The organism is Curtobacterium sp. 320, from assembly GCF_031455235.1.
Lineage (GTDB): Bacteria > Actinomycetota > Actinomycetes > Actinomycetales > Microbacteriaceae > Curtobacterium.
On record NZ_JAVDSI010000004.1, the window covers coordinates 1 to 230,686 of the forward strand.

Here is a 230,686-nt window from a genome sequence, read left to right on the forward strand (position 1 = left end):
GCGCCCCCCCATCTCTGTGTTGGGGTGGGGGGGCCCCCCCCCCCTCTAATACCGCCCGCCCCCCCCCCCCCCCCGGGCCCCGCCCCCCCCCCCCGCCCCGGGGGGGGGGGGGGGGCGGGGGGGCCCCCCCCCCCCCCGCCTCCAGGCGGTCACCTCAGGACAGGACTACTGGACGTCCTCGTCGACCCAGTCGAACGTCTTCGTGACGGCCTTCTTCCAGAGGCGCAGGGTGCGCTCGCGCTCGGCTTCGTCGAGCTGCGGCTCCCAGCGCTTGTCCTCCTGCCAGTTGGCACGGAGCTCGTCGAGGTTCGCCCAGAACCCGACCGCGAGCCCGGCCGCGTAGGCCGCGCCGAGCGCCGTCGTCTCCGCGACGACCGGACGGACGACCGGCACGTTCAGGATGTCCGCCTGGAACTGCATGAGCGCGTCGTTGGCGGTCATGCCGCCGTCGACCTTGAGCTCGGTGAGGTCCACACCGGAGTCCGCGTTGACGGCGTCGAGGACCTCGCGGGTCTGCAGCGCCGTCGCCTCGAGGGCGGCACGGGCGATGTGGCCCTTGTTGACGTAGCGGGTGAGGCCGACGATCGCACCGCGGGCATCCGGACGCCAGTACGGCGCGAAGAGCCCCGAGAACGCCGGGACGAAGTACACGCCGCCGTTGTCCTCGACGGTCTTGGCGAGGGCCTCGACCTCCGGGGCGCTGCCGATCAGGCCGAGGTTGTCGCGGAGCCACTGGATGAGCGAGCCCGTGACGGCGATCGACCCCTCGAGCGCGTAGTGCGTCTCCTGGTCGCCGAGCTTGTAGCCGACGGTCGTGAGCAGCCCGTTCTCCGAGCGGACGATCTCCGTGCCCGTGTTGAAGATGAGGAAGTTGCCCGTGCCGTAGGTGTTCTTCGACTCGCCCTGGTCGAACGCCGCCTGGCCGAACGTCGCGGCCTGCTGGTCGCCCAGGATGCCGGCGATCGGGACCTCGCGGAGGAGGTTCGAGGACTCGACGTGGCCGTAGACCTCGGAGGAGCTGACGATCTCGGGGAGCATCGACTTCGGAACACCGAAGTCGGCGAGGATGTCGTCGCGCCACTCGAGCGTCTCGAGGTCCATGAACAGCGTGCGGGACGCGTTCGTGACGTCGGTCTTGTGGACGCCGCCGTCGACGCCGCCGGTCAGGTTCCAGAGGACCCAGGTGTCGGTGGTGCCGAAGAGCAGGTCGCCCGCCTCGGCCTTCTCGCGCGCACCCTCGACGTTCTCGAGGATCCAGACGATCTTGGTGCCGGCGAAGTACGTCGCCAGGGGCAGACCGACGACCGACTTGTAGCGGTCGGTGTCGCCGTCGGCGAGCTTGTCGACGATCGACTGCGTGCGGGTGTCCTGCCAGACGATCGCGTTGTAGACCGGCTTGCCGGTGTTCTTGTCCCAGACCACCGCGGTCTCGCGCTGGTTGGTGATGCCGACCGCTGCGACGTCGTGGCGGGTGATGTCGGCGCGGGACAGGGCCTGGCCGATGACCTCACGGGTGTTGTCCCAGATCTCCGACGGGTCGTGCTCGACCCACCCGGCACGCGGGAAGATCTGCTCGTGCTCCTTCTGTCCGACGGACACGATCGAGCCGGAGTGGTCGAAGACGATCGCTCGGGTGGAGGTCGTGCCCTGGTCGATGGCGACGATGTAGTCGGCCATTGGTGCTCCTTACGCTGGTGCTCGGGTGGGTGTGGTGCAGACGATCAGGAAACGATCGGCAGCAGGAAGGTGGAGAGGCCGGCCGCGAGGGCGCCACCGACGAGGGGGCCGACGACCGGCACCCAGGCGTAGGCCCAGTCGCTCGAGCCCTTGCCCTTGATCGGCAGGAAGGCGTGCGCGATGCGCGGACCGAGGTCACGTGCCGGGTTGATGGCGTAGCCGGTCGGGCCACCGAGGCTGACGCCGATCGCGATCACGAGGAAGGCGACGGGGACGGCGCCGAGCTCGGCCGGGGTCTTGCCGTTGGTGAAGGCGAGGACGACGAAGACGAGCACGAAGGTGCCGATGATCTCGGTGACGACGTTCCAGCCGTACGAGCGGATCGCCGGGCCGGTGGAGAAGACGCCGAGCTTCGCGGCCGCGTCGGGCTCCTCGTCGAAGTGCTGCTTGTAGGCCAGCCAGACGATGACCGCACCGATGATCGCGCCGATCATCTGCGCGAGCCAGTAGAGGAACATCTCCCCGACGGTGATCTTGTCGAGGATGGCGAGCGCGAGGCTCACCGCCGGGTTGAGCTGGCCGCCGGAGCTGTACGACACGGTGACACCGGCGAAGACCGCGAAGCCCCAGCCGATCGTCACCATGAGGAAGCCGGCTCCGAAGCCCTTGGACTTCGTCAGCGAGACGGCGGCGACGACGCCGCCACCCAGGATGATGAGCATCGCCGTACCGACGAGCTCGGAGAGGAAATTGACGCCGATGCCGTCCATCGGTGACCTCCAGTGCGTGAGGGTGGGGGTCCGGTGGTACAGCGCCGGCACTCCCCGTTGAGTGATTGGGGCCGAGCATACTGACGGGCATCGACGGATGGCGATGCATTCGTGAGGGAAGTGCGCCATTGTGCACGAACGTGCATGCGCGGTGTGCGCCCGCGCATCCGAGGCCGGTGGGCCGCCCCCGGGTCGGTGCACGAACGTGCACGCGGGGGGAACGCTCGCCCGGACCGGCGATGTAGATTGAGGGCACTCCGGTCGACGACGGCGGTGCTGCCTCGCGATCGCCCGCACTCCGTGGAGGTCAGCATGAAGAAGCTCATCAACGATCCGCAGGCCGTGGTCGACGAGACCGTGCGCGGGTTCGCCCGTGCCCACGCCGGCCACGTCGTGCTGGTCGAGGACCCGATCCACATCCACCGCGCGGACGCCCCGGTGTCCGGCAAGGTCGGGATCGTCAGCGGCGGGGGCAGTGGACATGAGCCGCTGCACGCCGGGTTCGTCGGCTACGGCATGCTCGACGCCGCGGTGCCGGGGCCGGTCTTCACGAGTCCCACGCCGGACCCGATCGTCGCCGCGACGAAGGCCGTCGACGGGGGAGCGGGGGTGCTCCACATCGTCAAGAACTACACCGGCGACGTCCTCAACTTCGAGACCGCCGCCGAGCTCGCCGGCATGGACGACGTCCGGGTCGAGTCCGTCGTGGTGGACGACGACGTCGCCGTGCAGGACTCGCTCTACACGGCCGGCCGACGCGGCGTCGCCGGTACCGTCGTCGTCGAGAAGTGCGCGGGCGCCGCAGCCGAGCGGGGGGACGACCTCGACGCCGTCGCCGCCGTCGCCCGGCACGTGAACGACGTCACGCGCTCGATGGGGCTCGCGCTCGCCTCCGGCACCGTCCCGCACGCCGGCGAGCCGTCGTTCACCCTCGCAGACGACGAGGTCGAGCTCGGCATCGGCATCCACGGCGAGCCCGGCCGCGAACGCATCCCGATGGCCCCGGCCGACGAGCTCGTGGACCGCGTGCTCGAACCGATCCTCACCGACCTCGCCGCTCCCGCCGGGTCGAAGCTGCTGCTCCTCGTGAACGGCATGGGCGGCACGCCCCTATCCGAGCTCTACATCGCCTACCGACGCGCCGCCGAGGTCCTCACCGACCGCGGGTTCGACGTCACGCGTAGCCTGGTCGGCGACTACGTGACATCCCTCGAGATGCAGGGGTTCTCGCTCACCGTCACGGTGCTCGACGACGAACTCACCGCCCTCTGGGACGCACCGGTGGAGACCCCGGCACTGCGCTGGGGACGCTGAACCCACCGCACCACGACCCGGCCCGTGAACGGAGCCGGACGCAGGAAGGAACACGAATTGGCGCTCGACACCGCATGGGCCATCGACTGGGTCCGACGCACCGCCGCGACGATCGACGAGCACCGGGCCGAGCTCGTCACGCTCGACCGGGAGATCGGCGACGGCGACCACGGTGAGAACCTCGACCGCGGCTTCCGTGCCGTGCTCGAGGCCGTGGACGCCGGTTCGTTCGACACCCCCGGAGCCGTGCTCAAGGTGGTCGCGACGAAGCTCATCTCGACGGTCGGCGGTGCCGCGGGTCCGCTGTTCGGGACCGCGTACCTCAAGGCCGCACAGGCCGCCGGGGACGCCGCGGAGCTCGACGCCGACACGCTCGTCCAGGTGCTGACCGCTGCCCGTGACGGCATCGTGTCCCGGGGCAAGGCGGCCGTCGGCGACAAGACCATGGTCGACGCATGGTCGCCCGCGGTCGACGCCGCCGGTGCCGCGGCCGCCGCCGGGGACAGCCCGGAGCAGGTGCTGGCCGCCGCAGCCGACGCGGCCGTCACCGGCGCGGAGTCGACCGACCCGCTGGTCGCCCACAAGGGCCGCGCGAGCTACCTCGGCGAACGTGCTGTCGGGCACCGCGACCCGGGCGCGCAGTCCACCGTGTACATCCTCCGCGCGGCCGTGGACGCCGCGTGACCGTCGGGATCCTGATCGTCTCGCACAGTGCGGCGATCGCGACCGGCACCGTCGAGCTCGCCCGGCAGATGGCCGCGGACGTCCCGCTCGTGGCCGCCGGCGGCACCGACGACGGCGGCATCGGCACCTCGTTCGAGGCCATCACGGCCGGCATCGAGGAACTCGCCGACACCGAGGCGGTGGTCGTCCTGTGCGACCTCGGCTCCGCCTACCTGACCACCGACACGGCGCTCGACTTCCTCGACGACGACGTCCGGGCGCGCGTGCACGTCTCGCAGGCCCCGCTGGTCGAGGGCGCGGTCGCCGCCGCAGTCGCCGCACAGACCGGTGGCGACGTCGACGCGGTCCTGGCCGCTGCCGCGTCTGCCGCAGGCTCCGAGGCGGACGCGAGTCGCGCCTCCAGTCCGTCCGGCGACGGCCCAGGAGGCGCGGCGCCGGTCTCCGGGACCGGCTCCGTCGACGACGTGGCCGCGTCCGAGACGGTGGAACTCGTCAACGAGAGCGGCCTGCACGCTCGGCCCGCCGCGGAGTTCGTGAAGACGGCTGCCAGGTTCGACGCCGAGGTCCGAGTCAACGGGGTGGACGCGAAGAGCCTGCTCGCGATCATGGCGCTCGCACTGCCCAGGGGGGCGACGGTGACCATCGAGGGGACCGGAGCCGACGCGCAGGACGCGGTCGACGCGCTCGTGGCGCTCGTGCGGTCCGGCTTCGGCGAGTAGGGCGCTGCGCCTCCTGCGGGTCAGGTGATCGAGACGGTGCCGGCGAGGTCGAGGTCGGACGGTCCGCCGGTGACCCCGGCGTCGGCGAGCAGCGTGGCGCCGAACACCGCGCTCCAGAACGTCCGCGCGTCGCGTCCGACGCCGCTCCGGCTCGTCCACCCGTGTTCGGTGACGACCCGCTCGAGGTAGCGCTCCGACTGCCGGAACAGCACCTGCAGGAGCAGCCGCACTCGCTCGCGTTGCGCGGCGTCGTCGCCCGCGCTCGCGAGGGCCCGCACGACGAGCGGCGTCGACGGCATCGCGAGGGCGGTGCGGGCGAGGACCTGCCGGAACGCCTCGGCGCTCGTGGCGCGACGCCCGGCTGCCTGCAACCGGGTCGTGTCGCGCAGGAACAGCGCGAACGCGGCGTCGAGCACCAGTCGGTCCTTCGATCCGTAGTGGTGCGTGATCTGGTTCGGGTACACGCCCGCGGCCCGCGCGATCTCGCTCACGGTCACCGTCCGGTGCTCGGTCGGTCCGCCGGTGCCGCTCAGCAGTCCGGCGGTCGCGGCGAGGATCCGCGCCCGGGTCGCTGCCCCGCGCGGGGTGCCCGGGGCGTCGCTCGTGGTTGCCATGCCGGAATTGTACGTGGTACAACTCAACTTGTTCAACGTACAAGAAGGAGTCTCCCGTGCACATCTCCATCACCGGCTACGGAGCGGTGTCGCCGTTCGGCCACGGCGTCGACACGCTCTGGGACGCCCTGGTCGCCGGCCGCTCCGGCGTGCACGACCTCGACCGGACCGGCACGCACTGGGACCAGGTCCCGATCCGGGTCGGCGCCGCCGCCGCACTCGACGCGGACGGAGCACTCGGGCGGGTCCGGGCGAACCGACTCGACCGCAGCCAGCAGCTCGCGCTCGTCGCGGCCGAGGAGGCCTGGGCGGACGCCTGCGCCCCGACGGTCGAGGGGGACCGGCTCGCCGTCGTCGTCGGCACCGGGATCGGGGGAGTGGAGACACTCCTCGACGCCCACGACGTGCTCGGCACCGCTGGCGCCCGTCGCGTGTCGCCCCGCACCGTCCCGATGCTCATGGCGAACGCCGCGGCGGCGCAGATCAGCATCGCGTTCGGTGCACGGGCCGGGGCGTACACCACCGTGTCCGCCTGCGCCTCCGGGGCCGAGGCGATCGCGACGGCCGCGCGGTTGATCGTCACGGGGGAGGCCGACGTCGTCATCGCCGGTGGGACCGAAGCCGCCGTGACGCCGGTGACCATGGCGTCCTTCGCGCAGTCGCAGGCCCTCGCGAAGCCCGGCGACGACGACCCGACGACGCTCTCCCGCCCCTTCGACGCATCCCGCCGCGGGTTCGTGCTCGGCGAGGGTGCCGGGTTCGTCGTGCTCGAGCGGGCCGACCACGCCGCTGCCCGCACCCAGCGCTCGCACGGGACCCTCGCCGGCTGGGGTATCACCTCGGACGCGTTCCACATCACCGCGCCCCTGGCGGACGGGTCCGAGCAGGAGCGGGCGATGACCGCGGCGATCCGGATGGCCGGGCTGACGGGCGCCGACATCGACCACGTCAACGCGCACGCGACCAGCACGCCCGTCGGGGACGTCGGCGAGGCCGCTGCGATCGCTCGCGCGGTCGGCACCGGGGCCGTGGTGACCGCGCCGAAGGGAGCCATCGGACACATGTTCGGGGCAGCCGGGGCCGTCGAGTCGATCCTGGCCGTGCGGGCGATCGAGACCGGGCTCGTGCCGGCGACGCTGAACCTGGAGCACCTCGACCCGGCGGTCGAGCTGGACGTGGTCGCCGGGGCCGCGCGGGAGGTGCCGATCCGGACGGCGCTGAACAACTCGTTCGGCTTCGGTGGGCAGAACGCGTCGCTGGTGTTCACCGCGGCGTGACCGGGCGCCCGGACGGCAGGGCGCGGGCGTAGTCGACCGTGGGGTACGGCGTGAAGCCGAGCGACTCGTAGAGCGCTCGCGCCGGGGCGTGGAAGGCGTCCCCGCCCGTGCCGATGTGCACCACCTCGACCCCGCGTCCGCCGAGTTCACCGAGGACGGTCGTGCACAGTGCCCGTGCGACTCCTCGTCGTCGGGCACGCGGGTGGACGGCGACCATCTCCAGCCGGCCGGACGCGCCGTTCGTGACGTGCCACCCGACGTACCCGAGCGGCCCGTCGTCGTCCTCCGCCAGCGTGATGAACCGGTCTTCGGCAGGGTCGAGCAACGCGGGCACCTCGTGCCGGTAGTCGTCCTCCCAGTGCGCGTGGTCGTGTGCCGTGACCTCCGGGCGCAGTCTCACCAGGTCACCGGCGAGGAGCGGGCGGAACGTCTCGATCGTCAGCTCGGTGAGCGCGGGCAGATCGTCGGGCGTGCAGGCGCGGATGTGCATGGTGTGCCTCTTCTCTGAGCAGCCTGGAGGCGCCACACCGTGCTCGGTGTGGCGGTACGTGACGGCGAGGCCGTCTCCTTCAGTGGCGGGTGCGCCAGCTCGCGAAGCAGTCCATGGCGGCCACGCTACCCACCGTTCCCGCCGCAGCGCCGCACGGGCCTGGGTAGCGTCGACCGGGACGGAAGGACGGCACGATGCGACCACTGATCCTCTCGGGTGGCCCGGCGGTCGGGAAGACGACCTGCGGTCGTGCCCTCGCTGCCGCGGAACCGCGCGGCGCGTACATCGACGGTGACGACGTCCGCCAGCTCGTCATCGCCGGGGATGCGACGCTCTGGTCGGGACCGGAGGGCCGTGCCCAGCACGCACTCGCCGCCCGCAACGTGAGTGCGCTGGCCCGGAACCTGCTCGCTGCGGGCTTCGCCGTCACCACGTCGGACGTCCTCACCGCGGAGACGCTCGCCGTGTACCGCGCCGAACTCCCGGAGTGCTTCGTCGTGCACTTGGCGATCAGCCTCGAGGAGGCCCGAGCGCGAGCCGCCACCAGACCGGTGTACATCACCGACGACGAGTTCGAACTGCTCCACCGGATGACCGCGGTCCCGCAGGCGGTGGACCTCGTCCTCGACGTCACCGACATGACCGAGGTCGAGCAGGTCGCGGCGCTCCGCGATGCGTGGGCGACCGCGGACGGCCGTTCGCCGAGCCGGTGATCAGCTCGGGGTGAGTTGCTGCAGGCCGGTGACGCGCAGGAGGTCGAGCTTCGCGGCGTCCTCGGTGCCGGGGACCGCCGTGTAGACGACGATGCGGAGGTCCCCGCCCGGCACGCTCAGGACGTCGCAGTCGATCTCGATCGGGCCGACGGGGGAGTGCACGCGCTTGCGGCTCGCCCGGTGCTCGGCGACGCGTCCGGTGTCCCAGCGGCGCTCGAACTCGGGGGACTCGCGACGGAGGCGTGCCACGAGCTCGGCGAGGTCCCGGTCGGCGGGGTACCGTCCGACGGCGGCGCGGAGGTCGGCGGCGAGGTCGCTGGAGAACTCCTCCTGGTGCTCGTCGTCCCACTCGACCTCGTCGTGGCCGTGCATGAAGTGTCGCCACACGAGGTTCCGGTCGATGCCGGTGTACCGCGAGGGGTCACCGGTGAGCGCTGCCCAGAGGTCGTTCCACAGGACGATGTCGTGCGCGGCGGTGAACACGGCGAGGGGGACGTCGCCGAGGCGGTCGACGATGCGCTGCACGCCCGGGGTGACGTGCCGGGGGACGACCCGGCGCGACGGCGGCGCGGACCCTGCGACGCGGCAGAGGTGGTCGCGTTCCTCCTCGGTGAGACGGAGCGCGGTGGCGAGTGCGCCGAGCAACTGCGGCGACGGGTTCGTCGCGCGTCCCTGCTCGAGGCGGACGACGTAGTCGACGCTCACCCCGGCGAGCGCAGCGAGCTCCTCCCGACGGAGACCAGGCGTCCGTCGACCGGGCCCGGCCGGCAGGCCGACCGCTTCGGGACGGACCCGGTCGCGCCAGGAACGCAGCACACTCGCGAACTCGCTCATGCCCACCATCCTCGACCCGCGCCTCCCGGCCTGCCTGGTACTGGTGGTCCCACTGTCGAGCGGTGCCTGGGGGACCCGGCCACGGGGGCGGAGGCTGGGGGCATGACAACGACACTCATCACCGGAGCCAACCGCAGTCTCGGGCTCGAGACCGTCCGTCGCCTCGTCGAGGCCGGGCACACCGTGTACGCCGGCATGCGCGATCCGGCCACGGGGGACGAGGCACGTGCCCTCGGCGCGCACGTCGTCCAGCTGGACGTCACCGACCAGTCCTCGGTCGAGCGCGCGGTCGCCGGACTGCCCGGACTCGACGTGCTCGTGAACAACGCGGGCATCCTCGGGACGTCGTTCGGGGTCGACGACCTCGACGCCGCTGCGATCGGAGCCGTGCTCGACACGAACGTGACCGGCGTCGTGCGCGTGACGCAGGCGGCGCTGCCGCTGCTGCGGGAGTCGGCGAACCCGGTCATCGTGAACGTGGCCTCGGGTGTGGGCTTCCCGCGGTGGCTGACGACCCCCGGGCGGGACGAGTACCCGGTGCCCGCGGTGCCGTACGCCGCGTCGAAGGCGGCACTCATCGCCCTCACCGTGCAGTACGCGAAGAACCTGCCCGGGTTCCGGGTGAACGCGAGCGACCCCGGGTACACGGCGACGGAGTTCAACGGGTTCGGCGGGCACCAGACCGTGACCGAGGGGACGGACGCCACGGTGGCGCTGGCGACGCTCGGCGCGGACGGCCCCACGGGGGAGTTCCACGACCGCGACGGGCGCATCGCGTACTGAGGGCGGCCGGCGGGGCTGGGCGCGCGGGGCGGGACACGCGGGGCGGCCCGCGGCCGCTTCGTGAGCAGAAGATGTCGGGTCGGCCGGATGGACCCGACACCTTCTGCTCCCCGAGTGCGTCCGCCACCGCGGGCGCGACGGCCTGGAGGCACGGCTCGCGTCCGACGGGCGAGCTCGCTCGGTCCCGTGGCCGGGTCGCAGCGCGCCCGGTTCAGCCGTGCACGTCGGCGCCGAACCCCGGCCCTGGACGCATCATCCAACCCGCGGCATCGGGGAGCGGGCGGAAGCCGAACCGCTCGTACAGCCCGTGGGCGTCCGCGGTGAAGAGTGCGAACCGCTTCAGGCCGAGCGGCTCGATGGCCTCGATGACTCCCTGCACGAGCGCGACGCCGACACCGCCGCCTCGCGCCGCCGGGTCGACGAAGACGTCGGCGAGCCAGCCGAACGTCACGCCGTCGGTGATCACACGGGCGTACCCGAGCTGCTGACCGCTGGTGTCGTCGTAGACGCCGAAGTTCCGGGAGCCGGCGATGATCGCGTCCTGCGTGGCACGGTCACGGCCCCGGGCCCAGTAGGACTCCTCGCTCAGCCAGCGGTGGACACGGGGGACGTCGAGGTCGGCGGGGTCGGCGGAGAAACGCAGTCCAGTCATGTTGCCAGTGAACCGGCGGTGCCATCCGGTGCGCAACGCCGGCGCTCACGCGGGGCTCCGTCTGTCAGGATGGCCGGATGCGCGCAGTCCAGTACGACGAGTTCGGTTCCGTCCCCGCGGTCGTGGAGGTCCCGGACCCGGTCGCCCCGATCGACGGGGTGGTCGTCCGGGTCGCCGCGACCGGGGTCTGCCGGAGTGACTGGCACGCGTGGAAGGGGCACGACGACTCGGTGCGCCTGCCGCACATCCCCGGGCACGAGTTCGCCGGCGTGGTGTCGTCCGCCGGCCCCGACGTCCGCGGGTTCGCCGTGGGGGACCGGGTGACCGCGCCGTTCGTCTTCGCGTGCGGCGAGTGCGAGCAGTGCCTGGACGGTGCGACGCAGGTGTGCACGCAGCAGCAGCAGCCCGGCTTCACACTGCCCGGTTCGTACGCCGAGGCCGTGGTGGTCCCGCACGCGGACGTCAACCTCGTCGCGCTCCCGGACGCCGTCGGGTTCGCCGAGGCCGCCGGGCTCGGGTGCCGCTTCGGGACCGCGTACCACGCACTGCACGCCCGGGGACGAGTGGCCGCCGGCGAGTGGGTGGCCGTCTTCGGCTGCGGGGGAGTCGGACTGTCGACCGTCATCGTCGCGGTCGCCGCGGGAGCGAAGGTCGTCGCGGTGGACGTCTCGCCCGCGGCACTCGCGCGTGCCGAAGCCCTCGGTGCGGTTCCGGTACCGATGGACGACGCGGTCGGGGAGGCCGTCCGGACCGTCACGGGCGGCGGAGCCCACGTGTCCGTGGACGCCTTCGGTAGCCGCGCCACGTCGGTCGCCGCGGTCGCCGCACTCCGGCCTCGGGGTCGGCACGTCCAGGTCGGGCTGCTGCTCGACGACGAGGCCGTGCCGGCGATCCCGATGGGCCGCGTCATCGGCGACGAGCTCGAGCTGCTCGGCAGTCACGGGATCTCGGTGGGGGAGTACGCGGCGATGCTCGATGACGTCGTCGCCGGACGCCTCCGCCCGTCGGAGTCGATCGGTCGGACGATCGGGTTCGACGAGCTTCCCGAGGCGATCCTCGCGATGGACCGGCCGGCGACTTCCGCGGGCATGACGGTCGCGGTGTTCTGAGCGCCGGCGACTGCCTTCAGCGCTTCGGTCGGTACACGTCCGCCTTCGCGCCGCCGTCGAACACCGTCGAACTGATCAGCGTCAGGTCGAGTTCGTCCTGCAGCCCCGAGAAGATCCCGTCGCCCGCCCCGAGGACCACCGGCAGGACCACCAGGCGGTACTCGTCGACGAGGCCCGCGGCCACGAGGCTCCGGCAGAAGTCCGTCCCGCCCTGTGCGAGGACGTCAGCGCCGTCCTCGGCCCGCAGCCGGTCGACCTCCGCCACGAGGTCGCCGTTCGCCACCCGGGCACCGGTCCAGGTCGCCGCCGCGGGGGAGTCGGCCCCACCCATTTCGACCGTGGCAGGATCGAACGCACGCTGGCGGGTGAAGACGACCTTCGGGACGGTGTTCATCGCACCGGCGACGGGTGTCGTCGCGTTCGCCCAGAAGCCGGCGATGGACTCGAACGTCCGACGACCGAACGCGTGCACACCGGCGCCGGACACGGTGTCGAGCACCCACGCGGCCGAGTCCGGACTCGCGGCGCGGAACATCCAGTCGGACTCCGCACGTGCACCTGCGACGAAACCGTCGAGGGACATCGACATCTTGAGGACGAGCTTCCGCATCGGACACCGCCGCTTCCGAGCACCGCTCGGTGCTCATGACCGCGATGCTAGAGGGGAGTGGCGTCGACCACCAGGGCGGGGCCGCAGTGCGGCCGGATGGATCTGAGTTGACATAATATGCATTATCGGCGCATAGCGAGTGGGGCCAAGGAGGCGCGGATCCCCGCAGCTGGTCCGCTCACGCCAGCCGCGCCTCCCGTCCCTCCTGCAGCAGCCACGGCCGTCATCCGCGCGGCATCGACCGCTTCGGTCGCGCGGCGCGCGACGTCATCCCCAGGACCGATGACTTTCTCTGTGGCGTCGGTGACCATCGATATCATGCATATCAGTTCGGTAGCGATCTCCAGGAGGCAGGCATGACACCGTCGCGCCCACAGCTCGTCGTCCACGACGACGCCGTCCGCGCGAACACCGCCGTGTTCGCCGACCGGACGGACGGCGGCGTCATGGCCGTCCTCAAGGCCGACGGGTTCGGCCACGGGGCGATCGCCCGGTCGGTCCTCGCTGCCGGGGCGACGTCGATCGGCGTGACCACCATCGACGAAGCGATCGCCGTCCGGGCAACCGTGACGGACGCGCCGGTGCTCAGCTGGCTCAACCCGGTCGACGCGGACTTCGACGGTGCGCTGCTCGCCGACGTCGACATCGCCGTCCCGAGCGCCGAGCTGCTCAGTGCCGTCAGCCGTGCAGCAGTCCGGACCGGACGCCGTGCCCGGGTCCACCTGCACGTCGACGTCGGGATGGCCCGCGACGGTGCCGATTCCGGGTCGTGGCCGTCGCTGTGCACCGCCGCACGCGAGCTCGAGCGGCTCGGCACGGTCCGGGTCGTCGGGGTGATGGGCCACATGTCCTGCGCCGACCGGCCCGACGACCCGCAGAACACGCGCGAACGGCTGCTGTTCGACAACGCGGTGCGCACTGCCCGGCGTCGCGGACTGTCCGGCTTCGTCACGCACCTCGCCGCCACGGCAGCGACCGTCACGGGGGTCGGCGGCCGCCACGGTCTGCACCGCATCGGCGCGGGGCTCTTCGGGATCGACCCCTCCCGGACCTCGACGGACCTGCAGCCGACGCTCTCCCTGACGGCTCCGGTCGTCGGTTCCCGGGTGATCGGCCCCGGGGCCGGCGTCGGCTACGGCCTCGACCACGTCGTCGACCGTCGGACCACCCTGGCGCTGCTCCCCCTGGGCTACGGCGACGGACTCCCCCGTGCGGCGTCCGAGCGGGCCGAGGTCCAGGTGCGCGGACGCCGTCGACCGCTCGTCGGCCGGTTCTCGATGGACATGGTCGTCGTGGACACCGGCGACGACCGGCTGGAGCTCGGCGAGACCGTCACGTTCTTCGGGCGCGGCCTCGACGGCGAGCCGACCGTCCACGACTGGGCGGGCTGGGCCGACACCATCGAGCACGAGATCGTCACCCGGATCGGCACGCGCGCCGCCCGGGTCCACCGCACCGTCACCACCCCGGAGGCCACCGTTGCCTGATCGCCACGACTCCCACACCCCCACGGCCCCGACGCGGGTCGCGATCATCGGTGGCGGCGCGAACGACGAGCACGAGGTCTCGCTCGCATCGGCGGCCGCGGTCACGCGAGCCGTCCGGGCCCTCGGCTTCGACGCGGTCCCGCTGACGATCGACCGGGCGGGCGGCTGGCGGCACACGGACGGCGCCGCGCTGTCCCCCGCGGACGCCGTTGCCGTGCTGACGTCGTGCCGCGCGGCGTTCCCGGTACTCCACGGTGTCCACGGTGAGGACGGCGCGGTCGCCGGCTTCCTCACGATGATCGGCGTGCCGGTGGTCGGCTCCCCCGTCCGCGCCGGCGCACTCGGCATGGACAAGTGGGTCACGAAGACCTTGGCCGAGGCCGTCGGCGTCCGCACCGCGCCGGGTGTGCTGATCCGCGCTGGAGACGAGATCGGCCAGGTGCCCCTGCGGCCGCCCTTCGTCGTGAAGCCGACGACCGGTGGCTCGAGCAACGGCGTGACGGTGGTCCGGACGCCCGACGCGTACGCGGCTGCCGTGGCACTCGCCCGGGCTGCAGGCACCGACGTGCTCGCCGAGGCGTTCATCACCGGGCGCGAGATCGACATCGCCGTGTTCCGCGACGACACCGGGGCGCTCCGCACCGGCGCGACGCTGGAGATCGGCGTCGCCGACGGCGACGTGTTCGGGCGCACCGAGAAGTACGACGGGACCGCACGGTTCACGGTGCCGGCGGCACTGTCGGCCACCGACGAGGCAGCGATCGAGCACGCAGCCCGGACCCTCTACGACACGCTTGGGTGCGCGGGCGTCGCGCGGTTCGACTTCTTCCTCACCGACCACGGCGTCGTGCTGAACGAGGTGAACACCGCGCCGGGGTTCACCGAGCAGTCGCAGGTGCCCCGGATGTTCGCGGCGGTCGGCTTGGACTACGTCGAGCTCGTGCGTGCCCTGCTGCAGGCGGCTGAACGGGCCGTCTGACCGGCGAACCGCGCCGCCGTGCGATCAGGACTGCGGATCGCCGCTCGTCGGGACGTCGTCCGCGTCGATCTCGAGCGAGGCGTGTTCGCTGCCCTGCTCCTCGAGGTTCTCCTGATCTGTGTCCGGCTGCTCCGGCTCCTCGCTGTGGGTGGTCTCCTCGGCAGGGTCAGGCTGGCTGTAGCTCATGTGGCGGAAGCTACGCGGGCCGACCTGGGCGCGCGTCCGGCGGTCCGGAACACGCGTTGTGTCTTCCAGGAGGAACGGTGCGGGCCGGACCCGCGCGTCCCGAGTGGCAATCCTGTCCGGGACACGGCAACGCCCCGCCGACCATCGGTCGGCGAGGCGTTTCGCGCGGGCGCGACGTCAGTTGTTGGAGACTGCAGGGACCACGATCGCGATAGCGATGATGATGAAGATGATCGACAGGACGATGGCGATCGCGCTGAGGATGATGCCACTGAGGACCATCCCGCGGCTACCGACAGCACGGCGACGCGCCAGGAAACCGAGGACCAGTCCGACGATGCCGGCGATCAGTCCGATCCAAACGAAGAGGAACGAGAAGACGACACCGACGATGCCGAGGACGAGCGAGCCGATCGCGATCCCGTTGCCACCACGGGCAGCCGGAGCAGCACCGGGAGTGTTCTGAGCGGGCGGGTAGCCGTTCGTGGACATGGATAGCTCCTTCGGTCAGGGACGCATCGAGCGGCCGGGTAGCCGCGAACTGGATGGCATGAGCGTCAGTCAGGACGGTAGACCGTTCGGCCAGCTGGTGTTCAGGTACTCCGTCCGGAGCTGTCCCCCGTCTCAGGCTCCGACGTAGGCCGCCAGGTGCTCCCCCGTGATCGTCGACCGAGCCGCGACGAGCTCGGCCGGCGTGCCCTCGAACACGACGCGGCCGCCGTCGTGCCCTGCGCCGGGCCCGAGGTCGATGAGCCAGTCGGCGTGTGCCATCACGGCCTGGTGGTGCTCGATCACGACGACCGTGCGCCCGGCCTCGACCATGCCGTCCAGCAGCCCGAGCAGCTGTTGGACGTCCGCCAGGTGCAGCCCGGTCGTCGGCTCGTCGAGCACGATCACCCCGCCGGGGTCGCCGAGGTGCGTCGCGAGCTTGAGCCGCTGCCGCTCGCCGCCGGACAGGGTCGTCAGCGGCTGGCCGATCGTCAGGTACCCGAGTCCGACGTCGACGAGCCGGGCGAGGATCGCGTGCGCCGCGGGGATCCTCGACTCCCCCGCCGCGAAGAACGCCGCAGCGTCAGCCACGGGCATCGCGAGGACCTCGCTGATGTCCTTGCCCCCGAGCCGGAACTCGAGCACCGACTGGTCGAATCGCTTCCCGCCGCACTCGGCGCACGGGGTCGCGATGCCGGCCATCATGCCGAGGTCCGTGTAGATGACCCCCGCGCCGTTGCACGCCGGGCACGCACCCTCGGAGTTGGCGCTGAACAGGGCGGGCTTCACACCGTTGGCCTTCGCGAAGGCCTTGCGGATCGGCTCCAGCAGCCCCGTGTACGTCGCCGGGTTGCTGCGCCGGGAGCCGCGGATCGCGCCCTGGTCGATCGCGACGACACCGTCACGGGGTGACAGCGACCCGTGGATGAGCGTGCTCTTGCCGGAGCCGGCGACACCCGTCACGACCGTGAGCACCCCGGTCGGCACGTCGACGTCCACACCCTGCAGGTTGTGCGCGTCGGCGCCGCGGATCTCGAGGACGCCGGTGCGTTCGCGCACGACGTCCTTCACCGACACCCGGTCGTCGAGGTGGCGACCGGTGACCGTGTCGCTCGTGCGGAGCCCGTCGACCGGCCCCTCGTAGCAAAGCGCCCCGCCGTTCGTCCCCGCCCCCGGCCCGAGGTCGACGACGTGGTCCGCGATCGCGATGACCTCGGGCTTGTGCTCGACGACGAGCACCGTGTTGCCCTTGTCGCGGAGGCGGAGCAGGAGTCCGTTCATCCGCTCGATGTCATGGGGGTGCAACCCGGTGCTCGGTTCGTCGAAGACGTAGGTGACGTCGCTCAAGGACGACCCGAGGTGCTTCACCATCTTGACGCGCTGCCCCTCTCCCCCGGACAGGGTCCCCGTGGGACGGTCGAGCGAGAGGTACCCGAGGCCGATCTCGACGAAGGAGTCGACCGCGTCCCGCAGGCCGTCGAGCAAGGGCCCGACGGTCGGTTCGTCGATCCCCCGCAGCCAGGCGGCGAGGTCGGTGATCTGCATCGCGCAGACGTCCGCGATGCTCTTGCCGGCGATCGTCGACGACCGTGCGACGTCGTTCAGCCGGGTGCCACCGCAGGCCGGACAGGTGGTGAAGGTGACCGCGCGGTCGACGAAGGCCCGGATGTGGGGCTGCATCGCTTCGCGGTCCTTCTGCAGGAACGAGCGCCGCACGCGCGGGACGAGCCCCTCGTACGTCATGTTGATGCCGGCGATCTTCTGCTTCGTCGGTTCGCGGTACAGGAAGTCCTGGCGTTCGGCGTCCGTGAAGTCACGGATCGGCGTGTCCTTGTCGAAGTACCCGGACTCGGCGAACATCCGGACGTTCCAGCCGTCCGTGCCGTACCCGGGGATCGTGATCGCCCCGTCCGACAGGGACTTCGTGTCGTCGAACAGCTGCGTGAGGTCGATGTCGGTGACCGTGCCGCGGCCTTCGCAGTCGGCGCACATACCGCCGAGCCGTGAGAACGAGACCTTCTCCGCCTTGGCGTCCTTGCCCTTCTGCACGGTGATGGCACCACCGGCCGTGACCGTCGCGAGGTTGAAGGAGAACGCGTTCGGGCCACCGATGTGGGGCGTCCCGAGGCGGCTGAACAGCACGCGGAGCATGGCGTTGGCGTCCGTCACGGTGCCCACCGTCGAGCGGGGATCGGCGCCGATGCGTTCCTGGTCGACGACGATCGCGGTGGTGAGGCCGTCGAGCACGTCGACGTCGGGGCGTGCGAGCGACGGCATGAAGCCCTGCAGGAACGCGCTGTACGTCTCGTTGATCATGCGCTGCGACTCCGCCGCGATGGTCGCGAAGACCAGTGAGCTCTTGCCCGACCCGGACACGCCGGTGAAGACGGTCAGGCGACGCTTCGGGAGCTCGACGTCGACGTCGCGCAGGTTGTTCTCACGTGCACCGCGCACCCGGATGCGGTCGTGGGTGTCAGCGGCGTGCTCGGCACTCGGTTCCATGCCCACAGGGTAGCGGTGACGTGTGACGTTCCACAGGACGGTTCCGCAGCGGAACGAGCCAGCGCGTCAGGACGGTGCGTGGGAGCGGACGAGGCCCGGGAGCTCGGCGGGCTCGAACGGCTCGTCGGTGGCGTCGAGCTCGTCGGCCGTCCACCAGCGCGACTGCAGGATGTCCACGCGCTCGTCGTCGGTCCACTCGGCGTCCGACAGCGTGAAGCCGGGCGTCCGGACGACGTAGAACTCCGCGTGGCCGCGGTCGTGGTCGGCCAGGTCCCACTCGACGGTGAAGTCCCACGACCACACCGGCTCCCCCGGGTCGTCGATGACGATGCCGGTCTCCTCGCGCAGCTCGCGGATCGCGGCGTCGCGGTGGTCCTCGCCAGGGTCGACACCGCCGCCGGGCGTGATCCAGCGGTGTGCGCCATCCGACGACGGGGAGTTGGTGTCCATCAGGAACACCCGACCGTCGGGGTCGAGCAGGATGATCCGGGAGGTGCGGCGCAGGCCGGGCTTCGCAGTCACCCGTCCGACGTTAGCCGACGAAGCCGCTGACGTCGCCGACGAGCTTGGTGTGGTCGGCGGGGATCGGCTCGATCGCGGCCGCGGCGATCTCGGCGGCGAACTCGGAGACGCTGTAGAGCTTGCCGACCTCGGCACGACGGCCCTCGATCGCGCCCGGGTTGAGGCGGTTGAGGAGCGTGGCGGTGATCGTGCCCTCGATCATGTCGCCGGAGACGACCACGAACTCGATGCCCGCCGCGTCGAGCTGCGGCACGAGCTCGCGGAGGGCGAGCTCGCCGGCCCGCTTGCTCTTGGCGACCGGCACGTACTCGTCCATCGTCTCGGCGGTCTCGACGAAGTGGGCCTGGTGGCTCGTGACGAACACGACGCGCGATCCGGCGGGCATGTGCGGCACGGCGGTCTGCAGCATGTCCACCTGCGCGTCGCGGTTCAGGCGCAGCGCGTAGTCCTCGCCCAGGCCGGACTCCATGCCACCGGAGGCGTTGAGCACGAGCAGGTCGATGCCGCCCCACTCCTGCACGACGGTGTCGACCATCGCCTGGACGGAGTCGTGGTCGGTGAGGTCCGCACCGACGGCGAGTGCCGAGCCGCCCGCGGCGACGATCTTCTCGGCGATCTGCTCGGCACGCTTGGCCTTGTTGCGGTAGTTCACGACGACCTTGGCGCCGGCCTCGGCCAGGTACCCGACGGTGTCGGCGCCGATGCCGCGGGAGGACCCCGTGACGAGGGCGCGCTTGTCGGCGAGGGATCCGGGGGCGAGGGGGTTGCTCACAGTCGTGTTCTCCAGGTCTGGTTCGGCGGGTCGGCCGCCGACGAGCCTACCAACCACCGCGCGGGCACAGCACGGACTTGATATGTTGAACGGAGTTGGACCGGCCGTCGCGACGCAGCGAGCAGCCGCGCGCGACCGAGGGAGGGAGATCGCGTGAACGGGATCGATTGGATCCAGACCGTCATCTGGATCGGACTGGTGCTCCTGCTGGGTGTGGTCGAGATATTCACGCTCGACTTCATCTTCATCATGCTCGCGGCCGGTGCTGCCGGCGGGCTGGTCGCCGCACTCCTCGGCGCACCGTGGTGGCTGTCGGCCATCATCGCCGCGGGCGTCGCCCTGCTGTTGCTGTCGGTCGTCCGGCCGCGGCTCCTGACGGCACTCGGTCGGAACGCCGACCCGCACCGCACCAACGTCGAGGGACTCATCGGGCTGCCGGGCACGGTCGCCGTCGCCTTCACCGCGTCCGCCCCCGGCCAAGTCCGCCTGGCCAACGGCGAGACCTGGAGCGCCCGCATCTCCGCCGACGCCACAGACCGAACACCGCCGCTCGGGACCCCCGTGGTCGTCGAGTCCATCGAGGGGTCGACGGCTGTCGTCCGCCTCGGAGAAAGGGCCACCTCGTGACCATCTCAGCCGGGACGATCGCACTGCTCGTCCTCATCCTCGTCGTCGTCATCTTCGTGATCGTCGTCCTGTCCCGCGCGATCCGCATCGTGCCGCAGGCGACCGCGGGGATCGTCGAACGCCTCGGCAAGTACCACAAGACCCTCAACCCCGGGTTGAACCTGCTGGTGCCGTTCATCGACCGGCTCCGGCCGCTGCTCGACATGCGCGAGCAGGTCGTGTCGTTCCCGCCGCAGCCCGTCATCACCGAGGACAACCTGGTGGTCTCGATCGACACGGTCGTCTACTTCCAGGTCACCGACGCCCGCGCCGCCACCTACGAGATCGCAAACTACCTCGGCGCGGTCGAGCAGCTCACGACCACCACGCTCCGCAACGTCGTCGGTGGCCTCAACCTCGAAGAGGCCCTGACCAGCCGCGACAACATCAACGGCCAACTCCGCGTCGTGCTCGACGAGGCGACCGGCAAGTGGGGCATCCGCGTCGGCCGCGTCGAGCTCAAGGCGATCGAGCCGCCCGTGTCGATCCAGGACGCCATGGAGCAGCAGCTGCGTGCCGAGCGCAGCCGTCGTGCCGCCATCCTGCAGGCAGAGGGGACGAAGCAGTCCCAGATCCTCGAGGCCGAGGGACAGCGGCAGGCCGCCATCCTCGCGGCCGAGGGTGACGCGAAGGCCCAGGTCCTCCGTGCCGAGGGTGAAGCGCAGGCGATCGCCACGGTGTTCGACGCCATCCACACCGGCGACCCGGACGACAAGCTCCTGTCGTACCAGTACCTGCAGACCCTGCCGAAGATCGCCGAGGGCACCGCGAACAAGCTCTGGATGATCCCGAGCGAGTTCACCGAGGCACTGTCCGGCATCGCGAAGGGCTTCACCGCCGGGCGCACCGGCAGCGGACCGATCGCCGGCGGCGGTGCCGGGGGCGACTTCCTGTCGCGGATCTCCAAGCTCGCGAACGAGAGCCTGGCGAACAGCGCGGCCGCCGACGCCGCGGCCGGTTCGGTCCCCCGCCCGGACGCCACGGCGGCGGACATCGTCCCCGAGTCCGAGCTCGACCAGCGTCTCGCCGAGTCGAACAAGAGCGTCGACGCGCACCTCGCCGCGTCGGACGAGGCCGCGGCCGACGAGCTCCGCGACGCAGCGAAGGACGAGCACCACGGGAGCGCGACCGACGCCGGCCCCGACGCCTCCGGGCACCGCACGAGCGACGGCTCCGGCCGCCGCTGACCTCCACCACGACGACGACGCCCGCCCCGGGAGACCGGGGCGGGCGTCGTCGTGTGCGGGTCAGGCGCCGCGTCGTGCGCGCAGGAACTGCAGTCGCTCCTGCAGGAGCTCCTCGAGCTCTTCACGCGAGCGCCGCTCGAGCAGCATGTCCCAGTGGGTCCTGGGGGCCTTGACGTCCTCTTCGGCGACCTCGACGGGGATGCCGTCGTCGCCGAGGAGTCGTCCTTCGCGACCGGAGCGGGGCTCCGACCACGTCTGGGGGACGTCTGCATCCGCCGAGAAGACGATGTCGAACGTCTCCCCCGATTCCGTCTGGTAGACCGCACGCTTGCGGTCCGAGAGCTCGACGCCCTCTTCGCTCTGGAGACTCTGACTCCCGAGCCGCATGCCGCGGAGACTCCGATCAGCCATGTGTGTGCTCCTCTCGCTCGTCTGCCCTCCACAACACTGTCCCACGCGCCTGCACTCCCGGACCGGCGCATTCACAGTCCTCTCCCAGTGCGGGACCGAGGCCTGCTTGCTCAGGCGCGGCGAGCAGTCCCGCGGCGGCCCCAGGGCGCGCAGGCGAGCAGCGTGAGGAGCCCGCCGAGCGAGAGCAGGAGCGCGATCGACCCGGACGCGAGGGTCGCCGGGGTGGTGGTGGTCCCGAGCGGCACGTCCGTGATCATCGAGGTCGCGGTGTACGCCGGCACCCGGTCGATCGTCCGTCCGGTCGGGTCGATGACCTGCGACGCCCCGACGGTGGAGATGTTCACGAGCGACCGACCGGTCTCGATCGCCCGCATCCGAGCGATCTCGAGCTGCTGCAGGTTCTCGTCGGTGCCGTCGAAGTCAGCGTTGTTCGTCTGCGCCAGGATGACCTGCGCTCCCCCGCGCGCCATGTCGGTGGCGAGTCCGTCGTCGACGATGTCGAAGCAGATCGCGATGCCCGCCCGGACGCCGGCGACCGACAGCACGTTCGGCTTCGTCCCCGGGGTGTAGTCGCGCTGCAGCAGCCCGATGAGCGACGGCGCGAGCTTCGAGAAGAACCAGCGGTCCGGGACGTACTCGCCGAAGGGCACCGGGCGCTTCTTGTCGTAGGACGACTGCCAGCCGTCCTTCGTCCACACGAACGAGGTGTTGTGCAGGACGCCCGAGGACGTCTGCGTGATGGCGCCGGCGACGATCGGCGCCCCGACGGAGTCGACGACCTGGTCGAGGGCCGACGCGATCACCGACTGCTGGCGCGGATCGAACTCGGCGGAGCCCTCGGGCCAGACCACGAGGTCGACCCCCTTCGCCTCGACGTCGGTCGCCGCGACCTGCGCGCTCAGCACCGCGCCCGGCGCCGCCCGGTCGAAGTACCCGGCGGGGCCGTCGCCCTGCACCGACTCGATCCGGATCGTGCCGTCGGTGGCGGTCGGCCACGCGGGCACGGCGAGCACGGCGGCGACGAGCAGTCCCGCCGTCGCCACGCGGACGGGCACCCGGACGGCCCGGCCGGGACCGCGGGGTACGACCAGGGCGAGCGACACGACGACCGCGACGCAGTACACGACGACGAACGTCACCCCGAGCACACCCACGTAGGCAGCCAGGTGCGTGAACGGGCCCTGCGACTGCGAGAGACCGACCCGCCCCCACGCGAAGCCGCCGTAGGGCCAGCTCCCCGAGAACCACTCGCGTCCGGTCCAGAGCGCGGCGACGACGGCCGGGAGGCCCCACACTCGTCCGGCGGTGGACGGCACGACACGCGCCACCCAGCGGTACGCGAGGGCGATCGCGACGCTGCCGAGGGCGAAGAACGCGGCTTCGAACAGCGCGAGCGCGAACCACGGGACCGGGCCGAGGTAGCGGCCGGCCCACGAGATCGCGGGGATCCAGAAGGCCGCGCCGGAGACGTACCCGAGCCAGGCCGCGCGCCGGGCACGCTGGCCCATCGCGGCGAGCAGCATGCACGCGAGTGCCGGGTAGACGAGGAACCACCAGCCCGGCGACGGGAAGGCGAGTGCGAACAGCACGCCCCCGATGACGGCGAGCGGGAACGCCTGCGCGAGCGGCAGGGCGGCGAAGTCGGACCGGCGGCCCGCCGGCGGGCACACGGCGGAACCGCGACCCCCCGCCGCGGACCCACGCCCAGCAGCCGCGGACGCGCGCCCGGCGGCCGCGTCCTGACCAGGGGCGACGGAGGCAGTGGGGGCGGCGCCCTGCGGGCGCACGTCGGACTCGGGAACCGGCACCGTGCCTCCTGTCAGACCGCCGCGTAGGCGACGATGCCGCGGCGCACCGCGTCCGTCGCCCGCCGTGCGGTCTGGGCGAGGTCGTCGTCGCCGGCGTTCCGGATCTGGTCGAGCAGGTCGATGACCTGCTTCGACCAGCGCACGAAGTCGCCGGCCGGCAGGTCGAGCGTGCGCAGCACGTCGTCGAGCGCGGAGCCGGACGCCCAGCGGAACATGCCGACCGCGGCGGCCGGGGTCGGCGGCTGCGACCCGGCGAGGCGGGCGTCGCGCTCGATGTCGTCGAGTCGGGACCAGATCGTGAGGGTCTCGTCGAGTGCCGGACGGAACGCCCCGCGGGGCAGGGCGTGCTCGGTGCCGGGCGCGTCTTCTCGGCGGGGCTGGTAGACGATCGTGGCGGCCATCGCGGCGAGCTGCGCCGGGGTGAGGTCCTTCCAGACGCCCGCCTCGAGGCACTCGGCGACGAGCAGGTCCCGCTCACCGTAGATCCGCTGCAGCCGACGCCCGCCGGCGGCGACCGTGGCCTCGCCGTTGCCGGTGTCGACCAGGTAGCCGAGCTGCAGGAGCACGTTCGTGACCCGGTCGAACGTGGTCGCGACCGCACCCGTGCGGGAACGGATCTGCTGCAGGAGCTTGTCGTTGGCGCGCTTGAGCTTGTACCAGCGCTCGGACCAGCGGGCATGGGCCTCTCTGTCGGGGCAGGCGTGGCAGGGGTGCCGCTGCATGCGCCGTCGGACGTCCGTGATGGCGGCCTGCCGCTCGGCCCGGGCACCGTGCGAGGCCTCGCGCCCGCCGGGGACGTTCGTCCGCTCGAGGTCGGAGAGCTCACGGCGCAGGGCCGCGTACTCGGTGAAGTCGCCGAGGTGGCACTGCATCGCCTGCTGGTAGCCGTCGAGGGACTCCTGCTGCGACCGGACCTTCCGCGCGAGGTCGACGACCGAACGGTCGGCCTGGAACTGCGCGAACGACGTCTCGAGGACCTCGCGCGTGCGCTGCCGACCGAATTGGTCGATGAGGTTCACGGCCATGTTGTAGGTCGGCTTGAACGACGAGTTCAGCGGGTAGGTGCGGCGGCTCGCGAGCGACGCGACACCCTGGGGGTCGAGGCCGTCCGACCACTGGATGACCGAGTGCCCCTCGACGTCGATGCCACGACGCCCCGCGCGACCGGTGAGCTGCGTGTACTCCCCCGGCGTGATCGGGACGCGGGCTTCGCCGTTGAACTTCTCCAGCTTCTCGAGGACGACCGTGCGGGCCGGCATGTTCACGCCGAGCGCCAGGGTCTCCGTCGCGAACACGACCTTGAGGAGCTTGCGCTGGAAGAGGTCCTCCACCACCTCCTTGAAGGCCGGCAGGAGCCCCGCGTGGTGCGCCGCGACGCCGCGTTCGAGGCCCTCGAGCCACTCCCAGTAGCCGAGCACGGCGAGGTCCTCGTCGAGGAGGGTGCGGCAGTGGTACTCCGCCGTCTCGCGGATCTCGTTGCGTTCCTGCGCCGTCGTCAGCGACAGCCCCGACCGGAGGACGTTGCGGACCCCCTGGTCGCACCCGTTCCGGCTGAACACGAAGAAGATCGCGGGCAGGAGCATCCGCTCGTCGAGCATGTGGGCGATGCGCTCGCGGTGGAGCTTCTCGGTGCGCGGACCACGACGGTCGTGGTAGCCCCCGCGCCCCCGGCCGCCGCGGTGTCCGCCGCCGTGCCGTTCGCTGCGCGAGGCGCCGCCGACGAGCCGGAGCAGCTCCGGGTTGACGCGGTTCGTCGCCGCGGCACCGCTGGAGTCGAACAGGTCGACCATCTTCGAGCCGACGAGGACGTGCTGTTCGAGCGGCACGGGGCGGTCCTCGGAGACGATGACGTCGGTGTCGCCGCGGACGGTCTGCAGCCAGTCGCCGAACTCTTCCGCGTTGGAGACCGTGGCGCTGAGGGAGACGAGCCGGACCTCGGTCGGGAGGTGCAGGATCACCTCTTCCCAGACGGCACCGCGGAACCGGTCGGCGAGGTAGTGGACCTCGTCGAGGACGACCCACGCGAGGTCGTCGAGCAGATCCGAGTCCGCGTAGATCATGTTCCGCAGGACCTCGGTCGTCATCACGACGACGCGTGCCCGCGGGTTCACGTTCGTGTCGCCGGTCAGCAGTCCGACCTCGGACTCGCCGTAGACGTCGACGAGCTCGGCGTACTTCTGGTTGCTCAGCGCCTTCATCGGTGTCGTGTAGAACACCTTCGCCGTCGGCTGCCGCATCGCCGACCAGATCGCGAACTCGGCCACGATCGTCTTGCCGGCACCGGTCGGCGCGGCCACGAGGACGCTGCGCCCCTGGTCGAGCGCGTCGCACGCGGCGAACTGGAACGGGTCGAGGTCGAACCGCAGGTCGGCGCGGAAGAGTTCGAGGTTGCGGGACCGGTTCCGGACCTTCGCCGCCCGGAACCGTTCTGCAGCGCTCGGCTCCGTCGTGCTCACAGGCCGTACTCTTCGTCGAGCTTCGCCTGGCGCTTCGCCACCCGGCGGTCGTGGAGCCAGGCCACCGCGCACGCGGCGACGTACAGCACGATCATCGGCACGGCGAGCAGGAACATCGAGATGACGTCGGCGCTGGGCGTCACGATGGCGCAGAAGACCAGGATGCAGAGGATCGCCACGCGCCAGGACTTGATGATCGCGGACGCGGACAGCACGCCGACGAAGTTCAGCAGCACGAGGAACACCGGCAGGACGAACGCGATGCCGACGGCGACGATGAGCTTGATGACGAAGTCGTAGTAGGCCTTGGCGTCGACGATGGAGGTGTCCTGGCTCGACACGAAGCTGCCGAGGATGCCGACCACGTGCGGCAGGATGTACCACCCGAACCAGCAGCCCGCGAAGAACAGCGGGATCGCGGTGCCGAGGAAGCCCCACACGTACTGCTTCTCACGTCGCACCAGCGCCGGGACGATGAACGCCCAGATCTGGTAGAGCCACACCGGACTCGCGATGACGATGCCGATCGTGATGGCGATCTGCAGCTTCAGGTCGAACGCGCCCGTGATCATCGGGAAGTTGAGTTCGGCCGTGTGGCCGCCGACCTTGGCGAGCTGGGACACCGGGGACCGGAGCGCGTCGAGCACGAACGGGGTCAGGAACCACCCACCGACCGCGGCGACGACGATCGCGATCACTGCGCGGAACAGGCGGTTGCGCAGCTCGATGAGGTGCTGCCCGAGCGACATGCGGCCTTCGGCGTCCTTCGTCGGACGCCCGGTCCGCCTCGCTCGCCCGCGCGCGGTCGTCGAAGCCATGGGTCGATCCTACGGGGTCGGGACCGACAGTCGGCCGCGACGTGCGTTCGCACAGGAGGGTCACGGGCCTGGAGGCGCGGGGCGGGGCCGCACCGCGCCTCCCGTCCGTCGGTCGGCACGTCGGCGGCGGGGCCGACGCGGGTCCGGTCCGGCGGTCGCGCGCGGTCCGGCGGCCGCGCTCGGTTCGAACCACGGAACCGACATCGAACCACGTCGCGGTTCCGGTTCCACGTCGGTTTCGTGGTTCGACGTACGCGACACGCAGCGCCGGTCCGGCGGACGCGCGCGGCTCAGTCGGCGGCGAGGGCCGCCGCGGCGAAGTCGCGCACCGCGGCCCGTGCGGCCGGCGGGTCGAGCACGACCGCGCGACCGGGCAGCCCCGCGACGAGCCGCACCACACCGTCGAAGCCGTTCGACGCCGCCAGCCGGATGCGCACCCGGCCGTCGGTGTCGGGCGCGTCGGCCGTGTCGGCGAGGAAGTCGGCCACGAGCGGCAGCGACGAGGAGTCGAGCTCGACGGTGACGATCACGTCCTCGGCCGCCTGCTGGAACAGCGTGTCCGGGATCACCACGTCGTCGATCGACTTCTCCGCCGGGCGGTCGTCGACCCGCACGCCGGACATCCGGTCGAACCGGAACGTGCGGAGGGCCTGTCGGTCGAGGTCCCAGGCGCGCAAGTACCAGTCGGTGTCGATCGACTCCACGCGCAGCGCGTCGACCCGGCGGGTGCTCCCCTGCGTGCGCGGACCGGCGTACTCGAACGCGAGCCCGCGACCGTCGGCCATCGCCTTGCGGATGACCGCGAGGGCGACGTCGTGCAGGTCCTGCCCGACGGCGACGTTCGCGGCCGCGCCACCGGCCCCGCGGGACAGCTTCGCCATGAGCGCGCGGATCGCGTCGCGGTCGGCCGCCTCGGGCAGGGCGGACAGGTACTGCAACCCGGCGATGAGCGCGGATGCCTCGCGCGCCGAGAGCCGCGGGGAGTCGTCGATCGCGACGAGGTTCGTCAGCACGATCATGTCGTTCTGGTCGAAGTCGTCCCAGGCGATGTCGAACAGGTCGCCGTGCTGGTACTGCATCGTCTCGCCGGGGACGCCGGACACCGCGATGAGCTCGACGGCACGGCGGATCCGGGTCTCGGGGACGCCGAAGTGCCGAGCGGCCTCGGCGACCGAGACGCGCTCGCGATCGATCAGGTACGGCACGAGGGCGAGCAGGAACGCGAGCTTGTCCTGCGCCTGGAGCGGTTGCTGCTCAGCCACGGGGGCTCCCGTCCTGGTCGTCGGCGTGGTCGGCGACGAGGGCCCGCAGGCGCTCGGTCACCCGGTCGCGCAGGTCGTCCGGCTCGAGCACGCGCACCTCGGGCCCGAAGGCGGCGAGCTCCTCGGCGAGGATCTGGGGGTCGACGTGGTGCAGGACGAGGACGCCGTCGTCGTCGGTCTCGGTGTCCCGCCGGCGGGCGAGCCGCCGTTCGGCGTCCGACCCCGGTGCGACCCGGATCCGGGCGGTGCGTGCCGCCCAGATGCGCTCGAGCTCCGCCAGTGCGCGTTCGCCCGCGCCGGCCGGGGCCGGGTGCTGCCCGACCTCGTACTGGGCGACGGGCCCGACGATCCGGGAGAGCAGGTAGTTCTTCTCGCTGTCCGTCGCGAACTCGTGCGCGGCGAGCATCCAGCGGCCGCCGTGCTGGACGAGTGCGACCGGGGCCACCTGACGCCGACGCGGCTCGTGCTGCCCCGGCGTGATGTAGTCGAAGCGGACCGCAGCGGACCGGTCGAGCGCCGAGCGCAGCGGCTCGAAGGCGACGTCACGGGCGCGGAGCCGCGGGGCGTACGCATCGACTCCGAGGGCCCCGGCGCCGTCGTCCTCGGATCCGGCGGACCGCACCTTGAGCAGGCCGCGACGGGAGTCGGCGGAGAGCGCGCCCTCGCGCCAGGCCATCGCGGCGAGGGACAGGAGCGCGGACTCGTCCGGCGTGAAGCGGACGTCGACGGGCAGGTCGTACTCGCCCTTCGGGATCCGGTAGCGGAGCGTCTGGTTGTTGCCGGCGGCACCCGGGGTCTCGATGGTCTCGAGCGGGATGCCCAGCTCGCGGACGTCGTCCTTGTCGCGCTCGAACTGGCGCTCCAGCGAGGCGTTGTCGCCGCCCGTCGTGAAGCGCTGCCGGTAGCCCTGCACGTTGGCCAGGATCTCGGACTTCGTCAGCCCGGACTCCGTCGAGAGCAGCGCGAGCACCAGGCTGAACAGCCGTTCCTCGGCAGGCACACGGGGCACACGGGTCGCTGGCACGAGCCGATCCTACGGCAGCGCGGGTGCACCGGAGTGCACCCGCGCCGCGGTCCGTGGACGGTCCGAGGGGGTCAGGCGGAGATCTTCCCGAGGACGTCGATCACGTACGCGTACGCCGCGCCCTGCTGGTGCACGATCGTGAGCACCTGGTCGCCGACACGGTGCCCGACGATGGCGTTCCGGACGCCCTCCTGCACCTGACCCTTGGTGAGCGGCACGGTCTGCGCGCCCGAGCCGTCGGTCCAGCTGGAGCCGGCCACCGAGGCGTCGGTGCCGTCAGCGGGCCACGACACGGCGGTGTACTTGATGACGGCGGTGTCCTTGTCGGTGAGCTCGGCGCCGTGCCCCTTGCGGAGCAGGTGCGTCTCGTCCGACTTCGGCGCGGACCACGAGGGGATCGTGATGCCGGGCGCACCCGACGGCGCGAGGACGACGGCGGGCATCCCGTCCCCGGCGAGCTGCGGCGTGCCGGTCGCACGCGCGTCGAAGGCCTTCTTGACGTCGATGACGGCGATGACGGCGTCCTCGGTCTTGGTCGACGAGGTCCCCGTGTCGCCGGTGGTCGAGGAGCTCAGTGCGCTCTTCGGCAGTGCGACGGCGAGGCGGTCACCGACGTGCGCGCACTCGAGGGAGGCGCCGAGCGCCCCGTAGTTGTCGGCGCCCGCGGTGATCGGGGCGGTCTGGCCGGAGTACCCGCTCGTCTGTGCGACCTCGCCGGTCGCACCGTCGACGAGGGTGTACTCGATCACGACGGGCGTGCCGTCCTCGATCTCGCGACCCTCGCCCTGGCGGAGGACCGAGACCTGGGTGCCCTTCGTGGTGAGGCCGCTCGGGATGCTGACCTTCGGCTCCTTGCCGAACGCACCCGTGGCGGTGACCGCCTCGGACGCGGCACCGGGAGCGGCGCAGCTCGACGGCGTGGAACCGGCCCCGCTCGCCGCGCACCCGGTGAGTGCTGCGGCGAGGCCGATGGTGACCAGGAGTGCGGGGATGGTGCGCACGGACCCTCTTTCCGTTCGATGCAGGACGGGCACGTCGCGTAGCCTACCGGTCGTCCTCAGCAGCGCCGTCCGCGTCGGACGCGGCGGGTCCGGCCTCGGCTGCGGCGACCTTGCGGGCCTGCGCTGCCGCCTGTCGCGCGACCTTGCGGAGCTTCTTGTCGCTGGCCGACCGCTCGCCGACGGCGCCGGGCGTCCAGGCCTCGACGTCCTCGTCGGAGAACTCCGCCTTGCCTGCGCGACGCTTCAGGTTCGGCAGCACGACACCGTCGGCCAGCCGGCGTGCCGTGACGAGGAACCCGGTGTGCCCGACCATGCGGTGGTCCGGGCGGACGGCGAGGCCCTCGACGTGCCAGGTGCGGACGAGGGTCTCGCTGGACTGCGGGTCCGTGAAGCGCCCGGTGTCGCGGAGCGCCTCGGCCGTGCGGGACAGCTGCGTGACGGTCGCGACGTAGCAGACGATGAGACCACCGGGGAGGAGGGCGTCCGCTGCCGCGTCGACGCACTCCCACGGCGCGAGCATGTCGAGGACGACCCGGTCGACGCTCTGCGGTTCGGCGGCGCCGGGCAGCTCCTCGACGAGGTCGCCGACCGTGACCGACCAGTTGTCCGGGACGGCGCCGAGGAAGGTGCCGACGTTGCCACGGGCGATCGCGGCGAACTCCTCGCGGCGCTCGAACGACTGCAGCTGTCCGGTCGGTCCGATCGCCCGCAGGAGGAACAGCGAGAGCGCGCCGGAACCGACACCGGCCTCGACCACGCGGGCGCCCGGGAAGACGTCGGCGAAGGCCACGATCTGGGCGGCGTCCTTCGGGTACACGATGGCGGCACCGCGCGGCATCGACATCACGTAGTCGTTGAGGAGCGGACGCAGCGCGAGGTACTCGTCGCCGGTGCTCGCCCGGATCACCGACCCGTCCGGCTGCCCGATGACGTCGTCGTGCCGCAGGACGCCGCGGTGGGTGTGGTACTCCCCCGCGACCTCGAGCGACAGGGTCGTCAGCTTGCCCTTCGGACCGGTCAGCTGCACGCGGTCACCGGCGCGGAAGGGTCCGCGCGGCGGGGTGTGCGGTGCGCCGCCCGCGGTGTGCGGCAACGACTCGGTGGGGTTCGGGAGCGCGTCGGTCACCGTGCGACCTCCTGGGTGCGGGCGGCGAGGGCCGGGCCGGTCAGCTCGACGAGCCGGTCGACGTCGACGTCCGCGAGGGTGGTGAGGTGGACGTCGCCGCCCGTGATGTCCGACAGCGGGACGATGTGCTCGACAGCCACCGTGACCGCGCCGGAAGCCACGGCCGAGGCCACGCCGGTCGCCGAGTCCTCGATCGCGACGCACGCGGTCGGGTCGACGCCGAGCTGTGCGGCGGCCGACAGGTAGGCGTCGGGGAAGGGCTTCGGCCGCTCGACGTCGTCACCTGCGACGACGACCCGGAACCCCCGGGCACCGAGCGCATCGGCGGCGACGAGCGCCATCTTCCGACGGGACATCGTGACGAGGGCGGTCGGGATGCCGCGGTCGTGCAGGCCCTCGATGAGCTCGCGGGCACCGGGACGCCACGGCAGTTCACCGTCGCGCAGGCGCACCATCACGTACTCGGTCATCCACTGGATGATCTCCTCGACCTCCATGTCGACGCCCTTGTCGCGGAGGATCTCCCCCGAGCGCTCGAGGCCGCTGCCCACCAGGGCGAGACCGTCCTCGTGGGTCCAGACGACGCCGTAGCGGTCGGTGAGTTCGACCTGGGACTGCTGCCAGATCGGCTCGGTGTCGATGATCGTGCCGTCCATGTCCCACAGCACGGCTGCGGGCGGGACGAGGGCGGAGGGTTGCGCGGTCACGGGCGACGAGTCTACCGGGGCGGTCCGCCCGCGTTCCGCTCACCGCGGACGCGTGGGCGCACTCCGGTCGAGCGGCCCTATCCTTGTTGCTCGAATGTCCGGTCGCGCGCGGCCTGCGAGCCGCCCGCGCCCCGCTCCACCACCAGGAGGTCCCGTCCGTGCCACAGCACTCCCCCTTCAGCGACGGTCGGCTGCTCGTCGTCGCCTTCGAGGGCTGGAACGACGCCGGAGAAGCGGCGAGCGGTCTCGCCAGGCGCATCGTCGAGTCGCTCGAGCTCGACGAGCTGCGCGAACTCGACGGTGAGCGGTACGTCGACTACCAGTTCAACCGCCCGAACGTCGGCACGGACGAGAACGGCGGCCGGGGCATCCAGTGGCCGCGGATCGTCCTGCACGGTCCCGGTGCCGAGGGCCGACCCGTGATCGGAGCCACCGGCTCCCCGTCCGAGCGCGACGTCTACGTGCTCGTCGGCCCGGAGCCCTCGCGGACCTGGCGCGGCTTCTGCGCGGAGATCATCGACCTCGCGGACGTCTACTCGATCGACGCCGTCGTCTTCGTCGGAGCGATGCTCGCCGACGTCCCGCACACCCGACCCATCTCGGTGTTCGTGTCGAGCGAGAACGCGGGCGTGCGTGCCGCGTTCGACGTCGACCGCTCCTCGTACGAGGGCCCGACCGGGATCCTCGGGGTGCTCGCCGACGCGATGGACAGCGCCGGCCTCACCACGCTGTCACTCTGGGCCTCGGTGCCGCACTACGTGCACAACTCGCCGTCCCCCAAGGCGACGCTCTCGCTGCTCGACAAGATCGAGGAGCTCACCGACGTCACGGTCCCGCGGGGATCGCTGCTCGACGACGCCACCGAGTGGGAGGAGGGCATCGACGCCCTCGCCGCCGACGACGAGGACATGGCGTCCTACATCGGCCAGCTCGAGCAGGCGCGGGACACGGTCGACTCCCCCGAGGCGTCGGGCGACGCCATCGCGCAGGAGTTCGAGCAGTACCTCCGCCGACGCGAGCGCAAGGACGGCAAGGACGGCGGGACCGCCGGGGGCGAGGGCTTCCGCCCGCCGCCACCGTCGCAGTAGACGCGACCACACGAACGGACGGGAGGCGCGGTGCCAGCTGGCACCGCGCCTCCCGTCCGTTCGTCACCCCGCTGGCGCGGTGCGTACGCGAGGTCGCAGGAACCGCCGTCGGCGCGTCCGGCGCGCGGCAGTCCGTGCGACCTCGGCGACATGCGCGCGGCGCGTCGTGCGACCGCATGACCGGGACTGGAAGCGTCAGCCCAGGCGGATGCCGAGCAGGGCGTCGACCAGGTCCACGAGGTCCGGCGTGACCGCCGTCCCGCCCGCGATCGCCGTGTCGACCGCGGCGACGGCGCCCGGCGTGTCGAGGTCGTCCGCGACACGGGCGCGGACCCGGGCGATGACCTCGGCCGCGTCGTCGGCGTGTCCCGCGTCGCTCCCGGAGGCCCAGGCGTCCCACGTGGCCAGGCGTGTGGTGGCGCTGGTGAGCTCGGTGTCGAACCACTCCCAGTCGTCGGAGTACTTGTGCGACAGCAGCGCGAGGCGGATCGCACGCGGGTCGGCGCCGTCGTCGAGCAGCCCGCGGACCGTGACGAGGTTGCCGAGCGACTTCGAGATCTTCTCCCCCTGGTAGGCGATCATCCCGGTGTGCACGAACGCCTGCGCGAGCGGCTGGTGCGCGAGCGCTGCGGCGTGCCCGGCGCTCATCTCGTGGTGCGGGAAGACGAGGTCGCTGCCGCCGCCCTGGACGCTGATCGGCAGGCCGAGGCGGTCGCCGGCGATGACGCTGCACTCGATGTGCCACCCGGGGCGCCCGGGGCCGACGGCGGAGTCCCAGCTCGGCTCGCCCGCTCGTGCGGCGCGCCAGAGCAGCGGGTCGAGCGGGTCGCGCTTGCCCGCACGGTCGGGGTCGCCGCCGCGCTCGGCCGACAGCGCCAGCATGGTCTCGCGGTCGAGGCCGCTCTCGTCCCCGAGCGACCAGGCCTCGGTCGGGCGGTTCACGTCGAAGTAGAGGTCGTCCCCGGCGGACTCCGGCGTCGGCACGGCGTAGGCGTAGCCGGTCTCCTGCAGGAACGCCACGGCCTCGGCGATGCGTTCGACCTCGTCCGTCACCGCGACGAAGTCGTCCGGCGGCAGGACCCGCAGCGCCTCCATGTCGCGCCGGAACAGGTCGATCTGCGAGGCCGCGAGCTCGCGCCAGTCGACGCCGTCCCGCGCTGCCCGTTCGAGGAGCGGGTCGTCGACGTCCGTGGTGTTCTGCGCGTACTCGACCTCGAACCCGGCATCCCGCCAGACACGACCGAGCGTGTCGAACGAGAGGTAGGTCGCGGCGTGGCCGAGGTGAGTGGCGTCGTACGGGGTGATGCCGCACACGTAGAGCGCCGCACGTTCCTCGCCACCGGTCGGGTCGACGGGCTTGCCGGTCGCCGTGTCGTGCACGACCGGGCGGGGCGCGGTGCCCGGGACATCGGGGACGGACGGGACCTGCCAGGCCCTCACGGCTGGATCACTCCGAGCGACAACAACACGATGAGAACGATACCGAGTGCGATGCGGTAGACGACGAACGGCATGAAGCTGCGCTTGCTGATGTAGTTCATGAACGCCGCGATCACGACGAAGCCGACGACGAAGGCGACCACCGTGGCGATGAGCGTGTCGACCACGCCGAACGGTGCGCCGGTGTCACCGAGGCTCGTGGCGGCCTCGTACAGGCCGGAGAGGAACACGGCGGGCACGGCGAGCAGGAACGCGAACCGGGCGGCCGCCGGGCGGGTGTAGCCGAGCGCGAGCCCCATCGACACCGTCGCACCGGAGCGCGAGACGCCCGGGACGAGGGCGAGCATCTGCGCGAGGCCGATCAGGATCCCGCCGCCGAACGTCATGTGCTCGATCCGCCGGACCTTCTTGCCGACGACGTCGAGCACGCCGAGCACGATGCCGAACACGATGAGGACGATCGCGACGATCCACAGCGACCGGAACGTCGTCTCGATCGAGTCCTTGAGCAGCAGGCCGGCGACACCGATCGGGATGGTGCCGAGGATCACGAGCCACCCGAGTCGGGCATCCGGGTCGTTCCGGGGCACGGTCTTCCCGGACAGCGACCGGAACCACCGACCGACGATCCGGGTGATGTCGCGCCAGAAGTAGATCAGCACGGCGGTCTCGGTGCCGAGCTGCGTCACCGCGGTGAACGCCGCGCCCGGGTCCTGCGCGTCCGGCAGGAACAGCCCGACGATGCGGAGGTGGGCGCTGGACGACACCGGGAGGAACTCGGTGAGCCCCTGGACGAAGCCGAGGAAGATCGCCTCGAGGATGTGCACGGCTCGGGCCTTTCGGGGAGAGTCGGTTCAGGACACCGCCGGACCGGCGACCGTGCACGATATCAGTACGTGGCGAGGAGGTCTCCGAGGACCCGCCGCCCGAAGGCCAGCGAGTCGAGCGGCACCCGTTCGTCCACGCCGTGGAACATCGCCGGGAAGTCCACGCCCGCCGGCAGCTGCAGCGGCACGAACCCGTAGCCCGCGATCCCCAGCGTCGACAGGGCCTTGTTGTCCGTCCCGCCCGAGAGCAGGTACGGCAGCACCGGAGCACCCGGGTCGTGCCGGCCGAGGACGTCCCGCACGGCGTCGACCAGGGGGCCGCCGAAGTCCTGCTCGAGCCCGATGTCGCGGAAGGACATCACGACCTCGACGTCGTCGCCCGCGAGCTCCCGGACACGCTCCAGCACCGTCTCCTCGTCGCCGGGGAGGCACCGGATGTCCACCAGTGCCTCGGCGTGGTCGGGGATGACGTTGTGCTTGTACCCGGCGGTGAGCACCGTCGGGTTCGTCGTCGTGTGCAGGGCCGCGTGGATGAACCGCGACGCCGACCCCGTGGCCAGCGCCACCTCGTCCGGGCCGGTCACCGTCGGGTCCACCCCGAGGAACCGTGCGACCTCGGCCACCATCGCGTCGGTCGTCGCCGACAGTCGCACCGGCCACTCCTCGCTGCCGATCCGGGCCACCGCCGCCGCGAGCTTCGTCACCGCGTTGTCGTGGATGACGTGCGACCCGTGCGCCGCGGTGCCCGTCGCGACGAGCTTGATCCACATCAGCGCCTTCTCGCCCGTCTGCAGCAGGTACGCACGACGGTCTCCGAGGGTGATCGAGTAGCCGCCGACCTCGCTGATCGCCGCACTCGCACCCTGGAACACCTCGGGGTGGTTCTCGACGACGTGGTGCGAGCCGAGCACTCCCCCGGCCTCCTCGTCGGCGAAGTACGCGATCACGAGGTCGCGCTCCGGCGCTCCCTGCTGCTCGATGACGTCCGACAGCGACGTGAGCATCATCGCGTCCATGTTCTTCATGTCGACCGCGCCGCGACCCCAGAGCATGCCGTCCCGGACCTCGCCGCCGAACGGGTCCACCGACCAGTTCGCCGGGTCCGCCGGTACCACGTCGAGGTGACCGTGCACGACCAGTGCGGGCTTCGCACGGTCCCGACCGGGCACCCGGGCCACGACGCTCACCCGATCGGGTTCGGACTCGAACAGCTGCGGCTCGAGCCCGAGCGCACGGAGCTTCGCCTCGACGTAGTGCGCCGCCTCGGTCTCGCCGCGGGACTTCCCCTCGCCCCAGTTCGTCGTGTCGATGCGGATGAGGTCACGGGCGATCGCCGCGGTGGCCTCGAGGTCGGTCAGCGTGGCCTCCGAGTTCGTCATGGCCCAACGCTACCGGTCAGCGCCGACGGCCCCGGCGTCGGACGTCACAGCAGGACGCGCCCGGGATGCGCCGCCGTGTTCATCGGGCGTTCAGACCCGTGCTAGTGTCTTCTCTCGGCAGGAACGCCGGGGAAACAGCCCGGAACGACGGCCGACAACTGAAGAAACACCTGTCCGGGTGGCGGAAATGGTAGACGCGCTAGCTTGAGGTGCTAGTGCCCGTATTAGGGCGTGGGGGTTCAAGTCCCCCCTCGGACACAGGAAATGGGATGCCCCCTGGCCTTTCGGCCCGGGGGCATTTCCTGTTGTGTCTTCCCGGCGAGTGCCGCCGTCGCTTCGCTCGGGGCGTCACCGCCTCGAACGCGCCAGTTCGCTGCGCTCACGGCGCGGGCGGGGTGCGGGGTGCGGGGTGCGGGGTGCGTCCGGCAGGTAGGTGCCGGTTCGCGGCGGCGCGTGACGAAACGGGGCGGGCGGACTCTCACCTTCGGCACCGCAACCCGATGACCCGAGTCGACGGCCACGTCCCCGCTCGGTGCCGCGGGCCTGGCTGCCGCAGGAACCCGAGAGCCGAATGCACCACCACCCTGTCCGATCCCGCGACCGACGCGGATCCGTCCTCCTCGCGGCCGGGATCGCCGCCGTGGCCGCCATCGCCGCCGGCATCAGCGCTGCGGTCCCCGCGTCCGCCGCCGCCGAGTACACCACGAACGCGACGATCGACGGTCTCCGCTTCACGTCCCAGACCGTCACGTCCGGCAGCGCCGCCGAACTCTCCGGCACGTGGTCCCTGCCGGACTCCCCCACCACCCCGGCCGGCTTCGTGGTGGACCTGCCGCCCGAGCTCCAGGGCCGCTCCGACGGGTTCCCCCTGCTCGCACCGGACGGCTCCGCGATGGGACGGTGCACCGTGTCCTCGACCCAGCTCGACTGCGCCGTCGACAGCGCCTACGTCGCCGCCCACCCGAACGACCTGCACGGATCGTTCTCGTTCTGGGTCACCGTCGAGACCACCACCGAGTCCGCCACCCCGACGACCTACCAGGTCGGTGGGACCGCCGTGACGACCACGGTCGAACCCGCACAGCCCGGCACCGGACCCGGGACGTGCACCGTCGACTGCACCTTCACCGGCCGGACGAGCGGCAAGTGGGGCAGCTACGACGCCGCCGCGGGTGTGGTCGAGTGGACAGTGGCGATCGGCTCCGGCGCCGACGGCATGCGGTACGGCCAGCGCATCACGGTCACCGACACCCCCGGTCCCGACCAGGAGCTCCTCACCAGCTTCCGCGGGTACCCCTTCGCCACGCTCTGGCAGACGAACCGGACGACCGCCTGGGACGACGGGCGAGAGGGGCTCACCGGATGGGCACCGGCGCCCCGGGAGGACTACGCCAGCACGGCCGGGAGCGTCACGTTCACCGCGCGCCAGGGGTACTTCTACGACGTCCACTTCGCCACCCGGGTCACCGACGGCGGCCTGGCGGGCACCTACACGAACACCGCCACGATCAGCATCGACGGCGACGACGACTCCTCGGTCAGCGGCACGGTCGTGCACCAGGGTGGTGGTGCCTCGGGGTCCGGGACGGCACCGACGAGCACGCCGACCCCGACGCCGACGGCTCCGGCGACGGTCGAACCGACCCCGACGCCGACGCCGACGGCTCCGGCGACGGTCGAGCCGGCCCCGACCGCCGAGCCGACCGTCCGGCCGACCGTGACGCCGGGTGCGTCGACCGCAGACGAGGAGACCGAGTCGCCGGTGCCGCCGGCGATCGGCGCGGCGGTCGACACCGGAGGGACGACGTCCGACAGCACGGCCCCCTGGTGGTCCGTCGCGCTCCTCGGCAGCGGCGGCCTGACCCTGCTGCTCGTCCTCGGCGTGTGGGCCGCCCGGACGCGGGCACGAACGCGACCGTGACCCGTCGCCGCGGCACCCGTGCCGCGGCCCCCGACCGCTCCGCTCGACGACCCTGCGTCGGGCGGAGTCCAGCCGGGTCCGTCGCCCGAACGACGACCCGGCGCGCGGGCCGGTGGGCAGCACCCGAAGCGCCCACCGGTCCGCACATCCAGCGCGCGACCTGCCCTGACCACCACCGATCCCTCGAGGAGACACCGTGCACGTCCGATCCGGTCGACGACCGTCCTCACTCCCGCTCGTCCTCGCCGCCGTGAGCGCGGTCACGATGCTCGGCCTCGGGGTCGGCGGGGTGGTCACCGCGACGAACTCGACGGCGCCCGGCACCGCGCGCGACATGCACGGCGACCCCGTCCGGCTCGAGGCACCCGTCGCGAGCGCGCCCGGAGCCCGAGCGACGTCCAGCGGGTCCGGACGCCTCAGCGTCCCGTCGGTGCACCTCGACGTCCCGCTCGGTGCACTCGACGCCGTCCGCGGCAGGATCACGCCGCCGGGGTTCCGGTCGGCGTACCTGGTCCGCGACGTCGGGGTCACCCCCGAGCACGCCGCCTCCGGCACCGTCGTCGTGGTGATGCACTCCCTGCGGGGCGGCGGCACCGCGCCGGGGAACTTCCTGACGGACGTCGATCGGGGTCGGAGTCGGGTCGCGACCGGCGCCGCGGTGACGGTCGCGGGCGTGGCGTACACGGTGACCGGCTCGACCCTGGTGGACAAGGACCGCATCGCCGACGACGCCGACGTGTGGGGCGACGTCCCCGACCGGTTGCTCCTCATCACCTGCCTCGAACACCCGGACGGCTCACCGTCGACGCAGAACCTCGTGATCACCGCCACACGGGCGTGACACCGTCCTCACCGGTCGGATCCACCGGGGTCGCGTGATGAAACGTCCGACCCGGACTCCTCGCATCCGAGAGCGGTGTGTTCAGATGGACGGCACCGCCCAGCCGGTGAACCCAGGACGAGGAGACGAACGACGTGCGCGGTGCCCCTGAGCCAGGCAGTGACGCTGCACTGATCCGGTCGACGCGTGACGGCGACCGGTCGGCGGTGGCAGCGCTGTGGAGCCGGCACCACCGTGCCGCCGTCCGGCACGCGACCGGACTCGTGGGCTCCTCGGACGCCGAGGACGTCGTGTCCGAGGCCTTCACGAACGTCATCGATGCGATCGAACGCGGGGCCGGTCCGGACGAACTCTTCCGCCCCTACCTGTACACGGTCATCCGCAACGTCGCCAACACCGAGTTCCGCCGACGCGCCCGCCACACGGACGCCGACGTCGACTTCGACGCCTTCGAGGACTCCGGCACCGACGCAGCGACGGAGATGGCCCGCGCCGCCGACCGCACGGCCCTGGGGCGAGCGTTCAGCACCCTGCCCGAACGGTGGCAGAGCGTGCTCTGGTACACCGAGGTCGAGGGACTGCGACCTCGACACGTCGCCCCGTTGGTCGACCTCCAGCCCGGAGCCGTCTCGTCCCTGGCGTTCCGCGCACGGCGGGCGCTCCGTGCGGCCTGGGTCCAGGAACACCTCGCGACGGACGGCCTGCCCGACGAGTGCCGTCGGCGACTGGCCGCGTTCGGCGCCTACGAAGCGGGCACGCTCACCGCGCGCGACCGTCGTCAGCTCGAGGCGCACATCCGCGACTGCGTGCACTGCCCGCCGGTGCTCGAGGACACCCGCCGACTCGCCGGACGGATCGCGGCGGCACTCCTCCCGCCGGTGGTCGGTCTGGGCATCGGCCACGCGGTGCTCCACGCGGACGCCCCCGCTGCGGCGGCCGTGTCCACCGCCCGCTCGGCCTCGGCGACGGGTGCTGCTCGCCGGGTGCCCCTACCGGTCACCGGACTGGTCGGCGTGGTCGCAGCGCTCGTCGTCGTCACGACCGTCGTCGCCGTCGCGGGGACGTGGTCCGACGACCATCCGACCGGCACGTCCACCGCCGGCGCGCGCGCACCAGGTGCCACGAACGGCTCGGCGCCGTCCGGTGAGCACCCCGCACCGGCCGACCGCACCGCCCCGTCCCACGTCGCCGAACCGAGTCCCCTGCCATCGCCCGGTCGCGACGACACCAGTGCACCGACGACGGTCCCGACCGCTCCGACCCCCGTCATCGACACGGTCCTCGGGGGCTCCTCCGCCGGGGCGTCCTCGACACCCGACGTCCGCACCGACGAACCGAGTGCGAGCCCCACGCCACCGGGGACCGGCGGATCCTCGACCACCGGCGGGGTCGACCCGCAGCTGCCGCGCTCCGCTCCCCCGGTCCCGGCCGAGGACACGATGCTCGTCGCCAGCCGGACCGTCGAGCTCACCGGGGAGGCGACGCCCGGCAGCCGCGTCGAGGTCCGCTCCGGCACCCTCACCGCCGCGACCACCACCGGGTCCGACGGCACGTGGAGGACCACGCTGCGGTTCTCCGGGGACGGGGTCGAACGGGTCAGCATCACCGCGACGACGCCGGACCACGCCACCTCGGTCCCCGTGGTCGTCACGGTCACCGTGGACACCACGGCTCCGGCGGCGCCGACGATCGCGACGACCTGGACGCCCACCGACACCACCCCGCCGGTGTTCTCCGGCGCCGCCGAGGCCGGCAGCACGATCGACGTCACCGTCGTCCGCGGCACGAGCGGCACGAGCGGCACAGGCGCCACGAACAGCACGAGCGGCACGAACAGCACGGCGACCGTGTCCACCACCACCGGTGCCGACGGTCACTGGCGCGTCGCCGTGGACGGCCTCACCCCGACCGCCACCGGGATCCGCGCCACCGCACGGGACGCCGCCGGGAACACCTCCGCGGCGACGAACAGCGCCCCCTTCGCGTTCGTCCCGACCATCGCCGACCCCGCCGACGGGAGCACCGCGACGGGCGGCCCGCTGCCGGTCACGATCACCGGCTGGGCGGACACCGACGTCGAGGTCGCCGTCGACGGCGCGCTCGTCGGCACGGTGTCGACCGGAGCCGGGGGCCGGTTCAGCGGGCACATCCGGCGCGGGGACACCGGGCTGACGCCGGGTCGGCACACCATCACGGTGCGCTACCGCGACGATGCGGGCGCGTCCACCGAGTCCACCACGGTGACGATCACCGTGGCGGACTAAGCCGCTCATGCAACCAGCGCTGAGCGCCCGCCGCGTCCTCGAAGCGGCCCTCGTCCTGCGCCTCGGCCGCGGCGTCCAGCACCTCCCGGAACCGCGGGCCCGGCGCGAGCCCCGCCGCGACGAGGTCCCGCCCGGTCACGAGGCGCACGCGGGGTCCCGCGGCCTCGTCGGCACGCATGACCGCGAGCCACGTCCACGCCGATGACGGCCCGGACGCCGCACCCCGTCCCTGCGAGTCCGCCTCGCACACCCGGGCCCAGCACTCGGCGGTCGCCATCGACCCGCCGAGACGACGGAGAAGTCGGCGCGCCGCAGGCACCGACGGCGCCGCACCGTCGGTCGAGTGCACCACCATGTGCTCACGCACGATCGTGGCGATGCGCTCGGTGAGGGTGCGCGGCGCGCCGATCCGCCGCAGCAGGTCGCGCGCCGCATGCGCGCCCGAGACCTCGTGCCCGAGGCTGCGGACCCGGACCGTGCCGTCGTCGTCACGCTCCCGCTGCGTCCCGTCGCCCGCCTTGCCGAGGTCGTGCAGGAGCGCGCCGACCACCACGACGGTGCGGTCCTCACCGGTGACGCCGTCGGCCGTGCAGGCAGCGGCAGCAGCGTCCGCCGCGAGCCCCAGGTGCACGTGCACGGGCCCCTCGGGGTGCCACCGCGGGTCCTGCGGCACGTCGCGCACCGCGGCGAGCCCCGGGAGGTGCCGCTCCCACCCGGTGTCGTGCAGCACCTGGAGCGCCCGCGACTGGTGGTCGCCCCGCGCCGCCTTCCGGATCTCCGGCCAGACCCGCTCGGCGGCCACGGACGGGAACGCGTCCACCAGCGACCGGGCGACGTCCACCGTCGAAGGGTCGAGCACGAGGTCGAAGCGCGCCACCAACTGTACGGCGCGCAGCACCCGCAGCGGATCGTCCCCGAACCGGTCCGAGGTATGTCGGAGCACACCCCGGGCAGCGTCGTCGATCCCACCGACCGCGTCGACGTACTCGTTCGTCGCCGGGTCCCACGCGACCGCGTTGACCGTGAAGTCGCGACGGACCGCGGCCGCGGCGAGCCCGTCGTCGTCGGCGTTCCCCGGCACCACCGCGACGTCGACGTGCACGCCCTCGACCACGACCTTGAGGACCTCGAATCGCGCGCCCGTGGTGACGACGACGGCTCCCGCCGCGCACAGGGCGTCGACGACCGAGGCGGTGTCCGTGCCGTGCACCTCGACGTCGACGTCGTGGTCGTCGACGATGGGGACCGCCCGCCCGGACGCACGGAACAGCGCGTCGCGGACCACCCCGCCGACGAGGAACGGTCGGCCGACACTGGCGAGCACGTCCAGGACCGCGGCGACGCTGCTGCCCACGCCCAGCGCTCGGGCCGGGTCGTCGGGTCCGGGGCAGCGGTGCACCCCGGTGGGGCGACGAACGGCTCGGCAGCGGGGGCAGGAGATGGTGGTGGTCACGTGCGGTGTCTTCCAGGACCTCCGTGCGGCGGCACCGAGGGAGTCAGTCTGCCGCACCACGCGCGTCGGCGCGACCGGACGACGGACGGGAGGCGCGGTGCCAGCCGGCACCGCGCCTCCCGTCCGTCAGGAACGCGCGTCTAGGACTTCGACGCCTCGACGAACGTGCGGCGCGGGTCGGTCTCCTTGATGAGGGACGTCGCGTCGCGACCCGACACGGCCCCGGTGACCCACCCGATCACGATGCGCACCTTGCGGTTCAGCGTCGGCATCGCGTACACGTGGTAGGCGCGGTGCGCGAGCCACGCGAGGAGGTTCGTCATCTTGATGCCCTTGATGTTCGCCGCACCCTTCGCGACACCGTACGACGCAACGGTGCCGATGGACGGGTGGCGGTACTCCTCGAGCGGCTTGCCCGTGATCGTCGCGACCACGTTGTCCGCGGCCACGACGGCCTGGCGGACGGCGTTCTGCGCGTTCGGCGGGTAGTACGCCGGCTGCTTCTCGGCCGTCAGGTCGGGCACCTGCGCGACGTCGCCGAGGCCCCAGACGCCGGGGACGACCTCGTGGGTGTCCTCGCTCTCGACCTGCAGCTTCGCGTTCGCGGCGAGGTGACCCTTCGGGCCGCGCGGCAGGTCGGACGCGTCGAGGAGCGGGTTCGGCTTCACGCCGGCCGTCCAGACGAGCAGGCCGGTGGCGAACTCGTCGCCGTCGGAGAGCTTGACGACGCCACCCTCGCAGCTCGGCATGGTCGTCTTCAGGCGGACGTCGATGCCGCGGGCACGCAGCGACTCGAGGGTCCACTTGGACAGCTCCGGACCGACCTCGGGTGCGACGCGGTCGAGCGCGTCGATGAGGACCCAGCGGGGGTGCTCGCCGGCGAGCGACGGGTAGGTCTTGATGGCGGCCTGCGAGACGTCGAACAGTTCGCCGATCGCCTCGACGCCGGTGTACCCGCCGCCGACGAAGATGCTCGTGAGCAGCTTGCGGCGCTCGTCCTCGTCACGGGTGGCAGCGGCCTTGGCGATGTTGTCGAGGAGCTTCGCGCGGACGTAGGCGGCCTCTTCGACGCTCTTGAAGCCGACGCCGTACTCCTCGAGCCCGGGCGTCGGGAACGTGCGCGTGACGGAGCCGAGCGCGACGACGAGCTGGTCGTAGCCGAGCGTGCGATCGTCGCCGCCGGCCGTGGCGATCGAGACGGTCTTGTCCGCCGAGGAGATCCCGGTGACCTTGCCCTGGATGACCCGGGTCTTGCGGAGCGCACGACGCAGCTCGAAGGTCACGTCCTTCGGGGCGATGTGGCCACCGGCGACCTCGGGCAGGAACGGCAGGTACGTGTAGTACGTGTTCTGGTCCACCAGCGTGATGCGCATCGGCACGGTCGCTGCGTGCTTCTGGAGCTGCTTGACGGTGGTGTAGCCAGCGGAGCCGCCGCCGAGGACGAGGACGTGAGGGATGGAGTCTGCCATTCCCCCGGTCTACCCGACTTCGGCTTGCGATGTCATGAGGTCCGCGGCCTGTCGCGGAGCCGCCACCACGCGGTCTCGGCGAGTTCGACGCCCGTGTACACCCCGTGGGGCGTCCGGCGGGACTCGGTGAGCGAGAACCGACGGAGCCGGTACCCACCGCCGAAGCGGTCGATGATCGCCTCGGGCGAGGACTCCGCGTCGCGCTTGACGTACCAGGTGCGGTCGTCGACGGCCTCGATCACGCGGTGCTCACCGGCGGCCGCCGATGCGGGAGCGCAGCACGTCGATGCGCTTCTGGATCTGCTCGATGCTCGCCTGCGCCACGGCCGGGCCACCGCTGATGCGGCGGAGTTCGGCGTGGATGGCCCCGTGCGGCTCGTTCGCGTGCCGGGACCAGATCGAGACGAGCCGGTGCAGCTCGGACCGCTGCTCCTTGATCGTCTGGTACATCGGGCGGTCCTCGGGCGCGGGGGCGGCTGCCTTGGGCATGCCGTCCTTCGGGGTGCGGCCCTTCGCGCGCTTCGCCTGCGTCGCCTGGCGTGCACGGAGCAGGTCGCGCACCTGGTCGGGTTCGAGCAACCCCGGGATGCCGATGAAGTCGAGTTCCTCGAGCGAGCCCACCTCGCCGCCGCTGCCGAACTCGCCGCCGTCGTAGAGGACACGGTCGAAGGACGCCTGCGAGTCGAGCGCCTCGAACGGCTGGACGTCGAGCAGGCTCTCCGACGCCCGGTCCTCCTTGTTGGCCTCGGCGACCATCGCGTCCTCGGGGTTGTACATCCCGTCGTCGGCGTCCTTCGGGCGGTCGAGGGCGTGGTCGCGCTCGAGTTCGAGGGAGGCCGCCAGCGCCATCAGCCCGGGCACGCTCGGCAGGAACACGCTCGCCGTCTCACCGCGGCGACGGGCACGGACGAAGCGGCCGATGACCTGCGCGAAGAAGAGCGGGGTGCTCGCGCTCGTGGCGTACACGCCGACGCACAGGCGCGGCACGTCCACGCCCTCGGACACCATGCGGACGGCGACCATCCATCGGGAGGTGTCCTCGGCGAAGGCACTGATCCGGCTCGACCCCGCTGCTTCGTCGGAGAGGACGACCGTCGGCCGCTCCCCCGTGATCTGCTGCAGGATGCGGGCGTACGCGCGGGCCGTGGTGGTGTCCGTGGCGATGACGAGGCCACCGGCGTCCGGCACACCACGGCGGACCTCGGTCAGGCGCTTGTCGGCGGCGGAGAGGACGGCCGGCATCCACTCGCCCTCGGGTGAGAGCGCCGTGCGCCAGGCCTGGGCGGTGATGTCCTTCGTGACCTGCTCGCCGAGCGACGCCGACATCTCGTCGCCCATGCGGGTCTTCCAGCGCATCTGGCCCGCGTACGCCATGAAGAGCACCGGGCGGACGACGCCGTCCTTGAGGGCGCGCCCGTAGCCGTAGTTGTAGTCGGAGACCGAGGTGCGGATGCCCTGCTCGTCGGGGGCGTACTGCACGAACGGGATCGGCGCGGTGTCCGAGCGGAACGGGGTGCCGGAGAGCGACAGGCGACGGGTGGCCTTCGAGAACGCCTCTCTGATGCCGTCGCCCCAGGTCAGGGCGTCGCCGCCGTGGTGGACCTCGTCGAGGATCACGAGCGTCTTGCCGCCGGCGGTGATCTTCTGGTGGACCTCGGGGTTCATGCCGACCTGGGCGTACGTGATCGCCACGCCCTGGTAGTGCCGGCCGAACATGCCGTCGCCGTTCTTGAACATCGGGTCGATCCGGATGCCGACGCGGTCCGCCGAGTCCGCCCACTGCCGCTTGAGGTGCTCCGTCGGGGCCACGACGACGATGCGGTCGACGGTGCCGCGGGCGAGGAGCTCGGTGGCGAGCCGGAGCGCGAACGTGGTCTTGCCGGCGCCGGGCGTCGCGGCCGTGAGGAAGTCCCGCGGCTCGGTCTCGAAGTACTTGGTGAGCGCTTCGACCTGCCAGGCACGGAGCTTCGACGCGGTGCCCCACGCGGCACGGTCCGGGAAGGCCGGCGACAGGTTCTGCACGGCCGAGTTGCCCGCCGCCTCGGCAGCGGCGACGGCCTCGTCGTGGGCGACGACCGCGTGCTCAGGCGCTGCGGTGCCGTCGTCCCACAGGGCCGCGGGCTGGTCCCCCGCCCCTGGCTGATCGGTGTACTCGGCTGCGCTCACTGCACGAGATTCTACCGTCACCCTTGGTCCTGCCGAGCGTGCGGGACGTGCCCCTCGGGCGTGCCGCGCACCAGGGATGCCGGTCGGAGCACGCCCGCGCCGAAGCGTGCGGCGACCGCGTCGATCGTCGTCTCGGTCTCGCGCCACGGCGCGTCGTCGTCCCAGAGCGCGTTGCTCGCCGCCGCCGGCACGAGGTTCTCGCCACGGACCCCGATGAGCCGGATCCGGTTGCCCGGCCGGTGCAGCACGTCGTACAGCTCGACGGCTTCGCGGTGCAGACGCTTGGCGACGTCGGTCGGCTCCGCGAGGGTGCGGGACCGGGTCAGCGTGGTGAAGTCGGTGTAGCGGACCTTGAGCGCCACCGTCCGCGCCTGGACGTCGGCCCGTCGGAGTCGCACGGCCACCTTGTCGGCGAGGCGCAGGAGTTCACGGGCGACGTCGTCGCGCTCGGTGAGGTCGTGGCCGAAGGTGACCTCGTGCCCGATCGACTTCTCGCCGACGCCGCTCTCGACCACGCGCGGATCGCGGCCCCACGCGAGGTCGTGCAGGCGCTGACCGCCGGCCGGACCGAGCGCGGAGACGAGCGAACCCAGTGGCGTGGTCGCGAGGTCCCCCACGGTGCGGATGCCGCGTCGTTCGAGGGTCTCCTGCGTCTTGCCGCCGACCCCCCACAGCGCCGACACGGGCTGCGGGTGCAGGAACGCCACGGTGTCGGCAGCCGGCACGACGAGCAGGCCGTCCGGCTTCGACCGACTCGACGCGAGCTTCGCCACGAACTTCGTCGACGCGGCGCCGACGGAGCAGTGCAGGCCCGTCTCGGCGTACACCGCCGCACGGATCGCCCGGCCGATCTCCCACGGGGTGCCGTACAGCCGGATCGCCCCGGCGACGTCGAGGAAGGCCTCGTCGATGCCGAGCTTCTCGACGCGGGGCGTGAAGCGGTCGAAGACGGCCATCACGGCGTCGGACTTCGCGCGGTACTTCTCGAAGTGCGGCTCGACGATGATCGCGTTCGGGCAGCGACGCTTGGCGACGGCCATCGGCATCGCGGAGTTCACGCCGTACTTGCGGGCCTCGTACGTGGCGGCCGTGACGACCGAGCGGTCGGAGTCGTGCCCGACGATCACCGGCAGCCCGCGGAGGTCCGGCCGGTCGAGCAGCTCCACCGAGGCGAAGAAGGCGTCCATGTCGACGTGCAGCACGCTCGCCGTCACGTCGTCGACGGGGGCGTCGGACACCAGTCGGTTGCGTCCGTCCTGCTTGCTCACACGGCGATGATGCCAGGACCCACCGACATAGCCCCGACGACCGTCGCGTGGTGGCGGTCGGCGAGCAGCGCGAGCGCCTCGTCGATCCGGCCGAGGGCGTGCGCGGCCGTCGCGATCGCCCGCTCGTCCGGCCGTCCGGAGGCGGCGGCCACCGCCTCGTCGAGCTGGTCGCCGACCCGGACCCAGACCGCCGGCGGCGTGGCGGACCGGGGTCCGGCCACGATGCCGTCGGCGAGCTGCGCGATCGAGGCGGCCAGGCGGTCGGCCGCACCGCGCAGGGCCGCTGGCGGGTCCTGCGGGGCCGAGCCGAGCCTCCCGGCCGCCTCGCGCGCGAAGGTCGCGGCCGCCTGCAGGGAGGTGCGCGTCCTGGCGTCGGCGCGCGCCGGCCCGCCGGTCGGGAAGCGGACCATCGGACGCAGGACGGCGTCCAGTTGGTAGGTGGCGGCGTCGACCGCACGCGACCGGGCGCGCAGCTGACGGGAGGCGCGGTCCGCCTCCGTCGTGTCGGCCGCGTCCGCCTCGTCGTCGGCTTCGACCCCTACCAACGCGAGCACGAACGCGCGGACGGCGACCAGCTGCCGGCGCACCGCGCGCCGGAAGACGGCACGGGTGGCGATCGGGAACACGACCGCGCTGACGAGCACCGCGACCGCGGCACCGAGCAGGTTCTCGGCGAGCCGCATCGGGATGAGGGAGTCCGTGAAGGTGCCGGAGAACGCGTACACCTGGCAGAGGACGACGACGAGGCACGCGGCCCAGACCGAGTACGCGCCGCCGAAGCCGTACGTGCCGACGGCGAGCAGGACGCACACGAGCACGATCGTCACCCACGGGTGCGTCGTGCCGAGCAGGTGCACGAGGACGATCCCGACCGCTCCCCCGACGACCGTCCCGACGCCGCGGTGGAGGCCCTTCCGGATCCGCTCGTGCGTGGTGTTCGTGCCGGCGAGGACGATCATCACGCCGATGACGCCCCAGTAGAACCGGCTGCCGTCGAGCAGGAGGGCGAGGGGTTCGACGATCGCGACGGCGATGGCGGCGTGGACGGCGGTCCGGAGCGACGCGGTGAGGTGCCAGCGGTGCCACGGGCTTTCGGCGACGGCATCCGCGACGACCGGCACGGCTCCGGCCGGGCGCCCGCCGGCGAGGATCACCGGCGTGGCGAAGGGCACGCCGGCACTGTGGCGGGGCAGCTCGTCGCGGAGCTCGCGCCACCGGAGGCCGGCGGACCGCAGGTCGGCGAACTCGGCGGCCATGCGGCGGACGATCGCGGTCGTCCGGGATCCGTCGTCGGCCGCCGAAGCCGTGATCCCGTAGCGGGCGAGGAGGGTGTGCGCTGCCTCCTGGCCGTGGCTGCCGCCGTGCCGGAGGACGAGCGTGACGGCCCGGAGCGCGGCGTGTCGGACGTCGGACGGCGCGCCCTGCTCGACCAGTGCCCCGGCCGCGCGGCCGAGTTCGTCGATCGCGAAGTGCGTGTCGAACACCAGGCGGTGCAGTTCCTCGGCGGTGGTGTCGGCGTCGACCCCGCTCGCGGCGAGCATGCCGTCGACCGTCAGGGCGATCTCGTGGTACCGGTCACGAGCGCGTCCGAGCCGGCGGAGGGCTCGGCGGCGGGCGCGCTGGTCGTCCGCGGCAGCGCCGACGGCTCCGGCGGCCAGGACCGCGGCGGCGGCCTCGAGCACGTCGGACCCCCGGGCGACGAACCCGCGACGGGTCCGGAGCAGCGCCCGGTGCGGGTCCGGCCGGAACAGCAGGCGGACGACGATCGTCACGGCGAGGGAGCCCGCGACGACGAGCCCGAGCGGGACGACGCTCGTCTCGGGCAGGGGCAGCAGGAGTCCGCAGAGGTACCCGGCGAACCCGACGATCGCCGCGTCCGCCGCCCACACGCCCCACGAGGCCGCCGCGAACTGCACGAACAGCAGCACCACGATGAGGACGAGTTCGAGGAGCCGGAACGGCTGCAGGGCGATGCTCCCGGCGAGTGCGACGACGAACGGCACGAGGACCGCCGCGGTGCGTGCGGCGGTCCAGCCCGTGCTCGGGTCGACGATGACGAGGCAGGTGATGAAGGCCGGCATCGCGCCGATCATCACGCCGAGGATCGCCGGCAGGCCGAACGCCGTCGCGATCGCGTACCCGACGGCCATGCCGGCCGGGACGGCGACGAGCGTGCGGAGGGCACCGTCGGTCTTCACGAGCCCGGGGTCGAGTGCGAGGGCACGGTCCGTCAGTCGCTGGGTGCGGGTCCGTCGCCGCGGGGCGGTCCGGTTCGTGGTCTCGGTCCTCGGCACGCTCCGGCCGCCTCCTGTTCACTGGGGAGGCCAATGGTACCGCAAGCGAACTAGTTTGGGGCGCGGCGGCGACGCTACGGCGCGAGCGGCCCCAGCACCGACGCCGCGATCGTCCGCGCCGCCGAGTCCCGCGACGACGGGTGGTACTGGCCCGCCCGGACGTCCCGGGCCAGGCGCGCGAGCTCGCCACCGGCCCGGTAGGCACCACCGCCCACGACCCGCATCGCCTCGTCCACGACGTGCTGCGCCGCGTCGACCGCCCGGGCCTTCGTCCCGACGAGCAGCGGGAACCACCGCGGCCCGAGGTCGTCGAGCTCGTCGACCGACCGGGCGAGCGAGGTCACCTGCAGCTCGATCGCGTCGACCGTCCCGCGCATGTCCGCGATCGCCCGGCGCACGTCCGGGTCCGCGGACCGCGGTGTCCCGTCGAGTGCCGTGCGCGACCGCACCGCCGACACCGCGAGTGCCACCGCACGCGCGGCGATCCCGACGTACACCGACGCCACGAGCAGCTCGAACGCCGCGAAGACGCCGAACACGAGCGGGTCCTGGTTCGGCCCGACCGGCAGGGTCCGCACGATCCGGTCGGCCGGCACGTGCACGCCGTGCAGCTTCGTCGTGCGACTCTGCGTCGCCCGCATCCCGAGGGTGTCCCAGTCGTCGAGGTGCTCGACGTCGCCGTCGGACCGCAGCACGAAACCGTGCACGAGCTGCGGCTCCGGTCCGGACCCGTCCTTGCCGAACACGCTCAGCACGTCCCACGCTGGGGCCAGCGAGGTGAAGACCTTCGTCCCCGTGAAGCGGTAGCCGCCGTCGCCGTCCGGCTCCGCCGTCGTCAGCGAGTCGAAGAGGACGGCGTCGTTGCCCGGCTCGCTCACACCGAACGCGAGCAGGTGGTCGTCCGCCGCGTGGTCGGTGACAGCCTGGAGGAACGACCCACTCCGCGCAGTGACGGCGCGCGCCGCCTGCACCCAGACCTGGTGCATCCCGAGCCCCAGCGCCGTCGCCGGTGCGGCTTCCGCGAGCCGCCGCTGCACCGCGGTCGTCGCGGCGAGCCCCAGTCCGGCACCGCCGCGTTCGACGGGCACCCCGAGCCGCAGGTAGCCGGCCGCCCGGAGTTCGTCGAGGTCCTCGGTGCAGAACGCGTTCGCGGCGTCGTAGCCGGGGGCGCGGGCGGCGATGCGCTCCAGCAGCTCGTCGCCCAGCACCGCCGCGGGGTTGGCCTTCGTCATGCCACGAGACTATGGTCCGAGGCGTGTCAGATCGTCATCCGTGGTCCAGGTACGTCGCGATCGGTGACTCGTTCACCGAGGGGATCGGCGACCCCGACCCCACCGTCCCCGGCGGGAACCGTGGCTGGGCGGACCGGGTGGCCGAGGTCCTGGCGAACCAGTCCGAGGACTTCGCCTACGCCAACCTGGCGATCCGCGGGCGGCTCCTGCAGCAGATCATCGACGAGCAGGTCGAACCGGCACTCGCCCTCCGTCCCGACCTCGTCACGGTGTCGGCCGGTGGCAACGACATCATCCGGCCGGGCTCCGACCCCGACGAGCTCGCCGAGCGAGTGGACGCGATGGTGTCCCGGCTGCGGAGCGACGGCGCGACCGTGGTGCTCTTCACCGGTCCGGACGTCGGCATGACCCCGGTGCTCGGGATGGTCCGCGGCAAGACGGCGATCTACAACGAGAACCTGCACGCCATCGCGCTGAAGCACGGCGCCCTCGTCGCGAACATGTGGGCACTCCGGGTCCTCCGCGACCCGAGGATGTGGGCTCCGGACCGGCTGCACCACTCCCCGATGGGCCACGCGACCGTCGCCGCCGCGGTGCTGGACGCGCTCGGCGTCGAGCACGGGCTCGAACCGTTCAACCCCGAGCCGCTCGAGGCCCGTCCGTGGCGGGAGGCCCGCGCCGAGGACCTCGGCTGGGCGCGCGAGTACCTCGTGCCGTGGGTGGTCCGGCGGATCAAGCACACGTCCTCGGGCGACGGCGTGACCCCGAAGCGACCCGAGCTGCAGGACGTCGTCGAGCACAAGTCCGACACCCCGTAGCGCTCGATCAGTCGGCGGGGCGGCGCAGCGTCAGCGGACCGTCGTGCAGCGGCTCGGTCACCCACGACGCGGAGGCGGTCCCGGCCGCGAGGTCGATGCGCACGTGCGCGAGGTGCGGCGTCTCCACGAACCGGACGTCGACGAGCACGGCGCCGTCCGGTGCGACCGCACCGCTCGCGGCGAGGGGACCGTCGACCGCCCACTCCCCCTCGCCGACCGGCACCGAGAGCGTCCCGCCGTCGACCTCGAGGTCCGCGCGCCACCGGTCGCCGTCGCGCGTGAAGCCGATCCGATCGATGTCGTCACCGCGGAACGGACCGGCACCGAGGTCGGGGAGGCGACCGCCCTGCACCGGGGGCAGTCCCAGGGAGGCGAGCCGCGCGTCCAGGTCCGCATCCGCGGACGCGTCGAGTTCCGCAGCGTCGACGGCGGGCAGGAGGTGCTGCCAGGCTGCGTCGAGGACGGCCTGCATGTCGAGGCTCTGGCCGGTGAGCGCGAGGACGACGTCCTGCTCCGGCAGGACGACGCAGAACTGGCCGTAGGCGCCGTCGCCGCGGAAGCCGTGGCGGGCCATCCAGAACTGGAAGCCGTAGCCCTGCGACCAGTCCGGGTTGCCCTCGTCGGGGTTCGCCACCTGCGTGCTCGTGGCGGCGGCGACCCAGTCCTCGTCGAGGATCCGCTCGCCCGCCCACACGCCGCGCTGCAGGTACAGCTGGCCGAGCGCGGCGATCGCCGAGGTGGGGGCGTAGCACCCGCTGAACCCGAGCTCGGCGCCGGTCTCGTCCCGGCGCCACGCCAGGTCGTCGATGCCGAGCGGGTCGAGCAGCCGCGGGCGCAGGTAGTCGACCAGGGTGCCGCCGCTGACCCGCCGGACGATGGCGGCGAGCGTGTAGGTGCACGGCTGGTTGTACGCGAAGACGGAGCCGGGCTCCTCGTCGGGCGGCGTGAGCAGGAACCCGCGGACGAGGTTCTCCGGGTCGGCGGAGCGGGCGCGGTCGAGGGCTTCCTCGCGGTGGCCGCTCGCCATCGCGAGCAGGTGCCGGACGCGGATGCGGCGGCTGCGTTCGTCGGTGATCTCGGCGTCGAGGTCCGGGAAGTACGAGAGCGCGGTGGCGTCGAGGTCGATGAGTCCCTCGCGGACGGCGATCCCGACGGCGGCGGCGGTGAAGCTCTTGCTGAGCGAGTAGAGCAGGTGCACGCGGTCCTCGGCGTAGGGCTGCCACCAGCCCTGGGCCGCCACCTGACCGTGGCGGAGCAGCACGATGCTGTGGGGTTCGACGTCGGGCGTCGACTCGAGGGCGTCGAGGAACCGGGCGACGCCACGGGCGTCGATGCCGAGGGCGGACGGGGTGGACCGGGGGAACGTCGTCGTCACCCGTCCGACACTACGTCGCCGGGGGTCGTCGCGCGCAGCCGGTCGGTCCGTGTCCTCGTCGGTCTGTCTGAGAGTCACGGCATCTGCGTCACGGGTGCCGTCCACCGGCGCACGCCAGGATCGATCGGCAGCACAGCACGGACGGCACGACGGCACGAGGGGGTCCGATGACGACGGCGGACCACCCGCGGAGACGACGGACCACGGCGGTCTGGGCGCTCCTCGTCGCCGTCGCCACCGGCCTGCTCGTGTGGGTCCGCATCGGGAGCCCGGCCCGCGGCGTCGCCTGGGCGGAGGACTCCGGGCGCTTCCTCACCGACCGGCTCACCCTCGGCCCGGTCCGCTCGGTGTGGCACCCGTACGACGGCTACCTGCACGTCCTGCCCCGGCTGGTGGTCGACGCCGCCGTCGCGCTCGGGCGGATCGACCTGTACGCGCTGTCCGTCTCGGCGATGTCGTGCGCGGTCCTCGGCGCGGTGTGCGGCACCGTCTTCGTCGTGGCGCGCGGCGTGGTGCGGGCCTGGCCACTCCGGGTGCTCCTCGCGGCCGTCCCCGCCCTCGTCCCGCTGGCACCCGTCGAGATCGCCGGGACCGCGGCGAACCTGCACTGGTACCTGCTGTTCGCGGCGCCGTGGCTGCTCGCGCACCGTCCGCGGAGCTGGTGGTCGTCCGCGTGGACCGCCGTCGCGGTGGCGGTCGTGACGACGAGCGAGATCCAGGCCGCCGTGTTCCTGCCGCTCCTGCTGCTGGGCCGTCGGCAGCGTCGGGTCATCCCCGTCGCAGCAGTCGCGGTGCTCGGTGTCGCGGCACAGGTCACGGCAGCGCTGACGCACCCCCGTTCCGCGTCGCACCGGGGTGGCATCACCTCGTTCCGGGACATGACCGCCGGGTTCGTCGCCCAGGTGGTCGGCGGCAGCGGGAACGCCGACGTGCGTGCGGTGGGAGCGTCCGTCTCGGCGCACGGCTGGTGGGTCGTCACCGTGCCGGCCGTGCTCCTCGTGGTCGCGGTCGTGGCCGCCCTCGTCCTGGCGGACTGGCGGACCCGGTGGATGCTCCTCGCCGCGAGCGTCGGCGCCGGCGTCGTCTGGTACGCGGCACTCATCGTGAACCGGACGCCCGGCACGACGTGGTCCTCGTTCACCCCGGCGGCGTGGGCGGGCACGGCGCCCCTGCGGTACGCGGCCGCGTCGTCGATGTTCCTGACCGCGGCGGTCGTCCTCGCCGCCGACGTGTTCCTCGCCCGCGCACGGTGGTCGTGGCGGGCAGCGGGCGGGGTGCTCGTCGTCGCGTCGGTCGTCGCGTTCGTGGCCGGTGCCGGGGCGGTGCCGCTCCGGGAGCACGGGCCGCAGTGGTCCGCCGAGATCGAGCACCGAGCGTCGTACTGCGCGGCGCACCCGGGCGACACCGTCCGGGTCGGCGCGATGCCCAGGATCGCGGGGTGGGACGCCACCGTGCCGTGTGCGATGGTCGAGCGCGCCGTCGGCCGGTGAGGGCTCAGGAGCCCCGGCCCGCATCGGCGGCGTCGCGGGGCGGCGGGCTGGCCGGGTCGCGGGGCAGTGGGCTGCTCGGGTCGCGGGGCGGCGGGCTCGCCGGGTCGCGGGGCAGTGGCACGGTGTCGGGGGTCGGGTCGGTCGCCAGGCGGGCGTGGGTCTCGACGTCGAAGCGGTCGTCGCCGTAGCGGAGCTTCTCGCGTTCCACTCCCTCGGCGCGGAACCCCGCCCTGGTCGCGACCGCGCACGACGCCGGGTTGTTCGTGCGGTGCCCGAGTTCGAGGCGGTGCAGGCCGAGGGCGAAGGCGTCCTCGGCGGCGGCGGCGAGTGCGCGGGTCGCCAGGCCACGGCCGCGGGCCTCGGGTGTGAGCCAGTACGAGACCCAGGCGGTGCCGTGGGTGTGCTCGATGGCCGTCACCCCGACGCAGCCGACGACCCGGGCCCCGGCGCCGCCCGACCCGGCGCGCCCGTCCGCCACGTCAGCGACGTCAGCGACGTCCGCGACGTCCGCGACGATCGCCCAGTACCGGGCGTGCCCGTCGAACCGGTACGTCGCCCCGATGAAGGCCTCCGCCGCCGCGACGTCGTCGAAGCGCACACCACCGAACTGGCGCGCGAGCTCCGGGTCCGCCGACGCCGCCAGCAGCACCGGCGCGTCGGACAGCCGCCACGGCCGCACGGAGGCCGGCACCGTCACGCGCCCTGGAACGGGTTCGTCCACCGCCACCACACGCCCGGGTCGTCGATCGGCCGCTCGAGCACGAGCGGCACCGTCACCGGGTCGTGGTCCGTGATGGTGAACCGCACCGTGCCGACGCGCTCCCCCTTCGTCCCGAGGGTGATCTGCTCGAGCTTCGTCCTCGCGGACACCTTCGTCCGGCCCCACACGAGCACCTCGGCCGCGGACCGCGACACCGCGTCCGCCTCGTCCTGCCACGGCGTCGAGAACGTGCCGAAGGTCTGCCCGGCGTGGGTGAGCGTGACGACCTGGAAGTTGTCGGCGACCGACCGGAGCAGCCGCTGGACGTCGACGTCGAGCGAGTCGTGGTCGACGCCGCCGAGCATCGCGCCGACGACCGTGACCTCCTTGCCACCGCGCTCGTACGTCGCCGCGAAGAGCAGGCACGCGCCGGCCTCGTCGAGCGTGCCGGTCTTGATGCCCTCGACACCGTCGAGCCCGAGCAGCTTGTTCGAGTTCTCGATCGCGCCGGCGCCGGGCACCGTGACCTGCTTCGTGCCGACGACCTCCTTCACCACCGGGTTCGCGAGGGCGAGCTGCCCGAGTTCGACGAGGTCGGTGGCCGTCGAGGTGTTGTGCGCGTCGAGGCCGGTCGGCTCCTCGATCGTGGTGTGATCGAGTCCGTGCTCGTCGAGCCACTCGTCCGCTGCCTGGCGGTAGGCGTCCATCGACCCGAAGGCCCAGAGCGCCAGCGACCCGGCGTAGTTGTTGGCCGACTTCATGAGCATGACCTGGAGCGTCTGGTACTCCGAGAGCTGGAGGCCGGCGGGCATCGGCGCGACCTCGCCGTTCACCGCGAGGTACTTCGCGTAGAGCGCCTGCATCCCCGGGCTGAAGGTGATCGTCGGGCCGGACTCCCCCGGCCGCAGCGGCTTCTCGTCGAGCACGACGAGCGCCGTGACGACCTTCGAGATGCTCGCGATCGACCGGGGCTTCGTGTCCCCGCTCGTGCGCAGGCTCTCCGGGAAGTCGGTGGCCTCGACCGCGGTGGCGCCGTAGCCGGGGAACGTCAGGTCCGGCACCGACGACGTCGGTGCCGAGTACGTGGTGGTCGAGGCGCTCGCCGGGGCGAACGGCACGACCGCTGCGGCCACGAGGTAGCCGACCGCCAGCACGAGCACGGCGACGACCGAGATGGTCACCGGCCTCCGGACGGCGGAACGGGGGCGGCGGACGACTCGTGACACGGGAACCGAGCGTACCGGGGGCAGGTACCCCGTGGCTGCGAGGACGCGCTAGGCGCGCGTCGGTGCAGGGTCGGACTGGAGGCGCGGCTCGCCCCCGACGGCAGCCGTCGCGTCCGACGGGACGCCGGCCCCACCGCCGTCGGGTCCCGTCGGGCGCGCGAAGGTCCACCTCCGCGACAGGTACGCGAAGACGGGGCCGGCGGCGTTCATCACCACGACGGACACCCACGCTGCCCACACGTTGCCCGGTGCGAAGCCGAAGCCGCCGAAGTACGTCGCGAAGAAGGACGCGAACCCGAGGAACATCCCGGGGACCAGCGCGAACGCACGGACCCGGCCGGTGCACATCAGCGCGGTGTTGCACACGAGGATCACGACGCCGAGCACCACGTTCCGGGCGAGCTGCCCGTCGCCGAGGAGCGTACCGATCCGCTGGTCGACGAGCACGATGACGAGGGCGAACGTCGACCCCACCGGCATCGTCGCCCAGAGCCGGGTGGCGTTCCGGAGCGTGGGCTTCGGCCCGAGCAGGAACATCCCCGCCCAGCTGATGAAGATCGCCCAGGTGGGCAGGTTCAGCGCCGTGCCCCCGATGAACGCGGTGGCGCCGGCCAGGACGGAGGCGACGATCTCGTGCGGGATCCGTTCACGCATTGCTGAGCTCCTTCGATCGGGTGGTGAGGACGGTGGTGCGGGTGGTCTCGGCGACGACGCGGCCGCGCTTCACGACGAGGGCGCGGTCCGGGCGGTCGAGCAGCGCGCCCGCCGGGTCGGTGGTCGAGAGCAGCACGAGGTCGGCGTCGGCGCCGGGACGGATGCCGTAGGTCTCGGCGATCCCGACGACCCGTGCAGCCGAGGTCGTCGCCATGTCGAGGACGCGGGCGAGGTCGTCCGGTCCGGACAGGTGCCCGACCTGCGCGAGCAGCAGCCCGATGTCGAGCAGGTCGGCGTTGCCGAACGGGGTGAAGGCGTTCCGCACGTTGTTCGACGAGTACGCGCTCGTGACGCCCGCGGCCCAGAGGTCGCGGACCGGGACGACACCGCGGCGGACGTCGTGGTCGTCGGCGCGACCGCCGAGGTGCAAGTCGGTCGCCGGCAGCGCGACGACCGCGACCCCCGCCTCGGCGAGCCGCGCGAACAGGTCGACCCGCTCGGTCGAGGGCAGGCTCGCGGACGAGGTCACGTGCCCGAGCGCGACCCGGCCCTGCATCCCGCGGCGGACGACGGCGTCGGCGATGACCCGCGCGAGGGCGAACCGCGGGTCGCTCGTGTCGTCGGCGAAGTCGGCGTGCAGGTCCGCCGGCACGTCGAACTCCTCGGCGAGGTCGAGGACGGTCTCGACGTGCTCGTGGCACTCGGCGAGGGTCCGCTCGTTGTACGTGCAGCCGCCGATCACGTCCGCGCCCGCTCCGAGCGCCTTGCGCAGGAGTGCGAGGGTCCCCGGCGCCTTCGCGATGCCCTCCTGCGGGAACGCGACGATCTGCAGGTCGAGGGCGTCGCGGTACTCGTCGCGGAGCCCCAGCAAGACCTCGACGCCGGTCAACCCGACGATCGGGTCGACGTCGGGGTGTGCGCGGACCAGCGTCGTGCCGTTCGTGATCGCCTGGTCGAGCAGGGTGCGCGCGCGGTCCCGGACCGAGCCGTGCGTGAACCCGCGCTTGAGCTCCCCGGTGACGGCGATCGCCCCGGCGAGGGTCCCGTCCGGGTTCGGACGTTCCCGGTCGAGCAGGGCCTTGTCGACGTGCAGGTGCGACTCGACGAACCCGGGCACGACCACGCGGCCGGCGCAGTCGACGACCCGGGTGGCCGGGTCGCCGGGGACGGTGCCGACGGCGGCGGTGACCGCGGTGATCGTGCCGTCTTCGACGACGACGTCGACGAGGCCGGGCTCGTCGACCAGGCGGGCGTTGCGGAGGACCAGGTCCACGACGGATCCCTCTTCTTCATCGGTGGTCGGTTGACGCCACCCACCATTCGCCCGTCGTGTTTCCGGCTCCGTCGCAGCGTGTGACGGGCGTGTAAAAGTTGGTCGTACCAATGAGCCAAGCAGACCAATGGACCCTAGGCTCCTGCCCATGCAACGAGGACGCACCCTGAGCGCCGCCACCGCCGCGCACCTCGCGCGCCTGGTGCTCGAGGATCTCGCTCCGGGTGACAAGCTGCCCCCGGAACGGACCCTGGCCGAGGACCTCGCCGTGTCGCGCACGACCGTCCGCGAGGCCATGCAGGAACTCGAACGCCGACGCCTCGTGTCCCGGACGCCCGGTCGCGGGACGGTCGTGCTCCCCCGGTCCGAGGAGGCCACCGCGCTCCTCGAACGCCAGACCGGTGTCGGGCACGCCGAGGACCTCGCGCACCGGGCCGAGAACGTCGCCGAGTTCCGGGCCGTCGTCGAGCCCCAGGTCGCCGCGCTCGCCGCAGCCCGTGCCGGCGAGGCCGACCTGCTCGCGCTCGAACGGATCCTGCAGGCCACGCACGCCGGCCTCAGCCCCGAGGAGTCCCTCGCGCAGGACGTCGCGTTCCACGTGCAGGTCGCCCGGGCCTCCGGCAACCCGCTCCTGGTCTCCCTGTGCGAGCTCAGCAGCGGCTGGGTGCAGGACGTCCGCGCCCGGTCCCACAGCACGAGCGAGGGCCGCCGGTCGTCGTTCGTGTGGCACGAGCAGATCCTCGACTGCATCCGCCGACACGACGAGGGGGCCGCCCGCGCGGCGATGACCGACCACCTCGCCGACGTCGCCCACCTCGTCGAACGGAAGGCCGACCGATGACGACCCCCGCGATCCCGACCCTCCAGCCCGGAAGGGGACCGGTCCGCGCCGACCGCTACCTGCCGGTCGACCCGGACACCGTCCTCTGGGGACGGCTGCCGAACGCCGACGACCGACCGGCGATCACCGTCGTGCCGGGCGAGTCGGTGACGATCGACACCGTCAGCCACGAGGGGATCCTCCCCGACCAGGGCAGTGACCCACGTGCCTTCTTCGCCACGCACGGCGTCGCACCGGAGCACGTGCTCGACGACGCCGTCGCGATCGCCCGGACCGGACGCCGCGACCCCGAGGCAGACGGACCGCACGTCGTGTCCGGGCCCGTCGCCGTCGCGGGCGCACGACCGGGGGACGTCCTCACCATGACCGTCGTCGAGACGCTCCCCCGCGTGCACTACGGCGTCGTGTCGAACCGCCACGGCCGGGGCGCGCTGCACGGCGAGTACCCCGTCGACGGCACGACCGTGAGCGTCTTCGCCGACGTCGTCGACTCCCCCGCCGGACTCCGCGGCCGCATCCCCCTGACACCCGCTCGCGAACGGTTCGCCCGGTTCCCGCTCGCCCCGTTCCTCGGGATCATGGGCGTCGCGACCCCCGGGGAGCGCCGGCACTCGGTCCCGCCGGGCCGCCACGGCGGGAACATCGACGTGAACCTCCTGCAGGCGGGCACGCAGCTGCACCTGCCCGTCCTCGTACCCGGTGCGCTCGCGTACGTCGGCGACCCGCACTTCGCGCAGGGCGACGGCGAGGTGGCGCTCACCGCGATGGAGGCCTCGCTCCGCGCGACGGTCCGGTTCGACCTGACACCGGCCGACGAGGCCGCGAGCCGGTTCGGCGACCTCGTGTGGCCGGTCGCCGAGACCCAGGAGTACCTCGTCCCCACCGGGATGGACCCCGACCTCGACGAAGCCGTCCGGGAGTGCGTCCGGCACGCCGTCGCGATCCTCGGTGCGCGCTGGGGCATGGAGCCGCACCTGGCGTACGCCTACCTCTCCGCCGCGACCGACTTCGACATCTCGCAGGTGGTCGACCTCGTCACCGGTGTCCACGCCCGTATCCGCAAGGCCGACTTCGAGGAGCCCGCCCGATGACCACGCACCCCGACGCCCCCGAGGGTCTCCTCGAGGCACTCGACGCGTACGAGGCCGCCCTGCTGACGAACGACCTCGACGCCCTCGACGACGCGTTCGTCGACGCACCGGGCACGATGCGCGGCGACGACCGCGGGCTGCTCGTCGGCCACGACGCGATCAGCGCCTTCCGCGGAGCACGCGGCGGGGTCGCGACCAGGACGTTGACGCGGGTCGAGGTCCGGCCCCTCGCCGAGGACCTCGCCCTCGTCGTGTCGGTGTCCCGGTTCGCCGCCGGCGGCCACGGCCTCCAGACCCAGCTGTGGCGCCGCACGACCGCACACGACGACACCGGCCCCGTCGCGCGCTGGCGCATCGAGGCGGCACACGTGACCGGCCGCCCCCGCGCCTTCGACCCGACCGTCTGGCGGGCCGTCGGCGACCCGCTCGTCGCCCCCAGCGCCTCCGGGCCGCTCGACGGGCGCACGGTCGCGGTCAAGGACCTCTACGCCGTGCCCGGCCAACCCGTCGGTGCCGGCAACCCCACCTTCCTGCGCGAGGCGCCGGTCGAGACGGCCGCGGCACCGGCCGTCGCGGCGCTCCTCGCCGCCGGTGCGGCGATCCGCGGGATCGCGCGAACCGACGAGTTCGCGTACAACCTCACCGGACGGAACGAGCACCACGGCACACCGCCGAACGCCGCGGACCCGACGCGGCTGCCAGGAGGCTCGTCCAGCGGCTCCGCGTCGGCCGTCGGTCTCGGCATGGCCGACATCGGGATCGGCACGGACACCGCCGGGTCCGTCCGGGTCCCCGCCTCGTACCAGGGGCTCTGGGGCCTCCGGACGACCCACGGCACGGTCCCCCGCGACGGTCTGCTCCCCCTCGCACCGTCCTTCGACACCGTGGGGTGGCTCGCCCGCGACGCCGAGACGCTCCTCGCCGCGTTCGACGCCACCGTGCCCGACCCCGGTCCGGCCCCGGCACCGACGCCCCTCGTCGTCCCGGAGGACCTGCTCGCCCTGGTCGCCCCCGACACCGCCGCGGTGTTCTCCGCGTTCACCCGGTCCCTCGACGGCGAACCCGACCGGGTCCGGCTCGCGGACCTCGGCGTCCCCGCCCCCGACGAGCTCCGCGAGCTGCTCCGCCTCGTGCAGGCCGCCGAGGCCGTCGCCGCCCACGGGGCCTGGATCGCCGGACACCCCGGCGCGCTGAGCACCGTCGTCGGGGACAGGTTCGCCGCAGCCGCGGCGAACGACCCCACCGCCACCGCCGACGCGGTCCAGCGCCTCGACGTCGTCCGGCACACCATCCGCCGGGCGCTGACCGGCCGGACCCTCGTGTTCCCGACCGTGCCGGGCCCCGCGCCGCTCGTGTCCGCCGACGCCGCCGCACTCGAGCGCACGAGGACCGCGACCACGGGGATGACGAGCCTCGCGAGCGTGGGCGGCCTCCCCGCGGTGAGCGCTCCCGCCCTCACCGTCGACGACGCCCCGGTCGGCGTGTGCCTGGTCGGCGCGGTCGGCACCGACCGCGACCTGGTGCGCCGCGCACGGGACCTGACGACCCGCTGAGGCGCGCCGGACGACGGAGGCGACCCGCGCCTCCCGGCCCCTCAGGCCCGCGCGGAAGCAAGCCGCTGCGCGTGCGTGACCGCCCAGAGCCCGACGGCGCTCGCCGCGGCGACGTTCAACGAGTCGACGCCGTGTGCCATCGGGATCCGCACGGTGGTGTCGGCGGACGCGATCGCCGCCGGCGTGAGGCCCTGTCCCTCGGTGCCCATCACGAGCGCCACGCGGTCCGGGACGTCCGCGACGAACGCGTCGAGGTCCACCGAGCGGTCCGTCAGGGCCATCGCGGCGAGGTGGAAGCCCTGCGCTCGGAGCTCCTCGCCGGCGGCCGGCCAGTCGCCGATGCGGGTCCACGGCACCTGCAGCACCGTGCCCATGCTGACGCGGACGCTGCGCCGGTACAGCGGGTCGGCGCAGCGGGGGCTGACCAGGACGGCGTCTGCCCCGAGGCCGGCGACGCTCCGGAACACCGCGCCGACGTTGGTGTGGTCGACGATGTCCTCGAGCACCACCACGACCCTGGCGTCGCGCACCACGTCCGCGACGCTCGGCAGCTCCGGGCGGTGCATCGCGGCGATGGCGCCGCGGTGCATCCGGAAGCCGGTGAGGTCCTCGAGCAGATCGTCGGGGCCGACGAACACGGGGCCGTCGTGGTCCGCGACGACGGGGAGCACGCTGTCGAGCCACTTCTCCTGGACCAGCACGCTCCGCGGGACGTGCCCGGCGCGGACCGCCCGCTCGATGACCGTGTTCGACTCGGCGATGTACAGGCCGCCCTCCGGCTCGGACACGCGCCGCAGGGCGACGTCGGTGAGCCGGGCGAAGTCGTCGAGGCGGGGGTCGTCGAGGGAGTCGATGGGGACGGCGTGCACGGGGCTCGTTTCGGGGTCGGTGTGGGGGCCTGTGGCGGCGGGGCACGGCCTGGCGTCGTCCACGGGAAGTGACCGGGGCGGTCGGCTGTTGAGGGTACCGTGAACACGATGGCGACGAGCGAACCGACCAGCCCCGCGAGCGCGACCGCGTCCGGGCACGCCCTCGACCGCGCCGTCGAGCTCCTCGCCGGCAAACGCATCGCCGTGCTCTCCGGCGCCGGGCTCAGCACGGACTCCGGCATCCCCGACTACCGGGGCGCCGGCCGCGTCGTCCGGAAGCCGATGACCTTCCAGGAGTTCCGCGCCGACCCCGCCAAGCGGCAGCGCTACTGGGCCGGCTCGCACCTCGGCTGGCGCACCTTCGCCTCGGCTCGTCCGAACGCCGGGCACCAGGCCCTCGCGGCACTCGAACGCGACGGCATCGTCACGGGGGTCGTCACGCAGAACGTCGACGGACTGCACCTCCGCTCCGGATCACGCCGGGTCGTCGAGATCCACGGGTCGATGGACCGTGCCGTCTGCCTCACCTGCGGGCAGGTGTTCTCGCGCGCCGACCTCGCGACCGTGCTCGACCGGGACAACCCGTGGATCGACGAGCCCGGGTCGGTGCAGCTCCAGCCCGACGGCGACGTCGAGATCACCGACGTCGAGCGCTTCCGGGTGCCGGACTGCTCGGTGTGCGGCGGGGTGCTGAAGCCCGACGTGGTGTTCTTCGGCGAGTTCGTCCCGGCCGAGAAGTTCCGCGAGGCCGTCTCCATCGTCGCCGAGGCCGACGCGCTCCTCGTCGTCGGCTCGTCCCTCACCGTGAACTCCGGCGTCCGGCTCGTCGACCACGCCGCACGACGCAAGCACCCCGTGGTCATCGTGAACCGCGGCACGACCCGCAGCGACCCCCGGGCAGCGGTCAAGATCGACGCCGGCACGACCGAGACGCTCGAAGCCCTGGCGGCACGGCTGCGATGAGGTGCCGCGCCGCGTGTGGGACGAGGTGCCGCGCCGCGTCCGGGATGAGGTGCCGCGCCGCGTCTGGGATGATCGTGCGGTGACGACGCTCCTGTACCTGGTCCGGCACGGCGAGACCGACTGGAACGCCGAACGGCGCATCCAGGGCTCGACGGACATCCCCCTGAACGACACCGGACGCCGACAGGCCCGCTCCACCGCGACCCTGCTCGACCGCCGGCGGTTCGACGCCGTCGTCGCGTCGCCGCTGTCCCGGGCGTTCGAGACCGGATCGATCATCGCGGACCACCTCGGTCTCGCAGCACCCGTCACGTACGCAGGGCTGGCCGAACGCTCCTACGGCGAGGCCGAGGGCCTGACCGACGACGAGGTCCGCGAGCGCTACCCGCACGACGACATCCCCGGCCGCGAGTCCCGCAGCGCGCTACTCGACCGCGTCACCGAGACACTCGCCGAGATCGCGATCCGGTACGACGCCGGCAGCGTCGTCGTCGCGACCCACGGCGCCGTGATCCGCAGCATCGTCAACGCCGCCGCCCCCGGCACCGCCGACCGGCACAGCACCCCGATCCGGAACGGGTCCGTGCACTCGTTCCGGTGGGACCCCGAGCGCTTCCACGCCGAGCTCGTGCGGTTCGACGACCCGATCGACGGGGTCTCGGACGGGCCCGGCCGGTACGCCTTCGAGTACCAGAACCCGCTCGAGCGCCGCGGGTAGCGCCGCGGGTTGCCGCCGGGGAGCCGTCGCGCGCTGTCGGTGGTGTCGTACTAGGCTCCGATGCACTCGCAGACCCGAGCGTGTGAGGGGGCTGACATGACCGTCGACGGACCCGGTGGTGGGGGCGCTCGGCCCGGCTGGCCGCAGTCGCCCGATCCGGACGACCTCGATCGTGCCTTCGGCCCGGGTACGGCATCCGTCCCGGTGCGGACCCCGCGGCAGCGTGTCCGACGCAGCGCGCTCGTCGGCGTGGGCGTGATCATCGCGGCCGGTGTGCTCGCCGTCGTGCTCGTCACGATCATCGGCAGCGTGCAGAACGGCGTCGGCGGGGTGTTCCCCCGCCCCGATGCCGCGCTCGACCGGTTCGGCAGCGCCGCGCGGGACCTCGACGGCGTCGAGGGCGTGCGCGACGCGGAACCGAAGAAGACCTCGTTCGCGAGCTACGACGTCGAGTCGACCGTCTCGGTGTCGCCGACGCTCTCCGACGAGGAGCGGACCGCGGTCGTCGACGACCTGCGCGCTGCAGCCAAGGCGGCGAGCGGCAACGGCGTCCGGGTGTTCGCCGTGGCGGATCTCGGTGCGCTCGAGATCGGGGTCTCCCCGGACGAGCGGACCACGGAACAGCGTCTGTCGCTCGCCCGGCAGCTCGACGCGATCGGCGGAGTCTCGGGCGTGCGGTGCTCCTGGGGCGACGGCGGCCCGTCGGACGAGCCGGCCGACCAGGCGATCACGGTCGAGACGATCGGGCGCGGGGCTGCGCTCGATGCCGTGGTGGCGAAGGCGACGCAGGAGGCGCAGGCGGTGTTCCCGGGGGCCACGGTGTCGGCGGAGCGGCCGTCGTCCTGAGGCGGGTCGGTGCGCGCGACCGGCGCCCGAAGCCTGCTGGCTCGGGCCGGCCTACTGCCCGGGGGTGGCCCCGCGGGCCGCGACCGCCTGCTCCACCGCGCGGACGACCTGCTCCGCCGAGGTCTCCCACCGGAACCGCCCGGCCTGCACGAGCGATGCCCGCGAGGCCTCGTCCCACCGTGCCTCGAGTCGGCGCACCGCAGCCGCGACGGCCGACGGCGACGACGGGTCGAAGTACTCCGCGACGTCCCCGCCGATCTCGCGGAAGATCGGGATGTCACTGACGACCACCGGCGTGCCGACGTCCATCGCCTCGACGAGCGGGATGCCGAAGCCCTCGTCGTACGACGCCGTCGCGAGGGCCGTCGCCGACCGCAGCACCGACAGGTACTCGTCGTCGGAGGCACCGTCGTGGAACACGAACGACCCCGCCGGCGCGAGCCGTTCGAGCCGCGCACGGTCGGCGGCGGACACCCGGGACATGCAGTGCAGCACCCAGTCCGCGCCGAGCAGCGGCATCGCGGCGGCGAGGGTCTCGACGTTCTTGTACGGCATGAACGAGCCCATGTACACGAGGGACTTCTCGCGCGGACCGCCCTCGGGCCGAGGAGTCGCGGGGTCGGCGGCGTTGTACGCGACGGTGACGGGGCGCTTCGTCAGCCGGTGCTCGGCGATGAGGCCGGCGGTCGTCTCGGACACCGTCACGACCCCGTCGGCGCCGTTCAGGAGCAGGCGCTGCGGCACCCAGCTGAGGTGGAAGGCACGCCAGCCGAGGCGGAGCGGCCACGAGAACTCCCGCGGGGGCGTCCGGTTCCGGTAGTAGATCAGGTCGTGGAGGGTCAGCACGAGGGCGTACTGCCGACCGCGGGACCCCATGGTCTGCATGGGCGAGAAGACGGCGTCGAGCCCGAGGCGGTTGACCTTCCGCGCGACGATGGGCTCCCCCGGCTCGGTCGGCGCGGGCAGGAGTTCCCACGGCAGGTCGGACGGCAGCGACTCGAGCTGCCGCTCGTCGTGCACGAGCAGGGTGTAGTCGTGTCGCTCGGGCAGGTGGGCGACGACGCCGGCCGTGAACCGGCTGATGCCGTCGTGGCGGCCGATGCGGACGTAGCGGCAGTCGATCCCGATGCGCAGGCGGGTCACGACGCGGCACCGTCGGCCGGCGGGGTCGGCGTCGCCTTCGGCTTCGGTGTCTCCTTCGGGGCACGCTTGGACCCCGGCTGCGCTCCCTTGCGGCCGCGCTTCGGGGCGTCTGCCATCCGTCGCAGCACCGCGGACGCAGCGGCGCCGGGCGTCTCGTAGTGCACGAGGTGCCCGACGTGCGGCACGACGACGAGCTCGGCGTCCGCGAGGCGTGCGGCCAGGGCACGCTGCTCGGGCACCGCCGTGATGTCGTCGCGCTCGGCCGCGATCATGAGCACCGGCACGGTGATGCGGTCGGCGTACTCGGCGACGTCGTGCGTGACCGAGGTGCGGAACGCCTCGAGCACGCTCGTACGGTTCGCGAACGCCGAGAAGTACCGGTCGTGCTGGTCGTGCACCCAGCGCCGGAGGTCACGGTCGTGCGACTTGAGCATCGCCAGGCTCATCACGCGCACGATCGCCGGGTTGCGGAGCAGTCCGAGCCCGAGCGGCTTCGGCAGCACGGCGCCGGCACGGTAGTACCCGATCGCGATCGCCGTGCCGACCGCACGCGGACCCTGCAGCGCCGGGGCGGCGATCGGGTTCACGAGCACGAGCAACCGCGTCGCGAGGCCGGCAGCGACCGTGGCGGCCACGACGATCGACCCGAACGAGTGCCCGAGCACCACGGTGTCCGCACCGAGGCCGAGCGCCGCGTGGAAGCCGCGCAGCCACGCGACGTACGAGTCGATGTCGGACACGGGCAGCGGATCGGAGATGCCGAAGCCGGGCAGGTCCGGCACGATCACCCGGACCCCGTCGAGGTGCGCGGCGATCGTCTCGAGGCCGTGGTGGTCGCCACGGAACCCGTGCACGGCGAGGACGGTCTGGGTCGCGTCGGACGGGCCGTACTCCCAGAAGTGGGTGGTGCGGCCGTCGACCTGCACGGAGCGGTGGACGACCGGGGTGGCGGCCATCAGCGACTGGTACGGGGAGAGCACGGGCGGTTGCATCCCCGTCAGTCTACGAACGCGCGCCGGTGCGCCGACGTCACCCACGCTGGATGGTGGACGACTCGCGGCCGCGACGTGCCTGTGGAGGACGACCCGCGCCTCCAGGCCGTGCATTCTCCGGACAACTCCATGCACCGCGGCCTAGCGTGTCCATGGTGACGTTCACCGCCCCGATCCAGCTCCCCGGCCTGACACTGGACCCGCAGTGGTACAAGCGCTCGGTCTTCTACGAGTGCATGATCCGCTCGTTCGTCGACTCGAACGGCGACGGCATCGGGGACATCCAGGGCGTCATCGGCAAGCTCGACTACCTGCAGTGGCTCGGGGTCGACGCGCTCTGGCTGCCGCCGTTCTTCCAGTCGCCGATGCGCGATGGCGGGTACGACATCGCCGACTACAAGGCGATCCTCCCGGAGTTCGGCACCCTCGACGACTTCCGCGAACTCGTCACCAAGTCGCACGAACGCAACATGCGCATCGTCATCGACATGGTGATCAACCACACCAGCGACCAGCACGAGTGGTTCCAGCAGTCCCGCGAGGACCCCGACGGCCCCTACGGCGACTTCTACGTCTGGCGCGACACGGACACCGACTACGAGAACATCCGCATCATCTTCGTGGACACCGAGGAGTCGAACTGGACCTTCGACCCGGTCCGCCGCCAGTTCTTCTTCCACCGGTTCTTCTCGCACCAGCCCGACCTCAACTTCGAGAACCCGGCCGTCGTCGAGGCCGTGTACGACGTCGTGCGGCACTGGCTCGACCTCGGCGTGGACGGGCTCCGGCTCGATGCGATCCCGTACCTGTTCGAGTCGGAGGACGGCAACGGCGAGGGCGAACCCGAGACGCACGAGTTCATCAAGAAGCTCCGCGCGATGGTGGACGACGAGTACCCCGGGCGTGTCCTGCTCGCCGAGGCGAACCAGTGGCCGCGCGAGACCGCCGCGTTCTTCGGCACCGACGAGGAGCCCGAGTGCCACATGGCGTTCGACTTCCCGGTGATGCCGCGCATCTTCTACTCGCTCCGCGCGCAGCACGCCGCCGAGCTCAAGGCGATCCTGTCCGAGACGCTCGACGTGCCGGCCTCCGCTGCGTGGGGCGTGTTCCTCCGCAACCACGACGAGCTCACGCTGGAGATGGTCAGCGAGGAGTACCGGCAGGCCATGTACGGCTGGTACGGCTACGACCCGCGGATGCGCTCGAACATCGGCATCCGCCGACGCCTCGCTCCCCTGCTCGACAACTCGCGCGCGGAGCTCGAGCTCATCCACGCCCTGCTGTTCTCGCTCCCGGGGTCGCCGTTCCTCTACTACGGCGACGAGATCGGGATGGGCGACAACATCTGGCTGCCGGACCGCGACTCCTCGCGCACGCCGATGCAGTGGACGCCGGACCGCAACGCCGGCTTCTCCACCGCGGACCCGGGCAAGCTGTACCTGCCCGTCGTCCAGTCCCTCGTGTACAACTACGCGCAGGTCAACGTCGAGGCGCAGCTCGCCCAGTCCCGGTCGCTGCTGCACTGGGTCCGCAACGTGATCCACGTGCGGAAGGCGCACCCCGTGTTCGGGCTCGGGACGTTGGACGTGCAGGACACCTCGAACGACTCCGTGCTCGCGTTCGTCCGGTCGTGGGAGGGCTCCGGCTCCGGCCACCAGTTCGGCCCCTCCGCCGAGGACGTCCTCTGCGTCTTCTCCTTCGCCACCAACCCGACGTCGGTCACCATCTCTGCGCCGGAGTACGCCGGGAGGCCGTTGTACGACCTCTTCGGCGGCGGCTCGTTCCCGTCGTTCGACGCGGAGGGCCAGGTCACGCTGACGATGGGGACGCAGTCGTTCTACTGGCTGCACGTGGGTGCGCCGGTCGGGTAGCGGCGTCCTGGAGGCGCGGCTCGGCCCCGGTGGGCGGGTCGCGTCCCCCGTCCGGTCGCGTCGCGCCCGGAGGGCGGGTCGAGTCCCCCGTCCGGTCGCTTCGCGCCCGGCGGGCGGGTCGCGTCTCGGCGTGTCGGTGCGTCCGGTTAGCCTGACCGCGTGACGTTCCCCACAGCGCAGCTCGACTCCCCCGCTCCGGCCCAGGACCTCTCGGGTCGGCCCTGGTGGCACGCACTCGGCGTGTTCGACCTCGAGACCACCGGCGTCGACGTCGAGACCGCCCGGATCGTCACCGCCCACGTCGGCCTGATCGACATGACCGGACGTTCCATCGTCGAGGGCGCCTGGCTCGCCGACCCCGGTGTCGAGATCCCCGAGGGCGCCGCCGCGGTGCACGGCATCACGACCGAGCGCGCCCGCGCCGACGGTCGCCCCGCCGCCGAGGTCGTCGCCGAGATCATCGCCGCGGTCGAGGCGGTGTTCGCCCGGGGCATCCCGCTCGTCATCTACAACGCCCCGTACGACCTCACCGTCCTCGACCGCGAGGCCAAGCGCCACGGCATCGCCTCCCCGGTCATCGGGAACGTCGTCGACCCGCTCGTGATCGACAAGGCGCTCGACACCTACCGCAAGGGCAAGCGCACGCTCGAGGCCGCGTCGGAGCTCTACGGCGTCACCCTCTCCGATGCGCACGACGCCGGAGCCGACGCCATCGCGGCCGGGCGTGTCGCGCAGGCCATCGCGGCGAAGTACCCCGAGGAGCTCGGCGTCTCCGCCGAGGAACTCCACCGCAAGCAGGTCGGCTGGTGCGCCGAGCAGGCGTCCTCGTTCCAGGACTACATGCGGAAGAAGCGCGACCCGGCCTTCACCGCCGACGGCCGCTGGCCCCACCGCAACGCCGGCTGAGGCCCCTGCCGGCGGGCACGGCTCGCCCGGCGTCGAACCACGCTTCCGACACCGAACCACGCCCGCTCGCCTGCCTTCGAACCACGAATCCGACACCGAACCACGCCGCTCGCCTGGTTCCACGTCGGTTCCGTGGTTCGACGCGCGCGCCGCACCTCGCCGCGCCCGCCGTCGGCGCTGCCTGCCCGCTCCCCGGGCTGAACACCGCGCCCCGCGCACCGGGGCGCATCGTCCAACCCGGGGCGCAGTCGCGCGCGCCCCGCACGGCGTCCCGCGCCGTTCTCGCGCGGCCGCACAACCAAAGTGCGCCCGAACTGCGTGATCGCACGGCGCGAACGCACTTGCGTTGTGCGCCGGCAATCCGCACCGCCTGCGCACCGTCCGGCCTCACCGCACCGCACCGCACCGCACCGCACCGCACCGCACCGCACCACGCCGCCCCGGCCAAGATCGGCGCGGCGTCGAACCACGCTTCCGACGTCGAGCCACGCCGCTCGCCTGGTTCGACGTCGGTTCCGTGGTTCGAACCGTCGCCGCGACGCCCGCACCGCCGGCCGCAACGTGCACCGCCCGCCCAACGTGCCACGCCCCGACCGCACCGCCCGAGCCACCCGGCCCGCACCGCCCGAGACCCAGCCGCACCGCCCGAGCCACCCGGCCCGCACCGCCCGAGACCCAGCCGCACCGCCAGAGCCACCCGGGCGCACCGCCACGCCAACCCGGCACGCCCGACCTGCCACCACGCCCCCGCCAACGACGGAACGGGCGGCCCTCCCGCAGGAGAGCCGCCCGTTCGAGCGTCCGGAGGACTGCTTACTTGCCGAAGCTCTTGAAGCGCTGGTTGAACTTCTCGACGCGACCGGCCGAGTCGAGGATGCGCTGCTTGCCCGTGTAGAACGGGTGCGACGCCGACGAGATCTCGACGTCGATGACCGGGTAGGTCGCACCGTCGAGCTCGATGGTCTTGTCGCTGTTCGCGGTCGAACGCGTCAGGAACGTCTCACCGGAAGCCAGGTCACGGAAGACGATGGCGCGGTACTCGGGGTGGATGTCGGTCTTCATGGAGATTCCTCGGTTGCGATGATGGGGACGTGCGCGGCACTCGTACGAGCACGACGCGGGAAGTCTGCGGCTTGCGCCAGCCGTCTACGTTACCAGACGACCGGCCGGATCGGGAGCAGTGTCACGATGCGCGCGCCGTGTACCGGCCGGCGTCCTTCGACACGGTGAGCTCGATGCCGAACGCCTCGGTCAGGGTCGGAGCGGTCAGGACCTCGTCGATCGGCCCGGCAGCCTGCACGTGCCCGTCCGCGAGCACCAGGGCGTGGGTGAACCCGGCGGGGATCTCCTCGACGTGGTGGGTCACGATGACGATGGCCGGCGAGTCCTCGCTCTGCGCGTAGCCGCCGAGGGTCCGTACGAGGCTCTCACGCGCGCCGAGGTCGAGCGACGCGGCCGGCTCGTCGAGGAACAGGATCTCGGGGTCGGTCATCACGGCCCGGGCGATCTGGACGCGCTTCTGCTCGCCGTCGCTGAGCTCGCCGAAGGTCCGGTCGGTGAAGGCGCCGAGGCCCCACTCGTCGAGCACACGCTGGGCGCGGCGGACGTCGAGCTCCTCGTACTCCTCGTTCCAGCGGCCCGTCACCGAGTACGCCGCGGTGAGCACGACGTCGATGACCTTCTCGGTGACCGGGATGCGGCGCGCGAGGGCCGTCGACGCGAAGCCGATGCGCGGACGCAGTTCGAAGAGGTCGGCGCCGCCGAGCTCGGTGCCGAGGACCTCGACCTCACCAGAGGTGGGGAAGGTCTGGGCGCCGGCGACCTGCAGCAGCGTCGTCTTGCCGGCACCGTTGGCACCGAGGACGACCCAGCGTTCGTCGTCCTGCACCTCCCACGAGATCCCGTCGAGGATGGTGGCCACGTTGCGGACCACGGAGACGTCTGACAAGCGCACGACCGAGGGCATGCGACCAGCCTAGGGGTTCTGCCCGAGCACCTCGTCGTAGACCTGGCGTGTCCGCCGGGCGATCGCGTCCCAGGTGAACTCGGTCTCGACGCGGAGGCGTCCGGCGCGGCCCATGAGCTTCGCGAGCCCCTCGTCGGCGAGCACCTCGGTGAGGGTCGCGGCGAGGTCGGCCACGTAGCGGTCCGGGTCCGTCGGGGTCCCGGTGCCGTCCTGTGCCTGGTCGATCGGCACGATGCGACCGGTCAGTCCGTCCGCCACGACCTCGGGGATGCCCCCGGTGCCGGTGCCGACGACGGGGATCCCGCACGCCATCGCCTCGAGGTTGACGATCCCGAGCGGCTCGTAGATCGACGGGCAGACGAACACGGTGCCCGACGAGAGCACGTTGACGATCTCCTCGTGCGCGAGCATCCGGTCGATCCAGACCACCCCGTCACGAGCGGAACGCAGCGAGTCGACCAGGCCCGTGACCTCGGCCATGATCTCCGGCGTGTCCGGCGCACCGGCGCAGAGCACGATCTGCACGTCCGCCGGCAGCGAGGCCACCGCCCGCAGCAGGTACGGCAGGCCCTTCTGCCGGGTGATGCGGCCGACGAACACGACCGAGCGACGCGACGGGTCGATCCCGAGCGCGCGGACGGCGTCCTCGTCGACGGTGGGCTTCCACTCGTCGATGTCGATGCCGTTGTAGACGACGTGCACCTTCGCGGGGTCGATCGACGGGTACGAGCGGAGGATGTCCGCGCGCATCGCCTTCGACACGGCGATGACACCGTCGGCGTGCTCGAAGGCCTCGCGCTCCATCCAGCTCGACAGCCGGTACCCGCCGCCGAGCTGCTCGGCCTTCCACGGGCGGAGCGGCTCGAGGCTGTGCGCCGTGACGACGTGCGGGATGCCGTAGGTCAGCTGCGCGATGCGTCCCGCCGAGTTCGCGTACCAGGTGTGCGAGTGCACGACGTCGGCACCCTCGACGTCCGCGGCGATCGCGACGTCGGTGCCGAGTGCCTGCAGCGCGCCGTTCGCCTGCTCGAGGCCGTCGGGCGTGCGGTAGGCCCACACGTCGGCCTCGTCGCGGAACGCCCCGAAGGCGCGGACGCGCACCTCGGTGTCGGTGTCGGACCGCAGCGCCGCGGTCAGTTCGGCCACGTGGACACCCGCACCGCCGTAGACCTCCGGCGGATACTCCCTGGTCAGCAGATCGACTCGCACGCGTTCAACGTAACGGGTTCCCAGTGCTGACGCCTACTGTGAGCGGCATGGCACCAAAGAAGGTCTTCGGCATCGTGCTCGCCGGCGGCGAGGGGAAACGGCTCATGCCGCTCACGGCCGACCGTGCGAAACCCGCTGTCCCGTTCGGCGGGAACTTCCGTCTCATCGACTTCGCGCTCTCCAACCTCGTCAACTCCGGACTGCAGAAGATCGTCGTCCTGACGCAGTACAAGTCGCACAGTCTCGACCGCCACGTCGCCGAGACCTGGCGCATGGAGGGCCTGCTCGGGTCCTACGTCGCGTCGGTGCCGGCGCAGCAGCGGCTCGGCAAGCGGTGGTTCGCCGGGTCGGCCGACGCGATCCTGCAGTCGCTCAACCTGCTCCGCGACGAACGCCCCGACATCGTCGTCGTGGTCGGCGCCGACCACGTCTACCGGATGGACTTCCACCAGATGGTCGAGGCGCACATCGCCTCGGGGCGCAGCGCCACGGTCGCCGCGATCCGCCAGCCGATCGGCCTCGCCGACCAGTTCGGCGTCATCCAGGTCGCCGACGACGACCCGACGAAGATCGAGGCGTTCCTCGAGAAGCCGAAGGACGCCGTCGGGCTCGCGGACTCCCCCGGCGAGATCCTCGCGTCGATGGGCAACTACGTCTTCGACGCCGACGCGCTGGTCGATGCCGTCCTCCGCGACGGCCAGATCGAGGGCTCGGACCACGACATGGGCGGCGACATCGTCCCCGACTTCGTCGCGCGTGGCGACGCGGGCGTCTACGACCTCAAGCGCAACGACGTCCCCGGGTCGAACGAGCGCGACCGGTACTACTGGCGCGACGTCGGGACGATCGACTCGTTCTACGACGCGCACATGGACCTCATCGCGCCGGTGCCGGTCTTCAACCTGTACAACCAGGACTGGCCGATCTTCAACCAGCAGACGAATCTGCCCCCGGCGAAGTTCGTCCGCGACGCGAACGGCAACACCGGCTCGACGGTCGACTCCCTCGTGTCGCTCGGTTGCCTCGTGTCCGGCGCCCAGGTCGAGCGCAGCATGATCGGCCCCTGGTGCGGCATCGACTCCGGCGCGAAGGTCCTCGACTCGATCGTCTTCGAACGCGCTTCGATCGGCGCCGGCTCCGTCGTGAACCGCGCGATCCTCGACAAGGACGTGGTGATCGCTCCCGGCGCCCAGGTCGGCATCGACCGCGAAGCGGACGAAGCGCGCGGCTTCACCGTCACCGAGTCCGGCATCACGGTCGTCGGCAAGGGCGTGCGCGTCGACGCGTAGCGTCGCGCGGGCAGGAACGGACGGCCCAGGAGGCGCGGCTGGCGTCATGAACGCCGGCCGCGCCTCCTGAGTCGGTACCGTTGGTGCGTGCCACGCTTCCTCGTCGTCCTCGATGCCGATTCCACGCTCCTCGAGGACGAGGTCATCGAACTCCTGGCCGACACGGCGGGGACCCGGCCACAGGTCCAGGCGATCACGGAGCGCGCCATGCGCGGCGAGATCGACTTCGCCGAGAGCCTCCGGGAGCGTGTCGCGACCCTGGCGGGCCTCCAGGACGACGTCTTCCGGGGCGCACAGCAGGCGGTCCGCGTGACGCGGGGTGCCGACCAGCTCGTCCGCGGCGTGCACGCCGTCGGCGGGACCGTCGGCGTCGTGTCGGGTGGCTTCCACGAGGTCCTCGACCCGTTCGCCGAGCAGCTCGGGCTCGACCACTGCCGGGCGAACCGGCTCGAGGTGGTGGACGGCGTCCTCACCGGGCGGGTCCTCGGCGACGTCGTGGACGCGCACGCCAAGGCCGTCGCACTGCGCGAGTGGGCGGCAGCCGACGACGTGCCGATCGTCCGCACCGTCGCGATCGGCGACGGCGCGAACGACCTCGAGATGATGCGTGTGGCCGGACTGTCGGTCGCGTTCGACGCGAAGCCGCTCGTCCGCGAGCAGGCCGACGTCGCGGTCGTCGACCGTGACCTGTCGAGCGTGCTCGCGACGCTCGGCCTGCGCGGCTGACGCGCGGCCTGCCGCGCCGCGCCGCGCCGCGCCGCGCCGCGCCGGGCCGAGACTCGGCCCCGCGGACGGTTTCGCGGCCGCTTCGCCACGAAGGTGTCCGCCGAGGCGAGACTCGGCGGGCGCGCCCCGGCCTAGTGCCCCATCCCGAGGCCGCCGTCGACCGGGATGACCGCGCCGGAGATGTACCCGGCCCCGTCGCCGGCGAGGAACAGCGTGGCGTCCGCGACGTCGTCGACGGTGCCGTACCGCGCCGCCGGGATCTGCTTCTTGAACTCGGCCTGCAGTTCTTCGGGCAGCGCTGCCGTCATGTCCGTCTGGATGAACCCGGGCGCGACGACGTTGGCGGTGATGCCGCGGGAGCCGAGCTCGCGCGTGATCGACCGGGCCATGCCGACGAGGGCGGCCTTCGACGAGGCGTAGTTGACCTGGCCGACCTGGCCGTAGGCGCCGACGACGCTCGACATGAGCACGATGCGGCCGAACTTCGCCTTCATCATGCCCTTGGTGGCGCGCTTGACGACCCGGAACGTCCCCGTGAGGTTCGTGTCGATCACGCTCGTGAAGTCCTCCTCCGACATGCGGAGCAGCAGCTGGTCGTTCGTGATCCCGGCGTTCGCGACGAGGACCTCGATCGGGCCGAGCTCGGCCTCGACCTGCGAGAAGGCAGCGTCGACCGAGGCCGTGTCGGTGATGTCGGCCTGCACCGTGAGCGCGCCCTCGGGGCCGCCCTGGCCGCTGCGGGACGTGACCGCGACGCGGTGGCCGGCGGCGACGAAGCGCTCCGCGAGGGCGTGGCCGATGCCGCGGTTGCCGCCGGTGACGAGGACGGTACGGGGGGTGCTCATGGTCGCTCCGTTCGGGGTGGGTTGCACGGCGCGCCGGGCCCGGACCGGCTCGGACACGCCCGGAAGAGCGTACCGGAGCCGATACGCGCACCGTGTCCGCGCGCGGCGGAACCATCCGGGCCCGCGCGGAGTTAGGCTTTCCCTCGGGCAGAGGAAAGAACATCGGATGAAGACGACGCACAGCATCACCACCCTCCCGGACTCTCCGGAGCAGGATCGTGCGCACCGCCTGTCCCGGTACGTCTGGCAGATGGCCCTCCGCGTCGTGTTCTTCATCGGGGCGGTCGTCGTGTGGTCGATCTGGCACACGTGGATCGCCGTCATCCCGATCGTCCTCGCCGGCGTGATCCCCTGGGTCGCCGTCATCATCGCCAACGCGGGCAGCCGTGCCGAGAGCGACATCGTGACGCCTGCCGGTGCGATCCAGCTCTACGACGCCGTGGACCCGCGACTCCGCGAACAGCAGGAGGACGCCCGGGCCGAGGCGTACCGCGCCGAGCAGGACCGGCTGCGTGAGCAGGCGCAGGACGCGCAGGCCGAGTGGCAGCGCAACGGCGACCGCTCGCGTGTCTGGGGACGTCGCTGATGGGGGCCACGTTCGACCTCTTCACCGAACCCGGCTCGACCCCCGTGTGCTCGCGTGCCGGCTGCGTGTCGACCGCCTCGTGGCGCGTCAACTGGCGCAACCCGCGGATCCACGCGACCGACCGGGTGAAGATCTGGGCCGCGTGCGACGAGCACCGTGACTTCCTCGCCGACTACCTCCGGTCCCGGTCGTTCCCCGTCCGGGTCACGGGCATGCACGAGGACGTGGACCGCCTCGACGACGAACGCGACCCGGCCGACGCCCCGAAGAACGACGTCGGTGCACGCGCAGCCGGTGACCGTCGGTGAGCCAGCAGTTCGACCCGAGCTCCCGGTACGGCCGACGGCACGCGCAGAAGCTCGAGCGCGCTGCAGCCGCTTCCGCCGCCGGTGGCACCACCCGGACCGCCGAACGTGATCCGGACGAGCCCTTCGTCGGCTGGCGCTTCGTCCGCAGCCGGCGGTGGCTCGGCTACTTCGCCATCGCGGTGGCGTTCGCGATCGTGTGCGCACTGTTCGGCATGTGGCAGTGGGACCGCCGGAACGAGGCCGTCCGCCAGAACGAGCAGGTGGCGCAGAACTACGAGCACACCCCGGTCCCCCTCGACGAGGCGCTCCCGACGGCGTCGAGCTGGAACGACGGCAAGACCTGGCTCCGCGTGAGCGTCACCGGCCGCTACGACACCGACGACCAGCTGCTCGTCCGGAACCGCGTGCACAACGGCCAGCCCGGCTTCGAGGTCCTCACGCCGCTCGTCACGGCCGACGGTCGTGCGTTCGTCGTCGACCGCGGCTGGGTCCCCACCGGCAACGCACAGGACGCCCCCGACCACGTGCCCGCTCCCCCGTCCGGCGAGGTCACGGCGATCGTGCGCCTGCAGCCGAGCGAACCGCGCATCCCCGGCCGCACCGACCCGGCCCACACCGACCAGGTGCAGTCCGTGACGCTGTCCGACGTCGGCAAGAAGGTCGACACGCCCATCTACACCGGGGCGTACGGGCAGCTCGCGTCCGAGTCCCCCGCCCCGACCGAGGCTCGCCCGCTCGGCTGGGAGCGCCCGACGGCCGACACGGGGCTGCACCTCAGCTACTTCATCCAGTGGTTCATGTTCGCGGTCGGCGGGTTCGGGTTCCTCGCCTACCTGATGGTGCAGGAGTTCCGGAACCTGAACCAGGACGACCCCGAGGAGCGCGAGCGCGCCCTCGAGCGCCAGCGCCGCAAGGACGCGAAGCCGAAGACGGACGCACAGATCGAGGACGAGCTGCTGAACGCGGGTCGCTGACGCCAGCACAGGGCTGACGCCACCCAGGACGGACAGGAGGCGCGGTGCCAGCTGGCACCGCGCCTCCTGTCCGTCGGCGGGTCGCGCCCGTCGGCGGTGCGGGTCACGCGAGCTCGATGAGCTCCGCGTAGTCCTTGTTCCAGTGGTCCTCGGTGCCGTCCGGCAGGAGCAGCACCCGCTCGGGGTTGAGCGCCTCGACCGCACCGGCGTCGTGCGACACCAGCACCACGGCACCCTCGTAGCCGGCCAGCGCGCCGAGGATCTCCTCGCGCGAGGCCGGGTCGAGGTTGTTCGTCGGCTCGTCGAGCAGCAGCACGTTCGCGCCCGACACGACGATCATCGCGAGCGAGAGCCGCGTCTTCTCACCGCCGGAGAGGACACCGGCCTTCTTGTAGCCGTCGTCGCCGGTGAACAGGAACGAGCCGAGGACCCGTCGCGCCTCGGTCTCGTTGAGGTCGTTCGACGCGGACACCATGTTCTCGATCACGGTGCGGTTCACGTCGATGTTCTCGTGCTCCTGCGCGTAGTACCCGATCCGCAGGCCGTGCCCGGGCAGGATCTCCCCCGTGTCCGGCTGGTCGGCGCCCGCGAGGATGCGCAGCAACGTCGTCTTGCCGGCACCGTTGAACCCGAGGATCACGACGCGCGAGCCCCGGTCGATGGCGAGGTCCACGCCGGCGAAGATCTCGAGCGACCCGTAGGACTTCGACAGCCCCTCGGCCATCAGCGGGGTGCGGCCGCAGGGCGTCGGGGTCGGGAAGCGGAGCTTCGCGACGCGGTCGACTGCGCGCTCGTCCTCGAGCCCGGCGAGGAGCTTCTCGGCACGCGCGACCATCTGGTGCGCCGCTGCGGCCTTCGTGGCCTTCGCACCGAATCGGGCGGCCTGGTCCTTGAGCGTGGCGGCCTTCTTCTCGGCGTTCGCGCGCTCCTTGCGGCGGCGCTCCTCGTCGGCGGCACGCTGCCGCTGGTAGAGCTTCCACCCCATGTTGTAGACGTCGATCGACTGGCGGTTGGCGTCGAGGTAGAAGACCCGGTTGACGACCTCGTCCACGAGCTCGACGTCGTGCGAGATGACGATCACACCGCCCGGGTACGTCTTGAGGTGCTCGCGCAGCCAGATGATCGAGTCGGCGTCGAGGTGGTTCGTCGGCTCGTCGAGGATCATCGTCTCGGCGTCCGAGAACAGGATCCGGGCGAGCTCGATGCGACGGCGCTGACCACCCGACAGCGTCTTGAGCTGCTGGTCGAGGATGCGGTCCGGCAGCTTGAGGTTCGACGCGATCGACGCCGCCTCGGCCTCGGCCGCGTAGCCGCCGAGCGCGTTGAACTGGTCGTCGAGCCGGCTGTACCGCCGCATGGCCTTCTCGGCGACGGCGGTGTCCGTGCTGGCCATGTCCAGCGTGGCCTGGCGGATGCCCTCGACGAGCTCGCCGAGCCCACGGGCGTCGAGGATGCGCTTGCGGGCGGTGTCCTCCGGGTTGCCGGAGCGGGGGTCCTGCGGCAGGTACCCGATCTCGCCGGAGCGGTCGATCTTGCCCCCGGTCGGCTGGGTCTCACCCGCCAGGGCCTTGGTCATCGTGGTCTTCCCCGCGCCGTTCCGGCCGACGAGGCCGATCTTGTCGCCCTTCTCGACGCGGAAGGACACGTTCTCCATCAGGAGGCGGGCCCCGACGCGGATCTCGAGGTCGTGCACGGCAAGCACAGCAGACGTCCAATCAGTTGGTGGATGTGCACAACGGTGTGTGCGGGAGGTGCACCGCTACGCTGACGGGACCGATGGTCCCGAACGGGACCAGCAGTCCATTCTAGGAGAATCCATGACGAACGCCACCGGGTTCGCTCGCCGCGCAGTCCTCGCCGACCGTCTGCGCACCCACGGCCTGGCCACGAACGCCGCCCTGGTCGCCGGCGGAGCACTCTTCACCGCCGCCATGGCGCAGGTCGAGGTGCCGATGTGGCCGGTGCCGATCACGGGCCAGACCCTGGCGGTCGTGCTCGTCGGTGCCACCCTCGGTGCCCGCCGCGGCATGCTGTCGCTCCTCGTCTACGCGGTCGCGGGACTCGCCGGTGCGCCGTTCTTCGCCGACTTCACGGGTGGCCTCGGCGCCCTCGCCGTGCCGAGCTTCGGCTACGTCATCGGCTTCATCCCCGCCGCCGGCGTCATCGGCTGGCTCGCCCGTCGCGACTGGGACCGCCACGTGGGCCGCGCCGCGGTGGCGATGCTCGTCGCCAGCGCGATCCCGTTCGTCACCGGTCTCCCCTACCTGGCCGTCGTGCTCGGACAGCTCGGCGCGCCGAACGACCTGCAGTCGGTCCTCGCGGCCGGGCTGTACCCGTTCATCGTGGGTGGCATCGCGAAGGCCCTCATCGCCGCGGGCATCGTGCCGCTGGCGTGGAAGGTCCTCGGCCGCCGCTGAGTCCCGTCGCAGAAGGGCCCCGCACCGTCCGGTGCGGGGCCCTTCTGCGTGCGCGGGGGCGCGCGCGGGCGCGCGTGGGCGATCGCCGAGGTCGCACGACACGCCGTGCGCGGTCCGCCGAGGTCGCACGACACGCCGCTGGCGCGCGTCGCGGGCGACAGGTTGCGCGACCTCGGCGTCGCGCACCGCGCCTCCCGTCCGTCAGGGGGTCGCGACTAGATCGAGAACCCGAGCGCGCGCATCATCTCGCGCCCGTCGTCGGTGATCCGCTCCGGGCCCCACGGCGGCATCCAGACCCAGTTGATCCGGAACGCGTCGACGATGCCGTCCAGCGCGTTCGCCGTGTCGCCCTCGATGACGTCGGTCAGGGGGCAGCCCGCGCTCGTCAGGGTCATGCTGATCACGAGCGCGGTCGCCTCGTCGTCCCAAGCGAGGTCGTAGATGAGCCCGAGGTCGACGATGTTCACGCCGAGTTCCGGGTCCTGGACCTCCTTGAGGCCCTCGACGACCTCGTCGAACTTCTCCGGTGCGAGTGCGGTGATCATCAGTTCCCCGCCGCAGCGGCTGCGGCCTGCACGTAGCGGTCGTAGCCCTCGTTCTCGAGGCGCTCCGCGAGCTCGGGGCCACCCTGCTCGGCGACCTTGCCCGCGACGAACACGTGCACGAAGTCCGGCTTGATGTAGCGGAGGATGCGCGTGTAGTGGGTGATGAGCAGCACGCCGAGACCGGTCGCGGCCTTGGCACGGTTGACGCCCTCGGACACGATCTTCAGCGCGTCGACGTCGAGGCCGGAGTCGGTCTCGTCGAGCACGGCGAACTTCGGCTTGAGGAGCTCGAGCTGCATGATCTCGTGGCGCTTCTTCTCGCCGCCGGAGAAGCCCTCGTTGACGTTGCGCTCGGCGAAGGCCGAGTCCATCTTGAGGTCGGCCATCGACTGGCGGAGGTCCTTCACCCAGCTGCGGAGCGCCGGGGCCTCGCCGTCGATCGCGGTCTTGGCGGTGCGGAGGAAGTTCGACACCGTCACGCCGGGGATCTCCACCGGGTACTGCATGGCGAGGAACATGCCGGCACGGGCACGCTCGTCGACGCTCATCGCGAGGACGTCCTCGCCGTCGAGCGTGATCGAGCCACCGACGACGTTGTACCGGGGGTGGCCGGCGATCGTGTAGGCGAGGGTGGACTTGCCCGAGCCGTTCGGCCCCATGATCGCGTGGATCTCGCCCTCGTTGATGGTGAGGTCGACGCCCTTGAGGATCTCCTTGACACCCTGGTCGGTGTCGATCGAGACCTGCAGGTCGCGGATTTCGAGAGTGGACATTGCGTTCCTTCGGTTGCAGCTGGTGTGCGGCGTCAGCCGCGGGAAGTGAGTGGAGGCCGGTGACGGCCGGGTCGGAGCGGTCTCAGTCGACCGGGACGGGGTCGTGCACGTCGACGTAGACCTCGCCGTCGCGGACCTCGACCCGGAAGACCGGGACGGGTTCGTACGCCGGGAAGTTCTGCGGCTTGCCGGTGGCCAGCGAGAAGCGGGACCCGTGGGCCCAGCACTCGAGCGTGTCGCCCTCGACGAACCCCTCTGCCAGGGAGATGTCCCCGTGGGTGCAGGTGTCGCCGATCGCGTGCACGGTGCCGGCGGAGTCCTTGACGATGGCGACCGCGGTGCCGTCGACCACGGCGCGCATCGGGCTGTCCACCTGGATGTCCGCCTCGGCACAGACCTTCGTCGACATCAGGCGGAGGCCTCCGGTGCGGCCTCGGCGATGACCGAGCGCCCCTCGGCGAGCTCCTGCTCGACCGCGGCGATGAGGCGTTCCTCGAGCTCGGGCGCACCGATCTTCTGGATGACCTCGACGAGGAAGCCGAGCACGACGAGACGACGTGCCTCTTCCTCGGGGATGCCGCGGGACTGCAGGTAGAACAGCTGCTCGTCGTCGAAGCGGCCGGTCGCACTCGCGTGTCCGGCGCCCTCGATGTTGCCCGTCTCGATCTCGAGGTTCGGGATGCTGTCCGCGCGCGTGCCGTCGGTGAGGACGAGGTTGCGGTTCTGCTCGTACGAGTCCGTGCCGTCGCCGGCGCGCCCGATGAGCACGTCGCCGATCCAGACCGTGTGCGCACCCTGGCCCTGCAGCGCGCCCTTGTAGTTGACCCGACCGCGCGTGTTGGGCGCGTCGTGGTTCACGTAGACCTGCTGCTCGATGTACTGACCGGCGTCGGCGAAGTACACGCCGTACATCTCGGTGTCGGCACCCTGCGCACCGAGGTGCGTCGAGGGGTTGACCCGGATGACGTCGCCGCCGAGCGAGACCACGACGTGCTTGAGGAAGGCGTCGCGGCCGACCTCGGCGAAGTGGGTCGACACGTGCACCGCGTCGTCGTCCCAGTCCTGCAGGCTGACGACGGTCAGGCGGGCGCCGTCGCGGACGACGATCTCGACGTTCTCGCTGAGGAGCGCCGAACCACGGTTGTCGAGCACGACGATGCCCTGCGCGTGCGCCTCGGCCGTGATGACCGTGTGCGCGGCGCGGGGCTGCGTGCCGAAGTCGGAGCGCGTGATCGTGATGAACTCGTGCGCCTCGGTGGCCTTCACCGTGACGGCCAGGACCGCGTCGCGAGCGGTCCAGGCGGCCGCGGCGGCGCGGTCCTCGGGCAGGCCGGCGGTGCCGACGCGGGGGTCGTCGCTGCGCCCCCACTCGACGTCGGCGCCGTCGGACTGGCGGGCGAGGAACGGGTACGCGGATCCGTCGAGGCCACCGTCGAGCAGGGGCTGGAGCTTCGCGAGGGGCGCGAACTTCCAGTTCACCTCTCGCCCGGTGACGGTCGGGAACGCGTCGACGTCACCGGACTGGAACCGCTCGGAGCGGGTCTGCACCGGGATCGTCTTGTCGGGCGCGTCCCAGCCGCCGTCGGAGTGTGCTCCGGCGCCGTGCTGCGTGGTCGCCGCGGGCTCGATCGGCTGGTCGATGTGGGGAGGGGTGGTGCTGGACATCTAGCCGACGGATCCTTCCATGCTCATCTCGATGAGCTTGTTGAGTTCGAGTGCGTACTCCATCGGGAGCTCGCGGGCGATCGGCTCGATGAAGCCGCGGACGATCATCGCCATCGCCTCGTCCTCGGGCATGCCGCGCGACATGAGGTAGAACAGCTGCTCCTCGCTCACGCGGGAGACCGTGGCCTCGTGCCCGAGCTGGACGTCGTCGACGCGGATGTCGATCGCCGGGTACGTGTCCGACCGGCTGATGGTGTCCACCAGCAGCGCGTCGCACCGCACGGTGTTCGCCGCGTGGTGGGCTGCCGGGTCGACCCGGACCTCACCGCGGTACCCGGCACGACCGCCGCCACGGGCGATCGACTTCGAGACGATCGACGACGTCGTGTACGGCGCCATGTGGATCATCTTCGCGCCGGCGTCCTGGTGCTGGCCGGGGCCGGCGAAGGCGACGGAGAGCGTCTCGCCCTTGGCGTGCTCACCCGCAAGGTAGATCGAGGGGTACTTCATCGTCACCTTGGAGCCGATGTTGCCGTCGATCCACTCCATCGTGGCGCCCTCGTGCGCGATCGCACGCTTGGTGACGAGGTTGTAGACGTTGTTCGACCAGTTCTGGATCGTCGTGTAGCGCACGCGGGCGTTCTTCTTCACGATGATCTCGACGACGGCCGAGTGCAGGGAGTCCGACTTGTAGATCGGGGCGGTGCAGCCCTCGATGTAGTGGACGTAGGAGTCCTCGTCCGCGATGATCAGCGTCCGCTCGAACTGGCCCATGTTCTCGGTGTTGATCCGGAAGTAGGCCTGCAGCGGGATCTCGACGTGGACGCCCTTCGGGACGTAGACGAACGAGCCGCCGGACCACACGGCCGTGTTCAGCGCGGCGAACTTGTTGTCGCCGGCCGGGATCACGGTGCCGAAGTACTCCTCGAAGATCTCGGGGTGCTCGCGGAGCGCCGTGTCGGTGTCCATGAAGATGACACCCTGCTGTTCCAGGTCCTCACGGATCTGGTGGTACACGACCTCGGACTCGTACTGCGCGGCGACACCGGCGACGAGGCGCTGGCGCTCGGCCTCGGGGATGCCGAGCTTCTCGTAGGTCGCGCGGATGTCCTCGGGGAGGTCCTCCCACGACTGCGCCTGCTTCTCGGTGGAGCGCACGAAGTACTTGATGTTGTCGAAGTCGATGCCCGTCAGGTCGGCACCCCACGTCGGCATCGGCTTGCGGCCGAAGAGCTGCAGGCCCTTGAGCCGGTTCTTGAGCATCCACTCGGGCTCGGACTTGAGGTTCGAGATGTCGGTCACGACCTCTTCCGAGATGCCGCGGCGAGCAGAGGCGCCGGCCGAGTCGGAGTCGGACCAGCCGAACTCGTATTGGCCGAGCCCTTCGAGCTCGGGACGGTCGATGAGCACGTCGGACATGGTCTCCTCGTTTCCTTCTCGCGGCAGCGTCTTCGGGTGTCAACCCGTGGCGTCTGGACGCCATTCCACCGCAGACCCCCGACACGCTCGTCGCGTGCGCGGTGGACACGGTGTTGCTCCCTCGCAACGTCGATGGTTCCACACAGCCCTGAGTGTCGACGTCCTGGGTGTGAACGGCGATCTCGGACCATTCGGAGCCGGCGCCTGCCTAGACTTGACTGCTGCTGAACCCTCGAATCCTACAGGTTCGCTGCACGGAACAACAGGAAGGCACCACGCTCGTGACTCGCGTCGCATCCCCCGTCGACCAGGACGTCCGCCCTGCGCGGTGGTGGTCGCTCCCCCGTGTCGTCGACCAGCGTGTCGTCGTCCTCGCCTGGGCGTCCTTCGTCGTCGAGGTGATCCTGATCGGCACGGGCGGCCTCGTCCGCCTCACCGCATCGGGTCTCGGGTGCCCGACCTGGCCGAAGTGCACGGCGGACTCCCTCGTCTCGACGCCCGAGATGGGCATCCACGGCGTCATCGAGTTCGGCAACCGACTGCTCACCTTCGTGCTCGTCGTCGTCGCGATCGCCATGTTCCTGCTCGTCGTCCGGATGCGCCGCACGCGCCCCGAACTGTTCTGGCTCGCGTTCGCCCAAGGCGCAGCGATCCCGGTGCAGGCCGTGATCGGCGGCATGAGCGTCTGGACCAACCTCAACCCGTTCGTCGTGGGGCTGCACTTCGTCGTCTCCGCGGCACTCACGGCGGTCACGGCCGCACTCGTCTACCGCGCGATGCGTGGTCCGCGCACCGCCGAGCGGCTCGTCCCCGGCTGGTACACGGGCGTCGTGCGCGGCACCGTCGCCGCGGTCGTCGTCACGGTGCTCGTCGGCATCCTCACCACGGGCAGCGGCCCGCACGCCGGCGCCGACGAGGCGGTCGACGGCGGACGACTGCACCGCACCGGCTTCGACCCCGCCGTGATGGAGCACCTCCACGCGATCCCCGCATACGTCCTGTTCGCCCTGACCCTCGTCCTCGTGGTCGGCGCGGTCCGCCTGCGCCTGTCGAGCAAGTGGGCGCTGCTGCTCCTGGTGGTCGAGTTCGTCCAGATCGCCGTCGGGCTCACCCAGGCGCGCACGGGGCTGCCCGTCGGTCTGGTGGGGACGCACATGGTCCTCGCGGGCCTGCTCGTCGGTGCCACCACGGTCGTGACGCTCTCCACGCGCGGCACCGCCGGTCGCCAGGCCGTCCGTGAGCCGATCGCGGGCTGACGCGCGGCGCACCGCTCGCGGTCGCCGACACCCCACGAGTCGATCGACTCGTGGGGTGTCGTTCGTCGTGCGGAACGCGACCAGCTGACGGACTGGAGGCGCGGTTCGGGCCCGTCACGCGCCTCCAGGCCGATGGGTGGTCGCGCCCAGCGCCTCCTGCGGACCCGGAACGACCCCACCGACGTCGTACGACGACGGCCTCGTCGCACGCCAGCGCGGCCAACAACCCGCGCCCGCAACGAACGACATCGTCGCTGTCGTACGACAGCGACGATGTCGCACCGGGTCCGCAGCCGAGACGGCCGCGATCGCCCAGCGCTAGAAGGTGAAGACCTGCGGCAGCAGCGGGTCGATGCCCACGGCGATGAACAGCAGCGTCAGGTACGTGATCGAGCTGTGGAAGACGCGCATCGGCTGCACGTGCTCCACGTGCTGGATCGCCCGCGAGTACAGCCGGTGCGACTCGACGACGAACCAGATGCCACCGGCCAGCGCGACCACCGTGTAGAGCGGCCCCATGTGTGCGACCGGGATGAGCAGCAGCGAGCAGACGAGCGTCGCCCACGCGTACAGGACGACCTGGAGACCGACCACCGTGCGACCGCGGACGACCGCGAGCATCGGCACGTCTGCGGCGTCGTAGTCGTCGCGGTACTTCATCGACAGCGGCCAGTAGTGCGGCGGCGTCCAGAGGAAGATCACCATGAAGAGGATGACCGGCGCCCAGGTCAACGACCCGGTGACGCCCGCCCAGCCGATCAGCACGGGCATGCAGCCGGCCGAACCGCCCCAGACGATGTTCTGCGGGGTGCGGCGCTTGAGCCACAGCGTGTAGACGAAGACGTAGATGAGGATCGCGATGACGCTCAGGGCGGCCGCGAGCCAGTTCACCAGGAACCCGAGGACCGCGGTCGACGCGACGCCGAGCACCCACGAGAAGACGAGTGCCTCACGGTCGGAGAGCTCTCCGGTGACGAGCGGCCGGGTGCTCGTGCGCTTCATGAGCCGGTCGATGTCGCGGTCGATGTAGCAGTTGAAGGCCGAAGCGGACCCGGCCGACATGGCGCCACCGAGCATCGTCCAGAAGACGAGCCACAGGTCCGGCACCCCGCGCTCGGCGAGGAACATCGTCGGCGCCGTCGTGACGAGCAGCAGCTCCATGACCCGCGGCTTCGTCAGTGAGACGTAGGCGCGCACCTTGCGCGACAGCGTCGAGCGGGGTCGATCGGTGTCGGGCCGGGTCACGGTGGCAGTCGGCAAGGGAACCTCAGTCTGTTCGCGTCAGCTCACACGCTCGGTGGACGGCTCCGTCGTCGTCGGGGCGTGCGTCGACCCGGAATGCGCACGGGTCCCCGACAGTTTACGTGATGGAGGCGCCGCGATGATGCCCCGCCCCGCCATCCGGACCGAAGTCACCCACCGACACGCCCGGCCGACGGCGGGTCCCCGCGACGACGAGTGGACAACCGGCGTCACCTGAACCCCTTCTGAGTGCATGGTCACTATGCTGGAGTCGCCCTCCCGCAGTGCGTGCCCCGATGACGTCGGCCGCGAAGAGCCGGTCGGCCGCCGCGAGACGGCGACCCGACGAAGGCCCCGGGACGGCGATCATGTCCGTGCGATGGCACGAGCCCTCGCACATGTCGCATCAAGAAGGGTCAACATCCAAGTGGCTGAATTCACCTGGGACGCCATCGACAGGAAGGCCGTCGACACGGCCCGCGTACTCGCCGCCGACTCGGTCGAGGCCGCCGGCAACGGTCACCCCGGCACCGCGATGAGCCTCGCGCCGGTCGCCCACCTGCTCTTCCAGAAGGTGATGCGTCGCGACCCCAGCGACTCCACCTGGATCGGCCGCGACCGCTTCATCCTCTCCGCCGGTCACGCCTCGATCCTCCAGTACGTGCAGTTCTACCTGCACGGCTACGGCCTCGAGCTCGAGGACCTCCAGCACCTCCGCAAGTGGGGCTCGAAGACCCCGGGTCACCCGGAGTACGGCCACACCGACGGCGTCGAGATCACCACCGGCCCGCTCGGCCAGGGCCTCGCCTCGGCCGTGGGCTTCGGCTACGCGCAGCGCTTCGAGCGCGGCCTCTTCGACCCGGAGACCGCCGACGGCGAGTCGCCGTTCGACCACTTCACCTACGTGATCGCCGGTGACGGCGACATGCAGGAAGGCGTCACGAACGAGGCCGCGAGCCTCGCCGGCCGCCAGCAGCTCGGTCGTCTGGTCGTCTTCTACGACTCGAACCAGATCTCGATCGAGGACGACACCGACATCTCCTTCTCGGAGAGCGTCCCGGACCGCTACGAGGCGCTCGGCTGGCACGTCCAGACCGTCGACTGGAAGAAGACGGGCGAGTACTCGGAAGACGTCGAGTCCCTCTTCGCCGCGGTCGAGGCCGCCAAGGCCGTCACCGACAAGCCGTCGCTCATCGTCCTCAAGACGATCATCGGCTGGCCGTCGCCGACCAAGCAGAACTCCGGCAAGATCCACGGCTCCGCCCTCGGTGGCGAGGAGCTCAAGGGCCTCAAGGAGGTCCTCGGCTTCGACCCCGAGCAGACCTTCCACGTCGACCCCGAGGTGCTCGAGTACACCCGCGGTGCCGTCGCCAAGGGCCAGGCGCAGCACGCCGAGTGGCAGAAGACCTTCGACGCGTGGGCCGCGGCCAACCCCGAGAAGAAGACGCTCCTCGACCGCATCAACGCCGGTGAGCTCCCCGAGGGCCTCGAAGAAGCCCTCCCGGTCTTCCCGACCGAGAAGGCCGTCTCGACCCGTGCCGCCTCCGGCAAGGTCATCAACGCCATCGCGCCGCTCATGCCCGAGTTCTGGGGCGGCTCGGCCGACCTCGCCGAGTCGAACCTGACCACGATCGAGGGCGCCAAGTCCTTCGGTCCGGTCGAGGCCTCGACCAAGGCGTGGAGCACCGACCCGTACGGCCGCGTGCTGCACTTCGGCATCCGCGAGCACGCGATGGGCTCGATCCTGTCCGGCATCGTCCTGCACGGGAACACCCGCCCCTTCGGCGGCACGTTCCTCATCTTCAGCGACTACATGCGTCCGGCGGTCCGTCTCGCCGCGCTCATGCAGGCGCCGGCGATCTACGTCTGGACGCACGACTCCGTCGCCCTCGGTGAGGACGGCCCGACGCACCAGCCGATCGAGCAGCTCAGCGCCCTCCGCGCGATCCCGGGTCTGGACGTCGTCCGCCCTGCCGACGCCAACGAGGTCGCCTACGCCTGGCTCGAGATGCTCAAGCACAAGGACCGCCCGGCCGGCATCGCGCTGAGCCGTCAGAACCTCCCCGTCTTCGAGCGTGGCGAGGGCGACGCCTCCGGTGAGGTCTTCGCCTCGGCGAAGAACGTCGCCAAGGGCGCGTACATCCTGGCCGAGGCGCCGAACGGCACCCCCGACGTGATCCTCATCGCGACCGGTTCCGAGGTCCAGATCGCCGTCGAGGCACGCGAGCAGCTCAAGGGCGAGGGCATCAACGCCCGCGTCGTGAGCGCCCCGTCGCTCGAGTGGTTCCGCGCCCAGTCCGAGAACTACCAGGACCAGGTGCTGCCGAAGAACGTCACCGCGCGCGTCTCGGTCGAGGCCGGGATCGCCATGAGCTGGCGCGACATCATCGGCGACAAGGGCCGCAGCGTCTCGATCGAGCACTTCGGTGCCTCGGCCGACTACCAGACGCTGTTCAAGGAGTTCGGCTTCACGACGGAGCACGTCGTGGCCGCCGCGAAGGAATCCCTCGCGGCTTCCTGACCCCCCGAGGGCCGGGTCCGGTTCGCCGGATCCGGCCCTTCTTCCGGGAGGCGCGGCTCGGCCCCGCCACGCGCCTCCCGGTCCCCCAGACCCCGGCCACCAGGCCGATGAAGGAAAGAAGAGAAACACATGGCTGAGAACACCCCCACCGCCGCGCTCTCCGCGGTCGGCGTGAGCATCTGGCTCGACGACCTGTCCCGCGAGCTCCTCGAGACCGGCAAGCTCGAGTCCCTCATCGCCGAGAAGAACGTCGTCGGCGTCACGACGAACCCGACGATCTTCGCCTCGGCCCTCGCCAAGGGCGAGCGCTACGACGCTCAGGTCAAGGAGCTGGCCGCCGCCGGCACCGAGGTCACCGACGCGATCTTCGAGATCACCACGCAGGACGTCGCCAACGCGTCCGACGTCTTCAAGCCGATCTACGACTCGACCAAGGGCTTCGACGGCCGCGTGTCGATCGAGGTCGAGCCGGGCCTCGCGCACGAGACCCAGAAGACCATCGAGCAGGCCAAGTTCCTGTTCGACAAGGTCGGCAAGGAGAACGTCCTCATCAAGATCCCGGCAACGGTCGAGGGTCTCGAGGCCATCACCGAGGTCATCGCCGCCGGTATCTCGGTCAACGTCACCCTGATCTTCTCGCTCGAGCGCTACCGCGCCGTCATCGACGCCTACCTCGGTGGCCTCGAGAAGGCCAAGGCCGCCGGCCACGACCTCTCGAAGATCCACTCGGTCGCGTCCTTCTTCGTGTCGCGCGTCGACTCGGAGATCGACAAGCGTCTCGACGCCGTCGGCACGGACGAGGCGAAGGCCCTCAAGTCGAAGGCCGGCATCGCCAACGCGCAGCTCGCCTACCAGGTCTGGACCGAGGCGTTCGCCTCCGAGCGCGCCCTCGGCCTGCTCGAGGCCGGTGCGAACACGCAGCGTCCGCTCTGGGCCTCGACCGGTGTCAAGGACCCGTCGCTCCCCGACACGCTCTACGTGACCGAGCTGGCCGCGCCGAGCACCGTCAACACCATGCCGGGCAAGACCCTCGACGCCACGTTCGACCACGGCGAGATCCACGGCGACGCGATCGCCGGCTCGTTCGACGCCGCGCAGCAGGTCCTCGACCAGCTCGCCGCCCAGGGCATCGACTACGACGACGTCGTGGCGCTGCTCGAGAAGGAGGGCGTCGACAAGTTCAACGTCTCGTGGGGCGAGCTCGTCGACACCGTCAAGAACGCACTCGAGGGCGCCAAGTAGTGACGGTCTCCATCGCCGCCAGCGGTGACGCGGCGCGGGCCATCGAACTGGTGGTCCCGCGCCTCGTCACCGATCTGGTGGCGTCGGGCATCACTGCCCAGGACCCCGAGCTCTGGGGTCCCGACGCCGAGGCCGAGGCGTCGAAGCGTCTCGGCTGGGTGGAGGCCGTCTCGGTCTCCCGCCCGCTCGTCGCCGAGATCGTCGCGCTGCGCGAGTCGCTCCTCGCCGAAGGGGTCGACCACGTCGTCCTCGCCGGCATGGGCGGCTCGTCGCTCGCGCCCGAGGTCATCACCCGGACCGCCGGCGTGCCGCTGACGGTCCTCGACTCCACCGACCCGGCGCAGGTCCGCGCCGCCGTGGAGCACCAGCTGGACCGCACCGTGCTCGTCGTGTCCTCGAAGTCGGGTTCGACCCTCGAGACCGATTCGCAGCGCCGTGTCTACGAGCAGGCCTTCCGCGACGCCGGCATCGACCCGGCGAAGCGCATCGTCGTCGTCACCGACCCGGGCTCCCCGCTCGAGGCCGTCGCGACGGACGCCGGGTACCGCGTCTTCACCGCCGACCCGAACGTCGGCGGCCGCTACTCCGCACTGACCGCGTTCGGCCTCGTGCCGTCCGGCCTCGCCGGTGCCGACATCGCGGAGCTCCTCGACGAGGCCGACGCCATCTCGGCGCTGCTCTCGGTCGACATCGACGAGAACCCCGGCCTCGTGCTCGGCGCCGTCCTCGGGGGCACTGCGCCCCTCCGCTCCACGATCGGCATCGTCGCGGACGGCACCCACATCGTCGGGTTCGGCGACTGGGCGGAACAGCTGATCGCGGAGTCCACCGGCAAGGACGGCCGCGGCTTGCTGCCGGTCGTGCTCGACGTCGACTCCCCCGAGGTGACCGCTGGACTGCCCGACCTGCAGGTGATCCGACTCGTCGGCTCCCGCGAGGACGAGCGCCACGTCGCCGAGGGCGAGGTCGAGATCACCGGCACGCTCGGCGGCCAGCTCCTCGTGTGGGAGTACGCCGTGGCCGTCGCCGGTCGCCTGCTCGGCATCGACCCGTTCGACCAGCCCGACGTCGAGGCCGCCAAGTCCGCGGCCCGCGCCCTCCTGGACGACCGCCCGGCACCGACCGATCCGGCCTTCACCGAGGACGGCACCGCCGTCCACGCGACCGAGGGCCTGGCGGTCGGGACGACGATCGCGGAAGCCGTGTCGCGCCTCCTGGACCACGTCGGCCCCACCGGCTACCTGGCCGTGCAGGCGTACGTGGACCGCACCGCGAACCCGGACCTCGAGTCGCTGCGCGACGCCTTGGCGGCGCGCACCGGCCGACCCGTCACGTTCGGCTGGGGACCGCGCTTCCTGCACTCGACCGGCCAGTACCACAAGGGCGGCCCGGCGAACGGCGTGTTCCTCCAGATCGTGGCCGACGAGCCCGACGACCTGGCCATCCCCGGTCGTCCGTTCACGTTCGGCCAGCTCATCCAGGCCCAGGCCTCCGGCGACGCGAGTGTCCTCGCGCAGCACGGCCGCCCGGTCCTGACCCTCACGACGACGGACGTCGCAGCTGCCACCGCAGCACTGACGGCCGCCGTCACCCTCTGACTCTCGAAGGAGTTCACCGACTCATGTCACCGGTGGCAATCACCCCGGAGCACAACCCGCTCCGGCTGCCGACGGATCGTCGACTGAACCGGATCGCGGGACCCAGCACCCTCATCATCTTCGGCGTGACGGGCGACCTGTCCCGCAAGAAGCTGATGCCCGCGGTCTACGACCTGGCGAACCGAGGGCTCCTGCCCCCGGGGTTCGCCCTCGTCGGGTTCGCTCGACGTGACTGGGAGGACCAAGACTTCTCCCAGCTCGTCCACGACGCGGTCCAGGAGCACTCGCGCACCCCGTTCGACGAGGACGTCTGGCGTCAGCTCGAACAGGGCATCCGGTTCGTCCAGGGATCGTTCGACGACCCCGAGGCGTTCCGCGAGCTCAAGCGGACCGTCGACACGCTGGACGCGGAGCGCGGGACGCTCGGCAACCACGCGTTCTACCTGTCCATCCCGCCGAAGATGTTCCCCGTGGTCACCGAGCAGCTCAAGCTGTCCGGGCTGACCGAGAAGCGCGAGGACTCGTGGAGCCGCGTGGTCGTCGAGAAGCCCTTCGGCTCCGACCTCCGCACGGCGCGCGAGCTGAACGCGATCGTCGAGAGCGTCTTCGCTCCGGACGACGTGTTCCGCATCGACCACTACCTCGGCAAGGAGACCGTCCAGAACCTCCTGACGCTGCGGTTCGCGAACCAGATGTACGAACCCATCTGGAACTCGAACTACGTCGACCACGTGCAGATCACGATGGCCGAGGACATCGGCGTCGCCGGACGTGCCGCGTACTACGACGGCATCGGTGCGGCGCGCGACGTCATCCAGAACCACCTCCTGCAGCTCCTCGCGCTCACCGCGATGGAGGAGCCGGTCTCGTTCAAGGCGGCGGACCTCCGCGCCGAGAAGGAGAAGGTCCTCTCCGCGGTGCGCCTGCCCGACGACCTGTCGACCGCCACGGCCCGCGGGCAGTACGCCGGCGGCTGGCAGGGCGGCGAGAAGGTGCTCGGCTTCCTCGAGGAAGCGGGTATGGACCCCGAGTCCGGCACCGAGACCTACGCGGCGATCAAGCTCGACATCGCGACCCGTCGCTGGCAGGGCGTCCCGTTCTACCTCCGCGCCGGCAAGCGTCTCGGTCGCCGCGTGACCGAGATCGCGATCGTGTTCAAGCGTGTCCCCGAGGACGTCTACGGCAACTCGCAGTCGCCCCTCGGCCAGAACGCGCTCGTCATCCGTGTGCAGCCGGACGAGGGCGTCACGCTCCGCTTCGGCTCGAAGGTCCCCGGCGTCGGCACGCAGGTGCGCGACGTGACGATGGACTTCGGCTACGGCCACGCGTTCACCGAGGCCTCGCCCGAGGCGTACGAGCGACTCATCCTCGACGTGCTCCTCGGCGACCCGCCCCTGTTCCCCCGTCACCAAGAGGTGGAACTGTCGTGGAAGATCCTCGACCCGATCGAGGAGTTCTGGGCCACGCAGGGCCAGCCCGAGCAGTACCGTCCCGGCACGTGGGGCCCGGCATCCGCCGACGCCCTGCTCGCCCGCGACGGCCGGACCTGGAGGCGTCCATGAAGATCGACCTGCCGAACACCACGGTCTCGAAGATCCAGAAGAAGCTCGTCCACATCCGCGAAGAGGGCGGCGCCGTCGCCCTCGGTCGTGTCCTGACGCTCATCATCTCGACGGCTCTCGGGCACGAGGAAGAGGCGATCGAGGCCGCGAACGAGGCGTCCCGCGAGCACCCGATGCGCGTCATCATCGTGTCGAAGAACGACGGCGACACGAAGTCGCCCGGTCGCCTCGACGCGCAGATCCGCGTCGGCAGCGACGCGGGTGCGAGCGAGGTCATCGTCCTCCGTGCCTACGGCGAGACCGCGACCGACGAGGAGAGCCTGGTCACGGGCCTCCTGCTGCCGGACGCGCCCGTCGTGGCCTGGTGGCCGCAGACCGCCCCGGAGCAGCCCTCGGCCTCGGCCCTGGGTCGCATCGCCCAGCGACGGATCACCGACGCTGCCGCGCAGAAGGACCCGAACGGTGCGATCGAGGCCCTCGGTGCCTCGTACGTGCCGGGCGACACCGACTTCGCGTGGACCCGACTGACCCTGTGGCGGAACCAGCTCGCCGCGGCGCTCGACCAGCCGCCGTACGAGCCGATCACCGCCGTCGAGGTCTCGGGGGCGTACGACAGCCCGTCGACGATCCTGCTCGCCGCGTGGCTGCAGCTGCAGCTCGAGGTGCCGGTGGCCGTCGTCACGTCGCCGCGTGCGACCGGGTCGAGCGGCATCCACGGCGTGAAGCTCGTGCGCGAGTCCGGCACCATCGAGCTCGAGCGGTCCCTGGTGGACGTCGCGACGCTCTCGATGCCCGGGCAGCCGACGCACGACCTGTCGCTGCCGCGCCGCAACCTGCGCGACTGCCTGGCCGAGGAACTCCGTAGACTCGACCCGGACGTCCTCTTCGGAGACGTCGTCAAGCACGGGGTCCCCCAGCTGCGCGAGTCCATCGCCGGCTGAGCAAGCCCCACACGACCGGTCGGGCCGGCCGTCGTTCGTCCAGCGCGAGCGGCGGCCGGCCCGGACGGTCGGACCGACGGTGGTCGTACGACCGGTCGACCACCACGAACACGGGAGTCACGTGACCAACGAACGGCGGGTGCTGGTGCACCCGGACAAGCAGGCCCTCGGCGCTTCGGTCGCCGCACGCTTCATCACGAAGATCATCGACGTGCTCGACGAGCAGGAGCGCGCGGACATCGCCATCAGCGGTGGCTCCGTGTCGTCCCTCGTCCTCGCCGCGATCGGCCAGTCGCCGGCGCGTGAGAGCGTCGACTGGTCGAAGGTGCACGTGTGGTGGGTCGACGAGCGCTGGGTGCCCGCGGGCGATGCCGATCGCAACATCACCGGCACGCAGACGGACTTCTTCGACCACGTCGACATCCCGGAATCGAACATCCACCCGATCGCGGCGTCGGACGCTGGCATCTCGATCGAGGACGCTGCGACCCGCTACGAGCAGGAGCTGCACGCCGCCGCGCCGGACGACGCCATCGCGCCCCGGTTCGACATCACGCTCCTCGGGGTCGGACCCGACGGTCACACCGCGTCGCTCTTCCCGGAGTTCCCGCAGCTCACCGTGACCGACCGCATCGTGCTCCCGGTGGACGACTCTCCCAAGCCGCCGCCGCAGCGCCTGACCCTCACCTACCCGGCGATCAACGCGTCGCAGCGTGTCTGGGTCATCCTGTCGGGTGCCGAGAAGGCCTCGGTCCTCGGCCTCGCGCTCGCGGGTGCCTCGGTCGACGAGGTCCCCGTCGGTGGCGTGCAGGGGCGCAAGCGCACCGTGTTCTTCGTGGACCAGGACGCCGCTCGCGACGTCCCCGAGAACCTCATCGCGTCGACGTACTAGACGCGGGTCCCTGACGGACGGGAGGCGCGGTGCCGGCTGGCACCGCGCCTCCCGTCCGTCCGCGGGTGCGGCCGCCCCCGCGCCCGCCCGCGCGGCGCGCGCGGCGCGCCCGCCGGCCCGGCCGGCCGCCGAGGTCGCACAAAGTGTCGCCCGCAGCGCGCGGAAGCAGCGCTTCGTGCGACCTCGGCGGCGCCCGCACGGCATGTCGTGCGACCTCGCCGGCCCCGCACGCACGAAGGCCCCCGTACCGGATCGGTACGGGGGCCTTCGGACGTCTCGTGCGACTACTTCGCGGTGCCGCGACGCTGACGGAGCTGCTGCAACGCGTCCTCGAGGAGCTGCGCCGCCTCTTCTTCGGTGCGGCGCTCCTTCACGTACGCGAGGTGCGTCTTGTACGGCTCGGTCTTGGAGACCACGGGAGGGTTGTCCTTGTCGCGACCAGCCGGGAGCCCGGTCGACGGCGAGTCCACCGTCTCGGGGATCTCGTCATCGGGGAGGCCGGCGGCGAAGTACCGCACGACCTCGTTGCCGAGGGCGTCCCAGTACGAGATCGCCACACGCTCGGCCTGGACCCCGCGGTCCTGCTCCCCCATCGGGCCCGCGCCGACGCGCGAACCCCGGATTGCACTGCCTCCGGATGCCATGGATCAGCTCCCCGCCGTGAACTTGTTGATGAGACCGAGCACGATGATCGACACGATCCAGAGGAGACCGAGGATCACCGTGATGCGGTTGAGGTTGCGCTCGGCGACGCCGGACGCCCCGAGGTTGCTCGTCACGCCGCCGCCGAACATGTCGGAGAGGCCGCCACCGCGGCCCTTGTGCAGCAGGATGAGGAGCGTGAGCAGGAGGCTCGTTATCGCGAGCAGGACCTGCAGCACGACGGAGAGAATCGCCACGACGTACCTTTCGTGTCAGTCAGCCATCCGAGTATACCGGCCAGGTGGTCGGCCGAGGTCCCCGGGCTGGGCGTGGCACAGGCCGGCCGCACGATGGCGACCGGCCTGTGTCCGGTGGATCAGAGTCCGACGTGCTGCCGGAAGCGCGCGATCGCCGCGAACTCCTGCACGTCGAGGGAGGCGCCACCGACGAGCGCGCCGTCGATGTCGGGCTCGCGCAGGAAGCCGGCGATGTTGCCCGACTTCACCGAGCCGCCGTAGAGCACCCGCGTCGCCGCGGCTGCCTCGTCGCCCCAGGCTGCAGCGATCCCGCGACGGATCGCAGCGCATTCGTCCTGCGCCTGCTCGGCGGTCGCGGCCTGGCCGGAGCCGATCGCCCAGACCGGCTCGTACGCCACGACGATCTCCGAGGGCTGCACGGCGTCGAGGACGACCTGCAGCTGCTCGACCGGCACGACACCGGCGCCGCGCTCCTCGCGCTGCTCCCCGGTCTCGCCGACGCAGACCACCGGCACGAGACCGTGCTTGACGGCCGCGGCGGTCTTCGCGGCGACGACCTCGTCGGTCTCCGCGTGCAGCGTCCGCCGCTCGGAGTGTCCGACGATGACGTACTGCGCGTCGAGTGCGGCGAGGAACGCCCCGGACACGTCGCCCGTGTAGGCGCCCGAGTCGTACTGGGACAGGTCCTGCGCGCCGAAGCGGATCGGGAGCTTGTCGGCCGAGATGAGCGTCTGCACGCTGCGGAGGTCGGTGAAGGGCGGGAAGACCGCGACCTCGACGTCGTCGAAGTCGTGGCGTGCGTCCTTCAGCGTCCACGCGAGCTTCTGCACGGTGGCGATGGCCTGGAGGTGGTCCAGGTTCATCTTCCAGTTGCCCGCGATCAGTGGGGTGCGGTTCATGCTGCGCCTTCCGAGATACGGGAACGGAGCGGCGTCCGGGTCATCGCGACCACCCCAGTGCTTCGAGACCGGGGAGCGACTTGCCCTCGAGGAACTCGAGGCTCGCACCGCCACCGGTCGAGATGTGCCCGAACTGGTCGTCCGAGAAGCCGAGCGACCGGACGGCCGCGGCGGAGTCGCCACCGCCGACCACACCGAGGCCGTCGACCTCGGTCAGGGCCTGCGCGACGGTCTTCGTGCCGGCGGCGAAGGCCGGGAACTCGAACACGCCCATCGGGCCGTTCCAGAACACGGTCTTCGACGAGGACACCGCGGAAGCGAACCGCGCCGCCGTCTCCGGGCCGATGTCGAGGCCGATGCCGTCCGCCCCGAAGGACGACGACTCGATCGCGTCCGCGGCGACGGTCTCGTGCGAGGCGTCGGCCGCGAACCCGGACGCCACGACGACGTCCGTCGGCAGGTCGATCGTCACGCCGAGCTCCTTCGCCCGCGAGAGGTACTCGCGGACGACGTCGAGCTGGTCGGCCTCGAGCAGCGACTTCGCGACCCCGTGGCCCTGGGCCGCGAGGAACGTGAAGAGCATGCCGCCGCCGATGCAGAGCGTGTCCACCTGCGGCAGGAGGTGGTCGATGACACCGAGCTTGTCGCTGACCTTCGACCCACCGAGCACGACCGTGTACGGCCGCTCCGGCGTCGTCGTGAGGCGTTCGAGCACGCCGAGCTCGGTCTCGATGAGCGACCCCGCTGCGCTGGGCAGCGCGGACGCGAGCTCGTACACCGAGGCCTGCTTGCGGTGCACCACACCGAAGCCGTCGGACACGAAGGCGTCCCCGAGGGCGGCGATGCGGTCCGCGAAGCCACTGCGCACGGCAGCGTCCTTCGAGGTCTCCTCCGGGTTGAACCGGAGGTTCTCGAGCAGCAGGACGTCGCCGTCCCCGAGTTCCCCGGCGGCCGCGGTCGCTTCGTCACCGACGGTCTCGCCGACGAACGTGACCTCTTTGCCGAGCAGCTCGGAGAGCCGCTGGGCCACCGGCGCGAGCGAGAACTCCGGCTTGGGCTCGCCGTCGGGGCGGCCCAGGTGGGAGATCACGATGACGCGGGCGCCGGCGTTGATGAGGGTGTTCAGGGTGGTCAGCGACGCGCGCACGCGGCCGTCGTCCGTGATCACGCCGTCCTTGAGCGGGACGTTGAGGTCACAACGGACGACGACACGCTTGCCGGCGAGGTCGCCGAGGTCCTCGAGGGTGCGGAGTGCCATGGGTTAGAGGCGCTCGCCCACGTACTCGGTGAGGTCGACGAGGCGGTTCGAGTAGCCCCACTCGTTGTCGTACCACGAGGTGATCTTCACGAGGCCGCCGATGACCTTGGTCAGGCCGGAGTCGTAGATCGAGGAGTGCGGGTCCGTGGTGATGTCGGTCGACACCAGCGGGTCCTCGCTGTAGAGCAGGATGCCCTTGAGCGGACCCTCGGCTGCTTCCTTGTAGGCGGCGTTGATCTCGTCGACGGTGACCTCGGACTTGGTCTCGAGGGTGAGGTCGGTGATCGAGCCGGTCGGCACCGGGACGCGGAGCGCGAAGCCGTCGAGCTTGCCGGCGAGCTCCGGCAGGACGAGGCCGATGGCCTTCGCCGCACCCGTGGAGGTCGGGACGATGTTCAGGGCGGCGGCACGCGCACGACGCGGGTCCTTGTGCGGGCCGTCCTGGAGGTTCTGGTCGGCGGTGTAGGCGTGGACCGTGGTCATGAGACCGCGCTCGATGCCGAACTTGTCGTGGAACACCTTGGCGAGCGGCGCGAGGCTGTTCGTGGTGCAGGACGCGTTCGAGATGATGTTGTGGTTCGCGGGGTCGTACTGGTCCTCGTTCACGCCGAGCACGATGGTGACGTCGTCACCCGTGGCCGGGGCGGAGATGATGACCTTCTTGGCACCGGCGTCGATGTGCTTCTGCGCATCGGCGGCCTTGGTGAAGAAGCCGGTCGACTCGATGACGATGTCGACACCCAGCTCGCCCCAGGGGAGGTTGGCGGGGTCGCGCTCCGCGAGGACCTTGATCGCCTTGCCGTCGACCACGATGTTGTCGCCGTCGAGCTCGACCGTCGCCGGGAGCTTGCCGGTGATGGAGTCGAACTTCAGCAGGTTCGCGAGGGACGCGTTGTCGGTGAGGTCGTTCACCGCCACGATCTCGAGGTCGCTGCCCTTGGCCAGTGCGGCCCGGAAGAAGTTCCGGCCGATGCGGCCGAAGCCGTTGATACCGATCTTGACGGTCAATGGATCTCCTGGTGGGTGTGGAGCGCCCGGGGGGCGCTGCTTTCGGAGTCGTGTGGCCCTTCGGGCCCACGTGTGGTGGACGATACGCCCCGTAACGTCGCCGTAACGACCCTAGCAGTCGGACTCTGCCAGACCGCGCGGGATGACGGTCCGTCCGGACGGTCGCGAGCGCCGCCCTGGACCACCCCGAGGACGGACGGGAGGCGCGGTGCCAGCTGGCACCGCGCCTCCCGTCCGGAACGCCGTCACGCCCGTCGATCAGGCCCCTTCGAGCTCCTCGGGAACGCTCGCTTCGGTCCCCGGGATCCCGAGGTCGGACGCGCGCTTGTCGGCCATCGCGAGGAGGCGGCGGATGCGCCCGGCGATGGCGTCCTTCGTCATCGGCGGGTCCGCGTGCTGGCCGAGCTCGTCGAGCGACGCGTCGCGGTGCTGCAGCCGCAGCGAGCCGGCGTACTGGAGGTGGTCGGGGACCTCGTCGCCGAGGATCTCCAGCGCACGCTCGACCCGCGCGCACGCGGCGACGGCGGCCTGCGCGGAGCGACGGAGGTTCGCGTCGTCGAAGTTGACGAGACGGTTGGCGGTGGCACGGACCTCGCGGCGCTGGCGCATCTCCTCCCAGTCGGCGGTGGTGCGGGCGGCGCCCATCACGGTCAGCATCTGGCCGATGGCCTCGCCGTCGCGGATGACCACGCGGTGCACGCCGCGGACCTCACGGCCCTTCGCCGCGATGCCGAGCCGCGAGGCAGCGCCGACCAGGGCCATCGCGGCCTCGTTGCCGGGGCAGGTGACCTCGAGTGCGGCGGCACGACCGGGGTCGGTCAGGGTGCCAGCGGCGAGGAACGCTCCACGCCAGATCGCGGCGAGGTCCTCGCGGTTGCCGGTGGTGAGCCGGTTCGGCAGACCGCGCACCGGGCGGCGGCGGGCGTCCATGAGGCCCGTCTGCCGGGCGAGGGTCTCCCCCGCCTCGAGCACGCGCACGAGGTACCGGGTGCCACGACGGGCGGACGCGGACGACCCCACCGACGCCTCGCTCCGCACGCCGTACAGCTCGGCGAGGTCCTTGCGCACACGGTGCACGATGATCCGGGTGTCGAGTTCGACCTCGACGGCGATCCGGCCCGAGATGACGTGCAGGCCACCCGCGAACCGCAGGATGGTCGCGAGCTCGGCAGCGCGGACCGTGTTGCGGTTCACGACGACCCGGGCCAGTTCGTCCTTGACCTCGGCAGTCAACGGCACAGCATCATTCCTAACGTTTCTTCTGGTGGGGTCCGCGTGCCCGGCGCACGTCGTGTGGAGCGGCCGGAGGGACGGTCACTCTCGGCCGAGGTCTCGGTTCTTCACACGCACGGCGACGTCGGGCATCCCGCGGAGGAGGTTCGCCAGCTCGGCGACGATGGCGACCGAACGGTGCTTGCCGCCGGTACAGCCGATGGCGATCGTAGCGTGTCTTTTGTTCTCGCGCTGGTACCCCTCGAACACCGGCTCGAGGACGTCGGCGTAGCGCTCGACGAACGTGCGGGCTCCGGGCTGGGCCAGGACGTAGTCCGAGACGGGTCGGTCGAGGCCCGTGTGCGGGCGGAGTTCCGGGACCCAGTAGGGGTTCGGCAGGAACCGGACATCGGCCACCATGTCGGCGTCGGCGGGCAGTCCGTACTTGAACCCGAAGCTCATCAGGGTCACCTGGACACCCGTGAAGTGGTCGTCGGCGAACTGCTCGGTCACGGCGTTCGCGAGTTGGTGGATGTTCAGGTCGGAGGTGTCGATGACGAGGTCCGATGCCTCGCGCAGGGCAGCGAGCCGGCTGCGTTCGCGGCCGATGCCGTCGAGCAGCGTGTCCTCGCCCTGGAGCGGGTGGGGCCGCCGCACCTGCTCGAAGCGCCGCACGAGGACCGCGTCCGTCGCCTCGAGGAACAGCACCCGGACGCGGGCCGAGGCACTCTTGCGCACCTGCTCGACCGCCTGCTCGGGGTCGGTGAAGAACCGGCCGCCGCGGACGTCGACCACCGTGGCGATCTTGGGGATCTTCTCACCGGCACGGTCCGCGAGCTCGGTGAGCGGCGCGAGCATCTGCGTCGGGAGGTTGTCGACGACGTACCAGCCGAGGTCCTCGAGCGCCTTCCCCACCGTCGAACGACCGGCTCCGGACATGCCGGTGACGATGAGGATGTCGTGCTGCTGCGGCGATCGTGTCGGCGCTGGGACGCTGTCGGTCATCTGGGAGTGGGCTCCGTCGTGGCGGCCCGGGCGCGTCGCCCGGGGAGGTCTCGGCTGCGGGACAAGGGTATCGCCCGGACGCCGGGCTCGGGGTGCGTCATCCGGTCGGGTGCGGTCCGTCCGTCGGCCGTGGCCCGTCGGTCTGGTGCCGTCCGCCGGTCGGGTGCGGTCCGTCGGTCGGCCGCACGGGAGGCGCGGTGTGCGTCATGCGGGCAGGTGCGGGCCGTCGTCGGTCACCTCGGGGAGCCGGGCCGGTCCTCCGGAGCGGGTGGCGGCCGACTGCGTGGCGGCTGCCAGGTCGGGCGCGCTGGCGCTGCCCGGTTCGCCGGCTGCGTCGGCCGCGCTGGCGGTGCCGGGTTCGATCGCCGTGTCCGGCGCACCGGCCCCGTCGGGAGCGCTCGTCGGCGTCGGGGCGCCCGCGGCCTCCGGCGCGCTCGTCGGCGTCGGGGCGCCGGCGGCCTCCGGCGCGCTCGTCGGCGTCTGCGCGAGCTTCGTGACCACGGCCGCCGCCGTCGCCGGTCCGACACCGTTCACCTCGGCGATCTCCTCCGCCGTCGCCTCGCGCAGGCGCGCCACCGACCCGAAGTGCTTCAGCAGCGCGTTCACCCGGGTGGGCCCGAGACCCGGGATCTCGGACAGCCGCGACCGGACGTCCCGCTTCCGCCGGGTCCGCTGGTGCGTGATCGCGAACCGGTGCGCCTCGTCACGGATGCGCTGGATGAGGAACAGTGCCTCGGAGTTGCGCGGCAGGATCACCGGGAAGTCGTCGTCCGGCAACCAGAGTTCCTCGAGCCGCTTCGCGATCCCCACGAGCGCGATGTCGTGCACCCCGGCCTCGTCCATCGCGCGCTTCGCCGCCTGCACCTGTGGCTGCCCGCCGTCGACGATGAGGAGCTGCGGCCGGTACGCGAACCGCTTGGTCGGCTTCGAGCCCTCGACGACCTCGTCGCTGGTGACGTCGGGGACGTCCGGCAGCTCGGCGTCCTCGTCGAGGCGCGCGAGCCGGCGGGACAGCACCTGGTACATGCTGTCGGTGTCGTCGGTGGTCTCGGCGATCGAGTACCGCCGGTACTGGTCCTTGCGGGGCAGCCCGTCCTCGAACACGACCATCGACGCGACGACGTTCGTCCCCTGCAGGTGCGAGATGTCGTAGCACTCCATGCGGAGCGGTGCCTCGGTCATGCCGAGGGCGTCCTGGATGTCCGCCAGCGCCGCGGACCGCGTCGTGTAGTCGGCGGAGCGCTTCGTCTTGTAGAGCATGAGCGCCTGCGCCGCGTTCTGCGCCGCGGTCCGGGCGAGCCCCGCCCGGTCACCCCGCTGCGCGGTGCTGAGCTTGGTGCCCCGACCGCCACGGCGTTCGCTGAGCCACTGCTGCAGTGCGTCGGCGTCCTCCGGCAGTTCCGGCACGACGACCTCGCGCGGGGGCTCTTCGCCCGTCGCGTACTGTCCCTGCACGATCTGCTCGATGAGGTCGCCCGTCGAGATGTCGAGTTCCTTGTCGACGACCCACCCGCGCACACCGCGGATGCGCCCGCCGCGCACCGAGAACAGCTGCACCGCCGCGGCGAGCTCGTCCTCGGAGATGCCGAACAGGTCGAGGTCGACCGAGTCGCGGAGCACGACCGCGGACTTCTCGAGTACGGCCTCGAGCGCGCCGACCTGGTCGCGGAACTTCGCGGCCTGCTCGTACTGCATCGCGTCGGCCGAAGCGGCCATGCGCTGCCGCAGCTGCGTGATCACCCGGCGGTCGTAGCTCGCCATGAAGCGCACGAACTCCTCGACCAGCGCGCGGTGCTCGGCGATCGTGACCTTCTGGGAGCACGGACCGCCGCACTTGCCGATCTGCCCCGGGAAGCACGGCTTGCCGGTCTGCATCGCCTTCTTGTACGACGAGTCCGAGCAGGTGCGGATCGGGAACACCTTGATCATCAGGTCGATCGTGTCGTGCACGGCCCAGATCTTCGGGTAGGGCCCGAAGTACTTCGCGCCCTTGATCTTCCGGTTCCGGGTGACCATCACCCGCGGCGACTCCTCGCCCAGGGTGATCGCCATGTACGGGTAGGACTTGTCGTCCCGGAACTTGACGTTGAAGGGCGGATCGAACTCCTTGATCCACGTGTACTCGAGCTGCAGCGCCTCGATCTCGGAACCGACCGTCGTCCACTCGACGCTCCGTGCTGTGAGCACCATGCGCCGGGTGCGCTCGTGCAGCGTCGGCAGCGGTGCGAAGTAGTTGCTCAGCCGGGCACGGAGGTTCTTCGCCTTGCCGACGTAGAGCACCCGGCCGGCTTCGTCACGCCAGCGGTAGACGCCCGGATCGGTGGGGATCTCCCCCGCCTTCGGACGCCACGGGACGGTGTCCGCCACCTACCGAGCACCCGCCTTCTGCTTCGCCTTCGGACGCTTCTGGGTGGCCGTGCGTGCGCCGACCGCCTGCTCCTTGCCGACCCGCGCGTCCTGCGCGTCGAAGATCTCCTTGAGGAAGACCCCGGTGTGGCTCTCGGGCACGTTCGCCACGTGCTCGGGCGTCCCCGTCGCGAGGACCGTCCCGCCGCCGGATCCACCCTCGGGTCCCATGTCGATCAGCCAGTCCGCCGACTTGATGACGTCGAGGTTGTGCTCGATCGTGATGACCGTGTTGCCCTTGTCGACCAGGCTCTGCAGCACGAGGAGCAGCTTGCGGACGTCTTCGAAGTGCAGACCGGTGGTCGGTTCGTCGAGGACGTAGACCGTCCGGCCGTTCGACCGGCGCTGGAGCTCGGTGGCGAGCTTGACGCGCTGTGCCTCGCCCCCGGAGAGGGTCGTCGCGCTCTGTCCGAGCCGGACGTAGCCCAGCCCGACGTCGACGAGGGTCGCCATGTACCGGTGGATCGCGGAGATCGGTTCGAAGAACTCGGCTGCCTCGCTGATCGGCATGTCGAGGACCTCGGAGATGTCCTTGCCCTTGTAGTGCACTTGCAGCGTCTCGCGGTTGTACCGCGCACCGCCGCAGACCTCGCACGCGACGTAGACGTCGGGGAGGAAGTTCATCTCGATCTTGATCGTGCCGTCGCCGGAGCAGTTCTCGCAGCGACCGCCCTTGACGTTGAAGCTGAAGCGACCGGGCTGGTAGCCGCGCGCCTTCGCCTCGGGCGTCTCGGCGAAGAGCTGTCGGATCCGGTCGAACACGCCCGTGTAGGTCGCCGGGTTGGACCGCGGGGTCCGACCGATCGGCGCCTGGTCGACGTGCACGACCTTGTCGAGCTGGTCGAGCCCCTTCACGCGGGTGTGCTTGCCCGCGATGTGCCGTGCGCCGTTGAGCTGGTTGGCGAGCACCTTGTAGAGGATGTCGTTGACGAGCGTCGACTTGCCCGAGCCGCTCACCCCGGTGACCGCGGTGAACACCCCGAGCGGGAAGTCAGCGTCGATCGACTTGAGGTTGTTCGCCCGCGCACCCTGCACGCTGATCGTGCGCTTGAGGTTGACCTTGCGACGCTCGGCCGGGACCTCGATCGCACGTCGACCCGCGAGGTAGTCGCCCGTGATCGATTCGCGGTTCTCGATGATCCCCTCGTACGAGCCGGAGTGGACGACGTTGCCGCCGTTCACACCCGCGCCGGGGCCGATGTCGACGACCCAGTCCGCCGTGCGGATCGTGTCCTCGTCGTGCTCGACGACGATGAGCGTGTTGCCGAGGTCCTTGAGCTTCACCAGGGTGTCGATCAACCGCCGGTTGTCGCGCTGGTGCAGCCCGATGCTCGGCTCGTCGAGGACGTAGAGCACGCCGGTCAGACCGGACCCGATCTGGGTGGCCAGACGGATGCGCTGCGCCTCGCCGCCGGACAGCCCGCCCGCGCCACGGGAGAGCGTCAGGTAGTTCAGACCGACCTCGAGCAGGAACTCGAGCCGCGCCCGGATCTCGCGCAGGACCGCCGCCGCGATGTGCGCCTCGCGCTCGGTGAGGGTGAGGCTCTCCATGAAGCCGTACGCGTTGTCGAGCGACATGTCCGTCACGTCGGCGATGCTGCGGCCGTCCACCGTCACCGCGAGCACCTCGGGCTTGAGGCGCGTGCCGTCGCAGACCGGGCAGGGGACCTCGCGCAGGTAGCCCTGGAAGCGCTGCCGCTGCGAGTCCGACTCGGCCTCGGCGAACTTGCGCTCGATGTAGGGCATGACGCCCTCGAACCCGCTCGTGTACCGCATCTCGCGGCCGAACCGGTTGCGCCAGGACACCGACACCTGGAAGTCCTTGCCGGTGAGGATCGCTGCCTGCACCGAGGCGTCGAGACGGTTCCACGGGGTGTCCAGGTCGAACCCGAGGTCCTTGCCGAGGCCGGCGAGGAGCTTCTCGAAGTAGGAGTAGAGCCCGCTCGTGCCCGTCCACGGCAGCAGGACGCCGTCGCGCAGGGACGCCTCGGGGTCGCCGAGGACGAGGTCCGGGTCGACCGACATGCGGGTACCGAGGCCGGAGCACTCGGGGCACGCACCGAACGGCGCGTTGAACGAGAACGTGCGGGGCTCGATCTCGGTGAGCGCCAGTGGGTGGTTGTTCGGGCAGGAGAGGTTCTCGGAGTAGGTCCGGACCGCACCGGGTCCCTCGGCGTCGACGAGGTCGATCGCGACCGTGCCGTCGGTCAGGCGCAGTGCCGTCTCGAGCGAGTCGGTCAGGCGCCCGAGGATGTCCTCGTTCGCGACGAGACGGTCGACGATGACCGAGATGTCGTGCTTGACCTGCTTCTTGAGCTTGGGCGGGTCGCTGAGCTGGATGCGCTCCCCGTCGACGATCGCGCGGGCGTAGCCGGACGCCGCCAGTTCTTGGAAGAGGTCGACGAACTCGCCCTTCTTCTTGGAGATGACGGGCGCGAGCACCTGGAAGCGCGTGCCCGACTCGAACTCCATGAGCTGGTCGGCGATCTGCTGCACGCTCTGCTTGCTGATCACCTCACCGCAGACGGGGCAGTGCGGGATGCCGATGCGCGCCCAGAGCAGACGCATGTAGTCGTAGACCTCGGTGATGGTGCCGACCGTCGAGCGCGGGTTGCGGTTCGTCGACTTCTGGTCGATCGAGACCGCGGGCGAGAGCCCTTCGATGAAGTCGACGTCCGGGCGGTCGACCTGCCCGAGGAACTGGCGCGCGTACGCGGACAGCGACTCGACGTAGCGACGCTGTCCCTCGGCGAAGATCGTGTCGAACGCCAGCGAGGACTTGCCGGATCCGGACAGACCCGTGAACACGACGAGCGAGTCGCGTGGGATCTCGAGGTCGACGTCGCGCAGGTTGTGCACGCGGGCACCGCGCACGCTGAGCGTGGAGGTGCTGTGCGGTGCCGTGCCGCCGGGGATGTGGAGGTCTACGGGCTCGCCGAAGGCATTCCGGCCCGACGTCGAGGTTCCGCGGTCAGAGGTGATGGTCATCGTCGTCGATTCTACGAAGCGGCACCGACATTCGGCCGCGATGGACGGTCAGACGAGTGCGTCGAGAGCGAACGCGACCCCGGCGGCACGCTCGCTCGCCACCCACAGCCGGGCGGCCTCGGCTCGGTCGTGGGCCCGCGGTTCGGCCCGGACGACCGATGCCGGCCCCCGGAGCTGCACCCAGCCCGACGGCCCCCAGTACTCGCCGGAGCGGACGCCGTCGGCGATCGCCGCGTGCACGAGCGGGTCGGCGCCGGTGTCCTTGCCCTGGGCGTACAGCCGCTGCGCCGGACGGGTCCACGCCGGCTCCGATCGGGACGATGCGACGTCGGGACGCTCGGGTGACAGCAGGTCGAGCGAGAACCCGGGATGCGCGACGACGCTGGAGACCGGTGACCCGGCATCGGCGAGGCGTTCGGCGAGCTCGAAGCCGAAGAGCATGACCGCGAGCTTGCTCCGCCCGTACTGGCGGTAGCTGGAGTAGTGGCTCGCGCCGAGCGGGTCCGCCGGGTCGAGCCGTGCCCACCGGTGTGCGATCGACCCGAGGTGCACCACGCGCCCCGCGCGGCGGTCGAGCAGCGGGAGCGTCAGCGCCGTCCAGGCGAAGTGCCCGAGGTGGTTCGTGCCCACCTGCAGCTCGGTGCCCTGGGCCGTCCGCTGCATCGTGCTCGCGCCCACCACGCCGGCGTTGTTCACGATCGCGTCGACACCCTCCGGCTGCAGCGCCGCGAGCTCGTCGGCGGCTGCCCGCACGCTGTCGAGGTCGGCGAGGTCGAGGTGCACGTGCGCGAGGTCGGCGCCGTCCACGTGGCGACGGATGCTCCGCTCGGCCGCCGCAGCGCGCTCGCGGCTGCGGGTCGCGAGGACGACGCGGTGACCGGCGGCGGCGAGCTGCTCCGCGGCGAAGTACCCGAGGCCAGCACTCGCACCGGTGACGACGACCGTGCGACGAGACCCGTCGCGCGCGGCGCGCGCGCCGGCGTCAGCTGACATGGCCCGCCGACTCCATCTGGCGCAGCGCCTTCTTGAGGTCCTGCACCTCGTCGCGGAGCCGTGCGGCGAGTTCGAACTTCAGCTCGGCCGCCGCCTGCAGCATCTGCTCGTTGAGGTCGCCGATGGTCGCTTCGAGCTGCATCGCCCCCTCGCCCGCGATCCCGCCGCGCTTGAGGTTCGGCGTCGGCGAGCGTCGGCCGTCCGCTCCGGGGCGACCTTCGAGCAGCGCCTTCGTGTCGTCGTTCTCACGCGCCAGGATCTCGGTGATGTCGGCGATCTTCTTGCGCAGGGGCTGCGGGTCGATGCCGCGCTCGGTGTTGTAGGCCACCTGCTTCTCGCGGCGACGGTCGGTCTCCTCGATCGCCGTCTTCATCGAGTCGGTCATCTTGTCGGCGTACATCAGCACCTGGCCCGAGACGTTGCGGGCGGCACGACCGATCGTCTGGATGAGCGACGTCGACGAGCGGAGGAAGCCTTCCTTGTCGGCGTCGAGGATCGCCACGAGGGAGACCTCGGGCAGGTCGAGCCCCTCGCGCAGGAGGTTGATGCCGACGAGCACGTCGTAGACGCCCTGGCGCAGTTCGGTCAGCAGCTCGACGCGCTTGAGGGTGTCGACGTCGGAGTGCAGGTACCGGACCCGGACGCCGGCGTTGCCGAGGAAGTCGGTGAGTTCCTCGGCCATGCGCTTGGTCAGCGTCGTGACGAGGACGCGCTCGTCCTTCTCGACGCGCTGGTTGATCTCCTCGAGCAGGTCGTCGATCTGGCCGTCACTCGGCTTCACGACGATCTCGGGGTCGACCAGGCCCGTCGGGCGGATGATCTGCTCGACGACGCTGTCGGTCACGCCGAGCTCGTACCGGCCCGGGGTCGCCGACAGGTAGACCTTCTGGCCGGAGCGCTCGAGGAACTCCTCCCAGGTGAGCGGTCGGTTGTCGAGGGCGCTCGGCAGGCGGAACCCGTGCTCGACCAGCGTGCGCTTGCGGGAGGCGTCCCCTTCGTACATCGCGCCGATCTGGGGCACGGTGACGTGCGACTCGTCGATCACGATGAGGAGGTCGTCCGGGAAGAAGTCGAGCAGGCAGTGCGGTGGTTCCCCCGCGGCACGGCCGTCCATGTGGCGCGAGTAGTTCTCGATGCCGGAGCAGAAGCCGATCTGCTCCATCATCTCGATGTCGAACGTGGTGCGCATCCGGAGCCGCTGGGCCTCGAGCAGCTTGCCCTGGCCCTCGAGCTCGGCCAGGCGCTCGGCGAGTTCGTCCTTGATCGTGGCGATCGCCCGGTGCATGACCTCGGTGTCGGCGACGTAGTGCGACGCCGGGAAGATCGACACGGCGGGCATGTCCTCGATCACGTTGCCGGTGAGCGGGTGCAGGTACGACAGGGCCTCGACCTCGTCGCCGAACATCTCGATGCGGATCGCGTGCTCTTCGTACATCGGGATGATCTCGAGCGTGTCGCCGCGGACCCGGAAGGTCCCTCGTGCGAAGTCGACGTCGTTCCGCTGGTACTGCATCGCGACGAACTTGCGGACGAGCTGGTCGCGGGAGATCGTCTGGCCGACGTGCAGCGCGACCGAGGCGTTCATGTACTGCTCCGGCGTCCCCAGGCCGTAGATGCAGGACACCGTCGAGACCACCACGACGTCGCGCCGGCTGAGCAGCGAGTTCGTCGTCGAGTGCCGGAGCCGCTCGACCTCGGCGTTGACCGAGGAGTCCTTCTCGATGAAGGTGTCCGTCTGCGGGACGTACGCCTCGGGCTGGTAGTAGTCGTAGTACGAGACGAAGTACTCGACGGCGTTGTTCGGCAGCAGGCTCCGGAACTCGTTCGCGAGCTGGGCCGCCAGGGTCTTGTTGTGCGCGAGCACGAGCGTCGGCCGCTGCACCTGCTCGATGAGCCACGCGGTCGTCGCCGACTTGCCCGTACCGGTCGCACCGAGCAGCACGACGTCGGTCTCACCGGCGTTGATGCGACCGGCCAGTTCGGCGATCGCCGCGGGCTGGTCGCCGCTCGGCGAGTACTCGCTGATGACCTCGAACGGGCGGACCGCGCGCGTGGGCTCGATTGACACTGCCATACCGACAACGGTAGTCGGCACCCCTGACACCGGAGCCGTCTGCTCGCCCTCGGCGTATCGTCCACGCCAAGCACGCTCCGAGACCGCTGATAGGGACCCGGCATAGCCTCCGATCCGTTCAGCAACCCGACTCGCTCTCACTCCCCGAAGAGGCCCCCATGACGACGGCGACCCCCGCCGCACCGACGAAGGGCACCCCGTTCCGCGGACGCATCCGCGGACGAGTGCTCATCCTGCTGTGCTGCATGTACGCGATCTCGTACATCGACCGCACCAACATCTCCACGGCGCTCCCCCACATCACCGAGGACTTCGGCTTCAACGAGACGACCGCCGGGCTCATCGTCTCCGCCTTCGCACTCCCCTACGCCCTGCTGCAGGTCTTCGGCGGCACGATCGCCGAGAAGTTCGGTCCCCGGAAGGCCCTGTTCGTCATCACCGTGATCTGGGGTGTCGCCACCCTCTGGACCGGGTTCTCGGTCGGCTTCTGGACGCTCTTCGCCGCCCGCGCGCTCCTCGGCCTGAGCGAGGCGGCCGCGTTCCCCGCCGCGACCCAGGCGATGAGCCGCTGGATCCCCCGCGACCGCAACGGCTTCGCACAGGGCGTCGTGCACTCCGCGGCGCGCCTCGGCAACGCCCTCGCGCCGCTCCTCGTCGCCTGGGTCATCGGTGCGACCGGCAGCTGGCGGTGGGCGTTCTTCGCGACGGCCGTCCTGTCCATCGCCTGGGCGATCGTCTGGTTCGTCTGGTTCCGCGACAAGCCCGAGGACACCACCGGCATCCAGCAGGTCGAGCTCGACGAGCTGCCGCCGGTCGAGACCCGCGCCACCCGGCCGCCCGTCCCGTGGCGCACGCTGGCCCGGCAGATCTCCCCGGTGACCTTCGTCGACTTCGGGTACGGCTGGGTGCTCTGGGTGTTCCTCACCTGGATCCCGACGTTCCTCAGCGACACCTACGGCCTGCCGATCAGCCAGTTCGCCCTCTTCACCACGCTCGTGCTCCTCGCGGGCGTCATCGGCGACACCGTCGGCGGGATGCTCAGCGACCGGATCATCCACCGCGGCGGGGACAGCCGGAACGCCCGGAGGATCGTCCTCGTCATCGGCCTCGGCGGCTCCCTCGTCTGCCTCGTCCCCCTCGTGATCGGGCAGGGCCTGGTCGTCGCGACGATCTCGCTCGCCCTCTCGTTCTTCTTCCTGGAACTCTGCAACGCCAACCTCTGGGCAATCCCGATGGACGTCGCCCCGCAGTGGTCCGGCACCGCGTCGGGGTTCATGAACACCGGCTTCGGCATCGCCGGCGTTATCTCGCCGATCGTGTTCGGCGCGCTGATCGACGCCTCCGGCTGGCAGCTGCCCTTCGCCCTCTCCTGCGTGCTGCTCGCCGCCGCGGCCGTGGTCGCGTGGTTCATGAAGCCGAAGCGGCTCACGATGACGGACGGCGTCCTCGAGATCGGCGTCCCGAAGGCCGAGCAGCACGCCGGCTGATCCGCGTCGCGACGACCGCTGCACGCTGCGGACGGGAGGCCCGGTGCCAGGCCGACCCGCGCCTCCCGTCCGGCACTGCGCACGACGCGAGGCGCGCTGCCGGCCCGACCCGCGCCTCCAGTCCCCGCGCGATGCGGGCGACGCCCCATCGGCGGACGCGCTCAGCGCGTCGACCGCGGTCCGACGTCGTCCGTCTCCCCCACGAGCGCATCGTCCGGTTCGACCGGCTCGACCGGCTCGACCCGCGGTTCCGGGGCGACCACCGGCACGGCACCAGCACCCGCACCCCGAGCAGCCGCCTCCCGCTTCCGCGCCCGCGCCGCCCGCTGCCCACGTGACGACAACGACGGCCGCCCCGTGAGCGGCACGCTCAACGGCGTCCACCGGAACAGCTCCGTCACGGCCACCGACAGCACGAGCACGAGCACGTAGGTGACCAGCGTGAGCCAGGGCTTCGGGACGACGCGCTCGAGCCAGCTGTCGCCGTAGAGCAGGATCCAGATCGCGAACGGGTGGCTGAGGAAGATGCCGAACGACCGGTCCGAGCCGTGGTCGACGACGCGGGCGAGCGCGCTCCCGGGCCGGCGCCGATCCGCCCAGCGCGCACCGATCGCCAGGAACCCGACGAACACGGCGCTGCTCCAGAGCACCTGGACCGGCTGCAGGGGCGTGCCGGCGGCGTAGAGCGACTGCCCGAGACCGACCTGCAGCCACCACACGCCGAGGGTGAGCGCGCCGGCGCCCGCGAAGCCCCAGAGGACGGCGCGGCGGTGCACCCGGATGAACCGGAGGAAGGCGTCCGCGTGGTCGGCGGCGATCGCGCCGGAGACGATGAAGAACACGTACGAGAAGAAGAACTGCTTCTGGTAGCCGTGCATCCACGCGTCGCTGGCGGGGAAGTACTTGTACCCGGCGAAGACCACGAGCTGGAACACGAACGTCACGGCGAGGACCGCGACGTGGTGGCCGCGCGTCCTCCGGACCAGCCACGCGATGACCGGCAGGAGCAGGTACACCTGCATCGTCACGAGCAGGAAGTAGAGGTGGTACCAGGAGACGCCGGTGACGATTCCCTCGGCGTACGTGCGCACGAGGTCGGGCACGTCGCCCCGGCGGGTGGCGCTGAGGAGCCAGGACGACGCCACGTAGACGAAGGACCACGCCAGGTAGGGCACGCCGACGAGCAGGAAGCGCTTCGGCCAGAACTGGGCCATCGGCCGCGGTCGGAGCGTGTAGCTGTAGACGAGCACGAAGGCGGTCAGCGAGAAGAAGACCAGGCGGGTGAAGTGGAGCAGGCCGAGCAGGGCGTTCAGCGGGACGTCGTCGGCGGCGACCGTGTGACTCGTGGTGTGGACGCCGATGACGCAGGCGAAGGTCAGGATGCGGAGGACGTCGACCTCGTAGAGGTGCCGCGGCTTCCCCTCGGCGGTGGGGGTCGGCGTCTGCACCCGACGGTCGGCAGCGTCGGCGGTGGGCGTGGCGGCGTCGGTCACGGGTGTTCGGCCATCGTCCGCACCTTCGCCCGCTGCACCTTGCCGGTCGGCGCGCGCGGCAGGTCGGGCACGACGACGATCTCGACCGGACGGCGGAACCGTGTGAGGTGCGCCTCGGCCCGCGCGGTGAGGTCGGCGACCAGGGCCTCGGCGTCCACGGCCTCGTCCGGCTGCGGGATCACGTAGGCGATCGGCACCGCGCCGAGGACCTCGTGCGGCCGCCCGACGACCACGGCCTCGAGCACGCGGTCGTCGCCGAGCAGCACGTCCTCCACCTCGGAGGGGTACACCTTCTCGCCGCCCCGGTTGATGACGTCGTCCGAGCGACCGGCGAGCGACACCCAGCCGTCCGCCGAGACCGATCCGACGTCGCCCGTGCGCAACCAGCCGTCCGCGTCGAACCGTTCGGCTGCGCGACCGAAGAGGTAACGGTCGACGATGCCCTCGCCGCGGATCCAGAGGGCCCCGACCTCGTCGGCGGGCAGCACCGTGCCGTCCTCGCCCCGGACCTGCACCTCGGACCCGACCGGCACGCCGACGGTCCCGACGCGTGCGGGAGCACCGAGCGGCGTGGCGGTGATCTGCGACGCCCCCTCGGTCATCCCCCAGCTGACGACGAGCGGGACGTCGCCGAGCGCCTGCCGCACCGGATCGGGCAGCGGAGCGGAGGCGCTGCGGACGAACCGGAGGCCCTCGGGGAAGTCGGGCGGACCGGTCTTCGCGAGGACCGCGAGGATCGCCGGGACCGCGTTCAGCCAGGTGATCCGGCGCTCGGCGAGCAGCTCCCAGAAGCCGGTGCGACGGAACCGTCGGTCGAGCACGAGGGTCCCGCCGGCCACGAGGGTCGCCAGCAACCCGACGACCTCGGCGTTCACGTGGAAGAGCGGGAGGGAGTTGAACCCGCGGTCCTCCGGCGTGAGGCGGTTGTGCTGCGCCACGGCCCGGGCCACGAACAGCAGCTGCGACTCGGGCAGCTCGACGCCCTTCGGGGTGCCGGTGGAGCCGGAGGTGAAGAGCACGACGGACCCCTCGCCCGGTGCGTCCGGGTTCTCCGACGGCAGGTCGCCGTCGCGGACGGCTGCCGGGAGGAACGTGGCCGCGTCGATCCCGCTCGCCGGCACCCCGGGGACGGTCGCGTCCACGGCGCGGTCCGACACCACGAGCGAGGCACCGCCGATCAGGTCGGCGAGACGGCCGGGTTCCGAGGTCGGCTGTCCGGTGTCGACGGGGATCGCCCGCCGACCGGTCGCGAGGGCGGCGAGGTGCACGACCGCGAACGAGAGCGGGTCGGCGAGGTCGACCAGGACCGCCCCGGACGGCGCGACCCCGATCGCGTCGAAGGTCGAGGACCACGCGGACACCGCGTCCTCGAGCGCGCGGTAGGTCAGGACGCGGTCACTGCGTGCGTCCTCGAGGTAGCTGCGCTCCCCGTCCTGCGCCGCGCGGGCACGGATGGTCGAGCGCAGGTCGGGTCCTTCGCCTGCTTGCTGCACGGACTCAGAGTATTGCGGGATCCTATGACGGGTCCGATGAGAACCGGTGGAGCAGCCACTGCCACAGCGCCTCCATCCGCGGGAGCCCGTCGCGGCCGATCGGGGTCGTGTCCTTGATCGTGCGGGAGTGCGACTCGGCCGGCGACCCGACCGCGATGTCGGTGAGGATCGCGTGCGGGTCCTCGTCGGGTCCGGGCGGCGCGGTGTCGGTCCGGAACGGCCCGTCGGGACCGTCGAGCCCGAGCACCTTCCAGGAGCCGCGGATCCGGGGGCCGAAGACGTCGCGCACGTCGTCGATCGCGTACATCCGGGCGACCGGTGTCCGCCCCGGGCGGTCCATCCAGGCCGCGTGCTCGCTGCCCAACGACTCCACGGGCGAGGAGAACATCAGCGCGCCCCGCACCGGCCGGATGTGCGCGATGTACGCCGCCTCGCCGCCTCCCTGCGAGTGTCCGGCCACCACGATGTCCTGCCAGGCGATGTCCGAGTCGCCCTGGACGAACCGTCCCCACCCGCCGTCCGGGTCGTGGTCGTCGAGGTAGGCGATCGCGTCGCGGAACCGCGAGACGATCGAGCCGGCCGGCTGCACCGAGCTGAACCGTGACGGCCGGGTGCCGTCGAACCGGTTCCGCTGCACCTGCCCGTAGCAGTGCGGATCCGCCTCGCACGTCCCCGACAGCGTCTTGCCGAGGTTCCAGTAGTCGAGGCCGAGCACGTGGTACCCGTCGCGCAGTGCCGCGGACAGGAACAGCTGGTAGTCGGCGGGCCGGGCGCGGGTCGCCGGCAGGAACAGCAGCAGCGGGCCGCCGGAGTCGGTGCGTGCCGCGAAGTCGTCACGGTTCGGCTCGAGCCGCTGCCCGTTGATCGTGCCGAGCCGGAAGCGGTGGAACTCCCCCACCGGACCGTGCTCGTCGCCGCGCGGTCGGTCGGCTGCGGACACCCGGCCGTGCTCCGCGACCCGATCGCCACCGAGGACGTTCGCCGCGACGAGCGACGCGGCGCCGATCGCCACGAGGAGGACGGCCGCGAGGACCAGGAGCACCCGGTGCTTCATCGGCCGATGCGCTCCCAGACCTCGTCGGCGGATCGGATCGTGTCGGCGAGGGTGCCGGTGGCGTCCACCACGTGGTCGGCCAGCGCCAGGCGGTCGGCATCGCTCGCCTGTGCGGCGACGCGGCGCTCGGCCTCGTCGCGGGGCATGCCGCGGTGCTCCACCAGTCGCGCGATCCGCTGGGCAGCGGGAGCATCGACGACCACGACCGCGTCGAACCGCAGCGGCCGGCTCCCCCGGGCCTCGGCGAGGAGCGGCACGTCGTAGACCACGACGGCGTCCGGGTCCGCTGCCTCGGCTGCGTCGAACGCCGCCTGGGCGAGACGCCAGACCTCGGGGTGGGTGATCCCCTCGAGGTCCTTCCGCGCCGCGGCGTCGGCGAACACGATCGCGCCGAGTGCCGGCCGGTCGAGCGAACCGTCGGGTGCGATGACGCCGGGGCCGAACCGCTCGGCGACCTGCGCCAGGCCCGGGCTGCCGGGAGCGACGGCGTCGCGCGCCAGCCGGTCGGCGTCCACCACGACCGCACCGTGCTCGGCCCAACGGCCGGAGACGGTGGACTTGCCCGCGGCGATGCCGCCCGTGAGACCGATGATGCGCACACCGACAGGCTACCGACCCGCCACCTCCGGAACGGCCGGAAGCCCGGCACCCCTTCTCAGGGATGCCGGGCTTCCGGTACGGCTGCGCCGCTCGATCAGTTGGTCGAGCTGAGCTTCTCGCGGAGCGCTGCGAGCGAAGCGTCGTCGGCCAGGGTGCCCTGACCGTTCGACTCGGTCGCGAACGTCGAGGACGACGACGACGAAGCGGTCGCCGGGAGGTCGAAGCCACCCTGCGCCTCGTCGGCGATGGTCTTCGCGACCTGCGCCTTGTGGGCTTCCCAACGCGACTGGGCGGCAGCGTACTGACGCTCCCACTCCTCGCGCTGGGTGTCGAAGCCCTCGAGCCACTCGTTCGTCTCCGGGTCGAAGCCGTCCGGGTACTTGTAGTCGCCCTTGTCGTCGTACTCGGTCGGCATGCCGTAGAGCGCCGGGTCGAACTCGGAGCCTTCCGGGTCCACGCCCTCGTTCGCCTGCTTGAGGCTGAGCGAGATGCGACGACGGTCGAGGTCGATGTCGATGATCTTGACGAAGACCTCGTCGTTGACCGAGACGACCTGCTCGGCGAGCTCGACGTGCTTGTTCGAGAGCTCCGAGATGTGCACGAGGCCCTCGATGCCGTCGGCAACGCGGACGAAGGCACCGAACGGCACGAGCTTCGTGACCTTGCCCGGTGCGATCTGGCCGATCGCGTGGGTGCGGGCGAAGACCTGCCACGGGTCTTCCTGCGTGGCCTTGAGCGAGAGCGACACGCGCTCGCGGTCCAGGTCCACCTCGAGGATCTCGACGGTGACTTCCTGACCGACCTCGACGACCTCGCTGGCGTGCTCGATGTGCTTCCAGCTGAGCTCGGAGACGTGGACGAGACCGTCGACGCCGCCGAGGTCGACGAACGCACCGAAGTTGACGATCGACGACACGATGCCCTTGCGGACCTGGCCCTTGTGGAGGTTGTTGAGGAACGTGGTCCGGGACTCGGACTGCGTCTGCTCGAGCAGCGCGCGGCGCGAGAGGACGACGTTGTTCCGGTTCTTGTCGAGCTCGAGGATCTTCGCCTCGAGCTCCTGACCGAGGTACGGCGTGAGGTCGCGGACGCGACGCAGCTCGATGAGCGACGCCGGGAGGAAGCCGCGGAGGCCGATGTCGACGATCAGACCGCCCTTGACGACCTCGATGACCGTACCGGTCACGACGCCGTCGGACTCCTTGATCTTCTCGACGTCGCCCCAGGCGCGCTCGTACTGCGCACGCTTCTTCGACAGGATGAGGCGACCTTCCTTGTCCTCCTTCTGGAGAACCAGGGCCTCGACCTCGTCGCCGACCTCGACGACCTCGTTGGGGTCGACGTCGTGCTTGATGGAGAGTTCGCGCGAGGGGATGACACCCTCGGTCTTGTAACCGACGTCGAGGAGGACCTCGTCGCGGTCGATCTTCACGACGGTGCCGGAGATGAGGTCTCCGTCGTTGAAGAACTTCAGGGTCTTCTCGACCTCGGCCAGGAAGTCATCAGCCGAGCCGATGTCGTTGATGGCGACCTGCTTGGGAGCCTTGGTCGTGGTGGTTGTCATGTAGAGATTGCTCCGAACGGACATGAGTCGGGCCGAGACGGCGAGGGAGCGACCCCCTGGTCCGAACCGGATGCCGGTTCGAGCCGTCCTGGCGATGTGTTTGGTGAGCGCGGATTGCGCCGCACAAGTCTAACCGCAGCGAGCGAGCACCCACAACCGGGCGTGTCGGATCGTGTCGGCCCCGATCGATCAGCCGAGCAGGGCGCTGCGGAGCGTGTCCAGACCGATGCTGCCGAGCGCGAGGGCCCGGTGGTGGAACGCCTTGAGGTCGAACGACGCACCCTCGCGGGCGGCCACCTCGTCGCGGATCGACTCCCAGACGCGCTGACCGACCTTGTACGACGGTGCCTGCCCGGGCCAGCCGAAGTAGCGCGCCACCTCGAACTGCACGAACTCGTCGGACATGTTCACGTTCTGGCGCATGAAGTCGAGGGCGTACTCCCACGTCCAGGCGCCACCGTCCGGGTTCGTCTTCTGCAGGTGGACGCCGATGTCGAGCACCACCCGGGCCGCACGCATGCGCTGCCCGTCGAGCATGCCGAGCCGGTCCCCGTCGTCGTCGAGGAAGCCGAGCTGCTCCATGAGGCGCTCGGCGTAGAGCGCCCAGCCCTCGACGTGCCCCGAGGACCCGGACAGCTGCCGACGCCAGGTGTTCAGCTCGCCGCGGTTGTAGACGCCCTGGCTGATCTGGAGGTGGTGACCGGGGACGCCCTCGTGGTAGACCGTCGTCTTCTCGCGCCAGGTACCGAACTCGGTGACGCCCTGCGGCACGGACCACCACATGCGGCCGGCGCGCGAGAAGTCGTCGGACGGGCCGGTGTAGTAGATCCCGCCCTCTTGTGTGGGGGCGATCCGGCACTCGAGGCGCTTGATCGGGTCGGCGATGTCGAAGTACTTGCCGTCCATCGCCCGGATCGACTCGTCGCTCGTCTCCTGCATCCACCGCTGCAGGGCGTCGGTGCCGTGCAGCACCCGCGCCGGGTCGGCGTCGAGGACCTCGATAGCCCGGGCGACGCTCGCACCGGACTCGATGCGGTCGGCGATGCGCTCCTGCTCGTCACGCATCCGCGCGAGTTCCTCGATCCCCCACCGGTACGTCTCGTCGAGGTCGACGACCGCACCGAGGAAGCGCCGGGAGTGCAGCTCGTACGCCTCGCGCCCGACGGCGTCGACCGGCGTCGCGAGCGGCATCAGCTCGTGCTCGAGGAACTGCCCGAACGACCGGTACGCAGCAGCGGCGACCTCGGCCCCGCGGGCGAGCTCGGCCCGCAGCGGCTCGGGCACCGGACCGCCGTCGTCGAACGCGGCGCCGTCGACCAGCTGCCGGAAGACGCCGTCCGCCGCACCGGTGCGGGTGGCCTGCTCGGCGATGAGCGCGACCTGGCGACGGGCGGGCGTGACGTCCTCGCGCGTGCCCTCGAGCAGGGTCTCGCGGATGCCCTCGATCGCGTCGGGGAGCGCGTGCAGCCGACTCGCGATGTCCTGCCAGTCGGACTCGGTCGCGGTCGGCATGAGGTCGAGGACGTCGCGCACGGACTGCGCCGGGCTGGCGATGACGTTGAGGTCGCGGAGGTGGAGCTTGCGGTCGAAGGACTCCTGGACGAGGTCGAGCTCGGCGCCGAGGTCGGTCTTCGTCACCTCGTCGACGGCGTCCACCGCGTCGGCGGCGTCCAGCGCACGCTTCGCGGCGCGCGCCGCGTCCGCCATGGCCGCCGCACCGGCGGGCGACGTGTCGCCGTACTCCCCCGTGCGCCCCGGGACACCGATGTACGTGGCGACGGTCGGGTCGAGGTCGACGAGGGTGGACACCCAGTCCTCGGCGACGCGGTCGACGGCGGAGGGCTGGCGGACGGGACGGTCATCGGTCATGCTCACGACCCTATCCACGACCGCTCACGACGCGGAACCTGCGGGACGGGAGGCGCGGTGCGGGCCGGCACCGTCCCTCCGCGTCCGGCAGGCGGTCGCGCCTCAGTGCGCAGCGGCTTCCCAGTTCGGGCCGACGCCCACGGACACGTCCAGCGGGACGGTCAGCTCGGCCGCGCCGCCCATGCGGGTCCGGAGGATCTCCTCGACCCGCTCCTGCTCGCCGGGCGCGACCTCGAGGATGAGCTCGTCGTGCACCTGCAGCAGCAGGTGCGACGCGAGCCCGCCGTCGCGGAGGTCGGCGGCGACGCCGAGCATCGCGATCTTCATGATGTCGGCCGCCGAGCCCTGGATCGGCGCGTTCAGCGCCGCGCGCTCGGCGTTCTCGCGGAGGACGCGGTTCGGGCTCTTCAGGTCGGGGAACGGGCGACGGCGACCGAAGATGGTCTCGGTGTAGCCGTCCTCGCGCGCCTGCTCGACGACACCGCGCAGGTAGTCGCGCACCGCGCCGAACCGGGCGAAGTACTCGTTCATGAGGGTGCGCGCCTCGGACTGCTCGATGCGGAGCTGCTTCGACAGGCCGAACGGGCTGAGGCCGTAGGCGAGGCCGTACGACATCGCCTTGACCTTCGTGCGCATCTCGGGCGTGACGTCGGCCGGCTCGACCGAGAACACCCGGGCGCCGACGAACCGGTGCAGGTCCTCGCCCTCGTTGAAGGCCTGGATGAGACCCGGGTCACCGGACAGGTGCGCCATGATGCGCATCTCGATCTGCGAGTAGTCGGCCGTGATGAGCGTCGTGTAGGGCTCGGCGACGGCGAACGCCGACCGGACCCGGCGCCCCACCGCGGTCTTCACCGGGATGTTCTGCAGGTTCGGGTCGGTCGACGAGATGCGGCCGGTGCTGCTGCCGGTCTGCTCGTACCGGGTGTGGATGCGTCCGTCGACGATCGCGGCGTCGAGCGTGTCCACGATCTGCCGGAGCTTCGTGGCGTCGCGGTGCTGGAGCAGCAGGCCGAGGAACGGGTGCGGGTGCTGTTCCTGCAGGTCGGCGAGGCTCGCGGCGTCGGTCGAGAACCCGGTCTTCGTCTTGCGGGTCTTCGGCATCGCGAGCTCGGTGAAGAGGACCTCTTGCAGCTGCTTCGGCGACCCGAGGTTCACCTCGTGCCCGATCTCGGCGAAGGCCTGCTGCGCGAGTTCGGCCGCGCGCTCCCCCAGGTCGTGCGACAGCCCGGTGAGCACCGGACGGTCGATCGCGACACCCGTGGTCTCCATGCCGGCGAGGACCGGGACGAGCGGGAGCTCGATGTCGTCGAGGACGGTGAGCGAGGACTCGTCGAGACGCGCACGCAGTGCGGTGGTGACCCGGAGCACGAACCACGCGTGCACGCCGACGTTCACCGGGTCGGTCTCGGGGACGAGCTGGTTCGGGTCGGCCGTGGGGAGCTCCTCGCCGAGTTCCTGGTAGACGAGGTCGGCGAGGGGCTGCCCCTGCTTGCCCGGCTGCGCGAGCCACCCCGTCAGGCGGGCGTCGCCGGCGATGCCGTTCACCTCGAAGCCGACCGTGGCGAGTGCCTTGATCGCGGTCTTGGCGTCGTGGAAGTGCTTCGGGGCGTCGGAGGCGAACCACGCCGACAGCTGCTCGTAGTCCTTCGCGCCGCTGCCGCCCGGGACGAGGACGGCGTCGTCGTGCGTGGCGATGCCGATCGCGCTGAGGCGTCCGTCGATGACCTCGACCGCGACGCCGTAGCCGTTCGCCGCCTCGGCCGCGTTGCGGCGCTCGAGCCAGTAGCCGAGTTCCTCGTCGATGAGGGTCTTGACCGCGGGCGGCGTCGGCGCACCGCTGTCGACCGAGCCCTCGACCGCGCTGGACTCCGACGGCTCGCCGGAGCCCGCGACCTTGAACACGCGGTCGAGCAGCGTGCGGAACTGCAGCTTCGCGAAGAGCTCGCGCACCGCGGCCTCGTCGAGGGGACGGAGTGCGACGTCAGCCGGCCCGACGGGCAGTTCCACGTCGTTCACGAGCCGGTTGAGCTTCCGGTTGCGGATCGCCCGGTCCTTCTGCTCGCGCAGGTTGTTGCCGACGACGCCCTTGATCTCGTCGGCGTGCTCGAGGACACCGTCGAGGGAGCCGTACGCCGTGATCCACTTCACCGCGGTCTTCTCGCCGACCTTGTCGATGCCGATGAGGTTGTCGCTGGTCTCGCCGACGAGCGCCGCGATGTCGGGGTACTGGTGCGGCTCGATGCCGTACCGCTCGTACACCTTGTCGCGGTCGTACCGGGTGAGCTCGGAGACGCCACGGACCGACGGGTACAGCAGCGTGACGTCGTCGTTCACGAGCTGGATCGAGTCGCGGTCGCCGGACACCACGTAGACCTGGTAGCCCTGTTCGGAGCCCTGGCGGGCGAAGGTGGCGAGGATGTCGTCGGCCTCGTAGTCCTCCTTCGTGACGGTGGTGATGCCCATCGCCTCGAGCGCCTGCTGGAGGAGCGGGATCTGGCCCTTGAACTCGGCCGGGGTCTCGGAGCGGGTGCCCTTGTAGTCCTCGTACTCACGCGTGCGGAACGAGAAGCGCGAGATGTCGAACGCGACCGCGAGGTGGGTCGGCTTCTCGCGCTGGAGGAGCATCAGCAGCATCGAGATGAAGCCGTGGATGGCGTTCGTGTGCTGCCCGTCGCGGTTCACGAAACTGTCGACCGGCAGCGCGTAGAAGGCCCGGAAGGCGAGCGAGTGGCCGTCGATGACCATGAGGGTAGGCTTTGCGGAGTCCGACACCCGGACAGCCTACCGACGCCATCCGACACGGGAGTCCGCCAGCGTGACCGATCGAGCTGCCACCACCGGGACCGTCGACGAGCGCCTCGCCGACCGTGGGATGGGCGAGCTCGCCGAGAAGATGGGCATGGTCATCACGGAGCTCACGGCCGAGCGCGCGGTGGGCACCATCCCGGTCGAGGGCAACCGTCAGCCCGTCGGACTCCTGCACGGCGGCGCCTACGTCGTCCTGGCCGAGAGCCTCGGGTCGATGGCCGCGAACGTGCACGCCGGTCCCGGCCGGTACGCGGTCGGCATCGAGCTGAACGCCTCGCACTCCCGGAGCGCCACGAGCGGCCTGGTCACCGGTACCTGCACGGCACTGCACCTGGGTAACACGCTCACCACGCACGAGATCGTCCTCACCGACGACCAGGGGCGGCGCTGCTCCACCGTGCGCATCACCAACATGATCCGCGAAGCCCGCTGACCCCGGCGGGCGTCACGAAGGAGTGACCCGTGCCCGCCACCGACTGGAGGATCGAACTGATCCTCGTCCCCGTCAGCGACGTCGACCGATCCCGCGAGTTCTACGAACGGATCGGCTTCTCGATCGACCACGACCAGCGCGTCTCCGACGAGCTCCGCTTCGTGCAGGCCACCCCGCCCGGGTCCGCCTGCTCCATCGCGTTCGGCGAGGGCATCATGTCCCCGGACGTCGCCCCCGGTTCGCTCAAGTCGATCCAGGTCGTCGTCCCGGACGCCGACGAGGCACTCGCGCACCTGCAGGGGCTCGGCGTCGATGCGATCGGCGTGGACGAGATGGCGTGGGGACGGTTCGTCTTCTTCACCGACCCCGACCGGAACGCGTGGACGCTGCAGCAGCTCCCGGCGCGCGGATGACGGGTCAGTCCTCGGGCGGGCGCTGCAGCAGCAGTCGGGCGTCGCCGAACCCGAGGCGGCGGTAGAGCGTCTCGCCCTCGACGCTCGAGTGCACCGACGTCCGCTCCGCACCGAGCTCGTCGGCGACGTCGAGCAACGCGGTCACGAGGCGCTTCGCGACGCCGGCGCCCCGCAGGTCGGGGTGGACGTAGACGGTCTGCACGTCCGCGGTCAGCCGTCGTCCGGGTCGGTCCGGCGTCGGGGGCCGTGCGACGAGCCCGAGCCACGCCATGCCGAGCACCCGGCCGTCGCGTTCAGCCACGACGCAGCGGTGCGAGTCGGGGTGGGCGGCGGCGAACGCCGACATCGCCTCGCGGTACTCGTCCGGCGTCACGCCCGGCGTCGCACCGCCTTCGTCGACGCTCCACCGCCATCGCAGGTCGGCCACCGCCGGCATGTCGTCGGGCCTGGAGGCACGGATCACCACGTCGTCCATGGCTCCACCCTGCCAGGTGGTCGGCCTGGTGCGCGCCCGGGTCGCTACTTCTTGGCGCTGAGCTGCTCGATGATCGCCTTGGCGACGTCGTGCATGGTCAGGCGGCGGTCCATCGAGGCCTTCTGGATCCAGCGGAACGCCTCGGGCTCGGTGAGGCCCATCTTCTCGTTGAGCAGGCCCTTGGCACGGTCGACGAGCTTGCGGGTCTCGAAGCGCTCGACGAGGTCGGCGACCTCGGCCTCGAGCGTGATGATCTGCTGGTGCCGCGAGAGGGCGATCTCGATCGCGGGCAGGAGGTCGTTCGGCGTGAACGGCTTCACGACGTAGGCGAGGGCGCCGGCCTCGGTCGCACGCTCGACGAGGTCCTTCTGGCTGAACGCCGTGAGGAGGACCACGGGGGCGATGTGGTTCTTCGAGAGCTTCTCGGCGGCGGAGATGCCGTCGAGCTGCGGCATCTTGACGTCCATCACGACGAGGTCGGGACGGAGGTCGGTCGCGAGCTGCACGGCGGTCTCGCCGTCACCCGCTTCGCCGACGACGTCGAACCCGTTGTCGCGGAGGATCTCGACGATGTCGAGGCGGATGAGCGACTCGTCCTCGGCGACGACGACGCGACGGGGTGCTGTTGCAGTTGCTTCTGTGTCACTCACACCCAGAAGCCTACTAGACGTCGGAAGTCGCAGTTGCGCAGTTGTACGAGTGGCGGGACTGCGGTACCGGGACTGTCCCGCACGCCGTGAGCTGCGTTGTACGAGTGGCGGGACTCGAACCCGCACGCCGTGAAGCAGAGCATTTTGAGTGCCCCGTGTCTACCATTCCACCACACTCGCGTAGGGCATCAGGCTAGCAGGACGCCCGCTCGCGGACGTGCACCGGCCGGCACCGTCGCACTCGCGGGCAGGCGCACGTCGAACACCGCGCCGCCCAGTTCTCCGTCGGCCCCGTGCGCGAGCGAACCGCCGTGCGCGACGGCGATCCCGCGCGCGATCGGCAGCCCGAGGCCGGCGCCGCCGGAGCGGGTGTCCCGAGCGTCCTCGAGCCGGACGAGTCGGTCGAACACGCGCTCGCGGTCGGCTGCCGGGATCCCGGGGCCGTCGTCCTCGACACGGAGTCGGGCCTCCTCCGGTCCCGCGTTGAGGCGGAGCCGGACCGTGCCGGTGCCCCCGGTGGCCCTCGCGGCGTTGTCGACCAGGTTGCTGAGCACCTGGGCGAGCCGGTCCGGGTCCACGTCGGCGTCGACCGGGTGCTCGGGGACCTCGACGCGCAGCTCCACGCCGGGCAACCGGATGCGGAGCCGCTCGGCCTCGGTGTCGAGCCAGTCGACGAGGTCCGTCCGGCGCCGGTCGAGGGCGATCCCCCGGTCCAGCCGCGCCATCGTCAGCATGTCGTCGACGAGCCGAGCCGCCCGGTCGGCCTGCCGCACGACGTGCACCGCGAGCAGCTCGTTCGTCTCCGGATCGTCCGGGCCGTTGCGCACGAGGGTGTCCGCCGCGGCCCGGACACCGGCGACCGGGGTCCGCAACTCGTGGGCGGCGTCCGACAGGAACGCGCGGACACGTTCCTCGGCGGCGACGGCCTGCGCCTCCGCACCCTCGACCGCGTCGAGCATCTCGTCGAGGGCGAGCGCCACCCGGCCGATCTCCGTGTCGGTGCGGGACGGCCGGAGTCGGCGTCCGCGGTCGCCCGCGGTGATGGACCGGGCCGCGGCGGTCATCTCGTCGAGCGGGCGCAGCGAGCGTCGGACGACGAGCACGACACCCACGACGGCGACGCCGAGGAAGGCGGCGGACGCGCCGCCCATCACCCAGCCGAGCTGCGCCAGGGTCTCCTGCACGTCGCGCGTGCCGGCGGTCAGCGTGATGCGGGTGCCGTCCTCGAGGTCCGAGCGGAGGGTCAGCACGCCGTCGTCCTCGTGCACCGACGACGACGTGATGGTCGCCCCGGCACTGTCGGACGAGCCGGTGGTCGACGGAGCCGCTGAGGACCGGGCCGCCGGTCCGGGCAGGCCCGTCGGGTCGGGTGGCCCCTTCCGCAACTGCTCGGGGCTGGGGCCGGCCTCGACCGCGGCGCCGTCGGGTTCGACGATCCGCACCGAGAGCCCCTGCGCCGACAACCGGTCGGCGAGGTCGCTCGCGTCGAGCACCCCGACGAGCGCGGCCGCGGCGGACGCCCGGTCACGCAGGCGGTCCTCGACCTGCGCGGTCAGTCGGGCGCCGAGGACGGCCTCGACCGCGACGACGAGGGCCGTCAGCAGGACCGCGAGGAGCACCAGGATCGCGACCACGGTTCGCAGCCGCAGCGAGGTCGTCCGCAGGCGTCCGTCGCGCATCACGCCGCACCCCGGTCCACCGCGAGCCGGTACCCGAGGCCCCGGACGGTGTGCACGAGCCGCGGCCCGTGCGCCTCCATCTTCCGCCGCAGTGCACTGAGGTGCACCTCGACCAGGTTGGGTGCGATGTCCTCGTAGCCCCAGACCTGGGTCGTGATCTGCCCCTTCGACACCGTCCGTCCGCGGCTCTCGGCGAGGAACCGGAGGAGTCGGAACTCGGTCGCGGTCAGGTCGAGCAGCACGCCGGCGCGGCGGACCGTGGAGCCGTCGGGGTCGAGCACGAGGTCGCCCACCTCGATCACGGACGGCACCCGTCCTCGGCGCCGGAGCACCGCCGTCACCCGGGCGACGAGTTCGGCCATCGCGAACGGCTTCACGACGTAGTCGTCCGCACCCTCGGCGAACCCGCGCAGTCGGTCGTCGAGCTCGTCCCGCGCGGTGGTCATCACGACGGCGGCGTCCGACCGGGCCCGGACGCGGGCGGCGAGCAGGATGCCGCTCGGCCCGGGGAGCATCCAGTCGAGCAGGACGAGGTCCGGGGCGGTGCGGTCGAGGTCGGCGGCGATGGAACGGCCGTCCGCGACCTCGGCGACGGAGAACCCCTCGGCGCGGAGGGTCGTCACGACGGCGGTGCGGAGGGAGTCGTCGTCCTCGACGACCAGGATGCGGGCGGGTGCGGTCACGGCGGACACCGTAGGTCGGCTCCGCCAGCACGGATCATGGAACGGCCTGGAGAAACCCTGTGCGCCACGAATGCTTCAGTCCTGCTTCAGATTCGAACCCGAGCGTCGTCCTCGTCGGCGGACCGACCCGGTCGACCGACGGACGAACAGGAGAACACCATGGAGAACGAACAGGGCACGAAGCGTCGCCGGACCCTCCGCGCGGTCGGGATCGGATCCGCAGCGGCGGCCGTGCTGGTCCTCGGCGGGATCGGGGTGAGCGCAGCAGTGGCCGCCCCCGCCACACCGAGCGCATCGGCGACCGGAGCACCCTCCGGCGCACCGACCGGCGCGCCCACGGACGGACCCGCCGCCGGGCCCGCCGGGAAGGGCGACACCGGCACCGCCCCGGGCTGCATCGCCGGGCCGCTCGCCGACGGGAAGGCGCCCACCCCGCCGAAGGACGGGAAGGCACCCAAGCCCCCGAAGGACGGCACGGCACCCACCCCGCCGAAGGACGGAACGGCACCGAAGCCGACGAAGGACGGAACGGCACCGAAGCCGACGAAGGACGGGAAGGTTCCGACCCCGCCGAAGGACGGCGAGGCACCGACCCCGCCGGCCGCACCCGACGCGGACGCGACCTCGACACCGGAGCCGACGACCGGGTCCTGACCACCCCGCACCCGCCGCGGGAGGCGCGCGTCGTCGGCCGACGGACCGACGTGTGCCGTGCCTCCCGAGCCGGCGGAGCCGTCCGCTCAGGGACGCTCGATCGCCTCGATCGCCTCGATCGCCTCGATCGCCGCCACCACGCCCGCCCGCCGCGGCGACCGACGCGGCAACGCCGCGAGCAGCGCCCGCAGCACCTGCTCGTCCGCCGCGCCGTCGGCGGTGCGTGCCCACGCCTGCAGCGCGTCCACCCCGCCGTCCTGGAGGAGCGACTCACGGAACCGGGACCGGACGCGGTCACGCAGGTCGTCGACCCCGGGCGACGCGGACCCCGGCAGGACCGGTCCGGTGTATCGATCGACGGCCTGGAGGCGCGCCCCGCGGTCGAGCGCGGTCAGGACCGTCTCGACGTCGGTCCGGATCCCCTCCAGGCGGTACGGCCTGGACGTCAGGCGCGCGTCGAGCGCGTGGTCGGCGAGGACACGGCGGAGCCGCACCACTTCGGCCCGCAGCGTCTGGACGGCGCGCGGGTCGCCGTAGACGGCGACCGCGAGGTCCGCGGCGGCCAGCCCCTGCGGGTTCGCGGCGAGCACCGCGAGGATCTCCGAGTGCCGCTCGGACAACGCGACCGACCGCGATCCGACGTGCAGCGTCGCGGTGTCGGACCCGAGCAGGGTGAGCTCGGCGGACGGGGCCGCAGCCGGACGGCGTGCGGTCCGGGCCGAGAGCGCCGCCAGTGCGAGTTCGGCCTCGGCCGCCGCGGCCGTCGCCGTCAGGAGCGGCAGCGTGTGGCGTTCGACGGCGCGGTCGTCGCCCGTGATGTCGAGCGCGCCGACCACCGTGCCCGCGGCGTCGCGGAGCGGGACCGCCGTGCAGGAGAACCCCTTCACGGCCGTCGCGTAGTGCTCCTCCGCATGGATCTGCACGGCGCGTCCGAGCCGGAGCGCGGTCCCCGGAGCACTCGTCCCGGCGCGTTCCTCCGCCCAGTCGGCACCGGGGACGAACCCCATGCCCTCCGCGGCGCGCCGGGCGGACCGTGCGCCGTCCACCCAGACGAGCCGACCCGATGCGTCCGCGAGGGCGACGACGCACCCCGCCGACCGGACGTCGTCGAGCAGCAGTCGTCGGACGACCGGCAGCGCGGTGCCGAGCGGACCGGCACGGCGGAGGGCGTCGAGTTCGTCCTCGCCGATCGAGGGCGTCGGCACGGTCTCGGGGTCGACGCGGGCGGAGCGACGCCAGGACGCGGCGACGAGCGGGCGGAGACCGGACGGTTCGCGCATGCGCCCTCCTGTCCGGTCCCCGTCGCGTCGTCGCGAGCGGTGCGGTCAGCCTACGTCCGGCACCCCGCTCGGGCCAGGGCCGGCGCTGAGCAGGCCGAGATCCGCGAGCTCGGCGTCGTCCAGCATCCGGGAGCGGGTGAGGAACCGCTTGCCCTCCGGCACCTCGAGGGAGAAGCCCGCGCCACGACCGTCCACGACGTCGATCGTGAGGTGGGTGTACTTCCAGTACTCGAACTGCGACCGCGACATGTACACCTCGACGGGCGCGATGCCGTCGACCTCGAGCGCGCCGAGGAGCACGTCGCCCGAGCCGGTCATGAACATGCCGACGGGGTAGCACATCGGGCTGGAGCCGTCGCAGCACCCGCCGGACTGGTGGAACATGAGCGGGCCGTGCCGGGCGGCGAGGGAGCGCAGGAGCTCCCCCGCCGCCGGCGTCACCGCCACGCGGGCGGTGGCGGGCCGGAGAGTCGGCTCGCTGTGGGTCGCGGGCCGGTCGTCGGTGTCGGGCATCAGAAGAAGCCCATCGGGCCCTCGGCGTAGGACACCAGCAGGTTCTTCGTCTGCTGGTAGTGCTCCAGCATCATCTTGTGGTTCTCCCGTCCGATGCCGGACTGCTTGTAGCCGCCGAACGCCGCTCCGGCCGGGTACTGGTGGTAGGTGTTCTCCCACACGCGCCCGGCCTGGATGTCACGGCCGGCGCGGTAGAGCGTGGTGGCCTCGCGGCTCCACACCCCGGCGCCGAGGCCGTACAGCGTGTCGTTGGCGATCGAGATCGCGTCGTCGTAGCCGCTGAAGCTCGTCAGCGCGAGGACCGGGCCGAAGATCTCCTCCTGGAAGATCCGCATCGAGTTGTCCCCCTCGAACACCGTCGGCGTGACGTAGTACCCGCCGGACAGCTCCCCGCCGAGGTCCGCCCGCTCGCCGCCGGTGAGGAGCTTCGCGCCCTCCTGCTTCCCGATGTCGATGTAGCTCAGGATCTTCTCGAGCTGGTCGTTCGACGCCTGCGCGCCGATCATCGTCGACAGGTCGAGCGGGTGCCCCTGCTTGACGGCGCGCACCCGGTCGAGGCCGTCCGCGACGAAGCCGTCGTAGATCTCTCTCGCCACGAGTGCCCGCGACGGGCAGGTGCAGACCTCGCCCTGGTTGAGGTTGAAGAACGCGAAGCCCTCGAGTGCCTTGTCGTAGAAGGCGTCCTGCTGCTGGGCGACGTCGGCGAAGAAGACGTTCGGGCTCTTGCCGCCGAGTTCGAGCGTCACGGGGATGAGGTTCTGCGACGCGTACTGCATGATGAGCCGGCCCGTGGTCGTCTCCCCCGTGAAGGCGACCTTGCGGATGTCCGGGTGCTGCGCGAGCGGTGCACCGACCTCGATGCCGAAGCCGTTCACGACGTTGAGGACACCGGCCGGGAGCAGGTCCCCGATCAGGTCGATGAGCACGTGGATGGACGCCGGCGTCTGCTCGGCCGGCTTCAGGACGACGCAGTTGCCCGCCGCCAGTGCCGGAGCGAGCTTCCACACCGCCATCAGGATGGGGAAGTTCCACGGGATGATCTGCCCGACGACGCCGAGCGGTTCGTGGAAGTGGTAGGCCACGGTGTCGTGGTCGATCTCCCCCGTCGAGCCCTCCTGCGCGCGGATCGCCCCGGCGAAGTAGCGGAAGTGGTCGATCGCCAGCGGGATGTCCGCGCCGATGGTCTCGCGGATGGGCTTGCCGTTCTCCCATGTCTCCGCGACCGCCAGGGCCTCGAGGTTCTGCTCCATCCGGTCCGCGATCGTGTTGAGGATGCCGGCGCGTTCGGCGACGCTCGTCCGACCCCAGGCCGGGAACGCCTTCCACGCGGCCTCGACCGCACGGTCGACGTCGGTGGAGTCGCCGCGGGCGATCTCGGTGAACACCTTGCCGGTGACGGGGGTGGGGTTCTCGAAGTACTGTCCCCCGGCCGGCGGGACGTACGCGCCGCCGATGTAGTGGTCGTACCGGGGGCGGTACGAGACGAGGGACCCCTCCTCGCCGGGTGCGGCGTAGGTGGATGGTGACGGTGCGATGGTCATGGTGGACACCTTTCGACGACTCTGTCGGGGCGCTGGGTCCGCGCCTGCCCGAACGCTACGGCGGCGCAGGTTGCATCCGGTTGCACCGCTTCGCGGCGCTTCGCCCTCCGCGCGACGAACCGACCGCTGCCGGCCGAGGTAGCGTCGGAGCGAGCAGACCTGACAGGGAGGAGTGCTCGTGGACTCTCGTGCCGTCCGCACGTTCCGCGTGTTCGTCATCGTCACCGCGGTCGTCGCCATCGCGCTCGGCATCGTCGCGATCGTCTGGCCACGGCCGTCGCTCGTCGTCGTCGCACTGCTGTTCGGCGTGTACCTCGTCGTGGCCGGCGCACTGCGGGTGTTCGCCGCGGTGCGGGGCCACGGCACGCCGCCGGTGTGGCGCTGGACCTCCGGCGTCGTCGGTGGCCTGGTCGGGGTCGCCGGACTCGTGACGCTGCTGGACCCCGCCGTCCCGCTCGTCGTCTACGCGGTGCTCGCCGGCGTCGGCTTCATCGTCGAGGGGATCGCGTCGTTGATCGGCGGCTTCGTGGGACACCCGGGGTCGTCGCGGGTCCCGTCGATCGTGAGCGGGGTGCTCTCGATCCTCGGGGGCGTGGTCGTGCTGGTCGCGCCGGGGCTCGCGCTGACCGTGTTCATGGTCTTCTCGGGCATCGCGCTCATCGTCGTCGGCGCCGCGGCCCTGCTGCTGCTCCCGCCCCGGGCGGCCGTCCGTCGCTAGCCCGGTGGGCCGGACGCGGCCTCGTCGGCTGTCGTCGGGCTAGGCGCTGCCCGTCCCGAACAGCAGCCCGAGCCCGTAGGTGACCGCCGCGGCACCGAACCCGATCGCGAGCTGCCGGAGCGCCCGACGCAGCGGCGACGCACCGCTCAGCACGCCGACCACCGCGCCCGTACCGAGCAGGGCGATCCCGACGAGGAGCGCCGCGACCGCGATCGCCGCCCATCCCTCGAGGCCGAACAGGTACGGGAGCACCGGGATGATCGCCCCCGACGCGAAGAAGCAGAAGCTCGAGACCGCCGCGCTCATGCCGTTGCCGATGGCCTCGTGGTCGTCCACGGGCGCCGTACCCGTCACCGCGGCTCCGCCGAGGACGTCGTCGGCGTGCTGCTGGGCCTCGGCCTCGGACATGCCCCGAGCCCGGTACACGAGGGCGAGCTCGTTCGCGTCGACGTCGAGGTCCGCGACGGCCCGGCCGGCTTCGGGGTGCGGGGCCGATGCCGTGAGGAGCTCGCGCTGCGACCGCACCGAGACGTACTCCCCCGCCCCCATCGACAGCGCGCCGGCGAGGAGTCCCGCGATGCCGCTCAGGAGGACGAAGTGCCGGTCGGCCCCGGACGCGCTGACGCCGATGATGAGCGCCAGGTTCGACACGAGGCCGTCGTTCGCGCCGAACACCGCGGCACGGAAGGTGCCGGACAGGCGCATCCGCCCGCGGTTGGCGAGCCCGCGGACGACCTCGCCGTGGATCCGTTCGTCGGCCGCCATGCTCGCGGTCGCGTCGGCGTCGTCGGCGTAGGGCGAACGGTCCTCGGCGCGCTGCATGAGCGCGAGGACGAACACCGACCCGAATCGCTTCGCCAGCGACGCGAGCACCCGGGTGCGGAGGCTCCCGCGCTGCGGCCGCCCGACGTCGTCGCCGAGCAGGTCGAGCCAGTGCTGCTCGTGCCGTCCCTCGGCCTCGGCCAGGGCGGACAGGATCTCGCGTTCCTCACCGTGTCGCCGGGCGGCGAGGTTCCGGTAGACGGCGGCTTCCGCCCGCTCGTCCGCCAGGTAGCGACGCCAGCGTCGGACGTCGGTGCGCTGGGCGGTGGGTCGGGACTGGAGGCTCACACCGGCCATCCTGCCCGCTCGCGCGACCGCGTGGTCACGCGGCCGCGGGGCGGAACGCGACAGGGCGCGGACCGGAGGCTGCGTGCGTCGCCGCACCGTGCCTCCCGTCCGCGCCCTGTCGGGACGCGACGCGACGTCAGTCGCGCACGTAGGCCGGAGCGGCCTCGGCGTGGGCGTCGCCCACGCGGTGCACGCGCAGGTCGTTCGTCGACCCCTCGATGCCGGGAGGGGAACCGGCCGTCACGATCACGCGGTCCCCGGGGGCGGCGAGGCCGTTCTCGAGGAGGACGTCGTCCACCTGCGAGAAGAGCTCATCGGTGTGGGTCTTGCGCTCGACGAGGAACGAGCGCACACCCCAGGTGAGGGCCATGCGGCGACGCGTCGCCTCGTTCGGGGTGAACGCGATGATCGGCAGGCCGTGGCGCAGACGCGACATGCGGCGGGCCGAGTCGCCGGACTCGGTGAACACGCAGAGGTACGAGGCCTCGGTGAACTCCGCGATCTCGACCGCGGCGAGCGTGATCGCCCCGCCGAGGGTGCGCGGCTTGGTGCCGAGCGGCGCGATGCGCTCGAGGCCGTGGTCCTCGGTGGACTCGACGATGCGGGCCATCGTGCGGACCGTCTGCACCGGGTACTCGCCGACGCTGGTCTCGCCCGAGAGCATGACCGCGTCCGCACCGTCGAGCACGGCGTTCGCGACGTCGGAGGTCTCGGCGCGGGTCGGGATCGGCGACGAGATCATCGACTCGAGCATCTGGGTCGCGACGATGACCGGCTTCGCCATGCGGCGGGCGAGCTCGACGGCGCGCTTCTGCACGATCGGGACGGCCTCGAGCGGGAGCTCCACACCGAGGTCACCGCGGGCGACCATGATGCTGTCGAACGCGTCGATGATCTCCTCGAGCGCGTCGACGGCCTGCGGCTTCTCGATCTTCGCGATCACGGGGAGGCGCTTGCCCTCTTCGTCCATGATCTCGTGGGCACGCTCGACGTCGGCGGCGTTGCGCACGAACGACAGCGCGATGAGGTCGGCACCCTGGCGGATGCCCCAGCGGAGGTCCGCCTCGTCCTTCTCGCTGAGGGCGGGGACGTTCACGGCGACGCCGGGCAGGTTGATGCCCTTGTTGTTGGACACGGTGCCGCCGACGACGACCTCGGTGCGGACGCGCACACCGTCGGTGTCGAGCACGCGGAGGCGGACCCGGCCGTCGTCGATGAGCAGCGGGTCACCGGGCTTGACGTCCTGCGGGAGGCCCTTGAAGGTCGTGCCGCAGATCTCCTTCGAGCCGGGGACGTCCTCGGTGGTGATGGTGAACACGTCGCCGACCGCGAGGTCGTGCGGGCCGTCGGCGAACTTCGCGAGGCGGATCTTCGGACCCTGCAGGTCGACGAGGATCGCGACGGGCTTGCCGAGCTCCTCGGCGGCGCGACGGACGTTCTCGTAGTTGGCCTCGTGGACGCTGTAGTCACCGTGGCTGAGGTTGAGGCGGGCGACGTCGACGCCTGCCTCGATGATCTCCTTGACGGTCTCGTACTCCGACGTTGCCGGTCCGAGCGTCGAAACGATCTTTGCGCGTCTCAATGGATTCCTTCGTGGTGGTGGATGGTGCTTGGGTTTCCGCGCTGTGGGGCCGCGCGGAACGAAGCGAGGCCACCAGCACCCTATCGAGTGCCGGTGGCCTGTCGCTCACTGCTGGGTGGGCATCGGGTGGACGTCCATCGTCAGACCGAGATCGCCCGGTCGGTCGCCTTGACCGGAGCCGGGAGGATCGTCGAGCCCTCGAGGTACTCGTCGACCTTCGCGGCGGCGGCCCGGCCCTCGGCGATCGCCCACACGATGAGCGACTGCCCACGACCGGCGTCACCCGCGACGAAGACGCCCGGCTCGTTGGTCGTGTAGTCGGCCTGGCGGGCGACGGCACCGGAGACCGTCACGGGCAGGCCGAGCTGCGGCGCCAGCGTGTCGGTCTCGGGACCGGTGAAGCCCATGGCGACGAGGACGAGGTCCGCGGGGATCTCGCGCTCGCTGCCGGCCTTCGGGACCCGGCGGCCGTCGAGGTACTCGGTCTCGGCGACGCGGAGCGCCCGGACCTCGCCGGCCTCGTTCGCGAGGAACTCGACGGTGGACGCGAGGTAGTAGCGTTCGCCGCCCTCTTCATGGGCGCTCGTGACCTCGAACACGGTCGGGAACATCGGCCACGGCTGCTCGGACGGACGCTCCAGCGGCGGCTGCTTGCCGATCGCGAGGTTCGTCACGCTGAGCGCACCCTGCCGGTGGGCGGTCCCGATGCAGTCCGCACCGGTGTCGCCGCCGCCGATGACGACGACGTGCTTGCCCTCGGCCGTGACCTGGTTGTCGACGGTCGTGCCGGCGTTCGCCTTGTTCTGCTGCACGAGGTAGTCCATCGCGAAGTGCACGCCGGCGAGGTCGCGCCCCGGGATCGGCAGGTCGCGCGGGACCGTGGCGCCGGTGGCGACGACGACCGCGTCGTACCGGGACTTCAGGTCGTCCCAGGTGATGTCGCGCCCGATCTCGACGCCCGCACGGAAGCGGGTGCCCTCGGCCTGCATCTGGGCGAGCCGCGCGTCGATCTGACGCTTCTCCATCTTGAAGTCCGGGATGCCGTAGCGGAGCAGACCACCGATGCGGTCGTCGCGCTCGTACACCGCGACGGTGTGGCCGGCGCGGGTCAGCTGCTGTGCGGCGGCGAGCCCGGCGGGACCGGACCCGACGACCGCGACGGTCTTGCCGGTCAGGCGCTCCGGCGGGTGGGGCGTGACCCAGCCGTTCTGGAACGCCTCGTCGATGATCGAGACCTCGACCTGCTTGATCGTCACCGGCGGCTGGTTGATGCCGAGCACGCAGGACGCCTCGCACGGAGCCGGGCAGAGCCGACCCGTGAACTCCGGGAAGTTGTTCGTCGCGTGGAGTCGCTCGATCGCCTGCCGGCCCTCGCCGCGCCAGGTGAGGTCGTTCCACTCGGGGATGAGGTTGCCGAGCGGGCACCCCTGGTGGCAGAACGGGACGCCGCAGTCCATGCAGCGTCCGGCCTGTCGCTTGAGCGCGCCGGACTCCTGCTGCTCGTAGACCTCTTTCCAGTCCATGAGCCGCACGGGTACGGGTCGTCGGGCCGGGAGCTCGCGCTCCTGGACCTTCAGGAATCCCTTGGGGTCAGCCACCGGTCACCTCCAGAATGCGGTTCCAGACGACGTCGCCGTCCGGGTCGAGGCCCTCGTCGACGGCCTGCTGTCGGGTCTCGAGCACGGCCGCGTAGTCCCGCGGCAGCACCTTGACGAAGTCGCTCAGGTCACCGGACTCGAGCAGTTCGCTCGCGAGGGTCGACCCGGTCTCGGCAGCGTGCCGCGCGAGCAGGTCGTTCACGATCTCGACGTCGGCGCTGTCGAGCGGCTCGAGCCGGAGTTCACCGGACGCGAGCGAGTCGGTGTTCACGTGCTCTTCCCGCAGGCCGCGGACGTACGCGGTCCCGCCGGACATGCCGGCACCGAGGTTCCGACCCGTCTCGCCGAGGATCAGGGCGAGCCCACCGGTCATGTACTCGAGCGCGTGGTCCCCCACGCCCTCGACGACGGCGGTCGCACCGGAGTTGCGCACCAGGAAGCGTTCACCCACGATGCCGCGGATGAACATGCTGCCCTGGGTCGCGCCGTAGCCGATGACGTTGCCGGCGATGACGTTCTGCGCGGGGTCGAAGCCACTGCCCGCGTCGGGACGGACCACGATCTCGCCGCCGGACAGCCCCTTGCCCACGTAGTCGTTGCTGTCCCCGACCAGGCGGAGCGTGACGCCCGCCGGCAGGAACGCGCCGAGCGACTGCCCGGCGGAACCGCGCAACGTCACGTCGATCGACCCCGACGGCAGGCCGTTCTCGCCGTGGCGGAGCGTGACCTCGTGGCCGAGCATCGTGCCGACCGCGCGCTCCGTGTTCCGGATCGGCAGGTCGAGCGCGATCGTCCCCCCGTGCTCGAGGACGTCGGCCGTCTGCTGGATGAGCTGCACGTCGAAGTGCTGCTCCAGCTCGTGGTCCTGGTCGCGCTGGTGCCGGCGGGGCTCGTCGGCATCGAACCGCGGTCCCTTGAGCACGGGCTCGAGGTCGAGGCCGGACGCCTTCCAGTGCTCGACCGCGCGGTCGACGTCGAGGGCGTCGGCGTGGCCGATCGCCTCTTCGAGGGACCGGAAGCCGAGCTCGGCGAGGAGCTCGCGGACCTCTTGCGCGATGAACTCGAAGAAGTTCACGACGAACTCCGGCTTGCCGCTGAAGCGCTTGCGGAGCTCGGGGTTCTGGGTCGCGACGCCGACCGGGCACGTGTCGAGGTGGCACACCCGCATGAGGATGCAGCCCTCGACCACGAGCGGCGCGGTCGCGAAGCCGTACTCCTCGGCGCCGAGCAGCGCGGCCACGACGACGTCACGGCCGGTCTTCATCTGCCCGTCGACCTGCACGACGACGCGGTCGCGCATGCCGTTGAGCATGAGCGTCTGCTGCGTCTCGGCGAGGCCGATCTCCCACGGGGTGCCCGCGTGCTTGAGCGAGTTCAGCGGCGACGCACCGGTCCCGCCGTCGTGCCCGGAGACCAGGACGACGTCGGCGAGGGCCTTCGTCACACCGGCGGCCACCGCCCCGATGCCCGACTGGCTCACGAGCTTCACGTGGACGCGTGCGGACGGGTTCGCCCGCTTGACGTCGAAGATCAGCTGCTTGAGGTCCTCGATCGAGTAGATGTCGTGGTGCGGCGGCGGCGAGATCAGGCCGACACCCGCGGTCGCGTGCCGGGTGCGGGCCACCCACGGGTACACCTTGGTCGGAGGCAGCTGCCCGCCCTCGCCCGGCTTCGCACCCTGCGCCATCTTCAGCTGGATGTCGGTCGCGTGCGTCAGGTACATGCTCGTGACGCCGAACCGCCCGGACGCGACCTGCTTGATCGCGCTCCGACGCTCGGGGTCGAGCAGGCGGTCGACGTCCTCGCCGCCCTCGCCCGTGTTCGACCGGCCGCCGAGGCGGTTCATCGCGATCGCGAGCGTCTCGTGGGCTTCCTTCGAGATGGACCCGTAGGACATCGCACCGGTGTTGAACCGCTTGACGATCGACTCGATCGGCTCGACCTCGTCCAGCGGGACCGGCTTGCGGGCACCCTGCGCGAAGCGGAAGAGGCCGCGGAGCGTCATCAGCTGCTCGGACTGGTCGTCGACCGCCTGCGAGTACTCGCGGAAGATGTCGTAGCGACGGGAGCGCGTCGCGTGCTGCAGCCGGAACACGGTGTCCGGGTTGAAGAGGTGCGGCGGGCCTTCGCGACGCCACTGGTACTCGCCGCCGGTCTGCAGGCGCTCGTGCGAGAGGACCGCGCCGTCCTGCGGGTACGCCTGGGCGTGCCGCTCGGCGTTCTCCTTCGCGATGACCTCGATGCCGACGCCGCCGAGGATCGACGAGGTCCCGGTGAAGTACCGGTCGACGAACTCCTGGCTGAGCCCGACGGCCTCGAACGCCTGCGCGCCGGCGTAGCTCGACACCGTCGAGATGCCCATCTTCGACATGATCTTCAGCACGCCCTTGCCGAGCGCCTTGATCACGTTCTTGACGGCCTGCTCCGGCGTGATGCCGCTGATCATGCCCTGGCGGACGAGGATCTCGCAGGTCTCCATCGCCAGGTACGGGTTGATCGCCGAGGCGCCGTAGCCGATGAGGGTCGCGACGTGGTGGACCTCGCGCACGTCACCGGCCTCGACGATGAGCCCGACCTTCATGCGCTGCTCGGTGCGGATCAGGTGGTGGTGCACGGCGGCGAGCAGCAGCAGGCTGGGCACCGGTGCCTGTTCGGCGTTGCCGTCGCGGTCGGACAGCACGATGAACTGCTTGCCGGCCTCGATCGCCGCGTCGACCTCGTCGCAGACCGCGGCGATGCGCTTCTGCATGGCCTTCTTGCCGGCGTCGACGCGGTACAGGCCCTTGATCGTCACGGTCAGGTGGCGACCGGACTCGGTCTCGAAGTGCTGGATCTTGGCGAGCTCGTCGTTGTCGATCACGGGGAAGTCGAGCGTGATCTGCTTCGCGTGCTCGGGGCCGGCGCTCAGGAGGTTGCGCTCCGGCCCGAGTCCCATGCCCATCGAGGTGATGACCTGCTCGCGGATCGAGTCGAGCGGCGGGTTCGTCACCTGGGCGAACTGCTGGGTGAAGTAGTCGAAGAGCAGCCGGGGACGCTGGGACAGCACCGCGATCGGCGTGTCCGAGCCCATCGCCCCGAGCGGCTCCGCTCCGGTCTGCGCCATCGGACGCAGCAGGATGCGGACCTCTTCCTCGGTGTAGCCGAAGGCGCGCTGCCGACGGGTCACCGAAGCGGGCGTGTGCACGATGTGCTCGCGGTCCGGCAGGTCACCGAGGTTGATCCGGCCGCCGTCGAGCCACTCGCCCCACGGGCCGGACGTGGCCAGCTCGCGCTTGACCTCGTCGTCCTCGATGATGCGGCCGGCCTCGGTGTCGACGAGGAACATCCGGCCGGGACGGAGCCGGCCCTTGCGCACGACCTTGTCCGCCGGCACGTCGATGACGCCCGTCTCGGAGCCCATGACGATCAGACCGTCGTCGGTCACCAGGAAGCGACCGGGGCGCAGGCCGTTGCGGTCGAGGGTGGCGCCGACGAGCGTGCCGTCGGTGAACGTGATGGCTGCCGGGCCGTCCCACGGCTCCATGAGCATCGAGTGGTACTCGTAGAACGCCCGGAGCTCGGGGTCCATCCCGACCTGGTTCTCCCACGCTTCGGGGACCATCATCGACACCGCGTGCGGCAGCGACCGGCCGGTGAGCGTCAGGAGCTCGAGCACCTCGTCGAAGGACGCCGAGTCGCTGGCGCCCGGGCTGACGATCGGCAGCAGGGGCGCCATGTCGCCGAGCAGTTCGCTCTGCAGCTGCGACTGCCGGGCCCGCATCCAGTTGCGGTTGCCACGGACGGTGTTGATCTCACCGTTGTGCGCGAGCGTGCGGAACGGCTGCGCGAGCGGCCACGAGGGGAACGTGTTCGTGGAGTAGCGGGAGTGCACGATCGCGAGCTTCGACGCGAAGCGCTCGTCGCTGAGGTCCGGGTAGAACGGCTCGAGCTGGAGCGTCGTGACCATGCCCTTGTAGACCATGGTCCGGCTCGACAGCGACATGAAGTAGACCTCGGTGTCGTGCTCGGCACGCTTCCGGAGGCGGAAGGCCTGGCGGTCGAGCGCGACGCCGCTCCACGACGCGCCGTGCACGTCGTGCCGGATCGAGGCGACGAAGAGCTGCTCGAACGCGGGCATCGCCGCACGGGCCAGGGTACCGAGGACCTCGGGTCGGACGGGGACCTCGCGCCAGCCGAGGACCCGCAGGCCCTCTTCACGCGCGAGTCGCTCGACAGCGCCCTTCACCGCGTGGCGGTCGTCCTCGTCGACGGGCAGGTACGCGGTACCGACCGCGTACTCCCCCGCCGCTGGAAGGTCGAAGGACACCTCGGCGCGGAAGAACTCGTCGGGCACCTGGCAGAGGATGCCCGCACCGTCGCCGGTCCCGGCGTCCGAACCGACCGCGCCCCGGTGTTCGAGGTTGCGCAGCGCACCGAGGGCGGCGTCGACGATGTCGTGCCCGGCTGTGCCGCGGAGCGTCGCGACCATCGCCAGGCCGCACGCGTCCTTCTCGTTCGCCGGGTCGTACATGCCCGTGGCGTCCGGGATCGCGGAGAACCGACGGTGCGGCGGCACGAGTGCCGCCGGGGACTGGGGTGGCTGGAGCGCCATGGGGAACCGTCCTCACGAGGAAGTGGAACAGGGACAGCGGTGGCCCGGTGGTGCGTTCCGCCCAGATGGGCGGGACTGGTGCCCGTGCCCGCCGTCAGTGAGTTGCCCTGGCGGCGTGCGAGGTGTCGGACCCGCTTGTGGTGGGTCCGGGAGGTGCTGCTGACACTCGTGACCGATCGGGATCGGTCACGCAGGAGGGGTGCTTCCTACGCGCGGCCAGCGGTGCTGCTGGTGACCGGATCGGAGTCGGTGACGGCCGCCGGAGCGTCGTCGTCGGACTCTGACCAGGTGTCGTCCGAGTCTACCCCGGACTTCGAGCGGGGCTCGCGACCGGGCAGGTACGGACTCGGCTCCTTGCCGAGGTGCCGCTTGGACTGGACGAGGAAGATGATGATGCCCAGCAGGATCGCCGCGAAGGACATCCAAACGTTCGTCCGGATGCCGAAGAACGTCTCGCTCGTGTCGACGCGGATGGACTCGAGGACCGAGCGACCGATGCCGTACCAGATCAGGTAGAGCGACAGGACCTTGCCCCACTGCAGGCGGAACTTCTTGTCGAGCAGCAGGATCACGACGACGCCGACGACGTTCCAGATGATCTCGTAGAGGAACGTCGGGTGGAACAGCGTGCCCTCGGGCAGGCCCTTCGGGAACGCCGCGTTCGACGACTCGATCTGCAGGCCCCACGGCAGGCTGGTCGGCATGCCGAAGAGCTCGTGGTTGAAGTAGTTGCCGAGGCGACCGAACGCCTGGGCGAGCAGCACGCCCGGCACGACGGCGTCGATGAACGCGGTGAACCGCAGGCCGACCTGGCGGCAGCCGATGTAGGCGCCGACCGAACCGAGGATGAGCGCGCCGAAGATGGCGAGGCCGCCCTCCCAGATGTAGAGGAAGGACAGCGGGTCGCGCCCGGGACCGAAGTAGTCGCTGACGTGGGTGAACACGTGGAACAGGCGACCGCCGATGATCCCGGCGGGGACGGCCCAGATCGCGATGTCGATGATGATCCAGCGCTCGACGCCGCGCGCGTTGAGCCGGCGGTTCGCGAGGATGACCGCGGCGACGATGCCGAGCAGGATGCAGATCGCGTAGGCGTGGATGCGGAAGTCGAGCGGCAGCGACCAACCGAACGCGTCGCGCAGCCAGGCGGTCAGGTCGAAGTACTGCCACGCGGTGCTCGGGCTCGGGATGCTCAGGAGGGGCATGGAGGTGCTGTCGCCTTTCGGTGCTGGCTGGGCGCGGTGCCGACGTGCCGTCGGCCCCGCTCACTGTAGCGCGGGAGGTGCGTGCGGCAGGAACCGAGGGCCCGGTCCTGTGGAAACTGTGACCGACGGGAGGCACGGTGCGGGCGGGACGCGTCGCTCACCCGCACCGCGGTGCAGGTGGGCCGACGGGGTCGCCGGCACCGCGCCTCCTGGACGTCAGCGGCGCTGCGCGCCCGAGGTGAGGTCGGCTGCCCGGTCGGCCACGCCCTGCACGCCGAGGTCCGCCAGGGCCCGGACGAAGGCGGAGCCGATGATGGCGCCGTCGGCGTACTCGAGGACCTCGCCGACCTGCTCCGCCGTCGAGATGCCGAGACCGACGCACGTACGCTCGACCCCGGCGTCGCGGAGCCGCGACACGACGGTGCGGGCTGCGACGTCCACGCCCTCGCGCGCGCCGGTGACGCCCATCGTGGAGACGGCGTAGACGAACCCGCGGCTGGACCGGACCGCCTGCTGCATGCGCGTGTCCGACGAGGACGGGGCTGCGAGGAACACCCGGTCCAGGCCGGTGCGCTCCGACTCGCGGATCCACTCGGCGCCCTCGTCGGGGATGAGGTCCGGCGTGATGAGCCCGGCGGCCCCCGCGGCGACGAGGTCGTCGGCGAACCGCTCGACGCCGTACCGGAGCACCGGGTTCCAGTAGGTCATCACGAGCACGGGCACGTTCGCACGCTCGGTGATCTGGTGCACGGCGTCGAAGACCTGCGCGACGCGGAAGCCGTTCGCCAGGCTCTCCTCTGCCGCCCGCTGGATGACCGGGCCGTCCATCACCGGGTCGGAGTACGGCAGGCCGAGCTCGATGACGTCGACGCCGTTCTCGGCCAGGGCCACGGCGGCGTCGACGCTCGTCTGCACGTCGGGGTAGCCGGCGGGCAGGTAGCCGACGACGGCCCCCGCGCGCTCGGCGTTGGCGGTGTCGATCGTCGTCGCGACCGTCTGGTTCGTGGTCACAGCTGCACCGCGTTCTCGTCGAGGATGCCGAAGTAGCGACTGGCGGACGCGACGTCCTTGTCGCCCCGGCCGGACAGGTTCACGAGGATGACGCCCTCTGGACCGAGCTCCTTGCCGAGCTTGATCGCCCCGGCGAGGGCGTGCGAGGACTCGATCGCCGGCAGGATGCCCTCGGTGCGGCTCAGCAGGCGGAAGGCCTCCATCGCCTCGTCGTCGGTGATCGGCTCGTACTTCGCACGCCCGATCGAGGCGAGGTAGGCGTGCTCCGGCCCGACGCTCGGGTAGTCGAGCCCGGCGGAGATGCTGTGGCTCTCGATCGTCTGGCCGTCCTCGTCCTGCATGAGGTAGGACTTCGTGCCCTGGAGGACGCCCTCGCGACCGAGCGTGATGCTCGCGGCGTGCCGGCCGGTCTCGACGCCGTCGCCACCGGCCTCGAAGCCGTGCAGCGCGACGGACTCGTCGTCGAGGAAGGCCTCGAAGATGCCCATGGCGTTCGAGCCGCCGCCGACGCACGCGGCGACCGCGTCCGGCAGGCGCCCGACCCGGTCGAGGACCTGCTGGCGGGCCTCTTCGCCGATGACCTTGTGGAACTCGCGCACCATCTCGGGGAACGGGTGCGGGCCGGCGACGGTGCCGAGCAGGTAGTGCGTGGAGTCGACGTTGGCGACCCAGTCGCGCAGGGCGTCGTTGATGGCGTCCTTCAGCGTGCGGGAGCCGGTCTCGACCGGGATCACCTCGGCACCGAGCAAGCGCATCCGGGCGACGTTCAACGCCTGGCGCTCGGTGTCGACGGCGCCCATGTAGACGACGCAGTCCATGCCGAAGAGCGCCGCCGCGGTGGCCGTCGCGACGCCGTGCTGGCCGGCGCCGGTCTCGGCGATGAGGCGTGTCTTGCCGAGGCGCTTCGCCACGAGGGCCTGACCGAGCACGTTGTTGATCTTGTGCGAGCCGGTGTGGTTGAGGTCCTCGCGCTTGAGGATGATCCGGGCCCCGCCGGCGTGCTTGGCGAACCGGGGCACCTCGGTGATGATCGAGGGTCGCCCGGTGTAGTCGCGCTGGAGCGTGTCGAGCTCGTCGCGGAAGGCCGGGTCCGCCCAGGCCTCGCGGAACGCCGCTTCGAGTTCGTCGAGCGCGAGGACGAGCGACTCGGGGACGAACCGCCCGCCGAAGTCGCCGAAGTACGGTCCGTGCAGGTCGCGGAGTGAGGTCACGATGGGTCTCCCGGGACACGCCCGGCGAACCGGGCTGGGATGGATGCTGTCGTCGGTCAGTCGCGGTCGGCGGCTGCGATGAACGACGCGAGTGTGGCAGCGGGGTCGTCGCCCGTCACGAGCGCCTCCCCCACCAGGACGACGTCGGCGCCGGCGGCACGGTAGTGCGCGACGTCGGCCGGACCGGCGACCGCGGACTCGGCGACGCGCACGACCCCGTCGGGGATGCGGTCGGCGAGCGATCCGAACAGGTCGCGGTCGAGCGAGAAGTCGGTCAGGTCGCGGGCGTTCACCCCGAGGATCCGGGCGCCGGCGTCGAGGCCGCGTGAGACCTCGTCCGCCGAGTGCGCCTCGACCAGGACGCGCATGCCGAGTTCTTCCGCCAGGGCGTGGAGCTCGACCAGCTGCTGCTGCTCGAGCGCCGCCACGATGAGCAGGACGACGTCGGCACCGGACGCCCGGGCCTCGATCACCTGGTACGGGTCGGCGATGAAGTCCTTGCGGAGGACGGGGACGCCCACCCGCGCCTTGACCGCTTCGAGGTCGGCGAGGCTGCCGAGGAACTTGCGCCCCTCGGTCAGGACACTGATCGTCGAGGCACCGCCGCGCTCGTAGTCGGCGGCGAGGGACGCGGGGTCCTCGATCGGGGCCATGGACCCGCGGGACGGGCTGGCACGCTTGACCTCGGCGAGGATCTTCACCCGGTCGCCGGGGGCCAGGAACGTGAGGGCGTCGAGCGGGGACGCCACGCGGTCCAGGTCGCGTTCGACGTCCGCGTAGGGACGGTCGACGCGACGGGCCGCGGCGTCCTCGAGCGCGCCCGCGACGAGGGTCTCGAGCACGTTCGGCATGCCGGACCTACTCGGAGTGGTGCTTGGGGACGAACTTCGGGCCGTCGACGCCGTAGCCCGCCTTCTTCATGACGCCACCGACGATGAGGCCGATGAGCACCACGCCGGCGGAGGCCCAGACGCCCCACGGCTGGTCGAACCAGAAGAACAGCGTGCCGGCCGCGAATCCGATCAGCATGATCACGACGGCGGTCCAGGCTGCCGGCGAGTGGCCTTCGCCGAGTTCTGCGGGCTCAGTGTTGCTCACGGTGCTCCTCGTTCTGCTTCGACGCCGTCGTTCGACCGGCGTCCGTTCGATCCTACCGTGTCGTCCGGGGCCGCTCCGGCAGCGTCCGCGCTCGCGTCGTCGGGGCCCGCGGCTGCGCTGTCGGGGCCCGCGGCTGCGCTGTCGGGGCCTGCGACCGCGTCCGAGGTCGGGTCGACGCCGGCGCTCAGGTCGTCCCAGTCGACGACGGCGTCACGCTCGACCGGCGCCACCGCACGGGCATCCGCCGCCGCACCCGCGGTGGCCGCGCCGTACTTCCGGCTCGGCCCCGGCCAGGACCGCTGCACGACGAGCACGACGACCCCGAGCGCCATGGCGAGCACGCCGCCGACGATGCCGACGACCGGCCACGCCGACACGTCCACGCTCGACACGGCCCGGCGGACGGCGGACAGGTCCGCGACGCCCGCGACCTCGCCCACGGCACCCTTCGCTGCGGCGACCGGGTCGGCCAGGGCGGTGATGCCGGACACCACCACGCCGACGCCGAGCAGGATCTCGACGGCGGCGAGCACGATCCGGACGACCCGACCGGCGATGGTCATCGCCAGGAAGAGCGCGAGGCTCGCGATCGCCAGGGCGGTGTACTGCGGGACCGCGGCCGCACCGTCGGCGTCCACCTTCGCGGCGACGGCAGCGCCCGCGTGGAGGTGGACCGTGAACCAGGTCTGCGTCCACGAGAGCATGATGATGCCCGCCACGGCGAGGCCGGCGACGACGACGAGCGGCCGGGAGCGGCGGGCCGTCACGAGTGCACCCCGCGCATCCGGTTGGCGGTCGCGATGGCCCGCAGCGGTGCCGCGGCCTTGTTCACGGCCTCGATGTGCTCGGTCTCGGGGTCGGAGTCGGCCACGAGCCCGGCCCCGGCCTGCACGCGTGCCACACCGTCCTTGATGAGGGCGCTGCGGATCGCGATCGCGAGGTCGGCGTCGCCGGCGAAGTCGAAGTAGCCGACCACGCCCGCGTAGGCACCACGCTTCGCGGGTTCGAGCTCGTCGATGATCTCGAGCGCCCGCGGCTTCGGCGCCCCGGAGAGGGTGCCGGCCGGGAAGGTCGCACGGAACACGTCGATCGCCGAGGCCCCGGGCCGCACGGCGCCCTCGACGCTCGACACCAGGTGCATGATGTGGCTGAACCGCTCGACCGTCATGAACTCGGTCACGGCGACCGTGCCCGGCTCGCAGACCTTCTGCAGGTCGTTGCGCGCCAGGTCGACGAGCATGAGGTGCTCGGCGCGCTCCTTCGGGTCCTCGAGCAGGTCCTCGCCGAGACGGACGTCCGCCTCGGGTGTGGCGCCGCGCGGACGCGACCCGGCGATCGGGTGGGTGATCGCCCGGCCGTCCTGCACCTTGACCAGGGCCTCGGGCGAGGCGCCGACGATCCAGAAGCGCTCGTCGGCGGTGTCCGCCAGCGACAGGAAGTACATGTACGGGCTCGGGTTGAGCGTCCGCAGCACGCGGTAGACGTCGAGGGGATCCGCGGTGACCTCGTGGTCGAACCGCTGCGAGATGACGACCTGGAAGACGTCCCCGTCGCGGATGAAGCCCTTCGACCGCTCGACGGCCGCCATGTAGTCCGCGGGGGTGGACCGGTGGGTCGGGGTCGGCTCGGCGATGTCGAACGCCTCGGCGACGGTCGCGGCGGAGGGCTGCACGAGGTCGGCCTGCATCCGGTCGAGTCGCGCCTGGGCGTCCGCCCACAGCGTCTCGGCGTCGTCGACACCGTCGTTCAGCACGCTGGCGACGAGCAGGACGAGCCCGGTGCGGTGGTCGAGCGCGGCGAGCTCGGACACGAACGCGAGGGCCTGCCCCGGGACGTCGAAGTCGGCCGGCGGCACGTTCGGCAGGTGCTCGAGCTGACGGACGGCCTCCCAGCCGATGAACCCGACGGTGCCACCGACGAGCGGCGGGGTGCCGGGGATCCGCGGGGTCGCCCAGCGCTCGTGCAGCCGCGCCAGGACCTCGAGCGGCTCGCCGTCGAGCGAGTCGACGGCGCGGGACGCCGGGATGCCGGTGTCGATCCACGCGGCACGGTCGCCGTCCTGGGTGAGGACGCCGAAGCTGCGCACGCCGACGAAGGACCAGCGCGACCAGAGGCCGCCCTGTCCGGCGGACTCGAGCAGGAAGGTACCGGGCCGGCCGTCGGCGAGCTTCCGGTAGACACCGACCGGCGTCTCGCTGTCGGCGTAGAGCGCGCGCACGACGGGGACGACGCGGTGGGCGTCGAGCAGGGCGTCGAACTCCGGACGGGAGGTCGTGTGCGGCGTGTCGGAGAGCGTCGCGGTGCTCATCGGGTCTCCTCCACGGCCCCACCGGCGAGAGCGGACGGCGCACCAGCGAGATCGGACGGCGCATCGGCGAGAGCGGACGCGGCGCCGTCGGGCGCGGACGCCGTCACGGGCTCGAGGGGGTCGACGTCGAAGCAGCGGTGCGCGCCGGTGTGGCACGCGGCGCCGACCTGCTCGACGGTCACGAGGAGCGTGTCCGCGTCGCAGTCGAACGCCGCCCCGCGCACGTACTGCGCGTGCCCCGAGGTGTCGCCCTTGCGCCAGTACTCGTTCCGGGACCGCGACCAGAAGGTCACCCGTCCCTCGGTCAGGGTGCGGCGGAGGGCTTCTCGGTCCATGTAGCCGAGCATGAGGACGTCCTTCGACGACTCCTCTTGCACGATGGCGGGGAGCAGCCCGTCCGCACCGAACCGCGCGCGGTCGAGGACCGCGTCCGTGCTGGTGCTGGTGCTGTCGGTCATGAGACTCCTAGCCTACGGCGGCGGATCAGCGGACGGCGTGCCCGGTCGCGCGCAGCGCGGCCTTCACGTCACCGATGGTCATCTCGCCGCGGTGGAAGACGCTGGCGGCGAGGACGGCATCCGCGCCCGCCTCGATCGCGGGGGCGAAGTGCTCGAGCCGACCCGCGCCTCCCGAAGCGATGACCGGGACCGACGCGACCGCGCGCACCGCTGCCACGAGCTCGACGTCGAACCCGTTCTTCGTGCCGTCCGCGTCGATCGAGTTGACGAGGAGCTCCCCCGCGCCGCGCTCGACGGCCTCGCGCGCCCAGGCGAGCGCGTCGAGGTCGGACTCGGTCCGTCCGCCGTGGGTCGTCACGACGAAGCCCGACGGCATCCGGTCGGACCGCTTGATGTCCAGGGAGAGCACGACGGCCTGCGCGCCGAACCGGTCCGCGATCTCGCCGACGAGGTCCGGACGCGCGATCGCGGCGCTGTTCACGCCGATCTTGTCCGCGCCGCACTGCTGCAGCCGCGACACGTCGTCGACGCTCCGGACGCCGCCACCGACGGTGAGTGGGATGAACACCTGCTCGGCCGTGCGCGTCACCGTGTCGTACATCGTCGCGCGGTTCTCGACCGTGGCACCCACGTCGAGGAAGGTCAGCTCGTCCGCGCCCTGCTCGTAGTAGCGAGCGGCGAGCTCGACCGGGTCACCGGCGTCCTGCAGGTCCAGGAAGTTGACGCCCTTGACGACCCGGCCGCCCTTGACGTCCAGGCATGGGATCACCCGGACGGAGACCCCGGTCACAGTCGTGCGGCGTGGATCGGGCTGACGAGGATGGCGCGCGCGCCGAGGTCGTACAGCGCGTCCATGATGAGGTTCGCGTCGTCGCGCGGGATCATCACGCGGACGGCCGACCAGTCGCGACCGTGCAGCGGCGAGACCGTCGGCGACTCGATGCCCGACGCGACGGCGGTCGCCTGCTCGAGGAGCCCGGTGGGGATGTCGTAGTCGAGCATCACGTAGCCGCGCGCGACGAGCACGCCCTGCAGTCGGCGCCGCAGGACGTCGATGCCGGGGATCGTCTCGTCGGTGGAGATGAGGAGCGCGGTCGACTCGAGGATGACCGGCCCGAAGATCTCGAGCCCGGCGGCCCGGAGCGTGCTGCCCGTCGAGACCACGTCGGCCACGGCGTCGGCGACACCGAGGCGCACGGCGCTCTCGACCGCGCCGTCGAGCTTCACGAGCGTCGCGGTGACGCCGTGCTTCGCGAGGAACTCCCCCACGAGCCCGGGGTAGCTCGTCGCCACCCGCACACCGTCGAGGTCCTGCAGCGTGCTGAACCGGCCGGGCGTGCCGGCGAACCGGAACGTCGAGTCGGCGAACCCGAGCGCGTCGACCTCGTGCGCGGCGGAGCCGGAGTCGAGCAGCAGGTCGCGGCCGGTGATGCCGACGTCGAGCGCGCCGGAGCCGACGTACGTGGCGATGTCGCGCGGGCGGAGGAAGAAGAACTCGACGCCGTTGCGCTCGTCGAGCAGGTGGAGGGCCTTCGGGTCGCGGCGGCCGGCGTACCCGGCCTCGCGCAGCATGTCGGACGCGGTCTCGGACAGGGAGCCCTTGTTGGGCACGGCGATGCGGAGCATCAGGGGGTCTGCTTTCTGGTGGAGGGTCGGCGGCTGATCAGCGGATCAGAGATGTCGCCAGACGTCCGCCGGGGTGAGCCCCTTCGCCACCATGAGCACCTGCAGGTGGTACACGAGCTGCGAGATCTCCTCCGAGGTGCGCTCGTCGCCCTCGTACTCGGCCGCCATCCAGACCTCGGCCGCTTCTTCCACGATCTTCTTGCCGATCTGGTGCACGCCGGCGTCCAGTTCGGCGACGGTGCCGGAGCCCTGGGGGCGCGTGCGCGCCTTCTCGGTGAGCTCCTGGAACAGGTCGTCGAACGTCTTCACGCACACCAGGCTACCGTCCCCCGCCGACACGGCCGACGTACCGTCCGGACGGGAGGCGCGGCTCGTGTCCGCCACGCCCGTCACCTCGGGCGCCGGTCCGGTCACGAACGTGCTGCCGCGGCCGCCTCGCGCAGGTCCGCGATGCGCGCGGCCGGCTCGCCGCCGTAGACCGCGGAGCCCGCCACGAGGGTGTCGGCACCACTGCGGACCGCCTCGGGCACCGTGTCGACCGCGATCCCGCCGTCGACCTCGAGCCAGACGTCGAGCCCCGAGGCGTCGACCGCCGCACGGGCGTCGGCGAGCTTCGGCATCACCGAGCGCATGAACGCCTGGCCGCCGAACCCGGGCTCGACCGTCATGAGCAGGATCATGTCGTAGGCGTCGAGGTGGTGGAGCACCTGGGTGATCGGGGTGCCGGGCTTCACCGCGACGGCTGCCCGGGCGCCGTTCGAGCGGATCGCCGCGGCGGTCGCCACCGGGTCGTCGGCGGCCTCGAAGTGGAAGGTCACGCTCGACGCACCCGTCTCGGCGTACTTCGGCGCCTCGGTGTCGGCGTTCGTGATCATGAGGTGGACGTCGAGCGGCACCGGGGAGACCTCCTGCAGGCGCTGCACGATCGGCAGGCCCAGCGTGAGGTTCGGCACGAAGTGGTTGTCCATCACGTCGACGTGCACCAGGTCGGCGGTCGCGATGCGGTGGAGCTCGCGTTCGAGGTTCGCGAAGTCGGCGGACAGGATGCTCGGCGAGATGCGGATCGTCACCCGTCGAGCCTACCGGGGTGCGTCCGTCAGCCCGCTCCGCACCGGCCTCAGTTCGCGCCGACCGCCCGGGAGCCGAGGTCGGACCGGAGCATCGTCTCCAGCGCGGCGTCCACCAGCCGCTCCCCCTCGGCGCGGTCGATCCGACGCGAGACCACGAGCGCGGCGATCCCCTGCATGGTGGCGGCGAACAGGAGCTTGAACAGGTGCCGGGCGTCGCCGTCGCCGCCGTCCGCCACCGCGCTCCCCGTCGCGCCGTCGAGCACGGCGAACAGCGACGAGGCGGCGGCCTGCACCGACTCGGCCCGGGTGGTCGTCTTCGCCTGGAACATCAGGTCCATCAGCGCGGCGTCGTCGATCGCGAAGTCGACGTACGCGAGGGCGACCCGGCGGAAGCGGTCGTCCAGGTCACCGGCCCCGGCCAGCGCTCGGCGCACCGCGGCGGCCAGCCGGTCGAAGCCGAGCTCGGCCACGGCGTCGAGGAGCGCCTGGCGATCGACGAAGTGGCTCCGTGGCGCTCCGTGGCTCACACCGGCACGGCGCGCGAGGTCACGCAGGGACAGCCCGTCGACACCGTCCTCACGCAGGACCGTCACGGCCTCGTCGAGCAGGACGGCGCGGAGGTTCCCGTGGTGGAAGGGACGATCCGGCATGCCTCCACCTTACCCCGCGACTAGGCATTGCCTATTTTCTAGTCAGTGCCTAGATTGGGACCATGACATCGCAACAGCACCTGCTCGTCTTCGGCGCGACGGGCCAGACCGGCCAGCACTTCACGCAGTTCGCCCTCGACGCCGGACACCGGGTGCGCGCCGTCGCCCGCACGCCGGCCAAGCTCACGATCCAGCACGACGACCTCGAGGTCGTACCGGGCTCCGTCCCCGACGACCTCGACCTCGACGCACTGCTGGACGGTGTGACCGCCGTCGTCGTGATGCTCGGGGACGTCGACTCGCAGCGTGACCGTCTGGTCAACACGCCCTTCGTCCGGGCGCTCGTGCCGGCGATGCGTCGGAGCGGTGCCACCCGCCTGCTCTACCAGGCGGGCGGGTTGAGCGCGCCTCCCGGCCGGCGGCTCGCACCGGTGCTGCGGCTCGTGCGGGCGACGCTCGCCCGCGCGTACCGCGGTCAGCACGCCGACAACGAGGCGGTGATGCGCTACCTCGACGCCGAGGCGCGGGACATCGCCTGGACGGTGCACCGGGCCGGCATCGGCTCGGACGGCCCAGCGAAGGGCGAGCTCCGCCGCTCGGCGCGGTGGATCAGCATCGCGACCTTCCGCGACTGCGCCGCGTACAACCTGCGGGCGCTGTTCGACGAGGACGCCGTGCACACCTGCGACGGGAGCGCGTACCGCCGGTCACGCTGAGCCGGCGGCCTGCTGCTGGGCTCTGGCGCTAAGCGACGCGCCGGAACAGCGCGATGAACATCGCGTCCGTCCCGATCCGGTGCGGCCAGAGCTGCACCGTGTTCCCGTCGGCCACCCGAGGGTCCCGCGCGGCCACCGACCGTACGACGGACGCCGTGTCGAGCTGCTCGAGCTCGCCACCGTGCCGAGCCATCAGCGCGTCGACCTGTCCGCGGGTCTCCGCCAGGTGCGGCGAGCACGTCACGTACGCCAGGGTCCCGCCCGGTGCGAGCACCCGCACGGCGGCGTCGAGCAGTTCGGCCTGCAGCGCAGCGAGCTCGGGGACGTCCTCGGGCTGCTTGCGCCACCGGGCCTCCGGACGACGCCGGAGCGCTCCGAGTCCGGTGCACGGCGCGTCGAGCAGGATCCGGTCGAACGTCACCCCGGCGCCGTCGCGACCGAAGCGCCGACCGTCGCCCTCGACCACGGTCACGCCGTCGCCGGAACCCGCGAGGGCCTTCCGCACGAGTCCGGCACGCGCCGGCACGAGTTCGTTCGCCACGAGGGTCGCCCCGCCCTGTGCGGCCTCGGCCGCGAGGAGCGCCGCCTTGCCACCGGGCCCGGCGCAGAGGTCGAGCCACCGCTCCCCCGGCCGGATCGCCGACGACCGACTGAGCGCTAGTGCCGCGAGCTGGGAGCCCTCGTCCTGCACGCGGAGCCGTCCGGCGGTGACGCCCGGCACGCGGGCCGGGTCGCCGGAGATCCCGCGGATGCCGACGGGCGAGATCGGCAGGTCCGCCTCGGGGTCCGTGAGCGGTTCGGGAGGCGCGACCTGCGTCTCGTCGTCGGCGTCCGTCTCGTGTTCGGTCGCGGTCGCGGCGTGGGCCCGGGCAGCGGCGACGTCCTCGTCGGTGGCCAGCCCGGGCAGCGCGGCGAGCTGCACCCGGGGCGCGGCGTTGTCGGCCGCCAGGAGCGCGGCGAGCTCGTCCCGCGAGCGTTCGGCAGCGAGGGCGTCCCGCAGCGCGGACACCACCCACGTGGGGTGCGACCACCGGGTGGCGAGCAGTGCGTCCCCACCGCGGCCCTCGGTGATGAGCGCGTCCCACTCGTCGTCGGTCCGTGCGGCGACCTTGCGCAGCACGGCGTTGACGAAGCCGGTGGCGCGGCGGGCACCGACCTCGCGGGCGAGCTCGACCGTGGCGTCGACGGCGGCGTGCGTCGGGGTGCGCATCCCGAGCAGCTGGTGGGCACCGAGCCGGAGGACGTCGAGCACGTCGGACTCGACGTTGTCGATGCGACGGCCGGAGGCGAGGGCGATGATCGCGTCGTACCGGCCGAGCATCCGGATCGACCCGTAGGTCAGCTCGGTGGCGAACCCGGCGTCGCGCGCGGAGAGGCCGGCGCGGCGGATCCGGGTCGGGAGCAGGAGGTTGGCGTAGGCGTCGTCGACCTGCACCGCCCGCAGCACGTCGAAGGCGACACGGCGGGCACTCGTCTGCCGCGGTCCGTGGTGCCGGCGCTGCCCGGTGCTCGCGGCGCTCACGCCAGGACCTTGCCGTCGAGGGAGCCGAGGCCCCGGGCCCAGGCGGCGGCGTCCATCGCCTTCTTGCCGGCGGGTTGCACCTCGGTGAGCACGAGCGGGTCGTCGGCGGTCCCGACGAGCAGCCGACCGCCCTGGACGCTGAGCGCACCGGGGGCGAGGGACGGGGCGGGGTCTGCCGCGCCTCCTGGCAGTCGGGTGCTGCGGAGCAGCTTGACGCGGGTCTCGCCGAGGTGGGCGTACGCGCCGGGCTCGGGCGTGACGCCGCGCAGGCGTGCGAGCACGACGGTGGCCGGCGCAGCGAAGTCGATGCGACCGTCGTCGATGGTCAGCTTCGGGGCGAGGGTGGGCTCGCCGGTCTGCTCCACGGCGACCGCGGTGCCCGCGGCGATGTCGTCGACGACGCGGGCGACGGTCTCGGCGCCGGTCTCGGCCATCGCGGCGAGGACCTCGCCGGAGGTCGCCTCGGGGTCGATGTCGAACGGGTCGCTCGCGTAGACCGGACCGGCGTCGAGCGCCTCGACGAGCTGGAACACCGTCGCGGCGGTGCGGCTGTCGCCGGCCATCACCGCGCGCTGGACGGGGGCGGCGCCGCGGTACTGCGGCAGGTCCGAGAAGTGCAGGTTCACCCAGCCGAGCCGCGGGGCGTCGAGCGCCGGGCGTCGGAGCAGGGCGCCGTACGCGACGATGACGCCGAGGTCGACCCCGAGGTCGGCGATGCGGGCGGTGACCTCGTCGTCGACCCGGGACGCATCGATCACCGGGAGGCCGAGCTCCTGTGCGACCTGGGCGACGGGGGTCGGGGTGAGGACGCGCTTCCGGCCCTGCGGGGTCGCCGGACGGGTGAGCACCGCGGCGATCTCGTGCTCGGACGCCGCGAGGCGGCGGAGGGTGGGGACGGCCGCAGCGGGGCTGCCGGCGACGACGAGACGCATGGGTTCGATCCTCCCATGTTCCCCACGTGCTCCGTGTCCGACGGCAGCTCCGGTCGCGTCAGGACCACTGGTCGCGGAGCACCGGCGCGGCCGTGGCGGCACCCGACGTCCGGCGGGCACGGACCAGCAGCACGAGCGACTCCGGCGAGTCGATCTCGTGCAGGCGGCACGGACCGACCCGGCGGCTCCAGTCGGCGGCGAACGCCTCGGCATCGGCACGGCGACGTCCCACGGCCGCCGGCACGGCGAAGTACCGGTCGCCCGGGGTGACCGCACGGGCCACGGCCAGGGCCACGACGAGCAACGGTGCCCGGCGCACGGTCGCGCGCTCGGTGCGGCTGACCTGCAGCAGGAAGCGCGGGGTCCGCACCGGGCCGAAGAACTCGGCGAGCGCGCCGGTGACGACGCGGCGGTCCTCGGGGCGTGCGCCGAGCACCTCCATCGTGAAGCTCTGCGGCACCTTCCCCGCCATCTGCGCGGTGACGCGGACGTCCCCCTCGCCGAACGCCGGGACCCGACCGGCCCGGTGCAGTGCGTCGACGACGACCCGGACGGCTCTGCGGTAGGCGCCGACGGTGCTGAACCGCTGGCGGAGGGCGAGGCCGAGCTGTCGGGCGACGGGCCAGACGAGCAGGACGGCGAGACCGATGACGACGAGGAGCCCGAGCACGCCGGGCACCGAGCCGAGCCGCCAGAGGGCGACGATGCCCCGGGCGGACTCGGCGAGCAGCCAGAGGACCGCGCCGAGGACGACGGCGAGCACGAACTCCGCGGTCGGTCCGGTGCGGAACGGCTGCGTCCGTGGTTCCTCGACGACGGTCGCCGTGCTCTCGCGGTCGGCGTAGGGCTCGCCCACGCGCCAGGCGGCCCAGCTGTCGGCCCGGGTGGGGAGTTCGGCGGCGATGGTCTCGTCGAGGGCCCGGACGGTCTGCCGCTCGTCCTTGGCGACGAGTCCGGCGAGCCGGCGGGCCTGTCCGTCGGTGAGCGCGATCGACGTGCCGCGGACCACCTGCGCGGAGTCGGAGCGGAGGAGTCCCCAGATCTGTTCGTGCTTCCGGCGCATCCGGGAGACGTCCGGGGCGGCGTCGAGCGGGACGTCGGCCGGGACGACGGCGGTGACGGTCCAGTTGTGGGCGACCTTGCGGGGCCACGCCGGGTCGAGGCGGAGCGTGCGACCGCGGAGCTGCTGGGTCGCCGACGAGGTCGCGACGGCGGTGAGGTCGATGAGGGTGTTCACGGCGGGGCAGTCCCAACCCTCGCCGAGGAGGCCACGGGTACCGACGACGAGTCGGGTGGTGCCGTCCGTGAGCAGTGCGGAGACGGCGGCCAGCACGGCGGCCGATCCGGCACCGGGGGTCCCGACGGTGAGCACGTGCGGGTCGTCGGGCACCGGCTCCGTGGTGCAGGTCGTGTCGAGGCGCTGCTCGAGTGCGGGGAGCAGGACGTCGGCGTCCCGGGTGGCGATCCGGAGGTGGCGTGCGGTGACGAGCACGGGGCGCAGCGGCACGGGGTGGTCCTCCGTCGCGACCGTGGCGAAGGTCCGGAGTGCGCCCGCGGCGGGGACGGCGCTCCCCCGGGTGTTGCCGTGGGTGGCGTGGTCGGTCACCACGACGGCCCGGACCCGGTCGGCGGCGTCCTGGGAGAGTTCGAGGTGGAGCAGGTCGACGACGGCGCGGTCTTTCGCGGCGGACGATGCGAGCACGGTGTCGATCGGGTCCCGGCTCCGTCGGACGCCGCGGTCGGTCAGGGTGAAGCCGAAGTCCACGATCGAGCGCTTGATGCGCTGCCACTGCTCCGCGCGGTCGGGGTCGGGCAGCAGTCGGTCGAGGGCGTAGCGGGCGAGGACCCGGATCCGCCCCTCGGCGTCGGGGGCGCGTCGGACGTCGTCGGGCAGGAGCGCGAGCAGCGGGTGGTCGGGGCGGAACTCGGCGAGGGTGCGTGCGGCGGCCTCGGCGACGGGGAAGTCGGCGGCGAAGGCTGCGGCGAGTCGTTCCTCGGCGGTGGCGGGCCGCGTGCCGGGGTCCGGTCCGGGGACCGCGCCGGTGCTGGTCTCCGGTTGCAGCGTCGTCTCGAGCCAGTCGATCCCGTCGGGTTCGGCGAGCGCGCCGCGGATCAGCGCGGCGAGTCGGCGTTCGTGGTCGCGCAGGAAGGCGAGCTCGTCCGGGGTCGGCTCGACGAACCAGACGTGGTCGCGGTAGGGCGCGAGGTTGCCCTCCTTCACGACGGCGGGTGTCGGCACTTCGTGGTCGACGTCGCCGAGCAGTGCGGTGTAGGTGTCGTGGGCGTCGCGGTCGTCGGTGGACGGCAGGGTCGCGGTCAGGCCGATGACGACCGGTTCGCGGCCGGACGCGCGGATGTGGCCGAGCAGGTAGGCGACCACCAGCGCCCAGTGGTCGAGGAGGTGGTGGCACTCGTCGAGGACGACGGTCTCGACGCCGTGTGCCACGAGCCGGTCGACGAGGGCGCGGGCGTTCGGGTGCAGGGCCTCGGCGAGGCGCTCGGGGTCCTCGCGCGCGAGCCGCTTCCGGATCGCGCGGGAACGGCGACGGACGCCCTTCCGGAACGCTGCCGGGTTGCTGGTGCGGAGGTCGTCGATCCACCGTGCCGCGGCCGCGTCGTCCCGTCCCCCGTCGACGAGTTCGCGACGCCAGTCCGCGGTGGCGAGGTCGGTGAGCGGACTGCCGGTGTCGAGCACGGAGAGCATCTGGTAGGTCAGCGCAGTGAGGTCGCCGGGCCGGTCCGGGTCCTCGGACACCGTCGCGTCGCCGTCCAGGGCCGACGCCGATCGGGCCCACTGCGCGCGGATCGTCGCGGTCGGCGCGAGCACGAGGGCGCGCGCACCGTGGCGTCTGGCGAGGAGCAGCCCGAGCAGGGTCTTGCCGGCCCCCGGGGGCGCGACGACGTGGACGGGGTCGCCGGGTTCGACCGGCACCCGGTCGAGGACGTCGCGTTGGTACGTGCGCAGCGTGCCCTGGTAGCGCCAGCTGGCGAGCGGGAGCGTGCGGGCCCCCGTGCGGTCGTTCGTGCGTTCCCCCGTCGTCACCGTCCGAGTCTGCCACGGGTACCGTCACCAGCAGCCGAACGAGGAGGCCCACCATGTCCGACGTCACCACGTCCACCAACCGCTACGCGGGCTCGAGCATCCAGGCGATCGCACTCGTCGTCGGGATCGTCTTCCTGCTCGTCGGGATCGCCGGGTTCGTCCCCGGGCTGACGACGGGCGACCTCGGCGGGGCGGGGCACGGCTCGATGGCGATGCTGCTCGGACTGTTCCAGGTGTCGGTGCTCCACAACGTCGTGCACCTGCTGTTCGGGGTCGTCGGACTGCTCGCGGCGCGGTACGCGACCGGGTCCCGCATGTACCTCGTGATCGGCGGCGTCGTCTACTTCGTGCTGTGGGTGTACGGGCTGTTCACCGCCGGACACGACTCCGGGGCGAACTTCGTGCCGCTGAACTGGGCGGACAACTGGCTGCACCTGGTGCTCGCGGTCGGGATGGTGGCGCTCGGCGTGGTCTTCCCGCGCGAGCGCCACACCGCCGTCACCGCGGGCTGACCGTGTCGCCGCTCGGATCCTCGGCCGCTCGCGCCGCGGCCGCTCGTGCTTCGGTGAAGGCCGTCACGCACCGCCGGACCTGCTCCTCGGTGTGCGCGGCCGAGAGCTGCACCCGGATCCGCGCCCGGCCCTTCGGGACCACCGGGTAGCTGAACGCCGTCACGTAGATCCCGCGCGCCTGCATCTCGTCGGCGATCCGTGCGGTCAGGGCCGCGTCGTGGAACATCACCGGGACGATCGGGTGCTCGCCCGGCAGCAGCTCGAACCCGGCGTCGGTCATGAGCGACCGGAACAGCGCCGCGTTCGCCCGCAGCCGCTCGCGCGCGTCGTCCGACCGTTCGACGAGGTCGAGCGCTGCGACCGTCCCCGCGGCGATCACCGGCGCGAGCGAGTTCGAGAACAGGTACGGACGGGACCGCTGCCGCAGCAGGTCGACGATCTCCTGGCGGCTGGCGACGTACCCGCCGCTCGCACCCCCGAGTGCCTTGCCGAACGTGCCCGTGTACACGTCGACCCGGTCCGCGACGCCGCACAGCTCGGGCGTCCCGCGGCCGTGCTCGCCGACGAACCCGACGGCGTGCGAGTCGTCGACGATGACGAGGGCGTCGTACCGGTCCGCGAGGTCGCAGATCTCGGCGAGCGGGGCGATCGAGCCGTCCATCGAGAAGACGCCGTCGGTGACGATCGCGCGGAACCGGGCGTCCCCGGCGGCGACGAGCTGCGCTTCGAGGTCCTGCACGTCGCGATTGCGGTACCGGTACCGCTGCGCCTTCGAGAGCCGCACGCCGTCGATGATCGAGGCGTGGTTCAGCTCGTCCGAGATGATCGCGTCCTCCGGCCCGAGGAGCACCTCGAACAGGCCGCCGTTCGCGTCGAAGCACGACGAGTACAGGATCGTGGCCTCGGTGCCGAGGAACGCCGACACGCGACGCTCGAGGTCGAGGTGGAGGTCCTGCGTGCCGCAGATGAACCGGACGCTCGCCATGCCGTAGCCCCACCGGTCGAGGGCGTCCTTCGCCGCGTCGACGAGGTCGGTGGAGTCGGCCAGCCCGAGGTAGTTGTTCGCGCAGAAGTTCAGCAGCGGAGCACCGTCCGCCTCGATCGCCGCACGCTGCGGACCGGCGATGCCGCGCTCCCGCTTCGTGAGCCCGGCGGCCTCGATGCCCGCCAGCTCGGCCGTCAGGTGGTCCTTGATCGCGCCGTACATCAGATCTCCGTCCAGTCGATGACGACCTTGCCGCCGTCCGCGCTCGCCGCCGCGGCGAACGCTGCCTCCCAGTCACGCGCCGCGAAGCGCCCCGAGACGATCGAGGCGATGCGGTCGCGCAGCACCTCGCTCGTCTGCAGCATCGAGCTCATGGTCTGCCACGTCTCGAACATCTCGCGGCCGTAGATCCCCTTGACCGTGAGCATGTGCGTCACGACCTTGCCCCAGTCGACCGCGATCGCGCCGGTCGGCAGTCCGAGCATGGCGATCCGCCCGCCGTGGTTCATGTTGTCGACCATCGCCGGGAGGGCGGTCGGGGCGCCGGACATCTCGAAGCCGACGTCGAACCCCTCGCGCATGCCGAGCTGCTCCTGCGCCGCACGGATCGGGTCACCGGCGGCACCGACGTCGACGCCGAGGTCGGCGCCCATCGCCTCGGCCATCCGCAGTCGGTTCGCGCTGACGTCCGTGCCGACCACGAACCGGGCACCGGCGTGCCGGGCGACCGCGATCGCCATGAGGCCGATCGGCCCGCACCCGGTGACGAGCACGTCCTCGCCCACGACCGGGGACGCGAGCGCCGTGTGGACCGCGTTGCCGAGCGGGTCGAACAGGGCGCCGACCTCGGGGTCGACGTCGGCGTGGTGCACCCACACGTTCGCGCCGGGCAGCGTCAGGTACTCCGCGAAGGCGCCGTCCCGCTGCACGCCGAGGCCCTTCGTGCGGATGCACATCTGGCGTCGGCCGGCCCGGCAGTTCCGGCACGTGCCGCACACGATGTGGCCCTCGCCGGAGACCCGGTCCCCCACCGCGACGTCGCGCACGGCGGAGCCGACCTCGACCACCTCGCCGAAGAACTCGTGTCCGGGGACCAGCGGGGACGTGACCGCCGAGGCCGCCCAGTCGTCCCACCGCCGGATGTGCAGGTCGGTCCCGCAGATCCCGGTGCGGAGGACCCGGATGAGGACCTCGTCCTCCGTCGGGACCGGTACCGGCCGCTCGGTCATGATCAGTCCCGGAGCAGCGTCCGGCTTGTACAGCGCCCTCATCGGCGTCATCCGCGTCACCTCGTCGTGCGTGATGTGTGTCGTCGGCGGCTCGTGACCACCGTCGTCCACCCTGGCACAGGTCGCGCGCGAGGGCAGCGCATGTCGCATGCACGGCGTGGGCCCGGGCGCCCGGGCGGCCGGTGCGTGCGCATGCGTCGACAGAACACCCGTCGATCGACGGGCGGAACGTCGGAACATGCGCGCGCAGACGGTGCGTGCGCATGCGTCGACAGAACACACGTCGATCGACGGGCGGAACGTCGGAACATGCGCGCGCAGGCAACGCGCGGCGCGCGACAGGCGCCCTGGAGGCACGGCGCGGGTCCGACGCGACGGCCCGCGCCCAGCAGCGCGCGGCCGGCCGGGTCAGACCTCGCTGAAGGGCTCCGCGTCGTCGAGCCGCACCCGGAGCGCCGGCGCCGCCCGACGTCGGTTCCCCCCGGGCAGCACCCGCCGCGTGGACGCGCGCCGGATCACTTCGGCCTTGAGGGTCGCCGCCACCTCGGCACCGTGCGCGTACGGGAAGCGCACGATCGCACGGACGGTGCCCGGGAGTGCGTCGTCCTCGACGGGCACCGGACCGAGCACGGGGCCGACAGTGAGGCCGTCGAGCGCCTCGACCGCGGCCGTCACCGCCTCGTCCGTGCCCGTCAGCGTCGCGACCCGGACGGCCGGTGGGAAGTGCAGCTCGCGGCGGTCGGCGAGCTCGTCGTGCGCCGGACCGTCGAGCCGCCACAGCGCCATGGCCGTCGCGAGCTTCCCGCCGATGCCGACGAGGTACGCCTCGGCGCCCGGGGCTCCCTTGGCGGCGGCGTTCGTCCAGAAGCGCAGCACGTCCTCCTGCACGCGGAGCCCCTCGCGCGCGAGCATGCGCTCCCCGTCGAGCAGGAGCACGCACGCGTAGCCGCCCGGGACGCTCGGCTCGGCACCGCGGGTGGCGACCACGACCGAGGGGCGCGCCGGGACCTCGTCGAGCGGACGGGAGCCGTCGGCGACCACGATGCGGGTGCCCGGGAACGCCCGGCCGAGCTCGTCCGCGGTGCGCTGCGCCCCCTGCCCGACCGGCTTCACCGTGCCGTTGCCGCACGTCGGGCAGCGGAACCCGACCGCCAGCGCGCCGCAGAACCGGCACTGCGGCGTCGCGCCCCGGTGCGGGCTGCCGAGCGGACCGCCGCAGATCCGGCAGTGCGCGCGCTCACCGCACTCGGCGCAGACGAGCCCGGTGCCGAACCCCGGACTGGCTACCTGCACGAGGACGGCTCCGTGCTGGCTGGCCTCGCGCGCGGCACGCCACGCCGAGCTCGGGATGCGCGCCTGTGCCGCGTACCCCTCGGCACCGGTCTGCTGGACGGTCGGGATGACCTTGGGTGTCTTCACCCGGTACGGCGTGACCTCCTGCAGCCAGTGCAGCTCGACGAGCCGTTGCACGTCGGTGCTCCGGGCGTGCGACAGGAACAGCAGCGCGGCCCCGGACTGCGCGGCCCGGACGAGGGCGACGTCCCGGGTGTGCACGTACGGGGCACGCGGCTCGATGAACGAGGCGTCCCCGTCGTCCCACATGGCGATGAGTCCGAGCTCGGTCGCCGGCGCGTACACCGCCGTGCGGTTGCCGATCGCGACGACCGCGTGGGTCCTCGCCTGCAGGAGGGCCTTCGCCCGCGGCCCGTTCGTCTGCTTGGCGTCGAACCGGACGACCCGCTCCGGCGGCAGCACCGCGAGGAGCGCACGCTCGAGGTCGGTGACGTCGCGGAAGTCCGGCACGGCGATCACGGCCGACTGCTCCGCGGCGAGCGTGTGCGCGGCCGCCTGGGCGAGCGTGGCGGCCCACCCGGGGACCCAGACCGGCGCGTCGGCGGCACCGAGCGCTGTCGGGTGGGGGACGGCGGCGACCGCAGCGCGACCGTGGTCGGCGACCAGCGCCTCCAGGACGCCCTCGGCGTAGCCGGTGACGGGCGGCGGCTCGACCGCCGGCGGCGACCACGCGGTGTCGCGGGCCAGCCAGGCCTTCTCGGCACGGACCTGGCGCGTCGGCACGGCGAGCCGGAGCACGTCGGACGCCACCCCCGCGGCACGGTCGGCCACGGCGCGCGCGAGCGACCAGATCTCCGGCGCGAGGACCGGCACCGGGGAGACGACCGTCTCGATGGCACTGAGCTCGCCCGGGTACTCACCCTCGGTGACGATCTCGACCACGTACGCGTCGGACATGCGCGCACCGGTGCGGAGCGGCACCTTGACCCGCGCCCCCGGCACGCAGTCGTCCTCGAGCCCGTCCGGCACCCGGTAGTCGAACAGACGGTCCAACTGCGGGAGCGGCGAGTCGAGGACGACGCGCGCGACGGTGGTCACGCCGAGGCCTCAGACGGCAGCGGCGACGAGTCCTGCGGCGGCGCGGAGTTCCTCGACGCGGTCGAGCTGCTCCCAGGTGAACCCGGGGAGCTCGCGGCCGAAGTGCCCGTACGTCGCGGTCTTCGCGTAGATCGGACGGAGCAGGTCGAGGTCGCGGATGATCGCGGCCGGCCGGAGGTCGAAGACCTGCAGGATCGCGGCCTCGATCGTGGCGTCGTCGACGTGTCCGGTGCCGAACGACTCGACGTAGAGGCCGACGGGCTTCGCGCGGCCGATCGCGTAGGCGACCTGCACCTCGAGCCGGTCGGCGAGGCCCGCGGCGACCGCGTTCTTCGCGACCCAGCGCAGCGCGTAGGCGGCCGAGCGGTCGACCTTCGAGGGGTCCTTGCCGCTGAAGGCGCCGCCACCGTGGCGGGAGGCACCGCCGTAGGTGTCGACGATGACCTTGCGTCCGGTGAGGCCGGCGTCGCCCTGGGGGCCGCCGATCTCGAACCGGCCGGTCGGGTTCACGATGACGTCGACGTGCGACGAGTCGAGGTCGACCTGGGCGAGCACCGGACGGATCACGTGCTCGGTCACCGCGGCGGTGAGCTCGTCGAGCGTGACGGACGGCGAGTGCTGCGTGGAGAGCACGACGGTCTCGACGGTCTTCGGCACCACGCCGTCGTACCCGACCGTGACCTGGGTCTTGCCGTCGGGACGCAGGAACGACAGCTCGCCGGACTTGCGGACCGCGGCCAGCCGCTCGGCCAGGCGGTGCGCCAGCCAGATCGCGACCGGCATGTACTCGGGGGTCTCGTTCGTCGCGAAGCCGAACATGATCCCCTGGTCGCCGGCGCCCTGGCGGTCGAGCGGGTCCGCGCCGGCACCGGAGCGCGCGTCGAGGGACTCGTCGACACCCTGGGCGATGTCGGGCGACTGCGCACCGATCGAGACCTCGACGCCGCAGGTGTGGCCGTCGAAGGAGACCTCGGACGAGTTGTAGCCGATGCCCGTGATGACGTCACGGACGAGCTTCGGGATCTCGACGTAGCCCGAGGTCGTGACCTCGCCGGCGACGTGCACGAGTCCGGTGGTGACCATCGTCTCCACCGCGACGCGTGCGTGCGGGTCGACGGTCAACAGCGCGTCGAGGATCGTGTCCGAGATCTGGTCGCAGATCTTGTCGGGGTGCCCCTCCGTCACCGACTCGGACGTGAAGAGGCGCAGGCTGCTGCTGGTCACCGCGGTCAGTCGGTGGGCTGCTGCTGCTTGGTGACGGTGAGCTTGTCCTCGTTGATCTCGTGCAGTGCGACGGACAGCGGCTTGTCGTCGATCGTCGAGTCGACCAGCGGGCCGACGTTGTCGAACAGCGAACCCTCGTGCAGGTCGGCGTAGTAGTCGTTGATCTGTCGCGCGCGCTTCGAGGCGAAGATGACGAGCGCGTACTTCGACTCCACCTTGGCGAGCAGGTCGTCGATGGGCGGGTCGATGATGCCCTGGGGGTTGGCCATGGTGTCTCCAGTCGACGGAACGGGGGGACGCCCGGTCAGGGCGCAGTGAACAAGTCTACGACCTCACGCGCCGCGGTGCCGACATCGGAGTTCACGATGCGCACGTCGAACTCGTCCTGGGCGGCGAGTTCGACCTTGGCGGTGTCGAGCCGGCGCGCCTGTTCCTCGGCCGATTCGGTGCCCCGGCCGATCAGTCGGCGCACGAGTTCCTCCCACGACGGGGGCAGCAGGAAGACGAGCACCGCGTCGGGCATGGCGTCCCGGACCTGGCGTGCGCCCTGCAGGTCGATCTCGAGCATCACCTTGTCGCCGGCGTCGAGCGCGCGGTCGATCGGCGGCCGGGGCGTGCCGTACCGGTACGAGTTGTGGACGGTGGCCCACTCGAGGAGTTCGCGGTCGCGGATCATCCGGTCGAACTCGGCGTCGTCCACGAAGTAGTAGTGCACGCCGTCGACCTCGCCCGGACGCGGCTTGCGGGTGGTCGCCGAGACGCTGAGGTTGACGTCCGGGTACTGCTCGCGGATGTACGCGCTGACCGTGCCCTTGCCGACCGCGGTGGGGCCGGCGAGGACGACGAGCTTCGACGACCCGCGCTTGCGACCGCGGGCCGCGAGCCAGTCGGCGAGCTCCGACCGCTGCCGGGTGCCGAGGCCGCCGAGGCGCTTCGACGGCGCGATCCGCAGCTCGCCCATGATCGACTCCGCCCGTGCCGGTCCGATGCCGGGCAGGCTCGTGAGCAGGTCGCGCACCCGCAGGGACTTCTCGGCCGGTGCGTCGGCGTCCGACCAGGCGGTGCGGGCGACCTCGAGTGCGGAGCGCTCCCCCGACGCGACGGCGGCCTTCACCGCGGCCCGGGCACGACGGGCGGCCACCGCAGCGGCAGCCGCGGCGACCCGGTCGACCTCGGGTGGGTTCCGGTGTGCGGGCAGGCCGTCGCGGTCCGTCGTCATGCGGCGGCCCCCAGCGCGGCGCGGATCCGGTCCGCACGGTCGGTCACGAGGGCTGCGACGCCGTCGGGACCGTCGGTGAGCAGGCCGCGCGACTCGCTGACGAGCACCTGCTCGGCGCGGGCGCCGTACAGCGCGCGGAGGTCCTCGATGCGGGCGCCCTGGGCACCGAAGCCCGGGGCGAGGATCGGCGAGGTGCCGATGGTGTCCGCGTCGATGCCGAAGTCGTCGAGGTCGAGGGTCGCGCCGAGCACGAGCCCGACGTCGCCGAGGGGCTGGTCGCCGCCTCTCCGGTTGTCGTCTGCCACGTCCAAGACGATACCGGCAGCGACGCTCCGCCCCGAACGAGGTCCCTCGGCGAGCACCGCGGTCTGCAGCACGCGCGCCTCGGGGTTGCTCGTGGCGGCGAGCACGAAGACCCCGGCCCCGTTCCGGCGCGCCACGTCGACCGTTCCCGCGAGGGAGCCGTAGCCGAGGTACGGCGACACCGTCATGGCGTCGGCGGCGAACGGACCGTCGCGGTCCAGCCACGCGAGCGCGTAGTCGTCCCCCGTCGACCCGATGTCGCCGCGCTTGACGTCGGCGACGACCAGGAGGCCCGCATCGCGTGCCCGACGGATCGTCGCGTCGAGCGCACGGTAGCCCGCCACCCCCGCGGCCTCGAAGAAGGCGATCTGCGGCTTGACGACCGCGGCGCGGCCGGCGGCCGCGTCGACCAGGGCCGCGCCGAACGCGGTCAGGCCCTGCTCGTCGCGGCCGAGCCCCCACGCCGCCAGGGTGGCGGCGTGGGGGTCGATGCCGACGCAGAGGGCGGAACGCGACCCGATGGCGGACGCGAGCCGGACGCCGAAGGAGGCCGCGCCTCCCGTGCCCGGGTCGCTCACCAGGTGGCGCGCTCGAGCGCGTAGTCCTGCAGGCTCCGCACGCTGTGCGGCGACCCGATCGTCTCGATCGCCGCGACCGCGGCCCCGAGCTGCGCGATGGTCGTGAACAGCGGCTTGTCCGCCGCGACCGTCGCCGCACGGATCTCGTACCCGTCCGCACGACCGGCGGCACCCGACGGCGTGTTGATGACGATGTCGACCTCGTTCCGGGCCAGCAGGTCGACGACGCTCTCGCCGCCCTCGCTGTACTTGCCGACGAGCGTGACCTCGATGCCGTTGCGGCGCAGGATCTCCGCCGTGCCCTCGGTCGCCGTGATCGTGAAGCCGAGCTGCTGCAGCCGGTGCACCGGGAGCACGATGGCGCGCTTGTCGGTGTCGGCGACGCTCACGAACACGGTGCCGCTCGTCGGCAGCCCGCCGTACGCGGCTTCCTGCGACTTGAGGAAGGCCCGCGGGAAGTCGCGGTCGATGCCCATGACCTCGCCGGTGGAGCGCATCTCCGGGCTGAGCACCGAGTCGACGACCTGGCCGTCGTGGGTGCGGAACCGGCGGAAGGGCAGCACGGCCTCCTTCACGGCGATCGGGGACTGGATCGGCACGAACGCGCCGTCACGGGCGGGCAGGAGCCCCTCGTCGACGAGCGTGTCGATCGTCGTGCCGGTCATGATCCGCGACGCCGCCTTGGCCAGCGGGATGCCGAGTGCCTTCGAGACGAACGGGACCGTGCGGCTGGCGCGCGGGTTCGCCTCGAGGACGTAGAGCACGCCCGCGCCGATGGCGAACTGCACGTTGAGCAGGCCCTGGACGCCGATGCCGCGCGCGATCTTCTCGGTCGCGTCCACGACGCCCTGGATCTCGGCACGGCCGAGGCCGACCGGCGGCAGGGTGCAGGCCGAGTCGCCGGAGTGGATGCCGGCCTCTTCGAGGTGCTCCATGATCCCGCCGATGTAGAGCCGCTCGCCGTCGAAGAGCGCGTCCACGTCGATCTCCACCGCGTCGTCGAGGAAGCGGTCGACCAGCAGCGGGAGTTCCGGGCCGATGATCGCCTGGTCGGCCATCCGGTCGAAGTAGTCCGCGAGCGACGGGGAGTCGTACAGGATCTCCATGCCGCGACCGCCGAGCACGAAGGACGGGCGGACGAGGACGGGGTACCCGATCTCCTCGGCCACCGCGGTCGCGCTGGCGAGGTCGTGGGCGGTGCCGTTCCGGGGCGCGAGCAGGCCGGCGGCGTCGAGGATGGCGGAGAACTGGCCGCGCTCCTCGGCGGAGTCGATCGCGCTCGGGCTGGTGCCGAGGATCGGGATGCCCGCCGCCTCGAGCGGCTTCGCGAGCCCGAGGGCCGTCTGGCCGCCGAGCTGCACGACCACGCCGACGAGCTCGCCGGAGGCCGCCTCGGCCTCGATGACCTCGAGGACGTCCTCGGTGGTCAGCGGCTCGAAGTACAGGCGGTCCGAGGTGTCGTAGTCGGTCGAGACCGTCTCCGGGTTGCAGTTGATCATGATCGTCTCGAACCCGGCGGCGCTCAGCGCGAAGGACGCGTGCACGCAGGAGTAGTCGAACTCGACGCCTTGCCCGATGCGGTTCGGACCGGAGCCGAGGATGACGACCTTCTTGCGGTCGCTCGGGGCGACCTCGGTCTCGGCGTCGTACGACGAGTAGTGGTACGGCGTGAGGGCCGGGAACTCGCCGGCGCAGGTGTCGACGGTCTTGAACACCGGGCGGATGCCCTCGGCGTGACGGGCGTCACGGGCCTGCTGCTCGGTGATCCCGCGCAGCGACGCGATCTGCGCGTCGCTGAAGCCGTGCTCCTTGGCCCAGCGGAGGGTGTCGGCGTCGAGGGTCTCGGCGTTCTTGACCTCCAGGGCGACTTCGTTGATCAACACGATCTGGTCGATGAACCACGGGTCGATCTTGGTGGCCTCGAAGACCTCGTCGGCGGTGGCGCCCGCGACGAGCGCCTGCTGCACGGTGACGATGCGACCGTCGGTCGGGATCGCCGACTTCTGCAGCAGCGCGTCCTTGTCGAGCTCGGCCGCCGGAGTGTCCCAGTGGAACGACGAGCCGCGCTTCTCGAGCGAGCGGAGCGACTTCTGCAGCGCCGTCGCGTAGTTGCGGCCGATCGCCATCGCCTCGCCGACGCTCTTCATCGTCGTGGTGAGCGTGGCGTCCGCCGCGGGGAACTTCTCGAACGCGAACCGCGGGGTCTTCACGACCACGTAGTCGAGCGTGGGCTCGAAGCTGGCCGGGGTGACGCGGGTGATGTCGTTCTCGATCTCGTCGAGGCGGTACCCGATCGCGAGCTTCGCGGCGATCTTCGCGATCGGGAAGCCCGTCGCCTTCGACGCGAGCGCCGAGGAGCGGGAGACGCGCGGGTTCATCTCGATGACGATGACGCGACCGTTCGACGGGTCGACGGCGAACTGGATGTTGCAGCCGCCGGTGTCGACGCCGACGCGACGGATGATGTCGATGCCGATGTCGCGCATGTTCTGGTACTCGCGGTCGGTCAGCGTCAGCGCGGGGGCGACGGTGATCGAGTCGCCGGTGTGGACGCCCACGGGGTCGACGTTCTCGATCGAGCAGATCACGACGGTGTTGTCGTAGTTGTCGCGCATCAGCTCGAGCTCGTACTCCTTCCAGCCGAGGATCGACTCCTCGAGCAGGACCTCGGTCGTCGGGCTGGACTGCAGCCCGTCGCCGACGAAGCGGACGAGTTCTTCCTCGTTGTAGGCGAAGCCGGAGCCGAGGCCGCCCATGGTGAAGGACGGACGGACGACGAGCGGGTAGCCGAGGTCCTGCGCGTACTCCTTCGCCTCCTCCAAGGTGTGCGCGATGTGGCTGCGCGCGACGTCGGCACCGGACTCGAGGACGAGCTCCTTGAAGAGCTGGCGGTCCTCACCGCGCTGGATGGCGTCCACCTTCGCGCCGATCAGCTCCACGCCGTACTTGTCGAGGATGCCCTCGGCGTCGAGCTTGATCGCGGCGTTCAGGGCGGTCTGGCCACCGAGGGTCGGCAGCACTGCGTCCGGCTGCTCGATCTTGATGATCTCCTCGAGCGAGGCACTCGTGATCGGCTCGATGTAGGTCGCGTCGGCGAAGTCCGGGTCGGTCATGATCGTCGCCGGGTTCGGGTTGACGAGGATCACCCGGACGCCCTCGGCACGGAGGACACGGCACGCCTGGGTGCCGGAGTAGTCGAACTCGGCGGCCTGCCCGATGACGATCGGGCCGGAGCCGATGACGAGGACGGAGTTGATGTCTGCGCGCTTCGGCATCAGTTGGCTTCCTTGGTGATGTCTGCTGCGGGGGTCGTGGCGTCGGCGGTCGCCGCGTCGAGCGGCTCTCCGTCGCGACGCTCGCGCACCAGGTCCGCGAACCGGTCGAAGAGGTACATGGAGTCGTGCGGGCCGGCCGCCGCCTCGGGGTGGTACTGCACGCTGAACGCGGGCACGTCGAGCGCGCGGAGGCCCTCGACCACCTGGTCGTTCAGGGAGTAGTGCGAGACCTCGACGCGACCGAAGCCGGCCGGTGACTCGACGACCTCGCCGAGGGGCGCGTCGACCGCGAAGCCGTGGTTCTGGCTCGTGATCTCGACCTTGCCGGTCACGTTGTCGAGCACCGGCTGGTTGATGCCGCGGTGCCCGAACGGGAGCTTGTAGGTGCCGAACCCGAGGGCCCGTCCGAGCAGCTGGTTGCCGAAGCAGATGCCGAAGAACGGGCGCCCGGTCTTCAGGCTGCCCTGGAGCAGCTCCACCTGGGCGTCCGACGCGGCAGGGTCGCCGGGGCCGTTCGAGTAGAAGAGCGCGTCCGGCGCGAGGGCCTCGAGCTCGTCGGCGGTGATGTCCTGCGGCACGACGTGCACCTCGAAGCCGCGCTCGGCGAGGTACCGCGTGGTCGAGGCCTTCACGCCCAGGTCGAGCACGGCCAGCTTGCCGATCTGCTCGCCGACCGCGGGGACCACGTAGGTCTCGGGCGTCGACACGATCGACGAGAAGCTCGCGCCCGCCATCGTGGCCTGCGCGCGGACCGCGTCGAGCTGCTCCGACTCGGACAGGGCGGCGTCGGCGCCGCTGAACACGCCGCCCTTCATGGCGCCTGCGTCGCGGATCCGGCGCGTGAGCGCCCGGGTGTCGATCCCGGAGATGCCGACGATGCCGTCGCGCACGAGGTGGTCGTCGAGCGAGGCGTTCGCGCGGTGGTTCGACACGACGCGGCTGGGGTCGCGCACGACGTAGCCGGCGACCCAGATGCGACGGGACTCGGGGTCCTCGTCGTTCACACCCGTGTTGCCGATGTGCGGCGCGGTCTGCACCACGATCTGTCCGGCGTAGGAGGGGTCGGTGAGCGTCTCCTGGTACCCGGTCATGCCGGTCGCGAAGACCACCTCGCCGAGCGTGCGCCCGCGGGCGCCGTAGGCCCAGCCGTCGTACCGGGTGCCGTCCTCGAGGACCAGTACGGCCCGTTCGCGTGTCATCAGTTCGTCCCTTCGCCCGCGGTGTGCGGGTGTTCGTGCTTCGTCGACAGTCCCTGCAGGGCGGCCAGTGCTGCGCCGTCGCCCTCCGGGAACCGGAAGTAGGTGTCGAGGTCCGACGCACCTGCGGCGCCGGTCGCCGTCCATCGCAGACGGACCAGTCCCCCGGGCTCGACCACGCGGTCGATGGCCCACGTGGCGCGGTCGGCGCCGCGGACGGCGGAGGCTTCGATCCAGCGGTCCGGGGTGCCGGCGTGGTGGAGCACCACGCCGGCGTCGTGGACGGTCACGCCGCCGCGGCCCCGGAAGCCGAGTCCGCCAGCGGTGATCCGCTCGAGCGGTTGGTCGGCGCGGGTCGTCGCGACGCTGAAGCCGTCCCAGGACCCGGCCGCCGGTCCGACGTCGGTCGGCACCGGGACGGGAGGCACGGATTCCGCCTGCTTCCTCGCCCGCGTCCGCCAGGTGCGTGCCATGGCGACGAACAGCGCGACGACGAGGGCGAGGATGATCCCGCCTTCGAGCCAGCGCAGCGCGTCACCGCTCATGCCGTCGCCTCCGTCCGCGCGGCGCGCGCGTGTCCGGCGACCGTCTCCGCGTCGACGAGCTCCCCCGCCAGGAGCGTCGGGTACCCGTGGTGGAAGGTCGCGACGACCCGGCCCGGGAGCCGCATGCCGAGGTACGGCGAGTTCTGCGACTGCCCGGCGAGGTCGGCGACGGAGAACTCGCGGACGGCCGTCGGGTCGTACAGGGTGATCTCGGCCGGTGCGCCCTCGGCGATCCGCTGCCCGTGCCCCTCGACCTGGCCGATGCGCGCGGGCGCCTCGGACAGGACGCGCGCGACGTCGGCCCAGTCGAGCCGGCCGTCGTCGACCACGGCGGCCTGCACGACGCTCAGCGCGGACTCGAGGCCGACCATGCCGTTCGCCGCCGCGGGCCACTCGCAGCACTTCGCCTCGGCGGTGTGCGGCGCGTGGTCGGTCGCGACGATGTCGATCGTGCCGTCGGCCAGGGCGGCCCGGAGCGCGTCGACGTCCTCGCGCGAGCGCAGCGGCGGGTTGACCTTGTACCGGGCGTCGTAGCCGGGTGCGCCGTCGTGCCCGGCGATGAGGTCCTCAGTCAGCACCAGGTGGTGCGGCGTGACCTCGGCGGTGACGTCGATGCCGCGGGACTTGGCCCAGCGGATCACCTCGACGCTGCCGGCGGTCGAGACGTGGCACACGTGCAGCCGCGCCCCGACGTGGTCGGCGAGCAGGACGTCGCGGGCGATGATCGCCTCTTCCGCGACCGCCGGCCAACCGGCGAGCCCGAGCTCCGACGACAGCCGGCCCTCGTTCATCTGGGCGCCGATGGTCAGCCTCGGCTCCTGCGCGTGCTGCGCGAGCACGCCGCCGAAGCCCTTGATGTACTCGAGCGCCCGGCGCATGAGGAGCGGGTCGGACACGCACGAGCCGTCGTCCGAGAAGACCCGGACCTTCGCCCGGCTCGTCGCCATCGCGCCGATCTCGGACAGGTGGGTGCCCTGGAGTCCCTGGGAGACCGCACCGATCGGGCGCACCGTGACGTACCCGGCGTCGTCGCCGAGCGCCTGCACCTGCTCGACCACCCCGGCGGTGTCCGCCACGGGCGACGAGTTCGCCATCGCGTTGACGGCGGTGAAGCCGCCGGCGGCCGCGGCACGCGAGCCGGTGAGGACCGTCTCCGACTCCTCGAAGCCGGGCTCGCGCAGGTGGGTGTGGAGGTCCACGAGACCGGGCAGGGCGATCAGACCGTCCGCATCGACGACCGTGGCGCCGGCCGCGTCGAGACCGGACCCGACCGCGGTGATGCGCCGCGCCTCCAGGCGGATGTCGGCACGCGTGCCGTCGACCAGCTGCGCGCCGCGGATGAGGTGGGCGGTCATGCGACGGTCTCCTTCGTTGCTGCGGTCGCTTCGGCCCCGGTCAGGGCCAGGTAGAGCACGGCCATCCGGACCGACACGCCGTTCTCGACCTGCTCGACGACCGTCGAGCGGGGGTCGTCGGCGGCGACGCCGGCGATCTCGAGCCCGCGGTTCATCGGGCCCGGGTGCATGATCAGCGTGCGCTCGTCGAGCCGGGCGAACCGGCTCGCCGTGAGGCCCCAGTGCCGGGTGTACTCGCGCGGGTTCGGGAAGAACGCGTCGTTCATCCGCTCCTGCTGGATGCGCAGGGTCATCACGACGTCCGGGTCCTCGGCGAGGGCGACGTCGAGATCGTGGTGCACCGCGGCGCCGAACGGCGTGCTCGCGACGGGGAGCAGGGTCGGCGGCGCGGCGAACGTGACGCTCGCGCCGAGGGTCTGCAGGAGCCAGGCGTTGCTCCGGGCGACCCGGCTGTGCAGCACGTCGCCGACGATGAGGACCCGGACGCCGTCGAGGCCCTGGCCCCGACTGCCGGCACCGTGCAGGCGCCGACGCATCGTGAACGCGTCGAGCAGGGCCTGCGTGGGGTGCTCGTGCGTGCCGTCGCCGGCGTTGACGACCGGGACGTCGATCCAGTCGGCGTCGGCGAGGACCCGCGGCGCACCGGACGCGCCGTGGCGCATCACGATGCCGTCGATGCCCATCGCGCCGAGGGTCTGCACGGTGTCCTTGAGGGACTCGCCCTTGGAGACGCTCGAGCCCTTCGCCGCGAAGTTGAGGACGTCGGCGGAGAGGCGCTTGGCGGCCGCCTCGAACGAGATCCGGGTGCGCGTGGAGTCCTCGAAGAAGAGGTTCACGACGGTCTTGCCGCGGAGCGCGGGGAGCTTGCGGACCTCGCGCGTGTTGACCTCGGCCATCTCCTCGGCGACGTCGAGGATGTGGATCGCCTCGGCGCGGGAGAGGTCGGCGGTGGAGAGGAGGTGCTTCACGCTGCACCCCCGTCGCCCTGCTCGATGACGACCTCGTCGGTGCCGTCGGTCTCGGTCAGCCGGAGCGTCACCCGCTCGTCGGAGGCCGTCGGCAGGTTCTTGCCGACGTGGTCCGCGCGGATCGGGAGCTCGCGGTGGCCCCGGTCGACGAGCACGGCGAGCCGGACCGCCCGCGGGCGACCGATGCCCTGGAGCGCGTCGAGCGCCGCTCGGACCGTGCGACCGGAGTACAGGACGTCGTCGACGAGGACCACGACCTTGCCGTCGATGCCGCTCGCCGGGATGGTCGTCCGGTGCGGCGCGCGACCGATGCCGTGGCCGAGGTCGTCGCGGTGCATCGTGACGTCGAGCGTGCCGACGCGGTGCGACCTGCCGGCGTCCGCGCCGGTCGCTGCCGGTTCGCTCGTCCGCTCGGGCTCGCTGTCCGCCCACTCGGGCTCGATGTCCGCCAGGATGCGGTCGAGCCGCTCGGCCAGGACGGCACCCCGTGTCGGGATGCCCAGGAGCACGAGGTCCGAGGCACCGTGGTTGGCCTCGAGGATCTCGTGCGCGATGCGTGTCAGAGCACGCGTGATGTCGGAGTGCTGCAGGACCGTTCTGGTGCCCACGCCGACCTCCTTCCCCGCCTCACCGGACGGCATTAAAGGATGCTGACGTGGTCAACCCTACCGGGACTCCTGGTCCTCTGCGACCGTCCGACCGGACGGTGCACCGCTCGCCTTCTCGCCCGGCGCGCGGCCGCCGGCGACGGCCCCGAGCACTCCGTTGACGAACCCGGCGGACTCCTCCGTCGAGAGCGACTGGGCCAGCTCGACCGCCTCGGCGATCGCGACCGCGTCGGGGACCTCGGGGTTGAACCGGAGCTCCCAGACGCCCATGCGCAGGATGCAGCGGTCGAGCACCGGCATGCGGGCGATCGACCACCCCTGGGCGTGCTCGACGATCACGGCGTCGATCTCGTGGCGCGCGTCGTCGACACCCGTGACGATCTGGCGGGCGTAGTCCCAGCTGGAGGCACGCTCCGGCTGGTCGAGGTGCCGGACGGTCTCGGTCGCGAGGACGTCCGCGATCGGGAGCTCACGCACCTCGGCCACGTACAGCATGTCGAGGGCGCGCTTGCGGGCCTTCGAACGAGCACTCATACGGGCGTCGCCTAGGAGTTGACGCGGCCGAGGAAGCTGCCGTCGCGCGTGTCGATCTTCACCGTGGTGCCGCTCTCGAGGTACAGCGGAACCTGGATGCGGTGGCCGGTCGCGATGATCGTCGCGTCCTTCGTGCCACCGGACGAGCGGTCGCCCTGCAGGCCGGGCTCGGTCTCGACCTCGGTGACGATCGACGTCGGGAGCTCGACGTAGAGCGGGTTGCCCTCGTTCATCGCGATGGTGACCATCGCGGACTCGAGCAGGTAGTTCTTCGCGTCGCCGACGACCGTCGCCGAGACCGGGATCTGGTCGTAGGTGTCGGTGTCCATGAACACGTAGGAGTCGCCGTCCTCGTAGAGGAACTGGTAGTCACGGCGGTCGACCGTCGCGGTGTCGATCTTCGCGCCCGCGTTGAAGGTGCGGTCGACGACCTTGCCCGACACGACGTTCTTCAGCTTGGTGCGGACGAACGCGCCGCCCTTGCCCGGCTTGACGTGCTGGAACTCGACGACCGACCAGAGCTGCCCGTCGATGATGAGAACGGCGCCGTTCTTGATGTCAGTGGTACTGGCCATGAGTCTTCGATGTCCCGTTCGATCGTGTTGTGAAGGTCTGCGGACCGCGCTGGGTCCCGGACGAGTGTAGCGGACGGGTCGTGGCGTCCCCGCGCACTGCGCCTGCGCCTGCGCCTGCGCCTGCGCCTGCGCCTGCGCCTGCGCCTGCGGTCACTCTCGTCGTCGCGCGCGGATCGCGTCGACCGCCGCCCAGGCGAGCAGCACCACCGCCGCTCCCCCGAGCAGCGCTCCGGCCACCCCGGTCGAGATGACCGCGGTCGGCCGCGCCGGCAGCGCGAGGTACACGATCGACAGGATGCCGGCCCCGGCGCCGAGCAGCACGAGCAGCACCCGCCGGACCACCCCGTTCAGCGTCCGTCGGTCCCGCCGGTCCGCGAACAGCCGGATGTTGACCGACAGCTTGCCGGTCTCGATCGCCTCGCCGATGCGGTCCACCCGGCGCGGCAGCCGGCGTGCGGCCGTCACCGCGCCGAACAGCTCGCGCACCGCCACGTCCCGGAGCTTGCCCGGTTGCAGCTGGTCGCGGATCTGTTCGGAGGCGAGTCCTCGTGACTCCTCGAGCAGGTCGAACGAGGGGGCGAGCGTGCGCAGTGTCCCCTCGAAGATCGCCAGGGCGCGCGCGGCGGCGACGAAGTCCGGCGGCGCCTTCAGCCGGTACCGGCCGAACACCGCGACGGCGTCGTCCACCGTCTCGACGCCGATCCGGGCACCCGGACCGAGCTCGTCCGCGACGAAGCGCGCGATGTCCCGGCGGAAGTCGGGTTCGTCCTGGGCGTCCCGGACCGGTGCCATCCGGAGCACCGCGTCGGCGATCCGCGACGTGTCGTCCTGGATGTACGCGGCGAGCAGCTCCTGCACGATGTCCCGGAGACCGGGGTCGAGCCTGCCCACCGAGCCGAAGTCGATGAGCGCCGGCCGGCCGTCGGGCAGCAGCAGGACGTTCCCGGGGTGGAGGTCACCGTGGTACACGCCGTCGAACACCACCTGCCGGAGGAACGCCCGGAGGATCGACCGCATCGGCTGGTCGAGGTCGCGGTCGCTCCGCTCGGCCCGGATCGCGCTGAGGGTGTCCCCCTCGAGGAACTCCATCACGAGCACGCGCCGACCGGAGAGCTCCGGGTACGGGTCCGGGAAGCGCACCTCGTCGGGGCGGGCGCTCCGGCGCTGGGCAGCCCGCAGTGCCTCGAGGTTCCGGAGCTCCGAGCTGAAGTCGACCTGCCGCACGAGGTCGTCGGCGTACTGCTGGGCCACGTCCTGCACGCCGACCTGACGGGCCTCGACCGACCAGCGCGCCATGAACCTCACGACGCGGAGGGCGATGTCGACGTCGCGCCGCACGGCCTGGTCGATGCCGGGCCGCTGCACCTTGACGGCGACGCTCGTGCCGTCGGCGAGGCGGGCTCGGTGGACCTGCGCGATCGACGCCGCGGCCACCGGGACCGGGTCGAAGGCCGCGAAGACCTCGTCCACGGGGGCGCCGAGTTCGCGTTCGAGCAGCGCTGCGACCTCGTCCGCGGGTGCCGGGGACACGTTCCGCTGCAGGTGCGCGAGCCCCTCGGTCCACTCCTCGGGGAGCAGGTCGTCACGGGTGGAGAGGAGCTGGCCCATCTTCACGAACCCGCCGCCGGCCTCCTCGAGCGCACGGCGCAGGTGCTCGGCCTGGCTGCGGCGGAGGTCCGCGGTCGCCGGGTCGTGCGAGAAGTCCAGGCGCCGGAACGGGACGAGGCCGTGCCGGCGTGCGATCGACAGCAGCTCGGTGAACCGGCGGGCACGGGACCGGACGGTCCCGGGGTCGGTCGCGTCCGGTGTGGACAGGTCGCTCAGGCGTGGCGGGGTGGGCACGGTTCCAGTCTGCTCCCCCGCCCTGCGTGGTCGGTTCCTCCACAGCCTGGAGGCGCGGCTCGCCGTCCCCAGGTCGGCCGACGCCCGTCCTGCGGCCGCCTCCACTGCGTCACGCTGGGATCGATTCACCTGGTCCGTTTCGCAGCACCAGAGTGGTCAGACATGCGACATTTCGACAACTGTGCTCCGGGGGCTCGCCGACGTATCGTGGTGGTCCAAGGCGGACCGGCGGCTCGCAGAGCGCGCGTTGTGCCGCCGCGTCCCTCGGAGCAGGCCGACCGTCGACATGAAGGAGCCGGAGTGATGCCGATCTTCAGACGCCTCCCGGATGCGCTCGATCCCGACCGCGACGACGACGCGTACTGGGCATGGGAGAACGGAGCAACCATCGCCGAGTTCCACGAATGGAAGCGGACGGATGTCCTCACCGTGTCGATGCGGGTGAAGTGGTGGTGGCGACGAACCCGCCGCGTCCTCCGCTGAGCTAGACCCCGACCTCCTGGTAGGCGGTGAAGAGCAGGTGGTCCTCGGGCCCCTCGAGCGTGACCGGCTTGCCGACACCGTCGAGGATGATGAACCGGAGCATGCCGGCGCGGGCCTTCTTGTCACGACGCATCGTGGCGAGGAGACCCTCCCAGCGGCCGATGCCGTAGGTCGTGGGCAGCTCGAGCGACTCGAGGATCGCGCGGTGCCGGTCCACCGTGGCGTCGTCGAGGTGTCCGGTGAGGCGCGCGAGCTCGGCGGCGAAGACCATCCCGACCGCGACGGCCGCTCCGTGGCGCCACTGGTACCGCTCGGCGTGCTCGATGGCGTGCCCGAGGGTGTGCCCGTAGTTCAGGATCTCGCGGCGGCCCTGCTCGGTGAAGTCGTCCGAGACGACCTGCGCCTTGAGCTCGATCGCGAGCTCGACGGCGCGACGGAACTCCGGCGTGGTCGGGTCGGTGACGCGATCGACGTCGGCCTCGATGATGTCGAGGATCTCCGGGACGGCGATGAAGCCGGCCTTCACGATCTCGGCGAAGCCCGTGAGGATCTCGTTGCGGGGCAGCGTGGCGACGAGGTCGATGTCGGCGACGACCGCGCGGGGTGCGTAGAAGGCGCCGACGAGGTTCTTGCCCTCGTTGGTGTTGATGCCGGTCTTGCCGCCGACGCTCGCGTCCACCATGCCGAGCACGCTCGTGGGGATCGCGACGTACGGCACCCCGCGCAGCCAGGTCGCCGCGACGAACCCGGCGAGGTCGGTCACGGCACCGCCCCCGAGGCCGATGACGGCGTCGGTGCGGGTGAAGTCGGACTGCCCCATGATCTGCCAGCAGAACGCGGCGACCTCGACGCGCTTGGCGCCCTCGGCATCCGGGACCTCGGCGATGAGGGCCTCGAGGCCGGCGTCGACGAGCAGGTCGCGCAGCGCGTTCGCCCGGGCGCCGAGCGTCGGGGCGTGCACGATGAGGACCTTGGCGACGCGAGGTCCGAGGAGCGCCGGCACCGACCCGAGCAGGCCGTTGCCGACGGCCACGACGTAGCCGTCCGCGCCGCCGACGCGGATCTCGGTGGTGCCCTCGGGGAGGACGGACTGGGTCGGGTCGGTCACGCTGTTCCTTCGCTCGTGGGTGCACCGGTGCTGGCCGGAGGGGTCTCGTCGCGCAGCCACGCGACGACGTCGTCGACGACGTGCGACATCGGCCGGCGCGAGGTGTCGAACACCGCGTGCGCGAGCTCGGCGTAGGTCGCCGCTCGCGCGTCCATGATCGTCTGCCACGCGTCGATGCCGCCGTTCGCCAGGAGCGGCCGGTCACTGCCGGCGATCCGGTCGGCGACGGCCTCGGGCGAGACGGTCAGCAGGACGATGCGCGCCCCGGCCATGGCCTCGCGCGTGGCGACGTGGGTGACGGCGCCGCCACCGACGGCGATGACGCCCCCGGTCGACAGCGCTGCCCGGACGGCTGCGGCCTCGAGTTCACGGAAGGCGGCCTCGCCACGGTCCGCGAAGATCCCGGGGATCGGACCGTGCTCGCGGACGATCACCCGGTCGGTGTCGGTGAACGGGACGCCGAGCGCCTTCGCCACGCGCTTGCCGACGCTGGACTTGCCGGCGCCCATCGGCCCGATGATGACCACCGGGGCTGCGGGACCGGCCGACGGCGACGCCGCCGGCTCGGGTGCGTGCGTCACCAGGCCGTGGAGTGCTCGGCGGCCTCGGTGCTGCGGGTGCGCAGCGTCTCCGGGATCGACGCGAGGTACGCGTCGAGGTTCCGCTTCGTCTCGACGACGTTGTCGCCACCGAACTTCTCGAGCACGGCGTCGGCGAGGACGAGCGCGACCATGGCCTCGGCCACGACACCGGCGGCCGGGACGGCGCAGACGTCGGAGCGCTGGTGGTGCGCCGAGGCGTCCTCACCCGTGGCGACGTCGATGGTGTGCAGCGCGTGCGGGACGGTCGCGATCGGCTTCATGCCGGCGCGGACGCGCAGCACGGTGCCCGTGGACATGCCGCCCTCGGTGCCGCCGGCGCGGTCGGACGTGCGGTAGATCTCGCCGTCTTCGCGGAAGAGCTCGTCGTGCGCCTCGGACCCACGGCGGGCAGCGGTCGCGAAGCCGTCGCCGACCTCGACGCCCTTGATCGCCTGGATGCCCATGATCGCGGCGGCGAGACGGGCGTCGAGCCGGCGGTCCCACTGCACGTGCGATCCGAGTCCGGGCGGGACGCCGTAGAACAGCACCTCGACGACGCCGCCGAGGGTGTCGCCGTCTTTCTTCGCGGCTTCGACCTCGGTCACCATGCGAGCGGAGGTCTCGGCGTCGAAGCACCGCAGCTGGTCGTCGTCGAGGCGGTCGACGTCGTCCGGCAGGGGCAGCGCGGTGCCGTCGGGGACGCGGACGGTGCCGACCTGCAGCGTGTGCGCGACCGATCGGATGCCGAGCTCCGCCAGGAAGGACTTCGCGACGGCGCCGAGCGCGACCCGGGCCGCGGTCTCGCGCGCGCTCGCGCGTTCGAGGATCGGGCGGGCCTCGTCGAAGCCGTACTTCTGCATGCCGACGAGGTCGGCGTGGCCCGGACGCGGGCGGGTGAGCGGGGCGCTCCGCCCACGGGAGAGGTCGGTCTGCTCGACGGGCTCGGGGTTCATGACCTCGACCCACTTCGGCCACTCGGTGTTGCCGATGCGGATCGCGATCGGGCTGCCGAGCGAGTAGCCGTGCCGGACGCCGCCGGAGACGTGCAGTTCGTCCTGCTCGAACTTCATGCGGGAGCCGCGGCCGTAGCCGAGCTTGCGTCGCGCGAGATCGGTACGGATGGACTCGAACGACACCGGGACACCCGCGGGCAGGCCCTCGAGCATCGCGATCAGTTCGGGTCCGTGGGACTCACCAGCAGTCAACCAACGAAGCATGGTGTCCATCTTCCCACAGCCCGGGCCCCGTGCGACGCCGCTCGACTACTGGTAATCGGGGTGTGCCCGGAGCCACGCCTGGAACTGGTCGACGGCGACGAGGTGCTGCGCGTACGTGTCGGAGAACACCGTCTCGCCGGTCTCGAGGTTCACCGTCACGAAGTACAGCCACTTCCCCTGCGCCATGTTCGTGACGGCCTTGATCGCGATGTCGCCGGGGTTCGAGATCGGTGCCGGCGGCAGGCCGTCGTGCACGTAGGTGTTGTACTTGTTCGACGCGTCCTTGCGCTCGGCGTCGGTCGTCGTCACCCGGTGGGTGTTGCCGGTGCCGTAGGCGACCGTCGCGTCGGACTGCAGCGGCATGTCGATGTCGAGCCGGTTCTGGAACACCCGCGCGACCTTCGGGTAGTCGGCCGCGAGGCCCGCTTCCTTCTGGACGAGCGAGGCGAAGATGATCACGCGCTCCTGGTCGGCCTCGGCCACACCGGCGGCGGAGAGGTGCTCCTTCATCGTGTCGACCATCGACTTGAAGTACTCCGTCGCGCTCCACCCCGGGTTGATCGGGTAGGTCGCCGGGAACAGCCAGCCCTCGAGCGTGGTCGTGTTCGCCGGCAGGTCGTACGCGGAGAGGTCCTTCGCCGCAGCGGAGACCTCGGCGGCTGAGAGCCCCGCCTTCGAGACCATGCCGGCCTCGATGTCCTTGAGCGCCGTGCCCTCGGGGATCACGATCGAGGCCTGGACGCGGTTGTCCTTGTCCTGCAGCGCCGCGAGGGCCGCCTTCGAGCTCATCTTCTTCTTGAGCGCGTACGACCCCGGCTGGAACTGGACGTTCGGCGAGGCGAGCAGGAGCTTGTAGAAGACCTTCGAGTCCTTCACGACACCGCTGCGCTGCAGGGTCGCGGCGACGTTCTCGCCGATGTCGCCCTGCTTGATGGTGATCGTCACCTTGCTGGTGCCGTCGCCGGAGTAGTCGTCGGGCTCCTGGGAACCGCTGATGGCGGCGACGAGCTGCTGGACCTTGGGGGCCGCGAAGGAGTATGCGGACACCCCGACCGCGAGGACCACCGCGACGATGACGATGCCCGCGATGAGCGGGCCGCGACGACGCTTCGGGCGCGGCTCACGCGGGCCGCGTGGCGACCTGGAGGCGCCCCCACGTCCACCGCGACCGCCGCGTCCACCGTCTCCCGCGCCTCCGGGGCCGTTGCCGGGCTGGTCGGGACCACCTGCGCCGGCACCCGCGCCGGCGGCGGTGGCCGCACCGCCGCGTGCCGCGGCACGCGCGTCGTCGTCGACGTGGAGTTCGCCGGTGAGGAGCGCGTGCACGTCCGGGTGCAGTTCGTCGGGTGACGACGCCACCGGGGCGTCCGCCGCGGCGGCGCGACCGTCGATGTCGGCTCGGCCGAGGTCGGGACGGTCGGTGCTCGACCCGGCCGCGTCGGTGCGGGCCGGGCTCGCGGCCGCGGGGCCCGCGTCGGCGCGCGCCCGCGCGGCTTCGGCGGCGCGTGCTTCGCGTCGGGACATCGGTCGACCGGTCGCGTCCGGGGCGCCGTTCCGCACGCCGGTGGTCTCGCCCGCGTCACCGCGTGCGTCGGGGGTCTCCGCACGGTCGGAAGTCGTCTTCCGCCGCTCGGCGTCGTTGCCGGGCGCGATGATCGCGTTCCAGTCCAGGTCGTCTGCCAACGGTCCTCGGGTCTCTCGGTCGGGAACTCCGTCTGGGCTCGGGGTGCTGGGCGACGGTGTGGCAGCCGCGTTCAGGCGAGCACTGCGGTGGTCCGCAGTTTCAGGGGAGCGTGGCCCCGGGTGGGGCACTGGCCGCACGCTCGTGGTCGAGCGCGTGTTGCAGAATGATAACAGCGGCCGCTTGGTCGATCACGGCGCGGGACTTCTTCGTGTTCTTGCCGGCCTGGTGCAGGCCGCGCTGGGCCGTCACGGTCGAGAGTCGTTCGTCGACCAGACGCACCGGACGGTGTTCCGCCAGGCGTCCGGCGAACTCCCGAGCGTCCGCCGTGGACGGTGTGTCCCCGCCCGACATCGAGAGCGGCAGCCCGACGACGATCTCGAGGACGTCGTACTCCTCCGCGATCTCGAGGATCCGCCGGACGTCCGTGGCGTCGTGCCGGGCGACGGTCTCGACGGGCGTCGCGAGGAGCCCATCGCGATCGCACACGGCGACCCCGATCCGGGCGCGGCCGACGTCGACGCCGAGCCGGCGCCCGGAACGGATCGCCACGATCAGGCCGCGAGCCGGTCGGTGACCGCGCGGAGGGCTGCCGGGAGCGCGGACGCGTCGGTGCCACCGCCCTGCGCGAGGTCCGGCTTGCCGCCGCCACCACCACCGAGGACGCCGGCGGCTTCCTTCGCGAGCGGTCCTGCCTGCACACCGGCGGCGCGGGCGGCGTCGTTCGTCGCGACGATGACCACCGGCTTGTCGTTGATGACCGCGCCGAGGACCACCACCGCGGCACCGTCGCCGAGCTGGCTGCGGACACCGGTCGCGAGCGCGCGGAGGTCGTCACCGGACTGGAGTCCCTGGACGGACTCGGCCACGACGGTCGTCGCGCCCACCGTCGTCGCCTGGCGTGCGATCGCCGGGACGCGCTGCTGGAGGTTCGCGGACTCGAACTCGGCGACGCGCTTCTGCGCCGTCCGGAGGTCCTCCATCAGGGACTGCACGCGGGTCGGCAGGTCCTCTCGGGGGGCCTTGAGCGCGCTCGACAGCTGGGACACGATGGTGCGCTCGACGGCGAGGTCGCGGAAGCCCTCGAGCCCGACGAGCGCCTCGACGCGGCGGTTGGTCGAACCGACGCTCGACTCCCCCACGAGGTTGACGAGCCCGACCTGGGCGCTGGACGCCACGTGCGTGCCACCGCAGAGTTCACGGGACCACGGGCCGCCGATGTCGACCATGCGGACCTCGGAGCCGTACTTCTCGCCGAACAGCGCCTGCGCGCCGAGCGACTTGGCCTCGTCGAGCGGGAGCACGCGCGTCGAGACCTCGAGGTCGGAGCGGATCGCGGTGTTCACGACCTCCTCGATCTCGGAACGGGTCTCGAGCGAGACCGGCTGCGACCACGAGAAGTCGAGCCGCATGTAGCCCGACTTGTTGTACGAGCCGGCCTGGAGCGCCTCCGGGCCGAGGATGTCGCGCAGTGCGGCGTTCACGAGGTGCGTCGCGGAGTGCGCCTGGGTCGCACCGCGGCGGTACTCGGCGTCGACCACGGTCGTCGCCGGCGCACCGACACCGACCTCGCCCGAGCGCACCTGGACCGTGTGGCTCCACAGACCGGCGACGGGACGCTGGACGTCGAGCACCTCGAGGTCGAAGCCGTTGCCGACGATCGAGCCCTGGTCGGCGTCCTGACCACCGGACTCGGCGTAGAGGGAGGTCTCGCCGAGGATGACCTCGGCGATGTCGCCCGCGACCGCACGGTCGACGCTCACGCCGTCCACGATGATGCCGAGGATGTTCGTCTCGGCCTCGAGCGCGTCGTAGCCGAGGAAGACGGTCTCGCCCTGCGCCCGGAACGCGCTGTAGACGCTGAGGTCGGCGAGCGCGGTCTTCTTGCTCTTGGCGTCCGCCTTCGCCCGCGCCCGCTGCTCGGACATCAGGGTCTCGAACGCGGACCGGTCGACCTGGACGCCGGCTTCCTCGGCCATCTCCATCGTGAGGTCGATCGGGAAGCCGAAGGTGTCGTGCAGGAGGAACGCCGTGTCCCCGCCGATCGCGGGCGCGCCGTCCTGCTTCGCACGCTCGACCGCGACGTCGAGGATCGTCGTGCCCTGCGCGAGCGTGCGGAGGAAGGTCTCCTCTTCCGCGTAGGCGATGCGCGCGATGCGGTCGTAGTCGCTGCCGACCTCGGGGTAGGCGTCGCGCATGGCGTCGCGGGACGCGGGGAAGAGCCGGGGGAAGGTCGCACCCTCGACGCCGAGCAGGCGCATCGCGCGCACGGTGCGGCGGAGCAGGCGGCGGAGGATGTAGCCGCGGCCCTCGTTCGACGGGGAGACGCCGTCGGCGATGAGCATGAGCGCCGACCGGACGTGGTCCGCGATGACGCGCATGCGGACGTCGTCCTCGTGCACGGCGCCGTACCGACGACCGGAGATCGCCGCCGCCTCGTCGAGGACCGGGCGCACCTGGTCGATCTCGTACATGTTGTCGACGCCCTGCTTGATGAAGGCGACGCGCTCGAGCCCCATGCCGGTGTCGATGTTCTTGTTCGGCAGCTCGCCCGTGATCTCGAAGTCGTACTTCGAACGGACGTCGGCGATCTGGTACTGCATGAACACCAGGTTCCAGATCTCGACGTAGCGGTCGTCGTCGGTCGCCGGACCGCCGTCGATGCCGTACTCCGGACCGCGGTCGAAGAAGATCTCGGAGCAGGGGCCCGCCGGCCCGGGCTGCCCGGTCGACCAGTAGTTCGTGTCCTTGCCGAGCCGCTGGATCCGCTCGTCGGGGAGCGAGGAGTGCTGCTTCCAGAAGGCGATCGCCTCGTCGTCGTCCTCGTACACGGTGACCCAGAGGTCGTCGGGCGAGAAGCCGAGCCCACCGTCCGGCTCGGGCGTCGTCAGGAACTGCCAGGCGTACTCGATCGCCTGCTCCTTGAAGTAGTCGCCGAACGAGAAGTTGCCGTTCATCTGGAAGAACGTGCCGTGCCGCGGGGTCTTGCCGACCTCTTCGATGTCGTTCGTGCGGATGCACTTCTGGACACTCGTGGCACGGGGGTACGGCGCCGGGACGAGCCCGGTCAGGTACGGGATGAACGGCACCATGCCGGCGACCGTGAACAGGAGCGAGGGGTCGTCCGAGACGAGCGAGGCGGACGGGACGACGGTGTGGCCGCGGTCACCGAAGAACTGGAGCCAACGGCGGCGGATCTCTGCGGTCTGCATGGTGCTTCCTGGTTTCAGGTCGTGTGCGTGGGAGGGGTCGTCGGTCAGACGTCGGTGCGGAGCTCGGCCTCGCGAGAGCGGTAGCCCTCGGCCACGGCACCGCGGAACGCTTCCGCGCGAGCGTTCACGTCGGCGAAGAACCGCGCGCCACCGGGAGTGTTCGCGACCTTGTGCGCGACGGCGAACCCGATGACGACGCCGACGGCGACGAAGAACAGCTGCTTCACGGTGCCTCTCCCTCTCGTGCACGCGAGCGGTGCGTGCCCAGACGATCTTACCGACGACACCGGCCACCGACGCCGAACGGCGGGCCGCCCTCGTGAGAGGACGACCCGCCGTTCGGGTGTGATCAGTGGATCAGCGAGCTGCGTAGTACTCGACGACGAGCTGCACTTCACAGGTCACGGGGACCTCGGCACGCTTCGGGCGACGGACCAGGCGGGCCTGGAGCTTGTCGATCTCGACCTCGAGGTAGCCCGGGACCTTCGGCAGGACTTCCTGGTGCCCACCGGCGGCGGCGACCTGGAAGGGCTCGAGGGACTCGGAGCGCTGCTTCACGTGGATGAGCTGCCCCTCCTTCACGCGGAAGGACGGACGGTCGACGAGCTTGCCGTCGACCAGGATGTGACGGTGCACGATCAGCTGACGGGCCTGCGCGGTGGTGCGGGCGAAGCCGGCACGGAGCACGAGGGCGTCGAGGCGCTGCTCGAGGAGCTCGACCAGGTTCTCACCGGTCAGGCCCTTCGTCTTGCGGGCCTCTTCGAAGACGATGCGGAGCTGCTTCTCGCGGATGCCGTACTGGGCGCGCAGACGCTGCTTCTCACGGAGGCGGACGGCGTAGTCGCTGTCCGCACGACGGCGGGTGCGGCCGTGCTCACCGGGGCCGTAGGGGCGCTTCTCGAGGTAACGGGCCGCCTTCGGCGTCAGCGGGATGCCGAGCGCGCGCGAGAGGCGGGTCTTGCTGCGGGTACGTGACTTGGTAGACACAGGGTCCTTTTCTCTGTCTGAACTGAATGACTCGAGGGGATCCGTCCGACCGTGGGCAACGAGACACACGGAAGGGATCGGCCCCGACGACGGGATCCAGAGGGATGAGCCTGTGGGATCGGACGGCTACAGTCCGAACCTCTGCCCCCGTACCACCGGAGTGGCACTCTGTCCTCGACGCAGCCGTGCTCGAGGACCAGGACGTAGGCCCGGCAATGCTAGCAGGAACTCGGGGCGGCCACTACTCGCCGCGGGTGATCTTCCGGAGTCGCTCGAGTCGGGGCCCGACCTCGCGCTCGAAGCCGTTCGCCGTCGGGGTGTAGTACTCGGTGCCCTCGAGCGCGTCGGGCAGGTACTGCTGCTCGGCGACACCGTGCTCGGCGTCGTGCGAGTAGACGTAGCCCTTGCCGTGGCCGAGCCGCTTCGCGCCGGGGTAGTGCGCGTCGCGGAGGTGCATCGGCACGACCCCGAGCCGCCCGGCCTTGACGTCGGCGATCGCGGCGTTCACCCCGTTGTAGGCGGCGTTCGACTTCGGCGCGGTCGCCAGGTAGACGACCGCCTCGGCCAGGGGGATCCGGCCCTCGGGCATGCCGATGAGCTGGACGGCCTGTGCGGCCGCGACCGCGATGGGCAGGGCCTGGGGATCGGCCATGCCGATGTCCTCGGACGCCGAGATGATGATGCGACGGGCGATGAACCGCGGGTCCTCGCCCGCCTCGATCATGCGCGCCAGGTAGTGGAGTGCGGCGTCGACGTCGCTCCCCCGGACCGACTTGATGAACGCGCTGATGACGTCGTAGTGCTCGTCGCCCTGGCGGTCGTAGCGGAGCAGTGCCCGATCGACCGCTGCGGCGACGGTGTCGGCGTCGACGACCGGGACCGTGTCGACGCCGTCGAGGGTCCCGTCCGCGTCGTCGTCGGCCTGCGCCGCGACGGCCGAGGACGCCGCGGCCTCGAGCGCGGTGAGTGCCCGACGGGCATCGCCGGAGGACAGCCGCACGATGGCGCTGCGGGCCTCGTCGCCGAGGACGACCGATCCGCCGAGACCCCGCGGGTCCTCGACCGCGCGGTCGACGAGCATGCCGAGGTCCTCGTCGGTGAGGGGCTTGAGCGTGAGCAGCAGGGAGCGGGACAGCAGCGGCGAGATGACCGAGAACGACGGGTTCTCGGTCGTCGCCGCGATGAGGATGACCCAACCGTTCTCGACGCCGGGCAGCAGGGCGTCCTGCTGGGCCTTGCTGAAGCGGTGGATCTCGTCGAGGAAGAGGACCGTGGTCGATCCGTAGAGGTCGCGGTGCGTGAGCGCCTTCTCCATGACCTCGCGCACGTCCTTCACGCCGGCGGTCACGGCCGACAGCTCGACGAACTCGCGACCGGACTGCCGCGCGATCGCCTGCGCCAGCGTCGTCTTGCCGGTGCCGGGCGGTCCCCAGAGGATCACCGAGACGCCGCCGGGGTTCTCGCGCGTGCCCGTCGCGAGCTGCACGAGGGGACTGCCGCGGCCGAGCAGGTGCTGCTGGCCGGCGACCTCGTCGAGGCTGGTCGGCCGCATCCGCACCGCGAGCGGGACGGACCCCTGCGCCAGCCCGGCGCGACCGCCGGTGGTGGGCGCACGCATGCCCGAACGGTCCGCTGCCATGTGACCAATCGTAGGCCGACCCACCGACAGGGGCGTGCCTCCAGGCCTCCGACAGGGCCGTTTACAGTACGCTCGTCGCACACTCGACGAGAGGTACGACCAGCACCGTGGCACCGAAGAACCAGGCGCGTGACAACCGGGAGGCGCGCGAGCGCCTCCGCCTCTACACGGCACGGCAGGGCCTGCACGAACGGCAGCGGCGCCGCCGGGTGCGGGACAACGTCGTCGGCGCCGGTGTCCTCGTCCTCGTCGCGGCGTTGGCGACCGGTTCGCAGCTCGCCTTCGCCGGGTCGCAGGGTGGCGGGGCGGACGCGAGCGCGAGTGCCTCCGCGACCGCGACACCGACCCCGTCCGCGAGTGCCACCGCCGCGAACACGGGCGACGTCCCGAGCAAGTCCATCGCGAAGGACTCCACCTGGACCGGATCGCTCACCCTGAACAAGGACGTGAAGCTCGGCATCGAGCTGGACGGCGAGAAGGCACCCCAGGCCGCGAGCGTCGAGATCAAGCTCATCCAGGAGCAGTTCTACAACGGCACCACCTGCCATCGACTCGCCGACAGCACCGGGTTCGAGTTCCTGCAGTGCGGCTCCGCGAACGGCGACGGCACGGGTGACGCCGGGTTCCAGTACGGTCCGCTCGAGAACGTCCCGAGCGACGGCAAGTACACCAAGGGCACCATCGCGATCGCCCGCAGTTCGTCGGCGTACTCGCAGACGACTCAGTTCTTCATCGTCTACGGCGACACCACGTTGGACGGCTCCACCGGCGGCTACACCGTCGTCGGGAAGGTCACCAGCGGCCTCGACGAACTCGAGTCGAAGATCACGTCGAAGGGCATCTCCTCCCCCGGCAGCGACGGCACCGGCGAGCCGAAGGTGGCGACGAAGATCACCGGCGCGACGATCGAGCAGGAGAAGTAGTCCACAGGAGCGCCGACCCGGCGGGTCGCAGATGCTCTCCGTGCAATAGGCTGACGACCTGACCGTGCCGACGGCGACGTCGGTGATGCACGACCACGATCGAGGCGAGACCTGTGGGACCTGACGAAGCAACGACCTGGGGGCGGGTCGACGAGACCGGGACGGTGTACGTCCGGTACGAGGACACCGAGAAAGCCGTCGGTGAGTACCCGGACGCGACACCCGACGAAGCCCTCGCCTACTTCGCGCGGAAGTACGCCGACCTCGAGGGGCAGGTGAAGATCGCCGAGCAGCGTGTCCAGCGTGGTGCCTCGGCGAACGACGTCGCCCGCACGGTGGAGCACCTGCAGGCCCTCGTGGCCGAGGCCCGGGTCGTCGGCGACCTCAAGTCGCTCGAGACCCGCGTCGCCGCCCTGACCGAGCAGCTCGGCTCCCTGACGAAGGAGCAGGCGGAGCAGGCACAGCAGGCCCTCGCGGACGCCCTGGCGCACCGCACCGCCCTGGTGGAAGAAGCCGAGGCCCTCGCCGCGGTCGACCCGGCACGGGCACAGTGGAAGCAGATCACCGCGCAGCTCGACGACGTCTTCGCGCGGTGGCAGCAGCACCAGCACGACGGCCCGCGCATCCCCAAGAACGAGGCGAACGAGCTCTGGAAGCGTTTCCGCGCGGCCCGCTCGACCGTCGACCAGCACCGTCGCGCGTTCTACTCCGAGCTCGACGCGCAGCACCGCGACGCCCGCAACCGCAAGCAGGAGCTCGTCCAGCAGGCCGAGGCGCTCGCTCCCCGCGGGTCCGACGCGATCCCGGCGTACCGCGAACTGCTCGACGACTGGAAGGGCGCGGGGCGAGCCGGCAAGCGGCACGACGACGCACTCTGGGCGCGCTTCAAGGCCGCGGGTGACGTGCTGTTCGAGCAGCGCCACGCCGAAGCCGCCGCCGAGAACGTCGAGTACTCGGCCAACCTCGAAGCGAAGCAGGCGCTCCTGACCGAGGCCGAGCCGCTCCTGAAGGTCACCGACCGGGCTGCCGCCCGCAAGACCCTGACGGGCATCCAGCGCCGGTGGGACGAGATCGGCAAGGTCCCCCGCGGTGACGTCCGGCGCATCGAAGACCGTCTCCGCGCGGTCGAGGACCACGTGCGCAGCCTCGAGGACGAGCACTGGAAGGCGTCCGACCCGGAGCGCAAGGCCCGTCAGACCGGTCTCGCGAGCCAGCTCGAGGACGCGATCGGCAAGCTCGAAGCGGAGCTCGCCGATGCCCAGGCCTCGGGCGACGCCCGCAAGATCAAGGACGCGCAGGAAGCGCTCGACGCCCGCAAGATCTGGCTCGACGCCCTCGGCGGCTGATCCGCCCCCTACGACGAAGCCCCCGCGACCGTTCGGTCGCGGGGGCTTCGTCGTAGGTACCTGGTCAGACGACGGCGGGGAGCCCCAGCAGCGTCCGGATGTCGCGGTCGTCCTGCCGCATCTGCTCGGCGAGCTCGTCCATCGAGTCGAACTTCACCATGCCCCGCACGTACGAGACGAACAGCACCGAGATCGTGTCGCCGTACAGGTCGATGTCCACGTCGAGCAGGTGCGCCTCGATCTGCTTCGCCGGCACGCCCTCGAACGTCGGGTTGTTGCCGACGGAGACGGCAGCCGGGTACACCGTGCCGTCGTGCAGGACCCGTGCGGCGTAGACGCCGTCGGCGGGGACGAAGCCCTCGGACGCCGGGTCGAGGTTCGCCGTCGGGTAGCCCATCGCCCGACCGCGCTCGTTCCCGTGCACGACGACGCTCCGTACCGCGTGTTCCCGGCCGAGCAGGCGCGCGGCCTCGGCGACGCGGCCGTCCCCGAGGAGCTCGCGGATCCACGTCGAGGACACCCGTCGCTCGCCGTCCGGCCGGACGTCGTCGACCAGGTCGACGTCGTCGATGAGCTCGACGGTGAAGCCGTGCTGCTCCCCCAGCTCGCGCAGGAGGGCGACGTCGCCGGCGCCCTTCGCCCCGAACCGGAAGTCGCTGCCGACGAACACGAGCTGGGCGTGCAGGGTGTCGACGAGGATCTCGGACACGAAGGCCTCTGGCGCCTTCGACTGGAGCTCGTGGTCGAACCGGAGCAGCAGGGTGGCGTCGACCCCGACGTCGTCGAGCAGCTCGCGCCGCTGGGCGATGCTCGTCAGGGCGGGCGGCACCTTGTCGGGGTCGATCACGTCGAGCGGGTGGCGGTCGAACGTCACGACCGTGGACACGAGGCCGTGCTCGCGCGCCGCACGCTCGAGGTGCGCGATGACCGCACGGTGCCCGACGTGGACCCCGTCGAACTTCCCGATGGTGACCGCACTCGGCCCGAAGCCCTGCGCCACGTCGGCGGTGTCGTCGTAGTACTGCACGTCGGTCCCTACTCGCCGGCCGGTACGGCGGACGGGGTCGTCTCGGTCGCGGTGGCGGTGCGGTGGTGCTTGCGGAGCCACCAGAGTCCGGCCACCGGCAGCACCAGCGGCGCGAAGGCGTAGCCCATGCCGTAGTACGACCAGATGGTGTCGTCGGGGAACAGCTGCCGGTCGAAGAGCGACAGCGTGCCGATCACGAGCACGCCGGTCATCTCGAAGATGATCGTGACGCAGGCCACGCGGTACCAGAACCGACCCGGCACGATGAGGGCGATCATCGCGACGATGTACACGACCGCGGCGACGGCGCTGAGGGTGTACGCGAACGGTGCGAACGAGAACTTCTCGATGATCTGCACGACGCTGCGTCCCGTCGCTGCCAGCGCGAGGATGCCGTAGACGGCGATGAGGACGCGGCCGATGCCGGTCGCGAGGGAGGATCTGGTCGCCATTGCACCGATTCTACCGACGGCGGGCGGCCACGATGACGCACCACGACGAACGCGCAGTCGCCGAGGGCACGCGAGCGGGTCAGTTCAGGGCGAACCAGATCTGGTACATCCGGTAGACCATCACCGCGACCGTGAACGCACCGGCCCCGAGGACCACCGTGCTCCACTTCGTCCGGTCGATGAGCGCCCAGACGATGGTCGCCGGCGGGACGAGGAGCACCGAGACCGCGTACACGCCGAACTCGAGCGCGTTGCCGACCGGCGGGCTGCCCGTGGCCGGCAGGACGAGGGAGATCACACCCTGTGCGAGGAGCAGCAGCTCGATGAGCGCGAGCGACCCGACCGTGTAGTCGTTCGGCTTCCAACCGATGAACCCCACGACGACCGCGAAGAGCCCGGCGAGCACGGCGATGACGAGCTGCACCCACATGAACCACTCGATCACGCGCCCACCCCCGGTGCCGTCGGGAAGTTGGTGATGACGCGCAGCAGTCCGCGTCGCACCGATACGAGCCCGACGAGCCGGTCCCCCTCGGTGGCGACGGCCGCGACCGGGCCGTCGGTGTCCGGGTGGTCCGCCGCGACGCGCTTGCCGTCGGCGAGGTCCTTCGCCGCGGCCGGGTCGAGCGGCACGGACGGGAACAGGGTGCGGGCGACGTCGACCGGTCGGGCGAGTGCGGCCCGGACGTCGACGGACTCGTCCTCGAGGTCGATCGCGTCGTCGACGCTGAAGGGGCCGACCTCGGTGCGGCGGAGCGCGGTGAGGTGGGCGCCGGTGCCGAGTGCGGCGCCGACGTCACGGGCCAGCGCACGCACGTAGGTGCCGGACGAGCACGACACGACGACGTCGAGGTCGATCACGGCCACGTCCTCGCCGTCGACGGAGACGACGCGGTCGCCCCGGCCGGTGACGTCGAACCGCGACACCGTCACGGTCCGGGACTGCAGGACGACCGCTTCACCCTTGCGCGCGAGGTCGTAGGCGCGGCGGCCGCCGACCTTGATGGCGCTGACGGTCGACGGCACCTGCGAGATCTGTCCGCGCTGCTCGGCGACGGCCCGCTCGACGGCCGCCTCGGACACGTCCGCCGAGGACGTGCCCACGGCTGCGGTGGGGGTCCCGTCGGCGTCGTCCGAGTCGGTCGAGACCCCGAGACGGATCGTGGCGGTGTAGGTCTTGCCGAGCCCGACGAGGTGCGTCAGGAGCCGGGTCGACGGGCCGATCCCGAGCAGGAGCAGGCCGGTCGCCATCGGGTCGAGCGTGCCGGCGTGGCCGACCTTCTTCAGGCCGAGCCGACGTCGGGCGATGGAGACGACCCGGTGGCTGGAGATCCCCTGCGGCTTGTCGACGAGGAGGATGCCGTCGGGCGCGGTTTCGAGCACCAGAGGAGATTACCAGCGCTCCGGCGACTCAGCAGGCGTCGTTCCACTCGCGACGCGGGTGCTCGGGGTCGGTGACGTCCAGCACCGCGGACGCAGCGATCTTGACGTCCGCGCGGCGTTCGAGGCGCCCGGACTCCTGCTCCACCCACAGCGACCAGCGCCAGAGTCGGTGGGCACCGTGCGCCAGCACCCCGTGTCCGTGCACCACGAGGATGCCGGGGCCCTCGCCGGTGGACCGGAACGGCGCGACGAGGTCGGCCCGCAACGCGTCGACGTCGCTCGACGGTGCGGCGGCGGCCATCGCGGACACCCCGTGCTGCTGGAAGCCGTCGACGAGCCCGGAGGCCACGCGTTCGAGGTCGACGCCGTCCTGTCCGTCGATGCCGACGACCGTCCGGTTCGTGCCGACCTGTGCGATCACCTCGGCCGCGATCGCGGCCATGGTGTCGGTCTCCTGGGGTGCCCAACGTGCCATGCACCCACCGTAGGCTGTCGTGGTGAACGCGAGTCGTGCCTCCAGTCCGAATGTGGACAACCCGACCCGTCCACAGGACGCGACCCGAGGAACGGACATCGCGACGCCGCTCATCGCGTGGTTCCGCGCCGAGGCGCGCGACCTGCCGTGGCGGCGCCCCGGGTTCCCCGCGTGGGGCACGCTGGTCAGCGAGATCATGCTGCAGCAGACCCAGGTCTCGCGCGTCGTGCCCCGCCTGGAGGCATGGCTCACCCGCTGGCCGACGCCTGCGGACCTCGCGGCCTCACCCCCGGCGGACGCGGTGCGTGCCTGGGACCGGCTCGGCTACCCGAGACGGGCGCTCGCGCTGCACGCGGCCGCGACGGCGATCGCCGAGCAGCACGACAACGTGGTGCCCCGGGACGTGGACGCGCTGCTCGCGCTCCCCGGGATCGGGGACTACACGGCCCGGGCGGTCGCCGTGTTCGCGTACGGCGACCGGCACCCCGTCGTCGACGTGAACGTCCGGCGCGTCCTCACCCGCGCCCTGCTCGGCCAGGGCGAACCGGGCCCAGCGAGGGCGAAGCAGGACCTCCCGCTGATGGAGTCGGTGCTGCCGGACGACCGTGACGACGCCGCAGCGACGAACGCCGCGGTGATGGAGCTCGGTGCGCTCGTCTGCGTCGCCCGCTCCCCCGCGTGCGACGCGTGCCCGATCGCCGACCGCTGTGCGTGGCGGGCCGCTGGCTACCCGGAGCACGAGGGCCCACGCGCACCGAAGCAGGCGAAGTTCGCCGGCAGCGACCGGCAGGTGCGCGGGCTCATCATGGCGGAGCTCCGCGCGAGTGACGTCCCCGTCACGCGCGACGAGATCGAACCGGTGTGGCCCGACGCCGAGCAGCGGGACCGGGCGCTCGCGTCGCTCCTGCGCGACGGACTGGCCGTCGGGGACGACGCGAGCGGCTACCGGTTGCCCGAGGGCTGATCGGACGGGTCACGCGCGCGCCGCGTCGGCGTCGTCCTCGTCCTCGTCCTCGTCCTCGTCCTCGTCGTGCTTGTACGGGTCGGCGTCGCCGGCGTAGGTCGCGCCGGCCGCGGCTGCACGGACCTGCTCGTCGCGCACCTGGGCCTGCACGAGCAGGTCCTCCATGTGCGCCGAGGTCTCCGGCAGGGCGTCGGCGATGAACTCGAGCGACGGGGTCAGACGAGCGGTGATGTTCTTGCCGACCTCGGACCGGAGCATCCCGGTCGCGGCCTTGAGCGCCGCGGCGGAGTCGGCACGCTCCTCGTCGGTGCCGTACACGGTGTAGAAGATCGACGCGTGCTGCAGGTCACCGGTCACACGGACGTCGGTGATCGTCACGAACCCGAGTCGCGGGTCGCGAAGGCCCTTGTCGAGTCGGCGTGCGACGACTTCCTTGATGCGGTCCGCCATCTTGCGTGCGCGCTGCGGATCGGCCATGGGTGCCTCCTGTGGAGATGTCTTGCTCTGGAACGGGGCTGGGCCCCGACCTCCCGTGAAGGAAGCCGGGGCCCAGGGTAGTCACGCGATCAGTCGCGCGGCTTCTCGACGAGCTCGGTGGTCTCGATCTCGTCGCCGATCTGGATGTCGTTGAACTTGCCCAGACCGATACCGGCTTCGAAGTCCGTGCGGACCTCGGTCACGTCGTCCTTGAAGCGACGCAGCGACTCGATGGCCAGACCATCGGCGAGCACCACGCCTTCGCGGATGACGCGCGCCTTGGCGTTGCGCGTGATCGTGCCGGAGCGGACGATGACACCCGCGATGTTGCCGAACTTCGAGGAACGGAACACCTCGCGGATCTCGGCGACACCCGACTGGACCTCTTCGTACTCGGGCTTGAGCATGCCCTTGAGGGACTGCTCGATGTCCTCGAGTGCGTTGTAGATGACCGAGTAGAAGCGCACGTCGATGCCTTCGCGCGCTGCACGCTCGCGGGCCTTGACGTCCGGGCGGACGTTGAAGCCGACGACGATCGCGTTGTCGATCGTGGCCAGGTCGATGTCCGACTCCGTGATCGCACCGACGCCGCGGTGCAGGATCCGGAGCTGGACGCTGTCGTCGACCTCGATGTCCAGGAGCGACTGCTCGAGTGCCTCGACGGCACCGGAGACGTCACCCTTGATGATGAGGTTGAGCGAGTCGACCTTGCCCTCTTCGAGTGCACGGGTGAAGTCCTCGAGCGAGATGCGCTTGCGGGCCTTGGCCAGCTGGGCGTTGCGCTCGGCGGCTTCACGCTTCTCGGCGATCTGACGTGCCGTGCGGTCCTCTTCGGTCACGAGGAACGTGTCACCGGCGCGGGGCACCGAGGACAGACCCTGCACCTGGACCGGACGGCTCGGCGTCGCAGCCTTGACCGCCACGCCGTTCTCGTCCGTCATCGCACGGACGCGGCCGTAGGCCGTCCCCGCCACGATGGCGTCGCCGACGTGCAGTGTGCCGGACTGGATGAGCACGGTCGCAACCGAACCACGGCCCTTGTCGAGGCGTGCTTCGATCGCCACACCGCGGGCGTCCTTGTCGGGGTTCGCACGCAGGTCGAGACCGGCGTCGGCAGTGAGCAGCACGGCGTCCAGGAGGTCCTGGATACCGATGTTCTGACGAGCCGACACGTCGACGAACATGACGTCGCCGCCGTACTCCTCAGCCACCAGGTTGTACTCGGTGAGCTGCTGGCGGACCTTGGCCGGGTTCGCGCCTTCCTTGTCGATCTTGTTCACCGCGACCACGATCGGCACACCGGCCGACTGCGCGTGGTTCAGTGCCTCGATCGTCTGGGGCATGATGCCGTCGTCCGCCGCGACCACGAGGATCGCGATGTCCGTCACCTGGGCACCACGGGCACGCATGGCCGTGAAGGCCTCGTGACCCGGGGTGTCGATGAAGGTGATCGGGCGCTCGATGCCCTCGTGCTCGGTGACGATCTGGTACGCACCGATGTGCTGGGTGATGCCACCGGCTTCGCCCTCGACGACCTTCGAGTTGCGGATCGCGTCGAGCAGGCGGGTCTTGCCGTGGTCGACGTGACCCATGACGGTGACCACCGGGGGCCGCTGCTGCAGCACCGAGTCGTCCTCGTCGTCCAGCTCGGCTTCGAGGTCGATGTCGAAGCCCTCGAGGAGCTCCTTGTCCTCGTCTTCCGGCGAGACGATCTGGATCTTGTAGCCCAGTTCCTCGCCGAGGACCTCGAACGTGGCCTCGTCCAGCGACTCGGTCGCGGTCGCCATCTCACCGAGGTGGAACAGCACCGTCACCAGGTTGCCGGGGCTCGCGTCGATCTTGTCCGCGAAGTCCGAGATGCTCGCACCGCGACGCAGACGGACGACCGTGTTGCCGTCGCCACGAGGGACCTGCACACCGCCGAGCGACGGCGCCTGCCGCATCTCGTACTCGGCGCGCTTCGTCCGCTTCGACTTGCGGGCACGGCTCTTGCCGCCACCACGACCGAACGCACCAGCGGTACCGCCGCCGGGGCCACGACCGCGGCCACCGCCACCGGCGGGACGCGGGCCGCTGAAGGCCGGACGCGGGAAGCCGCCACCGGCACCACCGGCACCGCCCGGACGACCACCGGGGCCGCCACGACCGCCGCCACCCTGGCCCGGGCGCTGCCCGAAGCCGTTCGGACGGCCTGCCTGGCCGGGACCACCGGGACGCGGAGCGCCCGGACGGGGAGCACCCGGACGCGGCGGGGCCGGACGCGGGATGCCGTTGCCGCCACCAGCGCCGGCGGCGGGGCGCTGGCCCATGCCCTGGTTGGAGGAGTACGGGTTGTTGCCCGGACGCGGCGGGCGCGAGCCCATGCCCTGGCTCGACGCGTAGGGGTTGTTGCCGGGGCGTGCGCCCGGCTTCGGGCCACCCGGCTTGGGGCCGGCTGCGGCACCGGGCTTCGGAGCGCCGCCGGGCTTGACGGCGTCGTCCTTCGGCTCGGCTGCTGCGTCGGGGCCGGCGTCGCCGGACTTCTCGGCAGCGGCCTTCTCGGCAGCGGCGGCCTTGCGGGCAGCCTCGGCCTCGGCCTGTCGCTGGGCGACGGACTTCGGGGCGGCCGGCGTCGGCACGTCGGCGGCGGGCGCCTGCACCTCGGGCTCGGGCTCGGGGGTGGGTGCCGGACGGGCCGGACCCGGGCGGGGGCCGCCGGGCTTCGGTGCGCCCGACTTCGGCGCCGCGGTCTTGGCCGGCGCGCTCGGGGTCTGTGCCGCAGCGGGCTTCGACGCCGAGGCGCCGTCAGCCTGCAGCGCAGCACGGAGCTTGCGCGCGACGGGGGGTTCGACACTGGAGCTCGGGCCCTTGACGAACTCGCCGAGTTCCTTGAGCTTCTCCATTGCGGTCTTGCTGTCGACACCGAGTTCGGATGCGATCTCGTGTACGCGTGGTTTTGCCACTGTTCTCCTTCACGGGTCCCACCCCGTGCAAGGGGCAGGACTCAATGGATGACGGGTCTCATTTCGAGCCGCTCATCAGTTGTCCATAAGCCGTTCAGCCTGTTCTGTCATGTCCTGGTCGCGTGCCTGTGGTTCGGGGCGCCGGAGCGCTTCGAGGTAGTCACGCACCGCGGACGTGTCCGGTTCATGATCGAGCCGGAGCGCCCGGCGGTACGCCTTGCGCTTGACGGCCTGATCATGTGCTTCGACGGTCGGGGTGAGCCACGCTCCCCGCCCCGGCATGACTGCCTTCGGGTCCGCCACGACACGACCGTCGCGCAGGGCGACGACACGGAGGAGGGAGGACCGGGGAGCACGACGGCGACTGCCGATGCATGTTCTGACGGGAACCACCTTACTCCTCCCTCTCGACGACCGCGATCCGGCACGCCCGGACCGGACGTGCCACGAGCGAAACCGTCAGTCCTCGCCGTCCAGGATCGAGTCCGGCTGGATGTCGATCCGTGCGCCCGTGAGCTTCGCGGCGAGGCGGGCGTTCTGCCCTTCCTTGCCGATCGCGAGCGACAGCTGGTAGTCCGGCACGAGGGCGCGGACGGCCTTCGTCGAGGCGTCGAGCACGAAGGCGCTCGTCACCTTGGCCGGCGACAGAGCGCTGGCGACGAACGACGCCAGGTCGGACGAGTAGTCGACGATGTCGATCTTCTCGGCGCCGAGCTCGGTCGTCACGGCACGGACGCGGGCACCGAGCTCGCCGATGCACGCACCCTTCGCGTTCACACCGGGCTCGTTCGCCTTGACCGCGATCTTCGTGCGGTGGCCGGCCTCGCGCGCGAGGGAGGTGATCTCCACGACGCCGGACGCGATCTCCGGGACCTCGAGGGCGAACAGCTTGCGGACCAGGCCGGGGTGGGTGCGCGAGACGGTGATCTGCGGACCCTTCATGCCACGGCCGACGCTCGTCACGTAGACGCGCAGCCGTGCACCGTGCTTGTAGTCCTCGCCGGGCACCTGCTCCTCCGGCGGCAGGATCGCCTCGACCGTGCCGAGGTCGACGTGCACCATCTTCGGGTTCGGGCCCTGCTGGACGATGCCCGCGACGATGTCGCCTTCCTTGCCGCGGAACTCACCGAGGATCTTGTCGTCGCCGATGTCGCGCAGGCGCTGGTTGATGACCTGCTTGGCGGCGAACGCGGCGATGCGGCCGAAGTCGCTGGGCTGGTCGACGGCCTCGCCGATCACGGTGCCCTCGTCGTCGCGCTCGGGCACGTAGACCGAGACCTCGCCCGACTTGCGGTCGAGCTCGACGCGGACGTCCGCGTCGACGGGCTCCTCGTTCTCGGTGCGGTGCTTCTGGTACGCCGTCAGGATGGCCTGTTCGATGATCTGGACGAGTTCGTCGAACGGGATCTCCCGCTCACGCTCCATGAGTCGCAGGACTGCGAGATCGATCTTCACCGAGGGCCTCCGTATTCAGATGAGTCGCTCCCGCGGATGGAACCGCGCGGAAGTCGGCGACCAGACTACCGCACTGCGGGTCACGGACCCGGCCGGACGACGGACGGGAGGTGGGCCCCACCCGCCGGTACCGGCGCACCGCGCCAGCGGGGTGACGGCCGAGACGGGAGGGACGGTGCCAGCTGGCACCGCGCCTCCCGTCCGTCGTGTCGTCACGTCGGGGACGTGACCCGCTAGATCGCGCGGACCGCCTCGAGCAGCTCGGCGACCGGCACGTCGCGGCGTTCGCCGCTCGCCCGGTTCCACAGCTCGACGACGCCGTCGGCGGCGCCGCGACCGGCGACGACGACGATCGGCATGCCGAGGAGCTCGGCGTCGCGCAGCTTCACGCCGGGCGAGACCTTCGGACGGTCGTCGTAGAGGACCTCGAACCGCTCGCCCTCGAGCTCGGCGACGATCGACGTGGCCAGGTCGTAGGCGACCTCGTCCTTGCCGGTCGCGACGACGTGCACGTCGAACGGTGCGACGTTCTTCGGCCAGGCGAGGCCCTTCTCGTCGTTGTGCGCCTCGGCGAGGATCGCGAGGATGCGCGTCACGCCGATGCCGTACGAGCCCATCGTGACCGTGGCGAGCTTGCCGTTCTCGTCCTGCACCTTGAGGCCGAGCGCCTCGGCGTACTTGCGGCCGAGCTGGAAGACGTGGCCGATCTCCATGCCGCGCGCGGTCTCGAGCGGGCCGGAGCCGTCGGGGGCCGGGTCGCCGGCGCGGACGTCGGACACCTCGGCGACGCCGTCGGCCACGAAGTCACGACCGGCGACGAGGCCGGAGACGTGCACGCCGCGCTCGTTCGCGCCCGTGATCCACGCGGTGCCGTCGACCACGCGGGGGTCGACGAAGTAGCGGATGCCCGTCGTGCTCTCGGCACCGAGGACCTGCGGGCCGATGTAGCCCTTGACCAGGCCCGTGTGCTTGCGGAAGTCGTCGTCACCGGCGGGCTCGACCTCGGCCGGGGCGAAGGCCACTTCGGCGCGCTTCAGGTCGACGTCGCGGTCACCGGGGAGACCGACGACGACGATCTCGCGCGTGCCGTCGAGGTGCGTCAGGGCGAGCACGACGTTCTTCAGCGTGTCGGCGGCCGTCCAGGGGGCGCCGTCGCGCGGTGCGATCTCGTTCGCGTGCGCCACGAGCGTCTCGATCGTCGGGGTGTCCGACGCGGGCAGGAGCACGGGGTCGGGCTGTCCTTCGATCGGCAGGGCGTCCGGCACCGGGGTGACGTAGGCCTCGACGTTGGCCGCGTAGCCACCGGCACTGCGGACGAAGGTGTCCTCGCCGACGCTGATCGGGTGCAGGAACTCCTCGGACTTCGAGCCGCCCATCGCGCCGGCGTCCGCCTCGACGATGACGTACTCGAGGCCGAGTCGGGCGAAGATCTTCTCGTAGGCGTCGCGCATGACCTGGTAGCTGCGCTCGAGGCCCTCGTCGGTGAGGTCGAACGAGTACGCGTCCTTCATGGTGAACTCGCGGCCGCGCAGGAGTCCGGCGCGGGGGCGTGCCTCGTCGCGGTACTTGTCCTGGATCTGGAACAGCGTGACGGGGAGGTCCTTGTACGAGCCGTACAGGTCCTTCACCAGGAGCGCGAACATCTCCTCGTGCGTGGGCGCGAGCAGGTAGTCGGCGCCCTTGCGGTCCTGCAGGCGGAACATGCCGTCGCCGTACTCGGTCCAGCGGTCCGTCGCCTCGTACGGCTCGCGCGGCAGGAGCGCCGGGAGGAGGACCTCCTGCGCGCCGGCGGCGACCATCTCGTCGCGGATGATCGCCTCGATGCGCGCACGGACCTTCAGGCCGAGCGGCAGCCACGCGAAGATGCCCGGGGCCTGGCGACGGACGTACCCGGCGCGGACGAGCAGCTTCGCGCTCGTCACCTCGGCGTCGGAGGGGTCGTCGCGGAGCGTACGGAGGAACAGATGCGAAAGCCGTGTGACCACGGGGCAAGCCTAGCGGCGCGTGGGAGTGAGTGCGCCGCCGCCGGGGCCCCGCACCAGCTCTACGACGTGACGACGAGCGGCTTGCCGGTGCCGGCCGCGGGCCCCATCTCGTCGGCGAGACGGTTCGCCTCGGTGATGAGGGTCTCGACGATCTCGGCCTCGGGAACCGTCTTGATGACCTCGCCCTTGACGAAGATCTGCCCCTTGCCGTTGCCGGACGCGACGCCGAGGTCGGCCTCACGCGCTTCGCCCGGGCCGTTCACGACACAGCCCATGACGGCGACGCGGAGCGGCACGGTCATGCCCTCGAGCCCCTTCGTCACGTCGTTCGCCAGCTGGTAGACGTCGACCTGGGCCCGGCCGCAGCTGGGGCACGAGACGATCTCGAGCTTGCGCTCGCGGAGGTTGAGCGACTGCAGGATCTGCAGGCCGACCTTGACCTCCTGCGCGGGCGGGGCGGAGAGGGACACGCGGATGGTGTCGCCGATGCCCTCGGCCAGCAGGATGCCGAACGCCGTGGCGCTCTTGATGGTGCCCTGGAACTCCGGGCCGGCCTCGGTCACGCCGAGGTGCAGCGGCCAGTCCCCCGCCGCGGCGAGCTGCCGGTAGGCCTTCACCATGACGATCGGGTCGTTGTGCTTGACCGAGATCTTGAAGTCGTGGAAGTCGTGCTCCTCGAACAGGGAGGCTTCCCACACGGCGGACTCGACGAGCGCCTCGGGCGTGGCCTTGCCGTACTTCTGCAGCAGGCTCGGTTCGAGGGAACCGGCGTTGACGCCGATGCGGAGCGAGACGCCGGCGTCCTTCGCGGCCTTGGCGATGGCGCCGACCTGGTCGTCGAACTTCCGGATGTTGCCCGGGTTCACGCGGACTGCGGCGCACCCGGCGTCGATGGCCTGGAAGACGTACTTCGGCTGGAAGTGGATGTCGGCGATGACCGGGATCTGCGACTTCTTCGCGATGATCGGCAGCGCGTCGGCGTCGTCCTGGCTCGGAACCGCCACGCGGACGATGTCGCAGCCGGACGCCGTGAGCTCGGCGATCTGCTGGAGCGTCGCGTTGATGTTCGTCGTCGGCGTCGTGGTCATCGACTGGACGGACACCGGCGCATCGCCGCCCACGAGCACCTTGCCGACCCGGATCTGCCGGGACTTGCGGCGCGGGCTCAGGGTTTCGGGGACTTTCGGCAGACCGAGGTTCACTGCAGGCACGAGGTGCACTCTACGCGCTCCCGGTGACGCCCAGCCCCGCGCACGCGTGATGCTCAGACGACGGTGATCAGCGGCGCGTAGAGCCGCATCGCCGCGAGGGCGCGCTCGTGGTCCTCGTCGCTCGCCCCGGCGCACGCGTCCGCCACGACGGTCACCGTCGCACCGGCGTCCGCGGCCGCCAGCGCGGTCGACAGGACGCAGCAGTCGGTGGACACCCCGACCAGGACGAGGTGCGGGTGCTCACCGGTGACGGCCTGGAGGCGCGTTCCCCACTTGCCGAAGCTCGTCTCGGTGACGACGGGGTCGCGTCGGTCCGCGGCGGCGGTCGCGAACGGCTCGGTCAGGTCCCAGAGAGGGTCGGTGTCCGGCACGAGCGCGAACGGCCAGTCGCGGTAGTAGGGCACCCAGGCGCCCTGCGGGTGCTCCGGGGCGACGAAGCGGGTGAAGACCGTGCGCCCGGTGAAGCGCGGGAGCAGCCGCTCGATCCCGGCGGCGGCGTGGTCGAAGCGCCCGGTGGCCCAGGGGCTCTCGCCGGTGAAGACCTCCTGCATGTCGATGACGACGAGCCACGCGTCGTCCGGTACCCCGGCGACGGCCGCCTCGACCGCGCTCATGCCTGCTCCTGCCGGCGGACGGAGCCGCGGGCGAACAGCAGGGTGCCGAGGAACCCGACGACGAGCGCCACGAGCACGCCGAGGTTCGCGTACGCCCAGGCGCCGGTGCGCCCGCCGAGGCCGAACGGCTCGAGCAGGTACCCCTGCCAGTTGAGCCAGGACGGCACGCCGTACGTGTTCGTCACCAGGCCCCAGCCGAGCGCGGTCCCCACGACGACGAGGCCGACGGCGAGCCAGCGCACGTCGCCGTACCGGCCACGGCGGTCCTCGAGCTCCCGCTCGGCGTACGGAGCCCGGCGGATCACGACGTCGGCGACGAAGATCCCGCACCAGGCGGCGATCGGCACGCCGAGCGTCACGAGGAACGCCTGGAACGGCTTGATGAACGAGTCGGCGAAGAACACCACGTAGACGGCGCCCGCCACCATGAACACGCCGTCGACCCCGGCCGCGACGGGCCTCGGGATGCGGATGCCGGCGCTCAGCAGGGCCAGTCCGGAGCTGTAGATGTCGAGCACCGCACCGCCGACGAGCCCGAGCACCGCGACGAGGGCGAACGGGATGAGGAACCACACCGGCAGCACGGTCGTCAGCGCACCGATCGGGTCGGCGGCGATCGCCGTGTTGAGGTCCTTCGACGAGCCGGCGAGCAGGACGCCGAGCACGACGAGCACGATCGGCGCGAGCGCCCCGCCGAACGTGGTCCACCAGACGACCCCGCGGGTCGAGGCCGACCGCGGCAGGTAGCGCGAGTAGTCCGCGGCGGCGTTCACCCAACCGAGGCCGAACCCGGTCATCACGAGCACGAGGGCGCCGACGACGTTCTGGGCGCTCCCGGCCGGCAGTGCGGCGATCGCACCGAGGTCGATCGAGGGCAGCGCGAGCACCACGTAGACGATCGTCAGCACCGCGGTGATGACCGTGATCCCCGTCTGCAGTCGCATGATCACGTCGAACCCGGCGATGCCCGCACCGACCACGAGTGCGGCGACGACCACGAGTGCGACGAGCTTCGTCAGGACACCGCCGTCCCACCCGAGCTCCCGGAACACCGTCGAGGTGGCCAGGACCGCCGCCGACGCGAGCGCGGTCTCCCACCCGACGGTGAGGATCCAGCTGAGGAACGCCGGCAGCCGGTTCCCCCGGACGCCGAACGCCGCGCGGCCGAGCACCATCGTCGGTGCCGAGCCCCGTTTGCCGGCGATGGCGACGATCCCGCACAGCAGGAACGAGAACGCGACCCCGATGACGGAGACGATCGTGGCCTGCCAGAAGGAGATGCCGAACCCGAGGACGAACGAGCCGTACGACAGGCCGAGCACCGAGATGTTCGCCGCGAACCACGGCCAGAAGAGGTCCCTCGGACGTCCCTTCCGGTCGGACTCGGCGATGACGTCGGTGCCCTGCCGCTCGACCGTGCGGACTTCCGGAGCTGTGCTCATGTGCGAAAGCGTAGTGCGCGGCCGAGACCTCGTCGCTACCCGAACAGGTTCACGGGGCGCACGATGTCGGCGTAGATGAGCAGTGCGCTCATGCCCGCGAGCAGGACCACGACGACCATCGTCAGCGGCATCGTCTTCGCGAGGTCGATCGGCCCGGGGTCCGCCTTGCCGACCAGCTTGAAGGAGCGGCGCTTCACGGCCTCCCACAGGGCGCCGGCGATGTGACCGCCGTCCAGCGGCAGGAGCGGCACCATGTTCAGGACGAACAGGCCGATGTTCAGCGAGGCGAGCAGTCCGAGGATCGTGTACGCCTTGTCGACCACCGGCACGCCGCTCATCGACGAGACCTCGCCGATCGCGCGGCCGACGCCGACGACCGACACCGGGCTGTCCTGGGACCGCGCCTGCGAGCCGAACGCCGCGTTCCACACCGCGACCAGCCGCTGCGGCAGGTCGATGATGAGGTGCGCCGACGCCGAGATCTGCGCCCCGGTGGCCGGCAGCACCGCGGCCGGCGACTGCCGCACGAGCGACTGGCCGATGCTCACGCCGACGACGCCGACCTGCTGTGTCTTCGTGCTGCCGTCGTCGTTCTTCGCGACCGTGCCGTCGGCGGTGTAGACGTCCCGCGTGGCGGTCGTCGGCGTGATGTGCAGCGTCTTCTCGGCGCCGTCGCGAGACACCACGACGGTGACGTCCTCGCCGGCGGACCGCTGGAAGACCTCGGAGACCTGGGCGATCGTCGGGTCCTGCTTCCCGTCGACCGAGAGCACGACGTCGCCCGACCGGATGCCGGCCTGCTTCGCCGGCGAGACGGCGTCCCCGGAGGTGCACGTCGTCGCCTGGCTCGTCGGCAGCACGCAGTCGACGCTCGACGTGAACGTGGTCGTCGGCGCACCGAACCCGACGAGCAGCACGCCGAACAGCACGATGCCGATCACGAGGTTCATGGCCGGACCAGCGACCATCACGATGATCCGCTTCCACGGGGTCAACCGGTAGAACGCACGCGAGTCGTCGCCGCCGGAGTCCGCGATCTGCTCGGCGCTCGCCTGCCGGGCGTCCTGCACGAAGGCGCCGTACATGCCCGTGTTCGTGATCGCACTCGGTCGCCCGGACGCCCGCGGCTTGAGCATGCCGACCATCGAGATGTAGCCGCCGAGCAGGATCGGGCGGATGCCGTACTCGGTCTCGCCCCGCCTGAACGACCAGATCGCCTTGCCGAAGCCCAGCGAGTACTGGGTCACCTTGACGTTGAACAACTTCGCGAAGGACAGGTGCCCCAGCTCGTGGAGTCCGATCGAGACCAGCAGGCCGATGATGAAGACGACCACGCCGAGGACGAAGAGCAGGACGGTTTCGACGGTCACCGGGAAAGGGTACGGGACGGTTCCCATGACCGAGCCGAGCGCACCCTGGGAGGTGCGCCGCGCCTCCTGGACCGCCCGGCCCGTCTGCTCCCGCAGCCGTGCTGACGGACGGGAGGCGCGACTCGCCTCAGCGGGACAGCATGCGGTCGGCCGCGGTGCGCGCCCAGCGCTCCGCTGCCAGCACGCCCTCGAGGGAGGGCTCCCCCGCCGTGTGCTCGTCGACCACGCGCTCGACCGTGTCGACGATGTCGAGGAAACCGATCGCACCCGCGTGGAACGCGGCCACGGCCTGCTCGTTCGCCGCGTTGAACACGGCCGGGAACGTGCCCCCGAGCTGCCCGACGCGCTTCGCGAGGGCGACCGCACCGAAGGCCTCGGCGTCGAGGGGCTCGAACGTCCAGGTGCTCACCGTCGTCCAGTCGAGCGGCACCCCGACGCCCGGGACCCGGTCGGGCCACGCGAGACCGAGGGCGATGGGCAGCCGCATGTCCGGTGGCGACGCCTGTGCGATCGTCGAGCCGTCGACGAACTCGACCATCGAGTGCACGATCGACTGCGCGTGCACCGTCACGTCGATGCGGTCGTACGGGACGCCGAAGAGCAGGTGGGCCTCGATGACCTCGAGGCCCTTGTTGACGAGCGTCGCGGAGTTCGTCGTGACCCCGAGGCCCATGTCCCACGTCGGGTGGGCGAGCGCCTCGGCCGGGGTGACGTCCGTGAGGTCCGCGCGCGAGCGCCCGCGGAACGGGCCGCCGCTCGCTGTGAGCACGAGCCGGCGGACCTCGTCCGTCGTGCCGGAGCGGAGCGCCTGGGCGATGGCGGAGTGCTCGCTGTCGACCGGGACGATCTGGCCGGGTGCCGCGGCGGCCTGCACGAGCGGGCCGCCCACGATGAGGCTCTCCTTGTTCGCCAACGCCAGCGTGGCGCCGGACTCGAGCGCGGCCAGGGTGGGGCCGAGGCCGACCGACCCGGTGATGCCGTTGAGGACGACGTCGGCCTCGACGCTGCGGACCAGGCGTTCGGTGTCCGCGGCGCCGAAGGCGGTGTCACGGACGCCGAAGCGTTCGGCCTGCTCGGCGACCAGGGTGCGGTTGCTGCCGGCGGTGAGGCCGACGACCTCGAAGCGGTCGGGGTTGCGGGCGACGACGTCGAGTGCCTGGGTGCCGATCGAGCCGGTGCTGCCGAGGATCGCGATGCGCCGCTTCTGGCGCACGGTCAGCCCTTGGCGAGGACGTCGACGACGAAGACGAGCGTGGCGTTCTTCGGGATGCCCGAGCCCTCCTGCGGGTTCGCGCCGTAGCCGTCCTCCGGCGTGACGACGATGAGGACCTGCGAGCCGACCTTCTGGCCGACGAGCCCGGTCACGAAGCCCTTGATGAGCGAGCCCTCGGAGATGGTGAAGGTCGTCGGGACGCCCTTCGACCACGAGGAGTCGAACTCCTTGCCGGTGTCGTAGACGACGCCCTTGTACTGCACGAGCGCGGTGTCGCCGTCGGCGATGGTGTCGCCGGTGCCCTGCTTGAGCACCTCGACCGTGGTCTTCGACGGCGCGTCGACGCCCTTCGGGACCGTGATCTCCGGCTCACCGTCGGCCTTGTCCTGCACGGTCGGGAGCTTCGGGTCCTGCTGCTGGGCCTTGCCGGTGGCCTTCGTCGGGGTCTGCGCCACGACGTCGGCGACGACGACGATCTCACCGCCGGTGTTGAAGCCGAGCGCCGACGACTGACCGACCGCCGCGACGCGGTCACCGACCTTCGCGCACGCCAGGAGGGCGCCGAAGCCGGACCCGCCGACCGAGAGCACCTGCGGGTTGCCCTGGTCGAAGCCGACCGTGCCGAGCTTCTTCGCGTCCGACGCCTGGTACACGCTGTACGAGACCTGCGCGTAGTCGCCCTCGTCCAGCGACGCACCCTTGCCGCGCACGACCGTGCTCGCCTGGGGCTTGCTCGCGGTGAGGCCGCCCGTGAACTTCACCGTCGGTGCCGTGCTGCCGCCGAACGCGCCGGACACCTTGATCGCCTTCGACGCCGAACCCGGGTCGGGGCAGGACGTGATGGCTGCGGCGGTCGCGCTCGACGACGCACTCGGGGTGGCGGTCGAGTCGCTCGACCCGGATCCGGAGCACGCGGCGAGTCCCAGCACGACGGCGGGGACGAGGGCGATCGGGAGGAGACGCAGACGCTTCACGAGGCCCTAGTCTGCCGCACGGACCTTGGTGCGCGGGACGTGGTGCACAGGAAAGGCCACCGAGCGTGCGATGAAGCAGAGGCTGTTCGCGGTGGCGTGCGCGGCCTCGGCGTCGGCGACGCGGTCCGCCTCGAGGATGGTGACCACCGGGTGCAGCGTCGCCTCGGTGAGCTCGCCGGAGCCGTCGCGGTTGAGGTTGAGGCTGGCCGTGGCGCGGTCCTCGTAGTCGACGACGGTGAAGCCCTCGGTCACGGCGACGTGGAGGTAGCTCAGCATGTGGCACTGGGCGAGGGACGCGACGACGAGCTCCTCGGGGTTCCAGCGGTCGCGGTCGCCGCGGAACGTCGGGTCGGCGGAGCCCTCGATGCCGTGCTTGCCCGCGGCGCGGACGTCGTGGTCGCGCCCGTAGTCGCGGTAGCCGCTCGTTCCGGTGCCGCGGTCGCCGGTCCAGTGGACGGAGACCTCGTAGGAGTGGTCGGACACGGTGGGCTCCTCGAAGATCAGTACGATTGCGGCATGACGGTGCTCTCCGACGTCCACACTGACCGCCATCCTCTCACCGCCGAGGGGTCGGTCGAACTGGCGGTCCTCGACCGCAACGGGTTCGACGAGAGCCGACACGTCGGTGCCGGGGTCGTCGTCGCCGCGGACGGCACCGTGATCGACGCCGTCGGTGACGTGCAGGCCAGCGTCTACCCCCGCTCCACGATGAAGCCCTTCCAGGCACTCGCGGTCCGTCGTGCCGGAGCCGTGTTCTCCGACGAGGAGCTCGTCCTCACCACCGCGAGCCACGCCGGCACCCCCGCGCACCAGGCCATCGCGCTGCACATGCTCGAGTCGTACGACCACGTCGAGTCGGATCTCGGCTGCCCGCCGGACATGCCGTTCGACCGCGCCACCGCCCGGACCATGACCGAGCCGAGGCGCCTCGCGATGAACTGCTCCGGCAAGCACGCGGGCATGCTCGCGGCGTGCCGGGTGAACGGCTGGGACGAGGAGACCTACCTCGAGATGGCGCACCCGCTGCAGCAGCGCGTCCGCGAGACCGTCGAGGAGTTCACCCACGAGACCGTCGACGTCGTCGGGACCGACGGGTGCGGGGCCCCGGTGTTCCCCCTGACGCTTGCCGGACTCGCCCGGGGCTTCGCCGGTGTCGTCGCGCGGGCTGAGTCCGACACGGCAGCGCTCACCGACGCGGTGCTCGACCACCCGTGGGCCATCGACGGCATCGGACGGGCGAACACGGTGACGATCGAGCGACTCCGGGTGCTGGCGAAGCTCGGCGCCGAGGGCGTCATGGTGATGGGGCTGCCCGGTGGTGCAGCGGTCGCGGTGAAGACCCTCGACGGCGCGCAGCGGTCCGGGACGCTCGCGGCCCTCACGCTGCTCGAGCGCAACGGCATCGTGGACGCGGCGGGGGTCGCGGACGTCATGGCGGCCACGGGCGAGCAGGTGCTCGGCGGCGGGGTGCCGGTGGGGACGCTGCGGGCGGGGTCCGGGCTGCGCTGAGGGCGAGTTCGCGGGTGGCCCCGTACCGGGGTCATCCGGGTTCGTCCTGCAGTTGCGGCAGTGCCGGTGCCACGGGGGTACCCCGCCGTTCGTGCGGGTGTCGGACGGTGCATCCGTGGCGGGTGATCTCGACGGCGACGTCCCAGTGCCGGGGCAGGACGCTGAGGCCGGGTACGAGGACCACGGTCGTGCGGGTCGGCGGGCACGCCCGGTCCGGGTGGTCGCCGTTCGCTGCACGGGATGCGTGGTCGGGGCTCACTGCGTGGGCCGCGCGGTCGACCACGACGGCGGCCGTGCCGGAGGGCATCGCCGGGCAGTGATCGGCCCCCGCAGCCACCACCGCGCGCGCTTCGGCACCGCACGCAGCTCGGACCTCGTCGTCCGGACCGGCCGCGGCGCGGACCTGCGCCGCGACGGCCCGGAACACCGCCAGCGCGAGCACGCCGGACCCGATCACGACGATGTGGGGCCGCGACCGGTCGTCGACGGCGAGCTCACAGCCGTTCGACGCCGTGCCGAGGACGATGGGCCATCGGTGCGTCTCCGTGCGGACGGCCCCGTCCACGGTGCCGGGCTGTCTGGACGGTGTCGGAACCAGGACCGCCACGTCCGCCACGTCCGCCACGCACTCGGCGCCGCGGGAGCGACGGACCCTGTTCGCGCGGACCACGAGGACGTCGAGCACCGCGCAACACCCCGCCGCTCCGAGGAGCACCGCGCGCGACGGCCACTCGACCGGCACGACGAGCCCCACCACGAGCAGCACCACCGCTGCGCCGACCAGGGTGCAGCGGGCGGTGAAGGGGGTCATGCCTCCAGAGCACCACACGGCCCCGGGGCCGACGACGCTCAGCCACCGAACTGTGGAGAGCGCTGACGATCACACCGCTGTGGAGGACTCCCCCACCGTCACTGCACGAGGAAGAACTGCTCCCCGATGTCCACCCGCGCGCCGCGCTCGACCCGGTAGCGGCGGCCCGGCTCGCAACGACGGATCGACCCGTCGATGTGCCGGACGACGGTGCCGTTGCCCGAGAACCGGTCGGACACCCACAGGTCGTCGCCGTCGCGCCCGAGCTCGAGGTGGGTCTTCGACACGGACTTGCCCGGGTCGTGGACGGTCAGCAGGTCGTCGAACCGTTCCCCGGGCTGGGGGCGCGGGAGTCGCCCGACGAGGCCGGTGCCGTGCACGCCGAAGCGCTCCCCGGTGCTGAAGTGCAGCACGAAGGGCGCATGGGTCGGGGTCGCGGAGACGATGCGGGTCTCGTCGACGTCGTCCTCGAGGTCACCGTCGGCGCTCGTCGGAGCGTCGATCACCGGCGGTACCGGGCGGGCGGCGCCGTCCACCCCGGGCAGCGGCGGCAGCGGTGCGGCGCTCGGCACCCCGATCGCGCCACTGTCCTGCGCGGAAGGTGCGGAGGACGGGACGGTCGCGGAACCGGGAGCGGGCGGGACGAAGGGTGTGCCGACGGCTGGTGACTCGGGCTCCGGGGCCGCGTGCAGACCGCGCGGTCGGAGCGGGGCGTCCCCCGCGGGTGCACCGTCGCCGCCACCGTTCACCCACGAGGGGAGCACACCGGCGGAGCCCTCGGCGCCGTCGTCGGCGACCGCAGGCTCCGGCAGCGCATCGCGGTCACGCACGCCGTCCGGAGCTGCCTCGTCCGAGACCTCGGCGACGTCGTCGTCGGTGAGCTCGTCGTCCGGAGCGTCAACCGCGTCGTCCGGAGCGTCAACCGCGTCGTCGGGAGTCTCGGCGGCGTCGTCCGCCGCCCAGTCGGGTCGGTCCATCGGGAGCGGCACGATGGGTCCGGTGAACGCCGCGGTCACGGCGGGCCGCACGGCGCCGCACTCGGCACAGAAGATGTCGTCGGGCTCGAGACGGTGCCCGCACACGTGGCACGTCGTCGCCTGCGAGCCCGGAGTGACCAGCGGCGCCGGGCGCGGCGGGCGTCGGTCGACCAAGGGCTCGACGACCGCGGTGTCACCGGGCTGCGGCGGGGAGACGACCGCGTCCGGAGCACCGGCGGTGTCGGGGGTCACGTCCGCAGCGTCCGCAGCGGAGTCGTTCGCAGCCGTGGATCGTCCGACCCACCACGAGGGCCCGGACGGCGCCGGTGCAGCGGCCTGCTCTGCTGGTGGCGCCCAGCGCTGGGCGGCTGGGCGCTCGGCGATGCGGGTGACCTCGGGGTCCTCCCCCTCTGGCGAGGCGGAAACCGCGACGGCGTTCGGGTCCGCCGCGTCGGCGTCGGACGGGTACGCGTCCGGGTCGAGCGGCGGCTCGGGCGGCTGCGGGGTGAACGGCACCTCCAGCGCACGCGGAGCGATCGGCTCGCCGGGCTGCGAGGGCTCCGACGGCTCCGACGGCTCCGACGGCTCCGACGGACGAGCAGGCTCCGACGAGCCGACCCCACGCGGCTGCTGCCCGGACCAGTCGGTCAGCCCGGAACCGCTCCCGTGCACGTGGCTCGGTGCCGTCCGGGGCGTGAAGTCGTCGGGACGCTCGACCGGCACGGCCGCGGGCTGCTGCTGGCCACCACGGTCCGCACCCGTCAGCCAGGCACGGGTCGCGGGGTCGAGGGTCGATTCGGGCAGCCAGGCCTCGGCCGCCGGGTCCTGGCGGCGTCCGTGCAGGTCGGGCTGCTGGAGCGGCGGCGGCGGTGCCTGCTCGACGGGGGGCGTCGCGACCGGGCGCCGACTCGCCGCAGCGGTCACGGCGCGTCCGCACTCACCGCAGAAGATGGCTCCGTCCGGGAGCGTCGATCCGCAGTGTTCGCATCTGATCACGTGTTCCGCCTGTCCTCACTCGGCCGTCCACGACGCTCGCCGGCCTGCACGCCATCGTAGTCGCGCCCCCCACCGGCTCCCTGGCCACCTGTGGAGCGTCGGCCCCGGGCGGTCACTGCGGAGGCGACCGATGCCCGCGCAGACCGGGTGGCGTCCACGACGCGGAGCGAGCGCAGGGACACCGCCGCGCGGATCCGTTCCTTGCGGGTCCGACCGGCCCGCAGGCTCGTGATCGCGTCGTCCGTCGCCGACCACATCCGGTCGGCAGCGGTGCCGTCGGCCTCGCTCGGCCCGAAGACGGACCGGTCGGCCAACGCCGCGAGTCCGGTGCCGCCCTCCCCCGGAGCTCCCACGACGGCCTCGCGGCGGGTCGCTGCCCGAGCGACGTCGTGACCCCGGTCGACCAGGGCGTCGCGGTACTCGTCCCACGCCCCGACGATCCGGGCACGTGGCGTCGGGGCACGGCGACGGCGACGACGACGGATCCGCTTGAGCAGCACGATGACGCCGAACGGCAGCAGCACGAGCGCGGCGAGCCCCAGCATTCCGAGGGCCCACGGCAGCACGGCGAGCAGGATCTGCAACCAGAGCGGCTGCACCGGCGGCGTGTTGCGGTCGCTCTGCGGCGGCGCCTGCTGCGACTGGTCCTGCTGCTCGGCCGGGGGCGGCGGCACGACCGTCTCCGGGCGCGTGACCGGCTGCGGCGTCTGCTGCTGCTCGTCCGGGATCTCACGGACGGCGGGGTTCGGGTCGATCATGACCCACCCCCACTGCGCCGTGTCGACCTCGACCCGCGCGGTGACGTCTGACCCGCGGAACGTCGTCGTCCCGCCCGAGGTCGCGCTCCGGCCCGCTCCACCGCCCGCGTCGCCGCCGGCGGTGAACCCCATGACCACGCGCGCCGGGAAGCCGAGCTGGTCCGCCATCAGCGCCGCCGCGGCGGCGTACTGCTCCTGGTCGCCGATCATCAGCGGCGACGTCAGGAGCTCCTGGATGCGATCGGCACCGTGCCCGGAACGACTCGCTCGGTCGTCGCCGACGCCGTGGCTGACGTACCCGTTGCGCTTGAGCGCCTGCACCATCGCCACGAGCTTGGCGCCGTCGGTGTCGGCATCGCCGGCATAGGTGTCCACGGTGTCCCGCACCGCGTCGGGGACCGACCGCGGCGTCGGCACCGAGGCGCTCCCCGGGCGTGCGGACGCGAGCTGCTCGTCCGTCGGTTGGTCCGGCACGACGGCGGTCAGGTCGTACCGGGTGCCGTCGCCGACGCCACCGACGACCGCTCCGGTCGCGGTGGAGCCGTTGTAGAAGAACGCGCCGCGCTCCTTCTCGGCCCCGGACCCGGTGAACTCGACCCGTTCGAGGTCGCCCACCGTCGGCAGCCACACCCCGCTGTACCCGTCGACCCGGACACCGACGCGCACGGTCGTTCCTTCGACGCCCCGGACGTCGACCGAGGTCGGGACGCGCTCGAAGGTCCCGGACGCCGTCGATCCGTCCGACCCGCCGACGCGGTAGACGACCCCGTCGTAGGTGTCGAGCGTGGCGATCCGGACGAACCCGTTCTCCGGCAGCCCCGTGACCGTGAGCTGCGGCGTGTTCGACGCGGTGTCCTCCTCGTAGGCGCGGAAGCCGCTGAGCGGACTGACGTAGTCCCGCGGGTCGAACGGCTTCACCACGTCGGTCCGCGCGACGGTCCGGCCGACGGTCGGCGGAGCGACGAGCCCCAGTCCGGTCGCGACGACCGCTGCGGCGACGATGGTCCCCGTCCCGACGAGCGCCGGCCGGATCACCGAACGCGCCACCGGCACGCGGGACCCGATGGTCGTCGCGACGGCGACGGCACGCCGCGCGTGCCGCACCGTCAGCGCCCACACCAGCGCGATCCCGGTGAGCGAGACGGCCGTCACGATCGACGTGTCGAGACGACCGGGTCCGACGACCACACCGGCCGCGAAGACCACCAGCGCCGGGATGCTGGCGAGTTCCTGCCTGGAGGCGCGGGTCGCCACGCTCACGCCGGTCACCGTGGCGACGAGCAACGTCGCGAAGTACGGCACGAGCAACGACTCGTAGGAGCCGACCGGCAGGCTGATGGTCACCAGCTGCTTCCAGCCGAGGGCGACGCCGGCGAACAGGTCGACGAGTCCCTGGCCGGTCGGCAGGACCCCGTTCGCCTCGCCCGGCACCGCGGCCGGCACGCCGGTGAGGGCGAACGCTGCGACCGTGGCGACGGCGACGACCGCGGTGGGCAGCCGGAACACCGTGCCCAGGAGCGCGACGAGCGTGCCGAACACCACCGCGGTGACGGCGGCGACGATCATCGCGTCGTCGCGGTAGACGGGCCACCAGGCGACACTCGCGACGGCGAGGACCAGCCACACCGCGAGCGTGCCACCCACGAGCCGGAAGGGCGAGAGGCGGCGGGCGACACGGCGGGCATCGCGCCGGACCGTCTTCCGTGCCCGGGTGTCCGGGCCCGCTGCGACGCTCATGCGGCCGACGCCGATCGGTGCAGTGCGTGGCGGAGGTCGTCGAGGTAGCCGATCGTCATCACCGTCAGGCCCGCCACCCGCAGGAACCGGGGCTGGGCCTCGGGCTCGCAGATCACCGCGACGACCTCGACGCCGACCGGGAACCGCGTCGCGGCGAGTCGCAGCGCCGGCAGCTCGACCGTCGAGCCCACGACCAGGAAGGCCACGGAGATGCCCGCGGTGTCGGTGCCGACGATGCGCGCGACCTCGGCGATCGGCAGGCAGGCGTCGGCGAGTCCGACGGACGCGAAGTCGTCGAGCAGGCGGGTGGGCGTCACGGTGGGCAACGGGTGCACGGCGTACACGGGGCGCTTGGCGAACTCCGGCGTCCGCTCCGACACCACCACGGTGACCTCGCGGCCGTCGCGGATCGCGCGTGCGCCGAGCGACGCTGCTGCGCTCACCGCGAGCTCGAACTCCTCGTCGTCGGCGAACTCGGCACGCGACAGGCCGAGGGCGACCACGAGGTGCGACCGCCGGGTGTCCTCGAACTGCCGCACCATCAGCGCACCGGACTTCGCCGTGGACTTCCAGTGGATCGTGCGGGGGTCGTCGCCGGGCATGTACTCCCGGATGGCGTGGAAGGCGATGTCGGACGGCGACAGGTCGGTCGTCGCCTGCCCCTCGAGGTCCCGCACCAGTCCGGTGCTCGTCGACGGGATCGCGATCGTCCTCGGGTGCACGATGACCTGCTCCCGGGCCGTCCAGACGATCTCGCGCCGGACCAGGCCGACCGGGTCCGCTCGCACACCGGTCACCGGACCGACGTCGAGCACACCGCGCCGGACCGTCGGCACCGGGACCTCGCGCTCGAACGTGCCGCGCGGGCCGATCGACGGGATCGCCACGTCCACCAGCCCGGACCCGACCGGCACCTCGACCGTCGTCGGGACCGAGGGGAACCGCACCGGGTTCTCCGCCGTGACCACCACGCCGGCGGCATCGCCCACCGCCACCCGGTGCTGCGGCAGGCGCATCCGGATCACGAGCCGCGAACGGCCGATGAGCGCGACCGCAGCGACGACGACGAGGAGCGCCCCCGCGAAGCCCACGACGACGACCTCGCGCAGGCCGAACCGGTAGCCGAGCACGAACGCGACCAGCGTGAGCGCCGCGACCGTCCACCCGAGGCCGGTGACCACGGACGAGACCTCTGCCCACCCACGCTTGACGAGCCTCCAGGCCGTCGACCAGGCCCTGGCGAGACCGACGACCGCGTCCGCTGCCACGCCGTCCCGGTCGCCCACCAGGCGCGTCCGGACGTTCGTGAGGCCGGCGACCGTCCCGGTGCGCTCGTAGGCCGTCGAGCCGCGACGCGACCGCGTCGAGGACGGACGGCGCGAGCGCGTCGAGACGGGCCGGCGGTCGGTCACGACCCGGCCCGGTCCGCCGGCGGCGGGGTCTCGACCAGCAGCTGTGCGATGACGCTCGTGGCGCTGACGCCGTCGAACTCGGCCTCGGCGTCGAGGACCAGGCGGTGCGCGAGGATCGGCACCGCGAGTGCCTTCACGTCGTCCGGCGTGACGTAGTGGCGACCGGCCAACGCCGCGAAGACGCGGGACGCGCGCATGAGGCCCATCGCACCGCGGACGCTGACGCCGAGCCGGACCTCGCTCGCCGAGCGGGTCGCGTCGACCAGTCGGGCCACGTAGTCGGCGATCACCGGGTCGACGTGGACCGAGCGCGCCAGCGTCGCCATCTCGGTGATCGTGGCCGCGGGCACGACACTCGCGAGCGGCACCGAACTCGACGGCGCCGAGGACGTCTCGAGGATCTTCACCGTCGCGGCGTGGTCCGGGTACCCGATCGACGCCTTCATGAGGAAGCGGTCGAGCTGGGCCTCCGGCAGGCGGTACGTGCCGGCCTGCTCGACGGGGTTCTGGGTCGCGATCACCATGAACGGCGCCGCGAGTCGGTGGTTCACGCCGTCGACCGTGACGGCGGACTCCTCCATCGCCTCGAGCAGGGCCGACTGGGTCTTCGGGCTCGCACGGTTGATCTCGTCAGCCAGCACGATGTTCGAGAAGATCGGGCCCCGGTGGAAGTCGAACTCCTGGGTCTTCTGGTCGTAGACGCTGATGCCCGTGATGTCGCCCGGCAGCAGGTCCGGCGTGAACTGGATGCGGTTCGTCGAGCCCTGCACGCTCTGGGCCATCGCCCGCGCCAGGCTCGTCTTGCCCGTGCCGGGGACGTCCTCGAGCAGGAGGTGCCCCTCGCTGAGCATCGCCGTGACCGCGAGGCGGATCACGAACGTCTTCCCGAGGAGCACCTGCTCGACGTTGGTCACGATGCGGCCTGCGACGTCGGCGAACCAGGTGGCCTGCTCCGGGGTCATGCTCATGCGGTGTCGTTCCTCGTTCTCGGGGATGGTCAGTTGCCGCCGGCAGGCGTGATGCGGAACTCGCCTGGCCGAGGATCGGTGATCTTGTTGACGGTAGCGGTGACCCGGATCGCGTCGAAGCCAGCAGGCACGGTGTCACTGAGTGAGTACTTGCCGGCGTTGTCGGGTTTGTCGTCGGTGCAGCTGTACCCACCCAGCAACTGGCCGGTGCAGTACTCGACCTTGTACGTCGGCACGAAGTCCGGGCTCGCGTTGCCGTTGTTGTCCGGAGCGTTGACGACGGGCGTCTGGCCCTCGACCGCACTGACGACCGTGGCGTGGGTCGTGAATGCCGTGCCCTTCGACGGCTGACTCGAAGAGCAGTAGTCGCCATCGGTGGCACACGCCGTGAACACCACGCTCGTCTCGATGCCGTTCCCGGCGCCCGCGCCGAGCGACGTCGAGCCGTTGAAGCGCACTGGAGTGCCGCCGTTCACCGAGTAGTACAGGTAGCGGGCCGAGCCGCCGTCCGCAGTGATGTTCACGACGTAGTCCTGGGGGTTGCGGGGATCGGGATCGACACTGACGTTCCCGGTCGGCGCGTCAGGTGTCTCGAACCCTTCCACACTCGCCGGCTGGGACGGCGTGCAGAACAAGCCGTTGTCCGCGTAGGCCACGTAGCGGTACGGACTCGTGATCGTGTCATCCGCACTGCTCTGCGCCCAGACCTTCTCTGCCCCGGCGGTCGAGCAACCAGACGGGATCGGCGTGCTGGCTGCGTACTTCGCGATCTTCCAACCCGCAGTTCCGCCCGCCCAGTTCGACTCGGTCGCGTTCAAGGAAACGGCCGTGCTGGATCCGCGGCGATCACCCGTCGCGCTCAGGTTCGGTGTTCCCGGCGCGCCCACCGCGGAGCCGGTCGCCGAAGCCGAGTTCCACTGCACCACGGTCCCGTTGCGGTCGGCGCCGTTCCGGGCGGACACCGTCACGGTGTACTGCGCCCCGCTCTGCGCCCCCGTGAAGGACGTGTTCGTGGCCGTGCCCGTGCTGCGGGTCGTCGACAGGTCCGGCCCTTCGATCGAGACGACGTAGTTGTCCACGGCGCTGCCGTTGTTCGGCGCCGCGACCGCGTTCCAGGTCACGTCGAGCTGGTTCGGCGTGCTCTTGCTCGGGGTGACGCTGATGCCGGTGGGCGGCGCGGGGACGAAGTCAGCGCTGATCGGCGCGGAGTTCGCGGAGGCAGCCGAGTCACCGACGGCGTTCGTGGCCACGACGGAGAACTGGTACGAGCCCTTCGGGTCGAGCCCCTTGATCGTGCAGACCGTCGCCGTACCGCAGTCCTTCGACACCCCGTTCGTGCCCTGCAGGCGGTACCCGGTGATGGGCGAGTTGTTCGCCTGCGGCGTCGACCACGTCAGGGTCGCCTGCCCGCCTTCGTACGAGCCGGTGCGGGTGGGAGCACCGGGCGCGTCCGGAACGTCCTGCACCGAGATCGTCACGTCGCCCCACACGTACCGGTCCGGATCGTCGGTGGCGTCGGCGACCTGGTACTGCAGGTGCGTGTCGACGGGCTTCGCACTGTCGGAGACCCTGACCTGCAGCCGCGACTTGTCGGCGCTCGGCGTGACGGTCACGCCGCCGGGAAGCCCGCCGCCGAGGCCGCGGATGTTCACGACGCGCAACCGCTGGCCGGGGAACGGGTTCGTCGGCTGGTCGTTGGCGAGGACGTCGATCGTGGTCGTCTGGCCACGCTTCGTGACCGACTTGTCCGCCCCCGGCTGCACGAGCGGCCGCGTCGAGGCGACGACGTCGACGCTCACGACCCCGGACCGGCCGGCGTTGGCGTCGTCGGCGACCCCGATCCCGATCGAGGCGGTCGTGTTCTTCTTCGCGGTGTCCGCGACCTTGATCGTCAGGTTCTGCCCGCTGATCGTGGCGGTGGTGCCGTCGCTCGGCCTGCTGACGACGGAGTACTTGAGCTCGGGGAGGTCCTGCGGGTACGGGTAGTCGGTCAGCTTGCTGAGGTCGATCACGCGCGACTCCCCCGGCTGCATGTCGACGGCGGAGCCGGTGAACGCCGGCGGCTGGTTGGACCGGGGCGTGACCTTGACCGGCAGCACGAGCGTCGCGACGCGTCCCTTGCCGCCGTTGGCGTTCGAGCCGTCGGTGACCTCGAACGAGATGGAGGCGTTCCCGTAGTAGAGCTTCGACGAGGTGAACTGCAGCGTCGAGGAGTCGACGACGAGGCTCTGCCCGTTCGCGTGCGTCGCCTTCACCGTGCCCCGGTCGGTGATCTTGGCGGTCTGCCCGTTCGCGGTGACCACGTACTTCGACAGCGGGATCCGGACCGTCGCTTCGCTCTTCACCGTGATGGCGCCGGCGGTCCGGTTGACTTGCGGCAGGGCGTCGTCGAAGCCGGGCACGTGGATGAACCCGTAGGAGACGATGTCCGGGTGGTCGACGCGGGCGACCGAGAACGGGATCACCTGCGAGTCGTCGGAGAGCCGGACGACGATGCGCCCGTCGTCGGTGGTGCGGGCGTTGTCGCCGTAGCCGTCGACGACACCGACCTTCAGGTCGGCCGTGGTCCCCTCGGCGAAGAAGACGTTCTCGAGGACGTCGACCGTGACGCTCTGCCGGTGCAGGATGTCCTGCAGGTCGAGCGTGGTGTCGTCGACCTCGGGCCGCAGCGGCTGGGCGTCGGGGTCGACCGTGACGGTGAGGAAGGCCGTGCTCGCCCCGCCGTTCTCGTTCGTCACCGTGTACAGCACCGCGTAGTCGCCGTTCTTCGCGGTCTTCGGCGGTGTGACCCGGATCTGCTGCTTCTGCAGGATCTTGGCGGAGACCGACTCGGCGGTGGGCTCGGCCTTCGTGACGGTGAGCTGGCCGCCCTCGGGGTCGGAGTCGTTCTGCAGGACCCGCACGGTCACCGAACCGCCGGGCCGGATGGTCACGTGGTCGGCTTCCGCGACGGGGTTCGACGCCTGTTCGGCGCGGGGTGCGATGCCGACGCGCACGGTGCCGGTCGCACGGGCGCCGAGCGCGTCGACGACGGTGTACGTGAACTCGTCGGTGCCGGCCGAGTAGTCGCCGGCCTCGTACGTCAGCGAGTCGGACGACACGTCGGCGACGGAGCCCTTGTCGGGGTTCGACGCGACACCGACGAGCTGCACCGAGTCACCGTCTGGGTCGATCCCGTTCAACGGGATGGACACCCGGACGGACTGCCCGGCGACGACCCGCGCGGTCACCGTCTGCGGGACGGGCGGGTTGTTCGTCGCGGCGTCCTGCTCGCGCACCGAGATCGAGACGGTCGCGTCGGCGTACTGGCCGTCGGGCCCGGCGACCCGGTACACGGCGGTGTAGTTGCCCGGGGTCTTCGGGGCGAGGTACCGCAGGTGGTCGCCCGAGACGAACAGCAGGCCACCGTCGCCGGGGACGTTCTGCACGAGGTCGGGCTGCAGCGTGAGCGGCTCCCCCTCGGGCTGGGTGTCGTTGTCGAGCACGTCGATGTTCGCCACGTCGCCGACCCGCACGGTCGCGGTGTCCGGCTGCGCCACGGGCGGCTGGATCCGGTCCGGCTTGGGGATCTCGACGACCGTGATCGTGCCGGTCGCCGAGGCGAGTCCGTTCGTCTCGGTGTAGCCGAAGGAGACCGGACCGTCGAGCGGCGCGGTGAGCGTGACCCGGACGGTGTGCTGGTCGAGGATGCTCGCCTCGACACCGGAACCACGACCCGGACCGTCGAGCGCGGTCACGAGCAGCACGCCGCCGGCCGGGTCGATGTCGGTGGCGGTGACGTCGGTGTCCTTCGTCGACAGGGTGTTGACGAACACGGTCTTCGGCGTCGTGATCGGCGCGGTCGAGGCGTCCGGCGGGGCGAGGATCGTGACGCGCACGATGCCGCTCGTCGTCTTCGTGCCGTCGGTCACGGTGTACTCGAGCTGGTGGTCCCCCGCGCCGGCGCCCTGCACGCGGAACGTGCCGGAGTCGTAGCTCGGGGTGACGGTGAGGCCGGTCGACGACGACACGCTCGTGAGTGTGACGGTGCCGTTCCCGCCGCGGACGTGGTCGAGCGGGTCCACCGTGAACGCCTTGCCCGCGTACCCCTGCACGGGGAACGGGTCGGCGTAGAGCGGCACGCTGCCCTGCTTCGCCACGTGGACCGTGACCGAGCCCCGACCGTCCGCACGCCCGTCGCTCACGACGAGCTGCACGGCACGGTCGCCGGTCCGCGCGCTCGCGTTCCGGTAGTCGAGCAGCCCGTCGGGCGTCGTCGACACGCGGTCCCCGTCGGCCGCGGTCGCCGACTTGAGGTACACCGGGTCGCCGTCGGGGTCGACCCAGTCGCCGAGCACGTTCGAGACGACGTGCCCGTTCTGCACGACGTCGGCCGAGGTGTCGCGGACCTGTCGGGGCGGGTCGTTCTCGGAGTCGGGGCGGACGGTCACCCGGACGGTGGCGGTGTCGGACCCGCCGTTGCCGTCCGTGATCGTGTACGGGAAGGAGACGGTCCCGGTGGCGCGGCCGGACAGCGTGATCTGCAGGCGCTGGCCGTCGCCGACGATCGCGACGTCGCCGACGGCGTCGTCGATCTTCCCGACCTCGCTCACGACGATCGGGTCGCCGTTCGGGTCGTAGTCGTTCAGCAGGACCGGGAGGCTCGTGGTGCGTCCCGGACGAGCGCCCAGGTCGTCGTCGACCGCCACCGGCGGCTTCTGGTCCTTCTCGACCTCGGGGTCGTCGTCGGACACCTGCTCCTGCTGCTGGTCCTCGTCCTTCTTGATGAGGTCGGCCCAGTTGTCGATGAGCTGTCCGCTCCGGTCGATCGCCCAGGAGCGCCCGCTCTGCGGGTCGTTCGCGACGACCGTCTCGCCGTTGTGCAGGATCTGCAGGTCACCGGTGCCCGCGGTGCTCGCGAGTCGCTGCAGCCCGGAGCCCTTGCAGGTGTCGATCGCCTGCCCGCCGGCCCACGCCGCGTACGTGCAGGACCCGACGACCATCGGTCGTGCCGCACGACCGGAGACCTGCATCGCAGTGCTGCTGACGTCGCCGGATGCCGAGACACGGACGAGCCCGGCGGTGCCGGCGACGACGACCTCGGACGAACTGTCCGTCGAGTGCTGCAGGGCGGGCGCACTGCCGACGCGGTCACCGAGGTCGACCGTGCGACCGTCCACCGACATCCGGCCCGAGCTGCGGTCGAGCACGGCCAGGTGGTCCCCGAAGGACGCGACCTGGAAGTCGTCGGCGCGGTCCATCTTCACCGTCCACCGCTTCGCGACCGTCGGCGTGGTGCCGACGTCGACGAGTGCGGCGGTGCCGGTCTTCGGCGAGTAGACGGCGACGTGGTCGTCCGAGGCGTCGAAGACGGCGTCGGCGCCGAGCGTCAGGTCGGCCTTCGTCGACGCGTCGAACTCGCCGAGGTCCTTCGCCGGGGTCGCCCAGAGCTCGCCGGTGTCCCCGTTGCCGATGACCGCCGTGGAACCCGCGAAGAAGACCTGCGGCGTCCCGGCCGGCAGCGTGACCGGGTCGGCCACCGTGGCGTCGGCCACGTCGACCTTCGCGACGGTGCCCTTCGTCTCGTCGACGCTGTACACCGTGGAGCCGCGCTGCAGGACGGACAGGTCGTCGCTCGCGGTCTCGACGGCGGTGTTGAGCTGCAGGACCCCGGTGTTCGCCCGGCCGACCGCACCGTACTCGGCGGACGGCACCCACACGGTGCCGTCACCGAGGTCGACCCGCTGCGTGTGGTACCCGGTCGACGCGATGGCCGCGGTGGCGACGACCGCGCCGACGACGACCGAGGCGCCGACCGTCACCGCTGCGGACCGGTGCTTGGCGAGGAACGCCCGGATCACCCGGCGCTCCCGATCGTGGCGCACTTCTGGGCGCTCGCGACCCCGGTCTTGCCGTCGCGGTTGACCGCGACGGCGATGCACTCCTCGTCGCCCTTCTGACCCGAGACGACGAAGCTGGTGCCGGTCTGCTGGCTCGCCGCACCGTTCGACGAGATGACGTAGGTGTCCCCCGTGCGCAGGCCCGGGTCGGCCCAGGTGAAGGTCACGGACGACGGGGACGGCTCGGCGCGCACGTCGGCGACCACCGGGATCGCGCCGGAGCCGAGGCGACCGATGACGAGCACGGTGGCGACGGCGAGTGCGGCGACCACCACGACCGCGATCGAGGTCGCCCAGACCAACGTCGACCGTGTGCGGCGGCGGGCGCGCGTGACGGAGCCGGTGCGGTGGACGGTGCCGACGCTCTGCGCCGCGGCCCCCGCCGATCCGCCCTGCAGCGCCTTGCGCGTGCGACGACGTGCACCCACGCGGGTGGGGGGCTGGAGCTCGCGGATCATCGTCCGGTCACCGTGCGGGGTCGGCGTCGCGACGGCCCACGCCTCGACCGCGACGTCCGCCGAGGTCTGCGGGATGCCGAGCTCGGCCTCGACCTGCTGGAACCCACGGACGAGCTCCATGACGGTGGACGGCCGACCGGCGACCTTGCGCGACATCGCGGATGCGAGCAGCCGCTCGAGCGACGGCGGGACGTCGGTCCGCCCGGTGGGCTTCACACCGCCCTTGTCGATGCGCCCCATGAGGTCGGCCGCGCCGTTCTTGCCGCCGCGGACCTCGAAGGGACTCCGGCCCGCGAGCAGGGAGAACACCGTCGCCGCGAGCGAGTAGACCTCGGACTGGATCGTGCCGCGGGACTCGTCGATGAGCACCTCGGGCGCGGACCACGGGATCGACATGCCGATCGGCTCGTCGGGGTCGGCCTCGCCGATGGTCGCCGCGATGCCGAAGTCGGACAGCACCGGGTTGCCGTACGCCGTGAGCAGGATGTTCGACGGCTTGATGTCGCGGTGCAGCACGCCTTCGCGGTGCGCGGTCTCGAGCGCGGATCCGATGCGGATGCCGATCGCGAGGACCTCGGACACGGGGATCGGCTCACGGCGGTACCGCTCGCTGAGGGATGACGAGCAGAGCTCCATCACCAGGTACGGCCGGCCGTCGGAGGCCACGCTCGCCTGGAACACCGTGAGGATCGACGGGTGCGTGCTGAGTCGCGCCATGAGGTTCGCCTCGGCCTGGAACATCTGCCGGACGCGGTCGTCCACGACCTCGTCGAGCAGGACCTTCACGGCGACCTGCCGGCGCGGCATGTCCTGCTCGTAGAGGAAGACGTCCGCGAAGCCACCGGAACCGAGGACGTGCACGGGGCTGAAGCCCGCGATGACGGGCGGGGTGGACGGCAGGCGTCGCGCCATCGTCCCCTCCTCCCCGGCCGAGCGGCCAGCTCTCTCGTCACGGCCATGCCATTGTACGAACCGTGGGTGACCGACATTCCGCACACTGCGCGCAGCCCGAGGTCACCCGTCCCCCAGTTCGGGGGGCACTCAGTGCCGCGGCAGCGTGTCCTCCACGTCGCCGTCGTCCGGGGCGTCGTCCACCTGGAGGACGACGACCGTCACGTTGTCCCGACCGCCCGCGACGACCGCGTCGCCCACCAGACGCTCGGCGAGGTCCTGCGCCGCCGGCACGCGTGCGGCGATCCGGGCGATCCCGGCGTCGCCGAGTTCCTTGGTGAGCCCGTCCGAGCACACGATGTACCGGTCCCCCGCACGGAGCGGCAGGGTCCACCAGTCCGGCTCCGGCGGTTCGCCGAAGCCCACGGCCCGCGTGATCACGTTGCTGTCCGGGTGCCGCTCGGCGTCCTCGGCGCGGAGGAGGCCGGCGTCGACCATCTCCTGCACGACCGAGTGGTCGACGGTGACGCGTCGGAGGACGCCGCCCTCGATCCGGTAGGTCCGGGAGTCACCGACGTTGAAGACGAGTGCGGCCGGCTGTCCCTGCGCGGCGACGAGCGCGATGCCGGTGACGGTCGTCCCGGCGCCGATCGCGTTGCCGCCCGCTGCGCGCTCGATGTCGGCGGTGGCGAGCAGGAGCGCCCGCTGGATGGACTGCCGCGTCGTGAACGCGCTCTCCGTCGCCTGCTCGAGGCGGCGGACCACGGCGTCGCTCGCACGGTCGCCCGCGAGGTGGCCGCCCATCCCGTCGGCGACGACGAAGAAGGGCGCCCCGACGATGTAGCTGTCCTCGTTGTGGTCACGGCGCCGACCGACGTCGGTCGCGGCTCCCCACGAGAGCGTCAGGGTGGCGCCGTCGGCACCGGGGACGTCGATGGCGTGCGCAGTCGCTGCTCGGCCGAGTTCGGTCACGTTTCAGGATCGCTCTCTGGGGGTTCGGGGCGTGCCGGCGGGTGGGTCGGTCGGCCACGTGGGAAGGGGTGGGAGGTCCCTCGACGACGGTGCGACCCGCAGGTGTGGCGAGAGGACCTCGATCACGTTGCCGTCACCGATCTCGACAACCGTACCCGTCAGCACGACGTTCGACGCACCCGCCGGCATCCGGAACGGCGCCGACCCGGCGGGCCGCACGACGGTCCCGTTGGTGGACCGGAGGTCGTCGACCACGGCGGCTTCGCCCTCGGCGTGCAGCATCACGTGCGACGACGACACCTGGCCGCTCGACGACGGGACGGACACCAGTTCGGGAGCCGGACCGCGCAGGATCCGCGGCAGCGCGGGCCGCCGGCCGACGATGACGGGGTGGTCGAGTCGGATGACGCGGTCACCGATCCGCACGGACGGCACCCTGGTCGTCGGTGCGGGGACGTCGGACGGGAGGCGCGGCTCGCCCCCGACGGGCGTCCCGCCCTGGGTGGTGGGGTGCGTCCGGGCCCCGACCACGGTGTCGTCGATCGAGCCGCCCTCCGGGCGCGGCGCGCGACCGGGCCGCAGCACCGTGTCGTCGAGGGAACCGGTCGCCGGAGCGGCAGGCGCACCCGGCACGGGCGGCACCGGACGGATCACCGTGTCGTCGATGTCCTGCGCTTCCGAGACGCCGTGCACCACCGGCGCGGCCGGCAACGGCGGCACCGGACGGATCACCGTGTCGTCGACCGAGTCGGCGGTCGGAGCGCCCGGGAGTCGGGATGCACCGGGGACTGGCGGGACCGGACGGATCACGGTGTCGCCCAACAGGTCGTCCACCGACGCGTGCACCGGTTCGTGGGACGCGGCGGCGCGGGGTCGACGGACGACCGTGTCGTCGATGTCGTCGTCGCGCACCCGAGCCCTCCAAGCGTGGTCGAGACAACCGTAGACGATCCTGTCCGCCGACCGTCATCCACGGTCCCACGCGGGACCGCTCCCCGCCCGGACCGAGCGCAGCACCAGGCCCGCCAACGGATCGTCCGCCCGGGTGTCGAGGGCGTGCTGCGCCCGCGTCTGTGCCCGCGCGGCGGACCCGAGCGCCCAGGAGCACCACGCTGCGACGGACAACGCCCCCGCGGCGCCGGCAGCCGAGTCGGCCGACGGGTCCTCCGCACGCCAGTGCCGCCAGGCATCGGCGCACCGATCGCCCGCGGTCCGGAGTCGCGCCCGGTCCGGCTCGGGACCGAACCCGCACAGCGCCGGCGGTGTCGGGTCGGAGAAGGGGTCGAAGGCGGTCACCGCGCGGGGTTCGATCGGCCCGGGCTCGGCGAGGAACCGGATCACCGCGAGCCGGGTCGCCAGTGCTCCGCACGCCGTGACGACGGCGATCGACGCACCACGCGACGACGGTGCGTCGCCGGGCGCGACGAGGGCCGCGCAGGCGGCGGGGAGGGTGACGGCGGCCGCGATCTCGCGCGGATAGCGCACTGCGGCGTCGGGGTGGCTTCGTGTCGTGACGGGGATCATGCACGTCATCGAAACGCACGCCGCGCCTCCTGGACCCGCCAACGTGGGCACCTGTGGAACGCGACCCGCCCCACCCGTCCGGTGGAGGACGAGCGGGGCGGAACCGGGATCAGACCGTCGCGGGCTCGAGGCTCTCCGCGACGAGGTCCCACGAGCCGTCGTGCTGCTCGAGGACGACACCGTGCGCGCCGGCCCAGTCGAGCAGCTCGGCCGTCGTCGTGGCCGCCGCGCCCGTCCGGGCGAGGAGCGCGACCAGGCGACCCTTCGCGGTCTTGTTCCAGTGGTTCAGCGCCTTGCGCCGGCCGGAACCGTCGACGCTCACGACGCGCGGGACGACCGCGCCCGTGACGGGCCCGAGTTGCCGGTACCCCTCGGAACGCAGGTCGAGCACGAGCCCGTCCGCCGTGTGTGCCGCGAGCACCCGGGCGGACGGCTCCGGCCAGTGCGACGCGAGCCGGACGGACCCGAGCCGCGAGTCGTGGGAGAGCCGGTAGGCCGGGACGAGATCGCCACCGCGGACGGGACCGAACATCGCGGACTGCACGACCACGTGCTCGAACCACCACGCACGCGTCGCAGCGTCCGCGTCGAGGGAGCCGAGCGGGTCGTAGAGCACACCCGTGTACCGGTCGATCGCCGGCATCGTGCCCGACGTGTCGAGCTCGAGGTTGCGGAACCGCTCCGCGATCGACTTCGGGCCGAGCTTCAGGGCCGTCCGGGCCGAGGACTCCTCGGAACTGACGGAACGGGCCGCGGTGATCACCGCGGCCCGTTCAGCAGCCAGTTCCGGGAACGACAGCGCACGCAGGTCGAGCGTGCGGTCCGTGTCCCCGCCCTCCCGCTTCGTCTCCGAAGGCGGGAGGAGGACGGTCAGTCCGGTCAGGACGCCAGCGCGGCCTGCCGCGCCACGATCGTGACCGTGTCGTGCTCGACCGACAGGAAGCCGTCCTCGGCGTCCGCCGCCACCGTCGAGCCGTCGGCTCGGGTGATGCGGACCTGTCCCTGCGCGAGGGTCGCGAGCAGCGGCTCGTGTCCCGCGAGGATACCGATCTGGCCCTCCGTCGTGCGAGCGACGACCATGGTGGCGTCGCCCGACCAGACCTCACGGTCGGCCGAGACGACGCTCACGGTGAGTGCCGCCATGTCAGCGGTTCTCCTTCTGGATCTGCGCCCACTTCTCTTCGACGTCGTTGATGCCACCGACGTTGAAGAAGGCCTGCACGGCCACGTGGTCGAACTCGCCGTCGGCGATGGCGCGGAAGGACTCGATGGTGTCCTTCAGCGGGACGGTCGAACCCTCGACGCCCGTGAATTTCTTCGCCATGTACGTGTTCTGCGAGAGGAACTGCTGGATACGCCGAGCGCGCTCGACCGTGATCTTGTCCTCTTCGGAGAGCTCGTCGACACCGAGGATGGCGATGATCTCCTGCAGTTCCTTGTTCTTCTGGAGGATCTGCTTGACGCGCGTGGCCGTCTCGTAGTGGTCCGCACCCAGGTAACGGGGGTCCATGATCCGCGAGGTCGACGTCAGCGGGTCGATCGCCGGGTAGAGACCCTGCGAAGCGATCTCACGCGACAGCTCGGTCGTGGCGTCGAGGTGCGCGAACGTGGTCGCCGGCGCCGGGTCGGTGTAGTCGTCAGCCGGCACGTAGATCGCCTGCAGCGAGGTGATCGAGTGACCACGCGTCGAGGTGATGCGCTCCTGGAGCACACCCATCTCGTCGGCGAGGTTGGGCTGGTAGCCCACCGCGGACGGCATGCGACCGAGCAGCGTGGAGACCTCGGAGCCGGCCTGCGTGAAGCGGAAGATGTTGTCGATGAAGAGGAGCACGTCCTGCTTCTGGACATCGCGGAAGTACTCCGCCATAGTCAGCGCCGACAGGGCCACGCGGAGACGCGTTCCCGGCGGCTCGTCCATCTGGCCGAACACGAGGGCGGTCTTGTCGAAGACGCCCGCCTCTTCCATCTCGCCGATGAGGTCGTTGCCCTCACGGGTGCGCTCGCCGACACCGGCGAACACCGACACACCACCGTGGTCCTGCGCGACGCGCTGGATCATCTCCTGGATGAGGACCGTCTTGCCGACGCCCGCACCACCGAAGAGGCCGATCTTGCCACCCTGCACGTACGGGGTGAGGAGGTCGATCGACTTGATGCCGGTCTCGAACATGGAGGTCTTCGACTCGAGCTGGTCGAAGGCCGGGGCCTTGCGGTGGATCGGCCAGCGCTCGGTGATCTCGAGCTTCTCGTCCGTGTTGAGCACGTTGCCCAGCACGTCGAAGACCTTGCCCTTGGTGACGTCGCCGACGGGGACCGAGATCGGAGCGCCCGAGTCACGGACCTCCTGGCCACGGACCAGACCGTCGGTCGGCTTCAGGGAGATGGCGCGGACGAGGTCGTCGCCGAGGTGCTGCGCGACCTCGAGGCCGATCTCCTGCGACGAGTCACCGATGGTGATGGTCGTGAACAGGAGGTTGTACATCTCGGGGATGGCGTCGTGCGGGAACTCGATGTCGACGACGGGGCCCGTGACACGGGCGATCCGGCCGACACCGGGCGCCGACGACGTCTCGACCGCGGTGGTTGCGGTGTCGGTCATGGCTGGTGCCTTCCTGAGGGTGGGTAACTGTCCGCGAACGACGCGGACTACTTCTTCTTCGACGAGAGGGCGTCGGCGCCGCCGACGATCTCGGAGATCTGCTGGGTGATCTCGGCCTGTCGGGCGTTGTTCGCGAGACGCGTGAAGTCGCGGATGAGCGAGTCGGCGTTGTCGCTCGCCGCCTTCATCGCCTTCTGCCGGGCGGCGTGCTCGGAA

Annotated in this window: 200 protein-coding genes, 2 tRNA genes and 2 pseudogenes (1 of these 204 cut by a window edge); 51 read left to right on the plus strand and 153 right to left on the minus strand. The window is 71.7% G+C overall.

Annotated elements, in window-relative coordinates; all coding sequences use genetic code 11:
• Nucleotides 1-165: 165 nt before the first annotated feature.
• Entirely contained in the window at nt 166-1,677 is a 1,512-nt protein-coding gene (glpK, locus tag J2X60_RS06875; RefSeq protein WP_070418990.1) for a glycerol kinase GlpK, read from the minus strand.
• Nucleotides 1,678-1,721: 44 nt separating this feature from the next.
• Complete coding sequence (locus tag J2X60_RS06880) at nt 1,722-2,447, minus strand: MIP/aquaporin family protein (protein WP_309886900.1); 726 nt, start codon at nt 2,445-2,447, stop codon at nt 1,722-1,724.
• Nucleotides 2,448-2,759: 312 nt separating this feature from the next.
• On the opposite strand from J2X60_RS06880, the gene dhaK reads away from it, so the two are divergent.
• From dhaK to dhaM, 3 genes are read left to right on the plus strand one after another with little or no spacing between them, the layout of a single operon-like run.
• The gene (dhaK, locus tag J2X60_RS06885; protein ID WP_070419595.1) at nt 2,760-3,761 is read left to right on the plus strand and encodes a dihydroxyacetone kinase subunit DhaK; all 1,002 of its coding nucleotides are present in this window, start codon (nt 2,760-2,762) and stop codon (nt 3,759-3,761) included.
• Nucleotides 3,762-3,818: 57 nt separating this feature from the next.
• The gene (gene dhaL / locus J2X60_RS06890; protein ID WP_070418992.1) at nt 3,819-4,445 is read left to right on the plus strand and encodes a dihydroxyacetone kinase subunit DhaL; all 627 of its coding nucleotides are present in this window, start codon (nt 3,819-3,821) and stop codon (nt 4,443-4,445) included.
• A complete protein-coding gene (gene dhaM / locus J2X60_RS06895; RefSeq protein WP_309886901.1) occupies nt 4,442-5,164 on the plus strand; it encodes a dihydroxyacetone kinase phosphoryl donor subunit DhaM in 723 nt (240 codons plus the stop codon). The genes dhaL and dhaM overlap by 4 nt, the downstream gene beginning before the upstream one ends.
• Nucleotides 5,165-5,184: 20 nt before the next feature.
• Here the strand turns inward: dhaM and J2X60_RS06900 are convergent, their stop codons facing one another.
• Nucleotides 5,185-5,778, minus strand: coding sequence for a TetR/AcrR family transcriptional regulator C-terminal domain-containing protein (locus J2X60_RS06900; protein WP_309886902.1), 594 nt, complete (start codon nt 5,776-5,778; stop codon nt 5,185-5,187).
• 56 nt (nt 5,779-5,834) lie between these two features.
• Between J2X60_RS06900 and J2X60_RS06905 the strand changes: the two genes are divergently transcribed.
• The gene (locus tag J2X60_RS06905; protein ID WP_309886903.1) at nt 5,835-7,055 is read left to right on the plus strand and encodes a beta-ketoacyl-[acyl-carrier-protein] synthase family protein; all 1,221 of its coding nucleotides are present in this window, start codon (nt 5,835-5,837) and stop codon (nt 7,053-7,055) included.
• Here the strand turns inward: J2X60_RS06905 and J2X60_RS06910 are convergent.
• A complete protein-coding gene (locus J2X60_RS06910) occupies nt 7,042-7,545 on the minus strand; it encodes a GNAT family N-acetyltransferase (RefSeq protein ID WP_309886904.1) in 504 nt (167 codons plus the stop codon). The genes J2X60_RS06905 and J2X60_RS06910 overlap by 14 nt on opposite strands.
• Before the next feature lie 194 nt (nt 7,546-7,739).
• Here J2X60_RS06910 and J2X60_RS06915 point away from each other — a divergent pair, with 194 nt between their 5' ends.
• Nucleotides 7,740-8,258, plus strand: coding sequence for a hypothetical protein (locus tag J2X60_RS06915; RefSeq protein ID WP_309779588.1), 519 nt, complete (start codon nt 7,740-7,742; stop codon nt 8,256-8,258).
• On the opposite strand, the gene J2X60_RS06920 is transcribed toward J2X60_RS06915, so the two are convergent.
• Nucleotides 8,259-9,092: a helix-turn-helix transcriptional regulator gene (locus J2X60_RS06920; RefSeq protein WP_309779589.1), complete on the minus strand. Its 834-nt coding sequence runs from the start codon at nt 9,090-9,092 to the stop codon at nt 8,259-8,261.
• Between the two features lie 102 nt (nt 9,093-9,194).
• On the opposite strand from J2X60_RS06920, the gene J2X60_RS06925 reads away from it, so the two are divergent.
• The gene (locus J2X60_RS06925; protein WP_309779591.1) at nt 9,195-9,875 is read left to right on the plus strand and encodes an SDR family NAD(P)-dependent oxidoreductase; all 681 of its coding nucleotides are present in this window, start codon (nt 9,195-9,197) and stop codon (nt 9,873-9,875) included.
• A 211-nt stretch (nt 9,876-10,086) separates the two neighbouring features.
• Here the strand turns inward: J2X60_RS06925 and J2X60_RS06930 are convergent, their stop codons facing one another.
• The gene (locus J2X60_RS06930; RefSeq protein WP_309886905.1) at nt 10,087-10,527 is read right to left on the minus strand and encodes a GNAT family N-acetyltransferase; all 441 of its coding nucleotides are present in this window, start codon (nt 10,525-10,527) and stop codon (nt 10,087-10,089) included.
• A 77-nt stretch (nt 10,528-10,604) separates the two neighbouring features.
• Between J2X60_RS06930 and J2X60_RS06935 the strand changes: the two genes are divergently transcribed.
• Complete coding sequence (locus tag J2X60_RS06935; protein ID WP_309886906.1) at nt 10,605-11,636, plus strand: alcohol dehydrogenase catalytic domain-containing protein; 1,032 nt, start codon at nt 10,605-10,607, stop codon at nt 11,634-11,636.
• 16 nt (nt 11,637-11,652) lie between these two features.
• Here the strand turns inward: J2X60_RS06935 and J2X60_RS06940 are convergent, their stop codons facing one another.
• Nucleotides 11,653-12,246, minus strand: a complete 594-nt coding sequence (locus J2X60_RS06940; RefSeq protein WP_309886908.1) for a dihydrofolate reductase family protein — start codon at nt 12,244-12,246, stop codon at nt 11,653-11,655.
• 356 nt (nt 12,247-12,602) lie between these two features.
• On the opposite strand from J2X60_RS06940, the gene alr reads away from it, so the two are divergent.
• Together alr and J2X60_RS06950 are read left to right on the plus strand one after the other, a co-directional pair.
• The gene (alr, locus tag J2X60_RS06945) at nt 12,603-13,733 is read left to right on the plus strand and encodes an alanine racemase (RefSeq protein WP_309886909.1); all 1,131 of its coding nucleotides are present in this window, start codon (nt 12,603-12,605) and stop codon (nt 13,731-13,733) included.
• On the plus strand, nt 13,726-14,712 hold the full coding sequence (locus J2X60_RS06950) for an ATP-grasp domain-containing protein (protein ID WP_309886911.1): 987 nt from the start codon (nt 13,726-13,728) through the stop codon (nt 14,710-14,712). The genes alr and J2X60_RS06950 overlap by 8 nt, the downstream gene beginning before the upstream one ends.
• 24 nt (nt 14,713-14,736) lie before the next feature.
• Here J2X60_RS06950 and J2X60_RS06955 read toward each other — a convergent pair whose 3' ends face one another.
• The 5 genes from J2X60_RS06955 to J2X60_RS06975 all read right to left on the minus strand — a co-directional run bounded on the left by J2X60_RS06955 (nt 14,737) and on the right by J2X60_RS06975 (nt 19,183).
• Nucleotides 14,737-14,898, minus strand: coding sequence for a hypothetical protein (locus J2X60_RS06955; protein WP_309886912.1), 162 nt, complete (start codon nt 14,896-14,898; stop codon nt 14,737-14,739).
• 177 nt (nt 14,899-15,075) lie between these two features.
• Entirely contained in the window at nt 15,076-15,390 is a 315-nt protein-coding gene (locus J2X60_RS06960) for a DUF4190 domain-containing protein (RefSeq protein ID WP_309886914.1), read from the minus strand.
• Between the two features lie 132 nt (nt 15,391-15,522).
• The gene (locus J2X60_RS06965; protein ID WP_309886915.1) at nt 15,523-17,889 is read right to left on the minus strand and encodes an excinuclease ABC subunit UvrA; all 2,367 of its coding nucleotides are present in this window, start codon (nt 17,887-17,889) and stop codon (nt 15,523-15,525) included.
• A gap of 66 nt (nt 17,890-17,955) precedes the next feature.
• Nucleotides 17,956-18,411: an NUDIX domain-containing protein gene (locus J2X60_RS06970; RefSeq protein ID WP_309779599.1), complete on the minus strand. Its 456-nt coding sequence runs from the start codon at nt 18,409-18,411 to the stop codon at nt 17,956-17,958.
• Nucleotides 18,412-18,421: 10 nt separating this feature from the next.
• Nucleotides 18,422-19,183 carry an SDR family oxidoreductase gene (locus J2X60_RS06975; RefSeq protein WP_071294704.1) on the minus strand — a complete coding sequence of 254 codons (762 nt, stop codon included), beginning with the start codon at nt 19,181-19,183 and terminating at the stop codon, nt 18,422-18,424.
• A 153-nt stretch (nt 19,184-19,336) separates the two neighbouring features.
• On the opposite strand from J2X60_RS06975, the gene J2X60_RS06980 reads away from it, so the two are divergent.
• The gene (locus tag J2X60_RS06980) at nt 19,337-19,810 is read left to right on the plus strand and encodes an NfeD family protein (RefSeq protein WP_254789583.1); all 474 of its coding nucleotides are present in this window, start codon (nt 19,337-19,339) and stop codon (nt 19,808-19,810) included.
• Nucleotides 19,807-21,036, plus strand: coding sequence for an SPFH domain-containing protein (locus tag J2X60_RS06985; protein ID WP_070419006.1), 1,230 nt, complete (start codon nt 19,807-19,809; stop codon nt 21,034-21,036). The genes J2X60_RS06980 and J2X60_RS06985 overlap by 4 nt, the downstream gene beginning before the upstream one ends.
• Before the next feature lie 60 nt (nt 21,037-21,096).
• Here the strand turns inward: J2X60_RS06985 and J2X60_RS06990 are convergent, their stop codons facing one another.
• From J2X60_RS06990 to J2X60_RS07030, 9 genes are all read right to left on the minus strand, one after another.
• On the minus strand, nt 21,097-21,447 hold the full coding sequence (locus J2X60_RS06990; RefSeq protein ID WP_070419007.1) for an RNA polymerase-binding protein RbpA: 351 nt from the start codon (nt 21,445-21,447) through the stop codon (nt 21,097-21,099).
• Nucleotides 21,448-21,557: 110 nt separating this feature from the next.
• Nucleotides 21,558-23,117, minus strand: coding sequence for an apolipoprotein N-acyltransferase (gene lnt / locus J2X60_RS06995; RefSeq protein WP_309886916.1), 1,560 nt, complete (start codon nt 23,115-23,117; stop codon nt 21,558-21,560).
• A gap of 149 nt (nt 23,118-23,266) precedes the next feature.
• Nucleotides 23,267-25,711 carry a DEAD/DEAH box helicase gene (locus J2X60_RS07000; RefSeq protein ID WP_309779603.1) on the minus strand — a complete coding sequence of 815 codons (2,445 nt, stop codon included), beginning with the start codon at nt 25,709-25,711 and terminating at the stop codon, nt 23,267-23,269.
• A complete protein-coding gene (gene tatC / locus J2X60_RS07005; protein ID WP_309887042.1) occupies nt 25,708-26,460 on the minus strand; it encodes a twin-arginine translocase subunit TatC in 753 nt (250 codons plus the stop codon). Before tatC ends, J2X60_RS07000 begins: the two co-directional genes overlap by 4 nt.
• 359 nt (nt 26,461-26,819) lie before the next feature.
• Nucleotides 26,820-27,791: a WYL domain-containing protein gene (locus J2X60_RS07010; protein ID WP_309886917.1), complete on the minus strand. Its 972-nt coding sequence runs from the start codon at nt 27,789-27,791 to the stop codon at nt 26,820-26,822.
• Nucleotides 27,784-28,815, minus strand: a complete 1,032-nt coding sequence (locus J2X60_RS07015; protein WP_309779605.1) for a WYL domain-containing protein — start codon at nt 28,813-28,815, stop codon at nt 27,784-27,786. The genes J2X60_RS07010 and J2X60_RS07015 overlap by 8 nt, the downstream gene beginning before the upstream one ends.
• A 71-nt stretch (nt 28,816-28,886) precedes the next feature.
• Nucleotides 28,887-29,816 carry a hypothetical protein gene (locus J2X60_RS07020; protein ID WP_309886918.1) on the minus strand — a complete coding sequence of 310 codons (930 nt, stop codon included), beginning with the start codon at nt 29,814-29,816 and terminating at the stop codon, nt 28,887-28,889.
• Between the two features lie 43 nt (nt 29,817-29,859).
• The gene (locus J2X60_RS07025; RefSeq protein WP_309887043.1) at nt 29,860-30,909 is read right to left on the minus strand and encodes a tRNA (adenine-N1)-methyltransferase; all 1,050 of its coding nucleotides are present in this window, start codon (nt 30,907-30,909) and stop codon (nt 29,860-29,862) included.
• Nucleotides 30,910-30,938: 29 nt separating this feature from the next.
• Nucleotides 30,939-31,649, minus strand: a complete 711-nt coding sequence (locus J2X60_RS07030) for an HAD family phosphatase (protein ID WP_229085973.1) — start codon at nt 31,647-31,649, stop codon at nt 30,939-30,941.
• Between the two features lie 158 nt (nt 31,650-31,807).
• Here J2X60_RS07030 and J2X60_RS07035 point away from each other — a divergent pair, with 158 nt between their 5' ends.
• Nucleotides 31,808-32,737: a proteasome assembly chaperone family protein gene (locus J2X60_RS07035; RefSeq protein ID WP_070419012.1), complete on the plus strand. Its 930-nt coding sequence runs from the start codon at nt 31,808-31,810 to the stop codon at nt 32,735-32,737.
• A 195-nt stretch (nt 32,738-32,932) separates the two neighbouring features.
• Here J2X60_RS07035 and mshC read toward each other — a convergent pair whose 3' ends face one another.
• The 3 genes from mshC to J2X60_RS07050 all read right to left on the minus strand — a co-directional run bounded on the left by mshC (nt 32,933) and on the right by J2X60_RS07050 (nt 36,383).
• Nucleotides 32,933-34,177, minus strand: coding sequence for a cysteine--1-D-myo-inosityl 2-amino-2-deoxy-alpha-D-glucopyranoside ligase (mshC, locus tag J2X60_RS07040; RefSeq protein ID WP_070419013.1), 1,245 nt, complete (start codon nt 34,175-34,177; stop codon nt 32,933-32,935).
• Nucleotides 34,174-35,004: an undecaprenyl-diphosphate phosphatase gene (locus J2X60_RS07045; protein ID WP_309886919.1), complete on the minus strand. Its 831-nt coding sequence runs from the start codon at nt 35,002-35,004 to the stop codon at nt 34,174-34,176. Before J2X60_RS07045 ends, mshC begins: the two co-directional genes overlap by 4 nt.
• A 62-nt stretch (nt 35,005-35,066) precedes the next feature.
• Complete coding sequence (locus J2X60_RS07050) at nt 35,067-36,383, minus strand: M20/M25/M40 family metallo-hydrolase (protein ID WP_309886920.1); 1,317 nt, start codon at nt 36,381-36,383, stop codon at nt 35,067-35,069.
• A gap of 172 nt (nt 36,384-36,555) precedes the next feature.
• Here J2X60_RS07050 and J2X60_RS07055 point away from each other — a divergent pair.
• From J2X60_RS07055 to J2X60_RS07070, 4 genes are all read left to right on the plus strand, one after another.
• Nucleotides 36,556-36,641, plus strand: a tRNA-Leu gene (locus J2X60_RS07055).
• A gap of 382 nt (nt 36,642-37,023) precedes the next feature.
• On the plus strand, nt 37,024-38,304 hold the full coding sequence (locus J2X60_RS07060) for a collagen binding domain-containing protein (RefSeq protein ID WP_309886921.1): 1,281 nt from the start codon (nt 37,024-37,026) through the stop codon (nt 38,302-38,304).
• A 196-nt stretch (nt 38,305-38,500) separates the two neighbouring features.
• A complete protein-coding gene (locus J2X60_RS07065; RefSeq protein ID WP_309779610.1) occupies nt 38,501-39,145 on the plus strand; it encodes a class F sortase in 645 nt (214 codons plus the stop codon).
• A gap of 206 nt (nt 39,146-39,351) precedes the next feature.
• Nucleotides 39,352-41,409, plus strand: coding sequence for a sigma-70 family RNA polymerase sigma factor (locus tag J2X60_RS07070; RefSeq protein WP_309886922.1), 2,058 nt, complete (start codon nt 39,352-39,354; stop codon nt 41,407-41,409).
• On the opposite strand, the gene J2X60_RS07075 is transcribed toward J2X60_RS07070, so the two are convergent.
• The 7 genes from J2X60_RS07075 to J2X60_RS07105 all read right to left on the minus strand — a co-directional run bounded on the left by J2X60_RS07075 (nt 41,393) and on the right by J2X60_RS07105 (nt 51,291).
• Complete coding sequence (locus J2X60_RS07075) at nt 41,393-42,862, minus strand: HD domain-containing protein (protein WP_309886923.1); 1,470 nt, start codon at nt 42,860-42,862, stop codon at nt 41,393-41,395. The two genes, J2X60_RS07070 and J2X60_RS07075, sit on opposite strands and share 17 nt — an antisense overlap.
• 140 nt (nt 42,863-43,002) lie before the next feature.
• Entirely contained in the window at nt 43,003-44,331 is a 1,329-nt protein-coding gene (locus tag J2X60_RS07080) for an NAD(P)/FAD-dependent oxidoreductase (protein ID WP_071296325.1), read from the minus strand.
• Between the two features lie 32 nt (nt 44,332-44,363).
• Nucleotides 44,364-44,573: a hypothetical protein gene (locus J2X60_RS07085; RefSeq protein WP_070419019.1), complete on the minus strand. Its 210-nt coding sequence runs from the start codon at nt 44,571-44,573 to the stop codon at nt 44,364-44,366.
• A gap of 7 nt (nt 44,574-44,580) precedes the next feature.
• Nucleotides 44,581-46,497 (minus strand): DEAD/DEAH box helicase, encoded by a 1,917-nt coding sequence (locus J2X60_RS07090; RefSeq protein ID WP_396127740.1) that lies wholly within the window; start codon nt 46,495-46,497, stop codon nt 44,581-44,583.
• A 17-nt stretch (nt 46,498-46,514) separates the two neighbouring features.
• Entirely contained in the window at nt 46,515-47,765 is a 1,251-nt protein-coding gene (gene dinB / locus J2X60_RS07095) for a DNA polymerase IV (protein ID WP_309886924.1), read from the minus strand.
• A complete protein-coding gene (locus J2X60_RS07100) occupies nt 47,762-50,059 on the minus strand; it encodes an FUSC family protein (protein WP_309886926.1) in 2,298 nt (765 codons plus the stop codon). Before J2X60_RS07100 ends, dinB begins: the two co-directional genes overlap by 4 nt.
• Before the next feature lie 74 nt (nt 50,060-50,133).
• Entirely contained in the window at nt 50,134-51,291 is a 1,158-nt protein-coding gene (locus tag J2X60_RS07105) for an acyl-CoA dehydrogenase family protein (RefSeq protein WP_309886927.1), read from the minus strand.
• A 23-nt stretch (nt 51,292-51,314) separates the two neighbouring features.
• Between J2X60_RS07105 and J2X60_RS07110 the strand changes: the two genes are divergently transcribed.
• Nucleotides 51,315-52,109, plus strand: a complete 795-nt coding sequence (locus tag J2X60_RS07110) for an SGNH/GDSL hydrolase family protein (RefSeq protein WP_261647319.1) — start codon at nt 51,315-51,317, stop codon at nt 52,107-52,109.
• 7 nt (nt 52,110-52,116) lie between these two features.
• Here the strand turns inward: J2X60_RS07110 and J2X60_RS07115 are convergent, their stop codons facing one another.
• Entirely contained in the window at nt 52,117-53,484 is a 1,368-nt protein-coding gene (locus J2X60_RS07115) for a serine hydrolase (RefSeq protein ID WP_309886928.1), read from the minus strand.
• Between the two features lie 167 nt (nt 53,485-53,651).
• On the opposite strand from J2X60_RS07115, the gene J2X60_RS07120 reads away from it, so the two are divergent.
• Nucleotides 53,652-54,974, plus strand: coding sequence for a hypothetical protein (locus tag J2X60_RS07120; RefSeq protein WP_309886929.1), 1,323 nt, complete (start codon nt 53,652-53,654; stop codon nt 54,972-54,974).
• A 4-nt stretch (nt 54,975-54,978) separates the two neighbouring features.
• Here J2X60_RS07120 and J2X60_RS07125 read toward each other — a convergent pair whose 3' ends face one another.
• Genes J2X60_RS07125 through J2X60_RS07140 form a run of 4 tightly spaced genes read right to left on the minus strand, consistent with a single transcriptional unit; the run spans nt 54,979 to nt 58,827 of the window.
• Complete coding sequence (locus J2X60_RS07125; RefSeq protein WP_309886931.1) at nt 54,979-55,665, minus strand: GNAT family protein; 687 nt, start codon at nt 55,663-55,665, stop codon at nt 54,979-54,981.
• A 2-nt stretch (nt 55,666-55,667) separates the two neighbouring features.
• Entirely contained in the window at nt 55,668-56,900 is a 1,233-nt protein-coding gene (locus tag J2X60_RS07130; protein ID WP_309886932.1) for a D-alanyl-D-alanine carboxypeptidase, read from the minus strand.
• Nucleotides 56,901-56,948: 48 nt separating this feature from the next.
• Complete coding sequence (locus tag J2X60_RS07135) at nt 56,949-57,554, minus strand: DUF1097 domain-containing protein (RefSeq protein WP_309886933.1); 606 nt, start codon at nt 57,552-57,554, stop codon at nt 56,949-56,951.
• A complete protein-coding gene (locus J2X60_RS07140; RefSeq protein WP_309886934.1) occupies nt 57,547-58,827 on the minus strand; it encodes an amidohydrolase family protein in 1,281 nt (426 codons plus the stop codon). Before J2X60_RS07140 ends, J2X60_RS07135 begins: the two co-directional genes overlap by 8 nt.
• 148 nt (nt 58,828-58,975) lie before the next feature.
• Between J2X60_RS07140 and J2X60_RS07145 the strand changes: the two genes are divergently transcribed.
• Genes J2X60_RS07145 through J2X60_RS07155 form a run of 3 tightly spaced genes read left to right on the plus strand, consistent with a single transcriptional unit; the run spans nt 58,976 to nt 62,312 of the window.
• A complete protein-coding gene (locus tag J2X60_RS07145; protein WP_071296313.1) occupies nt 58,976-59,668 on the plus strand; it encodes a FadR/GntR family transcriptional regulator in 693 nt (230 codons plus the stop codon).
• Nucleotides 59,665-60,759 carry an acetamidase/formamidase family protein gene (locus J2X60_RS07150; protein ID WP_309886935.1) on the plus strand — a complete coding sequence of 365 codons (1,095 nt, stop codon included), beginning with the start codon at nt 59,665-59,667 and terminating at the stop codon, nt 60,757-60,759. The genes J2X60_RS07145 and J2X60_RS07150 overlap by 4 nt, the downstream gene beginning before the upstream one ends.
• Complete coding sequence (locus J2X60_RS07155; protein WP_309886936.1) at nt 60,756-62,312, plus strand: AtzH-like domain-containing protein; 1,557 nt, start codon at nt 60,756-60,758, stop codon at nt 62,310-62,312. The genes J2X60_RS07150 and J2X60_RS07155 overlap by 4 nt, the downstream gene beginning before the upstream one ends.
• A gap of 41 nt (nt 62,313-62,353) precedes the next feature.
• Here J2X60_RS07155 and J2X60_RS07160 read toward each other — a convergent pair whose 3' ends face one another.
• Nucleotides 62,354-63,181, minus strand: coding sequence for an RNA methyltransferase (locus J2X60_RS07160; protein ID WP_309886937.1), 828 nt, complete (start codon nt 63,179-63,181; stop codon nt 62,354-62,356).
• A gap of 108 nt (nt 63,182-63,289) precedes the next feature.
• Between J2X60_RS07160 and J2X60_RS07165 the strand changes: the two genes are divergently transcribed.
• The 3 genes from J2X60_RS07165 (at nt 63,290) to J2X60_RS07175 (ending at nt 65,708) form a co-directional block, all read left to right on the plus strand.
• Complete coding sequence (locus J2X60_RS07165; RefSeq protein ID WP_071296376.1) at nt 63,290-64,144, plus strand: NAD-dependent protein deacetylase; 855 nt, start codon at nt 63,290-63,292, stop codon at nt 64,142-64,144.
• 79 nt (nt 64,145-64,223) lie between these two features.
• Nucleotides 64,224-64,862, plus strand: a complete 639-nt coding sequence (locus tag J2X60_RS07170; RefSeq protein ID WP_309886939.1) for a histidine phosphatase family protein — start codon at nt 64,224-64,226, stop codon at nt 64,860-64,862.
• 96 nt (nt 64,863-64,958) lie between these two features.
• Nucleotides 64,959-65,708: a hypothetical protein gene (locus tag J2X60_RS07175; RefSeq protein ID WP_309886940.1), complete on the plus strand. Its 750-nt coding sequence runs from the start codon at nt 64,959-64,961 to the stop codon at nt 65,706-65,708.
• Nucleotides 65,709-65,759: 51 nt separating this feature from the next.
• Here J2X60_RS07175 and J2X60_RS07180 read toward each other — a convergent pair whose 3' ends face one another.
• Both J2X60_RS07180 and J2X60_RS07185 read right to left on the minus strand, forming a co-directional pair.
• Complete coding sequence (locus tag J2X60_RS07180) at nt 65,760-66,842, minus strand: glycosyltransferase family 1 protein (protein ID WP_309887044.1); 1,083 nt, start codon at nt 66,840-66,842, stop codon at nt 65,760-65,762.
• A gap of 5 nt (nt 66,843-66,847) precedes the next feature.
• A complete protein-coding gene (locus tag J2X60_RS07185; protein ID WP_309886941.1) occupies nt 66,848-67,843 on the minus strand; it encodes an alpha/beta hydrolase in 996 nt (331 codons plus the stop codon).
• A gap of 155 nt (nt 67,844-67,998) precedes the next feature.
• Between J2X60_RS07185 and treS the strand changes: the two genes are divergently transcribed.
• Together treS and J2X60_RS07195 are read left to right on the plus strand one after the other, a co-directional pair.
• A complete protein-coding gene (treS, locus tag J2X60_RS07190) occupies nt 67,999-69,714 on the plus strand; it encodes a maltose alpha-D-glucosyltransferase (RefSeq protein ID WP_070419606.1) in 1,716 nt (571 codons plus the stop codon).
• Nucleotides 69,715-69,873: 159 nt separating this feature from the next.
• Nucleotides 69,874-70,620: a 3'-5' exonuclease gene (locus J2X60_RS07195; protein ID WP_175473596.1), complete on the plus strand. Its 747-nt coding sequence runs from the start codon at nt 69,874-69,876 to the stop codon at nt 70,618-70,620.
• Between the two features lie 813 nt (nt 70,621-71,433).
• On the opposite strand, the gene J2X60_RS07200 is transcribed toward J2X60_RS07195, so the two are convergent.
• The 3 genes from J2X60_RS07200 to glgA form a co-directional block, all read right to left on the minus strand.
• Entirely contained in the window at nt 71,434-71,682 is a 249-nt protein-coding gene (locus tag J2X60_RS07200; RefSeq protein WP_070419036.1) for a type B 50S ribosomal protein L31, read from the minus strand.
• A gap of 121 nt (nt 71,683-71,803) precedes the next feature.
• Entirely contained in the window at nt 71,804-72,586 is a 783-nt protein-coding gene (locus J2X60_RS07205; protein WP_309886943.1) for an ABC transporter ATP-binding protein, read from the minus strand.
• A 9-nt stretch (nt 72,587-72,595) separates the two neighbouring features.
• Nucleotides 72,596-73,795 (minus strand): glycogen synthase, encoded by a 1,200-nt coding sequence (gene glgA / locus J2X60_RS07210; protein ID WP_309886944.1) that lies wholly within the window; start codon nt 73,793-73,795, stop codon nt 72,596-72,598.
• 47 nt (nt 73,796-73,842) lie between these two features.
• Between glgA and J2X60_RS07215 the strand changes: the two genes are divergently transcribed.
• Both J2X60_RS07215 and serB read left to right on the plus strand, forming a co-directional pair.
• A complete protein-coding gene (locus tag J2X60_RS07215; protein ID WP_309886945.1) occupies nt 73,843-75,084 on the plus strand; it encodes a glucose-1-phosphate adenylyltransferase in 1,242 nt (413 codons plus the stop codon).
• Between the two features lie 87 nt (nt 75,085-75,171).
• Nucleotides 75,172-75,810: a phosphoserine phosphatase SerB gene (gene serB, locus J2X60_RS07220; protein WP_309886946.1), complete on the plus strand. Its 639-nt coding sequence runs from the start codon at nt 75,172-75,174 to the stop codon at nt 75,808-75,810.
• A gap of 131 nt (nt 75,811-75,941) precedes the next feature.
• Here serB and fabG read toward each other — a convergent pair whose 3' ends face one another.
• Nucleotides 75,942-76,655 (minus strand): 3-oxoacyl-ACP reductase FabG, encoded by a 714-nt coding sequence (gene fabG / locus J2X60_RS07225; protein ID WP_070419041.1) that lies wholly within the window; start codon nt 76,653-76,655, stop codon nt 75,942-75,944.
• Nucleotides 76,656-76,821: 166 nt separating this feature from the next.
• Between fabG and J2X60_RS07230 the strand changes: the two genes are divergently transcribed.
• The 3 genes from J2X60_RS07230 to J2X60_RS07240 are packed head-to-tail and all read left to right on the plus strand — an operon-like array spanning nt 76,822 to nt 78,523.
• Nucleotides 76,822-77,241, plus strand: a complete 420-nt coding sequence (locus J2X60_RS07230) for a DUF3099 domain-containing protein (protein WP_070419042.1) — start codon at nt 76,822-76,824, stop codon at nt 77,239-77,241.
• Nucleotides 77,241-77,549, plus strand: coding sequence for a hypothetical protein (locus J2X60_RS07235; protein ID WP_070419043.1), 309 nt, complete (start codon nt 77,241-77,243; stop codon nt 77,547-77,549). The genes J2X60_RS07230 and J2X60_RS07235 overlap by 1 nt, the downstream gene beginning before the upstream one ends.
• Nucleotides 77,546-78,523, plus strand: coding sequence for an SURF1 family protein (locus J2X60_RS07240; RefSeq protein WP_309886948.1), 978 nt, complete (start codon nt 77,546-77,548; stop codon nt 78,521-78,523). Before J2X60_RS07235 ends, J2X60_RS07240 begins: the two co-directional genes overlap by 4 nt.
• 103 nt (nt 78,524-78,626) lie before the next feature.
• On the opposite strand, the gene J2X60_RS07245 is transcribed toward J2X60_RS07240, so the two are convergent.
• Nucleotides 78,627-80,225, minus strand: a complete 1,599-nt coding sequence (locus tag J2X60_RS07245) for an ABC-F family ATP-binding cassette domain-containing protein (RefSeq protein WP_031261586.1) — start codon at nt 80,223-80,225, stop codon at nt 78,627-78,629.
• Nucleotides 80,226-80,340: 115 nt separating this feature from the next.
• Here J2X60_RS07245 and J2X60_RS07250 point away from each other — a divergent pair, with 115 nt between their 5' ends.
• Nucleotides 80,341-80,940, plus strand: coding sequence for a biotin transporter BioY (locus tag J2X60_RS07250; RefSeq protein WP_070419044.1), 600 nt, complete (start codon nt 80,341-80,343; stop codon nt 80,938-80,940).
• 215 nt (nt 80,941-81,155) lie between these two features.
• On the opposite strand, the gene J2X60_RS07255 is transcribed toward J2X60_RS07250, so the two are convergent.
• The 5 genes from J2X60_RS07255 to sufB form a co-directional block, all read right to left on the minus strand.
• Nucleotides 81,156-81,485 carry a metal-sulfur cluster assembly factor gene (locus tag J2X60_RS07255; RefSeq protein WP_022906025.1) on the minus strand — a complete coding sequence of 110 codons (330 nt, stop codon included), beginning with the start codon at nt 81,483-81,485 and terminating at the stop codon, nt 81,156-81,158.
• Nucleotides 81,485-82,258 (minus strand): Fe-S cluster assembly ATPase SufC, encoded by a 774-nt coding sequence (gene sufC / locus J2X60_RS07260; RefSeq protein WP_070419045.1) that lies wholly within the window; start codon nt 82,256-82,258, stop codon nt 81,485-81,487. The genes J2X60_RS07255 and sufC overlap by 1 nt, the downstream gene beginning before the upstream one ends.
• An 82-nt stretch (nt 82,259-82,340) precedes the next feature.
• Nucleotides 82,341-82,670: a non-heme iron oxygenase ferredoxin subunit gene (locus J2X60_RS07265; RefSeq protein WP_070419609.1), complete on the minus strand. Its 330-nt coding sequence runs from the start codon at nt 82,668-82,670 to the stop codon at nt 82,341-82,343.
• Nucleotides 82,667-83,923 carry a Fe-S cluster assembly protein SufD gene (gene sufD / locus J2X60_RS07270; protein WP_071296308.1) on the minus strand — a complete coding sequence of 419 codons (1,257 nt, stop codon included), beginning with the start codon at nt 83,921-83,923 and terminating at the stop codon, nt 82,667-82,669. The genes J2X60_RS07265 and sufD overlap by 4 nt, the downstream gene beginning before the upstream one ends.
• A complete protein-coding gene (gene sufB, locus J2X60_RS07275) occupies nt 83,924-85,342 on the minus strand; it encodes a Fe-S cluster assembly protein SufB (protein WP_070419047.1) in 1,419 nt (472 codons plus the stop codon).
• A gap of 281 nt (nt 85,343-85,623) precedes the next feature.
• On the opposite strand from sufB, the gene J2X60_RS07280 reads away from it, so the two are divergent.
• Entirely contained in the window at nt 85,624-86,598 is a 975-nt protein-coding gene (locus tag J2X60_RS07280; RefSeq protein WP_309779629.1) for a COX15/CtaA family protein, read from the plus strand.
• 318 nt (nt 86,599-86,916) lie between these two features.
• Here the strand turns inward: J2X60_RS07280 and J2X60_RS07285 are convergent, their stop codons facing one another.
• The gene (locus tag J2X60_RS07285; RefSeq protein WP_070416200.1) at nt 86,917-87,843 is read right to left on the minus strand and encodes a heme o synthase; all 927 of its coding nucleotides are present in this window, start codon (nt 87,841-87,843) and stop codon (nt 86,917-86,919) included.
• Between the two features lie 424 nt (nt 87,844-88,267).
• Here J2X60_RS07285 and tkt point away from each other — a divergent pair, with 424 nt between their 5' ends.
• From tkt to pgl, 6 genes are all read left to right on the plus strand, one after another.
• Nucleotides 88,268-90,361 (plus strand): transketolase, encoded by a 2,094-nt coding sequence (tkt, locus tag J2X60_RS07290; protein ID WP_071296307.1) that lies wholly within the window; start codon nt 88,268-88,270, stop codon nt 90,359-90,361.
• A gap of 129 nt (nt 90,362-90,490) precedes the next feature.
• Nucleotides 90,491-91,603 (plus strand): transaldolase, encoded by a 1,113-nt coding sequence (tal, locus tag J2X60_RS07295; protein WP_070416202.1) that lies wholly within the window; start codon nt 90,491-90,493, stop codon nt 91,601-91,603.
• Nucleotides 91,603-93,201 (plus strand): glucose-6-phosphate isomerase, encoded by a 1,599-nt coding sequence (locus tag J2X60_RS07300; RefSeq protein ID WP_309886949.1) that lies wholly within the window; start codon nt 91,603-91,605, stop codon nt 93,199-93,201. Before tal ends, J2X60_RS07300 begins: the two co-directional genes overlap by 1 nt.
• Before the next feature lie 23 nt (nt 93,202-93,224).
• Entirely contained in the window at nt 93,225-94,763 is a 1,539-nt protein-coding gene (zwf, locus tag J2X60_RS07305; protein WP_309886950.1) for a glucose-6-phosphate dehydrogenase, read from the plus strand.
• The gene (locus J2X60_RS07310; protein WP_070416205.1) at nt 94,760-95,704 is read left to right on the plus strand and encodes a glucose-6-phosphate dehydrogenase assembly protein OpcA; all 945 of its coding nucleotides are present in this window, start codon (nt 94,760-94,762) and stop codon (nt 95,702-95,704) included. The genes zwf and J2X60_RS07310 overlap by 4 nt, the downstream gene beginning before the upstream one ends.
• Before the next feature lie 121 nt (nt 95,705-95,825).
• Entirely contained in the window at nt 95,826-96,596 is a 771-nt protein-coding gene (pgl, locus tag J2X60_RS07315; RefSeq protein WP_071296304.1) for a 6-phosphogluconolactonase, read from the plus strand.
• Between the two features lie 284 nt (nt 96,597-96,880).
• Here pgl and J2X60_RS07320 read toward each other — a convergent pair whose 3' ends face one another.
• The 11 genes from J2X60_RS07320 to uvrB form a co-directional block, all read right to left on the minus strand.
• Nucleotides 96,881-97,240: an RNA polymerase-binding protein RbpA gene (locus J2X60_RS07320; protein WP_309779632.1), complete on the minus strand. Its 360-nt coding sequence runs from the start codon at nt 97,238-97,240 to the stop codon at nt 96,881-96,883.
• Between the two features lie 3 nt (nt 97,241-97,243).
• Nucleotides 97,244-97,495 carry a preprotein translocase subunit SecG gene (gene secG / locus J2X60_RS07325; protein WP_056124375.1) on the minus strand — a complete coding sequence of 84 codons (252 nt, stop codon included), beginning with the start codon at nt 97,493-97,495 and terminating at the stop codon, nt 97,244-97,246.
• A 119-nt stretch (nt 97,496-97,614) separates the two neighbouring features.
• A complete protein-coding gene (tpiA, locus tag J2X60_RS07330) occupies nt 97,615-98,394 on the minus strand; it encodes a triose-phosphate isomerase (protein ID WP_309886951.1) in 780 nt (259 codons plus the stop codon).
• A 40-nt stretch (nt 98,395-98,434) separates the two neighbouring features.
• The gene (locus J2X60_RS07335; RefSeq protein WP_071296303.1) at nt 98,435-99,652 is read right to left on the minus strand and encodes a phosphoglycerate kinase; all 1,218 of its coding nucleotides are present in this window, start codon (nt 99,650-99,652) and stop codon (nt 98,435-98,437) included.
• A 3-nt stretch (nt 99,653-99,655) separates the two neighbouring features.
• Nucleotides 99,656-100,660 carry a type I glyceraldehyde-3-phosphate dehydrogenase gene (gene gap / locus J2X60_RS07340; RefSeq protein ID WP_070416209.1) on the minus strand — a complete coding sequence of 335 codons (1,005 nt, stop codon included), beginning with the start codon at nt 100,658-100,660 and terminating at the stop codon, nt 99,656-99,658.
• Nucleotides 100,661-100,918: 258 nt separating this feature from the next.
• Entirely contained in the window at nt 100,919-101,899 is a 981-nt protein-coding gene (gene whiA / locus J2X60_RS07345; protein ID WP_070416210.1) for a DNA-binding protein WhiA, read from the minus strand.
• A 75-nt stretch (nt 101,900-101,974) separates the two neighbouring features.
• Nucleotides 101,975-102,877, minus strand: coding sequence for an RNase adapter RapZ (gene rapZ / locus J2X60_RS07350; RefSeq protein ID WP_070416211.1), 903 nt, complete (start codon nt 102,875-102,877; stop codon nt 101,975-101,977).
• Nucleotides 102,878-103,081: 204 nt separating this feature from the next.
• Nucleotides 103,082-105,244, minus strand: a complete 2,163-nt coding sequence (gene uvrC, locus J2X60_RS07355) for an excinuclease ABC subunit UvrC (RefSeq protein WP_309886952.1) — start codon at nt 105,242-105,244, stop codon at nt 103,082-103,084.
• Nucleotides 105,245-108,271 (minus strand): excinuclease ABC subunit UvrA, encoded by a 3,027-nt coding sequence (gene uvrA, locus J2X60_RS07360; RefSeq protein WP_309886954.1) that lies wholly within the window; start codon nt 108,269-108,271, stop codon nt 105,245-105,247.
• Between the two features lie 48 nt (nt 108,272-108,319).
• Complete coding sequence (locus tag J2X60_RS07365; RefSeq protein WP_309886956.1) at nt 108,320-109,264, minus strand: SDR family NAD(P)-dependent oxidoreductase; 945 nt, start codon at nt 109,262-109,264, stop codon at nt 108,320-108,322.
• Nucleotides 109,254-111,326 carry an excinuclease ABC subunit UvrB gene (gene uvrB / locus J2X60_RS07370; protein ID WP_070419051.1) on the minus strand — a complete coding sequence of 691 codons (2,073 nt, stop codon included), beginning with the start codon at nt 111,324-111,326 and terminating at the stop codon, nt 109,254-109,256. Before uvrB ends, J2X60_RS07365 begins: the two co-directional genes overlap by 11 nt.
• 170 nt (nt 111,327-111,496) lie before the next feature.
• On the opposite strand from uvrB, the gene J2X60_RS07375 reads away from it, so the two are divergent.
• Nucleotides 111,497-112,825, plus strand: coding sequence for an MFS transporter (locus tag J2X60_RS07375; protein WP_309779636.1), 1,329 nt, complete (start codon nt 111,497-111,499; stop codon nt 112,823-112,825).
• A 161-nt stretch (nt 112,826-112,986) separates the two neighbouring features.
• Here the strand turns inward: J2X60_RS07375 and J2X60_RS07380 are convergent, their stop codons facing one another.
• The 7 genes from J2X60_RS07380 to polA form a co-directional block, all read right to left on the minus strand.
• Nucleotides 112,987-114,318 (minus strand): acyltransferase, encoded by a 1,332-nt coding sequence (locus J2X60_RS07380; protein WP_309886957.1) that lies wholly within the window; start codon nt 114,316-114,318, stop codon nt 112,987-112,989.
• Nucleotides 114,315-115,811: an AMP-binding protein gene (locus J2X60_RS07385; protein ID WP_309886959.1), complete on the minus strand. Its 1,497-nt coding sequence runs from the start codon at nt 115,809-115,811 to the stop codon at nt 114,315-114,317. Before J2X60_RS07385 ends, J2X60_RS07380 begins: the two co-directional genes overlap by 4 nt.
• Nucleotides 115,812-115,833: 22 nt before the next feature.
• Entirely contained in the window at nt 115,834-116,865 is a 1,032-nt protein-coding gene (locus tag J2X60_RS07390; RefSeq protein WP_309886960.1) for a BPSS1187 family protein, read from the minus strand.
• Entirely contained in the window at nt 116,862-117,464 is a 603-nt protein-coding gene (gene coaE / locus J2X60_RS07395) for a dephospho-CoA kinase (RefSeq protein ID WP_309886961.1), read from the minus strand. The genes J2X60_RS07390 and coaE overlap by 4 nt, the downstream gene beginning before the upstream one ends.
• Nucleotides 117,465-117,559: 95 nt before the next feature.
• Nucleotides 117,560-119,029 carry a 30S ribosomal protein S1 gene (gene rpsA, locus J2X60_RS07400; RefSeq protein WP_070416219.1) on the minus strand — a complete coding sequence of 490 codons (1,470 nt, stop codon included), beginning with the start codon at nt 119,027-119,029 and terminating at the stop codon, nt 117,560-117,562.
• 189 nt (nt 119,030-119,218) lie between these two features.
• On the minus strand, nt 119,219-120,898 hold the full coding sequence (locus tag J2X60_RS07405; RefSeq protein ID WP_070416220.1) for a DUF885 domain-containing protein: 1,680 nt from the start codon (nt 120,896-120,898) through the stop codon (nt 119,219-119,221).
• Nucleotides 120,899-121,000: 102 nt separating this feature from the next.
• Entirely contained in the window at nt 121,001-123,673 is a 2,673-nt protein-coding gene (gene polA, locus J2X60_RS07410; RefSeq protein WP_229084965.1) for a DNA polymerase I, read from the minus strand.
• A gap of 100 nt (nt 123,674-123,773) precedes the next feature.
• On the opposite strand from polA, the gene J2X60_RS07415 reads away from it, so the two are divergent.
• Both J2X60_RS07415 and J2X60_RS07420 read left to right on the plus strand, forming a co-directional pair.
• A complete protein-coding gene (locus tag J2X60_RS07415; RefSeq protein WP_071296366.1) occupies nt 123,774-124,142 on the plus strand; it encodes a PaaI family thioesterase in 369 nt (122 codons plus the stop codon).
• Between the two features lie 29 nt (nt 124,143-124,171).
• The gene (locus J2X60_RS07420; RefSeq protein ID WP_309886962.1) at nt 124,172-124,555 is read left to right on the plus strand and encodes a VOC family protein; all 384 of its coding nucleotides are present in this window, start codon (nt 124,172-124,174) and stop codon (nt 124,553-124,555) included.
• Between the two features lie 4 nt (nt 124,556-124,559).
• Here the strand turns inward: J2X60_RS07420 and J2X60_RS07425 are convergent, their stop codons facing one another.
• From J2X60_RS07425 to J2X60_RS07445, 5 genes are all read right to left on the minus strand, one after another.
• A complete protein-coding gene (locus tag J2X60_RS07425) occupies nt 124,560-125,030 on the minus strand; it encodes a GNAT family N-acetyltransferase (protein WP_309886963.1) in 471 nt (156 codons plus the stop codon).
• A 44-nt stretch (nt 125,031-125,074) separates the two neighbouring features.
• Complete coding sequence (locus J2X60_RS07430; protein WP_022905562.1) at nt 125,075-125,680, minus strand: ANTAR domain-containing response regulator; 606 nt, start codon at nt 125,678-125,680, stop codon at nt 125,075-125,077.
• 99 nt (nt 125,681-125,779) lie between these two features.
• A tRNA-Leu gene (locus J2X60_RS07435) sits at nt 125,780-125,860 on the minus strand.
• An 8-nt stretch (nt 125,861-125,868) separates the two neighbouring features.
• On the minus strand, nt 125,869-127,359 hold the full coding sequence (locus J2X60_RS07440) for a HAMP domain-containing sensor histidine kinase (RefSeq protein ID WP_309886964.1): 1,491 nt from the start codon (nt 127,357-127,359) through the stop codon (nt 125,869-125,871).
• A complete protein-coding gene (locus tag J2X60_RS07445) occupies nt 127,359-128,042 on the minus strand; it encodes a response regulator transcription factor (protein WP_309886965.1) in 684 nt (227 codons plus the stop codon). Before J2X60_RS07445 ends, J2X60_RS07440 begins: the two co-directional genes overlap by 1 nt.
• 159 nt (nt 128,043-128,201) lie before the next feature.
• Here J2X60_RS07445 and J2X60_RS07450 point away from each other — a divergent pair, with 159 nt between their 5' ends.
• A complete protein-coding gene (locus J2X60_RS07450; RefSeq protein ID WP_309886966.1) occupies nt 128,202-128,696 on the plus strand; it encodes a hypothetical protein in 495 nt (164 codons plus the stop codon).
• An 86-nt stretch (nt 128,697-128,782) separates the two neighbouring features.
• Here J2X60_RS07450 and J2X60_RS07455 read toward each other — a convergent pair whose 3' ends face one another.
• From J2X60_RS07455 to J2X60_RS07465, 3 genes are read right to left on the minus strand one after another with little or no spacing between them, the layout of a single operon-like run.
• Nucleotides 128,783-129,976, minus strand: a complete 1,194-nt coding sequence (locus tag J2X60_RS07455) for a GAF domain-containing protein (RefSeq protein WP_309886967.1) — start codon at nt 129,974-129,976, stop codon at nt 128,783-128,785.
• A 45-nt stretch (nt 129,977-130,021) separates the two neighbouring features.
• Nucleotides 130,022-130,489 (minus strand): DUF779 domain-containing protein, encoded by a 468-nt coding sequence (locus tag J2X60_RS07460; protein ID WP_309886968.1) that lies wholly within the window; start codon nt 130,487-130,489, stop codon nt 130,022-130,024.
• The gene (locus tag J2X60_RS07465; RefSeq protein WP_309886969.1) at nt 130,489-132,030 is read right to left on the minus strand and encodes an aldehyde dehydrogenase family protein; all 1,542 of its coding nucleotides are present in this window, start codon (nt 132,028-132,030) and stop codon (nt 130,489-130,491) included. The genes J2X60_RS07460 and J2X60_RS07465 overlap by 1 nt, the downstream gene beginning before the upstream one ends.
• A 178-nt stretch (nt 132,031-132,208) precedes the next feature.
• Between J2X60_RS07465 and J2X60_RS07470 the strand changes: the two genes are divergently transcribed.
• Complete coding sequence (locus tag J2X60_RS07470) at nt 132,209-132,748, plus strand: HdeD family acid-resistance protein (RefSeq protein ID WP_070416229.1); 540 nt, start codon at nt 132,209-132,211, stop codon at nt 132,746-132,748.
• A 39-nt stretch (nt 132,749-132,787) separates the two neighbouring features.
• Here the strand turns inward: J2X60_RS07470 and J2X60_RS07475 are convergent, their stop codons facing one another.
• The 17 genes and pseudogenes from J2X60_RS07475 to J2X60_RS07555 form a co-directional block, all read right to left on the minus strand.
• Nucleotides 132,788-133,867: a VIT1/CCC1 transporter family protein gene (locus J2X60_RS07475; protein WP_071296287.1), complete on the minus strand. Its 1,080-nt coding sequence runs from the start codon at nt 133,865-133,867 to the stop codon at nt 132,788-132,790.
• A 127-nt stretch (nt 133,868-133,994) separates the two neighbouring features.
• Nucleotides 133,995-135,440 carry a pyruvate kinase gene (gene pyk / locus J2X60_RS07480; RefSeq protein WP_070416231.1) on the minus strand — a complete coding sequence of 482 codons (1,446 nt, stop codon included), beginning with the start codon at nt 135,438-135,440 and terminating at the stop codon, nt 133,995-133,997.
• A 140-nt stretch (nt 135,441-135,580) separates the two neighbouring features.
• Nucleotides 135,581-137,038 (minus strand): glutamate synthase subunit beta, encoded by a 1,458-nt coding sequence (locus J2X60_RS07485; protein ID WP_309886970.1) that lies wholly within the window; start codon nt 137,036-137,038, stop codon nt 135,581-135,583.
• A complete protein-coding gene (gene gltB / locus J2X60_RS07490; RefSeq protein ID WP_309887045.1) occupies nt 137,031-141,548 on the minus strand; it encodes a glutamate synthase large subunit in 4,518 nt (1,505 codons plus the stop codon). The genes J2X60_RS07485 and gltB overlap by 8 nt, the downstream gene beginning before the upstream one ends.
• Before the next feature lie 287 nt (nt 141,549-141,835).
• The gene (gene lgt / locus J2X60_RS07495) at nt 141,836-142,834 is read right to left on the minus strand and encodes a prolipoprotein diacylglyceryl transferase (protein WP_083294946.1); all 999 of its coding nucleotides are present in this window, start codon (nt 142,832-142,834) and stop codon (nt 141,836-141,838) included.
• Between the two features lie 216 nt (nt 142,835-143,050).
• Nucleotides 143,051-143,845 (minus strand): tryptophan synthase subunit alpha, encoded by a 795-nt coding sequence (trpA, locus tag J2X60_RS07500; RefSeq protein WP_070416233.1) that lies wholly within the window; start codon nt 143,843-143,845, stop codon nt 143,051-143,053.
• A complete protein-coding gene (gene trpB, locus J2X60_RS07505; RefSeq protein ID WP_070416234.1) occupies nt 143,842-145,056 on the minus strand; it encodes a tryptophan synthase subunit beta in 1,215 nt (404 codons plus the stop codon). The genes trpA and trpB overlap by 4 nt, the downstream gene beginning before the upstream one ends.
• Nucleotides 145,057-145,112: 56 nt before the next feature.
• The gene (gene trpC, locus J2X60_RS07510; protein ID WP_309887046.1) at nt 145,113-145,898 is read right to left on the minus strand and encodes an indole-3-glycerol phosphate synthase TrpC; all 786 of its coding nucleotides are present in this window, start codon (nt 145,896-145,898) and stop codon (nt 145,113-145,115) included.
• Nucleotides 145,899-145,914: 16 nt separating this feature from the next.
• Nucleotides 145,915-146,154 (minus strand): HGxxPAAW family protein, encoded by a 240-nt coding sequence (locus J2X60_RS07515; RefSeq protein ID WP_070416235.1) that lies wholly within the window; start codon nt 146,152-146,154, stop codon nt 145,915-145,917.
• Nucleotides 146,151-146,921, minus strand: a complete 771-nt coding sequence (locus J2X60_RS07520; protein WP_309886972.1) for a Trp biosynthesis-associated membrane protein — start codon at nt 146,919-146,921, stop codon at nt 146,151-146,153. The genes J2X60_RS07515 and J2X60_RS07520 overlap by 4 nt, the downstream gene beginning before the upstream one ends.
• On the minus strand, nt 146,918-148,462 hold the full coding sequence (locus J2X60_RS07525; RefSeq protein ID WP_309779654.1) for an anthranilate synthase component I: 1,545 nt from the start codon (nt 148,460-148,462) through the stop codon (nt 146,918-146,920). Before J2X60_RS07525 ends, J2X60_RS07520 begins: the two co-directional genes overlap by 4 nt.
• Nucleotides 148,463-148,551: 89 nt before the next feature.
• Nucleotides 148,552-148,920 (minus strand): annotated as a pseudogene (gene hisI, locus J2X60_RS07530) (phosphoribosyl-AMP cyclohydrolase); the annotation flags it as partial.
• 25 nt (nt 148,921-148,945) lie between these two features.
• Nucleotides 148,946-149,710, minus strand: a complete 765-nt coding sequence (gene hisF / locus J2X60_RS07535) for an imidazole glycerol phosphate synthase subunit HisF (RefSeq protein WP_229084985.1) — start codon at nt 149,708-149,710, stop codon at nt 148,946-148,948.
• Nucleotides 149,707-150,546: an ATP phosphoribosyltransferase gene (hisG, locus tag J2X60_RS07540; protein WP_022906699.1), complete on the minus strand. Its 840-nt coding sequence runs from the start codon at nt 150,544-150,546 to the stop codon at nt 149,707-149,709. The genes hisF and hisG overlap by 4 nt, the downstream gene beginning before the upstream one ends.
• Before the next feature lie 45 nt (nt 150,547-150,591).
• Nucleotides 150,592-150,855 carry a phosphoribosyl-ATP diphosphatase gene (locus J2X60_RS07545; protein ID WP_309886973.1) on the minus strand — a complete coding sequence of 88 codons (264 nt, stop codon included), beginning with the start codon at nt 150,853-150,855 and terminating at the stop codon, nt 150,592-150,594.
• 101 nt (nt 150,856-150,956) lie between these two features.
• The gene (rpe, locus tag J2X60_RS07550; RefSeq protein ID WP_309886975.1) at nt 150,957-151,616 is read right to left on the minus strand and encodes a ribulose-phosphate 3-epimerase; all 660 of its coding nucleotides are present in this window, start codon (nt 151,614-151,616) and stop codon (nt 150,957-150,959) included.
• Between the two features lie 47 nt (nt 151,617-151,663).
• A complete protein-coding gene (locus J2X60_RS07555; RefSeq protein ID WP_309886976.1) occupies nt 151,664-152,266 on the minus strand; it encodes a TetR/AcrR family transcriptional regulator in 603 nt (200 codons plus the stop codon).
• 62 nt (nt 152,267-152,328) lie between these two features.
• Here J2X60_RS07555 and J2X60_RS07560 point away from each other — a divergent pair, with 62 nt between their 5' ends.
• Nucleotides 152,329-152,982, plus strand: coding sequence for an NAD(P)H-binding protein (locus tag J2X60_RS07560; protein WP_309886977.1), 654 nt, complete (start codon nt 152,329-152,331; stop codon nt 152,980-152,982).
• Between the two features lie 28 nt (nt 152,983-153,010).
• Here J2X60_RS07560 and J2X60_RS07565 read toward each other — a convergent pair whose 3' ends face one another.
• Genes J2X60_RS07565 through J2X60_RS07575 form a run of 3 tightly spaced genes read right to left on the minus strand, consistent with a single transcriptional unit; the run spans nt 153,011 to nt 158,479 of the window.
• Nucleotides 153,011-154,504: a transcription antitermination factor NusB gene (locus J2X60_RS07565; RefSeq protein ID WP_309886978.1), complete on the minus strand. Its 1,494-nt coding sequence runs from the start codon at nt 154,502-154,504 to the stop codon at nt 153,011-153,013.
• Complete coding sequence (fmt, locus tag J2X60_RS07570) at nt 154,501-155,436, minus strand: methionyl-tRNA formyltransferase (RefSeq protein ID WP_309886979.1); 936 nt, start codon at nt 155,434-155,436, stop codon at nt 154,501-154,503. Before fmt ends, J2X60_RS07565 begins: the two co-directional genes overlap by 4 nt.
• Before the next feature lie 58 nt (nt 155,437-155,494).
• Nucleotides 155,495-158,479, minus strand: coding sequence for a hypothetical protein (locus tag J2X60_RS07575; protein ID WP_309886980.1), 2,985 nt, complete (start codon nt 158,477-158,479; stop codon nt 155,495-155,497).
• Between the two features lie 53 nt (nt 158,480-158,532).
• Here J2X60_RS07575 and J2X60_RS07580 point away from each other — a divergent pair, with 53 nt between their 5' ends.
• A complete protein-coding gene (locus tag J2X60_RS07580; RefSeq protein WP_309886981.1) occupies nt 158,533-158,991 on the plus strand; it encodes a DUF4383 domain-containing protein in 459 nt (152 codons plus the stop codon).
• Here J2X60_RS07580 and J2X60_RS07585 read toward each other — a convergent pair.
• The 16 genes from J2X60_RS07585 to J2X60_RS07660 all read right to left on the minus strand — a co-directional run bounded on the left by J2X60_RS07585 (nt 158,978) and on the right by J2X60_RS07660 (nt 177,818).
• On the minus strand, nt 158,978-160,198 hold the full coding sequence (locus J2X60_RS07585) for a glycine C-acetyltransferase (protein ID WP_309886982.1): 1,221 nt from the start codon (nt 160,196-160,198) through the stop codon (nt 158,978-158,980). The two genes, J2X60_RS07580 and J2X60_RS07585, sit on opposite strands and share 14 nt — an antisense overlap.
• The gene (gene tdh / locus J2X60_RS07590; protein ID WP_309887047.1) at nt 160,198-161,247 is read right to left on the minus strand and encodes an L-threonine 3-dehydrogenase; all 1,050 of its coding nucleotides are present in this window, start codon (nt 161,245-161,247) and stop codon (nt 160,198-160,200) included. The genes J2X60_RS07585 and tdh overlap by 1 nt, the downstream gene beginning before the upstream one ends.
• A 366-nt stretch (nt 161,248-161,613) precedes the next feature.
• Complete coding sequence (locus J2X60_RS07595) at nt 161,614-163,596, minus strand: primosomal protein N' (protein WP_309886983.1); 1,983 nt, start codon at nt 163,594-163,596, stop codon at nt 161,614-161,616.
• Nucleotides 163,597-163,605: 9 nt separating this feature from the next.
• Nucleotides 163,606-164,820, minus strand: a complete 1,215-nt coding sequence (metK, locus tag J2X60_RS07600) for a methionine adenosyltransferase (protein WP_309886984.1) — start codon at nt 164,818-164,820, stop codon at nt 163,606-163,608.
• A gap of 5 nt (nt 164,821-164,825) precedes the next feature.
• Complete coding sequence (gene rpoZ, locus J2X60_RS07605; protein ID WP_022906709.1) at nt 164,826-165,089, minus strand: DNA-directed RNA polymerase subunit omega; 264 nt, start codon at nt 165,087-165,089, stop codon at nt 164,826-164,828.
• 35 nt (nt 165,090-165,124) lie between these two features.
• Nucleotides 165,125-166,039 carry a guanylate kinase gene (gmk, locus tag J2X60_RS07610; RefSeq protein ID WP_070416248.1) on the minus strand — a complete coding sequence of 305 codons (915 nt, stop codon included), beginning with the start codon at nt 166,037-166,039 and terminating at the stop codon, nt 165,125-165,127.
• Nucleotides 166,036-166,920, minus strand: coding sequence for an orotidine-5'-phosphate decarboxylase (gene pyrF, locus J2X60_RS07615; RefSeq protein WP_309886986.1), 885 nt, complete (start codon nt 166,918-166,920; stop codon nt 166,036-166,038). The genes gmk and pyrF overlap by 4 nt, the downstream gene beginning before the upstream one ends.
• Nucleotides 166,917-170,195: a carbamoyl-phosphate synthase large subunit gene (carB, locus tag J2X60_RS07620; protein WP_309886987.1), complete on the minus strand. Its 3,279-nt coding sequence runs from the start codon at nt 170,193-170,195 to the stop codon at nt 166,917-166,919. Before carB ends, pyrF begins: the two co-directional genes overlap by 4 nt.
• A complete protein-coding gene (gene carA, locus J2X60_RS07625) occupies nt 170,195-171,394 on the minus strand; it encodes a glutamine-hydrolyzing carbamoyl-phosphate synthase small subunit (RefSeq protein ID WP_309886988.1) in 1,200 nt (399 codons plus the stop codon). Before carA ends, carB begins: the two co-directional genes overlap by 1 nt.
• Nucleotides 171,394-171,936 carry a hypothetical protein gene (locus tag J2X60_RS07630; RefSeq protein WP_309886989.1) on the minus strand — a complete coding sequence of 181 codons (543 nt, stop codon included), beginning with the start codon at nt 171,934-171,936 and terminating at the stop codon, nt 171,394-171,396. The genes carA and J2X60_RS07630 overlap by 1 nt, the downstream gene beginning before the upstream one ends.
• Nucleotides 171,933-173,291 (minus strand): dihydroorotase, encoded by a 1,359-nt coding sequence (locus J2X60_RS07635; RefSeq protein WP_309779672.1) that lies wholly within the window; start codon nt 173,289-173,291, stop codon nt 171,933-171,935. The genes J2X60_RS07630 and J2X60_RS07635 overlap by 4 nt, the downstream gene beginning before the upstream one ends.
• The gene (locus J2X60_RS07640) at nt 173,288-174,259 is read right to left on the minus strand and encodes an aspartate carbamoyltransferase catalytic subunit (RefSeq protein WP_309779673.1); all 972 of its coding nucleotides are present in this window, start codon (nt 174,257-174,259) and stop codon (nt 173,288-173,290) included. Before J2X60_RS07640 ends, J2X60_RS07635 begins: the two co-directional genes overlap by 4 nt.
• Entirely contained in the window at nt 174,256-174,900 is a 645-nt protein-coding gene (gene pyrR / locus J2X60_RS07645) for a bifunctional pyr operon transcriptional regulator/uracil phosphoribosyltransferase PyrR (protein ID WP_309886990.1), read from the minus strand. The genes J2X60_RS07640 and pyrR overlap by 4 nt, the downstream gene beginning before the upstream one ends.
• Nucleotides 174,901-174,924: 24 nt before the next feature.
• Nucleotides 174,925-175,401, minus strand: a complete 477-nt coding sequence (gene nusB, locus J2X60_RS07650) for a transcription antitermination factor NusB (RefSeq protein ID WP_309779675.1) — start codon at nt 175,399-175,401, stop codon at nt 174,925-174,927.
• 11 nt (nt 175,402-175,412) lie between these two features.
• Complete coding sequence (gene efp, locus J2X60_RS07655) at nt 175,413-175,976, minus strand: elongation factor P (RefSeq protein WP_022906721.1); 564 nt, start codon at nt 175,974-175,976, stop codon at nt 175,413-175,415.
• Between the two features lie 150 nt (nt 175,977-176,126).
• Nucleotides 176,127-177,818: an AarF/UbiB family protein gene (locus J2X60_RS07660; RefSeq protein ID WP_309886991.1), complete on the minus strand. Its 1,692-nt coding sequence runs from the start codon at nt 177,816-177,818 to the stop codon at nt 176,127-176,129.
• A gap of 303 nt (nt 177,819-178,121) precedes the next feature.
• Here J2X60_RS07660 and J2X60_RS07665 point away from each other — a divergent pair, with 303 nt between their 5' ends.
• On the plus strand, nt 178,122-178,301 hold the full coding sequence (locus J2X60_RS07665; protein WP_071296268.1) for a hypothetical protein: 180 nt from the start codon (nt 178,122-178,124) through the stop codon (nt 178,299-178,301).
• Nucleotide 178,302: 1 nt separating this feature from the next.
• Here the strand turns inward: J2X60_RS07665 and aroB are convergent, their stop codons facing one another.
• The 9 genes from aroB to J2X60_RS07710 form a co-directional block, all read right to left on the minus strand.
• On the minus strand, nt 178,303-179,409 hold the full coding sequence (aroB, locus tag J2X60_RS07670) for a 3-dehydroquinate synthase (RefSeq protein ID WP_309886992.1): 1,107 nt from the start codon (nt 179,407-179,409) through the stop codon (nt 178,303-178,305).
• Nucleotides 179,406-179,990, minus strand: a complete 585-nt coding sequence (locus tag J2X60_RS07675; protein ID WP_309886994.1) for a shikimate kinase — start codon at nt 179,988-179,990, stop codon at nt 179,406-179,408. Before J2X60_RS07675 ends, aroB begins: the two co-directional genes overlap by 4 nt.
• Nucleotides 179,987-181,207, minus strand: coding sequence for a chorismate synthase (aroC, locus tag J2X60_RS07680; RefSeq protein WP_070419062.1), 1,221 nt, complete (start codon nt 181,205-181,207; stop codon nt 179,987-179,989). Before aroC ends, J2X60_RS07675 begins: the two co-directional genes overlap by 4 nt.
• 45 nt (nt 181,208-181,252) lie before the next feature.
• The gene (gene mltG / locus J2X60_RS07685; protein WP_309886995.1) at nt 181,253-182,890 is read right to left on the minus strand and encodes an endolytic transglycosylase MltG; all 1,638 of its coding nucleotides are present in this window, start codon (nt 182,888-182,890) and stop codon (nt 181,253-181,255) included.
• A gap of 100 nt (nt 182,891-182,990) precedes the next feature.
• A complete protein-coding gene (ruvX, locus tag J2X60_RS07690; protein ID WP_092386988.1) occupies nt 182,991-183,443 on the minus strand; it encodes a Holliday junction resolvase RuvX in 453 nt (150 codons plus the stop codon).
• A complete protein-coding gene (gene alaS, locus J2X60_RS07695; RefSeq protein ID WP_309886996.1) occupies nt 183,443-186,100 on the minus strand; it encodes an alanine--tRNA ligase in 2,658 nt (885 codons plus the stop codon). The genes ruvX and alaS overlap by 1 nt, the downstream gene beginning before the upstream one ends.
• A 44-nt stretch (nt 186,101-186,144) precedes the next feature.
• The gene (locus J2X60_RS07700) at nt 186,145-186,327 is read right to left on the minus strand and encodes a hypothetical protein (protein ID WP_070416260.1); all 183 of its coding nucleotides are present in this window, start codon (nt 186,325-186,327) and stop codon (nt 186,145-186,147) included.
• Between the two features lie 130 nt (nt 186,328-186,457).
• Nucleotides 186,458-187,087, minus strand: a complete 630-nt coding sequence (gene rpsD / locus J2X60_RS07705; RefSeq protein ID WP_058726527.1) for a 30S ribosomal protein S4 — start codon at nt 187,085-187,087, stop codon at nt 186,458-186,460.
• Between the two features lie 241 nt (nt 187,088-187,328).
• Nucleotides 187,329-188,705: a replication-associated recombination protein A gene (locus tag J2X60_RS07710; protein ID WP_031261054.1), complete on the minus strand. Its 1,377-nt coding sequence runs from the start codon at nt 188,703-188,705 to the stop codon at nt 187,329-187,331.
• 128 nt (nt 188,706-188,833) lie between these two features.
• Here J2X60_RS07710 and J2X60_RS07715 point away from each other — a divergent pair, with 128 nt between their 5' ends.
• Together J2X60_RS07715 and J2X60_RS07720 are read left to right on the plus strand one after the other, a co-directional pair.
• Nucleotides 188,834-189,649, plus strand: coding sequence for a peptidylprolyl isomerase (locus J2X60_RS07715; protein ID WP_309779682.1), 816 nt, complete (start codon nt 188,834-188,836; stop codon nt 189,647-189,649).
• Between the two features lie 113 nt (nt 189,650-189,762).
• The gene (locus J2X60_RS07720; RefSeq protein ID WP_309779683.1) at nt 189,763-190,995 is read left to right on the plus strand and encodes a DUF349 domain-containing protein; all 1,233 of its coding nucleotides are present in this window, start codon (nt 189,763-189,765) and stop codon (nt 190,993-190,995) included.
• A 64-nt stretch (nt 190,996-191,059) separates the two neighbouring features.
• Here the strand turns inward: J2X60_RS07720 and J2X60_RS07725 are convergent, their stop codons facing one another.
• The 5 genes from J2X60_RS07725 to J2X60_RS07745 all read right to left on the minus strand — a co-directional run bounded on the left by J2X60_RS07725 (nt 191,060) and on the right by J2X60_RS07745 (nt 194,332).
• The gene (locus J2X60_RS07725; RefSeq protein WP_070416262.1) at nt 191,060-192,022 is read right to left on the minus strand and encodes a bifunctional riboflavin kinase/FAD synthetase; all 963 of its coding nucleotides are present in this window, start codon (nt 192,020-192,022) and stop codon (nt 191,060-191,062) included.
• Between the two features lie 8 nt (nt 192,023-192,030).
• Nucleotides 192,031-192,474, minus strand: a complete 444-nt coding sequence (locus J2X60_RS07730) for a hypothetical protein (RefSeq protein WP_309886997.1) — start codon at nt 192,472-192,474, stop codon at nt 192,031-192,033.
• Between the two features lie 79 nt (nt 192,475-192,553).
• A complete protein-coding gene (locus tag J2X60_RS07735) occupies nt 192,554-192,919 on the minus strand; it encodes a hypothetical protein (RefSeq protein WP_070416264.1) in 366 nt (121 codons plus the stop codon).
• A complete protein-coding gene (gene truB, locus J2X60_RS07740; RefSeq protein WP_309886998.1) occupies nt 192,916-193,857 on the minus strand; it encodes a tRNA pseudouridine(55) synthase TruB in 942 nt (313 codons plus the stop codon). The genes J2X60_RS07735 and truB overlap by 4 nt, the downstream gene beginning before the upstream one ends.
• Before the next feature lie 28 nt (nt 193,858-193,885).
• The gene (locus J2X60_RS07745) at nt 193,886-194,332 is read right to left on the minus strand and encodes a hypothetical protein (protein ID WP_092386977.1); all 447 of its coding nucleotides are present in this window, start codon (nt 194,330-194,332) and stop codon (nt 193,886-193,888) included.
• A gap of 52 nt (nt 194,333-194,384) precedes the next feature.
• On the opposite strand from J2X60_RS07745, the gene J2X60_RS07750 reads away from it, so the two are divergent.
• On the plus strand, nt 194,385-195,296 hold the full coding sequence (locus tag J2X60_RS07750) for an A/G-specific adenine glycosylase (protein WP_309886999.1): 912 nt from the start codon (nt 194,385-194,387) through the stop codon (nt 195,294-195,296).
• 9 nt (nt 195,297-195,305) lie between these two features.
• Here J2X60_RS07750 and rbfA read toward each other — a convergent pair whose 3' ends face one another.
• The 12 genes from rbfA to J2X60_RS07810 form a co-directional block, all read right to left on the minus strand.
• Nucleotides 195,306-195,773, minus strand: coding sequence for a 30S ribosome-binding factor RbfA (gene rbfA / locus J2X60_RS07755; protein ID WP_071296259.1), 468 nt, complete (start codon nt 195,771-195,773; stop codon nt 195,306-195,308).
• A gap of 89 nt (nt 195,774-195,862) precedes the next feature.
• Entirely contained in the window at nt 195,863-198,715 is a 2,853-nt protein-coding gene (gene infB / locus J2X60_RS07760; protein WP_071296258.1) for a translation initiation factor IF-2, read from the minus strand.
• 75 nt (nt 198,716-198,790) lie between these two features.
• A complete protein-coding gene (locus J2X60_RS07765) occupies nt 198,791-199,108 on the minus strand; it encodes a YlxR family protein (protein ID WP_309887000.1) in 318 nt (105 codons plus the stop codon).
• Nucleotides 199,109-199,174: 66 nt separating this feature from the next.
• Nucleotides 199,175-200,170 carry a transcription termination factor NusA gene (nusA, locus tag J2X60_RS07770; protein ID WP_070416270.1) on the minus strand — a complete coding sequence of 332 codons (996 nt, stop codon included), beginning with the start codon at nt 200,168-200,170 and terminating at the stop codon, nt 199,175-199,177.
• Between the two features lie 233 nt (nt 200,171-200,403).
• A complete protein-coding gene (locus J2X60_RS07775; RefSeq protein ID WP_309887001.1) occupies nt 200,404-202,155 on the minus strand; it encodes a proline--tRNA ligase in 1,752 nt (583 codons plus the stop codon).
• Between the two features lie 59 nt (nt 202,156-202,214).
• Nucleotides 202,215-203,345 (minus strand): flavodoxin-dependent (E)-4-hydroxy-3-methylbut-2-enyl-diphosphate synthase, encoded by a 1,131-nt coding sequence (gene ispG, locus J2X60_RS07780; protein ID WP_070419067.1) that lies wholly within the window; start codon nt 203,343-203,345, stop codon nt 202,215-202,217.
• Between the two features lie 74 nt (nt 203,346-203,419).
• Nucleotides 203,420-203,980 carry a cysteine hydrolase gene (locus J2X60_RS07785; RefSeq protein ID WP_309887002.1) on the minus strand — a complete coding sequence of 187 codons (561 nt, stop codon included), beginning with the start codon at nt 203,978-203,980 and terminating at the stop codon, nt 203,420-203,422.
• Nucleotides 203,977-205,422, minus strand: coding sequence for a cytosine permease (locus J2X60_RS07790; RefSeq protein WP_309887003.1), 1,446 nt, complete (start codon nt 205,420-205,422; stop codon nt 203,977-203,979). The genes J2X60_RS07785 and J2X60_RS07790 overlap by 4 nt, the downstream gene beginning before the upstream one ends.
• A 35-nt stretch (nt 205,423-205,457) precedes the next feature.
• Nucleotides 205,458-206,792, minus strand: a complete 1,335-nt coding sequence (locus J2X60_RS07795; protein WP_309887004.1) for a site-2 protease family protein — start codon at nt 206,790-206,792, stop codon at nt 205,458-205,460.
• Between the two features lie 127 nt (nt 206,793-206,919).
• Nucleotides 206,920-208,005: a 1-deoxy-D-xylulose-5-phosphate reductoisomerase gene (dxr, locus tag J2X60_RS07800; RefSeq protein WP_309887006.1), complete on the minus strand. Its 1,086-nt coding sequence runs from the start codon at nt 208,003-208,005 to the stop codon at nt 206,920-206,922.
• Between the two features lie 2 nt (nt 208,006-208,007).
• Complete coding sequence (locus tag J2X60_RS07805) at nt 208,008-208,979, minus strand: FKBP-type peptidyl-prolyl cis-trans isomerase (protein WP_309887007.1); 972 nt, start codon at nt 208,977-208,979, stop codon at nt 208,008-208,010.
• Nucleotides 208,980-208,985: 6 nt separating this feature from the next.
• A complete protein-coding gene (locus J2X60_RS07810) occupies nt 208,986-209,462 on the minus strand; it encodes an OsmC family protein (protein WP_309779692.1) in 477 nt (158 codons plus the stop codon).
• Nucleotides 209,463-209,495: 33 nt separating this feature from the next.
• Between J2X60_RS07810 and J2X60_RS07815 the strand changes: the two genes are divergently transcribed.
• Nucleotides 209,496-210,488, plus strand: coding sequence for an asparaginase (locus J2X60_RS07815; RefSeq protein ID WP_071296251.1), 993 nt, complete (start codon nt 209,496-209,498; stop codon nt 210,486-210,488).
• Nucleotides 210,489-210,519: 31 nt separating this feature from the next.
• On the opposite strand, the gene J2X60_RS07820 is transcribed toward J2X60_RS07815, so the two are convergent.
• The 15 genes and pseudogenes from J2X60_RS07820 to J2X60_RS07885 all read right to left on the minus strand — a co-directional run.
• Nucleotides 210,520-211,299, minus strand: a complete 780-nt coding sequence (locus tag J2X60_RS07820) for a hypothetical protein (protein WP_309887008.1) — start codon at nt 211,297-211,299, stop codon at nt 210,520-210,522.
• A gap of 98 nt (nt 211,300-211,397) precedes the next feature.
• Complete coding sequence (locus tag J2X60_RS07825; protein WP_309887010.1) at nt 211,398-213,200, minus strand: FHA domain-containing protein; 1,803 nt, start codon at nt 213,198-213,200, stop codon at nt 211,398-211,400.
• Nucleotides 213,201-213,203: 3 nt separating this feature from the next.
• A pseudogene (locus J2X60_RS19045) lies at nt 213,204-213,272 on the minus strand (zinc-ribbon domain-containing protein); the annotation flags it as partial.
• Complete coding sequence (locus J2X60_RS07830) at nt 213,269-215,767, minus strand: transglutaminaseTgpA domain-containing protein (protein WP_309887011.1); 2,499 nt, start codon at nt 215,765-215,767, stop codon at nt 213,269-213,271. The gene J2X60_RS07830 and the pseudogene J2X60_RS19045, both read right to left, overlap by 4 nt.
• Nucleotides 215,764-217,179, minus strand: coding sequence for a DUF58 domain-containing protein (locus J2X60_RS07835; RefSeq protein ID WP_083294951.1), 1,416 nt, complete (start codon nt 217,177-217,179; stop codon nt 215,764-215,766). The genes J2X60_RS07830 and J2X60_RS07835 overlap by 4 nt, the downstream gene beginning before the upstream one ends.
• Nucleotides 217,176-218,147, minus strand: coding sequence for a MoxR family ATPase (locus tag J2X60_RS07840; RefSeq protein WP_070416281.1), 972 nt, complete (start codon nt 218,145-218,147; stop codon nt 217,176-217,178). Before J2X60_RS07840 ends, J2X60_RS07835 begins: the two co-directional genes overlap by 4 nt.
• A gap of 29 nt (nt 218,148-218,176) precedes the next feature.
• A complete protein-coding gene (locus J2X60_RS07845) occupies nt 218,177-224,011 on the minus strand; it encodes an Ig-like domain-containing protein (RefSeq protein WP_309887012.1) in 5,835 nt (1,944 codons plus the stop codon).
• Entirely contained in the window at nt 223,984-225,396 is a 1,413-nt protein-coding gene (locus tag J2X60_RS07850) for a serine/threonine-protein kinase (protein ID WP_071296246.1), read from the minus strand. Before J2X60_RS07850 ends, J2X60_RS07845 begins: the two co-directional genes overlap by 28 nt.
• 129 nt (nt 225,397-225,525) lie before the next feature.
• Entirely contained in the window at nt 225,526-226,347 is an 822-nt protein-coding gene (locus J2X60_RS07855) for a PP2C family serine/threonine-protein phosphatase (protein ID WP_070416284.1), read from the minus strand.
• Between the two features lie 3 nt (nt 226,348-226,350).
• Nucleotides 226,351-227,259: a hypothetical protein gene (locus J2X60_RS07860; RefSeq protein ID WP_309887013.1), complete on the minus strand. Its 909-nt coding sequence runs from the start codon at nt 227,257-227,259 to the stop codon at nt 226,351-226,353.
• Between the two features lie 54 nt (nt 227,260-227,313).
• Nucleotides 227,314-227,871, minus strand: a complete 558-nt coding sequence (locus J2X60_RS07865) for a hypothetical protein (protein WP_309887014.1) — start codon at nt 227,869-227,871, stop codon at nt 227,314-227,316.
• 109 nt (nt 227,872-227,980) lie between these two features.
• Nucleotides 227,981-228,754, minus strand: a complete 774-nt coding sequence (locus tag J2X60_RS07870) for a peroxide stress protein YaaA (RefSeq protein WP_309887048.1) — start codon at nt 228,752-228,754, stop codon at nt 227,981-227,983.
• Nucleotides 228,751-229,014 (minus strand): F0F1 ATP synthase subunit epsilon, encoded by a 264-nt coding sequence (locus J2X60_RS07875; RefSeq protein WP_022905458.1) that lies wholly within the window; start codon nt 229,012-229,014, stop codon nt 228,751-228,753. The genes J2X60_RS07870 and J2X60_RS07875 overlap by 4 nt, the downstream gene beginning before the upstream one ends.
• Before the next feature lies 1 nt (nt 229,015).
• Entirely contained in the window at nt 229,016-230,470 is a 1,455-nt protein-coding gene (atpD, locus tag J2X60_RS07880) for a F0F1 ATP synthase subunit beta (RefSeq protein WP_022905457.1), read from the minus strand.
• Between the two features lie 47 nt (nt 230,471-230,517).
• Nucleotides 230,518-230,686: the end of a F0F1 ATP synthase subunit gamma gene (locus J2X60_RS07885; RefSeq protein WP_071296243.1), read on the minus strand. Its footprint extends 734 nt past the window's final position; 169 of the gene's 903 nt are visible here — the last part of the coding sequence; its start codon lies off the right edge, out of view; its stop codon occupies nt 230,518-230,520.

What these genes read in the sequence shown, in the direction of transcription:
- glpK (WP_070418990.1), bottom strand. Translation starts at nt 1,677, where the DNA reads ATGGCCGACTACATCGTCGCCATCGACCAGGGCACGACCTCCACCCGA.
- J2X60_RS06880 (WP_309886900.1), bottom strand. Translation starts at nt 2,447, where the DNA reads ATGGACGGCATCGGCGTCAATTTCCTCTCCGAGCTCGTCGGTACGGCG.
- dhaK (WP_070419595.1), top strand. Translation starts at nt 2,760, where the DNA reads ATGAAGAAGCTCATCAACGATCCGCAGGCCGTGGTCGACGAGACCGTG.
- J2X60_RS06900 (WP_309886902.1), bottom strand. Translation starts at nt 5,778, where the DNA reads ATGGCAACCACGAGCGACGCCCCGGGCACCCCGCGCGGGGCAGCGACC.
- J2X60_RS06910 (WP_309886904.1), bottom strand. Translation starts at nt 7,545, where the DNA reads ATGCACATCCGCGCCTGCACGCCCGACGATCTGCCCGCGCTCACCGAG.
- J2X60_RS06915 (WP_309779588.1), top strand. Translation starts at nt 7,740, where the DNA reads ATGCGACCACTGATCCTCTCGGGTGGCCCGGCGGTCGGGAAGACGACC.
- J2X60_RS06920 (WP_309779589.1), bottom strand. Translation starts at nt 9,092, where the DNA reads ATGAGCGAGTTCGCGAGTGTGCTGCGTTCCTGGCGCGACCGGGTCCGT.
- J2X60_RS06925 (WP_309779591.1), top strand. Translation starts at nt 9,195, where the DNA reads ATGACAACGACACTCATCACCGGAGCCAACCGCAGTCTCGGGCTCGAG.
- J2X60_RS06930 (WP_309886905.1), bottom strand. Translation starts at nt 10,527, where the DNA reads ATGACTGGACTGCGTTTCTCCGCCGACCCCGCCGACCTCGACGTCCCC.
- J2X60_RS06935 (WP_309886906.1), top strand. Translation starts at nt 10,605, where the DNA reads ATGCGCGCAGTCCAGTACGACGAGTTCGGTTCCGTCCCCGCGGTCGTG.
- J2X60_RS06940 (WP_309886908.1), bottom strand. Translation starts at nt 12,246, where the DNA reads ATGCGGAAGCTCGTCCTCAAGATGTCGATGTCCCTCGACGGTTTCGTC.
- alr (WP_309886909.1), top strand. Translation starts at nt 12,603, where the DNA reads ATGACACCGTCGCGCCCACAGCTCGTCGTCCACGACGACGCCGTCCGC.
- J2X60_RS06955 (WP_309886912.1), bottom strand. Translation starts at nt 14,898, where the DNA reads ATGAGCTACAGCCAGCCTGACCCTGCCGAGGAGACCACCCACAGCGAG.
- J2X60_RS06960 (WP_309886914.1), bottom strand. Translation starts at nt 15,390, where the DNA reads ATGTCCACGAACGGCTACCCGCCCGCTCAGAACACTCCCGGTGCTGCT.
- J2X60_RS06965 (WP_309886915.1), bottom strand. Translation starts at nt 17,889, where the DNA reads ATGGAACCGAGTGCCGAGCACGCCGCTGACACCCACGACCGCATCCGG.
- J2X60_RS06990 (WP_070419007.1), bottom strand. Translation starts at nt 21,447, where the DNA reads ATGGCTGATCGGAGTCTCCGCGGCATGCGGCTCGGGAGTCAGAGTCTC.
- tatC (WP_309887042.1), bottom strand. Translation starts at nt 26,460, where the DNA reads ATGTCGCTCGGGCAGCACCTCATCGAGCTGCGCAACCGCCTGTTCCGC.
- J2X60_RS07050 (WP_309886920.1), bottom strand. Translation starts at nt 36,383, where the DNA reads ATGACGAACTCGGAGGCCACGCTGACCGACCTCGAGGCCACCGCGGCG.
- J2X60_RS07080 (WP_071296325.1), bottom strand. Translation starts at nt 44,331, where the DNA reads ATGGCAGACTCCATCCCTCACGTCCTCGTCCTCGGCGGCGGCTCCGCT.
- J2X60_RS07105 (WP_309886927.1), bottom strand. Translation starts at nt 51,291, where the DNA reads ATGACGAAGGCCAACCCCGCGGCGGTGCTGGGCGACGAGCTGCTGGAG.
- J2X60_RS07120 (WP_309886929.1), top strand. Translation starts at nt 53,652, where the DNA reads ATGACGACGGCGGACCACCCGCGGAGACGACGGACCACGGCGGTCTGG.
- J2X60_RS07135 (WP_309886933.1), bottom strand. Translation starts at nt 57,554, where the DNA reads ATGCGTGAACGGATCCCGCACGAGATCGTCGCCTCCGTCCTGGCCGGC.
- J2X60_RS07145 (WP_071296313.1), top strand. Translation starts at nt 58,976, where the DNA reads ATGCAACGAGGACGCACCCTGAGCGCCGCCACCGCCGCGCACCTCGCG.
- J2X60_RS07150 (WP_309886935.1), top strand. Translation starts at nt 59,665, where the DNA reads ATGACGACCCCCGCGATCCCGACCCTCCAGCCCGGAAGGGGACCGGTC.
- J2X60_RS07155 (WP_309886936.1), top strand. Translation starts at nt 60,756, where the DNA reads ATGACCACGCACCCCGACGCCCCCGAGGGTCTCCTCGAGGCACTCGAC.
- J2X60_RS07165 (WP_071296376.1), top strand. Translation starts at nt 63,290, where the DNA reads ATGGCGACGAGCGAACCGACCAGCCCCGCGAGCGCGACCGCGTCCGGG.
- J2X60_RS07175 (WP_309886940.1), top strand. Translation starts at nt 64,959, where the DNA reads ATGACCGTCGACGGACCCGGTGGTGGGGGCGCTCGGCCCGGCTGGCCG.
- J2X60_RS07185 (WP_309886941.1), bottom strand. Translation starts at nt 67,843, where the DNA reads ATGCAACCGCCCGTGCTCTCCCCGTACCAGTCGCTGATGGCCGCCACC.
- J2X60_RS07200 (WP_070419036.1), bottom strand. Translation starts at nt 71,682, where the DNA reads ATGAAGACCGACATCCACCCCGAGTACCGCGCCATCGTCTTCCGTGAC.
- J2X60_RS07205 (WP_309886943.1), bottom strand. Translation starts at nt 72,586, where the DNA reads ATGCCCTCGGTCGTGCGCTTGTCAGACGTCTCCGTGGTCCGCAACGTG.
- J2X60_RS07215 (WP_309886945.1), top strand. Translation starts at nt 73,843, where the DNA reads ATGGCACCAAAGAAGGTCTTCGGCATCGTGCTCGCCGGCGGCGAGGGG.
- fabG (WP_070419041.1), bottom strand. Translation starts at nt 76,655, where the DNA reads ATGAGCACCCCCCGTACCGTCCTCGTCACCGGCGGCAACCGCGGCATC.
- J2X60_RS07230 (WP_070419042.1), top strand. Translation starts at nt 76,822, where the DNA reads ATGAAGACGACGCACAGCATCACCACCCTCCCGGACTCTCCGGAGCAG.
- J2X60_RS07235 (WP_070419043.1), top strand. Translation starts at nt 77,241, where the DNA reads ATGGGGGCCACGTTCGACCTCTTCACCGAACCCGGCTCGACCCCCGTG.
- J2X60_RS07250 (WP_070419044.1), top strand. Translation starts at nt 80,341, where the DNA reads ATGACGAACGCCACCGGGTTCGCTCGCCGCGCAGTCCTCGCCGACCGT.
- J2X60_RS07255 (WP_022906025.1), bottom strand. Translation starts at nt 81,485, where the DNA reads ATGATCACCGCACTCGCACCGGAGAAGTTCGACGAGGTCGTCGAGGGC.
- sufC (WP_070419045.1), bottom strand. Translation starts at nt 82,258, where the DNA reads ATGTCCACTCTCGAAATCCGCGACCTGCAGGTCTCGATCGACACCGAC.
- sufD (WP_071296308.1), bottom strand. Translation starts at nt 83,923, where the DNA reads ATGTCCAGCACCACCCCTCCCCACATCGACCAGCCGATCGAGCCCGCG.
- sufB (WP_070419047.1), bottom strand. Translation starts at nt 85,342, where the DNA reads ATGTCCGACGTGCTCATCGACCGTCCCGAGCTCGAAGGGCTCGGCCAA.
- tal (WP_070416202.1), top strand. Translation starts at nt 90,491, where the DNA reads ATGGCTGAGAACACCCCCACCGCCGCGCTCTCCGCGGTCGGCGTGAGC.
- zwf (WP_309886950.1), top strand. Translation starts at nt 93,225, where the DNA reads ATGTCACCGGTGGCAATCACCCCGGAGCACAACCCGCTCCGGCTGCCG.
- J2X60_RS07310 (WP_070416205.1), top strand. Translation starts at nt 94,760, where the DNA reads ATGAAGATCGACCTGCCGAACACCACGGTCTCGAAGATCCAGAAGAAG.
- J2X60_RS07320 (WP_309779632.1), bottom strand. Translation starts at nt 97,240, where the DNA reads ATGGCATCCGGAGGCAGTGCAATCCGGGGTTCGCGCGTCGGCGCGGGC.
- tpiA (WP_309886951.1), bottom strand. Translation starts at nt 98,394, where the DNA reads ATGAACCGCACCCCACTGATCGCGGGCAACTGGAAGATGAACCTGGAC.
- J2X60_RS07335 (WP_071296303.1), bottom strand. Translation starts at nt 99,652, where the DNA reads ATGGCACTCCGCACCCTCGAGGACCTCGGCGACCTCGCCGGCAAGCGT.
- rapZ (WP_070416211.1), bottom strand. Translation starts at nt 102,877, where the DNA reads ATGACCGACAGCGTCCCAGCGCCGACACGATCGCCGCAGCAGCACGAC.
- uvrA (WP_309886954.1), bottom strand. Translation starts at nt 108,271, where the DNA reads ATGACCATCACCTCTGACCGCGGAACCTCGACGTCGGGCCGGAATGCC.
- J2X60_RS07365 (WP_309886956.1), bottom strand. Translation starts at nt 109,264, where the DNA reads ATGTCAGCTGACGCCGGCGCGCGCGCCGCGCGCGACGGGTCTCGTCGC.
- J2X60_RS07375 (WP_309779636.1), top strand. Translation starts at nt 111,497, where the DNA reads ATGACGACGGCGACCCCCGCCGCACCGACGAAGGGCACCCCGTTCCGC.
- J2X60_RS07390 (WP_309886960.1), bottom strand. Translation starts at nt 116,865, where the DNA reads ATGAAGCACCGGGTGCTCCTGGTCCTCGCGGCCGTCCTCCTCGTGGCG.
- rpsA (WP_070416219.1), bottom strand. Translation starts at nt 119,029, where the DNA reads ATGACAACCACCACGACCAAGGCTCCCAAGCAGGTCGCCATCAACGAC.
- J2X60_RS07405 (WP_070416220.1), bottom strand. Translation starts at nt 120,898, where the DNA reads ATGACCGATGACCGTCCCGTCCGCCAGCCCTCCGCCGTCGACCGCGTC.
- J2X60_RS07415 (WP_071296366.1), top strand. Translation starts at nt 123,774, where the DNA reads ATGGGCGAGCTCGCCGAGAAGATGGGCATGGTCATCACGGAGCTCACG.
- J2X60_RS07425 (WP_309886963.1), bottom strand. Translation starts at nt 125,030, where the DNA reads ATGGACGACGTGGTGATCCGTGCCTCCAGGCCCGACGACATGCCGGCG.
- J2X60_RS07440 (WP_309886964.1), bottom strand. Translation starts at nt 127,359, where the DNA reads ATGCGCGACGGACGCCTGCGGACGACCTCGCTGCGGCTGCGAACCGTG.
- J2X60_RS07450 (WP_309886966.1), top strand. Translation starts at nt 128,202, where the DNA reads ATGGAGAACGAACAGGGCACGAAGCGTCGCCGGACCCTCCGCGCGGTC.
- J2X60_RS07455 (WP_309886967.1), bottom strand. Translation starts at nt 129,976, where the DNA reads ATGCGCGAACCGTCCGGTCTCCGCCCGCTCGTCGCCGCGTCCTGGCGT.
- J2X60_RS07460 (WP_309886968.1), bottom strand. Translation starts at nt 130,489, where the DNA reads ATGCCCGACACCGACGACCGGCCCGCGACCCACAGCGAGCCGACTCTC.
- J2X60_RS07465 (WP_309886969.1), bottom strand. Translation starts at nt 132,030, where the DNA reads ATGACCATCGCACCGTCACCATCCACCTACGCCGCACCCGGCGAGGAG.
- J2X60_RS07475 (WP_071296287.1), bottom strand. Translation starts at nt 133,867, where the DNA reads ATGGCCGGTGTGAGCCTCCAGTCCCGACCCACCGCCCAGCGCACCGAC.
- gltB (WP_309887045.1), bottom strand. Translation starts at nt 141,548, where the DNA reads ATGTACGACCCGGCGAACGAGAAGGACGCGTGCGGCCTGGCGATGGTC.
- lgt (WP_083294946.1), bottom strand. Translation starts at nt 142,834, where the DNA reads ATGCCCCTCCTGAGCATCCCGAGCCCGAGCACCGCGTGGCAGTACTTC.
- J2X60_RS07525 (WP_309779654.1), bottom strand. Translation starts at nt 148,462, where the DNA reads ATGAGCACCGCGACGCTCTCCGACACGCCGCACACGACCTCCCGTCCG.
- hisG (WP_022906699.1), bottom strand. Translation starts at nt 150,546, where the DNA reads ATGCTCCGCATCGCCGTGCCCAACAAGGGCTCCCTGTCCGAGACCGCG.
- J2X60_RS07555 (WP_309886976.1), bottom strand. Translation starts at nt 152,266, where the DNA reads ATGCCGGATCGTCCCTTCCACCACGGGAACCTCCGCGCCGTCCTGCTC.
- J2X60_RS07560 (WP_309886977.1), top strand. Translation starts at nt 152,329, where the DNA reads ATGACATCGCAACAGCACCTGCTCGTCTTCGGCGCGACGGGCCAGACC.
- fmt (WP_309886979.1), bottom strand. Translation starts at nt 155,436, where the DNA reads ATGCGTCTCGTCGTCGCCGGCAGCCCCGCTGCGGCCGTCCCCACCCTC.
- J2X60_RS07580 (WP_309886981.1), top strand. Translation starts at nt 158,533, where the DNA reads ATGTCCGACGTCACCACGTCCACCAACCGCTACGCGGGCTCGAGCATC.
- J2X60_RS07585 (WP_309886982.1), bottom strand. Translation starts at nt 160,198, where the DNA reads ATGTACGGCGCGATCAAGGACCACCTGACGGCCGAGCTGGCGGGCATC.
- tdh (WP_309887047.1), bottom strand. Translation starts at nt 161,247, where the DNA reads ATGAGGGCGCTGTACAAGCCGGACGCTGCTCCGGGACTGATCATGACC.
- rpoZ (WP_022906709.1), bottom strand. Translation starts at nt 165,089, where the DNA reads ATGGCCAACCCCCAGGGCATCATCGACCCGCCCATCGACGACCTGCTC.
- gmk (WP_070416248.1), bottom strand. Translation starts at nt 166,039, where the DNA reads ATGACGACGGACCGCGACGGCCTGCCCGCACACCGGAACCCACCCGAG.
- carB (WP_309886987.1), bottom strand. Translation starts at nt 170,195, where the DNA reads ATGCCGAAGCGCGCAGACATCAACTCCGTCCTCGTCATCGGCTCCGGC.
- carA (WP_309886988.1), bottom strand. Translation starts at nt 171,394, where the DNA reads ATGACACGCGAACGGGCCGTACTGGTCCTCGAGGACGGCACCCGGTAC.
- J2X60_RS07630 (WP_309886989.1), bottom strand. Translation starts at nt 171,936, where the DNA reads ATGAGCGGTGACGCGCTGCGCTGGCTCGAAGGCGGGATCATCCTCGCC.
- J2X60_RS07635 (WP_309779672.1), bottom strand. Translation starts at nt 173,291, where the DNA reads ATGACCGCCCACCTCATCCGCGGCGCGCAGCTGGTCGACGGCACGCGT.
- pyrR (WP_309886990.1), bottom strand. Translation starts at nt 174,900, where the DNA reads ATGCCGTCCGGTGAGGCGGGGAAGGAGGTCGGCGTGGGCACCAGAACG.
- nusB (WP_309779675.1), bottom strand. Translation starts at nt 175,401, where the DNA reads ATGAGTGCTCGTTCGAAGGCCCGCAAGCGCGCCCTCGACATGCTGTAC.
- efp (WP_022906721.1), bottom strand. Translation starts at nt 175,976, where the DNA reads ATGGCCAGTACCACTGACATCAAGAACGGCGCCGTTCTCATCATCGAC.
- J2X60_RS07665 (WP_071296268.1), top strand. Translation starts at nt 178,122, where the DNA reads ATGCCGATCTTCAGACGCCTCCCGGATGCGCTCGATCCCGACCGCGAC.
- aroC (WP_070419062.1), bottom strand. Translation starts at nt 181,207, where the DNA reads ATGCTTCGTTGGTTGACTGCTGGTGAGTCCCACGGACCCGAACTGATC.
- alaS (WP_309886996.1), bottom strand. Translation starts at nt 186,100, where the DNA reads ATGCAGACCGCAGAGATCCGCCGCCGTTGGCTCCAGTTCTTCGGTGAC.
- J2X60_RS07710 (WP_031261054.1), bottom strand. Translation starts at nt 188,705, where the DNA reads ATGCGTGCGCCCACCACCGGCGGTCGCGCCGGGCTGGCGCAGGGGTCC.
- J2X60_RS07730 (WP_309886997.1), bottom strand. Translation starts at nt 192,474, where the DNA reads ATGGCGACCAGATCCTCCCTCGCGACCGGCATCGGCCGCGTCCTCATC.
- J2X60_RS07745 (WP_092386977.1), bottom strand. Translation starts at nt 194,332, where the DNA reads ATGGCACGTTGGGCACCCCAGGAGACCGACACCATGGCCGCGATCGCG.
- rbfA (WP_071296259.1), bottom strand. Translation starts at nt 195,773, where the DNA reads ATGGCCGATCCGCAGCGCGCACGCAAGATGGCGGACCGCATCAAGGAA.
- J2X60_RS07785 (WP_309887002.1), bottom strand. Translation starts at nt 203,980, where the DNA reads ATGAGCGCGGTCGAGGCGGCCGTCGCCGGGGTACCGGACGACGCGTGG.
- J2X60_RS07790 (WP_309887003.1), bottom strand. Translation starts at nt 205,422, where the DNA reads ATGAGCACAGCTCCGGAAGTCCGCACGGTCGAGCGGCAGGGCACCGAC.
- J2X60_RS07815 (WP_071296251.1), top strand. Translation starts at nt 209,496, where the DNA reads ATGACGGTGCTCTCCGACGTCCACACTGACCGCCATCCTCTCACCGCC.
- J2X60_RS07820 (WP_309887008.1), bottom strand. Translation starts at nt 211,299, where the DNA reads ATGACCCCCTTCACCGCCCGCTGCACCCTGGTCGGCGCAGCGGTGGTG.
- J2X60_RS07830 (WP_309887011.1), bottom strand. Translation starts at nt 215,767, where the DNA reads ATGAGCGTCGCAGCGGGCCCGGACACCCGGGCACGGAAGACGGTCCGG.
- J2X60_RS07840 (WP_070416281.1), bottom strand. Translation starts at nt 218,147, where the DNA reads ATGAGCATGACCCCGGAGCAGGCCACCTGGTTCGCCGACGTCGCAGGC.
- J2X60_RS07850 (WP_071296246.1), bottom strand. Translation starts at nt 225,396, where the DNA reads ATGGCGCGACGCCTGCCGTCCACCCCGCCCGTCATCGCGGGCTTCAGC.
- J2X60_RS07865 (WP_309887014.1), bottom strand. Translation starts at nt 227,871, where the DNA reads ATGATCCCCGTCACGACACGAAGCCACCCCGACGCCGCAGTGCGCTAT.
- J2X60_RS07875 (WP_022905458.1), bottom strand. Translation starts at nt 229,014, where the DNA reads ATGGCGGCACTCACCGTGAGCGTCGTCTCGGCCGACCGTGAGGTCTGG.
- atpD (WP_022905457.1), bottom strand. Translation starts at nt 230,470, where the DNA reads ATGACCGACACCGCAACCACCGCGGTCGAGACGTCGTCGGCGCCCGGT.